Annotated in this window: 202 protein-coding genes, 1 tRNA gene and 10 pseudogenes (1 of these 213 cut by a window edge); 105 read left to right on the top strand and 108 right to left on the bottom strand. The window is 63.8% G+C overall.

The genetic code is table 11. From position 1 onward, the window contains the following. Both HAP48_RS08705 and HAP48_RS08700 read left to right on the top strand, forming a co-directional pair. Window positions 1-445, top strand: the 3' portion of a protein-coding gene (locus tag HAP48_RS08705; RefSeq protein ID WP_166214101.1) for an MFS transporter. The gene continues 983 nt to the left of window position 1, outside the view; the window shows 445 of its 1,428 coding nt (coding positions 984-1,428); its start codon lies beyond the left edge, outside the window; it ends in the stop codon at window positions 443-445. Window positions 446-620: 175 nt separating this feature from the next. Further along, window positions 621-2,300, top strand: a complete 1,680-nt coding sequence (locus tag HAP48_RS08700; protein WP_166214102.1) for a mucoidy inhibitor MuiA family protein — start codon at window positions 621-623, stop codon at window positions 2,298-2,300. A gap of 402 nt (window positions 2,301-2,702) precedes the next feature. Here HAP48_RS08700 and HAP48_RS08695 read toward each other — a convergent pair whose 3' ends face one another. From HAP48_RS08695 to hemP, 5 genes are all read right to left on the bottom strand, one after another. Continuing rightward, window positions 2,703-4,055 carry an esterase-like activity of phytase family protein gene (locus HAP48_RS08695; protein WP_166214103.1) on the bottom strand — a complete coding sequence of 451 codons (1,353 nt, stop codon included), beginning with the start codon at window positions 4,053-4,055 and terminating at the stop codon, window positions 2,703-2,705. 112 nt (window positions 4,056-4,167) lie between these two features. Continuing rightward, window positions 4,168-4,971: a heme ABC transporter ATP-binding protein gene (locus HAP48_RS08690; RefSeq protein ID WP_166214104.1), complete on the bottom strand. Its 804-nt coding sequence runs from the start codon at window positions 4,969-4,971 to the stop codon at window positions 4,168-4,170. Next, a complete protein-coding gene (locus HAP48_RS08685; protein WP_166214105.1) occupies window positions 4,968-6,068 on the bottom strand; it encodes a FecCD family ABC transporter permease in 1,101 nt (366 codons plus the stop codon). Before HAP48_RS08685 ends, HAP48_RS08690 begins: the two co-directional genes overlap by 4 nt. Further along, window positions 6,065-7,015, bottom strand: coding sequence for a heme/hemin ABC transporter substrate-binding protein (locus tag HAP48_RS08680; RefSeq protein WP_166214106.1), 951 nt, complete (start codon window positions 7,013-7,015; stop codon window positions 6,065-6,067). Before HAP48_RS08680 ends, HAP48_RS08685 begins: the two co-directional genes overlap by 4 nt. Before the next feature lie 8 nt (window positions 7,016-7,023). Continuing rightward, on the bottom strand, window positions 7,024-7,230 hold the full coding sequence (gene hemP, locus HAP48_RS08675) for a hemin uptake protein HemP (RefSeq protein ID WP_166214107.1): 207 nt from the start codon (window positions 7,228-7,230) through the stop codon (window positions 7,024-7,026). A 251-nt stretch (window positions 7,231-7,481) separates the two neighbouring features. Here hemP and HAP48_RS08670 point away from each other — a divergent pair, with 251 nt between their 5' ends. From HAP48_RS08670 to HAP48_RS08645, 6 genes are all read left to right on the top strand, one after another. Beyond that, a complete protein-coding gene (locus HAP48_RS08670; RefSeq protein WP_175612348.1) occupies window positions 7,482-9,830 on the top strand; it encodes a TonB-dependent hemoglobin/transferrin/lactoferrin family receptor in 2,349 nt (782 codons plus the stop codon). Between the two features lie 148 nt (window positions 9,831-9,978). Beyond that, window positions 9,979-10,311, top strand: coding sequence for a heme-degrading protein HmuQ (gene hmuQ, locus HAP48_RS08665; RefSeq protein ID WP_166214108.1), 333 nt, complete (start codon window positions 9,979-9,981; stop codon window positions 10,309-10,311). A 47-nt stretch (window positions 10,312-10,358) separates the two neighbouring features. Then, the gene (gene hutX / locus HAP48_RS08660) at window positions 10,359-10,832 is read left to right on the top strand and encodes a heme utilization cystosolic carrier protein HutX (RefSeq protein ID WP_210293227.1); all 474 of its coding nucleotides are present in this window, start codon (window positions 10,359-10,361) and stop codon (window positions 10,830-10,832) included. Between the two features lie 58 nt (window positions 10,833-10,890). Next, window positions 10,891-11,643: a tonB-system energizer ExbB gene (gene exbB / locus HAP48_RS08655; RefSeq protein ID WP_166216714.1), complete on the top strand. Its 753-nt coding sequence runs from the start codon at window positions 10,891-10,893 to the stop codon at window positions 11,641-11,643. Between the two features lie 3 nt (window positions 11,644-11,646). Next, the gene (exbD, locus tag HAP48_RS08650) at window positions 11,647-12,093 is read left to right on the top strand and encodes a TonB system transport protein ExbD (RefSeq protein WP_166214110.1); all 447 of its coding nucleotides are present in this window, start codon (window positions 11,647-11,649) and stop codon (window positions 12,091-12,093) included. A gap of 5 nt (window positions 12,094-12,098) precedes the next feature. After that, a complete protein-coding gene (locus tag HAP48_RS08645) occupies window positions 12,099-12,920 on the top strand; it encodes a TonB family protein (protein WP_166214111.1) in 822 nt (273 codons plus the stop codon). 176 nt (window positions 12,921-13,096) lie between these two features. On the opposite strand, the gene HAP48_RS08640 is transcribed toward HAP48_RS08645, so the two are convergent. The 4 genes from HAP48_RS08640 to HAP48_RS08625 all read right to left on the bottom strand — a co-directional run bounded on the left by HAP48_RS08640 (window position 13,097) and on the right by HAP48_RS08625 (window position 17,629). Next, entirely contained in the window at window positions 13,097-13,939 is an 843-nt protein-coding gene (locus tag HAP48_RS08640) for a carbohydrate ABC transporter permease (RefSeq protein ID WP_371261142.1), read from the bottom strand. 46 nt (window positions 13,940-13,985) lie between these two features. After that, window positions 13,986-14,942 (bottom strand): carbohydrate ABC transporter permease, encoded by a 957-nt coding sequence (locus HAP48_RS08635; RefSeq protein ID WP_166214113.1) that lies wholly within the window; start codon window positions 14,940-14,942, stop codon window positions 13,986-13,988. A gap of 130 nt (window positions 14,943-15,072) precedes the next feature. Beyond that, entirely contained in the window at window positions 15,073-16,419 is a 1,347-nt protein-coding gene (locus HAP48_RS08630; protein ID WP_166214114.1) for an ABC transporter substrate-binding protein, read from the bottom strand. 166 nt (window positions 16,420-16,585) lie between these two features. Continuing rightward, window positions 16,586-17,629: a C-terminal binding protein gene (locus tag HAP48_RS08625; RefSeq protein WP_166214115.1), complete on the bottom strand. Its 1,044-nt coding sequence runs from the start codon at window positions 17,627-17,629 to the stop codon at window positions 16,586-16,588. 298 nt (window positions 17,630-17,927) lie between these two features. Between HAP48_RS08625 and HAP48_RS08620 the strand changes: the two genes are divergently transcribed. After that, window positions 17,928-19,613, top strand: a complete 1,686-nt coding sequence (locus HAP48_RS08620; protein WP_166214116.1) for a methyl-accepting chemotaxis protein — start codon at window positions 17,928-17,930, stop codon at window positions 19,611-19,613. Window positions 19,614-19,867: 254 nt separating this feature from the next. On the opposite strand, the gene HAP48_RS08615 is transcribed toward HAP48_RS08620, so the two are convergent. Together HAP48_RS08615 and HAP48_RS08610 are read right to left on the bottom strand one after the other, a co-directional pair. After that, entirely contained in the window at window positions 19,868-20,845 is a 978-nt protein-coding gene (locus tag HAP48_RS08615; protein ID WP_420869858.1) for a Bug family tripartite tricarboxylate transporter substrate binding protein, read from the bottom strand. A gap of 253 nt (window positions 20,846-21,098) precedes the next feature. Next, window positions 21,099-21,482 (bottom strand): nuclear transport factor 2 family protein, encoded by a 384-nt coding sequence (locus HAP48_RS08610; RefSeq protein ID WP_166214117.1) that lies wholly within the window; start codon window positions 21,480-21,482, stop codon window positions 21,099-21,101. Between the two features lie 134 nt (window positions 21,483-21,616). Between HAP48_RS08610 and HAP48_RS08605 the strand changes: the two genes are divergently transcribed. Then, window positions 21,617-22,585: a LysR family transcriptional regulator gene (locus HAP48_RS08605; protein WP_166214118.1), complete on the top strand. Its 969-nt coding sequence runs from the start codon at window positions 21,617-21,619 to the stop codon at window positions 22,583-22,585. On the opposite strand, the gene HAP48_RS08600 is transcribed toward HAP48_RS08605, so the two are convergent. Beyond that, window positions 22,582-23,523 (bottom strand): DMT family transporter, encoded by a 942-nt coding sequence (locus HAP48_RS08600; RefSeq protein ID WP_166214119.1) that lies wholly within the window; start codon window positions 23,521-23,523, stop codon window positions 22,582-22,584. The two genes, HAP48_RS08605 and HAP48_RS08600, sit on opposite strands and share 4 nt — an antisense overlap. 271 nt (window positions 23,524-23,794) lie before the next feature. Beyond that, entirely contained in the window at window positions 23,795-24,640 is an 846-nt protein-coding gene (locus HAP48_RS08595; protein WP_166214120.1) for a metal-dependent phosphohydrolase, read from the bottom strand. A gap of 101 nt (window positions 24,641-24,741) precedes the next feature. Between HAP48_RS08595 and HAP48_RS08590 the strand changes: the two genes are divergently transcribed. Continuing rightward, window positions 24,742-25,143 (top strand): DUF1330 domain-containing protein, encoded by a 402-nt coding sequence (locus HAP48_RS08590; protein ID WP_166214121.1) that lies wholly within the window; start codon window positions 24,742-24,744, stop codon window positions 25,141-25,143. Between the two features lie 350 nt (window positions 25,144-25,493). Here HAP48_RS08590 and HAP48_RS08585 read toward each other — a convergent pair whose 3' ends face one another. After that, window positions 25,494-26,111 (bottom strand): TetR/AcrR family transcriptional regulator, encoded by a 618-nt coding sequence (locus tag HAP48_RS08585; RefSeq protein WP_166214122.1) that lies wholly within the window; start codon window positions 26,109-26,111, stop codon window positions 25,494-25,496. Window positions 26,112-26,198: 87 nt separating this feature from the next. Here HAP48_RS08585 and HAP48_RS08580 point away from each other — a divergent pair, with 87 nt between their 5' ends. After that, a complete protein-coding gene (locus tag HAP48_RS08580) occupies window positions 26,199-26,603 on the top strand; it encodes a hypothetical protein (RefSeq protein WP_166214123.1) in 405 nt (134 codons plus the stop codon). 2 nt (window positions 26,604-26,605) lie between these two features. On the opposite strand, the gene HAP48_RS08575 is transcribed toward HAP48_RS08580, so the two are convergent. The 5 genes from HAP48_RS08575 to HAP48_RS08555 form a co-directional block, all read right to left on the bottom strand. Beyond that, complete coding sequence (locus tag HAP48_RS08575) at window positions 26,606-27,760, bottom strand: alpha-hydroxy acid oxidase (protein WP_166216720.1); 1,155 nt, start codon at window positions 27,758-27,760, stop codon at window positions 26,606-26,608. Window positions 27,761-27,861: 101 nt separating this feature from the next. Next, on the bottom strand, window positions 27,862-28,671 hold the full coding sequence (locus tag HAP48_RS08570; protein ID WP_166214124.1) for an MlaD family protein: 810 nt from the start codon (window positions 28,669-28,671) through the stop codon (window positions 27,862-27,864). A gap of 253 nt (window positions 28,672-28,924) precedes the next feature. Then, complete coding sequence (locus HAP48_RS08565) at window positions 28,925-29,854, bottom strand: DMT family transporter (protein WP_166214125.1); 930 nt, start codon at window positions 29,852-29,854, stop codon at window positions 28,925-28,927. Between the two features lie 200 nt (window positions 29,855-30,054). Next, entirely contained in the window at window positions 30,055-30,444 is a 390-nt protein-coding gene (locus HAP48_RS08560; RefSeq protein ID WP_166214126.1) for a hypothetical protein, read from the bottom strand. 398 nt (window positions 30,445-30,842) lie between these two features. Further along, entirely contained in the window at window positions 30,843-31,616 is a 774-nt protein-coding gene (locus tag HAP48_RS08555) for a helix-turn-helix transcriptional regulator (RefSeq protein WP_166214127.1), read from the bottom strand. 79 nt (window positions 31,617-31,695) lie between these two features. Between HAP48_RS08555 and HAP48_RS08550 the strand changes: the two genes are divergently transcribed. Genes HAP48_RS08550 through HAP48_RS08540 form a run of 3 tightly spaced genes read left to right on the top strand, consistent with a single transcriptional unit; the run spans window position 31,696 to window position 33,933 of the window. After that, window positions 31,696-32,352, top strand: a complete 657-nt coding sequence (locus tag HAP48_RS08550; RefSeq protein ID WP_166214128.1) for an acyl-homoserine-lactone synthase — start codon at window positions 31,696-31,698, stop codon at window positions 32,350-32,352. Then, on the top strand, window positions 32,312-33,676 hold the full coding sequence (locus tag HAP48_RS08545) for a cytochrome P450 (protein WP_224496974.1): 1,365 nt from the start codon (window positions 32,312-32,314) through the stop codon (window positions 33,674-33,676). Before HAP48_RS08550 ends, HAP48_RS08545 begins: the two co-directional genes overlap by 41 nt. A 38-nt stretch (window positions 33,677-33,714) precedes the next feature. After that, window positions 33,715-33,933 (top strand): hypothetical protein, encoded by a 219-nt coding sequence (locus tag HAP48_RS08540; RefSeq protein ID WP_166214129.1) that lies wholly within the window; start codon window positions 33,715-33,717, stop codon window positions 33,931-33,933. Window positions 33,934-34,021: 88 nt separating this feature from the next. Here the strand turns inward: HAP48_RS08540 and ybaK are convergent, their stop codons facing one another. Continuing rightward, window positions 34,022-34,504 carry a Cys-tRNA(Pro) deacylase gene (gene ybaK / locus HAP48_RS08535; protein WP_166214130.1) on the bottom strand — a complete coding sequence of 161 codons (483 nt, stop codon included), beginning with the start codon at window positions 34,502-34,504 and terminating at the stop codon, window positions 34,022-34,024. 37 nt (window positions 34,505-34,541) lie between these two features. Here ybaK and HAP48_RS49965 point away from each other — a divergent pair, with 37 nt between their 5' ends. The 6 genes from HAP48_RS49965 (at window position 34,542) to HAP48_RS08510 (ending at window position 39,904) form a co-directional block, all read left to right on the top strand. After that, window positions 34,542-34,670, top strand: coding sequence for a hypothetical protein (locus HAP48_RS49965; RefSeq protein ID WP_275949034.1), 129 nt, complete (start codon window positions 34,542-34,544; stop codon window positions 34,668-34,670). Between the two features lie 181 nt (window positions 34,671-34,851). Beyond that, window positions 34,852-36,144 (top strand): adenylosuccinate synthase, encoded by a 1,293-nt coding sequence (locus HAP48_RS08530; RefSeq protein ID WP_166214131.1) that lies wholly within the window; start codon window positions 34,852-34,854, stop codon window positions 36,142-36,144. A 35-nt stretch (window positions 36,145-36,179) separates the two neighbouring features. Next, window positions 36,180-37,757, top strand: coding sequence for a hypothetical protein (locus HAP48_RS08525; RefSeq protein ID WP_166214132.1), 1,578 nt, complete (start codon window positions 36,180-36,182; stop codon window positions 37,755-37,757). A 205-nt stretch (window positions 37,758-37,962) separates the two neighbouring features. Next, window positions 37,963-38,397 carry a DUF5413 family protein gene (locus tag HAP48_RS08520; RefSeq protein ID WP_166214133.1) on the top strand — a complete coding sequence of 145 codons (435 nt, stop codon included), beginning with the start codon at window positions 37,963-37,965 and terminating at the stop codon, window positions 38,395-38,397. Between the two features lie 418 nt (window positions 38,398-38,815). After that, window positions 38,816-39,226 (top strand): Crp/Fnr family transcriptional regulator, encoded by a 411-nt coding sequence (locus HAP48_RS08515; protein WP_224496973.1) that lies wholly within the window; start codon window positions 38,816-38,818, stop codon window positions 39,224-39,226. 138 nt (window positions 39,227-39,364) lie between these two features. Next, a complete protein-coding gene (locus HAP48_RS08510) occupies window positions 39,365-39,904 on the top strand; it encodes a DUF4112 domain-containing protein (protein WP_166214134.1) in 540 nt (179 codons plus the stop codon). A gap of 114 nt (window positions 39,905-40,018) precedes the next feature. Here HAP48_RS08510 and HAP48_RS08505 read toward each other — a convergent pair whose 3' ends face one another. The 6 genes from HAP48_RS08505 to HAP48_RS08480 all read right to left on the bottom strand — a co-directional run bounded on the left by HAP48_RS08505 (window position 40,019) and on the right by HAP48_RS08480 (window position 44,077). Beyond that, window positions 40,019-40,315, bottom strand: a complete 297-nt coding sequence (locus tag HAP48_RS08505) for a hypothetical protein (RefSeq protein WP_166214135.1) — start codon at window positions 40,313-40,315, stop codon at window positions 40,019-40,021. Window positions 40,316-40,536: 221 nt separating this feature from the next. After that, window positions 40,537-40,701, bottom strand: a complete 165-nt coding sequence (locus HAP48_RS08500) for a DUF3309 family protein (protein WP_166214136.1) — start codon at window positions 40,699-40,701, stop codon at window positions 40,537-40,539. A gap of 154 nt (window positions 40,702-40,855) precedes the next feature. Next, window positions 40,856-41,269: a hypothetical protein gene (locus tag HAP48_RS08495; protein WP_224496972.1), complete on the bottom strand. Its 414-nt coding sequence runs from the start codon at window positions 41,267-41,269 to the stop codon at window positions 40,856-40,858. 234 nt (window positions 41,270-41,503) lie between these two features. Continuing rightward, on the bottom strand, window positions 41,504-41,917 hold the full coding sequence (gene msrB, locus HAP48_RS08490; protein ID WP_166214137.1) for a peptide-methionine (R)-S-oxide reductase MsrB: 414 nt from the start codon (window positions 41,915-41,917) through the stop codon (window positions 41,504-41,506). Between the two features lie 21 nt (window positions 41,918-41,938). Further along, entirely contained in the window at window positions 41,939-42,652 is a 714-nt protein-coding gene (msrA, locus tag HAP48_RS08485; RefSeq protein ID WP_166214138.1) for a peptide-methionine (S)-S-oxide reductase MsrA, read from the bottom strand. 315 nt (window positions 42,653-42,967) lie between these two features. Next, entirely contained in the window at window positions 42,968-44,077 is a 1,110-nt protein-coding gene (locus HAP48_RS08480) for an ATP-dependent DNA helicase (RefSeq protein ID WP_166214139.1), read from the bottom strand. Window positions 44,078-44,296: 219 nt separating this feature from the next. On the opposite strand from HAP48_RS08480, the gene HAP48_RS08475 reads away from it, so the two are divergent. The 7 genes from HAP48_RS08475 (at window position 44,297) to HAP48_RS08445 (ending at window position 51,084) form a co-directional block, all read left to right on the top strand. Beyond that, the gene (locus HAP48_RS08475) at window positions 44,297-45,502 is read left to right on the top strand and encodes an LLM class flavin-dependent oxidoreductase (RefSeq protein WP_166214140.1); all 1,206 of its coding nucleotides are present in this window, start codon (window positions 44,297-44,299) and stop codon (window positions 45,500-45,502) included. Window positions 45,503-45,718: 216 nt separating this feature from the next. Further along, the gene (locus HAP48_RS08470; protein WP_166214141.1) at window positions 45,719-46,669 is read left to right on the top strand and encodes a sulfonate ABC transporter substrate-binding protein; all 951 of its coding nucleotides are present in this window, start codon (window positions 45,719-45,721) and stop codon (window positions 46,667-46,669) included. A 49-nt stretch (window positions 46,670-46,718) separates the two neighbouring features. After that, on the top strand, window positions 46,719-47,672 hold the full coding sequence (locus HAP48_RS08465) for a sulfonate ABC transporter substrate-binding protein (protein WP_166214142.1): 954 nt from the start codon (window positions 46,719-46,721) through the stop codon (window positions 47,670-47,672). Further along, complete coding sequence (gene ssuD, locus HAP48_RS08460) at window positions 47,654-48,835, top strand: FMNH2-dependent alkanesulfonate monooxygenase (RefSeq protein ID WP_166214143.1); 1,182 nt, start codon at window positions 47,654-47,656, stop codon at window positions 48,833-48,835. The genes HAP48_RS08465 and ssuD overlap by 19 nt, the downstream gene beginning before the upstream one ends. Beyond that, window positions 48,832-49,638 (top strand): aliphatic sulfonate ABC transporter permease SsuC, encoded by an 807-nt coding sequence (gene ssuC, locus HAP48_RS08455; protein ID WP_166214144.1) that lies wholly within the window; start codon window positions 48,832-48,834, stop codon window positions 49,636-49,638. Before ssuD ends, ssuC begins: the two co-directional genes overlap by 4 nt. An 8-nt stretch (window positions 49,639-49,646) precedes the next feature. Continuing rightward, window positions 49,647-50,486: an ATP-binding cassette domain-containing protein gene (locus HAP48_RS08450; RefSeq protein WP_166216726.1), complete on the top strand. Its 840-nt coding sequence runs from the start codon at window positions 49,647-49,649 to the stop codon at window positions 50,484-50,486. 7 nt (window positions 50,487-50,493) lie between these two features. Continuing rightward, window positions 50,494-51,084 carry a flavin reductase family protein gene (locus HAP48_RS08445; RefSeq protein WP_166214145.1) on the top strand — a complete coding sequence of 197 codons (591 nt, stop codon included), beginning with the start codon at window positions 50,494-50,496 and terminating at the stop codon, window positions 51,082-51,084. Window positions 51,085-51,109: 25 nt separating this feature from the next. Here the strand turns inward: HAP48_RS08445 and HAP48_RS08440 are convergent, their stop codons facing one another. Continuing rightward, window positions 51,110-51,490, bottom strand: coding sequence for a hypothetical protein (locus HAP48_RS08440; protein WP_166214146.1), 381 nt, complete (start codon window positions 51,488-51,490; stop codon window positions 51,110-51,112). Between the two features lie 169 nt (window positions 51,491-51,659). Here HAP48_RS08440 and HAP48_RS08435 point away from each other — a divergent pair, with 169 nt between their 5' ends. Then, window positions 51,660-51,815 carry a hypothetical protein gene (locus HAP48_RS08435; protein ID WP_166214147.1) on the top strand — a complete coding sequence of 52 codons (156 nt, stop codon included), beginning with the start codon at window positions 51,660-51,662 and terminating at the stop codon, window positions 51,813-51,815. A gap of 42 nt (window positions 51,816-51,857) precedes the next feature. On the opposite strand, the gene flbD is transcribed toward HAP48_RS08435, so the two are convergent. The 6 genes from flbD to sciP all read right to left on the bottom strand — a co-directional run bounded on the left by flbD (window position 51,858) and on the right by sciP (window position 57,457). Beyond that, on the bottom strand, window positions 51,858-53,243 hold the full coding sequence (gene flbD, locus HAP48_RS08430; RefSeq protein WP_166214148.1) for a sigma-54-dependent transcriptional regulator FlbD: 1,386 nt from the start codon (window positions 53,241-53,243) through the stop codon (window positions 51,858-51,860). A 55-nt stretch (window positions 53,244-53,298) separates the two neighbouring features. Further along, entirely contained in the window at window positions 53,299-53,649 is a 351-nt protein-coding gene (gene fliN, locus HAP48_RS08425) for a flagellar motor switch protein FliN (protein WP_166214149.1), read from the bottom strand. Window positions 53,650-53,669: 20 nt separating this feature from the next. Beyond that, on the bottom strand, window positions 53,670-54,293 hold the full coding sequence (locus HAP48_RS08420; RefSeq protein ID WP_166214150.1) for a FliH/SctL family protein: 624 nt from the start codon (window positions 54,291-54,293) through the stop codon (window positions 53,670-53,672). Continuing rightward, a complete protein-coding gene (fliG, locus tag HAP48_RS08415; RefSeq protein WP_029079136.1) occupies window positions 54,293-55,378 on the bottom strand; it encodes a flagellar motor switch protein FliG in 1,086 nt (361 codons plus the stop codon). The genes HAP48_RS08420 and fliG overlap by 1 nt, the downstream gene beginning before the upstream one ends. Window position 55,379: 1 nt before the next feature. Next, the gene (gene fliF, locus HAP48_RS08410) at window positions 55,380-57,008 is read right to left on the bottom strand and encodes a flagellar basal-body MS-ring/collar protein FliF (protein WP_166214151.1); all 1,629 of its coding nucleotides are present in this window, start codon (window positions 57,006-57,008) and stop codon (window positions 55,380-55,382) included. A gap of 173 nt (window positions 57,009-57,181) precedes the next feature. Beyond that, window positions 57,182-57,457 (bottom strand): CtrA inhibitor SciP, encoded by a 276-nt coding sequence (sciP, locus tag HAP48_RS08405; protein ID WP_002714638.1) that lies wholly within the window; start codon window positions 57,455-57,457, stop codon window positions 57,182-57,184. A gap of 541 nt (window positions 57,458-57,998) precedes the next feature. Here sciP and HAP48_RS08400 point away from each other — a divergent pair. Beyond that, complete coding sequence (locus tag HAP48_RS08400) at window positions 57,999-58,778, top strand: alpha/beta fold hydrolase (RefSeq protein ID WP_166214152.1); 780 nt, start codon at window positions 57,999-58,001, stop codon at window positions 58,776-58,778. Window positions 58,779-58,992: 214 nt separating this feature from the next. Here HAP48_RS08400 and HAP48_RS08395 read toward each other — a convergent pair whose 3' ends face one another. Next, window positions 58,993-60,207 carry an OpgC family protein gene (locus HAP48_RS08395; RefSeq protein WP_166214153.1) on the bottom strand — a complete coding sequence of 405 codons (1,215 nt, stop codon included), beginning with the start codon at window positions 60,205-60,207 and terminating at the stop codon, window positions 58,993-58,995. Between the two features lie 124 nt (window positions 60,208-60,331). Then, a complete protein-coding gene (locus tag HAP48_RS08390) occupies window positions 60,332-60,511 on the bottom strand; it encodes a hypothetical protein (RefSeq protein ID WP_166202918.1) in 180 nt (59 codons plus the stop codon). A gap of 546 nt (window positions 60,512-61,057) precedes the next feature. Here HAP48_RS08390 and HAP48_RS08385 point away from each other — a divergent pair. Next, complete coding sequence (locus HAP48_RS08385) at window positions 61,058-62,035, top strand: helix-turn-helix transcriptional regulator (RefSeq protein ID WP_029079132.1); 978 nt, start codon at window positions 61,058-61,060, stop codon at window positions 62,033-62,035. 34 nt (window positions 62,036-62,069) lie between these two features. Here HAP48_RS08385 and HAP48_RS08380 read toward each other — a convergent pair whose 3' ends face one another. After that, window positions 62,070-62,573, bottom strand: coding sequence for a T6SS effector amidase Tae4 family protein (locus HAP48_RS08380; protein WP_166214154.1), 504 nt, complete (start codon window positions 62,571-62,573; stop codon window positions 62,070-62,072). Between the two features lie 489 nt (window positions 62,574-63,062). On the opposite strand from HAP48_RS08380, the gene HAP48_RS08375 reads away from it, so the two are divergent. After that, window positions 63,063-63,338: a hypothetical protein gene (locus tag HAP48_RS08375; protein WP_166214155.1), complete on the top strand. Its 276-nt coding sequence runs from the start codon at window positions 63,063-63,065 to the stop codon at window positions 63,336-63,338. A 768-nt stretch (window positions 63,339-64,106) separates the two neighbouring features. On the opposite strand, the gene HAP48_RS08370 is transcribed toward HAP48_RS08375, so the two are convergent. Continuing rightward, window positions 64,107-64,826 (bottom strand): flagellar hook assembly protein FlgD, encoded by a 720-nt coding sequence (locus tag HAP48_RS08370; RefSeq protein ID WP_166214156.1) that lies wholly within the window; start codon window positions 64,824-64,826, stop codon window positions 64,107-64,109. Window positions 64,827-64,836: 10 nt separating this feature from the next. Continuing rightward, entirely contained in the window at window positions 64,837-66,423 is a 1,587-nt protein-coding gene (locus HAP48_RS08365) for a flagellar hook-length control protein FliK (RefSeq protein WP_166214157.1), read from the bottom strand. 359 nt (window positions 66,424-66,782) lie between these two features. Here HAP48_RS08365 and mnmA point away from each other — a divergent pair, with 359 nt between their 5' ends. The 5 genes from mnmA (at window position 66,783) to HAP48_RS08340 (ending at window position 69,907) form a co-directional block, all read left to right on the top strand. Further along, a complete protein-coding gene (gene mnmA, locus HAP48_RS08360; RefSeq protein ID WP_166214158.1) occupies window positions 66,783-67,973 on the top strand; it encodes a tRNA 2-thiouridine(34) synthase MnmA in 1,191 nt (396 codons plus the stop codon). Between the two features lie 24 nt (window positions 67,974-67,997). Then, complete coding sequence (locus HAP48_RS08355) at window positions 67,998-68,636, top strand: class I SAM-dependent methyltransferase (protein ID WP_166214159.1); 639 nt, start codon at window positions 67,998-68,000, stop codon at window positions 68,634-68,636. A gap of 53 nt (window positions 68,637-68,689) precedes the next feature. Next, window positions 68,690-69,061, top strand: coding sequence for a hypothetical protein (locus HAP48_RS08350; protein ID WP_166214160.1), 372 nt, complete (start codon window positions 68,690-68,692; stop codon window positions 69,059-69,061). 99 nt (window positions 69,062-69,160) lie between these two features. Next, window positions 69,161-69,237, top strand: a tRNA-Met gene (locus tag HAP48_RS08345). A 415-nt stretch (window positions 69,238-69,652) separates the two neighbouring features. Beyond that, the gene (locus HAP48_RS08340; protein ID WP_166214161.1) at window positions 69,653-69,907 is read left to right on the top strand and encodes a hypothetical protein; all 255 of its coding nucleotides are present in this window, start codon (window positions 69,653-69,655) and stop codon (window positions 69,905-69,907) included. 296 nt (window positions 69,908-70,203) lie between these two features. Here the strand turns inward: HAP48_RS08340 and HAP48_RS08335 are convergent, their stop codons facing one another. Genes HAP48_RS08335 through mdcA form a run of 7 tightly spaced genes read right to left on the bottom strand, consistent with a single transcriptional unit; the run spans window position 70,204 to window position 76,218 of the window. Next, window positions 70,204-71,124, bottom strand: a complete 921-nt coding sequence (locus HAP48_RS08335; RefSeq protein WP_166214162.1) for an acyltransferase domain-containing protein — start codon at window positions 71,122-71,124, stop codon at window positions 70,204-70,206. Then, complete coding sequence (mdcB, locus tag HAP48_RS08330) at window positions 71,124-71,972, bottom strand: triphosphoribosyl-dephospho-CoA synthase MdcB (RefSeq protein ID WP_166214163.1); 849 nt, start codon at window positions 71,970-71,972, stop codon at window positions 71,124-71,126. Before mdcB ends, HAP48_RS08335 begins: the two co-directional genes overlap by 1 nt. Next, window positions 71,969-72,589 carry a malonate decarboxylase holo-[acyl-carrier-protein] synthase gene (gene mdcG, locus HAP48_RS08325; RefSeq protein WP_224496971.1) on the bottom strand — a complete coding sequence of 207 codons (621 nt, stop codon included), beginning with the start codon at window positions 72,587-72,589 and terminating at the stop codon, window positions 71,969-71,971. The genes mdcB and mdcG overlap by 4 nt, the downstream gene beginning before the upstream one ends. A gap of 19 nt (window positions 72,590-72,608) precedes the next feature. After that, the gene (gene mdcE / locus HAP48_RS08320) at window positions 72,609-73,346 is read right to left on the bottom strand and encodes a biotin-independent malonate decarboxylase subunit gamma (protein WP_166214165.1); all 738 of its coding nucleotides are present in this window, start codon (window positions 73,344-73,346) and stop codon (window positions 72,609-72,611) included. Beyond that, on the bottom strand, window positions 73,333-74,247 hold the full coding sequence (locus HAP48_RS08315; protein WP_166214166.1) for a biotin-independent malonate decarboxylase subunit beta: 915 nt from the start codon (window positions 74,245-74,247) through the stop codon (window positions 73,333-73,335). Before HAP48_RS08315 ends, mdcE begins: the two co-directional genes overlap by 14 nt. Continuing rightward, on the bottom strand, window positions 74,244-74,561 hold the full coding sequence (gene mdcC / locus HAP48_RS08310; RefSeq protein WP_029085582.1) for a malonate decarboxylase acyl carrier protein: 318 nt from the start codon (window positions 74,559-74,561) through the stop codon (window positions 74,244-74,246). The genes HAP48_RS08315 and mdcC overlap by 4 nt, the downstream gene beginning before the upstream one ends. Window positions 74,562-74,571: 10 nt before the next feature. Next, window positions 74,572-76,218: a malonate decarboxylase subunit alpha gene (gene mdcA, locus HAP48_RS08305; RefSeq protein WP_166214167.1), complete on the bottom strand. Its 1,647-nt coding sequence runs from the start codon at window positions 76,216-76,218 to the stop codon at window positions 74,572-74,574. 193 nt (window positions 76,219-76,411) lie between these two features. On the opposite strand from mdcA, the gene madL reads away from it, so the two are divergent. The 3 genes from madL to HAP48_RS08290 are packed head-to-tail and all read left to right on the top strand — an operon-like array spanning window position 76,412 to window position 78,332. After that, window positions 76,412-76,852, top strand: a complete 441-nt coding sequence (gene madL / locus HAP48_RS08300; protein WP_166214168.1) for a malonate transporter subunit MadL — start codon at window positions 76,412-76,414, stop codon at window positions 76,850-76,852. Continuing rightward, complete coding sequence (gene madM, locus HAP48_RS08295; RefSeq protein ID WP_166214169.1) at window positions 76,849-77,613, top strand: malonate transporter subunit MadM; 765 nt, start codon at window positions 76,849-76,851, stop codon at window positions 77,611-77,613. Before madL ends, madM begins: the two co-directional genes overlap by 4 nt. Window positions 77,614-77,615: 2 nt before the next feature. Then, window positions 77,616-78,332, top strand: coding sequence for a GntR family transcriptional regulator (locus tag HAP48_RS08290; protein WP_166214170.1), 717 nt, complete (start codon window positions 77,616-77,618; stop codon window positions 78,330-78,332). Between the two features lie 65 nt (window positions 78,333-78,397). On the opposite strand, the gene HAP48_RS08285 is transcribed toward HAP48_RS08290, so the two are convergent. After that, window positions 78,398-78,820 carry an SseB family protein gene (locus tag HAP48_RS08285; RefSeq protein ID WP_166214171.1) on the bottom strand — a complete coding sequence of 141 codons (423 nt, stop codon included), beginning with the start codon at window positions 78,818-78,820 and terminating at the stop codon, window positions 78,398-78,400. Between the two features lie 95 nt (window positions 78,821-78,915). Beyond that, window positions 78,916-80,793, bottom strand: a complete 1,878-nt coding sequence (locus HAP48_RS08280; RefSeq protein ID WP_166214172.1) for a sigma-54-dependent Fis family transcriptional regulator — start codon at window positions 80,791-80,793, stop codon at window positions 78,916-78,918. 338 nt (window positions 80,794-81,131) lie between these two features. On the opposite strand from HAP48_RS08280, the gene HAP48_RS08275 reads away from it, so the two are divergent. The 10 genes from HAP48_RS08275 to groEL all read left to right on the top strand — a co-directional run bounded on the left by HAP48_RS08275 (window position 81,132) and on the right by groEL (window position 91,041). After that, entirely contained in the window at window positions 81,132-82,175 is a 1,044-nt protein-coding gene (locus HAP48_RS08275) for an NAD(P)-dependent alcohol dehydrogenase (RefSeq protein WP_166214173.1), read from the top strand. Between the two features lie 57 nt (window positions 82,176-82,232). Next, a complete protein-coding gene (locus HAP48_RS08270; RefSeq protein WP_166214174.1) occupies window positions 82,233-82,604 on the top strand; it encodes a hypothetical protein in 372 nt (123 codons plus the stop codon). A gap of 68 nt (window positions 82,605-82,672) precedes the next feature. After that, window positions 82,673-82,840 carry a hypothetical protein gene (locus HAP48_RS08265; protein WP_166214175.1) on the top strand — a complete coding sequence of 56 codons (168 nt, stop codon included), beginning with the start codon at window positions 82,673-82,675 and terminating at the stop codon, window positions 82,838-82,840. Window positions 82,841-83,023: 183 nt separating this feature from the next. Further along, a complete protein-coding gene (locus tag HAP48_RS08260; protein WP_166214176.1) occupies window positions 83,024-84,694 on the top strand; it encodes an aromatic/alkene/methane monooxygenase hydroxylase/oxygenase subunit alpha in 1,671 nt (556 codons plus the stop codon). Between the two features lie 95 nt (window positions 84,695-84,789). Beyond that, window positions 84,790-85,833 (top strand): 2Fe-2S iron-sulfur cluster-binding protein, encoded by a 1,044-nt coding sequence (locus HAP48_RS08255; protein WP_420869857.1) that lies wholly within the window; start codon window positions 84,790-84,792, stop codon window positions 85,831-85,833. A gap of 49 nt (window positions 85,834-85,882) precedes the next feature. Then, window positions 85,883-86,986 (top strand): aromatic/alkene monooxygenase hydroxylase subunit beta, encoded by a 1,104-nt coding sequence (locus tag HAP48_RS08250; RefSeq protein ID WP_166214177.1) that lies wholly within the window; start codon window positions 85,883-85,885, stop codon window positions 86,984-86,986. 44 nt (window positions 86,987-87,030) lie between these two features. After that, window positions 87,031-87,387 (top strand): MmoB/DmpM family protein, encoded by a 357-nt coding sequence (locus HAP48_RS08245; RefSeq protein WP_029085595.1) that lies wholly within the window; start codon window positions 87,031-87,033, stop codon window positions 87,385-87,387. 111 nt (window positions 87,388-87,498) lie between these two features. Further along, complete coding sequence (locus HAP48_RS08240; RefSeq protein WP_166214178.1) at window positions 87,499-88,542, top strand: amidohydrolase family protein; 1,044 nt, start codon at window positions 87,499-87,501, stop codon at window positions 88,540-88,542. Beyond that, complete coding sequence (locus HAP48_RS08235; protein ID WP_338028984.1) at window positions 88,463-89,335, top strand: iron-sulfur cluster assembly protein; 873 nt, start codon at window positions 88,463-88,465, stop codon at window positions 89,333-89,335. The genes HAP48_RS08240 and HAP48_RS08235 overlap by 80 nt, the downstream gene beginning before the upstream one ends. 77 nt (window positions 89,336-89,412) lie before the next feature. Next, entirely contained in the window at window positions 89,413-91,041 is a 1,629-nt protein-coding gene (groEL, locus tag HAP48_RS08230) for a molecular chaperone GroEL (protein WP_166214180.1), read from the top strand. A gap of 96 nt (window positions 91,042-91,137) precedes the next feature. Here groEL and HAP48_RS50720 read toward each other — a convergent pair. From HAP48_RS50720 to lipA, 3 genes and pseudogenes are all read right to left on the bottom strand, one after another. After that, window positions 91,138-92,019 (bottom strand): annotated as a pseudogene (locus tag HAP48_RS50720) (sigma 54-interacting transcriptional regulator); the annotation flags it as partial. Window positions 92,020-92,526: 507 nt separating this feature from the next. Continuing rightward, window positions 92,527-92,808: pseudogene (locus HAP48_RS50715) on the bottom strand (GAF domain-containing protein); the annotation flags it as partial. Window positions 92,809-93,574: 766 nt separating this feature from the next. Next, a complete protein-coding gene (gene lipA / locus HAP48_RS08215) occupies window positions 93,575-94,543 on the bottom strand; it encodes a lipoyl synthase (protein WP_166214182.1) in 969 nt (322 codons plus the stop codon). Between the two features lie 632 nt (window positions 94,544-95,175). Between lipA and aceE the strand changes: the two genes are divergently transcribed. The 12 genes from aceE (at window position 95,176) to phaC (ending at window position 113,734) form a co-directional block, all read left to right on the top strand. Next, window positions 95,176-97,863, top strand: coding sequence for a pyruvate dehydrogenase (acetyl-transferring), homodimeric type (gene aceE, locus HAP48_RS08210; protein WP_210292807.1), 2,688 nt, complete (start codon window positions 95,176-95,178; stop codon window positions 97,861-97,863). Between the two features lie 24 nt (window positions 97,864-97,887). After that, window positions 97,888-99,456 carry a dihydrolipoyllysine-residue acetyltransferase gene (locus tag HAP48_RS08205; RefSeq protein ID WP_166214184.1) on the top strand — a complete coding sequence of 523 codons (1,569 nt, stop codon included), beginning with the start codon at window positions 97,888-97,890 and terminating at the stop codon, window positions 99,454-99,456. Window positions 99,457-99,473: 17 nt separating this feature from the next. After that, window positions 99,474-101,225: a dihydrolipoyl dehydrogenase gene (gene lpdA / locus HAP48_RS08200; protein WP_166214185.1), complete on the top strand. Its 1,752-nt coding sequence runs from the start codon at window positions 99,474-99,476 to the stop codon at window positions 101,223-101,225. A gap of 48 nt (window positions 101,226-101,273) precedes the next feature. Then, window positions 101,274-102,608, top strand: coding sequence for a dicarboxylate/amino acid:cation symporter (locus tag HAP48_RS08195; RefSeq protein WP_166214186.1), 1,335 nt, complete (start codon window positions 101,274-101,276; stop codon window positions 102,606-102,608). 66 nt (window positions 102,609-102,674) lie between these two features. After that, a complete protein-coding gene (locus HAP48_RS08190) occupies window positions 102,675-103,847 on the top strand; it encodes an acetyl-CoA C-acetyltransferase (protein WP_166214187.1) in 1,173 nt (390 codons plus the stop codon). A gap of 63 nt (window positions 103,848-103,910) precedes the next feature. Then, window positions 103,911-104,636, top strand: a complete 726-nt coding sequence (gene phbB, locus HAP48_RS08185; protein ID WP_166214188.1) for an acetoacetyl-CoA reductase — start codon at window positions 103,911-103,913, stop codon at window positions 104,634-104,636. 140 nt (window positions 104,637-104,776) lie between these two features. Next, window positions 104,777-107,053 carry an NADP-dependent malic enzyme gene (locus tag HAP48_RS08180; RefSeq protein ID WP_166214189.1) on the top strand — a complete coding sequence of 759 codons (2,277 nt, stop codon included), beginning with the start codon at window positions 104,777-104,779 and terminating at the stop codon, window positions 107,051-107,053. Between the two features lie 49 nt (window positions 107,054-107,102). Then, window positions 107,103-108,425, top strand: a complete 1,323-nt coding sequence (locus HAP48_RS08175; RefSeq protein WP_166214190.1) for an NAD(P)/FAD-dependent oxidoreductase — start codon at window positions 107,103-107,105, stop codon at window positions 108,423-108,425. Between the two features lie 29 nt (window positions 108,426-108,454). Further along, window positions 108,455-108,610, top strand: coding sequence for a hypothetical protein (locus HAP48_RS08170; RefSeq protein WP_175612349.1), 156 nt, complete (start codon window positions 108,455-108,457; stop codon window positions 108,608-108,610). Further along, entirely contained in the window at window positions 108,603-110,501 is a 1,899-nt protein-coding gene (locus HAP48_RS08165; RefSeq protein ID WP_166214191.1) for a sensor histidine kinase, read from the top strand. The genes HAP48_RS08170 and HAP48_RS08165 overlap by 8 nt, the downstream gene beginning before the upstream one ends. After that, entirely contained in the window at window positions 110,491-111,864 is a 1,374-nt protein-coding gene (locus tag HAP48_RS08160; RefSeq protein WP_166214192.1) for a sigma-54-dependent transcriptional regulator, read from the top strand. The genes HAP48_RS08165 and HAP48_RS08160 overlap by 11 nt, the downstream gene beginning before the upstream one ends. Before the next feature lie 151 nt (window positions 111,865-112,015). Continuing rightward, window positions 112,016-113,734 carry a class I poly(R)-hydroxyalkanoic acid synthase gene (gene phaC / locus HAP48_RS08155; RefSeq protein ID WP_166214193.1) on the top strand — a complete coding sequence of 573 codons (1,719 nt, stop codon included), beginning with the start codon at window positions 112,016-112,018 and terminating at the stop codon, window positions 113,732-113,734. Window positions 113,735-113,901: 167 nt separating this feature from the next. Here phaC and HAP48_RS50440 read toward each other — a convergent pair. The 5 genes and pseudogenes from HAP48_RS50440 to HAP48_RS08130 all read right to left on the bottom strand — a co-directional run bounded on the left by HAP48_RS50440 (window position 113,902) and on the right by HAP48_RS08130 (window position 117,383). Next, window positions 113,902-114,721, bottom strand: a pseudogene (locus HAP48_RS50440) (MetQ/NlpA family ABC transporter substrate-binding protein). An 80-nt stretch (window positions 114,722-114,801) separates the two neighbouring features. Then, window positions 114,802-116,142 (bottom strand): LLM class flavin-dependent oxidoreductase, encoded by a 1,341-nt coding sequence (locus HAP48_RS08145; RefSeq protein ID WP_166214194.1) that lies wholly within the window; start codon window positions 116,140-116,142, stop codon window positions 114,802-114,804. Between the two features lie 28 nt (window positions 116,143-116,170). Then, window positions 116,171-116,431, bottom strand: a complete 261-nt coding sequence (locus HAP48_RS08140) for a hypothetical protein (RefSeq protein WP_224496969.1) — start codon at window positions 116,429-116,431, stop codon at window positions 116,171-116,173. A gap of 20 nt (window positions 116,432-116,451) precedes the next feature. After that, window positions 116,452-116,859: a class I SAM-dependent methyltransferase gene (locus tag HAP48_RS08135; protein ID WP_224496968.1), complete on the bottom strand. Its 408-nt coding sequence runs from the start codon at window positions 116,857-116,859 to the stop codon at window positions 116,452-116,454. 149 nt (window positions 116,860-117,008) lie between these two features. Beyond that, window positions 117,009-117,383, bottom strand: coding sequence for a hypothetical protein (locus tag HAP48_RS08130; RefSeq protein ID WP_224496967.1), 375 nt, complete (start codon window positions 117,381-117,383; stop codon window positions 117,009-117,011). A gap of 103 nt (window positions 117,384-117,486) precedes the next feature. Between HAP48_RS08130 and HAP48_RS08120 the strand changes: the two genes are divergently transcribed. The 5 genes from HAP48_RS08120 to HAP48_RS08100 all read left to right on the top strand — a co-directional run bounded on the left by HAP48_RS08120 (window position 117,487) and on the right by HAP48_RS08100 (window position 122,531). After that, entirely contained in the window at window positions 117,487-118,689 is a 1,203-nt protein-coding gene (locus HAP48_RS08120) for a SidA/IucD/PvdA family monooxygenase (protein WP_224496966.1), read from the top strand. Window positions 118,690-118,792: 103 nt separating this feature from the next. Continuing rightward, a complete protein-coding gene (locus HAP48_RS08115; RefSeq protein WP_166214196.1) occupies window positions 118,793-119,722 on the top strand; it encodes a TauD/TfdA dioxygenase family protein in 930 nt (309 codons plus the stop codon). 28 nt (window positions 119,723-119,750) lie between these two features. Beyond that, window positions 119,751-120,806 (top strand): ABC transporter substrate-binding protein, encoded by a 1,056-nt coding sequence (locus HAP48_RS08110; RefSeq protein WP_166214197.1) that lies wholly within the window; start codon window positions 119,751-119,753, stop codon window positions 120,804-120,806. Beyond that, entirely contained in the window at window positions 120,803-121,669 is an 867-nt protein-coding gene (locus HAP48_RS08105; protein ID WP_166214198.1) for an ABC transporter ATP-binding protein, read from the top strand. Before HAP48_RS08110 ends, HAP48_RS08105 begins: the two co-directional genes overlap by 4 nt. Next, window positions 121,662-122,531, top strand: a complete 870-nt coding sequence (locus tag HAP48_RS08100) for an ABC transporter permease (RefSeq protein WP_175612350.1) — start codon at window positions 121,662-121,664, stop codon at window positions 122,529-122,531. The genes HAP48_RS08105 and HAP48_RS08100 overlap by 8 nt, the downstream gene beginning before the upstream one ends. A 115-nt stretch (window positions 122,532-122,646) precedes the next feature. Here HAP48_RS08100 and epsC read toward each other — a convergent pair whose 3' ends face one another. From epsC to HAP48_RS50435, 3 genes and pseudogenes are all read right to left on the bottom strand, one after another. Then, window positions 122,647-123,600, bottom strand: coding sequence for a serine O-acetyltransferase EpsC (gene epsC, locus HAP48_RS08095; RefSeq protein ID WP_420869856.1), 954 nt, complete (start codon window positions 123,598-123,600; stop codon window positions 122,647-122,649). Window positions 123,601-123,618: 18 nt separating this feature from the next. Next, window positions 123,619-124,191, bottom strand: coding sequence for a flavin reductase family protein (locus tag HAP48_RS08090; protein ID WP_166214199.1), 573 nt, complete (start codon window positions 124,189-124,191; stop codon window positions 123,619-123,621). A 41-nt stretch (window positions 124,192-124,232) separates the two neighbouring features. Then, window positions 124,233-125,439, bottom strand: a pseudogene (locus HAP48_RS50435) (acyl-CoA dehydrogenase family protein). On the opposite strand from HAP48_RS50435, the gene HAP48_RS08075 reads away from it, so the two are divergent. Beyond that, window positions 125,438-125,788 (top strand): hypothetical protein, encoded by a 351-nt coding sequence (locus tag HAP48_RS08075; protein WP_166214200.1) that lies wholly within the window; start codon window positions 125,438-125,440, stop codon window positions 125,786-125,788. The pseudogene HAP48_RS50435 and the gene HAP48_RS08075 overlap by 2 nt on opposite strands. Beyond that, on the top strand, window positions 125,712-126,782 hold the full coding sequence (locus HAP48_RS08070) for an LLM class flavin-dependent oxidoreductase (RefSeq protein ID WP_166214201.1): 1,071 nt from the start codon (window positions 125,712-125,714) through the stop codon (window positions 126,780-126,782). The genes HAP48_RS08075 and HAP48_RS08070 overlap by 77 nt, the downstream gene beginning before the upstream one ends. A gap of 5 nt (window positions 126,783-126,787) precedes the next feature. Here the strand turns inward: HAP48_RS08070 and HAP48_RS08065 are convergent, their stop codons facing one another. After that, complete coding sequence (locus tag HAP48_RS08065) at window positions 126,788-128,128, bottom strand: LLM class flavin-dependent oxidoreductase (protein ID WP_166214202.1); 1,341 nt, start codon at window positions 128,126-128,128, stop codon at window positions 126,788-126,790. 315 nt (window positions 128,129-128,443) lie between these two features. Here HAP48_RS08065 and HAP48_RS08060 point away from each other — a divergent pair, with 315 nt between their 5' ends. From HAP48_RS08060 to HAP48_RS08040, 5 genes are all read left to right on the top strand, one after another. Further along, entirely contained in the window at window positions 128,444-130,072 is a 1,629-nt protein-coding gene (locus tag HAP48_RS08060) for an FAD-dependent oxidoreductase (protein WP_166214203.1), read from the top strand. Next, window positions 130,069-130,389 (top strand): 4Fe-4S dicluster domain-containing protein, encoded by a 321-nt coding sequence (locus tag HAP48_RS08055; RefSeq protein WP_029085626.1) that lies wholly within the window; start codon window positions 130,069-130,071, stop codon window positions 130,387-130,389. Before HAP48_RS08060 ends, HAP48_RS08055 begins: the two co-directional genes overlap by 4 nt. 49 nt (window positions 130,390-130,438) lie before the next feature. Then, on the top strand, window positions 130,439-131,563 hold the full coding sequence (locus HAP48_RS08050) for a methionine ABC transporter ATP-binding protein (protein ID WP_166214204.1): 1,125 nt from the start codon (window positions 130,439-130,441) through the stop codon (window positions 131,561-131,563). Continuing rightward, window positions 131,553-132,218, top strand: coding sequence for a methionine ABC transporter permease (locus tag HAP48_RS08045; RefSeq protein ID WP_166214205.1), 666 nt, complete (start codon window positions 131,553-131,555; stop codon window positions 132,216-132,218). Before HAP48_RS08050 ends, HAP48_RS08045 begins: the two co-directional genes overlap by 11 nt. A gap of 64 nt (window positions 132,219-132,282) precedes the next feature. Next, entirely contained in the window at window positions 132,283-133,065 is a 783-nt protein-coding gene (locus HAP48_RS08040; RefSeq protein ID WP_166214206.1) for a MetQ/NlpA family ABC transporter substrate-binding protein, read from the top strand. 82 nt (window positions 133,066-133,147) lie between these two features. Here the strand turns inward: HAP48_RS08040 and HAP48_RS08035 are convergent. Next, a pseudogene (locus HAP48_RS08035) lies at window positions 133,148-134,507 on the bottom strand (LLM class flavin-dependent oxidoreductase); the annotation flags it as partial. A gap of 414 nt (window positions 134,508-134,921) precedes the next feature. Between HAP48_RS08035 and HAP48_RS08030 the strand changes: the two are divergent. The 5 genes from HAP48_RS08030 (at window position 134,922) to HAP48_RS08010 (ending at window position 140,104) form a co-directional block, all read left to right on the top strand. Next, window positions 134,922-136,283: an O-acetylhomoserine aminocarboxypropyltransferase/cysteine synthase family protein gene (locus tag HAP48_RS08030; protein WP_166214207.1), complete on the top strand. Its 1,362-nt coding sequence runs from the start codon at window positions 134,922-134,924 to the stop codon at window positions 136,281-136,283. After that, window positions 136,283-137,080, top strand: coding sequence for a MetQ/NlpA family ABC transporter substrate-binding protein (locus HAP48_RS08025; RefSeq protein ID WP_166214208.1), 798 nt, complete (start codon window positions 136,283-136,285; stop codon window positions 137,078-137,080). Before HAP48_RS08030 ends, HAP48_RS08025 begins: the two co-directional genes overlap by 1 nt. A gap of 708 nt (window positions 137,081-137,788) precedes the next feature. Next, on the top strand, window positions 137,789-138,853 hold the full coding sequence (locus HAP48_RS08020; protein WP_210292805.1) for a TAXI family TRAP transporter solute-binding subunit: 1,065 nt from the start codon (window positions 137,789-137,791) through the stop codon (window positions 138,851-138,853). Between the two features lie 263 nt (window positions 138,854-139,116). Continuing rightward, a complete protein-coding gene (locus HAP48_RS08015; protein ID WP_234622354.1) occupies window positions 139,117-139,464 on the top strand; it encodes a hypothetical protein in 348 nt (115 codons plus the stop codon). Window positions 139,465-139,498: 34 nt separating this feature from the next. Next, entirely contained in the window at window positions 139,499-140,104 is a 606-nt protein-coding gene (locus HAP48_RS08010; RefSeq protein ID WP_166214210.1) for a DsrE family protein, read from the top strand. Between the two features lie 134 nt (window positions 140,105-140,238). Here HAP48_RS08010 and HAP48_RS08005 read toward each other — a convergent pair. Beyond that, window positions 140,239-140,592 (bottom strand): annotated as a pseudogene (locus tag HAP48_RS08005) (MetQ/NlpA family ABC transporter substrate-binding protein); the annotation flags it as partial. Between the two features lie 70 nt (window positions 140,593-140,662). Here HAP48_RS08005 and HAP48_RS08000 point away from each other — a divergent pair. Then, window positions 140,663-140,824, top strand: a complete 162-nt coding sequence (locus HAP48_RS08000; protein WP_166214211.1) for a hypothetical protein — start codon at window positions 140,663-140,665, stop codon at window positions 140,822-140,824. Here the strand turns inward: HAP48_RS08000 and HAP48_RS07995 are convergent. Continuing rightward, window positions 140,821-141,441, bottom strand: a complete 621-nt coding sequence (locus tag HAP48_RS07995; protein WP_166214212.1) for a hypothetical protein — start codon at window positions 141,439-141,441, stop codon at window positions 140,821-140,823. The two genes, HAP48_RS08000 and HAP48_RS07995, sit on opposite strands and share 4 nt — an antisense overlap. Window positions 141,442-141,689: 248 nt before the next feature. On the opposite strand from HAP48_RS07995, the gene HAP48_RS07990 reads away from it, so the two are divergent. From HAP48_RS07990 to HAP48_RS07970, 5 genes and pseudogenes are all read left to right on the top strand, one after another. After that, complete coding sequence (locus HAP48_RS07990; RefSeq protein ID WP_166214213.1) at window positions 141,690-144,383, top strand: AMP-binding protein; 2,694 nt, start codon at window positions 141,690-141,692, stop codon at window positions 144,381-144,383. 771 nt (window positions 144,384-145,154) lie between these two features. Next, window positions 145,155-145,565: a VanZ family protein gene (locus HAP48_RS07985; protein ID WP_175612351.1), complete on the top strand. Its 411-nt coding sequence runs from the start codon at window positions 145,155-145,157 to the stop codon at window positions 145,563-145,565. After that, window positions 145,546-146,010 carry a hypothetical protein gene (locus HAP48_RS50430; protein WP_338028983.1) on the top strand — a complete coding sequence of 155 codons (465 nt, stop codon included), beginning with the start codon at window positions 145,546-145,548 and terminating at the stop codon, window positions 146,008-146,010. The genes HAP48_RS07985 and HAP48_RS50430 overlap by 20 nt, the downstream gene beginning before the upstream one ends. Window positions 146,011-146,320: 310 nt before the next feature. Further along, a pseudogene (locus HAP48_RS07975) lies at window positions 146,321-146,527 on the top strand (hypothetical protein); the annotation flags it as partial. Between the two features lie 72 nt (window positions 146,528-146,599). Then, on the top strand, window positions 146,600-149,335 hold the full coding sequence (locus HAP48_RS07970; RefSeq protein ID WP_166214214.1) for a coiled-coil domain-containing protein: 2,736 nt from the start codon (window positions 146,600-146,602) through the stop codon (window positions 149,333-149,335). Window positions 149,336-149,448: 113 nt separating this feature from the next. On the opposite strand, the gene HAP48_RS07965 is transcribed toward HAP48_RS07970, so the two are convergent. The 3 genes from HAP48_RS07965 to HAP48_RS07955 form a co-directional block, all read right to left on the bottom strand. Continuing rightward, window positions 149,449-150,876: an HlyD family type I secretion periplasmic adaptor subunit gene (locus HAP48_RS07965; protein ID WP_166214215.1), complete on the bottom strand. Its 1,428-nt coding sequence runs from the start codon at window positions 150,874-150,876 to the stop codon at window positions 149,449-149,451. Beyond that, window positions 150,863-153,601 carry a type I secretion system permease/ATPase gene (locus HAP48_RS07960; protein ID WP_166214216.1) on the bottom strand — a complete coding sequence of 913 codons (2,739 nt, stop codon included), beginning with the start codon at window positions 153,599-153,601 and terminating at the stop codon, window positions 150,863-150,865. The genes HAP48_RS07965 and HAP48_RS07960 overlap by 14 nt, the downstream gene beginning before the upstream one ends. Before the next feature lie 492 nt (window positions 153,602-154,093). Then, on the bottom strand, window positions 154,094-155,887 hold the full coding sequence (locus HAP48_RS07955) for a hypothetical protein (RefSeq protein WP_224496961.1): 1,794 nt from the start codon (window positions 155,885-155,887) through the stop codon (window positions 154,094-154,096). Window positions 155,888-156,622: 735 nt separating this feature from the next. Here HAP48_RS07955 and HAP48_RS07950 point away from each other — a divergent pair. Together HAP48_RS07950 and HAP48_RS07945 are read left to right on the top strand one after the other, a co-directional pair. After that, entirely contained in the window at window positions 156,623-157,360 is a 738-nt protein-coding gene (locus tag HAP48_RS07950) for a class I SAM-dependent methyltransferase (protein WP_166214217.1), read from the top strand. Beyond that, window positions 157,336-157,585: pseudogene (locus tag HAP48_RS07945) on the top strand (transposase); the annotation flags it as partial. The gene HAP48_RS07950 and the pseudogene HAP48_RS07945, both read left to right, overlap by 25 nt. A 120-nt stretch (window positions 157,586-157,705) precedes the next feature. Here HAP48_RS07945 and HAP48_RS07940 read toward each other — a convergent pair. The 5 genes from HAP48_RS07940 to HAP48_RS07920 form a co-directional block, all read right to left on the bottom strand. Beyond that, the gene (locus HAP48_RS07940) at window positions 157,706-158,629 is read right to left on the bottom strand and encodes a hypothetical protein (protein WP_166202920.1); all 924 of its coding nucleotides are present in this window, start codon (window positions 158,627-158,629) and stop codon (window positions 157,706-157,708) included. A gap of 56 nt (window positions 158,630-158,685) precedes the next feature. After that, on the bottom strand, window positions 158,686-160,005 hold the full coding sequence (locus HAP48_RS07935; RefSeq protein WP_166214218.1) for an O-antigen ligase family protein: 1,320 nt from the start codon (window positions 160,003-160,005) through the stop codon (window positions 158,686-158,688). 93 nt (window positions 160,006-160,098) lie between these two features. Next, complete coding sequence (locus tag HAP48_RS07930; protein WP_224496960.1) at window positions 160,099-161,280, bottom strand: glycosyltransferase family 4 protein; 1,182 nt, start codon at window positions 161,278-161,280, stop codon at window positions 160,099-160,101. A gap of 19 nt (window positions 161,281-161,299) precedes the next feature. Continuing rightward, the gene (locus HAP48_RS07925) at window positions 161,300-162,433 is read right to left on the bottom strand and encodes a radical SAM protein (protein ID WP_166214219.1); all 1,134 of its coding nucleotides are present in this window, start codon (window positions 162,431-162,433) and stop codon (window positions 161,300-161,302) included. A gap of 9 nt (window positions 162,434-162,442) precedes the next feature. Further along, a complete protein-coding gene (locus HAP48_RS07920) occupies window positions 162,443-163,663 on the bottom strand; it encodes a glycosyltransferase family 4 protein (RefSeq protein ID WP_166214220.1) in 1,221 nt (406 codons plus the stop codon). Between the two features lie 350 nt (window positions 163,664-164,013). Here HAP48_RS07920 and HAP48_RS07915 point away from each other — a divergent pair, with 350 nt between their 5' ends. Continuing rightward, window positions 164,014-165,027 (top strand): polysaccharide deacetylase family protein, encoded by a 1,014-nt coding sequence (locus tag HAP48_RS07915; RefSeq protein WP_224496959.1) that lies wholly within the window; start codon window positions 164,014-164,016, stop codon window positions 165,025-165,027. A 119-nt stretch (window positions 165,028-165,146) separates the two neighbouring features. Here HAP48_RS07915 and HAP48_RS07910 read toward each other — a convergent pair whose 3' ends face one another. From HAP48_RS07910 to HAP48_RS07895, 4 genes are all read right to left on the bottom strand, one after another. After that, the gene (locus HAP48_RS07910; RefSeq protein ID WP_224496958.1) at window positions 165,147-166,154 is read right to left on the bottom strand and encodes an FkbM family methyltransferase; all 1,008 of its coding nucleotides are present in this window, start codon (window positions 166,152-166,154) and stop codon (window positions 165,147-165,149) included. 4 nt (window positions 166,155-166,158) lie between these two features. Further along, a complete protein-coding gene (locus tag HAP48_RS07905) occupies window positions 166,159-167,598 on the bottom strand; it encodes an oligosaccharide flippase family protein (RefSeq protein WP_224496957.1) in 1,440 nt (479 codons plus the stop codon). 401 nt (window positions 167,599-167,999) lie between these two features. Then, the gene (locus HAP48_RS07900) at window positions 168,000-169,166 is read right to left on the bottom strand and encodes a Wzz/FepE/Etk N-terminal domain-containing protein (protein WP_224496956.1); all 1,167 of its coding nucleotides are present in this window, start codon (window positions 169,164-169,166) and stop codon (window positions 168,000-168,002) included. Between the two features lie 123 nt (window positions 169,167-169,289). Further along, on the bottom strand, window positions 169,290-170,768 hold the full coding sequence (locus HAP48_RS07895; RefSeq protein ID WP_166214221.1) for an undecaprenyl-phosphate glucose phosphotransferase: 1,479 nt from the start codon (window positions 170,766-170,768) through the stop codon (window positions 169,290-169,292). A gap of 169 nt (window positions 170,769-170,937) precedes the next feature. On the opposite strand from HAP48_RS07895, the gene HAP48_RS07890 reads away from it, so the two are divergent. Then, window positions 170,938-172,314, top strand: coding sequence for a polysaccharide biosynthesis/export family protein (locus HAP48_RS07890; RefSeq protein WP_166214222.1), 1,377 nt, complete (start codon window positions 170,938-170,940; stop codon window positions 172,312-172,314). Window positions 172,315-172,538: 224 nt separating this feature from the next. Then, the gene (asnB, locus tag HAP48_RS07885) at window positions 172,539-174,308 is read left to right on the top strand and encodes an asparagine synthase B (RefSeq protein WP_224496955.1); all 1,770 of its coding nucleotides are present in this window, start codon (window positions 172,539-172,541) and stop codon (window positions 174,306-174,308) included. 128 nt (window positions 174,309-174,436) lie between these two features. Here asnB and HAP48_RS07880 read toward each other — a convergent pair whose 3' ends face one another. From HAP48_RS07880 to HAP48_RS07865, 3 genes are all read right to left on the bottom strand, one after another. Further along, window positions 174,437-175,603, bottom strand: coding sequence for a GNAT family N-acetyltransferase (locus HAP48_RS07880; RefSeq protein ID WP_166214223.1), 1,167 nt, complete (start codon window positions 175,601-175,603; stop codon window positions 174,437-174,439). 768 nt (window positions 175,604-176,371) lie between these two features. Next, window positions 176,372-177,382, bottom strand: coding sequence for a UDP-glucose 4-epimerase GalE (galE, locus tag HAP48_RS07870; RefSeq protein ID WP_166214224.1), 1,011 nt, complete (start codon window positions 177,380-177,382; stop codon window positions 176,372-176,374). A gap of 207 nt (window positions 177,383-177,589) precedes the next feature. Further along, window positions 177,590-178,507 carry a LuxR C-terminal-related transcriptional regulator gene (locus HAP48_RS07865; protein WP_166214225.1) on the bottom strand — a complete coding sequence of 306 codons (918 nt, stop codon included), beginning with the start codon at window positions 178,505-178,507 and terminating at the stop codon, window positions 177,590-177,592. A gap of 424 nt (window positions 178,508-178,931) precedes the next feature. Between HAP48_RS07865 and HAP48_RS07860 the strand changes: the two genes are divergently transcribed. After that, window positions 178,932-179,564, top strand: coding sequence for a LuxR C-terminal-related transcriptional regulator (locus HAP48_RS07860; RefSeq protein ID WP_224496953.1), 633 nt, complete (start codon window positions 178,932-178,934; stop codon window positions 179,562-179,564). A 119-nt stretch (window positions 179,565-179,683) separates the two neighbouring features. On the opposite strand, the gene pyk is transcribed toward HAP48_RS07860, so the two are convergent. The 6 genes from pyk to HAP48_RS07830 form a co-directional block, all read right to left on the bottom strand. Beyond that, complete coding sequence (pyk, locus tag HAP48_RS07855) at window positions 179,684-181,099, bottom strand: pyruvate kinase (protein WP_166214226.1); 1,416 nt, start codon at window positions 181,097-181,099, stop codon at window positions 179,684-179,686. 3 nt (window positions 181,100-181,102) lie between these two features. Continuing rightward, window positions 181,103-182,410, bottom strand: coding sequence for a glycerate kinase type-2 family protein (locus HAP48_RS07850; RefSeq protein WP_166214227.1), 1,308 nt, complete (start codon window positions 182,408-182,410; stop codon window positions 181,103-181,105). 99 nt (window positions 182,411-182,509) lie between these two features. Continuing rightward, window positions 182,510-183,871, bottom strand: coding sequence for an oxalate/formate MFS antiporter (gene oxlT / locus HAP48_RS07845; RefSeq protein ID WP_224496952.1), 1,362 nt, complete (start codon window positions 183,869-183,871; stop codon window positions 182,510-182,512). Window positions 183,872-183,946: 75 nt separating this feature from the next. Next, the gene (locus HAP48_RS07840) at window positions 183,947-184,729 is read right to left on the bottom strand and encodes a fumarylacetoacetate hydrolase family protein (RefSeq protein ID WP_166214228.1); all 783 of its coding nucleotides are present in this window, start codon (window positions 184,727-184,729) and stop codon (window positions 183,947-183,949) included. Window positions 184,730-184,734: 5 nt separating this feature from the next. After that, entirely contained in the window at window positions 184,735-185,754 is a 1,020-nt protein-coding gene (locus HAP48_RS07835; protein WP_166214229.1) for a 2-dehydropantoate 2-reductase, read from the bottom strand. An 85-nt stretch (window positions 185,755-185,839) separates the two neighbouring features. Then, the gene (locus HAP48_RS07830) at window positions 185,840-186,256 is read right to left on the bottom strand and encodes a CBS domain-containing protein (RefSeq protein WP_166214230.1); all 417 of its coding nucleotides are present in this window, start codon (window positions 186,254-186,256) and stop codon (window positions 185,840-185,842) included. Window positions 186,257-186,494: 238 nt separating this feature from the next. Between HAP48_RS07830 and HAP48_RS07825 the strand changes: the two genes are divergently transcribed. The 5 genes and pseudogenes from HAP48_RS07825 to HAP48_RS07805 all read left to right on the top strand — a co-directional run bounded on the left by HAP48_RS07825 (window position 186,495) and on the right by HAP48_RS07805 (window position 192,172). After that, complete coding sequence (locus HAP48_RS07825; RefSeq protein ID WP_166214231.1) at window positions 186,495-187,343, top strand: IclR family transcriptional regulator; 849 nt, start codon at window positions 186,495-186,497, stop codon at window positions 187,341-187,343. A gap of 181 nt (window positions 187,344-187,524) precedes the next feature. Next, window positions 187,525-189,313: pseudogene (gene gcl / locus HAP48_RS07820) on the top strand (glyoxylate carboligase). Window positions 189,314-189,351: 38 nt separating this feature from the next. After that, complete coding sequence (gene hyi, locus HAP48_RS07815) at window positions 189,352-190,137, top strand: hydroxypyruvate isomerase (protein ID WP_166214232.1); 786 nt, start codon at window positions 189,352-189,354, stop codon at window positions 190,135-190,137. 124 nt (window positions 190,138-190,261) lie between these two features. Next, window positions 190,262-191,149: a 2-hydroxy-3-oxopropionate reductase gene (locus tag HAP48_RS07810; RefSeq protein ID WP_166214233.1), complete on the top strand. Its 888-nt coding sequence runs from the start codon at window positions 190,262-190,264 to the stop codon at window positions 191,147-191,149. 363 nt (window positions 191,150-191,512) lie between these two features. Further along, window positions 191,513-192,172, top strand: a complete 660-nt coding sequence (locus HAP48_RS07805; protein ID WP_166214234.1) for a TetR/AcrR family transcriptional regulator — start codon at window positions 191,513-191,515, stop codon at window positions 192,170-192,172. Window positions 192,173-192,400: 228 nt separating this feature from the next. On the opposite strand, the gene paaZ is transcribed toward HAP48_RS07805, so the two are convergent. Next, window positions 192,401-194,428, bottom strand: coding sequence for a phenylacetic acid degradation bifunctional protein PaaZ (paaZ, locus tag HAP48_RS07800; RefSeq protein WP_166214235.1), 2,028 nt, complete (start codon window positions 194,426-194,428; stop codon window positions 192,401-192,403). Between the two features lie 216 nt (window positions 194,429-194,644). Beyond that, a complete protein-coding gene (gene paaG, locus HAP48_RS07795) occupies window positions 194,645-195,436 on the bottom strand; it encodes a 2-(1,2-epoxy-1,2-dihydrophenyl)acetyl-CoA isomerase PaaG (RefSeq protein ID WP_166214236.1) in 792 nt (263 codons plus the stop codon). Between the two features lie 100 nt (window positions 195,437-195,536). On the opposite strand from paaG, the gene HAP48_RS07790 reads away from it, so the two are divergent. After that, on the top strand, window positions 195,537-195,755 hold the full coding sequence (locus HAP48_RS07790; protein ID WP_166214237.1) for a helix-turn-helix transcriptional regulator: 219 nt from the start codon (window positions 195,537-195,539) through the stop codon (window positions 195,753-195,755). Window positions 195,756-196,192: 437 nt separating this feature from the next. After that, window positions 196,193-197,311: a branched-chain amino acid ABC transporter substrate-binding protein gene (locus HAP48_RS07785; RefSeq protein ID WP_166214238.1), complete on the top strand. Its 1,119-nt coding sequence runs from the start codon at window positions 196,193-196,195 to the stop codon at window positions 197,309-197,311. 98 nt (window positions 197,312-197,409) lie between these two features. Here the strand turns inward: HAP48_RS07785 and HAP48_RS07780 are convergent, their stop codons facing one another. Both HAP48_RS07780 and HAP48_RS07775 read right to left on the bottom strand, forming a co-directional pair. Next, window positions 197,410-197,817 (bottom strand): GFA family protein, encoded by a 408-nt coding sequence (locus tag HAP48_RS07780; RefSeq protein ID WP_224496951.1) that lies wholly within the window; start codon window positions 197,815-197,817, stop codon window positions 197,410-197,412. Window positions 197,818-197,861: 44 nt separating this feature from the next. After that, window positions 197,862-198,425: a TetR/AcrR family transcriptional regulator gene (locus HAP48_RS07775; RefSeq protein ID WP_166214239.1), complete on the bottom strand. Its 564-nt coding sequence runs from the start codon at window positions 198,423-198,425 to the stop codon at window positions 197,862-197,864. 90 nt (window positions 198,426-198,515) lie between these two features. On the opposite strand from HAP48_RS07775, the gene HAP48_RS07770 reads away from it, so the two are divergent. The 4 genes from HAP48_RS07770 to HAP48_RS07755 all read left to right on the top strand — a co-directional run bounded on the left by HAP48_RS07770 (window position 198,516) and on the right by HAP48_RS07755 (window position 203,344). After that, window positions 198,516-198,830, top strand: a complete 315-nt coding sequence (locus tag HAP48_RS07770) for a monooxygenase (protein ID WP_166214240.1) — start codon at window positions 198,516-198,518, stop codon at window positions 198,828-198,830. A 163-nt stretch (window positions 198,831-198,993) separates the two neighbouring features. Continuing rightward, complete coding sequence (locus HAP48_RS07765; RefSeq protein WP_166214241.1) at window positions 198,994-200,043, top strand: aldo/keto reductase; 1,050 nt, start codon at window positions 198,994-198,996, stop codon at window positions 200,041-200,043. Further along, entirely contained in the window at window positions 200,040-200,894 is an 855-nt protein-coding gene (locus HAP48_RS07760; protein ID WP_166214242.1) for an amidohydrolase family protein, read from the top strand. Before HAP48_RS07765 ends, HAP48_RS07760 begins: the two co-directional genes overlap by 4 nt. Before the next feature lie 110 nt (window positions 200,895-201,004). Beyond that, window positions 201,005-203,344, top strand: coding sequence for a Tex family protein (locus HAP48_RS07755; RefSeq protein WP_166214243.1), 2,340 nt, complete (start codon window positions 201,005-201,007; stop codon window positions 203,342-203,344). 113 nt (window positions 203,345-203,457) lie between these two features. Here the strand turns inward: HAP48_RS07755 and HAP48_RS07750 are convergent, their stop codons facing one another. Then, window positions 203,458-203,868, bottom strand: a complete 411-nt coding sequence (locus HAP48_RS07750) for a DUF1127 domain-containing protein (protein ID WP_166214244.1) — start codon at window positions 203,866-203,868, stop codon at window positions 203,458-203,460. Between the two features lie 471 nt (window positions 203,869-204,339). On the opposite strand from HAP48_RS07750, the gene HAP48_RS07745 reads away from it, so the two are divergent. The 3 genes and pseudogenes from HAP48_RS07745 to HAP48_RS07735 form a co-directional block, all read left to right on the top strand. Continuing rightward, window positions 204,340-204,861: a hypothetical protein gene (locus tag HAP48_RS07745; RefSeq protein WP_166214245.1), complete on the top strand. Its 522-nt coding sequence runs from the start codon at window positions 204,340-204,342 to the stop codon at window positions 204,859-204,861. Between the two features lie 164 nt (window positions 204,862-205,025). After that, on the top strand, window positions 205,026-205,718 hold the full coding sequence (locus HAP48_RS07740) for a response regulator transcription factor (protein ID WP_021075850.1): 693 nt from the start codon (window positions 205,026-205,028) through the stop codon (window positions 205,716-205,718). Between the two features lie 427 nt (window positions 205,719-206,145). After that, a pseudogene (locus HAP48_RS07735) lies at window positions 206,146-207,081 on the top strand (sensor histidine kinase); the annotation flags it as partial. A gap of 852 nt (window positions 207,082-207,933) precedes the next feature. On the opposite strand, the gene HAP48_RS07730 reads toward HAP48_RS07735, so the two are convergent. The 20 genes from HAP48_RS07730 to HAP48_RS07635 form a co-directional block, all read right to left on the bottom strand. Beyond that, the gene (locus HAP48_RS07730; protein WP_166214246.1) at window positions 207,934-208,560 is read right to left on the bottom strand and encodes an FMN-dependent NADH-azoreductase; all 627 of its coding nucleotides are present in this window, start codon (window positions 208,558-208,560) and stop codon (window positions 207,934-207,936) included. Between the two features lie 9 nt (window positions 208,561-208,569). Beyond that, on the bottom strand, window positions 208,570-210,144 hold the full coding sequence (locus HAP48_RS07725; RefSeq protein ID WP_166214247.1) for an isochorismatase family protein: 1,575 nt from the start codon (window positions 210,142-210,144) through the stop codon (window positions 208,570-208,572). 18 nt (window positions 210,145-210,162) lie between these two features. Continuing rightward, complete coding sequence (locus tag HAP48_RS07720) at window positions 210,163-211,011, bottom strand: MBL fold metallo-hydrolase (RefSeq protein ID WP_166214248.1); 849 nt, start codon at window positions 211,009-211,011, stop codon at window positions 210,163-210,165. Between the two features lie 51 nt (window positions 211,012-211,062). Further along, the gene (locus tag HAP48_RS07715; RefSeq protein WP_166214249.1) at window positions 211,063-211,953 is read right to left on the bottom strand and encodes an amidohydrolase family protein; all 891 of its coding nucleotides are present in this window, start codon (window positions 211,951-211,953) and stop codon (window positions 211,063-211,065) included. After that, a complete protein-coding gene (locus tag HAP48_RS07710) occupies window positions 211,950-213,068 on the bottom strand; it encodes a VWA domain-containing protein (RefSeq protein WP_166214250.1) in 1,119 nt (372 codons plus the stop codon). Before HAP48_RS07710 ends, HAP48_RS07715 begins: the two co-directional genes overlap by 4 nt. Beyond that, window positions 213,065-213,946 (bottom strand): AAA family ATPase, encoded by an 882-nt coding sequence (locus tag HAP48_RS07705; protein WP_166214251.1) that lies wholly within the window; start codon window positions 213,944-213,946, stop codon window positions 213,065-213,067. Before HAP48_RS07705 ends, HAP48_RS07710 begins: the two co-directional genes overlap by 4 nt. Before the next feature lie 9 nt (window positions 213,947-213,955). After that, entirely contained in the window at window positions 213,956-214,978 is a 1,023-nt protein-coding gene (locus HAP48_RS07700; protein WP_028333322.1) for a xanthine dehydrogenase family protein molybdopterin-binding subunit, read from the bottom strand. Window positions 214,979-214,980: 2 nt separating this feature from the next. After that, a complete protein-coding gene (locus tag HAP48_RS07695) occupies window positions 214,981-216,573 on the bottom strand; it encodes a xanthine dehydrogenase family protein molybdopterin-binding subunit (RefSeq protein WP_166214252.1) in 1,593 nt (530 codons plus the stop codon). A 12-nt stretch (window positions 216,574-216,585) separates the two neighbouring features. Next, window positions 216,586-217,065, bottom strand: coding sequence for a (2Fe-2S)-binding protein (locus HAP48_RS07690; protein ID WP_166214253.1), 480 nt, complete (start codon window positions 217,063-217,065; stop codon window positions 216,586-216,588). Window positions 217,066-217,071: 6 nt separating this feature from the next. Then, window positions 217,072-217,890 carry an FAD binding domain-containing protein gene (locus HAP48_RS07685; protein WP_166214254.1) on the bottom strand — a complete coding sequence of 273 codons (819 nt, stop codon included), beginning with the start codon at window positions 217,888-217,890 and terminating at the stop codon, window positions 217,072-217,074. 15 nt (window positions 217,891-217,905) lie between these two features. Then, window positions 217,906-218,349 carry an SRPBCC family protein gene (locus tag HAP48_RS07680; protein ID WP_166214255.1) on the bottom strand — a complete coding sequence of 148 codons (444 nt, stop codon included), beginning with the start codon at window positions 218,347-218,349 and terminating at the stop codon, window positions 217,906-217,908. 216 nt (window positions 218,350-218,565) lie between these two features. After that, window positions 218,566-219,003 (bottom strand): SRPBCC family protein, encoded by a 438-nt coding sequence (locus HAP48_RS07675; RefSeq protein ID WP_166214256.1) that lies wholly within the window; start codon window positions 219,001-219,003, stop codon window positions 218,566-218,568. Window positions 219,004-219,012: 9 nt separating this feature from the next. Then, on the bottom strand, window positions 219,013-221,907 hold the full coding sequence (locus HAP48_RS07670) for a flotillin family protein (protein ID WP_166214257.1): 2,895 nt from the start codon (window positions 221,905-221,907) through the stop codon (window positions 219,013-219,015). A 25-nt stretch (window positions 221,908-221,932) separates the two neighbouring features. Next, complete coding sequence (locus HAP48_RS07665) at window positions 221,933-222,766, bottom strand: phosphoenolpyruvate hydrolase family protein (RefSeq protein ID WP_166214258.1); 834 nt, start codon at window positions 222,764-222,766, stop codon at window positions 221,933-221,935. Window positions 222,767-222,769: 3 nt separating this feature from the next. Next, on the bottom strand, window positions 222,770-224,980 hold the full coding sequence (locus tag HAP48_RS07660) for an ABC transporter permease (RefSeq protein ID WP_166214259.1): 2,211 nt from the start codon (window positions 224,978-224,980) through the stop codon (window positions 222,770-222,772). Beyond that, window positions 224,973-225,755 (bottom strand): ABC transporter ATP-binding protein, encoded by a 783-nt coding sequence (locus tag HAP48_RS07655; protein WP_166214260.1) that lies wholly within the window; start codon window positions 225,753-225,755, stop codon window positions 224,973-224,975. Before HAP48_RS07655 ends, HAP48_RS07660 begins: the two co-directional genes overlap by 8 nt. Further along, window positions 225,748-226,833, bottom strand: a complete 1,086-nt coding sequence (locus HAP48_RS07650; protein ID WP_166214261.1) for a branched-chain amino acid ABC transporter permease — start codon at window positions 226,831-226,833, stop codon at window positions 225,748-225,750. Before HAP48_RS07650 ends, HAP48_RS07655 begins: the two co-directional genes overlap by 8 nt. Before the next feature lies 1 nt (window position 226,834). Beyond that, the gene (locus tag HAP48_RS07645; RefSeq protein ID WP_166214262.1) at window positions 226,835-227,845 is read right to left on the bottom strand and encodes a branched-chain amino acid ABC transporter permease; all 1,011 of its coding nucleotides are present in this window, start codon (window positions 227,843-227,845) and stop codon (window positions 226,835-226,837) included. 116 nt (window positions 227,846-227,961) lie between these two features. Further along, entirely contained in the window at window positions 227,962-228,777 is an 816-nt protein-coding gene (locus tag HAP48_RS07640; RefSeq protein WP_166214263.1) for a helix-turn-helix transcriptional regulator, read from the bottom strand. A 136-nt stretch (window positions 228,778-228,913) separates the two neighbouring features. Beyond that, entirely contained in the window at window positions 228,914-230,164 is a 1,251-nt protein-coding gene (locus tag HAP48_RS07635) for an ABC transporter substrate-binding protein (protein ID WP_029082763.1), read from the bottom strand. Between the last annotated feature and the right edge of the window lie 522 nt (window positions 230,165-230,686).

The following is a 230,686-nucleotide window of genomic DNA, read 5'->3' as shown; positions in this document are numbered from 1 at the left end:
TGTCCCGTTCACCTCACTGTTGTTTGCGGGCCGCCTGATCGCGCGCTTTGGCGCGGCAGCGGTCGTGTCCGCCGGAATCCTGTCCTTCGCGGGCGCCCTCGCGATCTGGGCGACCTGCATGGGTCCCGAGGCCAACGTGCTTGCCGCTGTGGTCGGTATGATGTTCACCGGTATCGGCGTCGGACTGACCTTTCCGACCCTGATGGGCGTCGGCGCCGGGGCGCTGCCGCCTTCGTCGTTTGCCACCGGCTCCGGCGTCATCAACATGATCCGGCAGGCGGCCATGGCGATCGGCGTCGCGATCTTTGTCGCGATCTTGGCAACGCCGGTCTCGATGGCCGACCGGATCGCGGCGTTTCAACGCGGCTGGTGGATCATGATCGCCATCACCATGGCCGCTTTCGTGCCGAATTACCTGTTCATCCGACGCAAGATCGATCGCTAACGCCGAAAGACGCGGCTGCGCCATACCGCAGCCGCGACGGCGCCATGCTCGCGCCGCACCGAAACCTCAATCGAACCAGTCCCTTCCTCGCTGCGTCTCACCACGAGAAACGGCGCGCCTGCGAGCCCGGCGCGCCGCTCATCGCGCGCGATGCGACGTTTTCCGGAGGGATGTCATGCGAAAGATTGCCAATTGTCTTGTGACCACCAGCCTGGTGCTGGCGGGTGCGCTGGTTGCCGAGCCGCTGCACGCGGCCAATCTCGATGCGGCCTCGCAGGTCGATGCCGTCACCGTCTATCCCGATGGCGCGAGCGTCACCCGCGTCATCACGCTGGACCTGCCCGCAGGTGACAACACGCTCATCGCCAACGACTTCCCGATGGGGCTCGATCCGTCCTCGCTGCGGGTCGAGGGCGAGGCGGGCGGCAGGCTGACGATCGGGGCGATCGACGCCCGACCGCCGCGTCCGCTGCCGCCGGCCAACCTGCCCGAGATCGACAAGCGGATCGAGGCGCTCAGGGATCAGCGCGAGGATCTGCAGGGCATCATCACCGCCGCCGAGGCACGGCGCAAATTCGCCGAGCGCTTCGCCGAGGCCGCACCGGTCGGCATCGGCGAGAAGGGCGAGGCGCGCCCGGTGAGCGAGTGGCGCACCGCGTTCTCGGCGGTCGGGGATGAAGTCGCAACGGCCGACACCGCGATCCGCGACGCCACGCGCAAGCAGCGCGATATCGACCGCGAGATCGCCCGGCTTGAAGCCGATCGCGCCGCCAAGCCGCCGAGCAAGCTCGAGGTGCGGATCGAGCTTGCCTCCGCCGCCGCGACCCGCGCGACGCTGCGGGTGACCTATGCGGTGCGCAACGCGCGCTGGACGCCGCTTTACGACGCCCGTCTCGACACCGGCGCCAAGGACCGCAAGCCCGCGATCGAGCTGGTGCGCCGCGCCGAGATCACCCAGTCGACTGGCGAGGACTGGTCGAACGTGGCGCTCGTCGTCTCCACCGTGCGCGTCGCTCGCGGCGGCAATGCGCCCGACCTCAATTCGCTGATCGTGCAATATCCGCAGCCGCCGCGGCCGCTGGCATCGCGAAGCAGGGAGGACGGCGTGCAACAGCGCGCAGCGGCCATGGCACCCGCTCCGGCCGCGGACGCGCTCAAGGAATTCCGCTTTGGTGGGGGGACAACCTTTGGGGAACTGGAGGCGACCCCAGAGATCGGCGCCTTCCAGGCCACGTTCAAGATTCCCGGCCGCGTCAGCGTCGTGGCCAATGAGGGCGCCAAGAGCCTGCGCATCTCCACGGCGACGATCACCCCCGATCTCGCGGTGCGGGCCGTTCCGGTGATCGATCCGACCGCGTTCCTGGAAGCGAGCTTCGTGCAGGCCGACGATGCGCCGCTGCTGCCCGGACAGGTCGCGATCTACCGCGACGGCATCTTTGTCGGCCGCAGCCGTATGGCGACGGCCGCCAAGGACGAGACCGTGCGGCTCGGCTTCGGCGCCGACGACAAGGTCAAGATCGAGCGCACGGTGGTGAAGCGCAATGAAGGCTCCGCTGGCCTGATCGTGACGACGTCGAAGACCGACGAGCGCGCGTTCAAGACCACGGTGCGCAACGGCCACGACTTCCCGATCAAGGTCGCGATCCAGGATCAGCTCCCGGTCAGCGAGAACGACGACATCGTGGTCGAGATGCTGCCGTCGTCGACGCCGGCGACCACCACCAATCTGCGTGACAAGCGCGGCGTGCTGGAATGGGCGTTCGAGGCCAAGCCGGGTGACGTCAAGGACGTCAACTTCGCCTGGCGGATGCGCTGGCCGAAGGACAAGGGTGTCGTGATGGTGCCGGCGGGGTGATGCTGAGAGCGCACTGCCGTGACGTGGATGGGGCTGCGCGCGGATCTATCACCGTCACCCTGAGGTGCTCGCCCCTTCGGCGAGCCTCGAAGGGCGACGGCCCAGCTCTCTCCATGCGGCCGCGGCGGGGCGATGCATCCTTCGAGGCTCGCCCAGCGGCGCAATTGCGCCGCAAGGCTCGTAGCTCCAGCGACAAAGCCGAAGCCTTTGCGCGGGGATGACGGACTGGTTGTCGCGCTGGGATGAGCATCACGCCATCCGCATATTCGCTGTCATGCCCCGCCTTGAGCGGGGCATCCAGTACGCCGCGGCTTATCCGTTGATCTCAAACGCCTCTGGAATACTGGATCGCCCGGTCGAGCCGGGCGATGACAGCGGTGTGTGCGGGCGGGAGCGACCGCCTCACTTCGCCTTCAGGAAGTCGCCGACTTCGAGCAGCACGAACTCATCGTCATCCGCCTTGTTCGGGGCGCGGCTCGAGGAGAACGGCAGATTGTTGTCGTTACCGACGATGATGTGGGTCTCGTCGACCCGGTCGACATTCTCGATGGTGAAGAACGGGAAGGTGTAGACGCCGTCGTTGAGCGGCTTCTTCGCCTTCTTGTTCGGATCGCGGATCTTCAGCAGGTCGATATAGGCGATCTTGCGCACCGGCTTGCCGACATTGGTGTCGGAGAGCTCGATCTTGTAGACGCGCTTGAACTTGGCGATATCCGGGAAGCAGTTCTCGCCGCGGGCGCCTTGCGGGCAGGCCTTGTCGGCGGTGCCTTCGCCATTGTCGCGCTCGATCACGAGACCCTGGGTCGGGTCGATCATGTTGAAGTCGCCGATCGCATTGCCGTTCTGCTCGAACACATATTGCCAGTAGCGTCCGGTGAACTTTTCCGCGGCGACGTCGAATTCAAGGATGCGCGAGGCTTCCTTGCCGTCGACCTTCTCCCAGTCCTTCTTCTCGGCATCCCACAGCGGCCCCTCGAGCAGGCCATAGAGGAACTTGCCGTCCTTGGACGAGGCAAAGCCCTCATAGCCCTTGGAGCGGCGCAGGTTGACGTTGGTGTAGCTCGCACCCGGAGCGCCCGGCGACTGCACCGCCCAATGGTCAGGCGAGCGCACCGGCTTGCCGTCGGCGAGCGTCTCGAACACGGCGAGGATCTTGCCGGTCTTGTCGGCCTTGAGGATGTAGGGCCCGAATTCGTCGCCGATCCAGAAAATGTCGTTGATGATCTGGAAGCCTTCGGTATCGAAGTCGGCGCCGGTCAGGTAACGCTTGGCGGTGTCCTCATGCACGATGCGGAACGGCACCTTCTTGTCGGGATCGTGCAGGAACACGGTCTCCTGGCGCTCGATCTTACCGCTGGCCCAGTCGATCTTGTGCCGGTTCAGGTACAGCATCGAGTCCGCCGAGTTGTAGCGCGAGCCCATGCCATTGTCGGTGATCACCCAGAACGAGCCGTCCGCCATCACCTTGATGCCGGAATGGCCCTGCAGCGGCTGGCCCTTGAACGGCAGCGCCACGCCGGTCGGCCGCTCATAGGACTTGCCCATCACGGTGCCGATGGCATCGACGCGCTTGCCGGTGGTGTACTTGCCCGAGGTCTTGAGATCATCAGGCGCATCCGCGGGCGCGTCGATGAAGCTCTCCGCCGGCATCACCGCGTGTCCCGCCAGCGTCGCCGGGAATTCGCCCTCGCTCTGCGCGAACGCCGATGTGACAAGCAGGATCGAGGCGACGGAGCAAAGCAGTGACAGGCGCATGATTGGTCTCCCACGGGATAAACAAACGATGCGGTGTTCTCGGAGGCGTCTGTTACAGTCGCCTGACAGTTTTGTGAATCGCCGGTGTTGCCCCGGGATAAGCCTTGCGGCGTTACGTCGCCTTGCCCGCCGGCCGCATCGTCTGCGGCAGCAGGAACGGCACGCCGTTGGCGGTGAAGTCGATCGCAACGTCGATCTCGAAGATCTTGCGCAGTGTATCGGCCTGCATCGCGGCGGCGCGGTCGCCGTCGACGGCAAGCCGGCCGCGGTGCAGCAGCAGGATGCGGTCGGCGAACCGCATCGCGAGGTTGAGGTCGTGCAGGATCGCGATCACGGCGGTGCCGCGCCCGGCGCGCCGCCGCGCGGTCTCGACGAGGTCGATCTGGTGCCGCAGATCGAGGCTTGATGTCGGCTCGTCCAGCAGCAACAGTCCGGGCCCGTGCAGCGCCTCGCCGCAGGCGAGCTGCACCAGCACGCGGGCGACATGCGCGCGCTGCTGCTCGCCGCCGGACAGCGTCGGCAATTGCCTGGAACGGAAATGCGCCAGCCCGACCTCGTCCAGCGCCGCCTCGACGAGGTTGCGCGCCGCCGCGCGCGGGCTCTCGCCGGCGCCCATGCTGACGATTTCCTCGACCGTGAACGGGAAGGTGACGTTGACATGCTGCGACAGCATCGCGCGGTGTTGCGCCAGCTCGCGCGGCCCGTAGCCGTGCAGGTCACGCTGCTTGAGCCTGATCGCCCCGCGGGACGGACGGAGGTCGCCGGACAGCATCCGCAAGAGCGTCGATTTGCCGGCGCCGTTCGGGCCCACGATCGCGACCATTTCGCCGGCGCCGATCCGCAGGGAGACTGCATCGACCAGGGTCGTGCCGCCGACCGTCATCGACACCGATTGTGCTTCGAGCAGCGCGCTCATAGCGACACCAGCCCACGCTGGCGCAGCAGCATGGCGAGGAAGAACGGCGCGCCGATCGCCGCGGTCAGGATGCCGATCGGCATTTCCGCCGGTGCCACGATGGTGCGCGCCACCGTATCGGCCCCGACCAAGAGGATGGCACCGAGCAATGCGGAGGCCGGCAGCAGCAGCCGGTGCGCGGGCCCGATCACCAGCCGCAGCAGATGCGGCACCACGATGCCGACGAAGCCGACCACGCCGCAGACCGAGACCGCAACACCGGTCATCGCCGACACCAGCACGATCGAAATCCGCTTGAGACGTTCGACATCGACGCCGCTGTGGAACGCCTCGGCCTCGCCGAGCACCAGCACGTCGAGCCCACGCGCGATCGCGAGGCAGGCGACCGGGGCAATAGCCAGCACCGGCGCCAGCGCGGTGAGCTTGCTCCAGGTCGCGCCGCTCAGCGAACCCAGCAGCCAGAAGGTGATGTCGCGGAGCTGGCGGTCGTCGGCGACGAAGACCAACAGGCCGATGCCGGCATTGGCGATCGCGGCAATCGCAAGCCCGGCCAGCAGGAAGATCGCAATCGAGGTCCGGCCGCCGCGGCTGGCGATGCCATAGAGCATGATGGTCGTGAGCAGCGAACCGGCAAAGGCCGCGATCGGCAGCAACTGATGCTGCAGGAAGCGCAGGCTCTCGCCGAGATGGCTGTCGGTGAACACGATCGCCGCAGCTGCGGCAAACGCGCCGCCGGAGGAGACGCCGACCAGCGCGGGATCGGCGAGGGGGTTGCGGAACAGGCCCTGCATGATCGCGCCGGAGACCGCGAGCAGGGCGCCGACCATGGCGGCGGCCGCGATCCGCGGGACGCGGATCGACCACACCACGAGCTGGTCGCGCGCGAGCAGCGGATTGGCGATGCCGTCGGGCCACAGGCCGAGCGCGGCCGGAAGCCGCGACAGCGGAATGCCGGCGGCGCCGACCGTCAGCGCAACCAGCGCGGTCGCTGTGAGCGCCGCAAGCAGGGAGAAGAGAGTGAGTGTCGCCGCCGGCCGCAGCGACATGCCGGCGCGCCGTTGCTTGGTGCGCGCGCGGCGCTCGGCCAGCATGCTCATTGCCGGCAATTCGCGGTCAGCGCTGCCGGCTTGAAGTTGTCGGCCCCCGGCGCCAGCGCCGGATAAAGCTTGACCGAAAGGTCGCGTGCCGCGGCCGCGGTGCGCGGCCCGAAGCCGAGCAGATAAAGCCCCTCCATCGAGATGAAGGCCTTGTTGGCCACGACCGGCGTCAGCGCGAAGGCCGGATGGGCGAACACCGCCTCCGAGGTCAGCGAATCCTTGCCGCGATCGATCGACAGCACGACATCGGGCTTCGCCGCCACGATGGCCTCGTCATTGACCGGCTTGTAGCCGTCGTAGCCGTCAATGGCGTTGACACCGCCGGCGAGCTGGATGATCTCGTCCGCGGCGGTCTTGTGACCCGCCGCCATGGCGCGCCCGTTCAGCAGCGACATCACGAACATCACGCGCACCGGCTTCGTTACCTTGGCGCGCAGCGTACGCAATTGGGCGAGATCGCTTTCGACGGCCGCGGTCAGGCAGGCGGCGCGCTGATCGGCGCCCATGGCGTGGCCCACCAGCCTGATCTTCTCGATCAGCCCGGCCTCCGAGAAGGTCTCGGGCACCAGCACCAGCGGCACCTTGGCCGCCTCCAGCACGTCCATGGTCTCCTTCGGACCAGAGCCCTGCACCGCCAGCACCAGCGACGGGTGCAGGCCGAGTACACCCTCGGGCGACAGCTGGCGCATGTAGCCGACGTCGGGCTTCTCGCGCAGCGCGGCCGGCGGATAGAGGCTGGTGGCATCGACGCCGGCGATGCGGTCGGCGAAGCCGAGCGCATAGAGGATCTCGGTGATCGCGCCGCCGATCGAGACGATCCGCGTGGGATCGTCGATCACGACGTCGCGGTCGCGCGCGTCGTGCACGGTGATGCCCTCGGCAAGTGCCGCGCCTGATGGCAGCCAACAGGAGAATGCGAGCAGAGCGAGCGTGCGACAAATTGTCATCCGGGCTGTCACTTGGTGAGGATCAGCTTGTTCTGCGAGGTCAGCCGCAGCCGGTAATGCTCCTCGCCATGCACGATGATGATCTCGCGCTCGGTCGAGAACAGCTCGCGGCTGTCGAGACGATTTCCGCGCATGATGAGCGATTTCGCGGCGTCAGACGCTGATACGGCCTGCTTTCCGGCCGCGCCGATACTGTCTCCGGATAATGCCGACATTCTCTTGGTGCTGCGCCTGCGAAATTTTCAAATGCTGCTTGCTTGTATAAGCGGGCCGAGGCGCATTCCAACGGCCGCACTTTACAATCGATGTAAACAGTGCCGCCGCATTCTTGACCGTTTTGTTGCCGGCTCGTAACCAATCATCACGCGATGCGAGCGGGTGGCTTGCATCGCAACGTAGCCAGCAAGCCGCTCGCCAGAGCGCACGCCAGCCAAACCAGAAAAGCGATGATCGGGCTGGGGCTAGAATGGCTGACGGGGCTAGGGTTTCGCGCGCCCTGATTTTGGGCGCGTCGGTGTTTTCATTTGCGGCTGCATTGCCGGAGAACGGTCTCGCGCAAACCGCCGATGCTTCGGCTGCGCGTCCCGCAACCGAGCGGCCGAAGCAGGCCAAGCGGAAGCCGAAGCCGCAGGTTGCGCAGCAGCCCGCAACGTCGCCGGCAATGAATGCGCGCGCGCAGATCGGCACAGTGCCGGTGCAGTCGCTCGACACCATCACGGCGGTGGCGTCCAAGACCGAAGAGCGCGCGATCGATGCGCTGGCGCCGGTCAGCTCCGTCACGCTGGAGAAGATCCAGGGCCTGCAGCCGAACCGACTGTCGGACATTTTCTACGCCGTGCCCGGCGTCTCGGTCCAGGAACGCGGGGACGACCCGGCGACCGTGATCAACATCCGCGGCTTGCAGGACTTTGGCCGTGTCGCGGTCGTGGTCGACGGCGCGCGGCAGAACTATCAGCGCACCGGCCACAACGCCAACGGCTCGTTCTTTCTCGATCCTGAACTGATCGGCGGCGTCGACGTGGTGCGCGGCCCGACCGCGAATATCTACGGCTCCGGCGCGATCGGCGGCGTGGTGTCGTTCCGTACCAAGGACATCGACGACGTGGTGCGGCCCGGCGAGCGCTGGGGCGTCGATATGTCGGGCTCCTACGGCTCCAACAAGGACCGCGGTATGGGCTCGGTGTTCGGCGGCGTGCGCGTCGATCCCAATGTCGACGTGTTCGGCGGCGCCGTCTATCGCACGCAGAGCAATTACAAGGACGGCGCGGGCACCGAGATCGGCAATACCGGCAACGATATCGCGGCCGGCCTGATGAAGGTGACGTTCCGTCCGGCCGAAGGCCACGAGTTCAAGATCGGCGGCATCTTCCAGGACTACCAGTACAATATCGGCCAGCCGAACCGCGGTCCGACCACGACGGCAGCGCCGCTGGCTGCGATCGCGGGCTCCTCGGTCTATGCATCCGACGCCAAGAACTACACGGGTACGCTGAGCTGGAGATATTCCAAGCCCGACGACATGCTGTTCGATTGGAATATCTCGGTCTACGGCAACCGCACCGACAACGACCAGGTCAAGACCTACAACAACCGCATCACCACCGGCGGCGGCGTCTGCACGCTCGCCAATCCCGGCAACAACATCTCCGGCTGCGTCGGCGACAAGCGCGGCTATTCGCTCGACACCGTGGGTATCGACGTCAACAACACCTCGCGCTTCAATTTCGGCGACTGGCGCAACGCCGTGACCTACGGTTTCGACGCCTTCCGCGACGATGTCGAGACCTTCGATTCCCGCGGCAATTCCAGCATCACGACGCCGGGCGGCCAGCGCACGGTGTCCGGCGGCTTCGTGCAGCTGAAGCAGAACTATTCGACCTGGCTCGAGCTCGTCAGCGCCGTGCGCTACGATCACTACGAGCTCAACTCGATCAACACCACGACCAGCGGCGACCGGCTGTCGCCGAAGATCACGGTCGGCGTGACGCAGGTTGCAGGCTTCACACCCTATGCAAGCTATGCCGAGGGCTATCGCGCGCCGTCGATCACTGAGACCCTGATCGCGGGTGGCCACGCCACCGGCGGCGGGCCGGCGCTGTTCAATTGCCCTGATGGTACCAGCGGCCTGTTCTGCTTCCTGCCCAACCCGGCGCTGCGGCCCGAGGTCGGCAAGAACAAGGAAGTCGGCATCAACCTGAAATATGATGGCATCTTCTCGGCGAAGGACTCCTTCCGCGGCAAGATCAATTTGTTCCGCAACGATATCGACGGCTATATCGACCTCGTCGCGTCGGCACCCACCCTGACACCATTCGGTCCGTTCAGCCAGTTCTACCAGTACCAGAACATCGCTCACGCCCGCATCGAGGGCTTCGAGCTCGAGACGATGTATGATGCGGGCGACTGGTTCCTTGGCGTCGCCGGCCATCTGATGCGCGGCCGGAACACCCAGACCAACGTCGGCCTCGCCACCATCACGCCGCGCAAGGTGACGACGACGGGCGGCGTCCGCCTGCTCGACCGCTCGCTGATCATTGCCGCGCAATGGTCGTCGTTCGGCGCCAACAACGACCTGCCGGCGGGCTATCTGCCCTCGACCGGCTACGAGCTGGTCAACCTCTATGTGACCTGGAACGCCACCAAGGACATCACCTTCACGGCGTCGGTCGACAACCTCTTGAACCAGTATTACCGGCCCTATGCGATCCCGGGCTCCTCGACCGACGGCACGACGCAGAACGACGTGCTGTTCTCGAGCCCCGGTCCGGGCACCGTCTACAAGGCCGGGCTCAGGATTCACCTAGGTGGAGCGTAACGCGAGACGCCGATCATTCCATCCAGGTTGCTCCGGCCGCGCTGGTGCCCCCAGCGCGGCCTTGGCGCATTCCTTGGCGCATTCATGATATCAACGAGATCGACCGGCAGGATCCCGTGCATCCGCCGCCAAACAGGAGAAGGCTTTCATGTTCATCGCAATGAACCGGTTTCAGGTGATCAAGGGCAAGGAGCAGGCGTTCGAGACGGTCTGGAAGACCCGCGAATCCTATCTCGGCGATCTGCCCGGCTTCATCGAGTTTCATCTGGTGAAGGGATCCGAGGCCGAGGACCACACGCTCTATGCGACCCATACGGTGTGGGCCAGCAAGGCGGCGTTCGAGGACTGGACCAAATCGGATGCGTTCCGCCGCGCCCATTCCCGCGCCGGCAACGAGACCGGCGGCAGCCTCTATCTCGGCCATCCCAGGTTCGAGGGCTTTGAGGTGCTGATCACCGAGCGCGCAAAGAGCCCGGCGTAACGGAGGCGATCGTGCAAAACGCGGAGCTTGCCGGATTGAAGGCCTACATGGCCGACAATCCCGGCGCTGTCATCGAGGACGTCGCGCGCGAGCGCAAGGTGACGCCGCGCGCGGTACTCGAGGCGCTGCCCGAAAGCATGGTGCGGATCGGCGCCGGCGAATTCGCGGCCGCGATGCAGGACATCGCGGAGTGGGGCGAGGTGACGCTGATCGTGCACACCGATGACGCGATCTTCGAATTCACCGGCGCCATTCCGAAAGGCGAGGTCGGCCGCGGCTATTTCAACCTGATGCAGCCGAAGGGCCTGCACGGCCACCTCAGGCATGAGCGTTGTTCTTCGATCGCCTTCGTCGAGCGGCCCTTCATGGGCAAGGTGTCGGCCTTCATCGCCTTCATCAATCTCGACGGCGGCATCATGTTCAAGGTGTTCGTCGGCCGCGACGAGGCGCGCGCGCTGCGCGGCGATCAGCTGGCGCGCTTCCACGCGCTGGCGGACCGCCTCGCGCCGCAAGCGGGCTGAGACCAACGAAGGACGGGAGGCGACCATGTCGCATCGCTGGCTTGGGCGGAGCATCTGGATGGTGGCTTCCAGCGCGCTCGGCATGTCGCCGGGCGCGAGCCTTGCCGCATCCGACGCCGCGCTGTTGCCGCGCAACCTCTCGCCCTGGGGCATGTTCGAGAGCGCCGACATCGTCGTGAAGGCGGTGATGATTGGGCTCGCCTTCGCTTCGCTCGTCACCTGGACGGTCTGGCTCGCCAAGACCGTCGAGATCCGCCGCAAGACCGAGCTCGCGAAGCAGCGGATCGGCCTGCTCGAGCGCGATACCCAGCTTGCCGAGGTCGAGCAGGCGAGCCGCGACGGTGACGATGCGGTGGCGCAGATCGTCCAGTCGGCGTCGCGCGAGGCCGCGCTCTCCAGCGGCATGTTCGACGACGGCTTCAAGGAGCGCATCGCGCTACGGCTGGAGCGCGTCGAGGCGGCGATGTCGCGGCAGATCGCGCGCGGCACCGGCGTACTCGCCACCATCGGCGCCACCGCGCCGTTCGTCGGCCTGTTCGGCACGGTGTGGGGCATCATGAATGCCTTCATCGGCATCTCCGAGGCCCACACCACCAATCTCGCGGTGGTCGCGCCCGGCATCGCCGAGGCGCTGCTTGCGACCGCGCTCGGGCTGGTCGCGGCGATCCCGGCGGTCGTGATCTACAATCATCTGACCCGTTCGATCGCGGCCTACCGCGCGCTGCTCGGCGACGCCTCCGTCATGGTGATGCTTCTGATCAGCCGCGAGGGCGATCGCAGCCTGTTCCGCCTGGCGCGCGCTGCGGAGTAGGACATGGGCGTCAAGCTCGGCAGCAGTGGCGCGTTCGGTGGCCGGCGTCGCGGTGACGACGATCTGGTCGAGGCGCATGAGATCAACGTCACGCCGTTCATCGACGTGATGCTGGTGCTGCTGATCATCTTCATGGTGGCGGCGCCGCTTGCGACCGTCGATCTCGGCGTCGATCTGCCGGCCTCGACCGCCGAGCCGCAGCCGCGGCCGGACAAGCCGGTGTTCGTCACCGTGAAGCCCGATCTCTCGGTCGCCGTCGGTGAGGACGTGATCGCGCGCGATGCGCTGACCACCACGCTCGACGGCGCCACGCAAGGCAAGAAGGACGAGCGCATCTTCCTGCGCGCCGACAAGGCGGTCAGCTATGGCGACCTGATGGAGGTGATGAACCTGTTGCGCAACGCCGGCTATCTCAAGATCGCGCTGGTCGGCCTCGACGGGCGCAGCTGACTTCCATGAACGTCTTTGCCCTTCATGATGCGCGGGATGAAGTCCGGCTGCGGCGCTGGGGCCTGTCCGCGGCCGCGATCCTGGCCGCGCATGCCGCGCTGCTCGCGCTCGGCATGACCTGGGTCACGGCACCGCCGCCGGGCGTGACAGTGCCGGCCGTCTTGATCGACCTGACGCCGATCGCCTCTTCGCCCCAGATTTCAGAGACCGAACTGCCGCCGGGCCCCGCGATGCAGGAGGCCGATGCCGCGCCGCCGGAGCCGGTCGCTGCGCAGGCCGTGCACGAAGAGATCGCGCCGACCCCGCTGCAGGAGAAGCCCGAGGTCGCCGCGCCACCGGAGCAGAAGCAGCAGGTCACGCCGCCAAAACCCGAGCCCACCAAAGTCGTTCCGGAGCAGAAGCCCGAACCGGTCAAGCCGAAGGTGGTGCGCCGCGAGGCCAAGAAGCCGTCCGAGGCGACGCCGGCGCCGCGCACCAGCGCGCCGAGCCGTGCGGAGCGCCAGGCACCGACGGCGTCTGCAATCAGCGCCGGCGCGGCGGCATCGGCGATCGCGGCCTACAACGCCCGCGTCCGCGCGCATTTGCTGCGCTTCCACTCCTACCCGGCCGGCGGCAACGGCCAGCACGGCGTGGTCCGGCTGGCGTTCACGCTCGGCCGCGGCGGGCAGGTGCTGTCGAGCCATCTCGGCGGCTCCTCCGGCAATCCGACCTTCGACGCGCGGGCGCTGGCGATGATCCGCCAGGCCCAGCCGTTTCCGGCATTTCCGTCCGAGATCACGCAGGGCTCGATGGGTTTCAGCGTGCCGGTCGCGTTCGTGCCGCGGTAGGGCAGGCAACGCCAATCCACGCACCAGCCTATCCCCGTCATCCTGAGGAGCGCGGAACGCGCGTCTCGAAGGATCGACGGCCACTAGCCGGGCCGCGCATCCTTCGAGACGCCGCTTCGCGGCTCCTCAGGATGACGGGGATAGAGTGAGCTGGCTTCGATGCGGACGAAGCTCCGCTACTCCTTCACCGCCCCCGTCAGCGACGACACGTAGTAGTCGACGAACAGCGAATAAAACAGCGCGACCGGCAGCGAGCCGAGCAGCGAGCCCGCCATCAGCGCCCCCCACTGGTAGACGTCGCCGGTGACGAGCTCGGTCAGGATCGCAACCGGCACCGTCTTGTTGGCGCCGCTCTGGATGAAGGCGAGCGCGTAGATGAACTCGTTCCAGGACAGCGTGAAGGAGAAGATGCCGGCCGAGATCAGGCCGGGCACCGCCAGCGGCAGCGTGATCCGCCACAGGATCTGCAGCCGCGTCGCGCCGTCGACCAGCGCGCATTCCTCGAGCTCGTAGGGGATCGACTTGAAGTAACCGATCAGGAGCCAGGTGCAGAACGGCACCAGGAAGGTCGGATAGACCAGGATCAGCGCCAAAGGCGAGTCGAACAGGCCGAACTGCACGATCACGGTGGCGAGCGGAATGAACAGGATCGACGGCGGCACCAGATAGGCGAGGTAGATGCCAAGGCCGACATAGGGGCTGCCGCGGAAGCGCAGCCGCTCGATCGCGTAGGCGGCGAGCGTTGACGCAAACAGCGACAGGAAGGTCGAGCCGATCGCGACCAGCATGGTGGTCTTCAGCCAGCGCGGATACGAGGTGTCGAACAACAGATGCTTGAGATGCGCGAGCGTCGGCGAGGTGATCCAGAACGGGTTGTGCTCCTTATAGTTCAAGAGCTCCGCGTTCGGTTTGAACGAGGTGATCGCCATCCAGTAGAACGGGAACAGCAGGATCAGGATGAAGCAGGCGAGCGGCAGGTAGATCATCACCACGCGCCGGGCGCGGGAGTCCCACGCCATCGTATCGGGCGTCGCGCTGGCGACGTTGGAGGATTGGGCTGCAACGTCAGTCATTGGCCTCTCCCTGCTGCCATTTGCGGCGCGCGAGGCCGAAGTAGCTGAACAACGTCGCGAACACGAGGAACGGGATCATCGACACCGCGATCGCCGCACCCTCGCCGAGCTCGCCGCCGGCGATGCCGCGCTGGAACGCCAGCGTCGCGAGCAAATGGGTCGAGTTGACCGGGCCGCCGCGGGTGATGGCGTAGACCAGCTGGAAATCGGTGAAGGTGAAGATGATCGAGAACGTCATCACGATCGCCAGGATCGGCATCATCATCGGGAAGGTGATGTAACGGAAGCGCTGCCAGGAGGTGGCGCCGTCGAGCATCGCGGCCTCATAGAGCGAAGGCGAGATGGTCTGCAGCCCCGCCAGGAGCGAGATCGCGACGAACGGGATGCCGCGCCAGATATTGGCCGCGATCAGCGAGAACCGCGCCGGCCAGGGCGAGCCGAGGAAGTCGACATTGCTGGAGCGCAGATGCAGCACGTCGACCAGCAGATAGGAGATGATCGAGAACTGCGGATCGTAGATCCACCAGAACGCCAGCGCGGACAGCACCGTCGGCACGATCCACGGCAGCAGCACGATGGCGCGGATCAGGCTCTTGAGCGGGAAATGGTTGTTGAGCAGCAGCGCCAGCCAGAAGCCGAGCGCGAATTTCCCGAAGGTTGCGATCGCGGTGTAGAAGACCGAGTAGAACACCGCGTTCCACCACAGCGGATCCTTGAGCAGGTACTGGAAATTCTCTAGTCCGATATAGACGCCGCGCTGGCCGATCGTGGTGTCGGTGAAGGCGAGCCAGATGCCGAGGCCCAGCGGATAGGTGAGGAACACCAATAGCAGGCCGATCGCGGGCGCAAGGCACATCACGATCAGGAACGGCTTGTAGTCGAACAGGCGTGCGACCCAGCCCGGCTGGTGCAACGCGTGTCCGCGTGAAGGTAGCGTCGTTACAGACATTGAAGGCTCATCCGCTGCCGTCATCGCGAGGAGCGAAGCGACGAAGCAATCCATTCCCTGGTGGTGCTATGGATTGCTTCGCTTCGCTCGCAATGACGGTTGGTCCAGATCTACGGTTCAATGACCGCCGTTACCGGCCCTGCCGCCGGAAGTACCGCTTGGCGCGCTGCTCGGCTTCCGCGGCGGCGGCTTCCGGCGTTGCAGCGTCGGTCGCCACCGAGGCGCACATCTGCACCAGCACATAGTCGGCGTTGACGGCGCCGGTCGCGGTCGAGATCGGCCCCTTGTAGCCGTTGTAATAGGGGCTCTTCATGGTGTCCTTGAAGATCGCGACCTTGGGATCGCCCGACCACACCGCTGCATCGGCATAGGCCGCCAGCGGCTGCGACCAGTAGCCGGAGTTGGCGTTGAGCCACGGCTCGTACTGCTCGTGCTCCAGCATGAACTGCAGGAACGCCTTCGCGGCGTTGGGGTACGGGCTGTGCTTGAACGCCATCGCGTTCAGCGTCAGGCCCGACATCGGGGAGACCGGTGCGAGCCCCTTGGGCAGGAACTGATGCTGGGTGTCTTCGGCGACCGCCTTGGTCGCGGGATCGTTCTTCAGCGAGAAGTACAGCGAGACGCCGTTGGCGGTCAGGCCGATCTCCTGCGACGAGTAGGCGCGGTTGTTGGAGACGTCGTTCCAGGACGGCGTGCCGGCGATGAAGTTCGGATAGAGCTCCTTCAGATATTTCAGCGCGGCGATCGTCTCCTTGCTGTTGATGATGATATTGCCTTCCTCATCGAGCAGCGCGGCGTTGTGCGACCACAACAGCCAGTTGGCGAAGCCGTTGCCGTCGCCGACCGCGTTGCCGAGCGCAAAGCCGGCCGGTTTGCCGGCCGCTTTCAGCTTCTTGCAGAGATCGAGGATGCCGGCATGGTCTTCCGGTACCTTGTCGAAGCCGGCCGCATTGACCAGCGACTTGCGGTAGACCAGCGGGCCGCCCGAGGCGCCAAACGGCAGGCCGACCCAGCTCTTCGACTTCGAGCGCATGCCGTAGCGGCGCGCCAGCGTCAGCCATCCGCCATAGCGCTTGTCGAGATAGTCGGCGACGTCGGTCAGCTCGATCAGCTTGTCGATATAGATGTGCGGCGCGTCGCCGAAGCCGATGATGATGTCGGGGCCGGCGCCGGAGTTCGAGGTCACCGCGGTCTGCTGGTTGATGTCTTCCCAGCCGACGAAGTCGACCTTGACCTCGACGCCGGTCTTGTCGGTGAAGCGCTTGGCATTGGCGCGGAACACGTCCTCGTCGGCCTGGACGAAGCGCACCGGCCGCAGCATGCGCAGGGTCGCGCCCTTTTCGATCGGCAGCGACGGCGCCGCCACGTCGGCAGCCTTGACTTTTGACGCTTCCTGCGCCGAAGCGCCAGTGACTGCCAGTGCCGCTGCGGACGCCCCCAGCGCCAGCGCGTCGCGGCGCGTGATCTCGTACTTCATGTCGTTCGCACTCCCTTTCTTCTTGTTTCGTTGTTATTGCGTCTTCCCGGCGTTTGGCCGCCGGTGAAGGGTCTTGTGGTCAAAAATCTTGTGGTTCTGGCGCCCGCCACACGAAGGGCCCGTCTCGTCAGCGAGACGGGCCCTCGTGCGAAGAACGCATTCCCGCCTAGCTGTTCGGACCGCGATCCATGCTGACGGGCTGCCAGCGGCGCAGCGCGGTGTTTTGCAGCACCGACGGGTTGACGCAGCTTACCGGCCACATGCCTTGGAGCACTAGTGACAATTCGTAGCCCACCCGGCGCTTGCGCGCCTCGTCAAAACGTGCCGATGCCGAGGCGACATGGGCGGTCAAGGTAACATTGTCCATCCCGAGCATCGGATTGTTGTGTGACGGTGGCTCCTTCTCGAGCACGTCGAGCGCGGCGTGGGCGATCCAGCCCTCCTGCAGCGCCTTGACCAGCGATTCCTCGTCGACGGTGGCGCCGCGGCCGGTATTGATGAAGATCGCCGATTTTTTCATCTGGCGAAAATGCTTCTCGGTCAGCATGTGGTGCACTTCGGGCCGCGCCGGGGCGTGCATCGAGACGAAATCCGACTGCGACAGCACCTCCGACAGTGTCGAGGGGATCACGCCGTGGTCGTACATCAGCGTTTCCTGGATGAAGGGATCGTAGGCCATCATCCTGAGGCCGAACGGCGCGGCGCGCTTGGCGACGGCGCGGGCGACCCGGCCGAACGAGATGAAGCCCAGCGTCTGGCCCATCAGCCGCGGAATCTTCAACAGCGCCGGGCGGCCCTCGGGCCAGCGGCCGCTGCGCACCATCTTGTCCTGCTCGATCAGGCGGCGGAAGCCAGCGAGCAACAGCATCATGGCGTGGTCGGCAACCTCCTCGATGAAGGTGTCGGGGATGTTGGTGACGGGGATGCCGCGCGCGGTCGCGGCCTTGACGTCGACCGAGTCGACGCCGACGCTGCCGAGCGTGATCACCTTGCAGTTCTCCAGCGCATCGATCACTGCCTTGGTGATCGGCATGCCCTTGGCGTAGATCGCGTCCGCGGTCCGTGCCGCGGCGATGAATTCGGCCTCGTTGGCCGGCGCCTCCACGATCTCGGCGCCGATCGGATCGAGCGCCTCGCGCTCGTAATCGTAGCCGCCGCCGGCGACCGTGAAGCTCGCGCCCTTCGGCGTCAGCACCCTGAATTTCGACATTGTCTGCTCCCGATGTGAGGTCTTCTGTTCTTGCTTCTTGCTGGTTCGGTTCTTGATCTTGCTTCTTTGTTTGTTGTCTTCTTTGCCTTGTTGCTTCTTGGAGCGCGGCTTGCGTCACCGCTTTCCCATACTTGTACGCGAGCTGCGCCGTTCCCTCTACAATTGCCGGTTGGTCCGTGGCCCGATTCTCCGGGCTACTACGGGGAACCCGCGTAACCATCGGGTAAAGGGTCTCACATTACGGTGAACTGAATCAATCCGCCAATCGCGTCGCGTTCCCCGCCTCCTGGAGACCCCCGTGAAGCTGTCAAACATGAAGATCACCCCCAAGCTCGGCATTCTGGTGGGGGTGGCCCTGATCGGCCTGTGCACTGCCGGCATCCTCGCGATCAATCTGATGCAGCGTGAGATGACGAATGCGCGCATCGACCAGGCCAAGGCGATGGTCGAGATGGCGAAGAACATGGCGGCGGGCCTGAAGAAGGATGTCGATGCCGGCAAGATGACCAAGGAGGCGGCACTCGCCGAGTTCGGCAAGCGCGCCAACACCATGACCTATGACAACGGCGCCGGTTACCTGTTCGGCACCGACTACAACGGCATCACGGTGCTGGCGCCAGATCCGAAGCAGGTCGGAACCAACCGCATGGACGTCGTGACCAACGGCCGCAAGCTCTCGCAGGAATTGATGGACGGCGTGAAGTCGAAGGGCGAGATCCTGCTGTTCTATGAATATGTGAAGCCCGGCCAGGAGACCCCGATCCGCAAGGTCGGCTATGCCGTCGCGGTCCCTGGCTTCGATATGTATCTCGGCACCGGCGCCTATCTCGAGGATATCGACGCCAAGATGCGGCCGATCGCGTGGCTGCTCGGCCTTGCGATCCTCGGCATCGGCATCATTTCCGGTTCGGTCGCCTGGCTGATCGGCCGCAGCATCTCCCGGCCGCTCAATTTGCTCGGCAGCCGCATGCGCGACATTGCCGACGGCAAGCTCGACGGCGACATCCCCGGCGTCGGCCGCGGCGACGAGGTCGGCGGCATGGCCGCGACGGTGCAGATCTTCAAGGACAATGCGGTTCGTATCCGCGGTCTCGAACAGGCCGAGGCCGAGACCCAGGCGCGCGCCACCACCGAGCGACGCTCGGCGATGGAGAACATTGCCAGCGATTTCGAGCGCAGCGTCAACGGCATCGTCCGGACGGTGGCCTCCGCCGCCGCCGGCATGCAGACCACGGCGCAGTCGATGACCGCGACCGCCAGCGACGCCAGCGCGCGCGCCGCGACCGTCGGCGCGGCATCCGACTCTGCCTCGAACAATGTCGGCACTGTCGCAGCCGCGGCCGAGGAGCTCTCCAGCTCGGTTGCCGAGATCTCCCGCCAGGTGGCGCGCTCCAGCGAGGTCGCAAGCCAGGCGGTGGCCGATGCCGAGCGCACCAATGCCACCGTGCAGGCGCTCTCCACCGGCGCCGAGAAGATCGGCGAGGTGGTCAAGCTGATCCACTCGATCGCCGCCCAGACCAATCTGCTCGCGCTCAACGCCACCATCGAGGCGGCGCGCGCCGGCGAATCCGGCCGCGGTTTCGCGGTGGTCGCCTCCGAGGTGAAGGCGCTGGCAAACCAGACCGCGAAGGCGACCGAGGAGATCTCGGCGCAGGTCGCCGCGATGCAGGCCTCGACCGGCGAGGCGGTGACCTCGATCGGCGGCATCACCGCGACCATCGCGCAGATGAGCGAGATCACGGCCTCGATCTCGACCGCGATCGACCAGCAGGGCGACGCGACGCGCGAAATCGCCCGCAACATCCAGCAGGTCGCGGCCGGCTCGAGCGAGATCTCCGCCCATATCGGCGGCGTCACCACCGCAGCCGCCGCCACCGGCACCGCGGCGGGCGACGTGCTGTCGAATGCGCGCGAGCTCGACACCCAGTCCGGCATGCTGCGCAACGCGGTCGACGAGTTCCTGCAGAAGGTCCGTGCGGCGTAAGCGCGATTGCGTGGGGTGGCTTATGCTACGCCACCCCACCTAACGGGTTACGATTCCGTATTCCCGTCATCCCCGCGCAAAGGCGAAGCCTTTGTCGCTGGAGGAGCGCGCTCTTGCGCGCGTCTCGAAGGATGCACGGCCACCAGCTGGGCCGTCGATCCTTCGAGACGCCTGCTGCGCAGGCTCCTCAGGATGACGGAATTGGCCGACTTCGTGGGGTGAACAAGTGTTCACCGGGCGTCGTTCACGTTCTCCTACTGCTTCTCGATCCCGGCGTCGGCGATCAGCTTCTCCCACAGCACCAGCTGCTCTTTGAGGAACGCCTCGAACTCCTCGGGCGTGCCGGAGAATGCCTCCATGCCGCGCTCGGCGAGCTGGTTCTTGATATCAGGCCGCTCGACGATCTTGCGGATCTCCGCATTCAATTTGACGACGACATCCTTCGGCAGGTTGGCGGGGCCGAGATAGCCCTGCCACGAGGTGATATCGAAGCCCTTCACGGTGTCGTCCATCGTGGGCAGGTCCGGCAGCAGCGCCGACTTCCGCTTGGTGGTGACGGCGAGCGGCTTCAGCGCCTTGGCGTTGACGTGCGGCAGCCCGGTCGGGACGTCGATGAACATCATCGAGATGCGGCCGGCGATGACGTCGGTCAGTGCCGGCGGCGAGCTCTTGTAGGGCACATGCAACAGGTCGATGCCGGCGAGGCGGGCGAAGGTCGCGCCGGAGACGCTCGCCGACGACGAGCCGCTGGCATAGGTGTATTTGCCCGGCTCCTTCTTGGCGAGCGCGATCAGCTCGGCGACCGAATTCGCCGGGATGTCAGGGTGGATGACCAGCATGAAGGGCAGGTCGCCGGTGCGCGCGATCGGCGTGAAATCCTTGATCGGATCGTAGTTCATGGTTTTCAGCAGATACGGATTGGCCGAGTGCGTCGTATTGGTGGTGACGAATAGCGTGTAGCCGTCGGGGGCGGAGCGGGCGACATAGTTCGCCGCGATCGAGCCGTTGGCGCCGGCCCGGTTGTCGATCACCATGCCGACCCCAAGCGCAACCCCGAGCTCCTTGGAAATCAGCCGCGTCGTGGTGTCGGTGCCGCTGCCGGCCGCGAACGGCAGCACCAGCGTGATGTTGCGGGTCGGGTAGGTCTGGGCAAGTGCCGTCTCGGATATCGCCACGAGCACGGCGGCGGCTGCGGCCGCCAGGCACCAGCATCGTCTCAATCCCATGATCATGTCGTCGTCCCCCCGCGCAGGCCCTGAACAGGCCCATTGCCGCCGAAGCTAGCCCGGCCGCCATGGCTGCGGAAGCCGTGCCGGGAGCAGCCTTTCGCCGCATGGCCACTCCCGGGCCGTCGCAGGGGCGCGCTGCTAAAAAATATCGAAAACAACCCCATGCAAAGTAGCCGGTGGCCCGACCGGGCAACTTGACACGTCGGGCAACTCAGCTTCATATTTCCAATATTCCGAAATATCGGTCGTGGGGATGCTACGATCCCGCCGGGAAGACCTGCGCGACGTGAAACGCCTTGGTGGTGACGAGCCACCTGCCGTCGATCAGATGAAACACGAGATGGTCGATGAAGCCGGTTTGGCCGGCCCTGACGCGCACCTTGGCGATGGCCAGATCGGACGCGGTCTGGTCGATGCTGATGATGGCCTCCTCGCGCGGCGATTTCATCGACGCCGGCGAGGGACGGCTGCAGATGAAGTCGCGGAATTCCGCGGCGGACCGCACCGTGTGCTTGCCGTCCCGGATGCCGTGCACGATGCAGGCATCGGAGAAGACGTCGCGGAACCGGCTATCGTCGACGTCATACATCAGGTTGAAATATCCATCGATCGCGGAGGCGATGGCCTGGATGTCGCTCATGGGAAAATCTCCGTAGCGGATGATGTGGCGATGGCCCACCGGATCGAACCGGTGGTCTGCGCCGACAGTGGCCGATATGGTCGCGGAGTGCTACGACTGGGCTGTCATCTCATGGATGACTGAGAGGCATCGACATGGACGAAGTTGACGGTCGGCTCGTCGGCGGGCTTGTGATCCTCGCGGCCGTTGCGGACGCGCGCAGCTTCGGCAAGGCGGCTGAACGGCTCGGCATGACGCAGTCCGGCGTCAGCAAGGCGATTGCCAAGCTTGAGACGCGCCTCGACACCAGGCTGGTCCACCGCACGAGCCGCGCCGTCGAGCTCACCGAGGAAGGACGCGCACTGGTTGAGCGGGTTGCCGCGCATCTGGCCGGGATCGGCGAGGCGGCGGCGGAGACCTCGAAATCGCGCGATGCGGTCCGCGGCAGACTGCGGGTCAATGTCGACCCGCTGTTCTCACGTATGGTGCTGTCGCCGAAGCTGAGCGAGTTCCTGCTGCAGAATCCAGGCATGGATCTGCGTATCGAGACTCGCGACCGGATCGCGGATCTGGTCAGCGACGGTTTTGATCTGGCGGTGCGTTTCGGCGAGCCGGCGCCGTCGGCGCTGATTGCGCGCCGCGTACTCGATACGCGCGTGCTCACCGTGGCCTCGCCGATCTATCTCGAACGACACGGCCGGCCGCTTGATCCGCGGGAACTGGCGAGCCGCGACCACCAGTGCATCCTGGCAATCGACGCGGCGACCGGGCGTCCGTTCGATTGGGAGTTTTGGCGCGGCGGCGAGGTAGTGCCGGTCGCGGTCAACGGGCGGCTCACCGTGACCGATTCAGGAACCAAGCTCGGCGCTTGCCTGGCCGGCTTCGGCATCGCGCAGGTGATCGATCTCGGCCTCGACGAACACCTGAAGAGCGGCGCGCTGATCGAGCTGTTTCCGGACTGGCCCGACGAGCGTTATCCGCTCTACGTATATTACGCCTCGCGCAACCACGTGCCGGCCAAGGTGAGGAAGTTCATCGACTTCATCACAGAGACGCTGGCGGCAAAGCCACATTCGCTGCGCAAATCCGCCGGCTTGCGCAAGGTAATCCTGGGCGTCAGCTAGCGCTTCGCCGAGCCTTGCCGCGAGGCGATGATGACGCCGGCGAGCACCAGCGCGTAGCCGATCAGATGAAACGGCGCCAGCGTCTCGCCGAGCAGCAGGATCGCCATCGCCGAGCCAAACACCGGCACCAGATGGAAGAACGGCGCGGCGCGGTTCGGGCCGATCAGCGCGACGCCGCGGTTGAAGAACAGATAGGCGAGCGTCGACGGGAAGATCAGCGTGTAGCCCAGCGTGGCAAACGTCAAAAGGTCGAGCTTCAGAGTCACGCCATTTGCAAATTCCCAGGCGGCGACCGGCAACAGCATCATCGCACCACAGCAGGTGGTGAACGAGATCAGCGAGAGCTGATGGATTTTCGGCCGGCGCGGGATCAGCGCCGAATACAGCCCGAACGACACCAGCGAGGCGCCGAACATGATGTCACCCCGGTTGAAGCTGATGTTGGCGAGCGCCGAGAAGTCGCCGCGCAGGATGATGGTCAGCACGCCGGCCAGCGAGATCGCGATGCCGGCAAGCTGCGCCGGCGTCAGCCGCACGCCGAACAGGATCAGCGACCACAGCGCCACGAACAGCGGGCCCGCCGACTGGATCAAGAGCGCGTTCAGCGCCTCGGTATACTGCATCGCCCAGTACGAGATCGCGTTGTTGAAGGCGAACCCGACCGCTGACAACAGCAGCATCAGCGGCAGCGCGCTGCGCAGCTTCGGCCAGTCGTGTTTCAGATGCGGCCAGGCGAACGGCAGCAGGATCAGGAACACGCCGAACCAGCGGATCGTGGTTAGCGTGACCGGCGGCACATGGCTGCCGACATGCCGCGCCAGCACGATGTTGGCGGCCCAGAACAGCGACGTCAGGCTGAGCAGCAGATAGGGCTGGTTGTTGAGCCAGTGCAGCGGCTGATGGCGGGGCGTTGTGGCAGGTGCGGGCAAAGCGGTCATTATCTGGTGGATGTTGTGCCCGAATCCGCTGCTCCGACAAGACGAAAGAGCGGATTGGTGCCATGCGCACGGGGGCAATCTGTCGCGGAAGCCACAGCGCCTGCAGGCGCAACGCGGAATAACAGAACCCCGTCATCCTGAGGTGCGAGCGGAGCGAGCCTCGAAGGATGAATCGGCCACCAGCGGGGCCGTGCATCCTTCGAGGCTCGCCGAAGAGGCTCGTACCTCAGGATGACGGATATAGATATTGCGCGTGTCTCCGTCGCCACGCCTATTTCTGCGGCCCCGACAGCGAGATGTCGCGCTCGGCGCGAAACACGTTGCTGTAGAGATTGGCGATCCATTGCCGCCCGCTGGAGGTGACGTTGAGGTGACGGATCGCCGGCTGCACATGCGGCGCGGCGCTGTCCCAGTAGAAGCGTGGATAGAGGTCGACGAGATCGGCCGGCGAATCGTAGCCGAGCTGCTGGTTCAGCCCGGCCTCCTCGAACTCGATGTACAGCGCGTTGGCCTTGCGGATGTAGTGGGGGTCGCCGAGCTGGCCGATCAGATCGGCGGCGCGCAGCAGGGTGGCCTCTTCGCCGAAATCCTCATCGTCATCAGGGGCGGTGAGCGGAAAGCGGGTGCCCTCGATGGCGCGGGCGATGCGCTCCTTGTCGAGCTGGGCGACGCCCTTGATCCGCTCCATCACGAAGATCTTGGAGCGGTCGACGTGATAGGACATCAGCGCCGCATCCGACGAGCCGCGCGGCAGGATCACCTTGCGGCCATCGGCATTGATCAGATAGCCGTCCTGGTCGTCGGCCTGGAACAGCCCGCGCACATAGCCGATGTCATGGGTGAGGCAGGCGATGATGACATGCGCATAGTCCTCGGCGCTCATGTGCGAGTGTAGCGCGCGGCCGCGCAGGATGTCGTGGCCGGCCAGCGTCACCAGCATGGTGTGCTCGACATTGTGATAGAGCGCGTCGCTGTTGCCGATGCATTCGATCGCGATCCGCGCGATCGAGGGCACCATCTCCACCAGCTCGGTTTGCGAAGAGCCGAACCGGCGCTGCATGTATTCGCCGAGGAATTTGCCGAGCGCGTCGGCTGCAAGTTCGGGAAGGGTCATCACGGCCTTGACCTCCGAGAGCAGGGGCCAGCTTAGGGCTCGGCGGTATTTCAGGCTAGTCCCGCGATGTGACATAATGTTTGCGGCTTGGGTGGGAGCGGGTGATGGGTGTCGATCTCTTGAACGTCAAAGGCCTGAACGAACTGGATCGCCAGGCTCCGGTCGTGATGGTCAATCTGATGCGATTTCGGGAGCGATCGCTCGACGGCGACGGCTCGGGCTGGGATGCTTATTTGCGTTACAGCGCGCTCACCGTGCCGATGATCAAGGCGCGCGGCGGCACGCTGCTGTGGACAGGCAGCGCCGAGACGGTCGCACTGGGCGAGCCTGCCGGCCAGCGCTGGGATTATCTCGCGCTGGTCTACTATCCAAGCGTCGCTGATTTCATCGACATGATGACCTCGGCCGACTACGAAAACCGCTGCGACCCGCATCGCCGCAACGGCTGCGAAGAGCACGTCATCATCGCGACGCGCGAGGCGTACAGCAAGTTCAACGTCGGGTGAGGCGGTTCAAGACGGATTGTCTCGGTCGAAGCTGCCACACACTCAAGAGCTAGTCCCGTCACCCCCGCGCAACGGCTTTGCCGTTGTCGCTGGAGGTGGCCGCTCCTTCAGCGGCCCTCGAAGGGTCGACGGCCCGACTGCGGCCGATTCATCCTTCGAGGCTCGCAAGAGCTCGCACCTCAGGATGACGGAATTGGCTTACTCAGCTTGCTCAGTGTCATCACCCGCGCATGCGGGTGATCCAGTATTCCAGAGACGGTCGTGCTTGAGCCGATAGGCCGCGGCGTACTGGGTCGCCCGGTCGAGCCGGGCGACGACAACAGTAGATGAGGACAAAGCCTCACATCCTCTCAGGATGACGGGTCTGACAGATTGGCAATGGCCGCGCGGCAGGCCGCCTGCACCAGCCGGCAAACCTCGTCCCGCGATCGCCCCGCGCTCAGCGAGGCGAAGGTCGGATAGCTCGTCAGCGCGAAGATCAGGTCGACGGCGTCCCTGCGGGCCTGCGGCGACGCGCTTTTGACGGCGATACGGTCGATCAATGCGGTGACGCCGCGGCGGCGGCGTTCGTTGCGCTCGCGCACGGCTTCGGCGAATTCGGGATCGGTCGCCATCGCGTCGTGCAGCCGGGCGACCGCGGAATCGCGGCTCCAGAAGCCGCAGAAGATCTCGACCATGCGGTCGAGCGCGGCATGCGGATCGGCCGTCGTCATGGCGTCGGCGAGTTGATGCAGGCCGCCGTGACGGGCGATCTCGTCGAATACCGCCTCAAGCAGCCCGCGCCGCGAGCCGAACTGGTTGTAGACGGTGAGCCGGGTCACGCCGGCCGCCTTCGCCACCGTATCCAGCGAGAAGCGCGCGATGCTCTCGCCCTCACGCAGGGTGCGCGAGGCGGCCTCGATCACGCGCTCGCGCGTCTCGGCGGCGGCTGCGCTGCGGGCCGGGCTCACATAGCTGCGCGGCGGCATCGGCTGGCCCTGCTTTCGTCGGATTGACTATACATTATGTATATCTAATTTCCCAGCCCCATTCTCAATGCCCCTTGGAGCAACGTCATGCAGACCGCCCTCATCATAGCCCTGTCCCTTCACGTCCTGTCATCGGTGTTTTGGGCCGGCTCCAGCTTCACCTTGGCGCGCACCGGCGGCCTCGGCGGCGAAAAGCTGCTGGGCCCGCAGATCGGCGCCGCGACGGTCGCGATCGTCACCGGGGTCATACTCTGGCGCCTGGTCCATGAGGGCTCGTTTACGCTGTCGGAAGAGATCCTGGCCGGCGGCGCGATCGCTGCGCTGGCCGCGATCGCGGTGCAGATCATCGTCGGCGGCGGCGCCATCAGGCAGTTGCGCAACGGCGCAGGCGATCCGTCAGCGGCGCGCTCGCGGCTCGCGGTCGCCCAGCGCATCGCGGCCGGGCTGCTCGCGATCACCGCGCTGTGCATGGGCGCGGCGCGCTATGCGTGAGCTCAATACTTCCGCACCAGGTCCGGGGTGATCTCTTTCAGGCTGCGGATGCCGAGCAAAGCGAGGTCGCGATCGATCTCGTCATGCAGCAGCGCGATCGCGCGCGCGACGCCCGCTTCGCCCGCGACCACGGCGGCATAGAGGAACGGACGGCCGACCCAGACGAAGTCCGCTCCCAGCGCCAAGGCCTTGATGACGTCGGTGCCGCGGCGGATGCCGCCGTCCACCATCACGGTCATGTTGCCCTTCTGCGCCGCGATCTCCGGCAGCGTGCGCAGGCCCGAGACGGTGTAGTCGAGCTGGCGGCCGCCATGGTTGGAGACCATCACGCCGTCGCAGCCGTGCTCGCGCGCCAGCCGCGCGTCTTCCGGCGAGATCAGCCCCTTGACCACCAGCTTGCCGCTCCAGCGCTTGCGGATCAGCTCGACATGCTTCCAGGCCAACTGGTCGCGACTGCCGATGTTGCGCATCAGGTTCTTGGACAGCACCGGCGGGCCCTGCTTGGCGTCCATGTTCTCGAAATGCGGCATGCCGTGATTGAACACGGTGCGCGCCCAGGTGTTCAGCAGCCAGTCGGGATGGGTGACGGTGTCCCAGAACACCCGCGGCGTGATCGCGAGCGGGACCTGGAAGCCGTTGCGGATGTTGTTCTCGCGGTTGGGCGGCACCGGCACGTCGGCGGTGACGACGAACGTGTCGTAGCCGGCGGCCGCGACGCGATCGACCAGCGGCTCGATGCGTTCGTCGAGCCCGGCGAGATAGGCCTGGTACCAGGCTAAAGGGTTGGCCGCGCGGACGTCCTCCAGCGTGATCAGCGAGGAGGCCGAGAGGATCATCGGGACGTTGGCGGCCGCCGCAGCGCGGGCCAGCACGATGTCGCCGCGATAGGCGCATAGTGCCGACGAGCCCATCGGTGGAATCCCGAACGGCGAGGCGTAGGTCTTGCCGAACAGCGTCGTGGTCTGGTCGCGGCCGGAGACGTCCTTCAGCACCCGCGGCACGAAACCGTATTCCTCGAACGCCCGGCGATTGTCGGTGCGCGCCGCGTCGGTCTCGGCGCCGCCCGAGATATAGCCGTAGAGGAATTTCGGCAGCAGCCGTCGCGCCTGCGGCTCGAAATCGTCGAGCGTGAGATAGCGACGCAAGCGCCGCGGCACGGCGGGCGTAGCGCGGTTGACGGTTGCGGGAGGCGGGGAAGGGGCTGCGGTCCGGTCGTGCACGTCTGGCGTTTCCGTTGTTCTTGGTTCTTGGTTGGAGCTTAGCGCCTGCCCCCTGAACCGACAATCTTCTCGTTGAACTTGTTGACGGACTGGCTGACGTCGATGAGTGTCTTGCGGGTTTCGGCGATCACGGTGCCGGATTTCTTGTCAAAGCTCTGGATCAGCTCGCGCAGCGAGATCACGGTCGGCAGCAGCTCGCCGCCATATTTGTCGCTGCCGAAACTCTTCAGGAACTTGTCGGCCGAGCTCATCTTGTCGTCGACCGCGCTGACGCCGGCGTCGGCGGCGTCGATGAAGGCGGCGATCAGCTCGCCATTGCCCGACAGCGAATTGGTGAAGTTCTCGAGCCCGAGCAGCGAGTCCTTGATGTCGGCCTCGTTCTCGGTGATGACGCGGTCGACATTGCGCAGCGCGACGCGCAGCTTCTCCTGGATGCCCATCGTGCCTTCGGCGTCGGCGGTCAGCTCCGGAATGCCGTCGGCGCCGACGGGCGGCGCCGCGGCGTCGTCGGTGCCGCCAGTGAAGGAGATCGAGGCGATCCCGGTCAGGCCCTGGAATTCGAGGCCGACCTGGGTGTCCTTCTTGATCGGAGCGTTGCCCTCGATGCGCGTCATCGCCACCACACGGTGGCGGTCGAGCCGGATCGAGACCACCTCGCCGATCCGCACGCCGGCGAAATTGACGCTGGCGCCGCGGCGCAGGCCCGACGCCGAGCCCTCGAACACGACGCGGAACGGCACCATCCGCTTGATGCCGGCATAGCGCTGATAGCCCAGCCAGCCGCCGAGCGAGCCGGCGATCAGGGCCAGCGTCAGGGTGCCGATCATCACATTGCTGGCGCGCGCCATATGTTGGGACCTGTCCGCAAAGCAGACCCTAGGAGATAGCGGATTTGCCGCCGATAGTCACCGCACGCCTTCCTTTACCTCGCCCCGCCTGCGGGGAGAGGTCGGATCGCATGCAGCGCAGCGGAATGCGATCCGGGTGAGGGGGAGTCTCAGCGCATTCATCTCGCTCCGTCATTGCGGAGCGAGCCCCTCACCCTGACCCTCTTCCCGTAAGAACGGGGAGAGGGAACGGAGAGATGCTCGCCGCCAGGACTCACGCCGCCGACTGCTTCCGCGACGCCGCGAAGACGCCGGCCAAGACCAGCGCGAAGCCGATGAAATGGAAGGCCTGCGGATGCTCGCCGATGAACACGATCGACATGATGGTGCCGAACACCGGAACCATGTGGAAGAACGGCGCGGCGCGGTTGGCGCCGATCAGCTGCACCCCGCGGTTGAAGCACAGATAGGCCAGCGTCGAGGGGAACACCGCGACATAGAACAGCGACAGCAGGTTGTTGGTGGTGAGCTGCATCACCGGACGCGCGCCGAGTTCCCAGATGAAGAACGGGACCAGGAACAGCGCGCCGCAGCCGAAGGTGAAGGCCGCGACCGACAGGCCGTGGATGTTGGGCCGCTTCAAGGTCAGCACCGAATACAGCGCGAAGATCACCAGCGCGACGGTGAAGATCAGGTCGCCCTTGTTGAAGTCGATCTTCGACAGCGTCGTGAGGTCGCCATGCAGCAGGATCACCAGCACGCCGCACAGCGACAGCGAGACGCCGAGCAACTGCGCCAGCGTCAGCCGCGTGCCGAGCAGGATCAGCGACCACAGCGCGACCACGAGCGGCGCCGCGGATTGCAGCAGCAGCGTGTTGAGCGCCTGGGTGTGCTCGAGCGCCCAGTATTGCAGCGTGTTGAAGGCGCTGATGCCGGTGATCGACAGCAGCATCATGATGCCGAGATTCTTGCGGATCGCGGGCCAGTCGCGGGCGAGGTGCTTCCAGGCGAACGGCAGGATGATCAGGAACGCCGCCGACCAGCGCAGGAACGACAGCGTCACCGGCGGAATGTGGCCGGCGGCGAGCCGGCCGACGATCGCATTGCCGGCCCAGCACATCGCGGTGATGCAGAGCAAAAGATACGGCTGGTTGGCGATCCAGGAGCCGGACGCAGGCGTGGTGGTGGAATCGGAGGCAGACATGCGACAGGCCCGGGTTCACGACGCCGCGGCCTGCCCGGCTGGCATCGCCGGGCCGGTATGGATCTCCCCGGCCCCTGTCACAGACACGGATTCCGCCGATCCATCAATGGGGATGGACGCATCGCGACCATGCGCGAAGGCCCCTTTCGCGGCGGACGATGGCGGTTTCGCCACGCCGCTCCGCTGGCCGCCGCAAGCCTCTAACCGCGCTCCGGCGGCGTCGTCTGGCGCTTGACGATCTGCTCGGCGAGCTCGATCAGGATCCGCTTGGTGTCGGGATCCTGCACCTCGCGGAACACCCGCAGCATGCGCAGTTCGAGCAGCGACTGCAGCGATTCCGCGGTGTGGCCGCCGCCTTGTGCCGGCGCGGTGGTTGCGCTCCGCCGATTGAGGATGTCGGCGGCGATTCCGAGCATCTCGGCGACGCTCGCCAGACGGCCGGTATCGATTTTCACCGTGCCGCTCACGCCGTTCTTTTGCAGCGAGGCGCCCGCGCACAGGATCTCGGCGAGATCAGCCTGCGACAGCCCGATCTCGCGCCAGCGCGCCTGCACCAGTTGGTCGATCTGGTCGTCCTGCGATGTGCTCATGGTGCGTTCAGATCATCTCCGGCAATAACTGTGGACAGCAATTCGTCGACGAAGGCTGCCGGCAAATGACCAGCGCGCCGCAATGGGACTTCGGCGGATCATTCGGATGGACAAATGGTCCCACCGAACCGGGCGACGCGCAGGACGATCCGTACCTGGACTTCAGCCGCCCAATCGCGCGGCCCGCGCACCTCGTGGCCTGAGATGCTCGCATCCGCGTCATCCGGCCTTCGCTTTTCTATCAAGACCGTCCGCGAATGCAATCAGGGGGCGACGCGTATGGCGAACCCAACCCGGATATGTGACCTTGCCACATATTGCCGCGTTTGCTGTTCGCGGGGCGATGCGGTGGGCGCGGCAGCAGCCCTGAGCACGCTGCGATGGCCGCGCGGCGCCGCTCACAGGTCGATGATCCCGAGCGCAATGCTCTTCGCCACCCCGTGCGTCTTGTTGGACGCCTCGAGCTTGCGCAGCGCCTGCTTGATGAAGCCTTCCACCGTCTCCGGCGAGATGCCGAGGATCTGCGCGGTGTCGACCACGGTCTTGCCGCGCGCCGCCCAGGCCATCACTTCCTTTTCGCGGGCGGTGAGCTTGATCGTCTCGGCGGCGTCGGCGGGCCGCAGGATGGTCGGCGCGTTGCGCTGGTCGCGGTTGACGATGTCCATCGCCCGCTGCACCCAGTAGATCATCAACAGATGCAGTTCATGCCGATGGCAGACGAACAGCTTGTCGAAATCGCGCGGCTGGTCTTGCCAGAAAAACACCGTCGAGCTCGAATGCACGGCGCCGAGCCGGTCGCGATAGTGGAACGGCACGACGAAGCCGTCCTTGAATCCGAACTCCCGGGCGGCATCCATCGTTTTGACCTCGGGCGCCCGCTTGTGTCCGCTTCGCTCCGGCAGCTTCAGGCTGCTCCAGCTGAATGGCGTGTTGGTGCGTCGCGAGCGCGCCAGCGCCGGATCGGCATGCACGAACTCGTTCTGCACATACGCTCGCTTCCAGGCGTCGGGAAATGTGCCGATATGGTAGGGCAGATCAAGGTCGGGCCGGCCGGCATCGACAAAGGCGAAGCCCGAGAAGCCGTAGTTCTGGACAATGCGATGCAATGACGAGCTGAGCTCGTCGATGGTATCTGACGCCTCGATGGTCGAAATCGCGTCTACCAGGCCCATTGACTAAAACCCCCGGTTTCCGGGGGTACCACAGTTGGCCCCTTTTGTTCCAGATGTTCCGCATTTGGAGGAAAGGATAATGCCGCATTCATTGGACGGCTTTCATGCACTCATCACCAGGGAAGAGCTTGATCCGGCGCATGTCGGGGCGATGTTGCGGCTGCGCAAGCGGCTGTTCGTCGACCATTGCGGCTGGCTTCTGACCACGGTCGGGGATGTCGAACGCGATCAGTTCGACTGCTGGTATACCGAGCACTGCCTGTTGTTCTCCGGCGTCGAGCTCGTCGGCGGCTTCCGGGCGATCCGCACCGATTATCCCTATCTCACCAAGTCGGTGTTCCCGCAGCTTGCGGTGCGCCGCTTTCCGAGTCGCCGCGACGCCTGGGAGATCAGCCGTTTCGGCGTGCTGCCTGGTGTCGCGAGGTCGCAGACTGCGCGCGTGAACTACGCGCTGATGTTCCGCTTCGCCGAGCTGCGCGGAGCGAAGGCGCTCGTGGCGCTGGCCGACCTCTCCTATGAGCGTTTTCTCACCCGCATGGACATCCGCACCCGGCGCTACGGCCCGCCGCAGGTGATCGGCAATGATCGCATGGGCCGCCCGCTGACGGCGCTCGCCGGAGAAATCCCGCTAGGTCTCGCCGACAATCCCGGCCTGACCAAATTCCTCGACCTTGGACGGCAATTGGAGATCCACGATGCTTCACATGTTCTCGGACGTTCGAGCATTCCAGCATGATCCGCTGCGTCTGTTGCTGACGCGCGGCAACGAAGCGGAGCGGGGGCTGGTGCCGTTGCGGCTCGGTCCTGCGCCGGTCTTCCTGGTGAACGATCCCGATCTGCTGCGCCCGATCCTCAAGGCGCCGGAGACCGACATCGGAAAGGGCAAGCTGATCAAGAAGCTGACGCCGGTGCTCGGCCGCAGCTCGCTGATGCTGAGCGGCGAGGAGCACAAGCGGCGGCGGGCGGTGCTGCAGAAGCACATGGCCAAAGGCAGCGTCGAGAAATTCCTGCCGCATATGTGTGCCGAGATCCGCGCGGTCGGCGCCAGCCTGGCGCGGCTCGGATCGTTCGATCCGCACCACGTCACCGCGATGCTGGCGCTGCGGACGATCTGCGTCGCGATCTTCGGCTCCCAGGTGATGTCGTCTGGCGACGAGGAAGCCCTGGTCCAGGCCGTCGGCGCAATCGAGGACGATCTGGCGGAGGAGATGTTCCGCGCGTTGCCGTTCGGTCCGGTGGCGTGGTACCGCCGCCGCAAGAACCGGGTCTGTGCCAAGCTTGCCATGTCGACGGTGGTGCAGCGGCTGCGCCGCAAGGCGGGCTCGAGCAGCGCGCTGCGCGATCTCGAGGCGCTCGGTCTGAGTGATCGCGATCTCGAGGACGAGATCCTGACATTGCTGCTGGCCGGCCATCACACCACAGGTTCGACTGCGGCATGGATGTTCTACCACATGGCCGCCGATCCCGCGCTGATGGACGACATCGCCGACGAGGCCGCGGAGTGCCTGGGCGACGACGGCGAGCTGCGACTAGACGCGGTGAAGCGCGCCAATCTGAGCGCGACGCTGGTCAAGGAGGTCTGCCGGCTCTATCCCAGCGCGTGGTGGTTCTCGCGTGAGGTGATGCAGCCGGTGACGATCGGCGGGCACGACCTCAAGGTCGGCACCTCGCTGTTGATCTGCCCCTGGCAATTGCAGCGTGATCCCCGCCATTTCGAGGATCCCGACCGCTTCCTGATGACGCGGCGCTACAACACCGATGCCTACATCCCGTTCGGTGCCGGTCCGCGCGCCTGCGCCGGGATGGGGGTTGCGATGCTGGAGCTGCAATTGCTCGCGCTCGAGATCGCCGCCGCCTATCGCTTCACCGCCGTCACGCCAAATCCGGCGCCGTGGCCGAAAGCGTCGGTGACGCTGATTCCGCCGCCCATGACGATCGACATCGAAGTCCGCGAAATGCCCTCGCGCATCCTGCGCCTGGGCGAGGAAGCGCAGCACCTGCCCTACATTCCGTCCGCCGCCACGGCGTCCATCAGCACATTACAATCGGTATCCCAATGACAACACACATCACAACGGCCAGCATCGGGCAGAGGGCGATGGATCAAGTGCAAGTGCGCAGTTTGCGCGACGTCATCACGGTGTTGATCGAGCAGCGCAGCATCGTGAGGGCGGCCGGCGCAACCTTTGCGGCACATTTGCTCGACCTCGCGATCATGCAGCTCCGGCTCAACGTCAACGATATTTCGGCAGAGGAATTGTCCGGCCTGTCCGACCTCGTTGGCGCCGAGTTCGGCAGGGACAAATCCCCGCATTGATCGCATCAGAGCGTTATCAAGCGAAAAAGATCATGCTCAAGACAAAGAGATAGAGCGGGACGACGTTTCGAAGAAAAGTCATCCCGCGCTAGTCTTGCGTCGCCACCAGCGCCTTCATCATGGCGCCGGCGGCGAGCGCGGCGTCGTTCGGATCGATCTCGATCTGCAGGCCGCGCTGGCCGCCATTGACGAACACGGTGATGTGGGTGAGGGCGCTCTCGTCGATCGCGGTCGGCACCCGCTTCTTCTGGCCGAACGGGCTGATGCCGCCGACATGGTAGCCGGTCAGCCGCTCGGCATCGGCCGGGCGCATCATTTTGGCCGACTTGCCGCCGAGGGCTGCGGCGAGCTTCTTCATGCTGACCTCGCAGTCGGACGGCACCACGGCGCACACCGGCTTGCCGTCGACCTCGGCCATCAGCGTCTTCAGCATCCGGTTCGGCTCGACGCCGAGCGCCTCCGCCGCCTGCAGCCCGATGCTCTCGGCACTGGAATCGTAGACGTAGGTGTGGAGCTTGAAGGCAAGGCCTAGCTTCCGCAGCGCCATGGTTGCTGGTGTCGAATTGGGCATGGACCCTGCCGGTTAATCCGGCTGAATGATCGCCGCAATGGCGGCTGCGATCAATCGGCCGATCGTGTCGCACCGGGCCGCGCCAACATTAAATTCCGGCCAGGGCGGCGCCGCCGCGCACAGGGTGGAATTTTTAGGGGATATCAAAGGGTTGTCGCTCGTCTAAAAGGCATGAACGACCCCCTTCTTGCTTGCGAAGCCGGGCCGCTTCCTTTATCCGGTAGGCGCCTTGCGTGCGCGCGGCCGGGCGCCGTGATTTGGGCTGGGCATATCATGCAGGATCGCTGTGGGCGGACGCGTTTTCGCCGCGATCATGGTTTGAAACACCTGAAGGGAACATCTTCGAAATGGCCAATGTTGTCGTCGTCGGCGCCCAATGGGGTGACGAAGGGAAGGGCAAGATCGTCGACTGGCTGTCGGAACAGGCCGACATCGTCGTGCGCTTCCAGGGCGGCCACAATGCCGGCCATACGCTCGTGATCAATGGTGAGACCTACAAGCTGGCGCTGCTGCCGTCCGGCGTCCTGCGGCCGAACAAGCTGGCGGTGATCGGCAATGGCGTGGTGTTCGACCCGCAGGCCTTCCTCGACGAGGTCGCCAAGCTGAAGGGGCAGGGCGTTGCGGTCGGGCCGGACAATCTGCGCATCGCCGAGAACGTCACGCTGATCCTGCCGCTGCATCGCGAACTCGACTCCCTGCGCGAATCCGGCAACGCCATCACCTCGATCGGCACCACCCGCCGCGGCATCGGCCCGGCCTATGAGGACAAGGTCGGCCGCCGCGCCATCCGCCTGATGGACCTCGCCGACCTCGACACCCTGCCGCACAAGATCGAACGGCTGCTGGCGCATCACAATGCGCTGCGCCGCGGCCACAATCTGGAGGAGATCGACGGCAAGGGCATCCTGGCCGAGCTGACGGCGTTGGCGCCGAAGCTTTTGCCCTATGCCGAGACGGTGTGGCGGCTGCTCGACCTCAAGCGCCGCGAGGGCAAGCGCATCCTGTTCGAGGGCGCGCAGGGCGCGCTGCTCGACGTCGACCACGGCACCTATCCCTATGTGACGTCGTCCAACACGGTGGCGGCGCAGGCCGCGACCGGCACCGGAATGGGCCCGGGCGCGGTCGGCTATGTCTTGGGCATCTGCAAGGCCTACACCACCCGCGTCGGCCAGGGTCCGTTCCCGACCGAGCTGAACGACGAGATCGGTGAGGAAATCGGCCGCCGCGGCAAGGAATTCGGCGTCAACACCGGGCGAAAGCGCCGGGTCGGCTGGTTCGACGCCATGCTGGTGCGACAGACTGTCCGTACCTGCGGAATTGCCGGGCTGGCGCTGACCAAACTCGATATTCTCGACGGGTTCGATAGCATCAAGGTCTGCATCGGCTACAAGCTCGATGGCAGGGAGATCGACCATCTGCCGGCGGGCGAGGGTGCGCAGGCCCGGGTCGAGCCGATCTACGAGATCATCGAGGGCTGGAAGCAGCCGACCGCCAATGCGCGGTCCTGGGCGGACCTGCCGGCCCAGGCCATCAAATACGTTCGCCGGGTCGAGGAACTGGTGGGGTGCCCGGTCACCCTGCTGTCCACCAGCCCGGAGCGTGAAGATACTATTCTGGTACAGAATCCGTTCGAGGCTTAACGGGATATTACCTATATCCCACCAATTGTGTGGAAATGGCTGACTACTACCCGCTGATCGCCCGTGCCATCGCCGGACTGGACCCCAACGCTCCCGGCGAAGCCCGCCGCGCGCTGTACGCGCGGGCGCGGACGGCGTTGATCCAGCAACTCCGTGGCGTGCAGCCGCCGCTCTCGGAGTCCGAGATCACCCGCGAACGGCTGTCGCTGGAAGAGGCGGTTCGCAAGGTCGAATCCGAGGCCGCGCAGCGCGCCCGCGAGGCCTCCCGCCCCGGTGGCGGCGCCCCCGCCCGCAGCAGCGATGCGCTGCGCCGCGCCAATCCCCGGCCGCCTGAGCCCAATTCCGCCGACGCTGCCGCGCGCCCGCGGCCCCCGGCCGAACCCCGCCCGCCGCGCAATTTGCGCCCCGATGCGCCGCCGGTTCCGTCGCGTCCGCAGAACCCGCAGATTCCCCCTAACACCCCGCCAGGCCTCGATACCCAGCCGCCACAGGCCCGGTCGGGTCCGCCGCGCCGCGGTCCGGAAGGCGCGCAGCCGCCGGTGCCGCCGGCCGCCCCAGGCGTGCGCGGCTTCCGCGACATCACCGCCGACGCCGACGATCTCGGTCGTGCCGCGGCGCAGGCCAGCCGCAACGCGCGCAAGACCTACGCCAACGTGCCGTCGCCCTCGCCGGAATTCGACCGGCTCGAGCCGAGCCTGGAGAACCGCGGCGCCGATCCCGACGCGCCGTATTCCTATGAGGAGTCGGTCGAGGAGGCGGAGCGCTACGCCCCGCAGCCGCCGCAGGGGCCGCCGCCGCAACGGTCGCGCATCGGCAATGGCGAGCGCGAGCCGAGCAAGCCGCCGCGCGTCCGATCGATGTTCCCGTTCAAGACCGCGATCGCGATCGGCATTCTGCTGATCCTGGTCGGCGCCGGCATCCTCTGGGGCAAGCCGGCGCTCACCTATGTCAGCACTTTGTTCAAATCCTCCGCACCGGTCGAGGCGCCGAAGGATGCCGCGTCGACGCCTGCGAGCAAGAAGATTACCGACCGCGTCGGCCAGCCTTCGTCGTCGGGCGAGCCGGTCGCTCCGGTGGCGCAGCGCGTGGTGCTCTATGACGAGGACCCGTCGGATCCGAAGGGCAAGCAATATGTCGGCTCGGTGGTCTGGCGCACCGAGCAGGTCAAGGGCTCCGGCAACCAGAAGCCCGACATCGCCGTGCGCGCCGACATCGACATCCCCGACCGCAAGTTCAAGATGACGATGTCGTTCCGCCGCAACACCGATTCATCGCTGCCGGCGAGCCATACCGCGGAATTGACCTTCATCCTGCCGCAGGACTTCGCCAATGGCGGGGTCGGCAACGTGCCGGGCATCCTGATGAAGTCCAACGAGCAGGCCCGCGGCACGCCGTTGGCCGGGCTCGCGGTCAAGGTCACCGACGGCTTCTTCCTGGTCGGCCTCTCCAACGTCGACGCCGACCGCTCGCGCAATCTGCAGCTGCTCAAGGAGCGCTCGTGGTTCGACGTGCCGCTGGTCTACACCAACCAGCGCCGCGCCATCATCGCGATCGAAAAGGGCGCCCCCGGCGAGCGGGCCTTCAACGACGCGTTTGCAGCGTGGGGCGAGTAGCGGCGTTAGCGCTACCTCGGCACTCACGATGTCATCGCCTGGCCCCGTCCGGGCGATTCCGTACCGCAGCGACATCGCGGCGGCCGCCTGTTGTTGCAGCGCATTCGACGTGCAGAGCGCCGGAACATTGCCGGGCGTTTTCGATTTTCTCTAGCACCGCCGCGCGACTACGTTACACTCGCCTGACGTCGGGCAAGGGCACGCCATGAAACGCTATCTGATCTTCGCAGCCATCGGGCCGTTCATCGGCGGCTTCCTGCTGCTGCTCATGACCACCTATCAGTCCGGCTACTGGACCGAGACCAATGGCGGCGAGGTGGCGAAGCTGCTCGCCGTGTTCGTGAAGTCGCTGCAGTACAATTATCTGTTCGGCATCGTGCCGTCGCTGATGTTCGGGGCGATCGACGACATCCTGATGCATGTCAGGCGGATCGCGCCAACGGTGCGGATGCTGATCGTAGGCGCGGTGGCATTCGTCGGCGCGGCGCTGATGTACGCCTCGCACGGCTCCGAGAGCGGTGCGGTGCAGTTCATCCTCTACGGGCTGGTCGGCTTCATCCCCGGCGTGATCACGTCCTGGCTGGCGCACAAATATGCCGAAGAACTCTACCAGCCGGCGACCACGGCAGCCCAGCATTAGCACACGCACTCGTACTCACAAACGACAGCCTGCAACGGGAAGGCGGAGGTCGCCGGCTTCGGCGTGATCGACGGCTCGGGACCGAGCGGCGAAATGAGCGCGTCGCAATCGGACAAGGCAGCCGGGTTGAGCGCGCGGCGAGCAACAGATTGCACCACTACGGTAAATCTTATCGGTGCACCAGGCGCCGGTTCGCGAGCCGGGCGCGGGTCCTTCACACAACTGTCATATCGTCGTCATCCAAATGTAGTCCCAATGTCACACGTCCACATCGTCCTCATGACCCGCGGTTGTGAGGGGGCGATCGACGAGCGCGTCCATGGCCTCGGTCCTGACCTTGCCGATGGCGATGCTGATCTCGGGCCTGCCGTGTTTTGTTTTCTCGCATTTGTTTTAGCCGCAGCCGCAGACGACCGGGATGTACGAGACCTGCGTCCAGCTTCGGGGAAAGGGTTCAATAGTGGTAGATGCAAGCTTTAGCCTTCTGACGGGCAACAGTATCGAAACGCGGCTGGTCCGGGCCGGAGGCATCATTTTTCGCGAGGGCGAGCAAGCCAACGAGCTCTTCGTGATCAAGAGCGGCTACGTGCGCATTCAGGTCGGCAACAAGACCGTCGCGGACCTGCCGGCCGATACGATCTTTGGCGAAATGGCGTTGATCGACAACGAGCCAAGGAGCGCGACCGCTACAGCTCTCACCGACGTCGAGCTCGTCCCGGTCTCGGAAAAGCAGTTTCTCTTCCTCGTCAGCCAGACGCCGCATTTTGCCCTGAAGGTGATGAGGACGCTGGCCCACCGACTCAGAACCATGAACAAGGTCGTCGACTGAGCAAGGCGATCGAAAACCGCTGCTTCCGCCGCCGCTTCAGCGCGCGGTGCTTGATGCGGCCGTGAACGTGACGGAGCCTCAAACGTGACACAGTGGTAATGTGACGCAACTTGAACCGCTTGCCTGCGTTACCATGTGATGGCCATGCCCGAGGATGACATTTTCATGCCCCACGCTGCGCGATCGCGGCCGCCTTTCGGCGGGGCGCAGGCGCGCGGCAAGGTCATCGACCAGGACGGACGCGAATTCTCCGACGCCACGCTGCATCCGCAGTTCGAGGGTTTCCAGTTCGACTTCCGCAACGCCAGCGCCAACCCGTTCGACAATCTGACGCGCGAAGAGCGGCTGGCGCGGCTGGAGATGATCGCAAAGCTGCTCGACGTCGCCTTCATCGTGCCGGGCACCAATGTTCGTTACGGCATCGACGGGCTGATCGGCCTGATCCCCGTGGTCGGCGACATCATCACCACTGCGATCTCGCTGTGGCTGGTGCGCGAGGCCCGCTTGCTGGGCGCGCCCTGGCACATCACGGCGCGGATGCTCGCCAATGTCGCGGTCGACGGTGTGATCGGCATGGTGCCGGTGGCGGGCGATGCGTTCGACGTCATGTTCCGCGCCAATATCCGCAATGTGCGGATGCTGCGGCGCTGGCTCGACAAGCAGCCGAGGCGCGCATAATCCGGAAAAGTGTGCGGCGGTTTTCCGATCAGATTATGCGCAGATAAATTACTCCTCAAAACAAAAGCCCCCGGATCGGTCCGAGGGCTTTTCGTTTTAGGAGGAGCGGAAAGGCTACGCGGCGTCGGCGTCGGCGTCGGTCTGGCTGGCGGCGGGGCGCGGACGACGCGGCAGCGGGAAGCCTTCGCTCTCATACAGCGAGCGGATGCCGTTCTGGTCGAAACGGGCTTCCTCGACCTGCAGATAGGCGCCGTTCAGCGAATCCGCCGGCAGCTCTTCCATCGCAAAGCGCACGGCTTCGGCGGCAGTGCCGAAACGGCGATAGGCGAAACCAGCCCGCTTCTTCTTGCGGATGGCGGCAGGAAACAGCTCGGCAGACGTGTTGTAGTTGAACGGACGCAGGGGACGCATGGTCGACGACCTCTTGTGTTCTTGGCGCGATGCGGCGAAAGGGATTTTGGGGACGGCGGCCTACCATCGGCGGCCCGCCGTACGTGTCATTTCGACCCCTAATATAGGCCTCTTTGACAAAAATGCGACCCCAGAAGCGGCTCCGGCAAGGCACATGCTGAATCCGCGCATAGCACGCGGTCGAGCCAAGTAATCCCTTTTATTTCAATGCCTTAAAGGGTTCATATCTTGTCGAGCCAGGTCAGGATCGCGACCACGATCAAAATCACCCCGAAAAGGCCCATTCCGGAGTGGCCGAGGCCGTAGCCATAGCCGCGGATCCGGCCGCTATAGCCGCCTAGGAGGATAATCAGCAGGAGGATGATGAGGATCAGTCCGAGCGACATGGCGCCCTCCTCAGAACAGGCGGCAGCCGCACGGCGAGACGCCGACGGCCCCGCGAATTCGGAGCAAAGCACATTCCGGCCCGCGAGTCGTTAACTTCGGTCGTCATTCCGGGGCGATGCGCAGCATCGAACCCGGAATCTCGAGATCCCGGGTTCAGTCCTGCGGACTGCCCCGGGATGACGGCTTCGCCGTCACTTCTTGCCTTCGTCGATCGGCAGCACCTTCAGCGGGGTCGGATAGGGCTCGACCCGCAGCGAGTCGCTGGCGATCAGGCCGATCTTGTGCAGCGGCGCCTGTTCGAGATCGCCGGGCCGACTTGTGCACGGCGTATTGCCAGACGCTCATCGAGCCCTTGGCGACCAGCATCTTGGCGATGCCGCCGGCATTCTGGCCCTCGACCTGCGCGAGATCGGCATCGGTCAGGCCGATGACGATTTCGTCCTTTGAGGTGATGACCTTGAACAGCGAGATCTTGTCGGCGGCGAACGCAGGCATGCTTAACGTGCTCCCCATGATCAGGCTGGCAAGGCCGAGACCCAACAAAAGCTTTCCTGGAATCCGTGACATCAACATTTCCTCATGTTCAGGCGCGCCAAGACCGCTGCGGCCAAAACAAACCCCGCGCGACCGGTTCTTGGTCGCGCGGGGTGGAGAAATTGTTCGACGTGAGGGCGGGATATTTGCCGAACCCCACTGCCGTCATTGCCGGGCTTGACCCGGCAATCCATCGTGAGGAAAGACTCATTCCTTGATGGATGCGCGGGTCGAGCCCGCGCATGACGAGCGGTACTGGCTGCCGCGTTACTTCTTCTCGTCCAGCTTCAGCGCCGCCGAGTTGATGCAGTAGCGCAGGCCGGTCGGGCCGGGGCCATCGTTGAAGACGTGGCCGAGATGGCCGTCGCATTTCGAGCACAGCACCTCGGTGCGGATCATGCCGTGGCTGACGTCGCGCTCCTCGTCGACATGGCTCTCGATCGCCGGCTTGGAGAAGCTCGGCCAGCCGCAGCCGGAGTCGAACTTCTGGTCGGATTCGAACAGCGTCTGCCCGCAGCCGGCGCAGACATAAGTGCCCTTGCGCGGATCATGCTCGTATTCGCCGGTGAAGGGACGCTCGGTCGCCTTTTCCCGCAGCACCGCATACTGCATCGGCGTCAATTCCTTGCGCCACTCGGCCTCGCTCTTGTGAACCTTGCCGTCGGTTTTGGTGTCGGACATTCAACCTCCTTTGCGAGATGCCTAGTTGGTGGCCTTGGTGCTGCTCACCAGCGTCGGCTTCTCGATGTAGTTCTCCGCGAAGATCTTCTTCAGGTTCTCGACTTTCGGGATGTCGTTATAGGCAATATAGGGCTGGGTCGGGTGCAGCGTCAGGTAGTCCTGGTGGTAGCCCTCCGCCGGATAGAACGCCTCCAGCGCGCCGACCTTGGTGACGATCGGCTTCTTGTAGACCTTGGCCGCGTTGAGCTGGGCGATATAGGCGTCCGCGACCTGCTTCTGCTCGTCGCTGGTGGTGAAGATCGCCGAGCGATATTGCGTGCCGGAATCGGGGCCCTGGCGGTTCAGCTGGGTCGGGTCGTGCACCACCGAGAAGAAGATCTGCAGGATCTTGCCGTAGGAGATCTTCTGCGGGTCGTATTTGATCTCGACCGATTCCGCGTGGCCGGTGGTGCCGGTCGACACCTTCTCATAGTCGGCGTTCGCCTTGCTGCCGCCGGAGTAGCCGGACACCGCGCTGACGATGCCGGCGGTGTGCTGGAACACGCCCTGCACACCCCAGAAGCAGCCGCCGGCGAGCACCGCGGTTTTGATGCCAGCCTCCGGCGCGCTCGCCGTGGGCGGCGGGATGATCACGGCGTCCTCGGCGGCGAGCGAGGGCGCAACGGCAAAAGCGGCGACGGCCAGCGCGCCGATCGCGGCGGCGCAAAGCGAGAGGCGGCTGAGGGAGCTGGGCATGGGTTCCTCGTGGGATCGCAATTGGGGGCCAGTCTAGAGCGGCAGCCGGCATTCGCAAATCGGGCCGGGCTGCTCCGACGCTTCAAAATACGGGTGAGGGCGCGTTTTGTTACGCCGCCGGCCACACGGTTTCGTGAGGCAAATGCCGGTCGGGCAACACCTTAGGAGGGCGGCCGCCCCACGAGGACTTCTACTGCGTCGCGGCGAAATCGTCATCTCGTCATTGCGAGGAGCGATAGCGACGAAGCAATCGATGTCTCGACAAGCGGGATGATGGATTGCTTCGCTCCGCTCGCAATGACGGTGGATAGGGCGTCACACCACAATGCTCAGCCGCTTCGCGGCCCGCGTGATGCCCGTATACAGCCACCGCGCGCGCGAATCCTGGAACGCAAAGCTCTCGTCGAACAGCACGACGTCGTCCCATTGCGAGCCCTGCGACTTGTGCACGGTCAGCACATAGCCGTAGTCGAACTCGTCATAGGGCTTGCGCTGCTCCCACGGCACGCCCTCGACGCCGCCGTCGAAGCATTCGCCGCGCACCGAGACTTTTGTGACCTTGTAGCCGAAATCTTCATCCGGCATCACGCGCATGGTGATGATCTTCGATTTCGACTGCGCCCGTGCCTTGACCCGCCACAGCCCGCCGTTGAACAGGCCCTTCTTGCGGTTGTTGCGCAGGCAGACCAGCTTGTCGCCGGCAACCGGGAGCGGATCCTCGATGTTCTGCCGCTGCCGCACCCGCATGTTGTAGGCGCGGCGGGTGTTGTTGCGGCCGACCAGCACCTGGTCGGCGCGCATCACGCGGTCCGGATCGAGCTCCTTGCGCGACACCACCTCGCTCTCGCCGTGGCGGCCGATCTCGAGCTCGCGGCCCTCGCGGATGTCCATCGACATCCGCACGATCGGATCGTCCTGGGCCTGGCGGTGCACCTCGGTCAGCATCGCGTCCGGCTCGGCATCGGTGAAGAAGCCGCCGCCCTGGATCGGCGGCAATTGCGCGGGATCGCCGAGCACCAGCAGCGGGCAGTCGAACGACATCAAATCGCGGCCGAGCTCGGCATCGACCATCGAGCATTCGTCGATCACGATCAGCTTGGCCTTCGAGGCCGGCGCGTCGTCCCACAGCTCGAAGCTCGGCTGCTCGACCCCGGACTCGCGGGCGCGATAGATCAGGGAATGGATCGTGGAGGCGCTGTCGCAGCCCTTGTTGCGCATCACCAGCGCCGCCTTGCCGGTGAAGGCCGCGAATTTCACCTCGCCATCGACACCTTCCGCGATGTGGCGGGCGAGCGTGGTCTTGCCGGTTCCGGCATAGCCGAACAGCCGGAACACCGGCGGCGTTCCACCCTGGCCGGGCTTGGCTTTCAGCCAGTCGGCGACGGCTTTCAGCGCGGAGTCCTGGTGCGGCGTAAAGGTTGTCATGTGGCTTTCGGAGGAATGAGCGCGCGACCGATAACGCCGCGACTCAACGCAACACAAGCTAAACATTCATGCGTTCCGATCAAGCTATCTCCCGCTGCACGGAATTGGAGTTTCGCCCCCGAGGCTGGACTTGGGTCGCGCCGCCACTAGACTGACCGAAAACAACAAGCGGTCGGGACCACAACAAGTGGTCGGGAGCGCGACCTTGGGAGTGAGGCCATGAAATTCGGAATCTTTTACGAGCTGCAACTGCCGCGCCCCTGGAACGACGGCGACGAACTCCGCCTCTACCAGAACGCGCTGACGCAGCTCGAGACCGCCGACCGGCTCGGCTACGACTATGCCTGGGTCGTGGAGCATCATTTCCTCGAGGAATATTCGCATTCGCCGGCGCCGGAATCCTTCCTCGCCGCCGCGAGCCAGCGCACCAGGAACATCCGGCTCGGCCACGGCATCTTCCAGCTCACCACCAATCATCCCGCCCGTGTCGCCGAGCGGGTCGCGGTGCTCGACCTGCTCTCCAACGGCCGCTGCGAGTTTGGCATGGGCGAGAGCGCCTCGATCACCGAGCTGACGCCGTTCGGCCGCGACATGGAGACCAAGCGCGAGGTGTTCGAGGAGGCTGTCGCAGCGATCTTCCCAATGTTCACCAAGATCGGCACCGAGCATCACGGCAAATATTTCGACATCCCGCTGCGCAACGTCGTGCCGAAGCCGGTGCAGAAGCCGCATCCGCCGCTCTGGATGGCCTGCTCGCAATTGCCGACCATCGAGCGCGCCGGGCAGAACGGATTTGGCGCGCTCGGCTTCCAGTTCGTCAGCGCCGAGGCGGCGCATGCCTGGGTGCATGCCTATTACAACGCGATCACCAAGCGGCTGAAGAAGCTTGCCGACTACGAGATCAATCCGAACATGGCGCTGGTCTCGTTCTTCATGTGCGCCGAGACCGACGAGGAAGCCCGCAAGCGCGCCGATGGCGCGACCTTCTTCCAGTTCGCACTGCGCTATTACGGCCAGGCGCTGAACCGGCAGCGGCCGGCGCCCGGCACCGTCAACATGTGGGACGAGTACAACAAGTGGAAGCGCGAGAATCCGGAGGCGCAGGAGGCTGCGCTGCGCGGCGGCCTGATCGGCTCGCCGGAGACGATCGCCAAGAAGCTGCGGCGCTTCCGCGCCTCGCATATCGACCAGGTGATCCTGCTCAACCAGGCCGGCAAGAACACCCATGAGCACATCTGCGAGTCGCTCGAGCTGTTCGGCAAGGAAGTGATGCCGGAGTTCCAGCACGATCCGGAGCACGATGCCTGGAAGAAGGGCGTGTTGAGTGGTGCGATCCAGCTCGAGGAGATCGACACCCAGGCGTTCTCGGACCGCTACGGTAAACTCGCGGTCAATGTCGCGCCGAAGACTGCCGCCGCGGGCTGATCGATTGTTGTGAAGCGACCTCGCGATCTCGTGAGGAAAATAATTCGCTACGCGCGATCTACGCCTTAAAAGAAACGACCCGCGCGATGCCTGCACCGAAGTGCGGGCATCGCTATTTTTGTGCGGTGCTCGACAGCTTCATTCGCGCGCCCCATCATCCTGACAACGCATGATCGCGTGTTGAGAAACGCGCTTGATCGTCAGGAGAGTTTTGGAATGAAGCGTCGTGAGTTCCTCCAGCTGTCGCTCGTCACAGCCGCCGCTGCCGCGCTGTCACGGGGTGCGCAGGCCCAGGCGGACGCGAAGGAAATTCGTATCGGCTACCAGAAGAACGGCGTGCTCGTTATCACGCGCCAGCGTGAAGCCCTGGAAAATCATTTCAAGCCGCAGAGCATCAGCGTGAAATGGGTCGAGTTCTCCTCGGGCCCGCCGATGATGGAAGCGATGAATGTCGGCAGCGTCGATTACGGCGCCGTCGGCGATTCCCCGCCGATCTTCGCCCAGGCCGCGGGCGCGGCCATCGTCTATGCCGCGGCCCAGCCGATCATCAATGGTTCAGGCATCCTGGTGCCGCAGAATTCGGCAATCACAGGCATCGCCGATCTCAAGGGCAAGCGCGTCGGCTTCACCAAGGGATCCAGCGCGCATAACGTCGTGATCCAGACGCTGGAGAAAGCCGGGCTGACCTATGGCGACATCACGCCGGTCTATCTGACGCCCCCCGACGCCGGCCCGGCTTTTGCCAATGGCGGCATCGACGCCTGGGCGATCTGGGATCCGTATTTCGCGATCGCCGAGACCAAGCAGAACGGCCGCATTCTGGTCAAGACCCGCGACATCACCAAGACCAACTCGTTCTACATCGCCAACCGCGACTTCGCCCGAAATCACGGCGCACTCCTGCAGCAGATCGTCGATGTCACGACGTCGTCGGCGGCGTGGGCGCAGGCGCATCCCGATGAGGTCGCGAAATCCCTCGCTGCCGTCACCGGCGTGCCGCTCGACATCCAGACCATCGCGGCGCGGCGGGCCGGCTTCTCGGTCGGGCCTGTCACCGACGACATCATCGTGACCCAGCAGGGCGTCGCCGACCGCTTCTTCAAGCTCGGCCTGATCCCGAAGCAGATCGCGATCCGCGACATCGTCTGGCGCAATCCCCAGACTTGATCGCTCCTTGGTCAATTCCTTGGTCAATTCAAATGCAGAGGTCATTCCCATGACGCGTTTATTTCGACGCTGGATCGCCCGCGCGGTGCTGTCGGTCGGCATCGTCGCAGCCAGCGTCGGCGTTTCCTACGGCCAGGACAAGGTCGTCCGCATCGGCTTCCAGAAATACGGCAAGCTGGTGCTGCTGAAGAGCAAGGGCTCGCTCGAGGAGAAGCTGAAATCGGTCGGCTACAAGGTCGTCTGGACCGAGTTTCCTTCGGGGCCGCCGCTGCTCGAAGCGCTCAATGTCGGCGCGATCGATTTCGGCAACACCGGCGAGGCGCCGCCGATCTTCGCGCAGGCCGCAGGGGCGCCGATCCAGTATGTCGCCTATGAGCCGCCGGCGCCGAAGGGCGAGGCGATCCTGGTGCCGAAGGACAGCCCGATCAAGTCGGTGGCGGAGCTGAAGGGCAAGAAGGTCGCGCTGAACAAGGGCTCCAACGTCCACTATTTGCTGGTGAAGGCGCTGGAGAAAGCCGGCGTGAAATATTCCGACGTCGAGGTCGCCTATCTCGCGCCCGCCGATGCGCGCGCGGCGTTCGAGCGCGGCGCGGTCGATGCCTGGGTGATCTGGGATCCGTTCCAGGCCGCGGCGGAGGCTGCGACCGGCGCCCGCACGTTGGCCGACGGCACCGGCGTCGTCGCGAACTATCAGTTCTACTTTGCCTCGAAGCAGTTCCTGCAGAGCGACCCGAAGATCGTCGAGCTGGTGCTGGCGCAGCTCAGCGAGGTCGATGACTGGGCCAAGGGCGATATCCACGCCGTTGCTGAACAGCTGGCGCCGAGCATCGGCCTGTCGGTGCCGGTGGTTGAGGTCGCGCTGAAGCGGCAGTCCTACGGCATCAAGCCGGTCACCGACAGCGTGGTCGCGGATCAGCAGCAGGTAGCCGACACGTTCTTCGCGCTCGGCCTGATCCCGAAACAAATCAAGATTTCCGACGTCGCATGGAGACCGGGCACGTGAGCACCGCAACCAACGCCAACATCCTCTGGTTCCTGCCGACCCACGGCGACAGCCGCTACCTCGGAACGGCGATCGGCGGCCGCGAGGTGAACTTCAACTATCTGCGCCAGATTGCGCAGGCCGCGGATCAGCTCGGCTATTACGGCGTGCTGCTGCCGACGGGGCGGAGCTGCGAAGACTCCTGGGTGGTGGCGTCAGCCGTCGCGCCCTGGACCGAGCGCCTGCGTTATCTCGTGGCGGTCCGGCCCGGCCTGCAATCGCCGAGCGTCGCCGCCCGCATGACCGCGACGCTGGACCGGCTGTCGAACGGCCGTCTCCTGATCAATGTCGTCACCGGCGGCGATCCGATCGAGAACAAGGGCGACGGCATCTTCCTCGACCATGACGAACGCTACGCCGTGACGCGCGAGTTCCTCAACGTCTACAGCGATCTCTTGGCCGGCAAGACCGTCAATGTCGAGGGCAAGCACATCAGGATCGAGGACGGCCGCCTGCTGTTCAATCCGGTGCAATCGCCGCGGCCGCCGCTCTATTTCGGCGGCTCGTCGGATGCCGGCATCGACGTCGCGGTCGACACCGTCGACAAATATTTGACCTGGGGCGAGCCGCCGGCGCAGGTCGCCGAGAAGATCGCCAAGGTGAAGGCGGTGGCGGCGCAGCGCGGCCGCAAGCTCTCATTCGGCATCCGCCTGCATGTCATCGTGCGCGAGACCAACGCCGAGGCGTGGCGCGCCGCCGACGAGCTGATCCAGTACGTCACCGACGACACGGTGGCGGCCGCCCAGAAGATCTTTGCCCGGATGGACTCGGTCGGCCAGCAGCGCATGGCGCAGCTGCATGGTGGCCAGCGCGACCAGCTCGAGATCAGCCCGAACCTCTGGGCCGGCGTCGGCCTGGTGCGCGGCGGGGCCGGCACTGCGCTGGTCGGCGATCCCCAGACGGTCGCCGCGCGCATCAAGGAGTATCAGGACATCGGCGTCGATACCTTCATCATGTCGGGCTACCCGCATCTCGAGGAAGCCTATCGCTTCGCCGAGCTGGTGTTCCCGCTGCTGTCGCTGGCGCAACCCGGCAACGTAACGCCGATCCGCGTCAACACCGGGCCGTTCGGCGAGACCATCGGCAATTACTACCGTCCGCAGAAGCAGGCATCGCAATCATGAGCTTGATAGACAGTCTCCCGCGCGTCAGCGCACCGAAACTGCCGAAGGTTGACGGCCTGATCCCCTGGATCGTGCCGCTCGCCATCATCCTGGTCTGGCAGCTGGCCTGCGTCACCGGTTTCGTTCCCTCGCGCGTGCTGCCGGCGCCGTCCGACGTCGCACTGGCGGGATGGAAGCTGCTGCTGTCAGGTGAACTCGTCCGCAACATCTGGGTCAGCTTCTGGCGCGCCTCGATCGGATTTGTGATCGGCGGCAGCATCGGCTTCGCCTTCGGGCTCGCCAATGGGCTGTCGCAGCTGTCGGCGAAGCTCACCGACACCACGCTGCAGATGGTGCGCAACATCCCGCATCTGGCGCTGATTCCCCTGGTCATCCTGTGGTTCGGCATCGACGAGTCGGCAAAACTGTTCCTGGTCGCGCTCGGCGTGTTCTTCCCGATCTATCTCAACACACTGCACGGCATCCGCACCGTCGACCCGCAGCTGATCGAGATGGGCCGCATCTACGGCATGAGCGACGGCGAGCTGTTCCGCCGGGTGATCTTCCCTGGCGCGCTGCCCTCGATCTTCGTCGGCCTGCGCTTCGCGCTCGGCATCATGTGGTTGACGCTGATCGTCGCCGAGACCATCGCGGCCTCGTCGGGCCTCGGCTACATGGCAATGCAGGCGCGCGAGTTCATGCTGATCGACGTCGTCGTGCTCTCGATCCTGATCTACGCCTTGCTCGGCAAGCTCGCCGACAGTGCCTCGCGGGCGCTGGAGCGGCTGACGCTGTCCTGGCATCCCGCCTTCCAGAAGAAGTGAGAATGAGAATGCAAGAAGCGCTTCGTTTCCAGCCCGTCGACGCCGAGCCGGTCGACCGCGCCGATATCGTCGTGCAGGCACGGCAGCTCCGGCGCGGATCGGAAGCTGCGACCCGCGGCCTGTCGCTGACCATTCGCGGCCTGCGCAAGGCGTTCGGCGACAATGAGGTGCTGCGCGGCATCGACCTGCACATCCCGGCCGGCCAGTTCGTCGCGATCGTCGGCCGCAGCGGCTGCGGCAAGAGCACGCTGCTGCGCCTGATCGCCGGCCTCGACGCGCCGACGGCAGGCAGCATCGCCTTTGGCGAACAGCCGCGGGCGCAGGACGTCCGCGTCATGTTCCAGGAGCCGCGTCTGCTGCCCTGGGCGCGGGTGCTGTCCAATGTCGAAGTGGGTCTGGGACGGGAGCGCTCCTCCGCCGACGCGCAGGCACGCGCCGAGCACGCTCTGGTCGAGGTCGGCCTCGGCGACAAGCGCGGGCAGTGGCCGTCGGTGCTCTCGGGCGGCCAGAAGCAGCGCGTGGCGCTGGCGCGCGCGCTGGTCAGCCAGCCGCGCGTGCTGGCGTTCGACGAGCCGCTCGGCGCGCTCGATGCGCTGACCCGGATCTCGATGCAGCAATTGCTGGAGCGCGTCTGGCGCGACCAGGGCTTTACCGCGATCCTGGTGACGCATGACGTCGCCGAGGCGGTCGCGCTCGCCGACCGCGTGCTGGTGATCGAGGATGGCCGCATCGCGCAGGACGTCACGATCGACCTGCCGCGGCCGCGCCGGCGCGGTTCGGCCGAACTCGCCGCGCTGGAAGGCGAGATCCTGAAGCATCTGCTCGAAGGCAGCGAAGACACCCTGTGAGGTCGCCATGAATTCCGTCGTCCGCAATGTTTCGATCGAGCCCGCGGTGGCGGCCGCTGAATTCCGCGGCGCGATGCGCCATCTCACCGGCGGCGTCAGCGTCATCACGGCCGGTCGCGGCAAAGAAATCTCGGGGATGACGGTGACCTCGGTGTCGTCGCTGTCGGTCGAGCCGCCGTCGCTGATCGTCAGCATCAACCGCGCCGCCTCCTCATGGCCGCTGATCGCCCGCCATGGCGTGTTCGGCGTCAACATCCTCACCGCCGATCAGCTCGACATCGCCGAGCGTTTCACCGGCAAGGGCGGCCTCAAGGGTGCGGACCGCTTTGCGGGCGCCGAATGGACGACCCGCGCCTCCGGCGTTCCGCTGCTGGTCGGCGCGCTGGCGGCTGTTGATTGCGAGGTCGAGGAGATCATCGAACGGCATTCGCACGCGATCGTCATCGGTCGCGTGCTCGACGTGATCACCTCGGAGCGAACCGCCGCGCTGGCGTACTGGCACGGCGAATATGTCGCGATCGACCGGGAAGAAGACGCCGTCAAGCTGGCCGAGGTCAGCCTGCCGTCGCGCCACGTTCACGCTCGGGGCGTGCGCTAACGCGTGGCGCTCGCCCGGATCAGGCTTAGATGATCGCGGTCAGCGTCGCCGGGCTGTCGATGATCACGGTGCTGCCGCGAACGCCGTACCAGACGGCCTGGACGGTCTGGGCAGCGTTGCCGAGCGGGATGCCGACGACCAGCGTCGTCGGGATGCGGCCCGTGCTGGCCGGGGCCGGGTCGTTGTAGGTAAAGCTCGCCGTGACCGTCGAGACTGCACCATTGAGGGCGATGCCGAACGTGCCGCCCGGAGTATCGGTGCCGGTCGCGTATGGCATTGGAACGTTGAGGATGACGATCGCGGTGGTGCCGACGCCCTCGGGGATCGTCAGGGTGAGGCCTTGCATCGGCGTGAAGGTCGAGGAGTTGGTGGACAGGGTGCCGACAGTCTGCGCGTAAAGGGCCATATCTCTCTCCAGTTGTCAAAGGACGTTAAAACAATAAGAGATTGAGTAAGGCAATTGGCCGCAACATACAAGGGATGACAGGCGGCGGGCCCGGCGCGGCATGTTGGCCGTGGCGCTTTCTTGATCAGCGCATTAAATGGCGCGGATGTTTCGCAGAGGTGACGGTTCGATGAAGCGCCTAGGAATTTGGCTGTTCTACCTCGTCGGTGCGATCGCCGTCGCTTATCTCGCGCTCTATGCGTATGTGACCTTCACCGGCCGCGACATCACGCCGGGCGATCCGATCCGCATCTTCCGCAAGCCTGACGCCCCAAGCTACTCGTGACGTGAGGCAATCGCGGCGGGATTGGCCCGCCGCCGTCGTTTCTCAACCAGCGCTGGCCATCCGCTGATAGTCGGGAGCGCCATTGCCGGCCGGGGTGATCGGAATCCCGCCGTCGGCATATTCGTTCAGCTTGTTGCGTAGCGTGCGGATCGAGATGCCGAGGATGTTGGCGGCGTGGGTGCGGTTGCCGAGGCAGTGCTTCAGCGTTTCCAGGATCAAATCGCGCTCGACGTCGGCGACGGTGCGGCCGACCAGCGCGCGGGTGACCTGCTCGGCGGCAAGCGTGGCGTGGGCGACCGCGGGCGCGGTCTTGGCGAGGTCGAGCCGGTCGCCGTCGGGGGTGAGGATCGCCTCAGCGCCGATCTCGTCGCCCTGCGCCATCAGCACCGAGCGATGAATGGTGTTCTCGAGCTCGCGGACGTTGCCCTGCCAGCGGTTCGCGGTCAGGACGCGGCGGGCTTCGGTCGAGACCGGGCGGACCGGCAGGCCGTTGGCCTCGGCGTATTTCTTGGCGAAATGCTGCGCCAGTTCGAGGATGTCGGCCGGACGGTCGCGCAGCGGCGGGATCTTCAAATTGACGACGTTGAGGCGGAACAGCAGGTCCTCGCGGAAAGAGCCCTCGCGCACCGCCTCCGACAGATTGCGGTTCGAGGTCGCGATGATGCGGATGTCGACCGGAACCGGCTTGGTGCCGCCGACGCGGTCGATCACGCGCTCCTGGATCGCGCGCAACAGCTTCGACTGCAAACGGACATCCATCTCGGAGATTTCGTCGAGCAGCAGGGTGCCGCCGGTCGCTTCCTCGAACTTGCCGATGCGGCGCGCCACCGCGCCGGTGAAGGCGCCCTTCTCATGGCCGAACAGCTCGGATTCCAGGAGGTGCTCCGGGATCGCCGCGCAGTTGATCGAGATGAACGGCCGCTTGGCGCGGGCCGAGCGGGAGTGGACATAGCGCGCCAGCACCTCCTTGCCGGTGCCGGACTCGCCGGTGATCATGACCGAAGCATCCGAGCCCGCGATCTGCTGCGCGAGCTTGATCACCCGGCCCATCGCCTCGTCGCGCCAGATCAGGTCGCGCGCGTCGTTGGCGACCGCGGCGAGCACCGCTGCGATCAATTCGGGATCGGGCGGCAGCGGGATGTATTCCTTGGCGCCGGCATGGATCGCGGCGACCGCGGCGCGGGCGTCGTTGGAGATGCCGCAGGCGACGATCGGCACGTGGATGTGCTCGGCCTCGAGCCGCATCACGAGGTCGCGGATGTCGAGGCCGACATCGACCAGCAGGAGGTCGGCGCCCTTGCCGCCGCGCAGCACGTTCATCGCCTGCTCGATGGTTTCGGCGTGGGTCACCGAGGCGCCGTTGTCCATCGCGATCTTGGTCGCGGTCGTGAGCTGGCCCTTCAGGGTGCCAACGATGAGAAGCCGCATGATGATCTCCTGTTCGTCTGGTCGCGCAGGTTCGGCGCGCTGCCGTTGGGTCCGTTTAAGAACGTTCAGCCTTGATGATTTCGGTCATGGTCACGCCGAGCTTGTCTTCCACCAGCACCACTTCGCCGCGCGCCACCAGGCGGTTGTTGACGTAGATGTCGATCGCCTCGCCGACGCGGCGGTCGAGTTCGAGCACGGTGCCCGGTCCGAGCTTCAGGAGGTCGCCGACATCCATCTTGGAGCGGCCGAGCACCGCCGAGACCTGCACCGGCACGTCGAACACGGCTTCGAGATCGGCCGCAATGCGCGCGGCATTTTCGTCCTCGTTGTAGCCGATGTCGTCGATCCCCGGCGCGTCGGCGGCGTTGAGGTCGGGAAGCGGGACGTGGGAGTCGGTGTCGCTCATGGTTTAGCCCTCAATCGCCGTCAGCCGGCCTGGCCGCGGGACGCCAGATAGCGTCCGACGAGTTCGTCGATCTTGCCTTCGATCGCGGCGCGTTCCAGCACCACGCCGCCGTCAGCCCATTCGATCCGGCAGTCGCCGGTCGCAATCGTCGGCTCGGCCAGGATCACCAGCCGGCCCTGGAAGCCGGACTGCGCCGCCATCCGCTCGATATTGTCATGCGCCGCCCCGTAGAGCGCGTCGTTGATGCGGACCACGAGATGCGGCGTCGCGACCAGATGCGAGAAGCAGTCGGAGACCAGCGCGGTGATCTCGCCGAGCGGCTCGCGCGCCACCAGTTCGGTGCAGAGCTTGCGGGCCACCGCGACCGCGACGTCCACGGCCTCGGTCTCCATCCGCGTCTCGATGCCGGCAAAGCGCGCGGCGATGCCCTTGATCGCGGTGCCGATCTCCTCCAGCGCCTGCGTCGCGCGGCGGTCGCTCTCGACCTTGGCCTCGCGCAACGCGGCTTCATAGCCGGCACGATACGCCCGCGCTTCGGCGTCGGCGACCTTCTGCGCGATCTCGGCCGCCGTAGGCGCGCGCTCGCGGGCGCGGTCCGGCGCCGAGAAATCCGTGTCGAACAGGAATTTCGCGGGTGCGGCCATCAGTACACCAGCTCGTCGTCGGCGCGGTTCTTGGTCAGCGTGATCTCGCCGCGGGCGGCGAGGTCTTTGGCGAGGTTGACCAGCAGCGCCTGCGCCTCGTCGACGTCGCGCAGGCGCACCGGGCCCATCGCGGCCATGTCGTCCATCAGCATCTTGCCGGCGCGGGAGGACATGTTGCCGAGGAAGAAGCTGCGCACCTCCTCGTTGGCGCTCTTCAGCGCGACGCCGAGCTTGTCCTTGTCGATATTGCGCATCAGCGTCTGGGCCGAGGCGGCATCGAGCTTGATCAGATCGTCGAAGGTGAACATCAGCGCCTTGATGCGCTCGGCGGATTCGCGGTTTTCCTCTTCCAGCGAGGTGATGAAGCGGGTTTCGGTCTGGCGGTCGAAATTGTTGAAGATCTCGGCCATCACTTCATGGGCGTCGCGGCGGCGGGTCTGCGACAGGTTCGACATGAACTCGGTGCGCAGCGTCTGCTCGACCCGCTCGATGACTTCCTTCTGCACCGCCTCCATCCGCAGCATGCGGCCGACCACGTCGAGCGCGATGTCCTCGGGCAGGATCGCCAGCACGCGGGCGGCGTGCTCCGGCTTCAGCTTCGACAGCACCACGGCGATGGTCTGCGGGTACTCGTTCTTGAGGTAGTTGGCGAGCACCTCTTCCTGCACGTTGGAGAGCTTCTCCCACATGTTGCGGCCGGCGGGGCCGCGGATCTCGTCCATGATGCCGGTGACGCGCTCGGCCGGCAGGTACTGCTGCAGCAGCCGTTCGGTGGCGTCGAAATTGCCCATCAGCGCGCCGGAGGCCGACATCCGCGAGACGAATTCCAGCATCAAATCCTCGACCACATCGGCCTCGACGGTGCCGAGCGTCGACATGTGGACCGACAGCTCGCGGACTTCCTCGTCGTCGAGCATCGACCAGATCTTGCCGCCATATTGCTCGCCGAGCGCCAGCATCAGGATCGCCGCGCGCTTCGGGCCGGGCAGCGGCTTTCCCTTGGGCCGGGCACTCTGCCGGTTCGCCAGCGTCGAGAGGACGGTGGCGATGTCGTTGGCGTTGGTGGTCTGGGGTACTGCGGCCATGTCAGTTCTCTACCGGCTCGCTCAGCCATTGACGGACAATGGAGACGGTTTCGTTCGGATTGCGCTCGGCGAGCTCGCCGACCCGGTGCACGGCCTGGGCGTGGACCTGGCCCTGGATCTGGGCGACGTCGATCAGTTGCGCCGCGCCGCTGCCGCTCGGGATCAGCGCCTGGCCGGTGGCACCCGCGCTCTCGGCGTGGGCTTCGGCCATCGCCGGCACACCGGCGCCGATCAGCGCCGGAATGGCGTCGGCGGCGACGATGCGCTTGACCAGCGGGCGGACCACCATGAACAGCACGACCAGGCCGAGCATCATCATGACGCCGAGCTCGATCACGTACATCACGTCATCCTTGGTGAATTGCAGCATGCCGAGCAGGCCGGTCGGCTCGGCGATCGGCTGCGCGGTCGGCGGTTCGGCAAAGCGCAGGTTGACGACCTCGACCTGGTCGCCGCGCTGCTGGTCGAAGCCGATCGCGGAGCGGACCAGGGTGGCGATGCGGTCGAGCTGCTCCTTGGTGCGGTCCTGATAGACCATCTCGCCTTTTTCATTCTTGGAATAGGCGCCGTCGACCAGCACCGCGACCGAGATGCGGTTGACGCGGCCGGCCTCGGTCACCTCGGTCTTGGTGGTGCGGGAAATCTCGTAATTGTTGGTTTCCTCGCTCTTCTTGCTCTGGTCGCGGGCGCGGACGGCGTTGTCCTGGTTCTGGTTGCCCGGCAGCTCGTTGTTGACGGTGACCTGGCCGGAATTGTCGGCGGTGGCGCTGCTTTCCTCGCGGGTCTGGGTCGAGCGCAGCACGCGGCCCTCGGGGTCGAACTTGTCCGAGGTCTGGGTGATCTTGTTGTAGTCGAAATCGGCGGAGAGCTGGACGCGGGCGCGGCCCGAGCCGACCACCGAGGAGACGATGTCCTCGACCTGCTTGCGCATCCGCTTCTCGAACGCGGCGCGGCGCTCGTCGCCGACCGCGGCGTCGGCATCGCTGGCGGCGCCATCGGCCAGCAGCGAGCCGGCCTCGTCGACGATCGAGACCCGCTGCGGCTTCAGCCCGTTGACCGCGGAGGCGACGACGTGGCGGATCGCCCGGATCTGCTGCGGCTCCAGCGCGCCGCGCACCCTGAGCACGATCGAGGCCGAGGGCTCCGGCGTTTCGCGCGAGAACAGCGGCTTTTCCGGCAGCACGAGGTGGACGCGCGCGGCCTGGACACGGTCGATGGCGCGGATGGTGCGGGCGAGCTCGCCCTCCAGCGCCCGCAGATGATTGATGTTCTGGACGAAGCTCGTGGTGCCCAAGGCGTCCGACTTGTCGAAGATCTCGTAGCCGACGCCGCCGCCCTTGGGCATGCCGCCCTCGGCGAGCTTCATCCGAAGCCGCGTCACCTTGTCCTTCGGCACCATGATCGCGGCGCCGTCATTGCGCAGCTCGAACGGGATCGCCTGGCGCTCCAGCTCCTTGATGATTCCGGAGGAATCCTCGGTCGACAGATCGGTGAAGAGGGTGGTCATCTGCGGCGTGGTGACGCGCATGATGACGAAAGCGAAGAAACCGATCAGGGCTGCGGTGACCGCAACCATGGCCCCGAGGCGGGCCGCACCAAGACCTCTCAGGAAAGCAACCAGACTTTGCACCAACGGCCCCCAGGGATTCGGCCCAAGCGGGTCCGACTGGGCAAATATTGCCTAGGGTATGGTTTCCATATGGTTAACGAAGGTTAAGAACCGCGGCAAAATCGCGGACATGAAAAAAACCGGCTTCGAAAAGCGAAGCCGGTTTTCGTCAAATGCCACGGGTACGGGCGGATTTACTGCCGGTACTGCTGGATCCGGGTGGTGCGCAGCCCGGCCAGACCATGCTGGTCGATCGAGAACTGCCAGGAAAGGAATTCATCGACGGTCAATGTGTAGCGGCTGCAGGCCTCCTCAAGGGAGAGCAGGCCGCCGCGGACCGCAGCGACGACTTCGGCCTTGCGGCGGATGACCCACCGTTTGGTACCGGGGGCCGGCAAATCCGCAATCGTTAACGGGCTGCCGTCAGGCCCGATGACGTATTTCACCCTCGGGCGATGGGGTTCTGTCATGGCGTACTCACAAACTCTCAACCACTGAACTCGCAAGAGGTAACCTACGCCCGCCGGTTTAAAATTTGCCTAAGCCCAAGCGTTCAATACGAATCTCGTTGGACCGGCCGGGAACTGAGGGGCGGATCGGACGGTCGGGGGCCGATTGTTGGCCTGTCGTCAGGCTCCGGAGCGAGCGGCCCCCTCTCCCAACGCTCCCCCGCAAGGGGGGAGGGAGCCTGTCCAGTGTGCTCACTTCACGGTGCGATAGCTCAACCGCCGTGAGGGACGCGCCGCTGGAAGGGTTCCCTCCCCCCTTTGCGGGGCAGGGTTAGGGAGAGGGGTAAGCCCCTGGCGAGATCATTGATATTTTGCTCACTTCCGCAATCACCTCGCGCGTGACAGCATGTGCCGAAAGATTGCCGGTCATCACCACGGTCACGTTTCCTTGACGAACACGACAGCCCCGCGCCGTAACGACGCGCGACCGCCTGCGTAGGAGAGATTGTCCGTTCACCGCAGGTGGACGCGCCCCTCCACTCACTCGATCCGAGCACTTGTCATGATGATGAACAGACGCACTTTCTCGACCGCCTTGCTTGCCGGAGCCGCAGCTTCGCTGGTGTCCTCGCGCGGCATGGCCGCGACCACGTCGCCGGTGAAGGCGCGCAACGTCGTGCTGGTGCATGGCCTGTTCGCCGACGGCTCGTGCTGGACCGAGGTCATTGCGCGCTTGCAGGCCGCCGGGCTCAATGTGACGTCGGTGCAAAATCCGCTGACCACGCTGCCGGAAGCGGTCGCCTCGGCGCAGCGCGTGCTCGATCGCCAGGATGGCCCGACGGTGCTGGTCGGTCATTCCTTCTCCGGCATGATCGTCACCGAGGCCGGCGTGCATCCGAATGTCTCGGCGCTGGTCTATGTCGCCGCGCGCGCCCCCGATGCGGACGAGGACTACACCGCGCTCGCCAAGACCTATCCGACGCCGCCGGCCAGCGCCGGCATAGTGTTCGATGGCGACGAAGGCCGGCTGTCGGAAGAGGCCTTCCTGCGCGATTTCGCCGGCGACCTGCCGGAAGCGAAAGCAAAGGTGCTCTATGCCGTGCAGCAGCCGTTCCACAAGCAGCTGCTGGCCGGCAAGGTCAGTCACGCGGCCTGGCGCAGCAAGCCGAGCTACTACGCGGTCTCGACCGAAGACCGCACCATCAATCCGGATCTCGAACGCTTCATGGCGAAGCGGATGGGCGCCACCACGATCGAGGTGAAGGCGAGCCATCTCGCGCTGATCTCGCAGCCCGATGCGATCGCGCGGCTGATCCTCGACGCTGCGGGGCAGTCGAAGTGAGCGTGGGCGCCAACTGCGCTGCCGAGCGCGCCCGCTTCTCCCACGCGCGATAACGAAAGCAGCCCTGGGGGCGTGGCGACGCTCCCAGGGCCGCTTTGCGATTCGGTGCCGCCTAGAGCCTATTCCGTTCCGATCGAATCGGAACGGGGCTCTAGACTCTTGGTTTGACGCGTTTTCTTCACGCGAACCGGTGCCCACTTCGCTCGAAAACGCTCTAGAGGATGTGCGCGCCATGGCTGTCGAGGATGCCGTGATGGCTCGCGCGTGGAATCAAGTCATGCACGACGGCATCGACGTCGACCTGCTGCTTGCGCTTGGTGCTGAGCACGTTCAATAGCGTCGCGACGAGGATCATCACCAGGACGCCAGCAAGACTGAGCACGATCTGCAGCGAAAGCCGGTTCGAGATGTCGAACAGATCATACTGGCTGACGAGCGCCAGCAGGACGCCGAGACAATAAATCGGCAGCGAATTCTCGCCACAACACCGCGCGCTGCGCAGGATCGGCGTCGATAGCCCTCGCCAGCCCTCGGGAACCAGCCATAACGCCACGATCGCAAGCGCCAGAAAATGCAGCAGCCGCAACGGACTCAGATTCGATTTGTCCAATGGAAACAACAGATCCGTCAGGATTGGCGGGACCAGCTTGATGTCCTGGCCCAGCGCAAGGACCAGGCTGAATGCCAGATAGAGAGCAGAAAGAATGAGCGCAGGGCGCGACATCACCCATCCTCGGATTCTCTTCCCCTCGATGACGTACCATGCGCCCAGCACGACCGGCAGCTGCCACGCCAGCGGATTGAAGAACCAGACGCCATCGGGCCAGGCAGGAACGCTCCAGCCGAAGACGTGCACCAGCGCATAAAGCAACAACGAAAGGCCAAGCGTCATGTTTGGGGCTCGCAGCAGCAGCCACAACAGCGGCGCGAACAATACGTGACAGATCACAAAGACCGGCAAGACATCGGTATTGACAGGGCGGTATTGCAGGATCGCGGCGTGCGCAAGCGTGGCGCCCGGACGCTCGAACAGGACCCGCGTATTGCCCTCGTCGGCAAGACGATCGCTGCCCGTGAGGTGGACGAGGATGGCGCAAGCGAGCGTAAGCAGCAGAAAGGCGGCATAGATGTCCCATCCTCGCCGCAGCGAACGGCCGATCATGCCGCTCCAGCCGTCACGCTGACGCGCCCTGCCGTAGGCCAGTGCGCAGGTCACGCCCGAGATGAACATGAATATCTCGGCGGCATCGCAGAAGCCGTAGTTGCGCAGTGTCAGCCAACTTCCGACGTTATTTGGAATGTGATCGAGAAAGATCCACCATAACGCGATCCCGCGGCAGACATCGATGCGCGGGTCGCGGCCGGTCGATCTGAACTCCGGCGGAGTTTCGCCGATCAATCGCTTCGAAGTGTGGGTTCGATCAAGCATCTGTTGATCTGTCTGGCGTGCGCGCACGGCCTGATCGCCTACAGGTCCGTGAACCGATCGGATGCTCCGAGGCGTGCGCGTGCCGGACTAGCCTCCGGTCAACCTATGGGATTGCGCGCTGCAGCTATCCGATGGTTGGCGGCGCTTTCGCGGGCCAGCCACGTTCGTCGGGGCCAGAAGGATCATCGTCCTCCGACGGCGCCAGCAAGGTTCCGCCGATGACCGGTATCAAAAGCTGTTTCCGCATTTCGGCGAGGCGGGCACGGCAGTACTCGTGATAAAGCATGTCGAATATGGTGGACATGATCGAACCCTTTCCTGATCACTAAGGCTGACTTCCCATGTGACAGATTTCGACCATTTCAACCGGGGCCAAAAAACCAACGGTGCCGCCGGCAGTCCAACGAATACTGATAGCGAGTTGGCCGGAGCGACCAAACAAGATCGAGATCAGTAGTTCTACAAGGGAGCCTGCGTGCGGCTCCTTAAGCTGGATCAATCGCAAACAGGGTCGTAGGGCTGATTTGCGCTTGCACTCTGCCAGGAATGTTTGAACTGAATCCGATGGCAGCAATCATAAATTGAGCCGTCACGACCGTATCCTCTTAAAGGAGAAAAATCGGCTGCGACTTTCGCAGATATTATATACGTAATATTCTGGCCACTGAGTGAACCAGTTCACACTACCATCAATCACAGGCAAATCAGACTAGCAGACCGATAGCGGGGCTTCTTGGACTCATGCGCACGGATCACGAGCAGGCCGGTGCGTGAATTGCAAAAATGCAGATTCCGACGTTGGTGTGCCGCAGTACTTCATTCTGATGTTCTGTGAAGGCTGGAGGTCCCCATGCCTACGGACGCAGCCAATTTCATATCGTATCGATTTTCAACGCGCGATCTTCCGGAGCGCATTCGCATCCCCGCATGGCGCGAGCACTTTGGGCGATGCGTCGTGCATGCAGATATCGAGCCTCTATCGAACGTTCCGTTCCAGGCCGATGCGTCCCTGTACGCGGTTCGGGGTTTGCGTACGCTCGCGCTAAAAGGCACTTCCATGCGTTTTAAGCGCTTGCAAGCGAACCTTGCCGATGGTGATGACTCAATCGGCGTAATCTTCTGCTCTTCCGGCGGAAGCCAGCTGTCGCAGCGCGGCGGGGAAGTTGAAGTTCGCGGCAGCGATGCAATCGCAATTCTGCATTCCGAGCCCGTCAGCGTTACTTATGTCGAGGGATTGCAATTTGGTCTGGCCGTGCCGCGCGAGGTGCTTGCGCAGCGCTTGACCGACGTCGAAAGCCTGGCCATGCGGCCGATTTGGCACCGGACCGAAGCATTCCGGCTGTTCACGGCATATCTGAAGTCGGTCATTAAGACGAGGGCGCTGTCCGCCCCCAGGCTTCATGATACGGTCGTGACCCACATCCATGATCTCATCGCGCTCGCAATCGGCGAGGGGCCTGCCTTGGGCGAGAGCAGCGCGAGCGCCGTCGTGGCCGCTCGGCACAACGCAGTGCTCGACTACCTGGCCATACACTTTCAGGAGCCCGGGCTGAGCGTTCAAACGGTCGCCCGTTGCCAGGGCATTTCACCTCGCTATCTGCAGCGCCTGATGGCGTCATCGGGGTCATCGTTCACCGAGCGCTTGAATGAATTGCGTCTGCAACGGGCGCTCAAATTGCTAACCGAGTCTCACGCCAGCCGTCAGCGAATTTCCGATATCGCGCTGGAGGTCGGTTTCTCGGACGTATCTTATTTCAATCGCCTGTTCCGAACGCGTTTCGGCGATTCGCCGCGCGGCGTCCGGCTCGCCCGAAAGGATTCTCACTGAGCCGATCCAAGTGATCGGCGTGCGGCGTGCCACGCTACTTGTTCAGGTCCCAGAAAAATACCCTGTCGCTTGTCACTGCCGAATACCAACTGCTAAAGTACATGTCAGCATCGTGTATCTGGCCATTTATCCAGATGTCGGTATGACCGATGTTACTGGTGTCAGTTGGTTCAAATATGATCACCCCGTTTCGGGCGCCGATCTTTGATGTATTCGAAAACATTTCCCCTGAGCCGTACCGATTATTGAGGTACTGCCGGAAATCGAGGGTGGAAAAAATATACTCCCAGCCATCCTTATCGATCAGAAACCGCACCTTTTTGACGAGTACGCCGCCCTTGCCGTAGTCGCCGTCGCAATTGATGTAGTGACCATCAACGTGGTTGAACGCCCAACACATTTTCGAGACGCACGTATTCTTGTGCCCGGGTTCGTCGTGAAACTTCTTTATGGGACCATTGATCATGGTCTTGAATTCGTCGGTCATACTTGGGTGGTTAGCCAGCAAAGTGTTGAAGCTAATGTTGACGAAACCCATACTCTTTTCTCCGCAGCGCGGTTGCACCCGAGCCTTGCAGCTCCGACGGGAAAAATTTGGCTTCTGTGACGACGTCTGGAGGCGTCGTCGAAATGATGCATCCTAAAGCCGTGACCATTACAGTGTCCACCGATGAAGGGCGCGACATCGGGACGCCGCGCCGCCTGCCGACAGTCGTCCGGACGCTTAGCGGATAGTTGCCGAAGTCGGTTTCAGGTGAACAGCAGATGGAGGGCAATGCTTGCCAGAGCACGATCCGGAAGTGCGAAGCGGCATTCCAAAAAGATCATGCTTAAACAACGAGCTACAGCGCGATGACGATCTAATCGCGCTTTGGCAGCCGACGGAAGGACTGGTGCCGCTATCGCTAGATCGTTCTTCATTGCGGACGCGGTGTCGGTCGCCAGGAAAGATCGTCGGACCACAGGTAGATCGCGATCGCTGCGAGGCACAGTGCGATGCCGATCCAGAAAATTGGCGAGTGGTGGATTGGCCGTCGATGGCCCGGAGCTGGCTTCATTCGATCAACTCATCGCGCGCGGGAGCAGTGAGGGCGGCAATCATCCGGAATTGAGAGTGTCGCTCAGGCAGGACATCCATTGCAAGACCTTGCATCACAGGCACGCCGCTGGCGCTTCTATCTCCCTGGAGATCGTGATGGCAACCGGTGTTGCCAATTCGACACGACGGGCAACTCAGCAAAACTTGTCAATCCTCGGCAGCAAAAACATTTCGGTTTCCCGGAATACCCAACTCAGTGTATGAACTGTTCGTCTTACCCGATCGAGGGGCGCTTCGCGATCGTCACGGGTGTTGCGGTGAGATGCGGTGGACGCCGATTGCGCAACTGACGAGTGCGCGTGAGGCGGACGGTGAAGTCGTGTGGTCCTGACGCCCTAGCGGCCGGTGTCCTCTTCGCAAACGCGCTGCGTTTGCGAAAAGCGGTGACAAACAAGCCCAGTCTCGCCGGGGAGAGCACGAAGTAAGCCGTAACCCATCGCGCAGGGAAAGCCGGATTGCTCCGGTTACACCTGTGGTCCTACCCCCGAGCTTTCTACCCATTGCTCGGGGCCCATGGGTGCGATCGGCACCCGGCTTTCCCTGCGCCCTCTGTTTGAGGAGAGGGCGGCACGACAAGCAAAGCTCGGGCAAATCATGCCGCGAGAACGCGGAAGTGTATCCCCATCCTCACTGTCATCGCCCGGCTCGACCGGGCGATCCAGTACGCCACGGCCTCTCGGTTCAAGCACCGCTGCCTCTGGAATACTGGATCACCCGCTTTCGCGGGTGATGACACCGCGTTGTTTGACAGTGAATCGAGAACCATCGCCATCGTCGGCGCCACACACTCGGTGTCGTCCCGGCGCAGGCCGGTACCCACAACCACAGATGCCGATTGTTATGCACCGCTGGAACGACGAGTCCCGTCAGCCACATCTGCTGCGGCGTATGGGTCCCGGCCTTCGCCGGGACGACATGTGCGTATGCGGCGCGCTAGCGAACGACAACGCGCGCAGCGCCCGCAGGTTGCGGCTAGCTCGAGCTCGACGTGCCGCGCACCACGCGCTTGATCTTGTCGGTAGTGTAGGTCTGCCCGCCGATCGAGAGCAGCGGTGGCGAGGCGGTCAGGTCGACGGAGTCGACGACGCCCTGCACTTCGGTGGAAATCGCGAGGTCCTTGCCACTGGAATCCTTGCCGGTGGCGGTCAGCGTGTAGGTGCCGGCCGGCCACTGCGTGCCGTCATTGCCCTTGCCGTCCCAGACGAAGCTGGCATTGCCCTGCTTCAGGCTGAAATTGCCGGAATAGGCGGTCTGGCCGGTCGAGGTCGTGATCGTGATGGTGGCGCTGGTGGCTTGCGGGGACACCAGATTCCAGGTCGCCGATTTGTCGAACTGCGTCTTGCTGCCGTCGACCGCGACGGTGTTGCCGACATAGACCAGCGCCTGCGTCGACTGCGCGCTCTTCTCGATCTCGATCAGCGACTTCAGCTGATCGTTGGATTTCAGCTGCTGCTCGACGCCGGCGAACTGCACGAGTTGCTGGGTGAACTGGTTGGTGTCGAGTGGATCGAGCGGGTTCTGGTTCTGCAACTGGGTCGTGAGCAGTGTCAGGAAGGTCTGGAAATTGTCGGCAATGCCCTGCGACGACGTCGTCAAGCCGCTGCCGGAGCTGCTGCTGCTTCCGGAGCTCGTTCCGTTGCTGGTGCCCGGTGCTGAGACGACGGGCGTCGGCATGGTTGCATCGACTGACATCGTGAATTCCTTAGACTCTGATATCGACGCCGCCGAGGGCGCCGGTTGCGCGTCCGTAGGAGCGGCCCGCCACCGCGGCGGGAACGCTGTCCTCCTCGGCGACGATCAAACGGTGGGCGTTCGGGTTGGACTGGCCATTGTTGTTTTGGCCCGACTGCGACTGGTTGCGCAGGCTGAACTGCAATCCGCCATTGCCGGTCGACAGGCCGGCATTGTCGAGCGCGCGCTGCAGCTGGTTGGCGTCCTGGCGCAGCATCGACAGCGTCTCGGGGCGTTCGACGGTGAGATGCGAGGTCACCTGGCCGTTGCGATCGACATCGATGCGGACGTCGATGCGGCCGAGCTCGGCGGGGTCGAGCCGGATCTCGAAGCGGCTCTTGCCGCTCTTCGCGGAGGCCGCGATCTGCATCGCAAGCCCGCTGAGCGGCACGGCGGCGCTTTGCGCGGCGGTGGTCACGGTCAATTGCGCGGTCGCGGATGGCGTCGTCTGCGTGGTCGTGAGTTGCGGCTGAGCTGCGTTCGCAGCCTGCGCGGAGGGATCGGGCGTGGTGAGCTGGGTCGACGCAGCCGTGTGGCCGCCGACTGGCGGCGTCGGCGCGGCGCTGCCGTCGCCACTCGCATCGGCCTTGATCGCATCGGCGGCACCGTCGGTAGCCTTTGCCTTGCCGGCAACGGCGGCCGCCGGCGCGGCCGCGGGAACGATGGTGGTGGGCGCAGCCGGTGCGGCGCTGCTGCTGCCCGTGGCTGCGCTGTCCTGGTCTGCAGGTGCCGTGGCGGTCGCGTCCTTCGCGGTCACCTGGACCTTGGCCTGCGTCGTCGTCTTCGTCGGCGTTCCGGCGGCAATTGTTGCAGCGAGCGTCGCGTCGCCGGTCGCTGTCGCTGCGCCCTCGGCCGTTGTTGCATCGGCTGTGGTGATGACTGGAGTCTCGGTCTTGACGCCGGCCGCCTTGGCGACCTTGCCGGCATTCGCCGTCGTGGCCGCCGCCGTTGCGGTGTCGGCGCCGGCAGGCGCCCCGCTGCTGCCCGGCGCTCCGGTGCCGGCGATGGCAGCGCTCGCCGCTATCGCCGCGGCCGCGATTGCAAGCGGTGCGGCCGGCTGGTCGGACGGCGTGGTGGCCGTCGCTGCCGGGTCAGCTGCTGGTGCAGCGGTCGCGGCAGCAATCACCGCGGCGGCCGTGGCAGCACTGGATGGATTGGGCTGCGGAACGGCTTGCGTCGTGGGCGGCGTGTCATCGGTGGATGGCGTATCGGTGCTCGCGTCATCCGACTTCGATTTCGACTTGGTCTTGCGCGGCGCGTCGCTGTCGCTGTCGACCTTCTTGTCGTCAGGCGAATTGCTGGAATCCCGCGTCCGGTCGGGGGCCGTCGTGGTGTCGCGGGACCGCGTATCCGTCGTCGAGGACGAATCGTCGGAGCGGCGCGACGGCGCCGGTTGCGAGTCGTAGCGGCTCGAGTCGTTGCTGGACACAGTGCTGCTGTCGACCAGCGCGGCAAAGCCGTCGTTCCCCGCCTGCGCGGCGGGGTCGGGCCGCGACGACCGCGGCGTCGTGCCCTGAAAAGACCGGCTTGCCAATGCTTCCGACGTGACGCTGACCACTGCCAACCCTCGCAAATGAGACTTCCGGGCTTTTGTCAGCAAGGAGCGGGCCAATCATGGCGCGCAATAAATACTCAGCTATTTCAAATGGTTACGTGTCGCGTTCATGGACCGGAACAGGTTCCCGACGGGTCTCCTTTTTGCCCGGCGGCAAGATTTGCCGTCCGCGCGCGACAAGGCGTCGTTTCCGCCGGATTGCCTCACCGGAATACGGCCTATATTAAAGGTGGCCTCCAACGCGTCCTGAACCGACCGAAGCCGCCGTGGATTCGTTCTAAGGCTTTCTGGATAAAAGGCTTTTCCAATTTCGTCGCGGAGTGCGTAAGCTCGCCGCGACACTGCTCAATGACCCCTTGAAGATGCTCAATAGTCTGGATCTCGAAGGCCGCCCTGAAGACACACGGATCGTCGTCGCCATGTCCGGCGGCGTCGACTCGTCGGTGACGGCTGCGCTGTTGAAGTCGCAGGGCTACGACGTGGTCGGGATCACGCTGCAGCTCTACGACCATGGCGCCGCGACCCATCGCAAGGGTGCCTGCTGCGCCGGCCGCGACATCCACGACGCGCGCAATGTCGCCGAGCGGATCGGCATCCCGCATTACGTGCTCGACTATGAAAGCCGGTTCAAGGAATCCGTGATCGACAATTTCGCCGACAGCTACGCGCTCGGCGAGACGCCGGTGCCGTGCATCGAGTGCAACCGTTCGGTCAAGTTCCGTGATCTGCTCGCAACCGCGCGCGAGCTCGGTGCGCAGGCGCTCGCCACCGGCCACTATGTCGCCTCGCGCCGGCTGGCCGACGGATCGCGCTCGCTGACTTGCGCGGCGGATGCCGACCGCGACCAGAGCTATTTCCTGTTCGCCACCACCCGCGAGCAGCTCGACTTCCTGCGCTTCCCGCTCGGCGACATGACCAAGCCGCAGGCCCGCGAGCTGGCGCGGCGCTTCGAGCTCGAGGTCGCCGACAAGCAGGACAGCCAGGACATTTGCTTCGTGCCGACCGGCCGCTACACCGATATCATCGGACGGCTGAAGCCGAATGCGATCGCGCCGGGCGATATCGTCGATCTCGACGGCCATGTCGTCGGTCAGCACCAGGGCATCGTTCATTTCACCGTCGGCCAGCGCAAGGGCCTCGGCATTGCCTCGGGCAGTCCGCTCTATGTGGTCAAGCTCGATGCGGCGACGCGCCGTGTCGTGGTCGGGCCGCGCGAGGCGCTGCGGATGGATCGCATCGCGCTGCGCGACGTCAACTGGATCGGCGACGGCGCGCTGGATCGCGTGATCGGCGAGGGCATCGAGATGTATGTCCGCGTGCGTTCGACGCGTGCGCCGCAGCCGGCGTGGTTGCGCGCCGCCGATGGCGGCTATGAGGTCGAGCTCGTCGCCGGCGAGGAGGGCGTGTCGCCCGGCCAGGCCTGCGTGTTCTACGACGCAGCCTCGGGGCAGGCGCGTGTGCTCGGCGGCGGCTTCATCAGGAGTGCGAGCGCGAGCCGCGTCGCGCGGGCGGCTGTACGGGATGCGGCGCTTGCCGAAGCGGTTCGCGGATAGATCAAAGAAAATTCGGGGCAGGGAATGGCTGGGGACATCGACCGCGAGGGGGTCGAAAAGGCGTATGGCCGCTGGGCACCGATCTACGATCTGGTGTTCGGCAAGGTGTTCGATCAGGGCCGTCAGTCGACGATTGCGGAGGCCGACCGGATCGGCGGGCGCGTGCTCGATGTCGGCGTCGGCACCGGGCTGTCGCTGTCGGAATATGCGCGCACCACAAGACTGTGCGGCGTCGATATTTCAGAACCGATGCTGCGGCGGGCGCTCAAGCGCGTGCGCGCGCTGGGCCTCTCCAATGTCGAGACGCTGGCGGTGATGGACGCCAAGAACCTCGCATTTCCGGATTCGTTCTTCGACGCTGTGGTCGCGCAATACGTCATCACCGCGGTGCCGGATCCCGAGGCGACGCTGGATGATTTTGTTCGCGTGCTGAAGCCGGGCGGCGAATTGATCCTGGTCAATCACATCGGCGCCGAGAGCGGTCCGCGCCGCATCTTCGAGCTCGCCTTTGCGCCGTTGGCGCGGCGGCTCGGCTGGCGTCCGGAATTTCCCTGGGAGCGGCTGACCGATTGGGCGGCCAAGCATGGCGGTGTCAGCCTCGCGGAGCGTCGGCCGATGCCGCCGATGGGCCACTTCTCGCTGATCCGTTTCCGCAAATCGTGAGGTTGCGGCGATTTTCAAAGGGAACATCGGCGCGTCGTCACGGTTTTCTCCTCATGAGGATCAATCGAACACTCGCTTTGTCCTGTGTGCTGATGCTGGCGCCAATTGTGGCCGCCGCGCAGGCGCCGCCCGGGCCCGCCACTCCGCAGGCGCAGACCGCGCCGCCGGCGCCGCAACGTGCCGCTGCGAATTGCGCGCCGCAACAGCCTTCGCATCCCGGTGGGGCAGTTCCGGAGGGAACCACCACCGGGCAGGCGCTGGGCGACAAGCTCGCCAAATCCGACGGCGTGCTGTGCCCGCCGGCCGGCGTCGATCCCGAGATGCGGGCGCCGACCCCGCAAGGCGGCAACACGCCTGTGATTCCACCGCCCGGCAGCCCCGGCGGCGACCGCTCGGTCCGCCGAAATAGCCTCTGTCTGCAATAAGTTGCTGACATGTCCGCCTTTGCTTGACAGGCGAGCATGCCACTCTTTATATGCCGCCCGTTCGCACCCGCGGCTGCACGCCGACGTTCGCGAGCCCATGGCGGGGTAGCTCAGCTGGTTAGAGCACGGGAATCATAATCCTGGGGTCGGGGGTTCAAGTCCCTCTCCCGCTACCAACGTTCCCCCCGACATAGCCATGTTCGGAAAAGGGCTGGGTAGCAATCTCGGCCTCGCTCAATTTGAAGGTCAAGGTCTACCGCTGTTCAACCCTGGTGCGCCAAAGGGCATCGAAAGTATTCCCGTGCGTCGGCGCCAACTCTTCTGAATTTATCGGATCGCTAGGCTTCTCTATGAGGGCGCTTGCAAGCTCTTCAGTGGGGCGCGGCCGCGTCGAAACCTGCACAGGCCACTCCAATAATGATTTTGAAAGCATGGGCTTGCCTTTGTACCAGCATTTTCGTCCGTCGATGAGGCGCCAAGACCAATACTCGTGCCGATTTGGTGGCATCGCGGCACTGCATTGTTGTTTCGCCTGCGCAGTTGGCGTTCCCCCTAACAAGAATGTAGCGATGCAAGCGGCCAAAGGAATTAATGGAAATTGTTTCGTCATCTGAGCACTCAGAGACTACTTCGTTGCTGCAACCGGCTCACTGCAACTATCAAACCGGGCCGCTCAAGAACCTCCACCAACCTGTCGAGGATGCGCTCATTGTCGTGGGGGCGGGGCTGAAGGTATTCGTTCAGTATGCATTGGGCTTCGCTGACGGCCTGAAGAGCCAATTGTTGATCGGTCATTACTGCTTACCTATCGAATGGCTGGAACGTCGCAAGGCCAAAGAAAGATAAAGGATCAAGTCGTCTTTTAGACTTATCCCATCAAATTTTATTTCAATGCGGAGCTGTCGCTCTGGATTGGTGCGCCGGTCTGGATGCGAAATTAGGCAGCGCGCCGCTAGAGGCTCGCGCTTTAGGCCACACCAAAAATTCAGCGGAAAGCGGTCGGGGGGAACGATGGTAGCGCTCTCCCGCTACCACCTTTCCCCACACACCCGTTGTAAGCGGCTTCGCCGAGCAGGGCATTTTGGGCGGCCACCTCTGCGTCGCCTGCTTTGACACTCCACGTCTAAAGTCATGCGTGCCGGCTAGTTGGAAGCAACCCAGCTTCGCAAGCCGTCGACCGTGTGAAATCCGTCCGTGGCGTAGCACCGAATGGATGGCAGGAAGGCCCGCGCCATCTCTGCAAGCGCATGTCCTGGGCCGAGGTCCAGCACCCTGGTGACTCCCAGCTCCGCGAGGGCTTCCAAGGTCGCTTCCCAGTCGATGGGGCACGCGACCTGGTCTGCGAGCTTCACTGTTGCACTCCCTGCAGAGAAGATGCGCTCGCCGTCGCCCCCGGATAGCAGGATCAGCCCGCTTGCGACGGGGGCGCGTCTGCTGCGGTCGAGCGCCTGTTGCAGCGGCGCGCAGGCCTGCGCGAGGTGTGACGTGTGCGACGCGATTTTCACGGCGAGAAGGCCGGTGCGCGCGGCGCCCTGTCTTGTCGCATCCCGGCAGAGCTCGATGACGTCGCGCTCTGCGCCTCCGATCACGAACAGGAGCTCGGGGTTCTTGATCGCGATCTCGCAGCGGTGGTTTTCAAGCAGACGTTCGAGCGTGACCCGGTCGAGCCCGCGGACGTAGCCGAGGCGGCCACCTGGTCCGGCCGCGCGGTCCATCTGGCGCGCACGAACATCCGTCAGTCGCAGGGCTTCGTCGGCTGTCCATATTCCGGCGATGCTCCAGGCCGCCATCTCACCAACGCTGTAACCTGTGACGGCGGTCTGTTCAGGCAGCAGGTCGGCAATGCAGGCGTGGATCGCGAGCACCGACGTGACGGTAAGGATCTGGCTGACACGGTTGGCGGACAATTCGTCCACGCTTTGTGTCCTGACGAGTTGCCGTGGGTCTTCGCCGAGACAGGTGGTTGCCGCGGCAAAAACCGGCTCCGCGGCGGGCTGCTCCGCGACCAGATCGAAGATCTTGTCCGAGAGGGTACCTTGTCCGCCGCAGAGCAGTGCAAGCATCAGCGTTCCAGTCGATCGACGAAGAGGGCCATGGCCAGCAGGTCCGCCGAGCCGCCCGGGCTCAGATTGCGTGCCACGAATGCGCGATGAATGTCGATCGCTCGTCCCCGCCAGCCGGCAGATCCGATGCCTCCTGCCGCCAGAAATGCGGATGCGCTGGCCTGCGCAAAGCGCAATCCCTCCGGTCCGCCCCGATGCAACAGGTTGGTGTCGGTGACGTCGGCGATGAGCGTCATGCATGTCTGAATGCGGACCGCTTCCTCATCATGAGGAACGAGCTTCCGCGCCGCATGCAGCGCGGGAAGGGCGATGTCATACACCGACGGAAAGCCATCGGCCGCTTCCGCCCTGGCGCCGCCGGCGCCGTAGCGCCGCGAGGCGACGGCGCCATGGCTGCGCAGCGATATCGGACCTGAAAGGATGTCTTTGTCCCAGCGCCGCGACACCAGGTCGCCGAGGGATTTGCGGATGCCGAGCGCGCCACGATATCCGGCCGCGGCGCAGAGCAGGCCTAATCCGAAGATCGCGCCGCGATGCGTGTTGACGCCGCAGGTTGCAGCGAGCATGGCGCGCTCCGCCGCAACTCCGATCGCGCGCAACCGGTTCATGCCGGCGCCCTCGGCGCCTGCGGCTGCCAGATCGCTGAAGAACGGCTTCAGGGTCTCAGCGCTGCGGCACAGGAGCTCGGCGTCCATGTCGCCATGGGCGCCATTGTCGACATGGCTGACCAGCCCCGGCTTGGGATAGGTCTCGACTTCGAGCTTCAGGCAAGACGAAGCCAGATGGCCGAGCTGCTCCGCATCAAGCGCGGATCCCGGCAGCGATTGCCATTTGAGAGCAACGTTCATGACACGTGACCTGCGAGAAAGGCTGCACGCGTCGTGCTGGTGACCCCGGTCGGGCCTTTCACAAGCACTTCGTCCTCGTCAGTGCCGGTCAGTTCGCGCCATTGAACCCCTCCTGCCGGACCGACGATCTCACCGTCCAGCCGCATCGGCGCCCGTTGTGCAATCCGGGCGATGTCGGACGGCAGAGTATCGCCTTGTTCGGCTGCCGACAGCGGCCAGAGCAGATCAAGGTCCGAACTGTTCGAAAGATAGGGAAGGCCGGTGAGATGCTGCCAGGCCAGGCTGCCAAAGGTGCGGGTCTCCGGCAAAAGCTGGAGGAGCTCGTCGATCGTCTCGCGCCAAGCTGCGGGCGCCGTCGCGGCCGCGTCGGCCAGCAATGGGGGCGGGGCGGATGCGACGATATCGGCCGCGGCGAGCGAGATCGCAATGCGCCGTTTGCCGTGGCTCGGCGGCAGTGGCAGACCGAGCGGAATCATGCCGGCAGTATCGCTGCAAGCCGGCCGGCGAACGATGAGGGGACGGCCGACGTGCGCCCAGCCTGCGACGATCGGCTCGCCGGCGAGTTGGGGATATCGGCTCATCACGGCGGTCCATCCAGATGCCGAGGCCTTCACCATGCTGTGGCGCGCGAGAGCTTCAACCATCTTGCGATCCCCGATCTAAGGCTGCCGCGACGGCAACTCGCTCAGCCAGTTCGGCCGCTTTCCGCCGTCCGCCGCGTTCGGCGCCGAGCCGGCCGCGATCATCCTGTCCTTGCGGCCTTTGCAGCACGGCCGCAAGCTGCGGCGCCAAAGGGGCATTTTCGTCCCAGACGACGTGAATGCCGCCGGTCTGCACCATGTTCTCGAGGCCCGGAGCGAACACTGGTGTTGCTTCCGCCTTGGCCTTGAGCACATCGATCGGAAGTTTGGTGACCCGCGCCATCGACGGCAGATCCATCACCGCGGGATGCGCGCCGGGCAGCGCGACCAGCGTGCCGGCGGCAAGCGCGGTCGCGATGAACGCTCCGGCCGCGCTGCCGCCGTAGAGCAGGGCGACGGTGCGGTGGCCTTCCGCTTCCGCCAGCAGCAAGGCTTTGGCGAGATGCGACAGGTATTCGCTGAGGCCGAGCAATTCGTCGCGTCGGCTCATGCGCTGGCTTGAGGAATCCACCAGGAACAGGATCGGAGCCCGATCGCCTGATCTGACGATCTCGATCACGCGTCCTGCGAGCACAATCGCCTCGTCCACGCCGAGCGGCTGTCCCTGCGTGATGCCGAGCACGTGGACCGGCCCTGCACCGGGAAGGACCGCCTTTCCCGCGATCATCGCGGCGGTGACGTCGATATCGCTGCCGCCGGGGAACAGGCTCGCCAGAATGTCATCGAGCGTCATCGGCGTTCTCCCTGTTGCTTGCCGCGCGAAGGAACGCGTCGGTCGAAAGTGAGGGGATATCGGCCGGCTGACCGACGCCCAGCGCCTGCCAGATCTCGACGGCATCCTTGGACGCTCCGAAGCGCTGCAGGCGCCGTTCCAGGCGCTTCTGCTCGGCTTCGAGAACCGTTACGCCGCAATCGCGCCTGATCCTGAGTGCATCGATCGCCGCCTGTCGAAACGCCAGCGCCTCGTCGTCAACGAACGTGTCGGCGCCGCCGATGAGGTAGCGGTGCTTGCCTCCCATCGTGCGCCAGACCAGGGCCCGATCGCGTGAGTCGAATTCCTCGACGCCCTTGTTGGTCTCGATCACCTCGGGGCCGCTGACGCTGATCCGCCCCTGCTCGGAAACGACGAGGCGTGAGCAGCTGCCGGCGATCAGGCTGCCGCCGCCATAGCATCCGGCGCGTCCGCCGATCAGTCCGATCACGTTGACGCCCGCGCGCCGCGCCTCGACCACCGCGCGGATGATTTCCGAGATCGCGAGCTCGCCGGCGTTGGCCTCCTGGAGACGAACGCCGCCGGTGTCGAACAGGATCAGCACATCCTGGTTCAGTGTGCGTGCCGCGCGCAGCAGGCCGGTGAGCTTGGCGCCGTGGACCTCACCGAAGGCGCCTCCCATGAAGCGACCTTCCTGCGCTGCGACGAGCACCGGCGATCCTTCCAGGCGACCGCGTCCGACGACGATGCCGTCGTCGAACTGCTCCGGCAGGTCGAAGATCGCCAGATGCGGGCTCATCTCGCGCTGCTCGGGACCGATGAATTCGGCAAAGCTGCCGGCATCGACCAGCGCTTCTATGCGCTGCCGGGCGCTCGCCTCGTACCAGCTCAGCGAAACCGTATTGGCTGTGGCCGCGGTCATCGTTCCGGCTCCTCGATCTTGCGGATGCCTTGCGCGAGGCGCAGCGCGACCGTGTCGGGCCGGGCTCCGCCGTCATTGATGGAGATACGCAAGCCACCGGCAGGGCGGCGGGCGACGAAGTCGCGCACGACGGCGTCCCACACCGCGCCGAAGCCGTGGGCCGCGGTCGCGATGTCGATCACGCAGGTGTCGGCCGGCGAAGCGCGTTCCAGCAGCACCTCGAGATTGCCGGAGGCGACGACGCCGACGATCGCCTGCATGCGGGTGCCGCCGGCGCGCGTCGGGGCAGATAGTCTGAAGCTGAGCGTTTCCATGCAAAACTCCTCACCAGTTCCGGAAGCGGCTGGGCGGACGGTAGAGGCCGCCGGAAGCCAGCATGAGATCCTTGATCGAGCGGGCCGCCAGCAGGCGCCGGTCGGCGTCGAGCGGATCTATGTCGAGATCTTCAGGGCGCCGGATCACGCCGCGCTGCCTGAGCTGCTCGACGAGCTTCGCATCACGCGCCCGGCCGACGTCGGTGTAGCCGGCAACGCCGCGGATGGCCTGCTCGCGCTCGTCCTTGTTGCGGCACATCAGGAGGTTGGCGATGCCTTCCTCGGTAACGATGTGCGTCACGTCGTCGGAGTAGACCATCACCGGCGCCAGATCGAGATCGAGTTTGCGCGCCAGTTCAAGCGCATCCAGCTGCTCGACGAAGAGCGGGACATTGCGGTCACCAAAGGTCTCTCCAATCTGCACCACGAGCTTGCGGCCGCGGCGCAGCGCAGGGGAGGAGTCGGGCGCGGCCTCGGCGCCCGCCTTGAGCCAGGGTTCGCTCGGGTGACGGCGGCCGCGAGGGTCGGAGCCCATGTTGGGCGCGCCGCCAAAGCCTGCGATGCGGCTGGTCGTCACCGTCGAGCTGTGGCCTTCGAGGTCGATTTGAAGCGTCGATCCGATGAACATGTCGCAGGCATAGAGGCCCGCCGTCTGGCAGAAGGCACGGTTGGAGCGCAGCGATCCGTCAGGCCCGGTGAAGAAGATATCGGAGCGCGCGGCGACGTAATCCTCCATGCCGACTTCCGATCCGAAGCAATGGATCTGGTCGACCCATCCGGCTTCGATCGCCGGAATCATCGTGGGATGCGGATTGAGCGCGAAGTGGGTGCAAACCTTGCCCTTGAGGCCGAGCTTCTCGCCATAGGTCGGCAGCAGCAACTCGATCGCGGCGGTATTGAAGCCGATTCCGTGATTGAGCCGACGCGCGCCGTAAGGCGCGTAGATTCCCTTGATGGCCAGCATCGCCGTCAGGATCTGGGTTTCAGTGATGGCTGCCGGGTCGCGGGTGAAGAGCGGCTCGACGTAGAACGGTCGGCCAGCTTCGACCACAAAATGCACGAGGTCGCCGGGGATGTCGACGCGCGGGACCTTGTCGACGATCTCGGTGACTTGCGCCACGACGACACCGTTCTTGTAACTCGTCGCCTCGACGACAGTCGGAGTGTCCTCGGTATTGGGCCCCGTATAGAGATTGCCGTCCTTGTCGGCACTGACAGCCGCGATCAAAGCGACGTTCGGCGTCAGGTCGATGAAGTAGCGGGCGAACAGCTCGAGATAGGTATGGACGGCGCCGAGTTCGATCTTTCCCCCGAACAGCATCCGCGCGATGCGGGCCGACTGCGGCCCTGAATAGGAAAAGTCGAGCCGTCGCGCGATTCCCTTGTCGAAGATGTCGAGGTGCGCGGGCAGGACCACGCCCGATTGCACCATGTGCAGGTCGCGGATGTCCGCGGGATCGAGGTTCGCCAGCGCCGAGGCGAGGATGTCGGCCTGCTTCTGATTGTCGCCCTCGAGGCACACCCGATCGCCGGATCGGATCACCGCCTTCAGAAACGCAGGCAGGCTCGGGATCGGAACAATCTTGCCCTTTGCGTGCCGTTGACCGGCCGCCAGGCGCTCTCCGAGGGCGGCCTTTTGCATACCCCAATCGCTCATCTCGGCTCCTTGGCATGCGGGATTGGCTTCGACAGACATCAATGTATTCGTATTGTATTGCATTGTCAATTAGTGTATACACAAATTCATAAGCGATCGATATTCGCATACATAGGAGGAAATTTGAGATGCGAATGCATACAAGGCGTCCAAGCCAGGGGCATCGCGCCTCATTCTCTGAGGGGAGGCGCCCGTGACCATTTCCGGCGTTGCACTGCTCGCGATTTGCACCCTGCTCGGAGGCCTGTTGGGAGACCTGCTCGGCGTTGCCCTCGGCGTTAAGGCCAATGTCGGCGGCGTCGGCATTGCGATGATGTTCCTGATCGCGGCCCGGCTCTGGCTGGCGCGGCGCGGCCTGCTCAGCCATGGGCTCAAGACCGGCGTCGAGTTCTGGGGCAGCTTCTACATTCCAATCGTGGTCGCGATGGCGGCGCAGCAGAACGTGGTCGCTGCTGCAAAAGGCGGTCCGATCGTCGTCATTGCGGGGATCGGGGCGGTCGCGGTGTGTTTCGCGATGGTGGCCCTGATCGGTCGGTTCAGCGGTCGTGTCGAGACGATGGACGAGATCGAGGCGCGAGAGGCTGAGGTGCTCGCCGCGCCGGTGCCTCACTTCAAGTCCGGGAGGATCGGATGAACATGATGTCTCACGTTCTCACCGCCAATTCGCTGGTGACCGCGTTCGCCGCCGTCGGAATCCTGATGTGGATATCCGGATCAATCTCGAAATATCTCACCTTCGGGCGCATTCACGGCTCGGCGATCGCGATCATGCTGGGTCTCGTGCTGGCCTTTTTCGGAGGCATCTCCACCGGCGGTGAAAAGGGTGTGGCCGACCTGCCGGCGCTCGCCGGGATCGGCCTGATGGGAGGGGCGATGCTCCGGGACTTTGCCATCGTCGCCACCGCCTTCGAGGTCGATGTCGATCAAGCGCGCAAGGCCGGCGTGATCGGTGCGATTGCACTCGGATTGGGAACCGTCGTTCCGTTCATTCTGGGCGTCATCGTCGCCGCGGCGTTTGGCTACACCGACGCCGAATCATTGACGACGATCGGTGCCGGCGCGGTTACCTATATCGTGGGGCCGGTCACGGGGGCGGCGATCGGCGCATCCTCACCGGTCATTGCGCTCTCGATCGCGACCGGTGTATTCAAGGCAGTGATCGTGATGATCGGTACGCCCTTCGTGGCGAAGATGATCGGCCTCGACAATCCGCGCAGCGCAATGGTGTTCGGCGGCTTGATGGGAACGGTCAGCGGCGTTTCCGGAGGGCTTGCGGCAACCGATCGGCGTCTGGTCCCGTATGGCGCGTTGACTGCGACATTTCATACCGGCTTGGGGTGTCTGGTTGCCCCCTCGGTCCTGTATTTCGCAGTGCGCGCGATCACGGGTAACTGAAAATGGTGAGCTTCTTGAAAGTCGTAGCCGAAGCGGAAGACGATGGTGGTCTGCTTTCCGACCGCATCCGAAACGCGCTCACAGACGAGATAGCATCCGGCGCGCTCGTCGCCGGGTCGGCGTTGGAAGAACAGCAGCTTGCCGATCGCTTTGGGGCTTCCCGGACTCCGGTGCGGGAGGCTCTCCGGCAGCTCGCCGTCAGCGGGTTGGTGGAGGTCCGTGGGCGTCGTGGGGTCGTCGTTGCACGCATGACACCCGAGCGCATCATGGACATGTTCGAGACCAGCGCCGAGGTGGAGGCGATGTGCGTCAGGCTTGCGACCTTTCGCATGACGCCGCTCGAGCGAAGTCACCTGATCGAGCTCCACGACGGATCGCGTGCGATGGTCGAGGCGAACGACGTTGATGCCTATGATGCCTTCAACCGGCAATTCCACGAATGCATCTATCGGGCGACGCACAACTCGTTCCTTGCGGAGCAAGCGCAAGATGTCCGCGCCCGTCTCAGCGCCTTCCGTCGAACCCAATTGCGCCAGGGCGATCGTATTCGGCGGTCTCGCGAGGAGCATGAGGCCATCATGCAGGCGATCGCGGAGGGCGATGGCGATTCAGCATCGCGCAGGATGCGTGCGCACATGCTGAACGCGGCCGCGGCGCTCAGGCGCTACATCGATGACCGCCTCAGGCCCGTTGATCGGCCTGAGCCCGACAACGTCTGACAAGTGCGGCTATGAACCGCTGTTGAAGCAAACCGGATGGGCGCAATGTCGCACGGGCGCCGCGCCTATCGCGCAGACTTCACCGCCATGCCGAAGATCTTGCCACTCATGAGGAGAGCGATTTCGGTGGCGGGCAGCGGCTTCTGACATTCGGACAACGGATTGAGCCAGAAATTAGAGTCGGGCAACATTTCGAACAGATTGCGCGCAGCGGCGCCAAGGCACACCTCAGGCTGCTTTATATAGTCGTAGATGCGCTTCTTTGAGGTGAAGGTGGGGTGCCATCTCATGTTCTGGAAGTCGACCGTTGCGACGTTGATCTCTTCCTGAAATTTGAGCGAGCGACGGCGTCCAGGCTTCATCGGCGCTTCCGGCGTCAGAATGTAAATCTCCGTCTCGAGCAAGGCGCGATAGAATGCGGGAACGATGCTGGCGTCCCTTGCGGCAGCCTGCATCAGGGCTTCGAGACTGTTTTCCGGTTCGAACATGGCGACACTCCCAATTGAACCCGGCGAGGGGCTGGACTTCAGCGCCTCCAGTTACAGCCGGATCGAGTCGTCGCGGCGCCTTCGCCGCGATTGTGCTAGTCCTTGTTGCCGCGCAGGGCGCGATAGATCGTATTGCGCGACACGCCAAGGCGGCGCGCCGTCTTGCTGATGTTGTTGCCGGTTTCGGCGTACGCGGTCAGCACATGCGAGCGCTGAATCTCATGCAGATTGGCCTTGAGCCCACCACCCGCCGCCTTCCCAGCCAGGCGCTCACCGCCTGAATGTGCAAGTACGGACTCGACCGATGTCTCGTCGATCAGATCTCCCGGCTCGGCCAGCGACAATCGGGAAAGCACGTTGCGCAGTTCGCGGATGTTTCCACCCCAATCGAGTTCGGCCAAATGATCGATCGCCCCTTCGGTCAAATCCATCAAGGGATCGATCTTGTGGATCAAATGGCGCGCGATCTCGGCGAAATCGGAACGCTCGCGCAAAGGCGGCAACGTCACCTCCAGCGTGTTGAGGCGAAACAGCAAATCCGATCGGAATCGGCCCTTCGCAATCGAGTCGTCGAGATTGGCATTGGTGGCAGACACCAGGAGGACGTCGACCTGACGTTTGGTGCCGCCGACCGGCCGGACAGTCCAATCGTCCAGAAAACGCAGCAGTACGGCCTGCAGCGTCACTGGCATGTCGCCGATCTCGTCGAGGAAAAGCGTTCCGCCGTCCGCTTCCTTGAACAGTCCCGCAGCGCCGCCCTTTTTCGCTCCCGTGAAAGCCCCCTCAGCATAGCCGAACAACTCCGCCTCGATCAGGCTGTCGGGGAGCGCTGCGCAATTCACCGGGACGAAAGCGCCGGCCCGTCCACTGGCGGCATGAGCATGGCGCGCGAGTTGCTCCTTGCCGGTGCCGGTTTCGCCACGGATCAGGATCGGCATCTTGCGGACCGCAGCGACTCCCACCCGTTGGACAACGGATGCGATCGCCGGATCGGCGGAGACGAACTGGGTGGCGACGTCCTTGGGCGTCGGCGGGCGTGGCCGCGAGATCGCTTGCATCATCGAGAACTGGCGTGCGTTCTCGATTGTTGCGACGAACTGGCTACCGACCTCGTCCTCGAGGCGCTGGCGTTCCTTGCGCCGGCCTTCATCGACAAAGGCGCTGAATTTCGTACGAAAGACGTCGGCGAAGCGACGACCCGGCGAGGCTGGCAGGCCATGCAGCAGGACGCTTGCGGCCCTGTTGGCTGCAAGGATCCTGCCCTCGTTATCGACGGCCAGCAGGCCCGCGCTCAACGTATGCAGATACTCGCCGCGGTTATGGAAAGCGATCAGGATGTTTCCGCGGTGATGCTCGCGGAACAGACCATTCTCGATCTGGGTTGCGGCCATCGCGACGAGTGCCTGGGTATGCGCCTGCCGCGACATGCAATCCGATGACGCGTCCAGTATTCCGGCCAGTTCGCCATCGGGCGCGAAGATCGGCGCCGCGATGCAAGTAAGATTGTTGTAGCGCGAGAAGAAGTGCTCGCCCCCGTGAACGACGATGGCCCGCTTGAGATACGCGGCGGTGCCGAGGCCGTTGGTGCCGCAAATGGCTTCGGTCCAGATGGTGCCGGGCCGAATGCTCGCGGCGTTCGAGGCATCACTGAAGCTCGAGTCCGAGATGATGTCGAGCAGCAGGCCGTCGGCATTCGCAAAGGCGATCATGAAATTGGAGCCGGCAATCTGCTGATGCAGCGTGTGCATCTCCGCGAGCGCGAGGCCGCGAATCAGTGAACAGCGCTGCTGCTCCTGGCGCAGAACTGCGGTGCTCACGAACTCGGGCGATGGAGGGCGCAATGTATCGAGACCAAGCGAAATGCAGCGCATCCAGCTGTCGTAGATATCGGCTGACAGAAGCTCTGCCGGCGGCGCGCCGCGGTGATCGAGCGTCATCCAAGCATTGTCCATGCGTCGGCTGGCGGTCAGCATCCTAGCTCCTCCCGGAGTCGCTGCTTGGCGAATTCCTCTTGGTCGTAGCCCGGTTCGGGTCGTTCTCGCGCGTGGCGCGGTTGTCGTGATCATAGATCAAACAACTGAAAATCCAAATTTCTGCTCACGCGCTGTTGCAGCCGCCAAACTGTTCCGTCTCGGAACAGTCGCGCGCAAAGTCTGCTCCGAGGCGGATCGGCGCGAGCACTCCCGCGACGGCAAGAACAATAGAAAGATCAGGCCGTTGTGCGCTTGGCACAGCCCTTGCTGAACTATCTAGCGGGATGGCGATCGCGTCAGATCGACAGAGTAAAAAATTTTGCCGGGGAGGCTGTTCAATGAAAGCGGCGGTGCTTCATGAGTTCGACGAGAAGCTGACGGCGAAGGAGTTCGTCAAATTCCAGGACGTGACTGACCCGAAGATCTCGCGCCCGATGGACGTGATCGTGCGCATCGGCGGTGCCGGTGTCTGCCGCACCGATCTGCACATCGTTGAAGGCATCTGGCGCAGCAAGGTCGACGTCAAGCTTCCATACATCATGGGCCACGAGAACGCCGGCTGGGTCGAAGCGATCGGCCCGGGTGTCGAAGGGGTCAAGGTTGGCGACAGCGTGATTTGCCATCCGCTGGTGACCAGCGGGCATTGTCTCGCATGCCGGCGTGGCGACGATATGCATGCGCTGGACAGCTCATTTCCCGGCATCAATGCCAATGGCGGCTATGCGCAGTATCTGCTGACGGGGCAGCGCTCTCTGATCAAGCTGCCGAAGTCGCTCGCACCGAAGGATGTTGCTCCCTACACCGATGCCGGGCTGACGGCTTATCGCGCCGCGAAGAAGGCATCCCGCCATCTGCTGCCCGGCGAATATGTCGCGGTGATCGGCGCCGGTGGGCTGGGCCATATCGGCATCCAGGTTCTCGCAGCGCTCTGCGCGGCAGAAATCATCGTGGTCGATCGCGCCGAACAGTCCCTCGAACTCGCCAAGAAGTGCGGTGCGCATCATGTCGTGAAGGCAGACGGCAATGAAGTCGAGGCCGTGCTGGCGCTGACCGGCGGGCGCGGCGCGGAGGCCGTGATCGATTTTGTCGGCGAAGGTGACGCTATCGCCAAGGGCCTGTCGATGACGGCGAACGCCGGCTACTACTACATTGTCGGGTATGGCGGGAAGATCGATATCCCGACCATCGACATGATCACGTCGGAAAAGACCATCGTCGGCAACCTGGTCGGAACATATGCCGAGCTGGTCGAGTTGATGGCGCTCGCGGACCGCGGCCTCGTCGAACTCCACACCAGGGAATACAGGCTGAGCGAGGCCAATGACGCGCTCCATGATCTGCATCATGGACGCATTCATGGCCGTGCGGTCCTGATCCCGTAGGGCATGTACCGCGACATGCGAAGCTTCGGACCAGATCATCGAACGAGAGTTGCGCGAGTGACAAAGGACAGCCGACGCCAGCCGCCGATCACCGTCGAGGAAGCTGCTGAACTGCAGCGCGCCCGCGATCGGATGATCGCTCGGGACAGGCTGGTCGACGAGATGGTCGATAACAACGAGATGCAAATCAAGAATGAGCATGCGCGCGGCGGAGCCGAAATCGAACTCGCCTGCGCCGTGCGTGGCGCGGCGCGCGCCGAGCCCGGAAGCGACGCGCTTGCCGAACTGGAGCGGGTGATCGCGCGCCTGGAGATGCTCCGGGAGGAGCACCGACGCCTGGTGGCCGAACGTGAATGGCTCAACACGTCGCTGCGTGAGATCGACAACAGTCCTTCGTCCGGCGACCACCAACGTTCGGGGCACGCATGATGAGCAGGAACAACGCAACCATGATTGCATCAAAGGAACAGCCACACATGCCGTCTCCGCAACCGGACATGAGCGAGGAAGCCAGGTCGAAAGACGCTTTCTTCATTCAGCTGGCCGAGATCACGGAGGCCATGATCGCCGCGCACGGCAAGGATTTCGCCACCGGCGCACTGGTTCTCTCGGCGAAATTCGTCGCCGAAGGAAAGCCTCTCATCAAGCGAGCCAGCGGAGGGTGACGAGACCGCCAGCGCCGGGAAGCTGGGTTGGTGGGAACGACGAAATCAGCAGATCGATCAATCCATTTAACGGACTCAAAGTGAGTTTTGCGGCCGAGAATTTCAACAGTGCGAACCAGGGGTTTTGACCTGGGATCAAAAGCGAGAATGCCGGAAGCAACGCAACGTTCAAAGGAGCTGGAAATGACTGCAAGTCTGACACTGAACAAGATAACCGCGCAGAAAGGCATCAGCATCGCTGAGGCGGCCAACCGTGTCGCGGACCTTGGCTGGACGCCGAGCTACGTGCAGGAGGCGATGACCTTCCCGACCGACTACAAGATATCGAAGACGCCGCGCGACCCGATGAAGCAGGTCCTGCGATCGTATTTCCCGATGCAAGAAGAAAAGGACAACCGCGTCTATGGTGCGCTGGACGCGGCGTTGCGCGGCGACATGTTCCGCAATGTCGAGCCGCGATGGGTCGAGTGGATGAAGCTGTTCCTGGCGATCATCCCGTTCCCGGAGATCTCGGCGGCGCGTTCGATGGCGATGGTCGGGCGGCTGGCCCCCGGCGAGGAATTGCGCACCGGCTTCACCATGCAGATGGTCGATGAGTTCCGTCACTCGACGATCCAGATGAACCTCAAGAAGTGGTACATGGAGAACTACATCGACCCGGCAGGGTTCGATATCACGGAAGCCGCGTTCGGCAAGTGCTATGCGACCACGATCGGCCGCCAGTTCGCCGAGGGCTTCCTGACCGGTGACGCAATCACCGCGGCCAACGTCTATCTGACCGTCGTTGCGGAAACCGCCTTCACCAATACGCTGTTCGTGGCGATGCCGTCAGAAGCCGCCCGCAACGGCGACTACGCGCTGCCGACGGTATTCCTGTCGGTTCAGTCGGACGAATCCCGCCACATCGGTAACGGTCACTCGATGCTGATGGCGATGATCAACGATCCGTCGAACCACCAGTTGCTGGAGCGCGACCTGAAATACGCCTTCTGGCAGAATCACGCGATTGTCGATGCCGCGATCGGGACGTTCATCGAGTACGGCACGACCAACCGCGACAAGAACAAGGAGTCCTACGCCGAGCTATGGCACCGCTGGATCTACGAAGACTATTACCGGACCTACATGTTGCCGCTCGAGAAGTACGGCATCAAGATCCATCACGATGACGTCGCCGCCGCCTGGGATCGGATCGTCAAGAAGAACTATGTCCACAAGACCGCGCAGTTCTTCACGGTCGGCTGGTCGGTGAACTTCTGGCGCATCGAGGCCCAGACCGAGCGGGACTTCGAGTGGTTCGAGCACAAATATCCGGGCTGGTACGCCGAATTCGGCGACTTCTGGAAGTGGCACGCAAAGCTCAGCGTACCCGGCGAAACCAACATCCTCTTCAACAGCGAAGTGGGCTACTCCTACCCGCATCGGTGCTGGAGCTGCATGGTTCCGTGCCTGATCCGTGAAGACTTCGTCTGTGACGAGGTCGACGGCAAGATCTACACCTATTGCTCGGAAGGCTGCCGTTGGACCCACAAGGTGGCGTTCGCCGCCGAATACGAGGGGCGGGCGACGCCGGCCATGGGCCGCTTCAGCGGTCGCCGCGAATGGGAAGATTGCTATCACGGCTGGGATGTCGCCGATGCGATCAAGGATCTCGGTTTTGTCCGGCCTGACGGCAAGACCATGATCGCGCAACCGCATCTGCGCTTCGACGCCAAGGACATGTGGACGCTCGATCACGTGCGCGGACACACGCTTGGCAGTCCGCTGCGTGGCTTCAGGGCACTTTCGCCCGCCGAACGCGAGGTCGCGACGGCTGAATATCGCAAGGGCTTCAAGATCAATCCCTGCAACTAAATGACGACGGGAGGGGCCGCTCCTTGCGGCCCCTCTTGCCGGGGTCGGCAAGCGTTTTGTCGATCGTTCTGTTCAACTGCCATGACAAGGCCCAGATGATGACGGACGTGCGGGTTCACAAGGTTCGTTTCGAGCCAGTGGGTATCGAGATGGAAGTGGAGGAGGGCGAGACCGTCCTTGACGCTGCGTTTCGTCAGGGCATCTCGCTGATGCACGGCTGCAAGGAAGGCCAGTGCGGCAGCTGCAAATCGAAACTCGTCGACGGCGACATCGAACTGCTGAAGTACTCGACCTTCGCCTTACCGGACTACGAGAGCGAGACCGGACATGTGCTGTTGTGCCGTACGCACGTCTACAGCGATATCAGTGTCGAACTGCTCAACTATGACGAAGACCTGCTGAGCCGTTCGATCGCGGTGAAGGCATTTGCCGGGCGCGTAGCTGCGATCCACGCGCTGACGTCGGACATCAGATTGCTGGAGATCGAGATCGAGCGGCCGATGAAGTTCTGGGCCGGTCAGTATGTAGATCTGACGCTTCAGGACGGCACCATCACCCGCGCCTTTTCGATGGCGAACCCGCCCAGCGAGAGCACCCGTCTCCGCTTCATCATCAAGAAATATCCGAACGGGGCGTTTTCGTCCCAGCTCGACGGGAAATTGGGCGTCGATGACGCCGTGACCGCCAAGGGGCCGTACGGTACCTGCTTCCGGCGTGAAGAGCGCCCGGGTCCGATGCTGCTGATCGGCGGCGGCTCGGGGATGTCGCCGCTGTGGTCGATCCTGGCCGATCACATCGGGAGCGGGGAGCAGAGGCCGGTGCGGTTTTTCTACGGAGCCCGCACGCGCGCCGACCTGTTCTACCTCGAGGAGCTCGCAGCTATCGCGGTGCGGCTCGACGACTTCAAATTCGTGCCGGCGCTGTCGCACGCGGAGGCGGATGACGGCTGGGACGGCGAGACCGGGTTGATCCACGAGGTCGTGCAGCGCCATCTGCGCGAGGAGCGATTCAGCGGCGCCATCGACGCGTACGCGTGCGGGCCGACTCCGATGATCGACGCCGTGTTGCCCGTCCTGCAAATGAGCGGGGTCGAGCCTGACCACATCTACTTCGACAAGTTTACGCCGGCGGTGCGATGACGGCGTTCAAAAGTTCGTCGCAGAACAGAATGGCAAAAGGGAGTGAGCAATGAGCGCGCAAGCAAGCAGAGCAGCAGCGACCAAACCGGCAGCAATCGTCAAATCCGGGGCGGCGGGGGCCGCAGTGTTCCCGGGCTCCGACAGCCGCAAGTACAACTACTTTGAACCCAAGGGCCGCAAGGCGACCCACTACGAGGACATGACGGTCGACGTCCAACCGGATCCGGAGCGCTATCTGCTGCAGGACTGGATCATCTCCTTCCCGGACGGAACGCCGACCTATTCCAAGGATTGGACCGCTGCGAAAAGTTCGAACTGGCACAAGTTCCGCGCCGTCGACCAGGAATGGGAGCGCACGCACTATCAGCGCCAGTCGACGATCTGCGGCATGGTGCAGAACACCATCGAGAATGGCCGGAAATCGGGAGCGCCGACCCGCTTCGATCCCGCCTGGGTGAAGATTTTGCAGAACCATCTCGGCGCCTACAAGCATGCCGAGTTCGGTCTCGGCACCTCCACGATGCAGGCGCAACGCTACGGCTACACGCAGATGGTCAACAATGCGATCCTGACCAACTCGTCCTACAAGCTTCGCTTCGCGCAGGACATCACTCTCTATCTGAGCGAAATCGGCCTCGACCTTCCAGGCTTCGACATCGCCGCCGGCAAGAAGCACTGGCTGGAAGATCCGATCTGGCAAGGCGTGCGCAAGTCGGTTGAGTCGGTGATGGGTTCGAACGACTATCTGGAGCAATATTTCGCGACCAATGTGGTGTTCGAGCCGCTTATCGGAGAACTCTTCCGTTCAGGCTTCCTGATGCAGGCGGCATCTGCGCAGAACGACTTCATCACTCCGGCTGTCGTCTCCGCCGCGGAAGCCGACTATGAGCGCAATCTCGCCAACACCGTCGAGCTGTTCCACATCCTCGGCACCGATCCGACCTACGCGGCGCAGAACCTTGCGTTGTTCAACAAATGGCTGGCCAAGCATGCCGATCTCGCGCTCGATGCGGCCAATCATCTGCAGCCGATCTGGTCGCAGCCGCGTGTCAAGGTCGCGGCTTTCGCCGACGCGCTGGCGCAAGCAAAGAATCGCATCAGGGGCATCGCTGGCGAGCTCGGCCTGACGGTTCCGGCAAATCTCGCGTCGTAACCAACACTGCTTCACATCTTCACTCAATTCTTCAGGAGATCGACATGCTGCACGAGAATGACAACATCTTCAAATCGATGAAGGACATCACGTTCGAGGACACGGTGTCGCATCAATGCGGGGTCACGATGAACGATAGTGTCGAGGCGCGCGCCATTGCCGAGGTCATGAGCCGTCACGACCACATCAAGGTGACGTACATGCCGGCGATGATCCGCATCGATGGCGACGGCAAGATGGAATTCAAGATGGACGAGATTTCGGAAGAGCTCGGCCGGGTCATGACCCCGCATCTCTTCGAGATCTCGACCTCGACGCATTACGGCCGCATGGTGATGACGGATGACAACACCGTCATGCTGTTCGGCGACATGAACGAGATGATGAAATACATCGTCTGACGGCCGGCTGCGGACAAACCCTGGCCGGCGCGACGCCGGCCGGGCTCATTCGACGACATCAATCGCGCGCCTCATAACAATACGCCATCCAGCGGGATCGGGAGAAACGCCATGTACAGGACAGCCAAGGGTGAAGAGATATTTGTCATCGATGGGCATACGCATTTCTGGGATGGAAGTCCGGCAAACCAGAAGAACATCCACGGCAAGCAGTTCATCGACTGCTTCTACGCCTACCACTCGAACCTGAGCCCGCCCTCGGAGAAATGGGAGAAGGAGAAGTTCGAGAAATACGACGCCACGACGATGTTCGACGACCTGTTCGTCACCGGCTATGACGACATGGCGATCCTGCAACCGACCTATCTCACCGATTTCTACAAAAGTGGTTTCAACACCACCGAACGAAATGCGGCGATGAAGAAGAGCCATCCGGATCGCTTCATCCTGAATGGCGCGTTCGATCCGCGTGACGGCACCAAGGGCCTGGAGGATCTTCATGCGCTGTCCGAGAAGCACAAACTCAAGGGCGTCAAGCTCTACACCGCGGAATGGCGCGGCGAATCGAAGGGCTACAAGCTGACCGACAAGGCGTCCTACCAGTATCTCGAGGCCGCGCAAAAGCTTGGCATCAAGAACATCCACGTCCACAAAGGGCCGACGATCATCCCGCTCAACCGCGATGCGTTCGATGTGGCCGATATTGATGATGTCGCGACCTCGTTCCAGGATCTGAATTTCATCGTCGAGCATTGCGGCTTGCCGCGGCTTGACGATTTCTGCTGGATCGCGACGCAGGAGACCAACGTTTATGCGGGTCTCGCGGTGGCGCTGCCCTTCATCCATTCGCGGCCGGGTTATTTCGCCCATGTGATTTCCGAACTGTTGTTCTGGGTTGGACCGGACAAGATCCTTTACGGCAGCGATTACGGCATCTGGACGCCGAAATGGCTGATCGACAAGTTCATGGCATTCGAGATCCCGGCCGACGTCACCAAGGAGACCGGTTCGGTATTGTCGATGGAGGCCAAGACCAAAATTCTCGGCCTTAACGCCGCCCGCATCTACGGCATCGATGTCGAGGCGCAGAAGAAGAAGATCCGGGCCGGCGGCGGCTATGCCCACTTGCCCGAAGCCGTTCACGCGCCGAGGTGAGGTCATGAAGCGTGGCGTTGAGGGGAGGGAGCGGCCGAGAAGCCGCTCGTCGGATGACAAGCAGTCCCAGATATGGGCCTGCTTGCAGGGCGTGATGGATCCGGAACTCGACGAGTCCGTCACCGAGTTGAATTTCGTGACCAAGGCCGATGTCGATTCGAAGGACCACGTCCACATCGAGTTTCGCTTGCCGACCTATTGGTGCGCGGCAAATTTCTCATTCCTGATGGCAGACGACATGCGCCGGGCCGTCGGCGCGTTGGACTGGGTCAAGGGCGTCAGCGTGGTCTTGGGTGAGCACATGTATGCCGACAAGATCAATGCGGGCCTCGCCCAGGGACGCTCGTTCCAGGAAACGTTTGGCGCCGAGGCCGATGGCAGCCTCGATGATCTGCGTCAGACATTCCTCGTCAAGGCGTTCCAGCGCCGGCAGGTTGCACTGCTCAGCCACCTCGTTGCGCTGGGGCAGTCGCCGACGGAGATCGTGGACCTGACGTTGAGGGAGCTGGGTTGCCTGCCGCTCGACGATGCAGGTGAGAGGCTGATTCAGCGCTATCTTGAGCGGCGTGCCGTCGTAGGCCCGGCAAGCGGCGATGGGCCTGCCTTTGTCGATGCGAACGGAGCACGGCTAAGCGCCGACAGCCTTGCCGGATACGTATCGAATCTACGGCGCGTCGGTATCAATGCCGAATTCAACGGCGCGCTGTGCCGTGGCCTGCTTGCCGTGCGGTTCGACCTCGAGACACCGTTCGTACCGAAATCGAGGACGATGCCGGCATCGCCCGGTACGTAGCAGGGCCGTAATGCCGGTGCGCAGCATCGAGAACCAGTCCAGACCAGACGACCTCAAGGCAAAGTCGGGGATTTAGAATGCCGAAGATCATGTTGCACGATGAAGCTGCGCGGGCCGCGCTGGGCCGGGGCGTCGCCAAGCTCGCCAAGGCGGTACGCGGGACGCTGGGTCCGAAGGGCATGAACGCGATCATGGACCGACCGATCGGCACGCCGATCGTGTCGCGCGATGGCGTCAGCATTGCCAGCGAAATCGAACTTGAATGCCCGTTTGAGAATATGGGCGCTCAGGTGTTGCGCGAGGTTTCAGCGCGAACCAATGAGGTGGCGGGGGACGGCACCACCACGGCCACCGTGCTCGCCGATGTTCTTGTGCAGGAAGGCCTGAAATGTCTGGCGGCCGGCGCCAATCCGGTCGAGCTGGTTGAAGGGCTGGAACTGGCGGTTACCGAGACCATCACGGCGTTGCGACGGTCGGCGAGACCGCTGCAGGGGCCTGCCGGCCTGCGGGCTGTCGCGAGCATTGCCGCCAACGACACAGCGCTTGGCGACATGGTGGGCGAAGCCTTCGAGCGCGCCGGCAATCACGGAATCGTCGCGGTGGAGTTCGGCAACACGGTCGAGACGACGCTGGAAATCGTTGAAGGCATGGCCTTCGATCGCGGCTATCTTTCACACCACATGGTCACCGACGTCGAGAAAATGCAGGTGGTTCTCGACAATCCGTTCATCGTCATGACCGATCTCAAGATCCAGGCCGGGGAGCAACTCGCCGGTGTGATCTCGCTCATCGAGAAGAGCGGGCGACCTTTGCTGATCATCGCCGAGGAAGTGGCGCCGTCGGTCATCATGCAATTGCTGGCGCGTCGGGAGAAATCCAATTTCAAGGTCGCCGCGATTCATCCGCCGGAGTTCGGCCATTGGCGCAAGGCGATGCTCGAGGATATTGCGATCACGACCGGAGGGCGCGTCATCTCGGCCGATCTGGGCGGAAGGCTCGAGAAGGCGGAGCTGCACGATCTTGGGTCCGCGCGCCAGGTGCGCATTTCCGCCTCGAAGACCCTGATCACGGCGGGAGGTGGCGATCAGAAGACCATCGCGGCGCGACGCGAACAGGTGTTGCGCCAATACGATGCCGCTCCCGAAAATATCGAGCGGGACAAGTTCCAGGAGCGCATCGCAAAACTGTCCGGCGGCACTGCGATGATTCTCGCCGGCGGCGCGACGCCGGTCGAGCAAAAACGCCGGACCCAGTTGATCGAGGATGCCATCAACGCGACCCGCGCCGCGCTCGAGGAAGGCATTGTGCCGGGTGGCGGAGTGGCCTTGCTCAGGATCGCTGCAAGGCTCGACGAATTGATCGATCGTCTGGACGGAGGCGCCAGGCAGGGCGCCGAGTTGCTGCAACGCGCGCTCAGTCGGCCGCTGTTCTACATTGCCGCCAATGCCGGCCTGAACGGAGAGGCGGAGGTTGCGAAAATTGCCAAGGCCACGAATGGCCACGGGCTCGACGTGCGCAATGGCTCGGCGGTCGATCTTGTCGAAGCTGGCATCATCGACCCGGTCAAGGTTTGCTACAGCGCCGTTCGCAATGCGGCATCGGTGGCCGGACTGATCCTGACGACGCAGACCTTGATCGCCAAGAAGCCGGATGATTACGATCCGACCGCTGGCCCGGCCCGAGGTGGCGGTGCTGAGCTGCTTTGAACGGAACGGATCATCGGTTCGAAGCGACCGGCGCTCCGTCCATAGCCGGGCATGCTGCGATACTCGCGGCATCCGGCGGTTCGAGGCACTATGGCATCACTCGGGCTTCTTCTGCCCGAGAGCGCGATAGATGGTGTTTCTTGAGACGCCGAGACGGCGCGCGGTTTCGCTGACGTTTCCGGCGGTCTCGGCATAGACCACCAGGATTCGCGCGCGATGGATGTCGTGGAGTGATCCGGACTCAGTTCCGGCGGGGTGAACGATGTTTTCCGCGCTTGCTTCGTTGATTGATCCGTCCACAGCGGCAAGGCTGAATCGCGCCAGAACGTTGCGGAGCTCGCGGACGTTGCCAGGCCAGGGACGTGCGGCGAGATGCGCAATGTCGGTCGGCGTGATCTCGCAAGTCGGGTCGATCGTATTGAGCAGATGGCGAACGATGGCATCAAAGTCGTTACGATCCCGGAGTCGCGGCAGAGTGACCTCGAGCGTATTGAGACGATAGAGCAGGTCGGATCGGAACCGGCCTTCGGCGATGGCCTTGTCCAACCTGGCGTTGGTGGCGGAGATCAGAAAGACATCGACCTTCGATCTGACGCCGCCGACGGGGCGCACGGTCCAGTCGTCGAGCAGGCGCAGAAGCACCGCCTGCAGCGCGACGGGCATGTCGCCGATTTCGTCAAGGAACAGCGTGCCGCCGTCGGCCTCCCTGACCAGTCCAATCGCGCCGCCGCGCCGCGCCCCGGTGAATGCTCCCTCGGCATAGCCAAACAGCTCGCTCTCGATCAGGCTTTCCGGCAGGGCGGCGCAATTCACGGGGATGAACGCGCCGGTTCGCCCACTCGCCATATGGGCGTGGCGGGCAAGCTGTTCCTTGCCGGTTCCGGTCTCGCCGCGGATCAGGATGGGCATCTTGCGTACTGCCGCGGTCTCGACTTGACGGACGATGGCCCGGACCGCGGGGTCGCGCGCAACGAAGCCGGCAGCCGGGCTCTGAAGAGACAGTGGTTCCGGCTTTGAATCCTTTCGGGCGGATGATGAGCTCGCGGTCTCGCGGCCTTCAGATTCGGATCTCGATTTCTGGACGTCGCGATGCGTGATCAACTGGCGTCGTCGCGCATGCAGCACCACGATGGCGCCGATGCCGGAGCGCTCGTTCTCGACGAAGTTGAAGCTCGCGTTGGGAAGCAACTCCTTCAACCTGCTCGGCCACTTATCGAACGGAACCGTCTTCAAAAAGCGGGTTGGCGCGTCGTTGTGAATGCCGTGGCGATCATGCTGGAGCGCGTTCAGGGCACGCTCGGTGGCGTGCAGGATCATGCCGCGGCGATCGAGCACGATGCATTCATCGTTCGCCCATTGCGATCTCTTGGCGAGAAAGCGGCAAAGCAACTCCTCATGTTCCTGTCGGACCGATTGGGCGAGGACGCTTTCCACGTGATGGCCGACCGCGACGGCCAAAGCCAGGCTCTGCGGATTGAAGGTGCTTGCAGGACCCGAGATATCGACCACGCCAAGCAGTTCGCCGTCGGTCGGGTCATGAACCGGGACGGCAGCGCAGGTCCACCGCTGCACCTTCGAGCAGAAATGCTCTGTACCGTGAATTTGGACGGGTTTCGATTCCGCTATCGCGGCGCCAATCGCGTTGGTGCCGATGTCGGCCTCGCTCCAGCGACCTCCGTGTTCGAGATGGACTGCGCGGCCGGCGTCAATGACCCTGTCGTCACCCTGCGTATCGATGATCAGCCCACTCGGATCAGTGAGGATCATGATTGAGTTTGCATCGCGCAAGAATGTTCTTGAATTCTCGAGCGCGCAGCGGGCGGCATGACGGAGCGACGCGTACTTGGAGCGATGGCGAAACAGCTCGGCGTCTGCCACGAGTGGCGCTCGCGCACGGTCGACGGTGACGTGATGGTTCCTGGATCGCTGCCACGACGCTGCTACCGATGATCTCAGGTCGGATGACAACGCTCCGCGCTCGACGAACTTCTCCCACGCCGCCAGCACTTCTCGTTGGTCCATCCCGGCTCCTCCGACGTGAAAGATGCCGGACCCGCTCATGACGGGCCCTGCGATCATTCACCTGAATGCGGGGGGTGCCTGCCGCAACTGCCGGTTCGCTCACGCAAAGTTCGACGGTAAGACCCTTCCAGGCCGCCGTGACGGCGCCTGAATCGAATTCCCTACCCGTCGCACCCGCAGTGAAGACGATCGCGCCTTCCGATCAAACAACCCTTCAGCGTCCCACGTCCCCAACGTCCCAGGCTTTTCTCCCAAGCCCGTTGACCAGATCAGCCTATACGTTTTGAATGGTTCTAGCAAAGGTGGCGATCGAGGTTCCGCCGGGCCGCGGCTCGACGTGTTCGAAAGTCCGGGCCAGAGCCCGCTGTAGTGCGGCGCAGCATCGGGCAAAGGGCGGTAGCGCTCCCCCGCTGCCAAAAATGTGCGCAAAGGCGCGCTGCGACCTCGCCGCCGGCCAGTTGGCGGGACTCCTTCCATCAAATACGGCGTGCTGGCCCATCGCAGCCAGCGGCTAGCGATGTCTGCGCTCACGCAATTTGCGGAAGTCGTCGCCTGCGTGGTGCGATGAGCGCGTCAGCGGCGTGGCCGAGACCATCAGGAAGCCCTTGGCATACGCGGTCTTCTCATAGGCTTCGAATTCGTCAGGCGGCACGAAGCTGACGACCGGGTGGTGCTTGCGCGTCGGTTGGAGATACTGGCCGATGGTCAGGAAATCGACCTCGGCGGAGCGCAGATCGTCCATCAATTGCAGCACCTCGCTCCGGTCTTCGCCGAGGCCGAGCATGATCCCCGATTTGGTGAAGATCCGTGCGTCGAGTTCCTTCACGCGCTGCAGCAGCCGGACCGAATGGAAATAGCGCGCGCCCGGGCGCACCGTCAGATACTTCGACGGCACCGTCTCCAGATTGTGGTTGAACACGTCAGGGCTTGCCGCAACAACGCTTTCGAGCGCGCCACTCTTGCGCAGAAAATCCGGGGTGAGGATTTCGATCGACGTGCCGGGACTGGTCGCGCGAATAGCGGCAATGGTCGCAGCGAAATGGGCGGCGCCCCCGTCGGCCAGATCGTCGCGATCGACCGAGGTGACGACCACGTGCTCCAGTCCCAACTTGGCTACTGCTTCGGCGACCTTGCTGGGCTCATCGGCGTCGAGCGGACCGGGCAGGCCGGTGCGCACATTGCAGAAGGCGCAGGCACGCGTGCAGGTGTCGCCCATGATCATGAAGGTCGCGTGCTTCTTCGTCCAGCATTCGCCGATGTTGGGACAGCCAGCTTCCTCGCAGACGGTCACGAGCTTGTTCTCGCGCACGATGCGCCGCGTCTCGGCCCATTCGGCCGAGCCGGGCGCCTTCACGCGGATCCATGCCGGCTTGCTCTGCAGCGGTGTGTCGGGGCGGTTGGCCTTTTCGGGATGGCGCGGCCTGTCGGCCCGCAGCTTGGTCCGCGGATCGTTGTTGAGGAGATCGAGTATCACTGTCATGCGCCCCAACCTCGTGATGTGCGAGAGCCGACCATGCCAGCGACCCCGCTCAAACCGTGCGACACGTTCCGAATTGCGCATGCCATCGCGTGATGAGAACGCTGATGCGCGCTTGATCGCGGACATTCAGGCATCGAGGCGAAGCTCGTCAACTTGAATTTGTCGTTCCGCGCTGCTGTCGGTTGGTGACCGCGTGCGGCCTGTGCGGGGACGCTCTCGCTCCGCGTGCGCAGGGGAGATGGCATCGCCCCAGGTCTTCGGGCGCGTCGCCCAGAATGATCCGAAATTTCGGATGACCGCTCCGCCCGGTTTTCCGGACCTTCAGACGGATCCGATCCCGACGCGGTGGCGGGTGCGCTGGCATGAACGGCAAAACCAAGCAAACTGAGCGACATCCCGGCGATCGATTGCGCATCGCGCGGTCTGGCACGAATGCTGCTTCGGTACCTGCCAAAAGGAGCGACAGCTCCAGAATATTCAGTGCGAGGGGACGTTCAGATGCCAGCCAACACTCAGGTCATCACCTAAAGCGACCGGGACATCGACGGTTTTGCATTGCGCGCTTCCGCACGAACGCGGGTCGCAATGAACGCGGGCGCGTGACTTGGGCTTGGCATGCAATGGAGAAGGCAATGACGATCGCGGACGCTCACGATCAGGACCCGCAGGAAACCCGGGATTGGCTTGACGCCTTGTCGGCAGTCCAGGGGCATCGCGGCAATGAACGCGCCGAGTTCGTGGTCAATGCGATGCTCGAGGCGGCGCGCCGCGGCGGCCTTCAGATCGAGCAGTCGCTGACAACGCCCTATTGCAACACGATCCCGCTGGACCAGCAGCCGGCGCTGCCGGGCGATCGCGCGATCGAGCACAAGCTTCGCTCCATCATCCGCTGGAACGCCCTTGCGATCATTCTGCGCGCCAACAAGGAAAGCTCGGAGCTCGGCGGCCATATCGCGAGCTTCCAGTCGGCCGCCACACTCTATGACATCGGCTTTGGCCATTTCTGGCACGCGCCGACCGATGCCCATGGCGGCGACCTGATATTTGTCCAGGGGCACTGCTCGCCCGGCATCTATGCGCGCGCTTTCCTTGAAGGGCGGTTGAGCGAGGAGCAACTGCTCAGCTTCAGGCAGGAGACCAGCGGCAAGGGGCTGTCGAGCTATCCGCATCCCTGGTTGATGCCGGACTTCTGGCAGTTCCCGACGGTGTCGATGGGGCTCGGGCCCTTGATGGCGATCTATCAGGCGCGCTTCCTGAAATATCTCGAGAACCGCAAGCTGGCCGAGACGTCCAACCGCAAGGTCTGGGCGTTCATGGGCGACGGCGAAACCGACGAGCCGGAATCGCTCGGCGCGATCTCGCTCGCCGGCCGCGAGAACCTCGACAATCTGATCTTCGTCATCAACTGCAACCTGCAGCGGCTCGATGGACCCGTTCGCGGCAACGGCAAGATCGTGCAGGAGCTCGAAAGCATCTTCCGCGGTGCGGGCTGGAACGTCATCAAGGTGCTGTGGGGCTCGGGGTGGGACCGTCTGCTGCAAAAGGACAAGAGCGGGCTGCTGCTCAGGCTCATGGAAGAATGCGTCGACGGCGAATACCAGGACTTCAAGAGTAAGAGCGGCGCCTATATCCGCGAGCACTTCTTCGGCAAGTACGAGGAAACCAAGCAGCTCGTCGCCGATATGAGCGACGACGATATCTGGCAGCTCGCGCGCGGCGGCCATGATCCCGAGAAGGTCTTTGCCGCTTACACCGCGGCCGTGAACCACAAGGGTCAGCCCACGGTCATTCTGCCGAAAACCGTCAAAGGCTACGGCATGGGCGAGTCCGGCGAAGGCCAGATGATCGCCCACCAGGCGAAGAAGATGACGCAGGACGCGCTGCGCGGCTTCCGTGACCGCTTCCAGGTACCGGTCGCCGACGCGGACCTGGCCAAGGTGCCTTTCCTTCGACTGCCGGAAGACAGCCCGGAAATGAAGTATTTCCGGGCGCAGCGCGAAAAGCTCGGCGGCTACCTGCCGCAACGCCGGCGGAAATCAGCGTCCTTGCAAATTCCGCCGCTCTCGACGTTCCAGCGGCTGCTCGAAAACACCGGAGACCGCGAGATCTCGACCACGATGGCGTTCGTGCAGTTGCTCGGCGCCCTCGTGCGCGACAAGGCGATCGGCAAGCACATCGTGCCGATCGTGCCGGACGAATCCCGCACCTTCGGCATGGAGGGTATGTTCCGGCAACTCGGCATCTATTCGTCGGTGGGCCAGCTCTACAGGCCGCAGGATGCCGATCAGCTGATGTACTACCGCGAGGACAAGAGCGGGCAGGTCTTCCAGGAGGGCATCAACGAAGGTGGCGCGATGTCGAGCTGGATCGTCGCGGCGACGTCCTACTCGACCAACAACGTGCCGATGATCCCGTTCTACATCTACTACTCGATGTTCGGCTTGCAGCGGGTGGGTGACCTCGCCTGGCTCGCAGGCGACATGCGGGCGCGCGGCTTCCTGCTGGGCGGCACGGCCGGCCGCACAACGCTGAACGGCGAAGGCTTACAGCATGAAGACGGCCACAGCCACGTGCTCGCGGCGACGATCCCGAACTGCGTCTCTTACGATCCGACCTTCGCCTATGAGGTCGTGACCATCGTCCGCGAAGGCATGCGCCGCATGTATGAGGCGCAGGAGGACGTCTACTACTACATCACCCTGATGAACGAGAATTATCAGCACCCGGCGCTGGCTGACGCAGGCACGGGCGCCGAGGAGGGAATTCTCAAAGGCCTCTACCTCCTGAAGAACGGCGGCGAGACCGCGAAGAAGGGACTCCGCGTCCAGCTGGTCGGCTCGGGCACGATCCTGCGCGAGGTGATCGCGGCGGCCGATCTGCTCAAGGCGGACTTCGGCGTGACCGCGGACGTCTGGAGCGCAACCAGCTTCAACGAACTGCGTCGTGACGGCATGGCGGCAGAGCGCTGGAACCTGTTGCATCCGACCGAGCCGCGCCGCAAGAGCTGGGTGGAAGCGCAGCTCGAGGGGCATTCGGGGCCGGTCGTGGCGTCGACCGACTATATGCGCAACTACCCCGACCAGATCCGGGAATATGTGCAGGCCGCCGGCCGCCGCTACGTCGTGCTTGGCACCGACGGGTTCGGCCGCAGCGACTATCGCGTCAAGCTCCGGAAATTCTTCGAGGTCGACCGCCACTATGTCGCCGTCGCGGCACTCAAGGCGCTCGCCGATGAGGGAACCATCAAGCCCGCAATCGTGGCCGAGGCCATCGCCAAATATCAGATCGACGCCGGGCGCGCGGCGCCATGGACCGTGTGAGGCAGGGGAGCCGAGGGCAGAGCGATGAGTGGTCTGATCGACATCAAGGTTCCCGATATTGGTGACTTCAAGGACGTCCCGGTCATCGAGGTTTTCGTCAAGCCGGGCGACAAGGTGAAGGCCGAGGATCCGCTGGTCGCGCTGGAGTCCGACAAGGCGACCATGGAGGTGCCGTCGCCGCGCGATGGCGTGGTGAAGTCGGTGGTCGTCAAGGTTGGCGACAAGGTGAGCGAAGGCGTGGTGATCGTGCAGTTCGAGGGCGCGGGCGCCGAGCAGGCCGAAACGCGCCCCGTCGTCAGCGCGCCGCCTTCGCCCGTCAGCGCCCCGGCGGGTATCGCCGAGGTGCGTGTCCCCGACATCGGCGACTTCAAGGACGTTCCAGTCATCGAGATCTTCGTCAAGCCCGGCGACAGCGTCAAAGCCGAGGATCCGCTGATCGCGCTCGAGTCGGACAAGGCGACGATGGAAGTGCCGGCGCCGCTCTCGGGCACCGTGCGCGAGATCAAGGTGAAGACCGGTGACAAGGTCAGCGAAGGCGCGATCATTCTCGTGCTTGCGACCAGCGATGCATCGGCCGCGGCGAGCTCTGTCGCGCCTGCGCCGGCACCGGCAACGTCGGCACCCGCCGCCGCTGCCGTGGCGCAGGCCGGCGGGGTCGACGAGAAGGCGTTTGCGCTCGCCTATGCCGGTCCGGCCGTGCGCAAGCTGGCGCGCGAAATGGGTGTCGATCTCGGCAAGGTCAAGGGCTCGGGCAATCACGGCCGCATCCTGCGCGAGGATGTCGAGACCTTTGCCAAGGGCGGAGCGCCAGCCGCCAAGCCGCAGGCTGCGGCGGCGAGCGGGGGCGGCGTCGGCGGCATCGATCTGCTGCCCTGGCCCAAGGTCGATTTCGCGAAATTCGGACCGGTCGAGCGCAAGGAGCTCGGCCGCATCAAGAAGATTTCTGCAGCTAACCTGCACCGCAACTGGGTCGTCATTCCGCACGTCACGACCCATGACGAGGCCGATATCACCGATCTCGAGCAATTCCGGGTGAAGATGAACAAGGAGCTGGAGAAGAGCGGCGTCAAGCTCTCGCTGCTGCCGTTCATGGTGAAGGCGGCGGTCGCGACACTGCAGAAATTCCCGGAGTTCAATGCCAGTCTCGACGGCGACACGCTGGTCTACAAGAACTACTGGCACATCGGATTTGCCGCGGACACGCCGAACGGCCTGATGGTGCCGGTGATCCGCGATGCCGACAAGAAATCGGTGCCGGAGATCGCGAACGAGATGAACGCGCTCGCCAAGCTGGCGCGCGAGGGCAAGATCAAGCCGGACCAGATGCAGGGCGGCACCTTCTCGATCTCGTCGCTCGGCGGCATCGGCGGCATCTACTTCACGCCGATCATCAACGCTCCGGAAGTCGCGATCATGGGCGTGTGCAAGGGATACTGGAAGCAGCATTCGGCCGACGGCAAGACCTGGACCTCGCGCCTCACTCTGCCGCTCTCGTTGTCCTGGGATCATCGCGTCATCGACGGCGCGGCCGCCGCACGTTTCAACGTCTACTTCGCCAATGTGCTCGCCGATCTGCGGCGCGTGTTGTTCTGAGATCGGGGGAGAGCAGCATGGCTCAGCAGATCGAAGTCAAGGTCCCCGATATCGGCGACTTCAAGGACGTGGCCGTCATCGAGGTCATGGTGAAGCCCGGCGAGACCGTCGCGGTTGATACCAGCCTCATCATGGTCGAGTCCGACAAGGCGTCGATGGAGATCCCATCCTCGCATGCCGGCGTCGTCAAGGAAGTCAGGGTCAAGGTCGACGACAAGGTGAGCGAAGGGTCGACGATCCTCGTGCTGGAGACCGCGGGCGCCGCGGCTGCGCCGGCACCCGCGCCAGCGCCTGCATCGCAGCCGGCCGCCGCTCCGCCGCCGGTTGCGCCCACTGCGGCGTCCTATTCCGGCAAGGCGGAGATCGAATGCGACGTGCTGGTGCTGGGCGCCGGTCCCGGCGGCTATTCGGCCGCCTTCCGCGCCGCCGATCTCGGCATGAAGACCGTGCTGGTCGAGCGCTACGACACGCTCGGAGGCGTGTGTCTCAACGTCGGCTGTATCCCGAGCAAGGCGCTGCTGCATACGGCGTCCGTCGTCGACGAGGTCAAGCATCTCCCGGACCACGGGATCTCCTTTGGCGCGCCGCAGATCGACCTGGGCAAGCTGCGCGCTTTCAAGGACGGCGTGATCAAGAAGCTGACGGGCGGGCTCGCCGGGATGGCCAAGGCCCGCAAGGTCGAGGTGGTGACCGGCGTCGGTGCCTTCCTCGACCCGCATCATCTGGAGGTCGCCGTGGCGGGCGGCAAGAAAACGATCAGGTTCGCCAAGGCGATCATCGCCGCCGGCAGCGAGGCCGTGAAGCTGCCTTTCCTGCCCGAGGATCCGCGCATCGTCGATTCGACCGGCGCGCTGGAGCTGAAGTCGATCCCGAAGCGCATGCTGGTGATTGGCGGCGGCATCATCGGGCTCGAAATGGCGACGGTCTATTCGACCCTCGGGGTACGCATCGACGTCGTCGAAATGCTCGACGGCCTGATGCAGGGCGCCGACCGTGACCTGGTCAAGGTCTGGGACAAGATGAACACGCATCGCTTCGACAAGGTGATGCTGAAGACCAAGACGGTCGGCGGGAAGGCCACCGAAGCCGGGATCGAGGTCAGCTTCGAAGGCGAGCAAGCCCCCGCGGGACCGCAGCTCTATGACCTCGTCCTGGTGTCGGTCGGTCGCAGCCCGAACGGCAAGAAGATCGGTGCCGACAAGGCCGGTGTCGCGGTCACGGATCGCGGCTTCATCGACGTCGACAGGCAGATGCGCACCAACGTGGCGCACATCTTTGCCATTGGCGACGTCGTGGGGCAGCCGATGCTGGCGCACAAGGCCGTGCATGAAGGTCATGTGGCGGCCGAAGTGGCACACGGCGAGAAGTCGTATTTCGATGCGCGACAGATTCCGTCCGTCGCCTACACCGATCCCGAAGTGGCCTGGGCCGGCAAGACCGAGGAGCAGTGCAAGGCCGAGGGCATCAAGTTCGGCAAGGCGGTCTTTCCTTGGGCGGCGTCCGGCCGGGCCATCGCCAACGGACGCGACGAGGGTTTCACCAAGCTGCTGTTCGACACGACAACCCATCGCGTCATCGGCGGCGGGATCGTCGGCACGCATGCGGGCGATCTGATCAGCGAAATCTGCCTTGCGATCGAGATGGGATGCGAGCCGGCGGATATCGGCAAGACCATTCATCCGCACCCGACGCTCGGCGAGTCCATCGGCATGGCGGCGGAGGTCTTCGAAGGCCACTGCACCGATCTGCCGCCACAGAAGAAGAAATGACGTTTGCCTGCCGATACGCAGGCACAGAGAGATCAGGGAGAAGACACAATGTCTGCAACGACCACTGCGACGTCCGGAACGTTGCCTGTCACGCAGAAGAAGCCGTTTTACCGGATTCTGTACGTTCAGGTGCTCGCGGCGATCGTGCTCGGCGTTATTGTCGGCTGGCTCTGGCCTGATCTCGCCAAGAATGACTGGATCAAGGCGATGGGCGACGGCTTCGTCAAGCTCATCAAGATGGCCATTGCGCCGATCATCTTCTGCACGGTCGTCTCCGGCATCGCCCATATTTCCGAAGTGAAGAAAGTGGGCCGCGTCGCGATCAAGTCGCTGGTCTATTTCGAGGTCGTCTCGACCTTTGCGCTGGCGCTGGGCCTGATCGTCGCCAACGTGCTGCATCCGGGAACAGGGTTCCAGGGCCAGTCGAACGCCGCGGCGGTCGCCGGCTATGCCAAGCAGGCGAGCGAGATGAAGTCGGTCGACTTCGTCCTGCACATCATTCCGGACACCGTGGTCGGAGCGTTCGCCCAGGGCGAGATCCTGCAGGTGCTGCTGTTTGCCATCCTGTTCGGCTTCGCGCTGATGGGGCTCGGCGAACGGGCTCACACGGTCCGTTCGATGATCGACGACGTCGCGCATGCGATGTTCGGCGTCATCTCGATCGTCGTCAAGGTCGCGCCGATCGGCGCTTTTGGTGCAATGGCCTACACGATCGGCCGCTATGGGCCCCAGGCGCTCGGCAATCTCGCCGGTCTGATCGCGACCTTCTATCTCACCGCGCTGCTGTTCGTGGTCGTCGGGCTCGGCATCATCGCCCGCATCGCTGGTTTCTCCATCTTCAAGTTCCTCAAATACATCAAGGACGAGCTGCTGATCGTGCTCGGCACGTCATCCTCGGAGAGCGCGCTTCCGCAGTTGATGGAAAAGCTGGAGCGTCTCGGCTGCTCCAAGTCGGTCGTCGGCCTCGTCGTGCCCACCGGCTACTCCTTCAACCTCGACGGCACCAACATCTACATGACCCTGGCGACGCTGTTCATCGCCCAGGCGATGAATGTCGAGCTCAGCTTCGGTGAGCAAATGACGATCCTCATCGTTGCCATGCTGACGTCGAAGGGCGCCTCGGGAATCACCGGCGCCGGCTTCATCACGCTCGCAGGCACGCTCGCGGCTGTCAGGCCTGAGCTGCTTCCCGGCATGGCGATCGTACTCGGCATCGACAAGTTCATGAGCGAGTGTCGGGCACTGACCAATCTGTGCGGCAACGGTGTTGCTTGCGTCGTCGTGGCGTGGTGGGAAGGCGAACTCGACCGCGAGAAGCTGCGTGCCGGGCTCGATCGCGACATTGATCCGAGCGACATCGAAGTTGCCGTAACGACAGGCTAGCGAATACTGAAGGTGGTCGCCGACGATCACCGCCAGTTCATCAGAAGTATATCAAGGGAGTTGGTCATGACGGACGTGGTTGTGGTCTCCGCGGCGCGGACACCGGTGGGCTCCTTCAACGGAGCGTTCGGGACGATACCCGCCCACGAACTCGGGGCGATCGCGATCAAGGGGGCGCTCGAGCGCGCCAAAGTGTCGCCTGAGGACGTCGACGAGGTCATCCTGGGCCAGGTGCTGTCCGGCGGTGAGGGTCAGAACCCGGCGCGGCAGGCCGCGATGGCAGCCGGCATTCCGCAGGAGAAGACGGCGTGGGGCATGAACCAGCTCTGCGGCTCGGGCCTGCGGTCGGTAGCGCTTGGCCTGCAGCAGATCGCCAATGGCGACGCCAGGATCATCGTCGCCGGCGGCATGGAGTCGATGTCGATGGCGCCGCATCTGTCGCATATGCGCGGCGGCACCAAGATGGGCGACGTCAAGTTCGTCGACTCGATGTTGAAGGACGGCCTGCTCGATGCCTTCCACGGCTACCACATGGGTGTCACGGCGGAGAACATCGCCGCCAGATGGCAGATCACAAGGGAGGAGCAGGATGCGTTCGCCACCGGCTCGCAGAACAAGGCCGAGGATGCGCAGAAGGGCGGCCGGTTCAAGGACGAGATCGTCCCGGTCACGGTCAAGACCAGGAAGGGCGATGTCGTTGTCGACCAGGACGAATATATCCGCCCGGGCACGACGCTGGACGCGCTTGCAAAGCTGAAGCCCGCCTTCAACAAGGAAGGCACGGTGACCGCCGGCAACGCTTCGGGTCTCAACGACGGCGCGGCCGCGCTGGTGTTGATGAGCGCCGACGAAGCCAGCAAGCGCGGCCTGACGCCGCTCGCGAAAATCGTCTCGTGGGCCACCGCCGGCGTCGATCCCGCGGTGATGGGTTCAGGGCCAATTCCGGCATCGCGCAAGGCGCTGGAAAAGGCCGGCTGGAAGGTCAAAGACCTCGATCTTGTCGAAGCCAACGAGGCCTTCGCGGCGCAGGCGATCGCCGTCAACAAGGACATGGGCTGGGATCCGTCGATCGTCAACGTGAACGGTGGCGCCATCGCCATCGGCCATCCGATCGGCGCGTCCGGTGCGCGCGTGCTCACGACGCTCTTGTTCGAAATGCAGAAGCGTGGCGCGAAGAAGGGGCTCGCCACGCTGTGTATCGGCGGCGGCATGGGCGTCGCCCTGACGGTCGAGCGCTGAGCGAGGCCGAGCTCACCTCAACAAGGGCCGGCGGGTGCAATCAATCAAAATTGGGAGCAAATCATGTCCAGAGTTGCAGTGGTGACCGGCGGAACGCGCGGCATCGGCGAGGCGATCTCGGTCGCGCTCAAGGCAGCCGGCTACAAGGTGGCGGCGAGCTATGCCGGCAATGACGAGGCGGCCGCGAAGTTCAAGTCCGAGACCGGCATCGCCGTCTACAAATGGGATGTCTCGAACTACGAGGCGTGCGTCGCGGGCCTGAAGCAGGTCGAGGCCGATCTCGGGCCGGTGGAGGTGCTGGTCAACAATGCTGGCATCACCAAGGACGGCATGTTCCACAAGATGACGGCGGAGCAATGGTACGCGGTCATCAACACCAATTTGAACTCGCTGTTCAACATGACGCGGCCGGTGTGGGACGGCATGCGCGAGCGCAAGTTCGGCCGGGTGATCTGCATCTCCTCGATCAACGGCCAGAAGGGCCAGATGGGCCAGGTCAACTACTCCGCCGCCAAGGCAGGCGACATCGGCTTCGTGAAGGCGCTGGCCCAGGAAGGCGCGCGCGCCGGCATCACGGTCAACGCGATCTGTCCCGGCTACATCGCCACCGAGATGGTCAAGGCGATCAACCCGGAGATCGTAGCCAAGAACATCCTGCCTCAGATTCCGGTCGGCCGCTTGGGTGAACCGCACGAGATCGCGCGCGCGGTGCTGTTCCTGGCGTCCGACGATGCCGGCTTCATCACCGGCTCGACGATCTCGGCGAATGGTGGCCAGCACGTGGTCTGAGCTGTTCCGGCAACGCGCCGCAAGGGTGACGGCGCGTGCGCTCGACGCGGGCCTGCCTCGCGTCGGTCGAGGGCGAAAACGAAAGCGAGGGGCAAGCGCATTGCGGCCCCTCGGACGAAGACATCAAGCCGGGGAACATGATGGACCAAGATCTGAAGGAAGCCGCCCTCGAATATCATCGCCTGCCGACGCCGGGAAAGATCTCCGTGGTGCCGACCACGGCAATGGCCACCCAGCGCGATCTGGCGTTGGCGTATTCACCCGGTGTGGCGGAGCCTTGCCTGGTCATCGCCCAGGACCCGCTGCAAGCCGATGTGCTGACGGCGCGCAGCAATCTCGTCGCCGTCATCACCAACGGCACGGCGGTGCTCGGCCTCGGCAATATCGGCGCGCTGGCCGGAAAACCGGTCATGGAAGGCAAGGCGTGCCTGTTCAAGAAGTTCGCCGGAATCGACGTTTTCGACATCGAGCTCGCCGAGGAAGACCCCGACGCGCTGATCGAGACGATCGCCAGGATGGAGCCGACCTTCGGCGGCATCAACCTGGAGGACATCAAGGCACCGGAATGCTTCTACATCGAGAAGAAGCTCCGCGAGCGGATGAAGATACCGGTGTTCCACGACGATCAGCACGGCACCGCGATCATCGCGGCCGCGGCGATCCTCAATGGACTGAAGCTGGTCAAGAAGGACATCGCGGACGTCAAGCTGGTCTGCTCCGGCGCAGGCGCCGCGGCGCTTGCCTGCCTCGATCTGATCGTGAGCCTTGGATTGCGCCGCGAGCGGATCATCGTGACCGACGCCAAGGGCGTCGTGTATGCCGGCCGCGTGGAAAGCATGGACGACAACAAGGCGCGCTATGCCGTCAAGACGGATGCGCGAAGCCTGGACGACATCATTGCGGACGCCGACGTCTTCCTTGGCCTGTCGGCCGGCAAGGTGCTGACGCCTGACATGGTCAAGAAGATGGCCCGCGATCCCCTGATCTTCGCGATGGCCAATCCGATTCCCGAAATCATGCCGGAGGACGCGCTGGCGGTGCGTCCCGATGCGATCATCGGCACCGGGCGTTCGGACTACCCGAACCAGATCAACAATGTGCTTTGTTTCCCGTTCATCTTCCGCGGTGCGCTCGACTGCGGGGCGACCACCATCAATGAGGAGATGAAGCTCGCGACGGTCCGCGCGCTCGCGGACCTCGCCATGGCGGAGGTACCGGAAGTCGTTGCCGCCGCGTACAAGGGCGAGGGACTTCGCTTCGGCCGCGACTACCTCATTCCCAAGCCGTTCGACCCGCGCCTGATCGAGATGATCGCGCCGGCGGTGGCCAGGGCCGCGGCCGACAGCGGCGTCGCCCGACGTCCGATCGCCGATATGGATGCCTATCGCCAACAACTGGGCCGGTTCGTCTATCAATCCGGCAACGCGATGCAGCCGGTCTTTTCCATCGCCAAGAGAAGCGGAAAATCCCTCGTTCTGGCGGAGGGCGAGGATGAGCGCGTGCTGCGCGCGGCGCAGGTCATCGTCGACGAGGGGATCGCCAGGCCGCTGCTGCTTGGCCGGCCGGCGACGATCGATGATCGGATCGCGGCGTTCGGGCTTCGGCTCAGGCCCGGCACCGACTGCGAGATCATCGATCCGCACGATGCAGAAGTCTATTCACAGTGCGCAGATGTCTACCATCTGCGCAGGAAGCGCGACGGCGTGTCGGCCGCGCTGGCGTTTTCGGAAACGCGGAGCAACGCGACCGTGCTGGCGTCGATCCTGCTGGAACGGGGCATCGGCGATGCGATGCTGTGCGGCGTGATCGGGCGGACCGCGGATCATCTGGCGGCGATCCGCAACGTGATCGGAACGCGGGAGAACGTGCGGACACTCGCCGTGATGCAGATGCTCATACTCCCGCAGCATCAGCTTTTCATTTGCGATACCCACTGCAATCTCAATCCGACCGCCGAGCAGGTCGCCGACATCGCCTTGCTGGCGGCGGAGGAGGTCAAGCGCTTCGGCATCACGCCGAGGGTGGCGCTGCTGTCGCATTCGAGCTTCGGGAGCTCGGCGGTGCCGGAAGCGCACAAGATGCGGGAGGCGCGCGCGATCATTCGCGAGCGGTCGCCCGATCTGGCCGTGGAGGGCGAGATGCGCGGCGATGCGGCGCTTTCGCAGTCCGTGCTCGATCATGAATTTCCCGATTCCGGCTTTGTCGGTCCGGCCAACGTGCTGGTGATGCCGAATTTGGACGCCGCCAACATCTCATACAATCTGTTGCGGATGGCCGCGGGGCAGGGGCTGACGGTCGGCGGGATTTTGCTCGGCGCGGCAAAGCCGGCGCATATTCTCACGCCGTCCTCCACCGTGCGCCGTATCGTGAACATGGCTGCAGTGGCCGTCGCGGATGCGGTTTCCGAGCGCGCCTGACCGGAAGGACATGATTGGGCGGACGTGAACGCGATCGGTCGAGGCCATCATGAGTGAGGTGCAATCGGGAAAGCGGCGGGTCGTGATTGTCGGCGGCGGAGCGGGCGGACTGGAGCTCGCGACCCGGCTCGGCGACAAATACGGCCGCAAGGGAAAGCTCGAGGTCACGTTGATCGAGCGCAACCGCACCCATGTCTGGAAGCCGAAGCTGCACGAGATCGCGGCCGGCAGCATGGATATCGCCGCCCATGAGGTCGACTATCTCGCGCAATCCTATTGGCACGGCTTCCGCTACCGGATCGGCGAGATGATCGGGATCGACCGGGAGCGGCGCCTGGTGCAGGTGGCGCCCTATCTCGATGCCGAAGGCCGCGAGGTGACGCCGAAGCGGAGCTTCGACTATGACGTCCTTGTCATCGCCGTCGGCAGCCAGAACAACGACTTTGGCACGCCCGGCGTCGCGGATCACGCGATCAAGCTGGAGTCGCAGGTCGATGCCAAACGATTCCATGAACGCATGGTCAATGCGTGCATCCGCGCCCACGCCCAATCGTGGCCGCTCGGGGAGCACCAGTTGAAGGTCGCAATCATCGGCGCCGGCGCGACCGGCGTCGAGCTTGCGGCGGAGCTGCACCGGACGACGCGGGAGGTGGTGGCCTATGGCCTCGACCAGGTCGATCCCCACAAGGACATCAGGATCACGCTGATTGAGGCCGCGGACCGGGTGCTTCCCGCGCTGCCGGAACGGGTTTCGCAAGAGACGGAGAAGCTGCTGGTCAAGCTTGGCGTCGATCTCTTGGTCGGCGCCAAGGTTTCCGAGGTCGGTTGCGACCATGTCAGCCTGACGGACGGCCGGACGATTCCTGCCGAGCTGATCGTCTGGGCCGCCGGAGTCAAGGCACCGGATTTCCTGAAGGATATCGCCGGCCTCGAAACCAACCGCATCAATCAGCTGGTGGTGCGGCCGACCCTGCAGACCACGCGCGACGACAGCATCTTCGCGATAGGCGACTGTTCGGCCCGCTCATGGGGCGAAAGGGGCAATGTGCCGCCGCGCGCCCAGGCGGCGCATCAGCAGGCCTCCCACCTCTATTCGCAGATCCCGCGGCTTCTGCAAGGCGAGGCGCTCAAGGATTATCGTTACCGGGACTTCGGGTCGCTGGTGTCGCTCGGCGAATTCAGCACGGTCGGCTCGATGATGGGCGCGCTGGTGGGTGGCAGCCTGGTCTTCGAGGGGATGTTCGCCCGGATGATGTACCTGTCGCTGTACAAGATGCACGAATACGCCCTGCATGGTCCGGCGAAGGTCGCGCTCGACACATTGGCCCGCCTGATCACCCGGCGGACCGAGCCGCACGTCAAGCTGCATTGATTGCGTTCGCGGAGGAGATCGATGTCGTGATGGACCAGCTCACCGTCCGGCAGGCCGCCGTTAGTCATGCCACGCTCAAGGTCATCCTGACCGGGGCGTGCGTGACCTTGCCGGTCATCATCGCCCACACCGGATTTTCCTGTCGCGTATTCCGAGGCAAGACCATAGAGTTGGCCCATGCGTGAGTGGTCGTCCGCAGTGGCCGGCGCGCCCCGCTTTGTGCTGGTTCACAAGATGACGGAGCTTCCATCCCTGGTGAACATCAAGGGGCCTCCCAAAGTCGGTTTGGTGATGCCCATTTCCACGCGGTGGCTGGTTCGCGGCGCGCTTGCCCTTGCGCTGGTCGCCGCGGCATCGTGGCTCGGATATGCGATCACGTTCCGCCGCGGGCTCGACCATTTGCACGCCGCGGCGCAACAGCGGCTGGCGGTCGAGGCCGCCAGGCTCGACGGTTATCTTTCGAGATTCGAATACCTGCCCTCCCTGCTGGAGACGTCTCCCAGTGTGTTCCGGCTGCTCGAGGCCCCCAATGATCCTGCACTGCAGCAAACCGTCAGCCTGTATCTGAAGTCGATCAACCTGCTTGCGGGCGCCGACAACCTCTATGTCCTGGGCGTCTCCGGCGCGACGCTGGCCGCGGCCGATTTCGACCAGCCCGGGACACCCTTCGGCGAAAACCTGTCGTATCGCCCCTATGTGAGCGAAGCACTCGCGAGCGGCCGCGGGGCATTCTTCGGTATCGGTATCACCACGGCGCGCGCCGGCTACTATCTGTCCTATGCGCTGAAACAGGGCGGCACGACGAAGGGCGTCGCCACCGTCAAGGTCAATCTGGACTCGTTCGAGCGAGCGTGGCGCAACACTGATAACGACATCCTGCTGGTCGACGAGCGCAAGGTGACGATCCTTGCCTCGCGCGACGAGTGGCGCTACCGCCCGATGGCGCCGCTGTCGGTCCAGACGCGCGATGACATTGCACGGTCCAAACCCTACGGAAACCACGACCTGGCGCCGCTCGGATGGACCTTCGCCGCCCAGTCCGAGAGCGACGCCGCGCGGATCACCACGCAGAACGGAACCGCCTACACGGTCAGCGAGCTTCCGATCAACCGCGGTTTGTGGAACCTGGTCCTTCTCGATGACGAGGCGCCCACACGGCAGATCGCGCTCATCATCGGGGGCATATCGGGTCTCGTCGCCGTCGTTGCGCTGCTGGCGCTCGGCCTTGTCGAGCAACGCCGGAGAGAGATCAAGCACCGGTTGGCCAGCCAGGCCGCGTTGCAGACGGCCAACGACATGCTCGAGACGAGGGTGCAGGAGCGCACCGCCGAATTGCGGGCCGCCCAGGACGAACTCGTTCACGCCGGCAAGCTGGCCGCGCTCGGCCAGATGTCGGCCGGCATCGTGCACGAGCTGAACCAGCCGCTGGCTGCGCTGCAGACCGCTGCCGACAATGCGGTCCTGCTGGTCGACCGCGGGTCGATCGGCGATGCCCGGGGAAATCTCACCCGAATTGGCGAGCTGGTCCGCCGGCTCGGACGCCTGACCAGCCAATTGCGGGTGTTCGCATACAAGTCGAGCAGCCCGCTTGGTGCGGTCTCCGTCGAACAGGCCGTCGCCGAGGCGCTCAAGATACTCGCCGGGCGAGTCAAGGACGGCGGGGTCGCCGTCGCGACCGAGATCGACGCGAAGCTGGCCGTCGTCGCCGATCAGACGCGATTGGAGCAGCTGTTGTGCAACATCGTGGCCAATGCGCTGGATGCGGTGGAGAGCGTCGACCAGAAGTCGATCCTGATCCGGGCGAGCAGGGAGGAGGCGCAGACCGCGCGCTGCCGCATCGCGATCAGCAACAGCGGGCCCGCGATCGCATCCGACGTTCTGCAGCGCATGTTCGAGCCATTCGTGACGACCAAGCCCGCCGGCAAGGGATTGGGCCTCGGCCTGATGCTCTCCAACCACATCGCGCGCTCTTTTGGCGGCGAACTGCGTGCGCGAAACCTGATGCCTGATGGTGCCGAGTTTGTCGTGATCCTTCCATTGGCTGAGATAGCAGAGGCGGCTTCGCATGGGCGATGACCAATCGATCGGCGTGATCTATGTCGAGGACGACGACGACGTCCGGATCGGCGGCGTCCAGGCGCTCGAGCTCGCGGGATTTTCGGTCTCGGGATTTGCCTCGGTCGAGACCGCCAACGGATCCGTTCGTGCCGACATGCCCTTTGTCGTGGTCTGCGACGTGCGCCTGCGCGGGCGGAGCGGCCTGGAATGGCTGTCCGATCTGCGTCGATTGGACCAGGATCTCCCGGTGATCCTGATCACCGGTCACGGTGATATCTCAATGGCCGTGCAGGCGATGCGGGCCGGCGCCTACGACTTCATCGAGAAGCCGTGCTCCTCGGAGCAACTGATCTCGGTGGTGCGCCGCGCGGCAGAAAAGCGGCGGCTGACCCTGGAGGTTCGTTCGCTGCGATCGGCCCTGGCGGATCGCCAGGGAATCGAGGCGAGCCTGCAGGGCCGATCGCCGCAGATCCAGGAAGTGCGCCGGCTCGTCTCCACTTTGGCTACGACCAATGTCGATGTCACGATCTATGGTGAAACCGGAACCGGCAAGGACGTGGTCGCGCGCTGCCTGCACAATCACAGCGGTCGCCGCGGCGGCAACTATGTCGCGGTGAATTGCGGCGGCCTTCCGGAATCGCTGGTCGAGAGCGAGCTGTTCGGCCACGAGGTGGGCGCGTTCACCGGCGCCACCCGGCAACGGATCGGAAAGATCGAATATGCCAATGGCGGGACGTTGTTCCTCGACGAGATCGAGAGCATGCCGTTGAGCGTCCAGGTCAAGTTGCTCAGGTCGCTGCAGGACAGATCCATCGAGCGCGTCGGAACCAACAAGCCGATCTCGGTAGATTGCCGGGTCGTGGCCGCGAGCAAGGCCAATTTGTTCGAACTGAGCGAAAAGCGGCTGTTTCGTGCCGATCTCTACTATCGCCTCGGCGTCGCATTCATCGAGCTGCCACCGCTGCGCGAGCGGCGCGAGGATATCCCTCTGCTGTTCGAGCATTTCACCCTGGACGCGGCGCGGCGGTTCGAGCGTGATGCGCCGATCCTGGACGAGCAGACCATGTCGCATTTGCTGGCCTATTCGTGGCCGGGCAATGTGCGGGAACTGCGCAACGTCGCCGATCGTTTCGTGCTTGGTGTGCTCGACCGCAAGACGATCAACAAGGCGGGATTCGGGACGTCGGATATGTCATTGCCGCGGCAATTGGAGAACATCGAGCGATCGATCATCGAGGACGCGCTGCGCCGCAAGCAAGGCGACGTCCAGGCGACCGCCGCGCTTCTGAGCATCCCGAAGCAGACACTGTACGACAAGATCAAGCGCCTCTCCGTCAGCGTCGACGGGATCAGGGAGGGCGCTGTCCGCTCCGGGTCCTGAGACTGCGGCGCGGCGGGACCGGCTGAAATCGGTCACGCGCAAGCGCCCGGAAACATAATAGGCTCTCGGTGCATCCGAGGGCAAAGGGCGCCAGCTAGAAGCTGCCCGAAATCGGAAGCGAACCAGTCAATCTTGCCTAGCGAGGGACGTCATGAATCGGCCATTCAACATGCCCGACGAATTTGTCGAGGGTTTCATGAAAGCGGGGGAAAGCCTGTGGCGGTCGCTCGGGTGGGCGACGAACGTCGATCGCGAGGGGGCGAACCTCGGCTCAACCCTGAATTCGTCGGGACGCCTCGCCGAATTGCAGGCCGAGCACCTCAAGCGCCTGTACCAGCTCACCGAGCACATCATCAGATCGGCGTCCGGGGTGTCGAGCGAAGGGAGCATCGAGCCCGCGCGTGGCGATCGCAGGTTCAACGCCGAGGAATGGCGGGACAACGCGGCCTATAGCCTTTTGAAGCAATGCTATTTGCTGAACGCGCGCTATTGCGTCGATTTCGTTGAAGCGCTCGATCTCGACGAGAAGGAAAAGCTTCGCCTGCGCTTCTTCACGCGTCAGCTTGTCGAGGCGATGAGCCCGACCAATTTCATTGCCACCAATCCTGACGTCATCAAGCTTGCGACGGACAGCGAAGGTCAGAGTCTCAAGGCCGGCCTCGAGAACCTGATGACCGATCTGGGCAGAGGCAGCCTGACGATCACCGATGAGGAGGCTTTCGAAGTCGGAAAGGACGTCGCCACATCAAGGGGCGCGGTCGTCTTCGAGAACGAGCTGTTTCAGCTCATTCAATATGAACCGGCGACCGAGCAGGTGACGGCACGGCCGCTGCTGATCGTGCCGCCCTGCATCAACAAGTTCTACATTCTCGACCTGCAGCCGGCCAATTCCTTCGTCCGTTTCGCGGTCGAGCATGGCCTGACCGTCTTCATGGTCTCCTGGCGCAATCCGGATGCCTCATGCGGGCACTTTGCCTGGGACGATTACGTCGAACAGGGCGCTATGCGTGCGATCGAGGTGGCCCGGTCGATCTCCGGTGCCGACAAGGCCAACGTGGTCGGCTGGTGCGTCGGGGGAACTATCCTGTCGTCCGCGCTGGCGATCCTGCGCACGCGGGGCGATGAGTCTGTCGCCTGCGTGACATTGCTGACGACGATGCTCGACTTCCGCGAGCCGGGGGACCTCGGCGTGTTCGTGGACGAGGAGAGTACGCGACAGCGGGAGCAGACCATCGGCAATGGCGGCATCTACCGCGGCTCGGAGCTCGGGTTTGTGTTTCAAACCCTGCGGTCGAAGGAGCTGATCTGGCCGAACGTGATCAACAACTATCTGAAGGGAAAATCGCCGGAACGTTTCGATCTTCTGTTCTGGAACGCCGACGTGACCAACCTGCCGGGGCCGATGTATTGCTGGTACATCCGCAACATGTACCTGGAGAACAACCTTCGGGAGCCGAACCGCCTGACGATGTGCGGCACGCCTGTCGATCTGGGGCGGGTCGACCTGCCTGCCTATGTCCTGGCGACCGTTGAGGATCACATCGTGCCATGGCGATCGGCCTATCGCACCACCGGCCTGTTCAGTGGCAACACCCGCTTTGTGCTGGGTGCGAGCGGGCATATTGCCGGCGTGATCAACCCCGCCTCGAAGAACAAGCGAAGCTACTGGCTGTCGGACGAGCGATGCGACGACCCGGCGGCATGGCGGGCGGGCGCGGCCGAAAAGCCGGGCAGCTGGTGGAACGACTGGATCGCATGGCTCAAGCCGTGGGCTGAAGACCAGGTGCCCGCCCGCCCGCAGCTCGGCAGCAATCTCTATCCTCCAGGGGAATCCGCGCCGGGCCGATACGTGAAGGCGAAAGCGAACTGACAGCAATAGCGAGCCGTGTGAGCGCCGCGTTGGATGGTTTCCGGCGCTCTGGAGCGTTTTCGAGCGAAGTGGACACCGGTTCGCGTGAAGAAAACGCGTCAAAACAAGAATCTAGAGCTTCGGTTCTGATTCAATCAGAACCGAAAATGCTCTGGACGGCCGGGCCATCACTTCAGGTAGTCCGGCAAGGCAAACCCGTCATAGAAGCGGTCCGAGAGGATCGCGGTCTTGAAGGTCTGCGATTTGTAGCCGGCAACGATGTCCTGCGCCCACGCCGCATCCGCATTGGCCTTCTTGACGGCGACCACGTTGATGTAGGGTGTCGTCATCCTTTCCAGCGCGAACGCATTGGTCAGCTTCAACCCGCTGTAGATCGCGAAATTGCCCTGGATCGCGGCGAAGTCGACGTCGTCGAGCGCGCGCGGCGCCTGGGCTGCTTCCAGCGGCACGATCTTGATGCCGCCGGGGTTCTTGATGACGTTCGAGCTCGCTGACGTCGACCGGCTTTGAGTCGCGGATCTCGACGAGGCCGAGGTCGCGCAGGATCCACAATGCGCGCTGCAGATTGACGGGATCGTTGGGCACCGCGATCGTCGAGCCCGGCCTGATCGGCGTGCCCGGCGGGTGCTTCTTGGAGTAGAGCCCCATCGGCGGCGTCGGCACGTGGACGATTCCGACGAGATCGGTGCTTTGCCGCTCGTTGTAGGAGTTCAGGAAGATCGTGTGCTGCATCACGTTGGCATCGATCTCGCCCTTGAACACCGCGTTGTTGGCCTCGAGCCCGGTCGAGAACTCGACGTATCTGATGCGATAGCCCTTGTTCTGCAGCTCCGGCGCCACGCCGACCTTGAACTCGTCGATATAGGGGCCCGGGACAAAACCGACTTTCAACTCGGGCTTGGCAGGCGTCTCGGCGCGCACGGTGGCACCGATCACGGCGCCAAGAAGCAGAAAAACGGAAAGCCGGAAGAAGCGCGCAGTCTGCATGGTCGTCATTGCATCCTTGATGAGAGCCGTGCGGCGGCATCTGCCGCGGAAGGCCGAACGATCTGGGGAATGTAAGGCGATCAGGCGATCGCCTGAATCGAGCCGGAAAAGACGCTCGGCGGCCGGTTCAGGCCGTAATGATCGCGCAGCGTCGTGCCGGCGTAGTCGTCGCGGAACAGGCCGCGCTTGCGCAAGATCGGAACGACCTGCTCGGCAAAGACATCGAATCCGCCGGGCAGCCAGGGCGGCATGACGTTGAAACCGTCGGCGGCGCCGTTCTCGAACCAGGTCTGGATATTGTCGGCGATCTTCTCCGGCGGGCCCGCAATCACCCAATGGCCGCGCGCGCCGGCGAGGCGCTGGACCAGCTGGCGGATCGTCGGCTTCTCGCGATCGACGATGTCGACCACGAGCTTGAAGCGGCTGGCCACGCCGCGGGCACCGTTGGTGTCGATCAGGTGGCGCGGGAACGGGCCGTCGAGATCGAAGCCGGCAAGGTCGAGCCCGATCATCTGGCGCAGCTGGGTCAGCGAATATTCCGGCTGGATCAGTTCATTGAATTCGTCCTGCAGCCGATCCGCCTCGGCTTGCGTGCTGGCGATGAACGGGCTGATGCCGGGCAGAACCTTGATCTGATTGGGGCTGCGGTCGAACACGCGCGCCTGACGCTTGATGTCGGCATAAAATTCCTGAGCGCTCGCCAGCGTCTGATGCGCGGTGAAGATCGCTTCCGCGAAGCGCGCGGCAAAGGCGCGGCCGTCGTCCGATGAGCCCGCCTGCACGTAGACCGGCCGTCCCTGCGGCGTCCGCGAGATGTTGAGCGGCCCGCGAACCCGAAAATGCTTCCCGAAATGGTCGATCGCATGGATCTTGCCGGTATCGGCAAACACCCCGGAGACGGGGTCGTTGATCAGCGCGTCGTCTTCCCAGCTGTCCCAAAGACGGGTGATGACGTCGAGATATTCCCGCGCCCGCTCGTAGCGTTCGTGATGCGGCGGATGCTCCGGCAGGCCGAAATTCTGCGCCGCCTGCGCCGTGCTTGTCGTCACGATGTTCCAGCCGGCACGGCCGCCGCTGAGATGGTCGAGCGAGGCGAACAGGCGGGCAAGGTTGTAAGGCTCGCTATAGGTCGTTGACGCGGTCGCGATCAGGCCGATCCGCTTGGTGGCGACCGCAATTGCGGCGAGCCAGGTGATCGGCTCGAAGCGGAAGCGCTGCGCGTAGCGGACATTGTCGGCCAGGGCCGGTCCGTCGGCAAAGAAGATCGCGTCGAATTTGTGCGCCTCGGCCTTCTGCGCCAGCTCCTGATAAAAGGTGACGTCGAGGATGCGGTCCGCGGCGGAGCCCTTGTAGCGCCACGCCGCCTCGTGATGGCCACCCGGATAGATGAAGAGATTGAGAGAAAGCCGTCGATCGCTCATGCGTGATGCCCGCAGAATGTTGGTGGTGTCAGTTGCCGGCCGGCGCCTTGTGCGCAAACGCGAAACGCAAATAACGCTCCAGGGTCAGCCCCTCCGGCGTTCTCTTGGTTTCGACCAGGCGGGCAAATGCGCTGCGGACCTGTTCGCGTTCGGCCGGCGAGAACGCCTCCAGAAAGTTGCCGAAGGCGCTGGCTTCCGACCAGCGGAGCAGCGAATTTGCGTCCGCATGGACGTCGGTCAGCGCGCGCAACTCGCTGCGGTAATCGGTGAAGCCGCCGGCGACAAACAACGGCCTGAGCTCGTCATCGGTCAGGCCCGGTGGATCTCCCGCAAGGCGCCGCCCTTGTCGGCGATCCAATGGAACACGCTGTTGAGATAGACCGCATCGAACTGGCGGTCATCGAAGCGCGAGAGGTCCTCGGCCCGGCCGGTGTGGAATTGCAGATTGTCCGACTGGCGAAGCCGCGCGATCTCGATGCGGCCGGCGAGCGGATCGATGCCGATCACCTGACCGTTCGGCCCGACGAGATCTGCCACGAATTCGGCGAGGCGGCCGGTGCCGGTCCCGATGTCAAGGACATGCTCGCCGGATTTGATCGCCAACGGTCCGATCAGGAACTTGCCGTGACGGAACTGGACCAGCCCGGCTTCATCGTAGGAGCGAGCCAGCTCCGGAGTATCGTGTTCGAGACTGATGGCGCCACTCGTTTGCGGCATGTTCGATGATCCATGATTGCGGCGCCGCGCGCGCTTCGGCGTGCGAGCTGGACTTTGACTCTACGTCGGTGATCGCAAGCCTGTCGATGAAATGAACTTGCATTGTTGCGTCGGAAGCGAGCATGAACCTTGTGAGTCGATCGGCGATGTTAGACGAGTGCAGCCGTCACGATGAAACCAGCGGGCGATTTGCGCTCATCTTGCGCATCGGGCGGTGCTGTCTTGCGGTTTTTGCGTGCAGTTGGAGCACGGAAGGCGACGATCGCCGCAAATATTTCAACGGCTGCGTCGACCGCGAAGCGATCGTTGCGCGCCGTCGAAAACAAAGCTGGTTTCGTTTCATTGACTGGCGATCGTTCGCTTTTACGATTTGCAGCGTCAAAGCGAGGCCGATCAACATGCCGCAATCCGATCCCGACAGCGTTGCCCGCGAAGCCCTGCGCCTGATCGGACCCGATCCGCAAAACTGGGTGCCCGATCGCGACGGGATCGATCACAATGCGGTCATTGTCGGCGGCGGACAATCCGGCTCGGCATTTGCGTTTGCGCTACGGCGGGCCGGGATCGGCAAGGTCTCCGTGATCGATGCTGCGGCCGACAGCAGTACGTCAGGCGTCTGGCTGACGAGTGCGCGGATGCACAAGCTCCGCACGCCCAAGAGCTTACCGGGCCCCGAGCTTGGCCTGCCCGGTCTCGGATTCCAGGCCTGGTACGAGGCACGGCGCAGCCGCATACGATGCGCTCGATCGCATTCTGCGGCTCGACTGGGCGGCCTATCTCGACTGGTATCGCAAGGTCACGGGCGTTGTCGTTCGTTATGGGACGCGGCTGGTTCGCATCGAACCCGCGGGAGATCATCTGCGGCTGCATCTGGAGCAGGGCGGTCGCACGACGGTCGAAACCACGCGAAAGCTTGTGCTGGCGACCGGTTTTGTCGGCAGTGGCGGCGCCCATATTCCGGAGGCCCTGCGCAGTCTGCCGAAGCAATTTCATGCGCATACTTCGGAGAAGATCGACTTCAGGGCCCTGCGAGGGCGATCGGTCGCGGTGGTCGGGAGCGCCGCGTCAGCATTCGACGCCGCCGCCGTCGCGCTCGAAGCCGGCGCGCGCGACGTCCACCTCTATGCCCGGCGCGAAACGCTGGCCTCGCTGCCGGTGATCCGGATCCGGGGCTATCCGGGCGCCTACGACAACTACGGGGCGCTGCCGGATGCGGTGCGCTGGCAACAGGCGATCCGCTTCCGCCGCGCCGGCTCGACGCCGCCGGCGGATGCGATCGCGCGCGCTGTCGCGTTTCCCAATTTCCATCTCCATCTGGGCGCACCATGGCAGGCGGTGAGGCAAGAGGGCGGGCGTGCCGTCGCAGTAACGCCGCAGGGTGAATTTGCGTTCGACTTTGCCATCGCCGGCACCGGATATGCCGTGAACCTCGGCGCGCAGACCGAACTGCGCGACTTCGCGGACGAGATACTGCTGTGGCGCGACCGGTTCACGCCGCGCGACGATGAGAGGGACGGGGCGCTGGCGGCATATCCCTATCTCGGATTGGGGCATGAATATCTGGAGAAGCGGCCCGGCCGCGCGCCCTTCCTGAAAGACATTCACGTCTTCAACCCGGCGGCCTTCGTCAGTTTTGGCTTGCCGGTCGGCGATGTCCCGAGCTTCAGGCGCGACATTCCTGCCGTTGTGGCACGGATCAGTCGCGATCTGTTTCTGGACGATCTGCCGGCGCACGAGGCGCGCATCAACGGATCGATCGCCGACGACTTCGGCGCCGAGCTTTATGCGCCGGCGGTGTGGCGGCCACCGGAGTACGTCGCGGCCGAGTAGGGCATAGCAGCACAGCACTGAATTCGTTTGTCTCCGCCGTCGCTCCCGCGACCGGCGCATGGCGGAGCCTTGTCTGGGAGATCGCGGTGGTGAGAGCACGGTCATGAGCAGCACGACGACCATTGATAACGTCATTCCCCGCGCGGACATCGTCAAGCGCGCGGCGAGGCTTGGAGCGGAGATCAGGAACGTCAGGCTGTCGGGCGATCTGTCCGATGAGGTCATCCGCGCCGTCAACCAGGTGCTGCTCGAGCACAAGGTGATCTTCTTCCGCGACCAGGGGCATCTCGACGACGCCGCGCAGGAGCGCTTTGCGGTGCGGCTCGGTAAGCTCGTGCCGCATCCGACGGTCGGGGCAATCAAGGGGACGTCGTCGATCCTCGAGCTGGATTCGGGTCGCGGCGGCGGCCGTGCGGATCAATGGCATACCGACGTGACCTTCGTTGACGCCTATCCGAAGATCTCGGTGCTGCGCGGGGTGGTGATTCCGCCTTATGGCGGCGACACCGTCTGGTCGAATACAGCGGCGGCTTACCTCGACCTGCCGGCACCGCTGCAACGGCTCGCCGACGAGCTGTGGGCGGTTCACAGCAACGCCTATGACTATGCCGTCAAGTCCCGAGCAAGCGAAGCCGACCGCAAGCATTTCGACGAAGTGTTCACCGGCACGGTCTACGAGACCGAGCATCCCGTGGTGCGCGTTCACCCCGAGACCGGTGAGCGGACGCTGGTGCTGGGCAACTTCGTCCAGCGTTTCGTCGGACTGCCGAAATACGACGGCCAGAAGCTGTTCGACCTGTTCCAGTCGCACATCACGGCGCCCGAGAACACCGTGCGCTGGAACTGGCAGGCCGGCGACGTCGCGATCTGGGACAACCGCGCCACCCAGCACTATGCGGTCAATGACTACGGCGATCAGCACCGCGTGGTGCGCCGTGCCACGATCGACGGCGAAGTGCCGGTGTCGATCGACGGCCGCCGCAGCGTGACGCGCATCAAGGCACCGAAACAGCAGGCCGCGAAGGCGGCGTGATCTCGTTCGATTGAGGGAAGTTGCGAACATGAATGCATTGATCCGAATTCTCCGCGCCCGGCGTTTCGCCGCGCGCGCTGCCGCGCGGCTCATCCTGGCCGGTGCTGTGGCGCTGGGGCCGGCGGCCTCGGCTTTCGCCGAGCCGCCGCTCGAAAAGACCGAGATCCGCTACCAGGGCTGGGCCGGCCAGGTGACGTTCACCGAGCTCGCCGAAGATCTCGGCTATCTCGCGCCGCTCAAGCTCAAATGGGTCGGCAACACGATCAGTGGGCCGCAGGACATCCAGACCGTCGTCACCGGCGACATCGACATCGGTGGTGCGTTCTATGGCGCGATTCTCAAGCTGATCGCGGCGCGGGCGCCGATCAAGGCCGTGGTCGGTTACTACGGCTCCGATGCCAACACCTATCAGGGCTACTTCGTCAAGGAAGACAGCCCGATCAAGGCGGCACGCGACCTGATCGGCAAGAAGGTTGCGGTCAACACGCTGGGCGCGCATCTGGAATTCGTGCTGCGCGAATATCTGGCCCGCAACGGCCTCAGCGCCGGCGCAGCCAAGCAGGTGACGCTGGTGGCGATCCCGCCGGTCAGCAGCGAGCAGGCCTTGCGGCAAGGTCAGGTCGAAGTCAGCGTGCTCAGCGGCGTGCTGCGCGACAAGGCATTGGAGCGGGGCGGCATCCGCTCGCTGTTCGCCGATACCGACCTGTTCGGCCAGTTCACCGGCGGCGCCTATGTGCTGCGGGACAAGTTCATCAAGGACAATCCCAACACGGCCCGCAAGCTGGTGGAAGGGATTTCGCAGGCGATCCAGTGGGCGCAGACGACGCCGCCGGAACAGGTGCGGGCCCGGTTCGAGAAGATCATCGCGGAGCGCAAGCGCAACGAGGATGCATCCTCGATCAAGTACTGGAAGAGCACCGGGGTTGCGTCCAAGGGCGGCGTGATTTCGGATGGTGAGATCCAGGTGTGGATCGACTGGCTGGTCAAGGACGGGTTGTTCAAGCCGGGGCAGCTCAAGGCGTCCGACACCTACACCAACGAGTTCAACTATTTCCGTCCCGGCAAGACCGCGGAGGCAAGATGAACTCGGTCAAGATCCGCTTCGAGCAGGTTCGCAAGGAGTTTGTGACGCGAGGCGAAGGCGGCCGGCCGGCAGGTCGCTTCACCGCGCTGGAGGACATCACGCTGGATGTTCGTGCGGGCGAGTTCCTCGCGCTGGTCGGTCCGAGCGGCTGTGGCAAATCCACATTGCTCGACCTTCTGGGCGGGCTCACCGCGCCGACCAGCGGCCGTATCCTGCTCGATGGCCGGCCGATCGCCGGACCTGCACGCGATCGCGGCATCGTGTTCCAGCAATACGCCCTGTTTCCGTGGCGAACTGCGGCGCAGAACGTCGAGTTCGGGCTCGACATCGCAGGCCTCAAGGCCAGGCAGCGGCGCGAGATTGCTGAGCATTTCCTCGATCTGGTCGGCTTGTCCGGCTTTGCCGACCGCTATCCGCACGAGCTCTCCGGCGGCATGAAGCAGCGTGTCGCGATCGCGCGAAGCCTCGCCTATGATCCGGAGGTGCTGCTGATGGACGAGCCATTCGCCGCGCTCGACGCGCAGACGCGCGAGACGCTGCAGGGGGAACTGCTGCGGATCTGGCGCGCCACCGGCAAGACCATCATCTTCATCACCCATGGCATCGACGAGGCCGTCGTGCTCGGCCAAAGGGTGGCGGTGATGACCTCGCGCCCGGGGCGGATCAAGCAGGTGGTCGATATCCCCGAGCGCTTGCGCAGCGAATCCGAGGATGTGCGCTCGCTGCCGGAGTTCGGTCGCGTGAGGCACGAGGTCTGGAGCCTGCTTCGCGAGGAAGTGCGGAAGGCCCAGCAGGGCCAGTTGGCGGACGGTACCGGCGCACGCCGTGCGGGCCCCGAAGCTGTGGAGGTTGCCCATGTCTAGTCTCGAGATGCTGACATTGCTGGAACTGGCGCATGGGCGGCGCGAGCAGGCGGTGGAAGGCCGACTGTCGCCGATCACGAGTCGGTTGCGCGCAGGCATCCGCGGTCTGGCGGAGCGCGGGCGACGTTCGTTGTTACTGATTGTCCTGCTCGCCGCCTGGGAGGCCGCGCCGCGGCTTGGGCTGATCGATCCGGTGTTCCTGCCGCCGTTCTCGGAGGTGATCGCGGCTGGCTGGCAGCTCGCGCAAACCGGCGAACTCTATGACGATGTTTCTGCCAGCCTGCTGCGGGCCCTGAGCGGATTTCTGATCTCGGTTGCCTTGATCGTACCGCTGGGCCTTGCCGTCGGCTGGTACGCCCGGCTCGGCGATTTCCTGAACCAGTTCATCGAGATCTGCCGCAACACCGCGCCGCTGGCGCTGCTGCCGGTGTTCATCCTGCTGCTCGGGATCGGTGAGCTGTCGAAGGTCACGATGGTGATCTACAGCTGCGCCTGGCCGTTGTTGCTCAACACCATCGCCGCGGTGAAGCAGGTTGACCCCTTGCTGATCAAATCGGCGCGGACCATGGGAGCGACCCCGCAGCAACTGTTCCGCAAGGTGATCCTGCCTGCCGCGCTTCCCACGATCTTCGTCGGCATTCGCCTGGCCAGCGCATCGGCCATGCTGGTGCTGGTGGCATCCGAAATGGTCGGGGCCAAGGCCGGTCTCGGTTATCTCATCATCAACAGCCAGTACAGCTTCCTGATCCCGCAAATGTATTTCGGCATTCTCGGAATCACCGTGATCGGCCTGGCCTTCAATGCCGTCCTCGAGGCGATCGAACGGCACTTCATGCGCTGGAAGGCGCCGGTGGCAGCCTGAGACAAGGAACGTCTAGAGCATTTTCGGTTCTGATTGAATCAGAACCGAAGCTCTCGATTCTTGTTTTGACGCGTTTTCTTCACGCGAACCGGTGTCCACTTCGCTCGAAAACGCTCTAGCCAGACGCCGGCGTGTTGCGCGCCGTGGCCTGGGTCACCACGCTGTTCGGCGGAACATCCCTGGTCAGCCAGACATTGCCGCCGATGGTCGAGCCGCGGCCGATCGTGATCCGGCCGAGGATCGTCGCGCCGGCGTAAATGACGACATCGTCTTCGACGATTGGATGGCGTGCATCGCCCTTGATTACATGTCCCTCGTCGTCGGTCGGGAAATGCCGCGCGCCGAGCGTGACCGCCTGATAGACACGGACGTTGTTACCGATGATCGCAGTCTCCCCGATCACGACGCCGGTGCCGTGATCGATGAAGAAGCCCGAGCCGATCTGGGCGCCGGGATGAATGTCGATGCCGGTCCGGGTATGTGCGATCTCCGACATCAGGCGGGCGACCAGCCGTGCGCCGACCTGGTAGAGGAGATGTGCAAGGCGATGGTGGATGATGGCGGTCATCCCGGGATAGCCAATCAGGATCTCGGGAAAGTTCCGCGCTGCCGGGTCTCCAACAAATGCCGCCCGCAGATCGTTGATCAGAAGTCCGCGGACCGACGGCAGCTGCGTAGCGAACGCCCGCGTCAGCTCGATCGCCTCCTCGTGCACAAAGCCTGGCTCCAGCTCGTCACCAACGAACAATGCGCCGCGATGAATCTGCGCGCTGAGGGAATCCAGTGCCGTGCTTAGCGTGTTGCCGACGAAATAGTCGATGTTCTCGCCGTCAAGGTCAGATTGGCCGTAGTGTCGCGGGAATAGAGCCTCGGTGAGGCCGTCGAGGATCGCCTCCAGCGCGTCGCGAGAAGGGGCACGATGCGCCTCGCCGTCCCGCCGGATACTATGGGTCTCTTCGCGGGACGTGCGCAACTCGGCCACAATCCGGTCCAGCTGCCAGCGGCCCGGTGCTCTGCTGACCGCGCCGGCCGACGCCGGAGGCGACGGTGGCGGCATTTCGCGTTTCATGCTTTGCCTTTCCCTGTCCTAACGGACATGCGCCAGGGGAATGCTGACCTCGGCCAGGAGATCGAGGTCGGCTTCGTGATCGATCTGCACATATTGCCCATTCCAGTAGGTAAGGCCGGACGGGCGATGCGATAGCTCCATGCTGGAGAGCCGACCCACGATGATGCCGTGCGAATGCCGCTCGATGATCTCCTCGACCTGACATTCGACCATGGCCAGCGAGTGTTGCAGCAGCGGGACGCCGGAAGGGCCATATGTCCAGGCCGTTCCCTCGAAACGCTGCATGCCTTTCAGGCGGCCATTGCTGAAACGCTCCGCCAGCGCCTGCTGGTCGGAGCCGAGGATGTTGACGCCAAATTGCCGATGCCGGGCGATCGGTGCAAAGCACGAGGCCTGCCGGTTGATGCTGACCAGCAGTCGTGGGGGAGCGGCGCTGAGCGATGTCAGCGAGGTGACGGTCATCCCGGTGATGTCGTCGCCTTGTCCCGCGGTGATGATGGCAACGCCGCCGGCGAGGCGGCGCATCACGAGCCGAAACTGCTGCTCGATCTCATGGTCGGCATCGACCAAATGGAGGTCCGGCTTGCTCATCGAGTCTCTCCCCTCTCTTCGCCTCGCCGGATCGTTTCCGATCAGAAGAAGCCCTTGGCAGGTAGCGGCGTGCCGCTGATCTCAAATTGCCCGATCGAGCGGGCCTTGAAGGTGTTTGGATTGTGCGACGCCAGGGTGCGCGCATTGCGCCAGTGACGGTCGAAGTTGGTCGCCTTCTTGGTGGCGGACGCGCCGCCGACGTCAAACAGCAGGCTGCCGCTGCGGATCGCAAACTCGTCGGCGACGAGCTTTGCCTTTGCCGAGAGCAGCGCCGCCCTGTGGGCGGCGTCGCCGGCATCGAACGCGTCGGTGGCGGCATCGAGCGCCTCCGCCGCCGCGAGCACGACGGTCTCGGCCGCAAACGCCCCGCTCGCGATCTGACCGATGGTCTGTTGCAGCAACGGGTCATCAGCCGGAATTTCGCTCGGCGCATAGTAGAAGGTCCGCTTGCGCGATCGCACCAGCTCGGTGGCGTCCTGCAACACGGCCCGCGCGATGCCGGCGTTGATGGCGGTCAGGAACAATTGCGCGAATGTGTTGGAGTAGGGAATGCCGTATCCGGCGTCGGGTGCATCGAACACGGTCTCCTGACGCTTGACGCGCACGTTGCGGAAATGTGTGGTGCCGGTCGCGGTCAGGCGCTGTCCGAGCCCGTCCCAATCGTCGATCAGTTCGATGCCTTCACGGGCAACCGGGATGAGCACGGCCGCATTGGCGCCTGTCGTGTCGGCGGTGCGCATAGTCCGAATAGAGCGTGCCGGTGCTGTAGTATTTGGTGCCGTTGAGGAGATAGTCGTCGCCATCGGCGGTCAGCGTCGTGTTCGGCGTGACATTGCCGACCTTCGGCGTATCGAGCTCGGTGGCCGCGAGTCCGATGATCGCTCCATCGGCGACGGCCTTTTGCCATTTCCGGTGCTGCTCGTCCTGTGGCCGGCGCACCAGCCGCTCGACCACGCTGAAATGGTTGCGCAGGATGTGCGCGACATTGGCGTCGGCCGCGCCGAGCCGGATGACCATCTCGAACAGGGCGCGGATCGACGCCCCCGCGCCGCCGGCCTCGACCGGAAGCCGTAGCGCGCCGAGACGTGCCTTGCGGATGAGATCAATCTCAGTGAATGGCAGGACACGCTCGCGCTCGCGCTTGCTCGCACCCTCGGCGATGCGGCGCAGCAGCGCGTCGATGTCGGGGGGACGGCTATCCAGGCGGTCGGACGGTTGCAGCGAGGTGGCGGGCACGGGCTTGTTCATGGATGTCGACCTGGGATGGGGATGGTTGGTGATCTTGCTCGGTTACTTGTTCGACCTGAGGTCGAATGCCGGCATCGTGCACATGTTGCAAACTGTCCCACGATTTTTCGTGGACAGAAATAGAGCGGTTTTTCAATTGTCGCGGGATTCGGAGTTTTCTGATTTGTCTGCGCGCGCCGAGCAGCAAGGAAAATCTTTTGATGCGCCGTTGCTTGATCTCTCGCCGCGATTTCCACACAAGCGGAGCGGCAAACGCAATTCGGAGATCGCCAATGACGACACGACCGCTTCGCTTCGGCATCTGGGCGCTGGTGCACGGTTCGCGCGCCGCCTATCAGGATCCCGATGAGCCCTATGATGCATCATGGGAACGCAACCGCGATCTCGTGCTCGCGGCGGAGGCGCTGGGGTACGACTCCACGCTGATTGCGCAGCACACGATCAATCCGCACCAGGAGGATCTCGATCAGCTCGAGGCCTGGAGCGCGGCGGCCGCACTGGCCGCGTTGACCAGCCGGATCGAGATCATCGCCGCGATCAAGCCCTATCTCTATCATCCGGTTGTGCTGGCGAAGCTTGCGCTCGGGATCGAGAACATCAGCCGCGGCCGCTTTGCGATCAATCTGGTCAATGCATGGAACCGGCCCGAGCTCGACAAGGCAGGCATCGGCCTTGCGGAGCACGACGCCCGTTATGCCTACGGCCGCGAGTGGGTCACCGTGGTGTCGCGCCTGATGCAGGGCGAGCGGCTGACCTACAAGGGTGAGCATTTCGATATCAGGGACTACGTCTTGCGGCCCGCAAGCCTCTACCGGCCACGGCCGCTGATCTATGTCGGCGGTGAATCCGAGCCGGCGCGTGCCTTGGTCGCCGAGCACGGCGACGTCTGGTTCATCAATGGGCAGCCGCTCGACGACGTTGCTGGCCTGATCGCCGATGTTGCCGTCCGGCCGAGAACGGCGGCTCCACTTCGGTTTGGGCTGTCCGCCTTTGTGATCGCGCGCGAGACGCAGGCCGAGGCCGAGGCGGCCTATGAAAGGTTGCTCGATCTCTCAAGCAAGGCGATCCAGAGGCAGAACACCGATCCCAAGGTCGTGATGATGCAGACGATGCAGAAATCGGCGCGGGTCGGCAGCAATGGCGGAACGGCCGCCGGGCTGGTCGGAAGCTATGACGAGGTGGCTGCGCGTATCAGGGCATTTCATGCCGCCGGCATTGAACTGTTCATGCTGCAATTCCAGCCGTTCGAAGCCGAGATGGAGCGCTTTGCCAAGGAGATCATCCCGCGCGTGCGTCAGGCTCCAGTCGATGACAGGCCGGGTCTCCTGGCCGGCTCGCGGTGACCGGATCAAGCGCTTGTCGCGGCCGCCGGCGCCTGCGCAAACCGGCTGACCGGTCGCGGCAATCCGAAGTGATCGCGCAGCGTGGTGCCGGCATAGTCGGTGCGGAACAGGCCGCGGCGCTGCAGGATCGGCACCACTGTATCGACGAAAACCTCCAATCCGGTGGGCAGCACATCCGGCATCAGGTTGAAGCCATCGGCCGCACCCGCCTTGAACCAGGCCTCGATGTCGTCGGCGATCTGTTCGGGCGTACCGACGATGATCCTGTGGCCGACGCCGCCGCCGAGGGCGCGCAGCAACTCACGGACGGTAAGGCTGCCGCGTCGCGCGATGTTCACCGTTCCCTGGAACATGGTGTGGTTGGCGTTGGCCGGCAGCGGCAATGGATCGGGCAGGGGCTTGTCGAGATCGAGAGCGGCGGGGTCGATTTGCAATGTGCCGGCAAGCCGCGCAAGGCTGTATTCGATCGGGACCAACTCCCAAAGCTCGCCCTGGCGCCGCCTGGCTTCCGCTTCCGTGCTGCCGATGACGGTTGCCAGTCCCGGCAGGATCACGATTGAACTACCAGCGCGGCCGTAGGCTGCGGCACGCGCACGCAGATCGCGGGCATAGGCGACGCTTTCATCGATCGTCTGCGCAAGCGTGAACACCGCTTCGGCCTGCGCGGCGGCGAGGTCGCGGCCGTCGCTCGATCCGCCGGCCTGAACGGTGACGGGACGTCCCTGCGGCGAGCGCGGGACGTTGAGCGGTCCGGCCACGCTGTAGTGGGTGCCGCGATGTCCGATCGCGTGAACTTTTGACGTATCGACGAACCGCGCGCTCGTCTTGTCGCCGACAAAGGCATCGTCTTCCCAGCTGTCCCACAGCGCATGCACGACCTCGGCGAACTCCTTGGCACGGTCATAGCGCGCCTTGTGCTCGAGCACGTTGGGGAGACCGAAATTGCGGCCGGCTGACGCGTCGGCCGTGGTCACGGCATTCCAGCCGGCGCGGCCACCGCTCGCCAGGTCGAGCGTCGCGAAGCGGCGTGCGATGTTGTAGGGCTCGTTGTAGGTCGTCGAGGCCGTCGCGATCAGCCCGATATGGGTGGTTGCGGCGGCGACGATCGCCAGCACGATGGTCGGCTCCAGCGACATGAACGAACGATAGTCGATGCGGTCGGTGATGGCAGGCGTATCGGCGAGGAAGATCGCGTCGAGCTTGCCACGCTCCGCGATCTCTGCGACGCGCACGTAATGGCCGACGTCGAAGCAGGCACGCGGGTCGCTGTCCGGCAGTCGCCAGGCGGACGCATAGACGCCGGAATGCAGAAGATTGACGTTGAGATGAAGCTGACGATGAGACATGGCTGCCGTATCTGCGGTGATGCTTGTCGCTAGATACCGGCCCGATGCGTGCGCGAGAATGCGTCGTGGGCAGGTGCGGGCAAAAAGAAATATCCGTCCCCCCGCAGCGATCCTGTGCGCAAGTCCATGTCGCGCTTCCTGCCGATGACGCAACATCCGGCGCGCCGCAACATGAATCTTCTTCGTGCGGTGAGGCGGGTGAAAGCTTCGTCCAAGTCTCCGCGAATATCTGAAATTGCCAGGGCGGGCCTGCGCGGGCCACGATATCGCGACGCGCCACATCATCGCGATCGATCCTGCCTGGAGCCGTGAATCATGCCGAACCAAACTCATCGCGCCGAGCGCGTGTCCGCGCCTGACGGCTCGGTCGCGTTTGAGGCCGACGTTCTGGTGATCGGTGGCGGACCCGCGGGGACCTGGGCTGCGGTCAGCGCGGCGCAGCGCGGTGCGCGGGTGGTGCTCGCCGACAAGGGTTTCTGCGGCACCTCGGGGGCGACCGCCGCGGCGGGAACCGGCGTTTGGTACATCGATCCCGATCCCGCCTTGCGCGAGGCCGCGATGGCCAACCGCGAGAAGATGGGCGGCCATCTGCAGGACCGTCGCTGGATGGCGCGCGTGCTCGACCGGACCTATCAGCAGAGCAACCGGCTGGCCGACTGGGGTTATCCCTATCCGGTGGACGATCGCGGCGCGTCGCAGCGCAATTCGTTGCAAGGGCCTGAGTACATGCGCCTGATGCGCAAACGCAGCAAGCAGGCCGGCGTCACCATTCTCGATCACAGTCCGGCGCTCGAACTGCTCGTCGACGACGACGGGGCTGTCGCCGGCGCCAGCGGCATCCGCCGGCAAAAGCAGGACCGCTGGACGGTACGCGCCAGGGCGGTCGTGATCGCGACCGGGGGCTGCGCCTTCCTCAGCAAGACGCTCGGATCGAACGTGCTGACCGGCGACGGCTATCTGATGGCCGCGGAGGTCGGCGCCGAGTTCAGCAGCATGGAGTTCTCCAATCCTTACGCGATCTCACCAGCGTTCGGCTCGGTGACCAAGACATTGTTCTACGGCTGGGCCACCTTCAGCTATGACGACGGCAGCGTGGTGCCGGGCGCGGCGTCGAAGGGCGGACGATCGGCGATTGCGCGCGCACTGCTCCAGGGGCCGGTCTATGCCTGTCTCGACAAGGCCGATGACGACGTGCAGCGTCACATGCGCGCATCGCAGCCGAATTTCTTCCTGCCGTTCGATCGCACCGGGATCGATCCGTTCAAGGACCGCTTTCCGGTGACATTGCGGCTGGAGGGCACGGTTCGCGGCACGGGCGGCCTTCGTATCGTCGACGACAGCTGCGCCACCAGCGTGCCCGGCCTCTATGCGGCGGGCGACGCGGCGACGCGTGAATTGATCTGCGGTGGCTTCACCGGCGGCGGCAGCCACAACGCCGCCTGGGCAATGTCGTCGGGAACCTGGGCGGGGCAGGGCGCAGCCGACTACGCCAGGCAAATTGGGCCGACCGCCAGGCGCAGATTATCGTCCGCGGGAGCCGTCGGCTTTCGGAGCCGGCAGCGCCGTGCGTTCGAGCCGGCCGCGCTGGCGAAGACGGTTCAGGACGAGGTCTTCCCTTATGAGCTGAACTATTTCCGGGAAGCGTCGCGACTTGAGGGAGCGCTCGGACGTCTCGATGCGGCGTGGCGCGATGTGTCGGAAGCGGACGCCGCCGGGAAGTCCGAGATCTTGCGGGCGCGCGAGGCCGCCGCGATGCTGGCGACCGCTCGGTGGATGTACCGCAGCGCGCTCGCCCGTCAGGAAAGCCGCGGCATGCATCGCCGCGACGACTTCCCCAACCAGGACGACCGGCAGCGGCATTATGTGACGACCGGAGGTCTCGACGAGATATGGACTGCGGCCCAGCCCCATGCCGAGGCGAGCTATGCGGAGGCCGCGGAGTGATCGAAATTATCGACGCCGAACGCTGCACGTCCTGTGACATCTGTGTCAACGTCTGCCCGACCAACGTATTTGACAAGACCGATGGAATTCCGGTAATCGCCCGGCAAAGCGATTGCCAGACCTGCTTCCTCTGCGAGCTCTACTGTCCCGAGGATGCGCTCTATGTCTCGCCCTTTGCGGATCAGGCGCAGCCGATCGACCTCGTTGCGCTCAGGCAAACGGACAGGATGGGCAGCTACCGCCGGGCGGTGGGCTGGACCGACGACACCAGCGATCGCCGCGGCATCGACCGCAGCTATCTGCTCTTTGGTCATTGAAGCCTCGGCCGCGATCGCGGCGACCAAAGCGACCTAATGGACTGACTGAATGAACGTGCATCAATCCCTGACGGCGGTTCGGCCCGTCGAGCCGCTGCTACCCGCCGCGCATCCGCCGAGCGCGGTGGACGCGATGGTCCGGTTCGAGCAGGTCTCGAAGGCCTATCCGGCCTACCGCGACAAGCCGAGCGTGCAGGCTTTGCAAGGCATCGACTTTGCGATTCCGCGCGGCTCGATCACCGGCGTGATCGGTCGTTCCGGCGCCGGCAAATCCAGCCTGGTGCGGCTGATCAACGGTCTGGAGAAGCCATCGAGCGGCCGTGTCATCGTCGATGGGCGCGACATCTCCGGACTAGCGGGCCGCGAGCTACGGCTGGCGCAGCGCTCGATAGGCATGATCTTCCAGCATTTCAACCTGCTGTCGTCGCGCACCGCGGCCGACAATATCGCACTGCCGCTCGAGATCGCGGGCTGGTCGAGGGCCGACATTGCGGTCCGCGTCGCGGAGTTGCTCGAGCTCGTCGGCATCGCCGACAAATACGATCGCTATCCGTCCGAGCTGTCGGGCGGCCAGAAGCAACGCATCGGCATCGCCCGCGCGCTGGCGACGCGGCCGAACGTGCTGCTGTCGGACGAGGCGACCTCGGCGCTCGATCCGCAAACCACTCGCTCGATCCTGGACCTCCTCGCGAACATCAACCGCGAGCTTGGCGTCACCATCATCCTGATCACCCACGAAATGTCAGTGGTCCGTCAGCTCGCCAAGGAAGTCGTGGTGATCGACGGCGGCTACATCGTCGAACGCGGCCATGTCGCGGATATCTTCACGCATCCCGGCCATCCGGTTACGCAGGCCTTTCTGTCGGAGGTGGTCGGCGACAGCGTTCCGGTGTCGTTGGCAAGCCGCTTGCAGCCGCAGCCGGTCGTGGGCGGCCAGGCCGTCGTTCGCGTGCAGGTTCGTGGCGCCGATGCCGGCGACACCATCGTCGCCCGCCTGGCGCGCGAGCTGTCGATCGATGTGGCGCTGCTGTCGGCCCGGATCGACGAGATCGGAGGCCAGCATGTCGGCTCATTGACGTTGGGCATTCCCGGCGGCGAGCCCGCGGCCGACAAGGCGGCGTCCTATCTCTCCCAGCATAACCTTCCGGTGGAGCGCCTTGGCTATGTCGCGTGAACTCATCAACCTGATCGTTCAGGCCACCGGCGAGAGCCTGTTCATGGTGTCGATCGCTGCATTGATCGCCACCGCGTTCGGGCTGCCGATCGGCGTCTTCCTGGCCACCAGCCGCAAAGGGGAGTTGTTCGCGGCGCCGGCGGTCAACAGCATGCTGGGCATCATCGTGAACGCGACGCGCTCGACGCCGTTCATCATCCTGGTGGTTGCCATCATCCCGTTCACGCGCCTGATCGCGGGCACCTCGATCGGCTCGGGCGCGGCGATCGTGCCGCTGACCATCGCGGCGACGCCGTTCATCGCACGACTGGTCGAGGCCGCGATCCGCGAGGTCGATGCCGGATTGATCGAGACCGCATCGTCGTTCGGCGCCAGCCCGCTGCAGATCGTGCTGAAGGTGCTCATCCCCGAGGCGCTGCCCGGCCTGGTGCTCGCGCTGACGCTCGCGGTGGTCAGCCTGCTCGGCTATTCGGCGATGGTCGGGGCGGTCGGCGGCGGCGGGCTCGGGGACCTCGGCATCCGCTACGGCTACCAGCGCTTCATGCCGGAAATGATGCTGGCGGTGGTCGTCGTCCTGATCGCGCTGGTGCAAACGGTGCAGACCGCCGGCGATTATCTCGCCCGCCGCGTCAACCGCCGCCTGCGCCATAGTTGAGACGGGAATCCGTCGCGATCCCTTCGGGGCTGTTTGTCATTGCTAAGTTCCTACGGAGACCAAAATGTCCTTTCGTCCCATTATTGTGCTTGCCGGCGTGCTGGCGATCTGGTCGGCCGCCGCCTCGGCGGAAGCGATCAAGATCGGCGTGACGCCCGGGCCGCATGCGCAAATCCTCGAGGCGGTGAAGCCGATCGCGGCCAAGAACGGGCTCGATATCCAGCTCGTCGAGTTCTCCGACTATGTGGTGCCGAACGCGGCGCTCGATGCCGGCGACATCCAGGCCAATTCGTTTCAGAACCAGCCCTATCTCGACAATCAGAAGACCGATCGCGGCTACAAGATCGAGCCGGTCGGCCTGACGGTCAACTTTCCGCTCGGGGTCTATTCCAAGAAGCACAAGAGCTGGGCCGATGTTCCGGACGGCGGCAAGATCTCGATCCCGAACGATCCCACCAATGGCGGCCGGGCATTGCTGCTGCTGCGCGACAAGGGTGCGATCAAGCTGAAGGACGGCGTTGGCTTCAAGCCCACGGTCCTTGATGTCGCGGACAATCCCAAGAAGTTCAAATTCGTCGAGGTCGATGCGGCGCAGTCACCGCGTGCGCTCGACGACGTCGACGCGGCCGTGATCAACACGAACTATGCCACCCAGGCCGGCCTCGATCCGGTCAAGGATCCGATCCTGCGCGAGGATCCGAAGGGACCCTACGTCAATTTGATCGCGGTTCGCGCTGCGGACAAGGACAAGCCGTGGGTCAAGATCCTGGTGGACAGCTATCACACGCCCGAGGTCAAGGAGTTCGTCTTGACCAAGTTCAAGGGCGCCGTGCTGCCGAGCTGGTAGCCGCGACCTGGTGAGGGGTACCCGTCGCCGGTAGGCCATCCTTTTCGGCGGCGTCGGGACGGACCGTCTTCGACGGTGCGAGCCGGTAGCTCGCGCCGGGATGCGTGGCGTGAAGCCGCGGACCGCGGCCGGGGAACAGCTTTTCCCGCAGCGTACCCTCGCGATAGGCCGTCTTGTAGACCCCGCGTGACTGCAGCTCCGGCACCACGAGGTCGACGAAGGCATCAAGCGATTCCGGTGCGACGAGGCGGAACAGGTTGAAGCCGTCGACGTCGGTTTCATCCGCCCAGGCGATCAACTCGTCCGCGACATCCTGCGGCGAGCCGACCACGAAGGGCGAGCGCGCGCCGACGCGGCTCAGCGTTGCGAGGTCGCCGACCTTGACCGGGCGATCGCTGCGCACGGTGAAATTCTCGACCATCGACTGGATCGCGTTGCTCTCGACATATTGCACCGCCTGGTCGGGGCGGTAGGTCGAGAAATCGATGCCGGTCCAGCCCGAGAGCAGAGCCAGCTGACCGGCCTGGTCGACATGCGCGGCATAGTCCGCGAGCAGATCCTCGGCCTCTGCGCGGGTCGGCGCGACGATCACGGTCGCGCCGGCAAACAGGCGGATATCGTAGGGATCGCGGCCAAACTCCTTTGCCGCGCTCCTGATGTCGCGGACGGCGCGGGCGAGAATCGGCCGGGTCTGGCCGTTGAGAAAGATCGCCTCCGCATGCCGTGCCGCAAAGGCGCGGCCGCGCTTGGAGGTGCCGGCCTGATACAAAAGCGGCGTGCGTTGCGGAGAGGGTTCCGCGAGATGGATGCCGTCGACCTTGTAGTGCGCCCCTTGATGACGGACGGGATGGATCCTGGCCGGATCGGTGAAGATGCGCCGCACGGTCCCGGCGCACCGCGCCGTCCTCCCAGCTGCCCTCCCATAATTTGTAGCTCGCAGCGAGGAATTCCTCGGCCGCCTCGTAGCGCTCGTCATGCGCGCGGTTCGCCTCAAGCCCCATGCCGCGGGCGCCGCTGTCGAGATAGCCGGTGACGATGTTCCAGCCGATCCGCCCGTTGGTGAGATGATCGAGTGTCGAGAAGCGACGGGCAAACTGGTAGGGATGTTCGTAGGTGAGGTTGGACGTGATGCCGAAGCCGAGATGCCTGGTGACCAGCGCCATGGCCGAGACCAGCAGGGTCGGCTCGGCGTTCGGCAATTGAACGGCCTGACTGAGCGCCGTGTCCGGGGTGTTGCCGTAGACGTCGTAAATGCCGAACACGTCAGCCAGGAAGATGCCGTCGAGCAGTCCTCGCTCGGCTGTCTTGGCATAGTCGACCCAATAGTCGAGTGAGTTGTAGTTGAGCGAGCTGTCGCGCGGATGCGACCACAGGCCGGCCCAGTTGTGGCTTGGCGCCATCATGTTGAACGCATTGAAGCGAAGCTCTTTTGATTTTGCCATCGACCTGTTCCGATAGGGAGCCTGTCGGAACAACGTAACAGCTTGCCTGCGCGACTTTGTTTTCTATTCGGCGCGGAAGCGTGAAAATCCTGCTGTATCGGAAATCCCGGGTAGCAGGGTCACGCTCATTGGCGCCTCAAGTCGAGACCGGAGGTCTCTGGGAATCCGCGAGCGCAGGCGATCATCTGCGCGATCCGCGCTGTGTGATCCGCGATATCGCGCGCCGGCAATGGCCATCGACACACGAAACAAATGCGTCGCGACGGATGTGCCGTCTGAAAAATTCACGATGCCGTTCCGTGAGACGCCAGTACGTCCATCGCTATTTTCCTGGACATCTCGACAGCCGCAAAGTCGCTGCGCATCATTTCGCGACTTGCAACGCTTGGTTCACCGATCCCAGGAGATTTCGAAATGCCGGTCGAAACGAAAAATCTCGAGACGCTCGCCCTGCACGGCGGGTCCTACCGGTCGGATCCTGCGACCGGCGCAGTAGCGGTTCCGATCTATCAGACGACCTCGTTCCAGTTCGAGAACACCGACCATGCGTCGCGGCTGTTCGCGTTGGAATCGATCGGGCAGATCTACACAAGGATCAAGAACCCGACGGCGGATGCCTTCGAGGAACGGCTCGCCGCGCTGGAAGGCGGCGTCGGCGCGCTCGCGGTGGCGTCGGGCCAGACCGCATCGGCCTTCGCGATCTTCAACATTGCCCAGGCCGGCGACAACATCGTCTCTTCCACCGATCTCTATGGCGGCACCTGGACGCTGCTGTCGCAAACCCTGAAGCAGTTCGGCATCGAGGTACGGTTCGTCGATCCGGCCGACCCCGAGAATTTCCGTCGCGCCACCGACGCGAAGACCCGCGCCTATTTTGCCGAGACCCTGCCCAATCCCAAGCTCAATGTGTTCCCGATCAGGGAGGTCGCGGACATCGGGCGCTCGCTCGGTGTGCCGCTGATTCTGGACAACACGGCGGTGCCGCTGGTTGCGCGCCCGTTCGATCATGGCGCCGCGATCGTGGTCTATTCGACGACGAAATATATCGGCGGTCACGGCACGTCGATCGGCGGCGCGATCGTCGACGGCGGCAATTTCGACTGGGCGGCACATGCCGAGCGCTTTCCGCTGCTGTCCCAGCCCGACGCCGCCTATCACGGCGCGATCTGGACGGAAGCGGCCAAGCCGCTCGGTCCGATCGCCTACATCTTGCGCGCGCGCGTGAAGCTGTTGCGCGATCTCGGCGCCGCGATCGCGCCGCAGAATGCCTTTCAGTTCATCCAGGGGCTCGAAACGCTACCGTTGCGGCTGCGCCAGCACAACGAGAATGCGATCAAGGTGGCGGATTTCCTGGTCAAGCACCCCGCCGTCTCGCAAGTGATCTTCCCGGGACTGCAGCAGGGGGAGAACCGGCGCCGCGCCGACACCTATCTGAAAGGGGGCTATGGCGCGCTCGTCGGCTTTGAGCTGAAAGGTGGTGTCGAGGCCGGCCGTCGCTTCATCGATGCGCTGAAGCTGTTCTATCACGTCGCCAATATCGGCGATGCGCGGTCGCTGGCGATCCATCCGGCCTCGACCACCCACCAGCAGCTCACCGGTGAGGAGCAGCTCGCGGCCGGCGTCACGCCTGGCTACGTGCGGCTCTCGGTCGGGATCGAGCACCCCGACGACATCATCGCAGACCTCGTTCAGGCCCTGGCGCAGGCCGAGGCCGGTGGCAGCGCCCGCAAGGGCAGCGTGATCGCACTCGACAACATTGGAACAGGATTGAGATGATGAAGACATTGTTGCGCCTGGCGGAAGCGGCAGGCGTCCTTCTTGCCTTGACGGCGAATGCCGTCGCCGATGAGCCCCTCAAGATCGCGACCAGCGCCGGTCCGGTTGGCCAGCTGGCGGCGTTCGCCGCCAAGCTCGCCAAGGACAAGGGACAGGACGTCAAGATCGTCGAGCTGTCCGATTGGGTCGCATTGAACGAGGTGGTCAACAGCGGCGACGTCGACGCGAACCTGTTCCAGCACAGCACCTATCTCGCGATCCAGAACAAGCAGCGCGGCTTCAATCTGGTCCAGGTGGACAAGGTCGGCGTGATCGCCCCGGTCGGGCTGTTCTCGAAGAAGATCAAGTCGCTCGACGAGATCAAGCCCGGTGACAGCGTCGCTATTCCGAACGAGCCGCTCAACGGCGCGCGGGGATTGATCCTGCTCGAGCGGGCCGGCCTGATCAAGCTGGCGCCGGGCAAGGGCTTCTCGGTGAGCCGGTTCGACGTCATCGAGAACCCCAAGAACCTGAAGATCGTCGAACTCGATCCGGCCCAGACCTATCGTTCGCTCGACGACGTCACGCTCGCGCTCGTCAACATCACCTATCTGATCCCCGCGGGCGGCGATCCGAAATCGGCACTGCTGATCGATCGTACCGTGGACGACGGATTGGTGTTGCGCTTCACGGCGCGGCCAGACAAGAAGGACGATCCGCGCCTCAAGGCCTTTATCCAGGTCTTCAACTCGCCTGAGGTGAAGAAATTCATCGAGGACAAGCTGCCGGCGTTCATTCCCGCCGGCTTCAGCAGCTAGACGCTTGTCAGTTCACGGCGGAGCGGGAGCTGCCCTGTCTCTTCGGCACGGGAGAGCAGGGCAGCAAGGAATTCGCGCCATATCCGCTGGGTGTAGGCCGAAGGCTGGAATGTCAGCCGCGCGTATCCCGGGTCAGCCGAAGATGCAGGCATCTTGTGCGCACGGGCTCGACTAGCCGTGCGGCCCGAACAGGAAGATCTCACGGGAGTCGCGCTGTCCGTCGGGATTTGCGGCGCGCGCAAGTCTCCTGCGCCACCGCCGCACGCGCCGGGCCACACGACCAAGCGCGTGGAGCCAAGAAGACGCCGGATGCATAGAACCTCCACCGAAGTGTCGTTTCACTCACGGTAGCACGTCCTTGTCCGGCTTGACCGCGCACGCCAACCGGTATCGCAAGTTTGCAATCAATGGATCGGGTTGAGGCGACTTGCAGAACGGTCGTTTGGTCGGTGGCGTGGGCAAAGAAAGTTCGTTCTCCGAGCAGTTGGTGATCGGCGCTGGCGTCCCGAGATGCCGGGCCGGATCGCGCGCCACCCGCGCAACCGAGGCCTCGACCGATGCCGGTCGATCCCTCGCTGCTGCGGCGTTGGGGGAGGCACGCGCATAATCCGGAAGGAGTAGGTCCGCTCTCCATGCGGGAAGTGGCGCGCGCGGCCGAACTGCATGAGACTACAGCAAAATATCGGATCGGCGAGGGTGGAGCCCCCCATGAGACAGGTGATTTCAGGTGGGGCGCGGACCGCAAAGCGGGGAGTGCTCCAGTTGCTTGTGCTGGCGGCGCTGGTTCCGCTGCTCACGACCGTTCCGCCGTCCAGCACGGATGCGCAGGCGCAGCGTGCTGCACCTCGTCAAGTACGGCGTGATCCACCGCCGGAAAAGCCGCAGGTGACGATGAATGCCTGGACGGTCGGCCTCGCAGGAGGCCTGCTCGAGGGCGCGCCCATTCGCTTCGCGTCCGAAATCGCCCGCGTCGTGGACGATGGCGACAAGCTGCACGTTTTGCCGGTCGTGACGCGCGGACCGACGGAGAACGTGAACTCGCTGCTCTATTTGCGCGGCATCGATGCCGCCATCATCAACTCCGACGCACTCGAGGAGTACAGGAGTCAGGTTCCGGATATCCAGCAACGGCTGGCTTATGTGCTGAACCTGTTTCCGTCCGAACTGCATATCTTCGTTCGTCCCGAGATTCAGAGCCTGAACGATCTCACCGGCAAGAAGGTCAACTTCAACAATCTGGGGACCGCCGCGGCCTATTCGGGGCCCCTGATCTTCAGCCGCCTCGGCCTCGATGTGGAAAAAACCTTCATTCCGCATCAGGTCGCGCTCGAGCAGATGCGCAAGGGCGAGATGGCCGCGGTCGTCTTCATCACCTCGAAGCCGATTGATGCCTTCGTGCGCGGCCGCTGGGAGCCGGGGTTCAAGTTCCTGCCGGTGCCTTATGACAAGAAGTTCGAGGACTTCTATCTTCCCGCCTCGCTCGAGGCCGCGGAGTATCCCAATCTCATCAAGCCGGGTGAGCGTGTCACGACAATCGCGGTGCCGACCGCTCTGGTGGCCTTCAACTTCCCGGCCAAGTCGAACCGCTATGAGCGCATTGCGCGCTTTGTAGAGTATCTGTTCTCGCGCATTGACCGGCTGCAGCAGCCTGGCTTCGACCCGAAGTGGAAGGCGATCAATCTTGCAGCGACCGTTCCCGGCCTGGCGCGCTTCCCTGCGGCGCAGGCGTGGCTCGATCGCGAGCCGCGCGCCGCCGCAAATCGATCGCAATGAGAGGCGCGGCGACCCGCGTGGTGGCTGGAATCATGCTTCTGGGCGGGGTGTCCTGGGCGCAGGCGGCAGACGATCGTCGGATCGCGCAGCTTCGCGCATGTCCCGAAGGGATGGAGTGCCCCGAGAAATCGCCGCGCACATCAGCGCCTCGCCCGGCGAACCCGACGGGCAACTGGATCGTCAGCCTGACGACGTCGCCGGTCGACTATTCACCGGTCGCCACCGCCACGACATCGTCGCGCGATGCTGCCGGCGGGGCCGGGATGACGCTTTCGATTCGCTGCCACGGCGGACGGAGCGAACTGATCGTCGCCGGGCCGGGCGTATCCGGTCGCGGCGATGATTATGCGATCTCCTATCGCGTCAACGACGACCAGACGCTGCAGATCGCGGCGGCCGTGCCGGCGTCGGGGACCGGCGTTGCGTTCGGCGGCGATGTCGTCCGCCTGCTGCAGTCCCTTCCGGGTAACGGAGGCCTCAATATTCACCTCACATCCCGCAAAGGGCCAGCCCTGGATGCAGTGTTTCCGCTCGGCGGGTTGGACGCGGTGCGCGTGAAGATCGCCGCCGCGTGCAAGTGGCCGCAGCCAATCGCCAAGCCCAATGGGTAACAAGTAGCAACATATGTTCGACAGGAGAGGCATTATGCGCGTGTTTCAACATACTGCGAGAGTAGCCATCATCGGAGCCGTAGCGGTCGTGCTCGCCACATCGTTTGCGGCGGCACAGCAAAGTGGCGGACGGTACTGGACACCGGGCACGACAAATCCCGCTGTCGACAGCAAGCAGATTGCAGAAAGCAAAACGCTCAAGCACAGGGCGGCCAAACAGAAGAGGGAGCGGTCGCCGCTTTCCGCCAACGCACGGCTGCAGCCCGACAGCAAGCCGCACCGCTTGATCCTGCAGGTGAACACCAATGATCCCGCCGCGATGAATCTCGCGCTCAACAATGCGACCAACGTCGCGCAATACTACAAGGATCTCGGCGAGAAAGTGAAAATCGAGGTGGTCACGTTCGGGCCCGGCCTGCACATGCTGCGCGATGACACCTCGCCGGTGAAGTCCCGTATCGAGGAGTTGGCGCTGAGCACGCCCGAGATCGCGTTCAAGGCCTGCGGCAATACCCAGGAAAAAATGCACAATGCAGAGAAAAAGGACATCCCGATCATTCGTCAGGCGGAGGTGGTGAAGTCGGGCGTCGTGCGCGTGATGGAACTGCAGGAGAAGGGCTGGTCCTATGTAAAGCCGTGACCGCCGCCTAACCCGAAAGGGGGTGGATGGCTTCGCGCGGAGTTGGGGCGCATAATGCCGCACCTCAACAGATCGTGTCGCCTTGCGACGGGTGATTGCGGATGGGTCGCACGGTTCTCCTCAATGATGACGTAGGTGAACCCCTCATAGAAGCGGTCGAAAAGGATCGCGGGCTTGAAGGCCTACGGCGACGATGTCCTGTGCCCAGTCGGCATCGGCCTTCTGACGGCAATCACGTTGATAAAGGGCGTCGTCATCTTTTCCAGCGCGAACGCGTTGGTCAGCTTCAAGCCGCTGTAGATTGCGAAAGTGCCGTGGCTGACGGCGAGGTCGACGTCGTCGAGTGCGCGCGGCGCCTGGGCTCCTTCCAGCGCCACGATCTTGATGCCGCCGGGGTTCTTGATGACGTCCAACTCACTGACATCGACCGGCTTTGAATCGCGGATGTCGATCAGGCCGAGATCGCGCAGGACAGGTTGATGCGGTACGGTTTGCTCACCGCATCGGCTTAACCAGTTCGTTCACCTCGCTGAGCTGAAGCTTCGTGCCGGCCGGCATGTGCTGCACGGCGCGGAGCTTCGATCCGAACAGGAGCAAGCGCAAGACAGCAAGCCCGAGACGGAAAAGAAGCAGCCCGCCGCCGCCAGCGAACAGGCCGCGCTCAATCTCTCGCGGGAAGAGATTCAATTGATCAGGGAGTACATCAAGGCGGCCCCTTAAAGAAGCAGATCGCTCAGATCGCACAGGCGATCCGACGATTTGGCTTTACCAATCCGGTCCTGGTCGATCGCGCGGATCAGCCGATCCCGCTCCCCGAAGGACCGGCGGCTAGCCAAATTGGCGGTATCTGGCGAATTGGCGAGCACCGCTTGATTTGCGGCGATGCCACCCAACCCGAGACCTACCAGGCGCTGCTTGGAGAGGAGCGCGCGCAAATGGTGTTTTCCGACCCGCCCTATAACGTCCCGATCGCGGGCCACGTCTCGGGGCTCGGACAAATCCAGCACCGGGAATTTGCCATGGCCTCCGGCGAAATGTCCGCAGAAGAATTCAGAGCTTTCCTTACCTGTGTCTTCCGCCATCTTGCTGCCTTTTCGGCCGATGGCGCCATCCAGTTCCAGTGCATCGATTGGCGCCATATCCAGGACATGCTCGCAGCCGGCGAGGACGCCTATGGCGAGCTTAAAAACATCTGCGTCTGGGCCAAGAGCAACGCCGGCATGGGCTCGCTCTACCGCTCCCAGCACGAGCTCATCTGCGTCTTCAAGTCCGGCACCGCGCCGCATCTCAACAATATCGAACTCGGCACTCGATCCCTTCAGCGGCTCTGGGACCACGCTGGTGGCCGCGGAGCGAACCGGGCGGATCGGCTCAGCGCTCCTATTCGATCGACACCAAAGCCCGGCGCTGCGGTACGACCGCACTCTCAGCTCGTTAAAGGTTGCAGTAAGACACATTGCAACCGAAATTGGCTAATCCCTAATTGCCGCTGTTTCCCGATGGCCATTAACTTAGCATAGCAGGGCATCTTCGGGAGAGACCGACTACGGTCCTGCGACCGGACTTACCTGTTCAGGGAGAGGGAATGCTTCTGGACAACGAGACGCCCGCTGGCGCGATCCGCCCCGAGGGCGTCTCCGCCCGCGACGGCCCGGAGTCGGAAACCCGACTCACGCTGGGCCAAGTGATCGGTCGAACTGCCCGTCGGTTCCCGAACCAGCCAGCGATCGTCTCCAGCACATTTGCGCCTTTGACATACCAGGGTCTTGAACACCAACTGGATGCGTTCCGTCGGCGGCTGCGCTTGGCCGGGTTCGATTGCAATGCCCGGATCGGGGTCATGATGCCGAACGGCCCGGAGGCGGTTCTCGCCATCGTGGCGGTCGCCTGCTGCAGCATCGCGGTTCCTCTCGATCCACGTCTCTCCCAATCTGAGATCGATCAGCGTCTCGACATGCTGAGCTTGAGCGCTATCGTTGTGCCGCAGGGCGGCGCCTCTGAAGCTCGCCAGGCCGCTGCGCGGAGAAGGCTTGCCATTATAGAAGCCGCTCCGGGCGGACGCGGTCAGCTTAGACCAGAAATCGCCGTGCAGGTCTCCGGCTCCCCTGCGATCGACGCGGAGCCGGATCCGCGCTCCCCCGCCTTCATCCTACAGACGTCGGGCACCACCGCACAGCCGAAGCTCATTCCGTTCAGCCATGACAATATGCTGGCGGCGGCCGCACGGCTTCAGGCCTGGTTCGGTCTCACGCCCCGGGACCGATGCCTGAGCGTGTCGTCCACCTACTATTCCCATGGGCTCAAAGTAACGGTGTTCACGCCATTGCTGACGGGAGGCAGCGTTGCCATCCCGGCGAACAGCACCATCGTCGCGCTGGACGAGTGGCTCGATGTCCTGCGGCCGACCTGGTACTCGGCAGGCCCTGCGCTTCACACCGCGGTGCTGGACAAGGCGCAGAGCCTCGAGAATGCACAGGCTGCGCACACCCTGCGGTTCGTCGTGTCAGGCGGTGCGCCGCTCCCGAGGAACGTGCAGGACGGCTTGCAACATGCTCTGGGCGTGCCGGTGCTGGAGCATTATGGCTCCAGCGAGGCGGCGCAGATCGCCGCCAACTTACTGCCGCCCGGTCCGAACAGGCAGGGCACTTGCGGGAGACCTTGGCCCGATACCGTGGCCATTGTTGGTGAGGATGGACATCCCCTGGCAGCTGGCGAGCGCGGCGAGATCTGGGTTCGTGGCCCGACCGTTACGTCTGGCTATCTCGATGCGCCGGAACTCAATCAAGTCGCTTTCGCAGCGGGTTGGTTTCGCACCGGCGATATCGGCAGCCTCGACGAAGATGGCTTCCTTTCGCTGCACGGCCGCCTGAGCGAACTAATCAATCGCGGCGGTGAGAAGATTGCTCCCGCTGAGATCGAAGCTGCGCTACTGCGGCATCCGGCCATCGCCGAGGCTGCTGCTTTCGCGATCTCACATCCGCGCCTTGGCGAGGACGTTGCAGCCGCCATTGTCCCTCGTCGCGGTGCGCAGGCGACCGCTGCGGAGCTTCGCCCGTTCCTGCAACGCGAGTTGGCGTCGTTCAAGATCCCGAGACGCATTCTGACGCTCGATCATCTGCCAAAGGGGGTGACGGGAAAGGTTCAGCGGCGATGTCTGCGCGAGTTGGTCGACCGGCGATCGGGTCATCAGGCGACAATGCCCGTGCCTGTCGTGAACGGGCCGTTGGATTTGGAAGCCGAGTTGCTGACCCTCTGGCGCAGGCTGCTCAAGAGCGAGGCCATTACCGTCGACGATGATTTTTTTGCCAGCGGCGGTGACTCGCTTCTAGCGATGGAGATGCTGATCGAGGTCGAGCGGCTCGTCGGCCGTCCCGTGCCGGAAACGATCATGTTCGGGGCAGAAACCATCCGGCAATTTGCCGCAAGAGTTTCTGCGCAGACGGACACGCCGGCGACGCCGTTGTTCCAGCCCCATGCGTGTGACAATCGGTCTCCCCTGCATTTCTTTAACGGCGACCTCGTCAGCGGCCATCCGAGTTTGCGTCGGATAATGGCGCTTCTGGGGCCGGATTATCCGATCATCTCGATCAATCCGCATGGTCTTCGTGGCGAGCCGATTCCCACCTCGATCGAGGAGATGGCCGCCGACCGCCTGCCGTTCATCCTGGCAAAGCAGGCGAGTGGTCCATTCCTCCTGGGCGGCAAGTGCAATGGCGCCATAGTGGCGTTCGAAGTGGCCCGCCTGCTGATGGCAGCCGGCCACAAGGTTGATTTGGTTGCGATGGTGGACCCGCCTACCGTCAGTGCCCGTCCGATAGCTCGGTCGATCCTGGGACTGCTGAAACCCCTGGTTTCGCCTCGCCTTCTGAGCGCGGCGTTTGAACGAATGGCACTACTGGAGCGACACTCCAAGGTGTCGGAGAGTGCGCCGATTATGGTCTCCGCGCTCAAGATTCCGCCGGTGTTGTGGGACTTCTATTCAATCGCAATGGCGCAATATTGTCCGGCACCGCTCGAGGTCCCTGTTGCCTTTTACACGGCCGAACACGACGGCAGGGCGTGGCGGCATCTCACTTCCCAACTTGAAGTGATCCAGGTGCCTGGAGGACACGATGGCTGCCTGACCATCGGCGCGGAAATTTTGGTTGACCATCTGCGGCAAAGAATTGAGCTTCTGGCTGACGGCGCGCGCTCTGAGAAGCGTATCCGGCATTCAGTCGATGGTGAGACCCAGCTTCGAGGGGTTGAGCTGGGGCTAACGCGGCGTGTGAGGTTGTAGCGGCCAACCTCGATTCATGATGCTACAGCTCTTCTCTCATCCATCAGGATTCTCCCTTGCTGTGGCGCGCTACCAGCTTTGCGCTAGGGGGGTAGCCTTCCCGCCCTTGTTGCACGTTTGTCACCAACAAGCTGCAACCGCCGCCCGCCTTACAAGCGGCAGCCCACGTTGGTCTTTTCGCTGAATATGACTTTTGGCACTTCTCGCAAACGCTGTTCCTGGGGTGCAACTGCACCCGTGCGGTCTCCGCGCAGGGCCCCGGCTAAAATGCGTGATCACGGCCGGGGACCGCTTTCATCGTACGGCTTGCAGATGAGTCGAAAAGTATTTGGCAGGATTCTCCGCGACGGGCATCCGAACATAACTTACGTTCGGTGTTTTTGTGAAAAGGGTTCTTATGGGGAAAGAGGAGCCTTCAACTCGCAGATCGCAATCACATTGACAATTCTTCCGATTGGCGGGACTTTGTTCGGCTCCGTCCGGCCCATCGACTACGCGATGCTGAAGGCGCGACCTCCGACCAAGACGGTGCTCCCCGATGACCCGGCCGCCTGAGCCGATAGCTTTGGCGATCGCGCCTGCTGAACATGCTTCGAAGCCCTCGCGGCAGCCGCGGAAGTTCATCATCCGGCTTCGGCCTATTACACTTCGGGCAGGGCGCATCAGCGCCCTCATCGTGGGGTAATCCAGATTTGCCGTTTCAGCCTGTCGCTGACGCGAGCAATGCGCTAATCCAGCAATGGTGCGCCTGAGGGCACCTGGACCGGGAAAGTGTTTTTGCTTGCTTCAAGGATTAAGACGTTCGGAGTCATTGCCGGCTGGCTTGCGCTGGCCTTTATCGCGTTCGTGACGCTGTCCCCAATCCGGTTCCGCCCGTCGTTTGCCAATCTGCAGGTCGAGCATTTCGCGGCGTTTGCGGTGATGGCGCTGGCCTTCATGCTGGGTTATCCGCGGCGCACCGCGCTGATTGTGCTCTTTGTCATTTTCAGCGCGTTCACGCTCGAAGCGATACAATTGCTGACGCTGGACCGGCACGGCCGATTGCTTGATGCGATTGTCAAGGCCGCGGGAGGTCTCGCCGGCATCGGCGTGGGCCGCCTCACACTGCTCGTCCTGCGCAAACGTTCGGCAGGACTGAAATTGTGCGCGCAACGTCGCGACGATGTCGGACGGCAATGTTGATCCCGTCGCCATAGAGGTCACCGTCCTGGCCGACGATCACGTCACCGAGGTTGAGCCCGATCCGCAACTTGAGCTTACTGCCGTCCGAGGCAAGTTGATCCTGCATCTCAATCGCGCATCGCGTAGCGGCCAGGGGACTGGCGAACTCCGCGAGCGCGCCGTCACCCGTCGTCTTGATCAGGCGGCCGCCGTTGCGGGAGTGGCTGGGCTCGATCACCTCGCGCCTGAGCCGCTCGAACTCGGCGTAGGTGGCTTCCCCCGCTCGCTCCATCAGCGCGGAATAACCGACAACGTCTGTGGCCAAGATGGCCAGCTAACCGCCGTTGAATCCGACCCTCGGGCAAAGCCCGCCCCCTCCACTCAAGGTCTATCTGCCGACATCAAATCACACCAATGGGCGGCTCCGCCAGCCGATTTCCTGCTGAATTGGCTGTTCGGCAGGTAACGGCATCGGTTCCGCAAGCCACCCGTCCGGCTTCACACCGGTTTCCCGATGGAAGATTGCAGCGCCCGACGCTCTCGCCCTTGGCCCCGGCGTTGACAAGGCATATGGAAGCGAACGACAGCGATGCTCTTAGTAGCGGACCTTCGTTGGCTTGCTCGGCATGGATTATTCAACGTCGACGCCGGATACGATTGCTGAAGCAACGATCAGTACGCGCGAGCATGTTGTCGGAATTGATCTAGCTCGACGACCAGGTTCTGAGGATTGCTAGCCGCTAAGCGTCCACAGTGCTGGTGGGCCATCGCACGAAGAAGAGTTGGCGCTGAGCACGCCCGAGATCGCGTTCAAGGCCTGCGGCAACACCCAGGAAAGAATGCACAAGGCCGAGAACAAGGACATCCCGATCGTTCGTCAGGCGGAGATAGTGAAATCGGGCGTCGTGCGCGTGATGGAACTGCAGGAGAAGGATCCACGACTAACCCGAAAGGGGTGGGTCGGTCCTCGATGCGGATTATAGGCTTCGCGTGGATGTTGGGCGCATAATGCCGCACCTCAACGGAACGTGTCGCTATGGGAGGGGTGATTGTGGATGGGTCGCACGGCTCTCCCCAGTGATGAAGCAGGTGCCTTCTGCGAAACCGTAGGCTCGTCGAATGGGCACGTGCTCAAGGTGGGACGACCCGCGCTCTTGCGGGCGACCGTCGCCATGCTCGCAATAGCCTGGGCGCCGGAAACATGGGCGTCGCCCGATCCGGCGCACCCGTCGCCAGATGCGCAGCATGTGACGGCTGCCCGCAACCCCGATTCCGCTAGAGCGGCGGAGGGCGGCAATTCCGCAGGCGTGCCGCCGGGCCGCGCCGGCAGGAACGATTCGGTGCTGGTTGTACAGGGAGCGACCGGCGGGATTGGACAGCCTTCGGAACAGGAGTCCCATTGGGGGGAGCGACTGTCCTGCGAACTCTCCAGTGCACGGCTTGATATCGGCCTGCTGCAGCGCATCGAGTACGAGCGTGGGCGGGCGGAGGGCTTGGAGCAGCAGCTTGCCGCGGCTCGACGCGACGTCGAAACCCAGGCAGCACTGGCGACCAAAGCGGTCGAAGATGCTGCCCGGGTAAAGCAGGCCGCGCCGGGCGGCGCAGAGCTGCAGAACGCCCTGCAGCAGGCGCGTGAGCGGGCAGGAAAGCTGGAACAGGATCTCGCGGCAGCGCGGCGCGATGTCGAGACCCAGACCGCGCTGGCAACGAAGGCGGGTGAGGAAATCTCCCGACTGAAGGCAGGAGAGGGCGGCGCGGCGAACTTGCAGGCATCCCTGCAACAGGCGCGCGAGCAGTCCGCGCGGCTGGAGCAGGATCTTGCGGCGGCTCGGCGCAATGTGGAAACTCAGACAGCGCTGGCAACGAAGGCAGGCGAGGAAACGAGCCGACTGAAGGCGACCGGAGAGGGCGGTGCGGCGAAGCTGCAGGCGTCCCTGCAACAGGAGCGCGAGCAGTCTGCGCGGCTGGAGCGGGATCTTGCGGCGGCGCGGCGTGATCTGGAAACCCAGACCGCGCTGGCAACGAAGGCAGGCGAAGAAGCATCCCGACTGAAGGTAGCGGAAGAGGGCACAGCGAAGCTGCAGGCATCCCTGCAGCAGGAACGCGAGCGGTCGGCGCGGCTTGATCAGGATCTTGCGGCAGCGCGGCGTGATCTGGAGGCCCACGCTGCGCTTGCGACGAAAGCAGGCGAGGAAGCCTCCCGACTGAAGGCAGCGGGGGAGAGCGGCACGCCGGACCTGCAAAAGGAGCGAGAGCGGTCCACACGGCTGGAGCAGGACCTCACGCTGGCGCGGCGTGAGGTCGAGGCCCAGACCGCGTTGGCAGCAAAGGCAGGTGAGGAAGTCTTGCGGCGCAAGCTGGCGGTGGAAGCCGCGGCTGCCGATCTAAGGCAATCGCGCGCCAAGACCGACGCGCTGGCACAGGAGCTTTCCCAGGCGCGCAGCTCGATCTACGCCTACGAGGCGCAGGCCCTTAAGGCCGGAGAAGAAGCGGCGGAGCTCAGGCGGGCAGCTGAAAGCGGCGCGGCTTTGGCTCACAAAGCCACACCCGACGAAATTGGGCGGTTGGCCCGGCTGGAGCAGGACCTTGCGGCAGCGCGGCGTGACGTCGAGGCCAAGACCGCGCTGGTGACGCAAGCCGGCGAGCAAACGTCCCGGCTGCAAGCGGCGGGGAAGAGCTCCGCCGCGGACCTGCAAAAGGAACGTGAGCGGTCCGCACGGCTGGAGCAGGATCTGGCAGCGGCGCGGCGCGACGTCGAGACCAAGACTGCCCTGGTGACGCAAGCCGGCGAGCAAACGTCCCGGCTGCAGGCGGCGGCGAAGAGCACCGCCGCGGACTTGCAAAAGGAGCGCGAGCGGTCCGGACGGCTGGAGCAGGATCTGGCGGCGGCGCGACGCGACGTCGACTCCAAGACGGCGCTGGTAACCAAGGAAGCCGAGGAAACGTCGCGGGTACAAGCGGCCGGGAAGAGCGCTGCCGCGGACCTGCAAAAGGAGCGCGAGCGGTCCGGACGGCTGGAGCAGGATCTGGCGGTGGCGCGACGCGATGTCGAGAGCAAGACTGCGCTGGTGACCAAGGCAGCCGAGGAAATGTCCCGGCTGGCATCGGCGGGGAAGAGTGGCGCGGCGGACCTGCAAAAGGAGCGTGAGCGGTCGGCCCGGCTGGAGCAGGATCTGGCGGCAGCGCATCGCGATCGTGAGGTCCAGTCGGCGCGAGCGACAAAGGCGAGCGAGGAAGTTTTGCTGCAGAAGCAGGCAGCGGAAGCAGGTGCCGCCGAGTTGAGGCAATTGCGTGCAAGGGCCGACGGGCGGTCACAGAATCCCTCTCTGTGGCTGAGTGCAATCCATGCGTATGAGGCGCAGGCTCGCGACGCGCATGGCGCTGCGTCAGAAGTCGTGGCGACCGGCTCGTCGGCGGCGCGGGACAAGTCCACGTCCGCCAAGATGGCCGCTAACCCAATCGCCGAGCAACCACTGGCAGCGCCTGCTCGTGCTGTTGCTCAGCCTGCTCCCGAGCAAGCTGAAGAAGCTGCAGGTTTGGTTGCGCGAGCGAGATCGATGCTGCGGCAGGGCGACATTGGCGCGGCGCGGCTTGTACTGGAGCGCGCCGTCGAAATGGGCAGCGCCCAGGCGAGCTTCGCGCTGGCAGAAACCTACGATCCCCTGATTCTTGCCAAATGGGGGACCTACGGCACGCGCGGTGACGCGCGCAGAGCTCGAGACCTCTATGCCAATGCCGAAGCCGCGGGCGTCCAGGAGGCGAAATCGCGGCTGGAAGCGTTGCGCCGATAGCGCATGCGCCAATCGGCCGGCGATCTCACCCCAATCGTCCCACCACCGCGCCCCGCTTCGTCTAAACCGCGCCGTGCCTCGTTCTCAATGCCCGACGATGGGCTGCGCTCCGTCTACCGCTCGCGCAGGGACTCCTGCCGGTAGCGCGCCAGCGGTGAAAGCAAGTAGCTGATGATCCTGCGCGTGCCGGTCTTGATTTCGACCGTCACCGCCATGCCTGGCCCGAGCTTGACGAGCTTGTCCTCGATTTGCATGTGCGTCCGGTCGAGCGAAACGCGCGCGGCATATTCCAGCTCCTGACCTTTTGGCTCACTGCTGCTCTGCGCTGTGCCCAATGTCCGGTCATTGGCGCCGCCCTGCGGCCGATCGCGGGTGATGGCATCCGTCGACACGCTGAGCACGTCGCCATGAAGCAGCCCGTAGCGGGTGAAGTTGAACGTATCGACCTTGATCTCCGCCTTCTGGCCGGGATGAACGAAGCCGATATCCCGGTTGGAGAGCATGGCCTCAATCTCGAGATGGCTCTCGCTCGGGACGACAACAGCCAGCGCCTGAGCCGGCGTCACCACGCCGCCCACCGTATGAACGGCAAGTTGCTGCACGACGCCGTCGACGGGTGCGGTCAAGCGCTGGAGCTTCGTTCGCCGGTCCGCCTTCACCACCTCCTGCGCGGCGCTCGCAGCCTTCTGCTCGGCCTTTGCAAGCGCATCATAGGTCGCGCGGCGATACTCGGCGCCGGTCCTGTCCTTGGTCTCCTTCAACAGCGCTATCGCCGCATCGGCTTCGTGCAGCCGGCTCTGCTGCAGGATGAGGTCCTGTTGCATGGCGACCAGTTCCTGATATTCGGAGAGATAGACGACCTTCGATGCCAGTGCCTTCTCGACGAGACCCTTGCGGATATCGACGCGCTCCTTCAGCACCGGGATCGTGGCCTCCAGCTTGGCGACGCTCGCCGATGTCGTCGCCCGTTCCGCTTCCTTCTGACCCTGCTGGCGCTCGATTTCGGAAAGCTTTGCACTTTGTTCGGCGCGCTGGCTGATCAGGAACTGGCGATGCATCTCAACCTCGGCGGCGCTTGCGTTCTGCGGAGGCTGGAAGGCGGCGAGCGGATCCGCGGCCAGCGCCGCGCGCAGCCGCGCGACATCGAGCTCGGCCGCAAGCAGATCGCTCTTCTGGCGCTCCTGGTCGGCTTCCGTCATTGTCGGGTCGAGCTCGATCAGGACGTCGCCGGCCTTGACGCTCTCGCCGTCGCGGACGCGGATCGCGCGGACAACGCCGGTTTCAAAGGGCTGGATCAGCTTGGTGCGTCCGCCCGGCACGATCTTGCCGGAAGCGCTGGCGACGATATCGACGTTGCCGAGCGTCGCCCACACCAGCGCGACGCAGAACGCGGCGATAATGCTCGCCCCGATCGCGCGCCCGATCGGCGACGGCGGCGATTCGGCGATCTCGAGCGCCGCCGGCAGAAAGGCGATTTCGTTTTCGCGGCGGCGAATCTCGCGTCGCGGAAACGGGACGATGTTGCGGTTAGCGGCCGTCATGGATACCCGCCTGCAGATAGTGAAGGTTGGCATAACGGCCGTTGGTGCGGATCAACTCGTCATGGTTGCCGTCCTCGACGATGCGGCCATGCTCGAGGGTGATGATCCGGTTGGCATTGCGTACGGTTGATAGCCGGTGAGCGATGACGAACACGGTCCGTCCGGCGGAAATCCGCTTCATGTTTTGCTGGATCGCGCGTTCGCTTTCATAATCCAGCGCGCTGGTCGCCTCGTCAAGGATCAGGATGCGTGGATCGGTGATGAGTGCACGCGCGATTGCGATACGCTGGCGCTGCCCGCCGGACAGGCTGCTGCCGCGCTCACCCACGACGGTGTCGTAACCCTCCGGCAGTTCCAGGATGAAATCATGCGCGCCGGCAAGCATTGCCGCCTCGATGACGCGCTCCATCGGCATGGCTGGATCGGCCAGCGCGATGTTGTCGCGGATCGTGCGGTTGAACAGCACGTTTTCCTGCAGCACGACGCCGATCTGGCGCCGTAGCCAGCTCAGATCGACCATCGCGAGATCGACGCCGTCGACCAGCACGCGCCCGCTCTCAGGGACATAAAGACGCTGGATCAACTTGGTGATGGTGCTCTTGCCCGAGCCCGACGAGCCTACGATGCCGATGACCTGGCCCGGCTCGACGCTGAAGGACACATTGTGCAGTACTTCGGGGCCGTCGATGCGGTAACGAAAATTCGCGTGCTCGAATGCGACGTGGCCGCGGATCGGGGGCAGGGCCGCCCGAGACGGCGTGAAGCTTGGCTCGGGCATGGTGTTGAGGATGTCGCCGAGACGATCGATCGACAAGCGGGCCTGGTGGAAATCCTGCCAGATCTGCGCGAGCCGCAGAACCGGCGTGCTGACGCGCGCGGCCAGCATGTTGAACGCGACGAGCTCGCCGACGGTCAGGTCCCCGCCGATCACCAAGCGGGCGCCGAAGTAAAGGGTCGCAGCGACGACCAGCTTGTTGATCATCTGGACCGCCTGGCTCGCCGTATTGTTCAAGCTGAGCACGCGGAAGCTTGCGGATACATAACCGGCGAGCTGCTCCTCCCAGCGGCGCTGCATCTGCGGTTCGACCGCCATGGCCTTCAGCGTCTCGACACCGGTGACGCTCTCGACCAGGAAGGCCTGGTTCTCGGACCCGCGATTGAATTTCTCATCGAGGCGCGCGCGGAACAGCGGCGCGGCTCCCGCGGAGATACCGATGTAGAGCGGGAAGGACGCCAGCACGATCCAGGTCAACGTCGTCGAGTAATAGAACATCACCGCGAGGAAGACGACGGTGAACACCAGATCGATCACCAGCGTGAGCGCTGAGCTGGTCAGGAACTGGCGGATATTCTCCAGTTCGCGGACGCGCGCCACCGAATCGCCGACGCGGCGGACCTGGAAATAGGCGATCGGAAGCGCCATCAGGTGACGAAACAGCCTGGCACCGAGCTCAACGTCGATACGGTTTGTCGTATGCGCGAACAGATAGACGCGCAGAATCTCCAGAACAGCCTCGAACACGGTGAGCACGACAAGGCCGATGACCAGCACGTCCAGCGTGCTCATGCTCCGATGCACGAGTACCTTGTCGATGACCACCTGGAAGAACAGCGGTGAGACGACGGCAAAGATCTGAAGGAAGAACGACGCGACCAGCACCTCGCTGAGCAGTCGGCGATATTTCTGCATGGCGCCGACGAACCAGCCGATGTCGAAGCGTCGAGCGAGATCGGTGAGGCTCGCACGGCGGGCCATCAGGATGATGCCGCCGTCCCAGATCGCCTCAAGTTGGGCTTGCGTGATTGATTCGGGTCGCGGAGACAGCGGCCGTTGGACGAGGAGCTTGTCGTCGACGACCTTGCCGAGAACCAGGAAGCTGCCGTCGCGCAGCAGCGCTATTCCCGGAAGCGGCGTGATCGCAAGCCTGTTCCAGCTCGTCCTTTGGACCTTTGCCTTGAGCCCGAAATCCTTGGCGCAGCGCAGGATTTCGGTCACGCCGAGGCGTGCCGCGCCGACCCGATGGCGGATTTGGCCCGGGTCGGCTGCGATTCCATGGCAACGTAGCAGGATCGCCAGCGCAATGAGCCCGGATTCGTCGTCATCTTTGGAATCGACCGAGGATTCAGGCGCCGCCGGATGGTCTGCGACATCGCCAGGAGCGGCGAGAGGCCCCCGCATCAAAGTGTCGCGAACCTTCATCAATACGCTTCCGCCGGCCTTTATCAGGGTATCGCGTGCGCCCGTCAGGACGTCGCCGGCGCGGCGCGCCAAGCGGGCACCCAGGCTAACGCATTGCGCGCCGATGCCGGAAAGGGTGTGAAGCGCGTGATGTGTGAGGCTGTGTGATCCGGCGAGGATCAGACGGCCGTCCCAGATCGCTTCGAATTCGGTGCGTGTCATCCGGCTTGGATGCGACGAGGTCGGGTGCAGCACGAGCGCCACCTGGTCGTCGATCTTTCCCAGCAGCAGAAATCCGCCGTCACGCAGTGAGGCGATTCCGGGCAGCTGGATACTCGCAAGGCGGGTCCAATCCGTCGTCCGCGAGCGGACTTTGATCCCAAATTCGCGCGCGCAGCGAAGCATCGCGCGGATGCCGATCTCATCGCTTCCACAGCGATCGCGGAGCTGGTCCGGCACAGTATTCACGCCATGGAGGCGGAGAAACAGAGCTAGCGCGCGAAGCCCCAGATCCGCGGCATCGGCATTTCCATTCTGGATCGCCATTTCTTTACTCTACCCTTCGCGGTCCAAGACCGCGTTTGTGTTCCTTCTCGTGCATTTCCAAAGACTGGGAATTTCAATGCTACGCATCACCAGGGCGCGCAGCATGCCGCCTGCTCGCAGCCAAAAAAGCGCAAGCAGATATCAAAGCACTCGGGCCTCGAACCGCGAGGAGATTTCAAAGCAGCGGGATATTTGGAAATTGCCCCCCGACTGCTGGCCGGTTAGTTAATCAGGAAAGATGGCGAAAAAAGTTTCAAACCGTGACTTTTGCACATGTAGATAGCGCCCTGACATTTCCCCATACCCTGCCTCTTGCGCCGGCATGCGCTCGATCGGTCAGAAAGACAGGCGCGAGCGACGAAGCCAACCGAGAATAATTCCCCGCGAGTGACAATCTCTTCGCTGCCACGTCGAGGATCGACGTTCGTTCTCTATCCCCCAGCATCGATGGTGCTGCACCCAGGCGCAGAGCGCCTGGGTGCAGCCGTTGGATCAACCTTGAGGTTTGGTCAGCAACGAGTTCTGTGTCCAACCGGTCCCGCTCGACAAGGCCGCTACGATCTGACCGCTGTCGACCCGACCGGAGCTACCCGCCATGAACTGGTTCAGCAGCGCGAAGCTCTGGCTTGCGTGGGACGCTTTTGCCGTGTCTTGCCATGCCGAATTGGTCGTCTGCGGCGCGGTGGACGCCAGTGTGCTGGTGTCCGACCCCAGTAGCTGCGCGAAGCTCTGGCTTGCCAAGCTCTGCGCGCTCGGCGACGAACTGGACGGCCGAGGATCCGTTACGGTGATTGTCTGCGACGCCGCCTTCGTCACAGCGCCGGTGACCGGGTCCGTCCCACTCGCAGTCAGCGTGAGATTCGCGACGGGATGAGCGTTCCCCCTGTAGTACGATGTCAACGTCAGTCCGCTTTCGACCTGAGCGGAGCTCAGAGTGATGTTGTCACCCCTGAACCTGGTGCCGTCGCCGGTCGTGATCGTCTCGTATCTCGGCAGCCCTCTGATGTTCAGGCTGACGCGATCGTTGGGATCATTCGTCCACACCTTTGTCCCCAGGTCGACCTGACCGCCTCTGCCGGCCACCCAGAGCGAGTTGTCCGCGACAGAGAGCACCGGGGCAGTCACAGTCGGAGTCGACGGGGTTGTCGGCGTCGTCGGTGTGGTTGGCTGCGTCGGCATGGTTGGAGCGGTCGGAGCCGTCGAGATCTGGAGACCGGAGAACGTCTTCACCGCGCCTGCGAGGTTCGCTGCGAGGCCGCCGGAATCCTTGATGGTCGCGCCGTTCGCGAGGCTGACCCCGGTGATGGCGAGTGCCGACGTACTCGTATCAGTCGACGCGACGGTCGTCCGAAAGGTGAGCGTGTTTGTCCCGGAGCCGCCTGCATAGGTGGCTTTAGCGCCATCATTGAGCGACAGCGTAGGCGCACCCCCGACGGTCACCGCCTCGCTGAAGGTGAGCGTCAACGTGACGACATCACCGACGTGCTCGGTTCCGGTCCCCGGTGAAGCGGAGGCCTGTGTCACCGACGGTGCGACGTTCGGGGTGGTTGGCGTCGTGGGTGATGTGGGAGTGGTCGGTTGCGTCGGAGTCGTGGGGGCAGAAGTGCCCCTCAGCGGAGGCGGCAGATCGGCCTGCAACTGAGCAGACGTCATCGAGGTGAAATAAAGGGTCTGGTAGCTCGTCGTCAGTTCAACCCAATCGCTCATCCCGGCACCGGGATTGTTGGAGAACCCGTCGACGTATGGGGCCGTAGGGTTTAGCCACCAATCAGCTCCCAGATCGGCAACGAGATGCTCATTCGGATCAGTGGTCCTCATGTTGGCTTGGACGTAGACACCATCGACCGTTCCGGCAGTGTAGCTGCCGCGTGAGCCCGGCCAGAAATGGTCGTTGTATCCATTGAGCGGCGCAGCGCCCATCGCGCTGCCGTCCGCCTGCCTTGTCACGCCCCAGGCAGAGTTCGTGTTGCCGGAAAAATCGGCGAGAAACTGAGCTCCGGCGATGGGGTCAGTCGCCTGATCTTGTACGAGGACCCAGCCGCCACCTTTCAAATGCACCCACGTCTGGAAGTCCGCGATCTGAACGTTGGCCGGATTGGAATCGTTGGTCGCTCCGGATTTGGGATAGACCTGTCCCCACCCTGTGACGGAGGTGAAATTGGAGGGCGGGGTGCTGCCCGTATGGCCGGTGCTGCCACCGTACCAGGAATAGCTTGTGGGGACACCAAGCGGAAACCCTTCGCTGTTGCCTGGCGTATTTTGATAGATGACATCGGTCAGCGCCACTGTGTTTCTCCATTGCAGACCAAGTTTAAGGACGAGGAATTCCAATGCCGCACATCAGAGACGTGCGACAGATTGCATGCTCGCAACCTGAGTCGCGAACAGATTTCAAAGCATTGCAGCCTCGAACCGCGAGGAGATTTCAAGCAGTGGGTTTTTGGTAGCTGGCCCCCCCGACTGCTGAGCCGGTGGGTTAATAATTAAAAATGGCGAAAAAAGTTTCAAAATGTGATTTATACACGCGTATATGGTGCCGACACGTGCCCTATCGGATCGGTTCAAGGCACACGTTCGATTTTTTCATCGGATTGCTTCGGCACCAGCGTTGCGGGAGATCGAAAGCGACGGCGCCAGCCGAGACGAACGCACGTAGTGTCGATCGATCTTGACGCGTGGTGCGAGGGGCTTCGTTCAGGCTCAAATGAAACAGGGAAGCAACGCGGCTTCATCGCGCATGAGATCGCTCGATTTTGTTGCGGCTGCTCGCCGCCTTGGCTGTTGTTCTCTTTCAGACCTCGTGGGGCAGGCTTGCTACCTACCTAGGGCGTTCTACTAACTCGAAATGATTAGTTTCCCGAACGAACCGGAACTGCGATTATGGAGCGCAATTGCGCTGGTCGTGGGCGCGGCGCTGATCGCTGTCAGAGTTAGCGATGGCCGCTTAGCTCGCAAAAGCTGGTTGAAACTTTGGATTATCGATCTGCCGTCCAAGTCGCAGTTCAATCAAGGGAGGGAACGATGGCGAATGCCGGAGGGGCAGAGCTTATGTCAAGCGATCTCTATACTGGAAAAGGCTATGCCGAGGCCCATCCAGGTTGGCATGACGAAGATGCCGCTGGCAAGGCCGAGAAGATCGCCAAGATCGTGCGCGCCAACAACATCACTTGCCGGACCATCGTCGACGTAGGCTGCGGGGTGGGAGGCGTTCTGACAGCCCTTCTTCAGCAGGATATCTTCCGTGACTCAACCGCCGTTGGCTACGATATCGCTCCCTATGCCGTAAGCGTCGCCAAACAGCGAGCAAGAGACAACCTGAGCTTCCACTGCGGTGACTTCTTGCAAACCAACGAAAGCTACGATTGTCTCTTGTGTATCGATGTCTTCGAGCACATCGATGACTATATGGGCTTTCTGCGAAAGCTCAGGGGACGTTCGAAATACTATGTGTTTCATATTCCCCTCGACCTCAATGTCCTCAGCGTTCTGCGCGATCAGCCCCTTCAGAAACGCAAGGAGGTTGGTCACCTGCATTACTTTGATCGGGCAACAGCTCTGGCGACACTGCGCGACACCGGCTTTGAGATCATTGACAGTCAGTACACCAGGCTTGAAGATTTCCTCCATCTCCATCCCGAATGGCGAACCACGAAAACCCTCCTCGCTAACGCCGGGCGGCGCATTGTCCGGACTGTTGCCGGAGAGGACCTGTCTGTGCGCTTGCTCGGCGGGGCATCACTGATGGTTCTCGCCAGCTAGAACGCGGGGTATCGGCGGCGCAAGCCGCCCGAGACCTGGGAGGTTCATGAGAATGTTTTGCGAGAATGAGTGAAGGAGTTCGGCTCCGATCCTGTGCAGGCCTTTGCCGGGTCACGGCCAGATGAAGCCCGAGCAGCAGAGGAAATCGCGCGGCTCAGGCGTGAGGTCAACAAGCTCAGGGCTGAACGGGATATTCTGGATTTCCATCGCCATCGTGGCCGCTCCTGAACCACCCCCTCAGATCTTGCCGCCGCGCATGCGATGATCCTTGGCGAGCGCCCTGGACGCGGAGGCTGTTGCGGCAAGTGCCCGAGCGGATCTGTCGAGCACTGAAGCACTGTTCAGCTATCTCAATGGCGGCGGCTCGGCTTGCAGTTGCGATTTGGTCATGGTCGTGAAGAAGAAGTACTGGTACGTCGTCGTCAACTTGACCCAGGTGCCCATGCCGATGCCGGGATTATTTACAAACACTCCATTTAGGTAGAGGTACGGAGCTGAGGTGTCTCTCCACCAGTCAGCTCCAAAGTTTGCGATCAGATTTGCACTTGCATCATCGGTGCGTAGCTGTGCCAGCGAGAACACCCCGTTGACTGTTCCGGGAGCATACGATCCTCTCGGCTCAATCCAGAAATGATTATTATAGCCGGATGCTGGCGAGTCCATTCTTACGCTTCCGTCAGGCTGAACAACGAGACTCATTTCCGAAGAGGAGTTGTTGGAGAAGTCTGCCACGTAACGCCGGCCACCGATGGAATTCGTGGCTTGATCTTGTACAAGTTGCCAACCGCCACTCGTCAAGTGCACATAGACGCGATAGTCCTTCAGATAGACGCTGGCAGCAACGTTCGAAACACCGACTTGCGGATATATCTGTCCCCAACCCGTCAATGAAGAGAAGTTGGAAGGAGAAGCAATGTTCCCGGTGGCAGCGGGGCCACCTGCATACCACGAGAAATAGGTCCTGACTCCTTGTGGATATATTCCGTTGTCATATCCGGAAGTTTGCGAAACCACACAATCGATCGACAAGGACGTGCAGATGGGTTTGAGCGCCGGAGGCTCGCGTAGTTGCACCTGCAGCACTGGTTTTTGATGACACATTGCCCGCTGCGTCATGTGCGATGCAGATTCGATCTCTAACAAGAGATTGCCGTTGTCGCTGCATCGTCCGTACTGGGATGGAGGCGCTATCGTCGCGGCGCTCGCCGATGAGACGAGGGCGCCGTGTAACATGAGAGCCGTGAGCGGAATGGCAAGATGCTCTTTCATGGGAGGTGCTCATAACCAGTATCGGCCGATGATACCAACAGCGGCCATGTTGCTGTTCAGATAGTTTCTCGGCTCGCCGATGCTTCAATCCGCGAACCAGCAGTCATCGAGATGTGCGAGTAGCGCGATCTTGGGTCACGTTCGGTGACGGCTTCAGGTTGAGCCAGCACCACAAACATGCTGACGATCAAGTGCGAAAACGCCACCGTTTCCCTGTCGAAGCTCGCATCGAACGTTGCAACCAGCGTCACGCCGGCAAACATCGCAAGCCACAAGTGCAGGATTCCAATTTCTGCTGACCGTTTTCCAAATGAGGAAACGAGCCGCTGCCGGTCCGACATCGCGGCCAGCGGAAGACTGAACCAAAACACGGCAAAGGTGATCAGGCCGACCACGCCCGACTCGAAGAATATTTCCACGAACTGACTATGCGCCAAAAGAAGAAACGGGCTATAGAACCCTACTTGACCGGGGCCATATCCGGTCCACGCTCGTTCCAATCCAAGTGTGGACAGATAGTACCAGTGGTGAATGCGCCAATGGACAGAGGTCGGCGCGGTGCGCCAGTCCCACACCGCATATTCGCCTCTCATGATGTAGTCCGGAACGGTGTTCAGCTCCGAAAACAACTCTCCAAACGGAGATATCCATATAAGGATCGCGAATGCTGCCGCGAACACCGGAAGGAGGGCAGGCCGCTGGACAAAAAAGTATACGCTGAGGGTCACCCCGAGCAGCGCGACACCGGTCCTTGAAGCAGAAAGGACCAGGGCAACAAGAAACAGAACGTACACCGCAATGTGAAAGTGCTGAATGGGCAGTCGCAATTTCCGGCGCGACAGCTCGCAAACGAAAAAGGTCAATACGATCTCCAGGCTGTAGGGCACTGGATGCGAAGAAAGACCCACCACCCGCTTAAACTTGTCGTATTGGGTGACAAGCTCTGCATGACCGGTCAGGTATTGACCTAGTCCGACGGCGGAAATGATGAACAGCAGCGACATATAAACGCGATGGACGTTGAGGCAAAAACGTGGATGTCGGTAGAGGGACGAAAGCAATGCCACGAACATGATCAGTTGCAGGTACCTGAAGATCTCGTACCAGGCGGAATATTGGTCGATTATCTTGCCGGCTCCAGCGCTGACGATAAATGACAGTCCGCAAGCGGCAATAAAGATGGACAAGCAGATCAGCAGTGTGAAAATTCGTCTGTGTATCCTGACGTCCCGCATTTGCCAGATCGCCACAGCACCGATCCCGAGGACGGTGATCGACAGGATCATGGAAAAGCTCGTCCCGGACAAACGATCGACGCCGTTAGAGATCGATCGGAAGAACGTATAGATGAGGAAATATAGCAGGAGTGCGCTCATCTTGAACGGCGCCCTGGTTCGATCGGTTTGAGGCTATACCCCAACCGCGGGACGGGGATGGCGCGTTCGCCGCCATGCCGCGCGAGCAGCCCGCTAGGCGGCGCTGGGCGGCACCGTCCGAGGCCGCACATGAGGACCGCCTCGACGAGGCTCGATTGCTTTGCGATAGCATCCGAGGGTTCGCTCGGCGATAGAGCGCCAGTCTTCCCGTTGGGCCAACCAGCTGCGCGTCTTCTCGCGGAGCTCCAACGGCCACGGACTGTGTGCAAACGATGCCAGACGATCCGCGAGCGCTGATACATCTCCCACATGGAAATAGTGCGCGTCATTCAATCCGATCTCCAGGTGAGCAGGAATGTCACTGGCCACCACGGGCAAGCCGAAGCTCAGAGCTTCCAGCAGCGCGATCGGCAAGCCTTCGTGCGAGGATGGCAAAACGAAAATGCCAGCGTGCGCGTATAACTCTCGCAGTGTGAGGCCGCACTGGAAGCCCGCCATGATCACCCCGGCGGTTGCCCCAGCGCGCGCCGCAAGCAATTCGGTATAGGCGTCTGGATGGTCGGAAGTCCCGACGAACACGAGCTTCCATCCGGCGAGCCTGGCATCGGCAAAGGCCTGAATCAGGTCCGGGTGCCGTTTCTCCGGCACCAGCCGGCCCACCATCAACACATATCGTCCCGGCGTGAGCCCAAGTTTCTCCAGCGCCGAAGTGCTCGTCGGCACGTCAGGCAAGGTGACGCCGTTTGGAATAAGGTCCGAATTCAGGCCGTACTTTTCCCGCACCAGCTTCCGGATGGTCTGGGAGATCACGATGCGGCCGTCGGAAAATCGCATCCCCCAGGCCTCGCCGGCGCGCAGGGCCATTCTGGCCAATCGGCCCCACTTCTCCCGTTCGTAATCCGGTCCGTGGTGCGTCACGACAACATGCAGTCCCAGCAACCGCGCCAGTGGCGCCATCAAGGCCGGTCCGATAGCCTGGATGTGCAAAACGTCCGGCCGCTGCCATGCGGCGACAAGCACTCCGAGAAACGAATGGACGATTGTCTCAAGACCCGAGGTTTTCGGGCACCATACCCGCTGGTAGCGTACGCCCTGCCACTCGTCACCGCGGTCAGGCGGCATATACGAGGAGCGGACGATCACCTCGACATCACATCCCAGCTCCTTGAGATGGGGACACAAATGCTCTGCGTGAACTTCCACTCCTCCCTGCACGTTGGGAAATCCACGCAAGCCAAGCATGATCACCCGCAGTGCCAGATGATCTGCACTCACTACACCCTCCTACTGGCTATTAATTATTCATAAAGTCCTTGAGCGGATATCGCGCGTCGACCGTCTCTCTCCCGCGCACCAGTCGTGCCTTTTGCTTTTCGTTGAGGAATGACGTTCGCTCGACGCGCGGAGTAGGGGCGACGTTGGAATAATCAATGTACTGATCGAAACAGATCGGCCGGCCGAGCTCGGCCTTCAGCTTGTTCTTCAGCACCCAGAGCAGCGGCCCCATCTTCGGTGCCTGCGGAACCAGCGTTGAGCGCATTGCCGTGCGCGCGGTCGTCACCATCCAGCAGTTTTGTTGGCAAGCGTGAACCTTGGCGACCGAGTTCCGGGCCGTGTCACTTGCGATGATCTCACTCCAGGACTGCCGCGCCAGGTTGCCCAGCGGCAAGTCCGATCGCACATTGCAGGCCCACACATCGGACCAGGGATCGATGAATGCGAAATCCGTCCCCGCGCTGCAGCGTATCAACCGCGGGTGGCCGAGGATCTTTTCAATCAAGCCCAAATTCAGATAGGCGCGAAACCAGTTCTTCGGCTTGTTGCTCTTGAGCATCGCAGTGATAAGCCCTTCCACCTGCCGGGCCACCGCGACGCGCTCGTAGAAATAGTTGTCGTTCTTGTAGAATTGCCACGCGTTGTGCAGCGTCGAGGTTGCAAGCTCGAACCCCATTGAACGCGCCAGTTCATAGGTTCGCACCAGCTGGGCCACATTCTCGTCCTGGATGACGAGGGCGAATCCCAGGTCTTGCCCGCCCGCCTCCTGCAGCATGCGAAGCCCGGCTACCTTCGTGGCATAGCCGTCCTTTTCGCCGCGTATGGAGTCGCTGGTAACCGCGTCACCCTCAAGGCTGAAACGAACCTTGATCTTCGGGTGCTTCTTAATGATGGGCAGGAGACGCTCGGGATGCAGTCCGTTCGAGCTGATCTCTATGATCCGGGCCTTAGGGTGGAGCAGGTCCACCATCTCGGCAAGATCCTTCCGCAGAGTCGGCTCGCCGCCGGAGATATTGAGATTATCGAACCCCGTCGGAAGTTTCGCGAGCGTCTCGAGCGTGACCTCTTCCTTTGGATCGGTCGGATTCTTCCAGATGTAACACATCTGGCATCTCGAGTTGCACCGAAACGTGGAGATTACGGTGAGATCCATTTGCAATCCTCACTGCGATGCATGCCGCTCGCTCACCAGTGATCGATAGACGGCCATCAGATCGGCGTTATGCTTCTCGAGAGAGAACTCCGTTTCGACGCGGGCCCTTCCTGCAGCCCCCATGCGCGCACGGCGCGCGGCGTCGCTCATAAGGCAATCGACATGGTTTCGCAGCTCGTCCGCATTGCCGGGCTCAAACAAAAGCCCCGTCACGCGATCGTCGACGAGCTCCGGAATGCCACCGATGCGGGTCGCTATGACCGCCTTGCCATAGGCCATCGCTTCCAGCACCGACATCGGGCAGTTCTCGCACCACTCCGAAGGGACAACCACCACCGAAGCTTCGGCGATCGTCGCCTTCAATGTCTCCCCGGACAGCTGGCCCGCAAAGCGCACATTCCGGGTAAATCGCGACTTCAGGTCATCCGCCAGCGGGCCCGAGCCTGCGATGACGAGAGGCCACCGGCAGTTCGCTGCTTCATGGGCGCGCAGCAGTGTCTCTGCACCCTTTCCCGGCGCGAGCCGACCGCAATAGAGCACGTATCCCTTGTCCCGATCGCTCGCCGAAATGCTGGTGACATCGACGCCGTTGTAGAGCAGCTGCACCCGGTCCGCGGCGAACCGAGGCAACACCGACTCCCGCATGAACTGGCTCGGTGCGAGGAAGCGGTCCACCTTCTCGTAGTTGCCGAACCAGCGCTGAATGACCGCTTCCATGTAAAGCGTTGCGCTTTGTGCGATCGATCCGTCAGCACAGCGGTGCGTCAGCACGTGATGGAAATCTCCTGCGAGACACGACGAACACAATCGGTCCTCTCGCATGCGTGTATGCACCGGACACACCGGCTTCGAATCGTGCAGCGTCAGTACAACCGGAATCCCGCGCGACTTGGCGACGCCGACAATCGACGGGGTCAGCTGATGATAGATGTTGTGGCAATGCATCAAGTCCGGCCGCGTCGCCTCGATCAAGGAGGCGAGTTTGCTGACGGCCTCACGCGAGTGAATCAAGGAGAGTGCGCTCTTTACCTTGGCGAGATAGCCGCCGCTCCGGTATTCCTGGAGAGACACGAAATGTGCTGCGTAGGGTGACTCGATGTTTCGGTCGTGCCGCATGGCGAAGTCGATGACGTCGGCTCCGCTGCTCATCAGAAACGCTCTTTCCTGAAGCAACACGGCCTCCGCGCCACCGTTGTTGAACAGAAACTTGTTGGCGAGCAGTACTTTCATTGATGAGCCGTTTCGTCGGTACGCAGATCACTAGGCCGGTACCACCAGCGGCCGGTGCACTCGGTGTCTGACGAAAAAAAAGCTACCTTGAAAGCAGTCCGACGCAGGCGGCGCATTCAGAGTGGAGGCGACGAAATCTGGGGTACCTAGGAGTGAGTACCGGCGCCGCAGTTGCCAGCGCGGCGCAGTTCGTCGATAAATGTAGGGCGTTTTGTTTCCCATCGGATACAGTAGCGCTTACAGCGCACGCGACAGGTGTTTTGACGATGAGCATGGGCAGGCCGCGCACGCGATCAAGTAAGCCGCGTGGCCAGTACTCGCATAACCGGTCTGTCCGGCGGTTGCTCGGCGTGAAGCAACTTATCAGCCGAACCGTATTTCACGCGGCTGGTTGGGCCGGACTGGCGCCGGCTCTGCGCAGGGCATTCGCCGGCAGGGCCGCTATCCTGATGCTCCACGAGATTCAGCAGGACTGGCGCTGGGAGCTAAAGACAGGTGCATCACCTGACTTTCTTGAATATTCGCTGAAGTGGCTGCGTCAAGAAGGGTGGGAGATTGTCAGTCTCGATACATGTCTCGAGCAGTTGGCGGCGGATACTCAACCCCACCGCTATGCGGTTCTTACCTTCGACGACGGCTATAGGGACAACGTCGCGACTGCATTGCCAATCCTAGAGCGACATAACGCGCCGTTCACAGTGTACGTACCGACCGGGGCGGTGACGCGGACGTTGCAACCGTGGTGGCTGGGTTTGCGCGAACTATTCCGCTTGAGAGACAGCATTGCGATCGACGGCATGGCCATGCGATTCAGCTGTCGCGATTTTGACGAGAAAGCATCGGCGTTGGAGAAGGTAAGTAACTGGGTACACGAAGATTATCATCGAGTCGAAATGCTCACGCCTACGTTCAACAAAGCAGGCCTATCGCTGGAGTCCTTGAACGACACGTATTTCCTCAATGGAGCCGAGCTTCAGGCCCTGGCGCGTCATCCTCTCGCTTCGATCGGCGGGCACACGGAGTCGCATCCAGCACTCGCGTACCTCAATGAAGCGTTAGCGCGCGCCGAAATGGCCGATAACCGCAACTATCTGGAGGGACTGCTTCAGCGTCCGGTTCGGCACGTCGCCTTTCCTTACGGCAACGCCAGGGCATGCGGCCCTCGGGAACAGCATCTTGCGGTGGAGGCAGGCTTTTCGACCGCGGTCACAACGCGGCATGGGCAGATATCCGATCGCAAGCCCAATCATTTTGCGCTTCCGCGCATCGCGTTGGGAGGCCCATTCGATTCGAGAATTGCGTTCGAGGGGCGAATGAACGGCGTCCAGTCTGCGGTCGAGATGCTGTTGGGGCGTAGCAATTAATATAGTGAATTCTGATAGTATCGAAGAGCCGCATCCGCGCGAATCTCGTTGGGGCACGAAAAGCGGTCGGGCATCGAAGCCGGCGGCCCCGCGTGTCGGGATCGGCCCCCACAGCACGATCATGCGCGGTCGGCAATTCCTGCTATCCAACGATGGAAGCCGGATCCGGGCGGGCAGGTCACGAAATTGTAGCCGATTTTGGGGTTCGGTTTCAGCCGATCCATTGCAACGGGGTCATCGACCTTCGTAACTGCCCCGTCCGCAGCGAGAAAAAAGACTGGAAATCCGAGCACGTCGAGCACATGCCTCGTGGTCGTGTGGGTCCGATCATCGCCATGGTCTTCGTAAATGATCAGCGTGTCGCGCTTCAGGACCTGCTGAGCGCCCTTTAGAGCCGAAATCTCTGCGCCCTCGACGTCGAGCTTGACGACGAGCCGATCGCTGTCGGTCAGTTGCTGTTGCCTTGCCAGCGCATCGAGCGTTATCGACATGACGGGCTCGGCCTGTGACGGGCGGCTGCTCTGCGACGTCACGATGTGTCGGGCCGAATGAGGGCCGTCGTCGGAGAAGAACAGGCTGTGTCCGTCGTATTCGAACAATGCCTTGCGGCAGATCTCGAAGCGCTGATCGTTGGCGTCACGGTTCTGCTCGAGAATCGCGAGCGTCGTCCGCGAGGCCTCAACAGCAATCGCGCGCTTGTGACCCAGCATTTCCGACGTGACAAGAACGGACCAGTATCCGATGTTGGCGCCGCAATCGAAGAACGTATAGTCGATATCCTTCATCCGCAGCAGAAGCTTCCCTATGTCCGCCTCGTAGGTCATTCCTGGGTGACCGATGAAGAACGCATTCCAGTAGATGTCGTCCAGCTTAAAGTACAAACGGCTGCCGTCCGCGAAATGGACGCAAGACAGTTGGGAATGCAGGAGCGGCCGGACCGCCCGCATGGCGAGTCCCATACCACGCCCGGTACTCCGCGAGACAATAGTGTGCAGAAGCCTCACCAGCCCCATCGAAAGCCGGCTTCCTGACACCTCGTAATCGAAAGTACCCCCATCCATCAAATACCGTCTCCCGCGCGAAAATCCGATTGCAGCAGTCGCGTCCTCGTATGCCAGCGAACGCATTCAACTATCTCCCCGATTCATGTACGTTGTGTCCCGGCTGCCGCAAGCTTGGCTGCAGGTCGAGAATGGTGCCGCCGGCTTCTGGCCGCATCGCCTCCGTGCGCGGTTCGGATATGTCTCTCTGCGTTGTGCGCCTTACTAACGCGCGGAGCGTCGTCGTGGCCGTGATATCGATGCCTTCCGCCGCATACATGTAGGCCGCTGTCCACACCCTGGTTGCGACACCCGCGCAGGCCCCAGCAACCGCCGCACCTAAAGTCCCGAAGGCCCAGGTCGCGCCGATCATGGCCAGGATCCCGACCGCCCAAGTGATCACCACGATGTGCATCGCGGCTCGCTGGTGTCCGGTCATATTCAGTGCGATTGGGCCGATCCCGAAGTATGTCGACACCAGCAGGCCGATCGACAGAACCATCAGGATGCTGTGGGCGCGGCTGAAAGCCCCTCCGAACGCCATCAGCGCGAGGTCCCCAGCCAGTGCCAAAGCCACAACGCAGCCGAAGACCGCGACAAACGCAGCCAATGACGCTCCCGACGTGACGCGCGTGATTTCCGCATGACGGTTCTCATCGAACAGGCGTGCGATGAGAGGCGCTGCGGGAATGCAGAAGGTCGCCAGGAAGAAATCAAGAAGGAGCGCGATCCGGCTGGCAGCGTAGTAGTATCCACCGGCTTCCGGGCCGACCATGACCGAGACGATGAGGAGATCGATCGTGCCGCCCATGACACTGGCGATGCTGGTTACCCAGAACGGTCCCGAAGTGAAAAAAACGTCGGCAATCCGATTATTCGATCGCCTCACCGCCATGGTGAATACCTTATAACCCTCCGCGAGATGTCGTAGGTAAACGTTCTGAGCGGCGATCAGCACGACCAGAATTCCGGTCGCAATCGCCAGAACGTCTTCCGCCGGCACTGGATGGCCATATGTCGTGAAGAGAATGCCGCCAAACAATATGATGAGAAGTCGCCACAACACATCCTTGGACACGAGCGCGAGGTTGACGGAGCCAAGCGCGCGCCCCAGCGAGCTCTGCATTTCGATCAAGGCCAACGGCAATATCAGAAGCAAGCTTGTGGAATACTGCCAGCTTCCGAATATTCCGTCGCGGCCGCGAGCTACGACGAACAGCAGGAGCGAGATCACGATCACAGCAACGCTGCCAAAACATGCCACACGAAGCCGCTGTGCGACGATCGAGCCGATCTCTAGGTAATTTTTCCGGGCGGCGATGCTTGGTATTTCCCGCAGCACGCGAAATTGCTGACCGACGAGGCCGACCGTGGAGGCGACGACCGCGAACGTCATCAGCGACATGAGCGCCCCGTATTCCTCTATGTTCATCATCCGCGCAAAACATACGCCGAAGAGAAGGGAGACGACGGCGCCCGAGCAGCGATAGATCAAGGCTAGCCACGACTGCCGGAAGACATTGCTGAACATGGTCGCTGGTCCGCCAAACGCCCGATTAAAGCTCGTCATTGCTCATGCCAACGTTGGTGGACGCCACGCGACGCCCAGCGGGTTGTGATCGAGCCCTTGCCCGGAATTCCCGGTTCGGCATGCCTGGCAGGCGTGGGTGGATTTGGCGGAGGCTGAGTGTTCAAGAGTGACTCTCTGTCAAATCGGCACATTGTCGCAGGGTGGAATATAACCCCCTCGGGTTCGGAGACCGTCGGGCCTTCTGGATTACCCACTCCGGCCCGCAACGAGAAACAAGAGGAAATAATGCCGTCTTCGTTGCTATGAGGGCGGCTGCCGACGAGCACTGTTCGACGGTGATGTAGAGGATCGTTCCAGTCGGGCTTGCTGCGGGACGACAATCGGAAACGCAGTTCGTGCGACTATAAGTCGGGATTGGCCTCCTTGTACGCGTTTTGCTTCTCGACTTTGAACGAGCCATCGAGATGGGGCCTGGCACTGCCTGCCTTGAGCCCCTGCACGACTGAGGTTCCTCCGGACGCGCTCCAACGCGCTGGTGCGCGTCGTCGGTCAGACCATTCGCGCAGCAATCCGATTCCGATACCAAGAAGTATGCCGCCAAGGATCGCCATTCCAAGTACTAATCGGGCCTTTGGCGAACTGGCCGTGTAGGGCTCGGATACCCCGGTGAGCAGACGCGCCTCGAACACCGGCGGGGATTGCTGCTGCGTAGCGTCCGTATAACGCAGCATCCGGAGAAAATTTTCATACGCCTTGGCGGCGGCGTCCGCGGTGGCTTCCAGTTCGCGGAGTTCGTCTGGCGTCCTCCCGGTCGATTGCGACGAGAGAGTGCCTGCCTCGGCGGTACCCGCGGGAGCCGCGACACCGTTTCTGGCCCTGTTGTAATCCGCTACTGCTTTTTTGGCGGCTGACGCGTGGCTGCTCAAATCGCTGACACGATCCTTGACCCATTTCTCGTTTTGCAGACCCCATTTGTATTTCGCGTCCATTTGCGTCGTAATGTAGCTCTCCACGATAGCGCTCAATATCTGCGCTGCCCGATCGGGTGCGGCGGAATTGAAGCCAAGATCGACTATGTAGGTGAGGCCGGCGCGCCTAACCGAAAGCTTGCGCTCGAAGGCTTCCACTGCATCGCGCGTGTTGCTGGACCCCGTTTCTGGTCTGCTCCAGCCGAGCAGCCGGGATGTCGATTGACTGAAGCGGTGCAGGGCACCTGCCGAAAATTCCCGATCCTCCGCCAAACCGAGCTTCGCTATCACCGCGCGAGCGACGCCCTCGGACTTCAGGATTGCGATCTGACTTTCCACGGCCGTTGTTACCGCCGCCGTGTCGGTCGAAGTCGATTTGGCGTCGACGTCGACGATGAGTTGTGCGGTGGCGGTAAACGTCGGAACTGCGAGAACGAGATAAAGCAACGCTGTGCCAAGCATCAAAAAGGACGTCAGCAGTATAATAGAGAGGCGGCGGCGTAAAAAAGCGAGGCCGTCCGCCACGAATTCGGCCGCCGAACCAAATTCAGGCGGCATGTCTTGAGGTGCCGAGCTGTCTGTTCTGTGAGTCTGCAGCATTTTGTCGAACCTGCGCTTACTGGTGGCACCTACCGACGGTTCCGCCGATCAAACAAGATCGGGATCAACTGCAATGCCCTTGCGAGTTTGCCGTAAAGACAGCATGCGGCAGGCGACGTCGCGTTAAAAGGCATTCCAATAGACCTTTCTGGAAAAGAGGGTCATAACGATGATCTTGAGATCGAGGAGGAATGACCAATTGTCGATGTAATACAGGTCGTGCTCGATACGACGCCGCATCTTCTCCAGGGTGTCGGTCTCTCCACGGTGGCCATTGACCTGTGCCCAGCCGGTAATTCCGGGCTTGACGTTGTGGCGACGGGAAAATGACGAAATCAGCCGGGCGAAAGCTTCGTTCTGCGAGGTCGCGTGCGGACGAGGCCCGACGAGTGACATATCGCCAACCAGCACATTGAAGAGCTGCGGCAGCTCATCGATATTAGTTTGGCGCATGATGCGCCCCAGCCGGGTCACACGTGGATCATGTCTGGTTACCTGCTTGAAATTGTCGCCGTCCTCCGTAACGGTCATCGATCTGAATTTCACCACGCGGATGGTCTCGTTGTTGTAGCCATGCCGCGTCTGACGAAATAGCACTGGCCCGCGGGAATCGAGCTTGATTGCCAGCGCTAGGATGACGAAGAGGGGACTGACTACGACCAGACCGACAATTGCGGCCGCGATGTCGAATGATCGTTTAATTGCCCGGTGGAACGGCGTCAGGGGAGACTGGAAGATGCGCATCGTCACCATGTTGCCGAACTGCGCGATGCGCGACACGGCCATGAGATCGACTGCCCCGACAGGGACGACGTGAACATCAGCCGGGAGCTCTGACAGGGCGCCAGCCAGAGCGAGTGCGGCCGGAACATCCACCTCCGAAGTCAGAATGACAATGTCGTCCGCTCGGAGGGGCCGACATTCCGTGATCAGTTCGCGCGTATGGGATGGCACCTCGACCGCGTCGGAGCGCTCAGGTACTGAAGAGCCGGTGCGAAAGGTCGGAAAGTCGAACGAGCGGATGGTCCGGATTCCGGTGGCGATTACTCGTGCGGAAAAGTTCAAGCAGTGGCTCGGGTCTCCTATGAGTATGATGCGCCTGGCGTCGATCAGTCCGGATGCGATCGCAGGTTGCAGCAATGAGAAGCATATTGCCCGTACGCAGAGCACCATAACGAGGACGCTTGCGGCCTGGGCTATGACGGTCGCGCGCGAGTAGCCCTCCGAGACCTTGAGAAGAAATATCGTCGAGATGAAGAACGCGAATACGAACAAGACGGCGCTAACGCCGCTCCACAGGAAGACGTGCCGGGGCTGCGTCTGGATCCGCGAATACTGCCGGAGTCCAACGGATACGAGCAGCTGCATTGCGGCAATGAGAATGGATTCCTGGATATATTTGGGGGCGTCCGGAGAGCCGTGATGATAGAGGACGGCAGCGCAATAAGCCCCAAAGGCTACGAAGAGGAATTCGGCGCCTGCTGCCAATACCAGTAAGGCAGCCAATCGATTTTTGCCGACGCCCGCCGGAATTGCCTTGCCGACAGCGACCGAACGCGCCGGGCGCTCGGCCGGCGAATTGGTGAACGACGCATAGGTCACCGATTGCTCCCAGGCAGTCCATCTTCCAACGAGAACAATAACATTCAGGTCAGAAGGCGGACCGGCAATAAATGGGTAGCGTGGAGTAACTACGATGGTCAGTTGAGTCGAAGCGTTGCGAGACTAGATTGTAGATCAATCAGTTGAGGACAGACCAGTCGAACACGCCATGCCCAACTCCAAGCTGCGCAACTGCTTCAATCGTGACATACGCGGCGGTCAACCCGCTCATTGCATGAGATGGGGTCTGGTAGCTGTTAGCCTAATGATTTCCGCTCAGGCGAAGGCCGAATATCGAGTGAACGTCGGAGATGTTCTGGAGGTCGCGGTGGCAGGCGTGCCGGACCTGCGGCAACGTGCTCCCGTCCAGGTGGACGGCAATATCTCGATACCGCTGGTTGGGATGGTCGCGGTCGCCGGCCTGCCCTTGCCGGAGATTCGAGCCAAGATCGGGGTCGCACTGACGAACAAGGTCTTTCGACAAAGGACTATTGACGGCCGCGAGGTCGTGGTCGTGATAGATGCAGACCAAGTGACGGCGATCGTGGCGGAGTACAGGCCCGTTTACGTCAACGGGGACGTATCGAAGCCGGGTGAGTACCCCTATCGCCCGGCGAGCACCGCACGCCAGCTCATCGCCGTGGCGGGTGGCTACGACATCATGCATATCAGAATGAACAACCCGTATCTGGAGTCAGCCGATCTAAGAAGCGAGTATGGATCGCTTTGGACAGAACTCGCCAAGGAACAGGCGCGTATGTGGCGCATCAAGACCGAACTCGGAGAGGGGGCGCAGATCAGTCCCGCTGCTCTGAGTGATATGCCCATAGCTCGGTCCGCAATTTCGGAAATCGTCAATGCGGAAGCGGAGTATTTGAAGACGAAGCAGAATGACTATCAGCAGGAGAAATTGTTCCTGCAGCGTGGCGTTCGACAGGGAGACGACGAGGTCCGCGTCCTGTCAGAGCAGCAAAAGAAAGATGAAGAGGGGTTTCAGTCCGACGTCGAGGACCTTCAGAAGGCGACCGATCTGTTCGGAAAGGGATCCTTGATTAGCCCCCGCGTGACGGACGCGCGCCGCGCGGTTCTGCTGTCAGCAACCCGGAGGCTGCAGACCTCCGCGCAATTGCTGCAGGTCAAGAAACAGCAAGACGAGTTCGCCAGAAGGCTCGTGAAGCTCGACGATCAGCGGAGGCTTGACCTGCTCCGGGAGCTGCAAGACACCAGCTTAAAGCTCAATCAGATTCGCGAGAAACTGCAGAGCGTCGGTGAGAAGCTTCAGTACACTTCGATGGTTCGATCGCAGCTCGCACGGGGATCCGGCAGTAAGCCCGATATTGCTATTATTAGAAGCAACGAGAAGGGACCGGAACGGATTATCGCCAACGAGGATACCGAGTTGCAGCCGGGTGACACCATCGAGGTCAGCCTGCGATACCAGGATGGTCCGGATTTGCCCCCCAGAAAGCTAAGCAGTGCAAACGTCCCAGCGGTGATAGGTCGGACCGACGTAACCGCGGCAGATTCGTTGCGCGACAGAAGATGACGAGGGCGGAGCCGGCGTAGTAGCTGGGACCGGCAGATTAAGCGAAGCGGGCAATTCGCGTTTCTTTCGATCGCATCAACGGTCAGTCCCGCATCAGGGCTACCTAGAATTGGAAGACGCGAGCATCCATGAAGTGCGACGCCTGCTCAGGCAGGTGTGTGTTTTTGCCGCCAATGCGAGGGTTTCGTCTTAAGCATAGGCCAATTGTGCTGATCGCATGAACCTTGAACACCTTGCAGCTTTTGCCGTTCTCAGCCCACTATCTGTTTCGCCCGCGATCTGAATTCATAAGAAGGGTAGCCACCTTGTGCGGTTTCGTTGGTATCTTTGGATTTACCGAATCGGTTGAATCGGCGCGCAACCGGGCTCTCGAGATGGCAAAGACGGTCAGGCACCGCGGGCCAGACTGGAGCGGCATCTATTCCAGCGAGTGCGCAATACTCGCGCACGAACGCCTTTCCATCGTCGACGTGGAGCACGGCGCCCAACCCCTTCTCGATGTTACTGCGGGCCGGGCTTTGGCTGTGAACGGAGAGATCTACAATCATGTCGCTTTGCGCGACGCACTGAAGCTGCCGCACGTCTGGAAAACGAAGTCGGACTGCGAAATTATCCTGTATCTCTACGACGAGTACGGATCAGCCGTGTGCGGCATGCTGAGTGGCATTTTTGCGTTTGCCATCTTCGATGAGCGCAGTGGCGAGTTCTTCGTCGCCCGAGACCACATCGGTATCGTTCCGCTTTACATCGGATGGGGCAGCGACGGCGCGATTTACGTCGCGAGCGAAATGAAAGCTCTCGATCGCGTATGCGAGACAATCCAGGAGTTTCCGCCGGGACATTACTACAGCGGCAAAGCCGGACAGTTCGTCAAGTGGTATGATCCAGAGTGGGCGCATACACTTCCAACCAGGAAGGTGTCCTTGCACGAGCTCCGAACTTCGCTCGAAGCTGCGGTCAAACAGCAAATGATGTGCGATGTGCCTTACGGGGTACTTATTTCTGGTGGGCTCGACTCTTCCCTGATCGCGGCGCTCGCAGCGCGCCACCGCTTCAAACGGATCGAGTCTGGAGAGACCGAAGAGGCGTGGTGGCCAAGGCTACACTCGTTTTCTGTCGGCCTGGAAAACTCACCTGACATGAAGTATGCGCGAAGCGTGGCGACTCACATTGGCACGGTCCATCATGAGGTTGTTTTCACTTTGCAGGAAGGATTGGACGCGTTGCCGGATGTGATCCGGCACCTGGAGACCTTTGATGTCACCACCATTCGTGCCGGCACGCCGATGTATCTCATGGCGCGTAAAATCAAGTCAATGGGCATTAAAATGGTATTGTCCGGAGAAGGCGCTGACGAGGTGTTTGGCGGCTATCTCTACTTCCACATGGCACCATCGGCAGAAGAATTCCACGAGGAGACCGTTCGAAAGCTCTTTGCATTGAGCAGGTATGATTGCTGTCGGGCGAACAAGGCAACAGCTGCTTGGGGCGTCGAAGCCCGCGTGCCCTTCCTCGATAAGGAATTTCTAGATTACGCGATGTCGATAGACCCTGCCGAGAAAATGTGCCCTGGCGCAAAAATCGAAAAGGGCATATTGCGGGAAGCGTTTGCCGGTTTGTTGCCGAAAGAGATCTTGTTGCGTCAAAAGGAGCAGTTTTCCGACGGAGTGGGGTACGGCTGGATTGAATGTTTGAGAAATCACGCCGAAAACAAAGTCTCGGATCAGATGCTCGCGGAGGCCAGCAAGCGCTTTCCGCAGCAAACGCCGACTTCGAAAGAAGGATACTTCTACCGGACCATCTTTGATGGCATTTTCATGAATCCGACAGCTTGCCTAACTGTCCCCGTCGGTCCCTCGATCGCGTGCTCCTCGCCGACCGCGTTTCTCTGGTCTCAGCAATTTGCGAGCGTGGATGACCCATCTGGACGGGCTGTGAAAGGAATTCACATTCAGGCCATTGATAACGCGGTTGGTCTTAGGGACCATCCATGATCGACGCCAGCACGCTTCTCACGTAGGCGGACGGATATTCGATGCAGAATTGTCTAGGCGTGAACGCCTGCTAGGGACTTGAGCCTAGGTGATTTGAGTAGCCTCGCCGAATAGCCCAAACCGATCGTCTAGGAACTAGACGCCGAATACGGAATACGAAGCCGTAGCTTCTTTTTTGAAAGATTCGTAGCGATGGCGCGCAGCATCCGCTTGGCATCGCGGAGCTTCGCCTCGATGTGGCGCTCTGGGCTGTCTCTGCCCATTGCGATCCACTTCATGGCATACTCCCTGTTAGCCAGGTGGGATTTATGCCCGGCGCCACCAGCCAGGAAGTCGTAGCCGCGTTCCCCGCGTGCGATGCTCTCCTCAATAGCCAGCACATGGCTCACAAGCCCGGGTTTGATCCGGCTATCGCTCTCGTAGAGAAAGCCGCTTTGGTAGTTGAGGACACGGCCGTCATGCACGAAATTGTACAGGACCCCGATTGTCTGGTTCCCAACCAATGTCCGTGAGATACGGATGGCCCCCGTGGGGACTCCGCGGGAAATTAACTCCTCGTGAAACGGACGGAATCCCGGATTGGCGAAGGCCCCCCTGCGTCCCCATCGCGATCGATGGAAGTCGCTCAGCAAATCGAACGCGGCGAGGGCTTCCGTCGTGGTTTCCATGATCCGGAGTTCAAGGGGGCCGCGTTCGGCATACAACCGTATGGCACGGCTAACGGCCTGGCGAGTACTGCGGCCCAGTGTGGCGCGATAATCCTTCCCTTGCTGGCGAGCTTTGGCGAAATCAACCCACAATGCCGCATCAGCCTGTTTCACCTCGGTAACGAACCCAGCCCGGCCCGCGGCGCGACAAGCGGCCAACTCAAGGTCTGGATCAATTCCGGATAGAACCAACTGATCCGAGCGGCGCAAGCGCGACGTCAACGCATCGAGGCCTGCCGGTATGATGGTGTCCGGTTGCTCTGCAAGAATATTATTGCACTCGATGAACAATCGGTCGAAACGCGTATCTCCGGTTTCATTGAGCAGCCAACGTGTCCGCGCATGCGGCCCAAGCCTCCACGCTCTCCGCCGGCAAATAATTGCCAAGCCAACGATCTTGCCTGACGACCGAGCTACGAGGACGTGTGGTTCCGTGCCATCCGGGATATGCCGTAGCCAAGTGCCGATCCAGAGCCAAGACAAAAAGAACGAGTGAGGCACTCGAGCTTCGAGCTCCTTCCACGCGGTTTCAAGCCACGCAATGCTCTTCAAGGCCTCCAGGCTGACATCGGTGTCCGCTTCAGGCATGCTTATTTCTCGTTCACCGCCAGAAGACCGCAAACGCGGTGCGACGGAAGAACAAGGACCCAGCTGCAACGATCGCGTACAATCCGATGATGGGTCTGGATGGCTGGTCACACACGTATCCTTCTCGCGGAAACGCCCCCTTGGACGTCTCTGACCGTCGCTTCGGCGGAGGCGATAGCGGAACTATATCGGGAATTCGACCCGTGTGTGGGCCCTTTCTGATTACCCACGGTAGCTGCTGCAACTTTTGCCAGCGGAGCGGCTGTGCCGAAGTGGGTCTGTGATCGGCCGGTCTTAAGGCTGGCGCTGGGCACCCCCGTCTTGGCCTTGACCCTGCCCGCTCACCGCGGCCTGCCATAGCCGACGTCCGGCTGCTCAGCGTAAGCGGCACGCTGAGGCCGTTCAGACGGCGTGGTTCCATAGCATAAGCGCCTCGATTCGGGTGCTCGGCCAGCCGTTGGCGATACGCCGGGCTCCAGCGCCTCTGTCACGACTTGCGCTTTGAACTCGTCCGACCAGCGTCGGCGAAGCTGCCGCGGTGCTCCCTCGAGACGGTCGGCGACCGCAATCCATGCCGCAGTTCGCAGTCCTTTACTCAAAGCAAGGTCGGAGCGGTTTTTATGATGGCAACCCTTCTCCGCGCAGCAGCATGGCGGGCTTCTGACGTGCTGCCCGCGGCACAATCGGAAGAGGGCGAGCGGGGACCCGGATCGACTTGGCAGCCGCAAGGTCGTGGCGACTGCTCAAGACGCAGACGGCTCTCGCCGTCTAGGCGCCACGGTAGCCAGTCGGGTTCTGCATCTGCCAACGCCAATGATCCGCACACATCTCGGTCAGTGATCGCCGGGATGTCCAGCCCAACAGGTTCTTCGCGAGCGTCGGATCGGCGTAACAGATTGCGACATCACCGACCCTGCGTTGGTCGATCACATACGGAACTGGCCGGCCACTCACGGCCTCAAATGTCTGGACCACCTCCATGACGCTGCTGCCGCTTCCTGTTCCGAGATTGACGGTAAGAACGCCGGGCTGTCTCAGCTGGCTCAAGGCGCTCAGATGTCCGGATGCAAGATCGACGACATGAATGAAGTCGCGGATGCCGGTGCCATCCGGAGTATCGTAGTCGTTTCCCCAAATCTGCAGCTTCTCACGCCGTCCGATTGCCACTTGCGCCACAAGCGGCAACAGGTTGTTGGGCACGCCGAGAGGGTCTTCTCCGATGAGCCCGCTTTCGTGCGCGCCAACCGGATTGAAGTAACGCAGGATGGCGATCCGCCAATCGCTGTCGGACCCGTGGAGATCCTTGAGTATCTCTTCGATGAAGTACTTTGTGCGGCCGTACGGATTGATCGGTCCGACGTGATGTTTCTCGTCCAGCGGCAGGTATGCGGGCGTCCCGTAGACCGTTGCGGACGAACTAAAGATGAGCGTCTTGACGTCTGCTCTCGCCATGGCTGACACGAGCCGCATCGTGCCCACGACGTTGTTTTCGTAATAGGTCATGGGTTGAGCACTGGACTCGCCGACCGCCTTGAGCCCGGCGAGGTGAATGACTGCGGTCACGTCGTGAGTGCGCAGAATCTCGTAGATCGCTTCCTCATTGCAGATATCGGCATGCCGGAAGACGAGCGATCGCCCACAGATGGTTTGCACCCGTTCGAGAGAGGCGCGATTGCTGTTGCAGAGATTGTCGACCGCGACGACATCGAGCCCCGCATTGAGCAGCGCGACAGCGATATGGGACCCGATATAGCCAGCGCCTCCGGTCAACAAGATCATTTCCGCTTCCGTTCCGCGCCTGGATGGTCAATTTTTGCCGCGGGCGAAAATCAATCCCGCTAAAACCGAACGGTAGAGAGGCCGGCACCGATGGTGGCGAACCGCCGCGATGTGACCCGGTGCCGCATCCATCTTTGCGGCACAGATTCCGAGCTCGACGTCCCGCCGAAGGTCACCCGGCGGGGCGCCAGACCGGACGAGTTTCAGCTATTTGCGGGTCGCCCTGTCGATTTTCGAGCTCATATCCTTGTGGACGTGGCCGTTTGCAAGCGGCATTTCAAAGTAGCTTGCGGCATGGTCGATCGCGCCAAGCGGCACCGGCCGGCCCGCCCTCCCGATCTTGGGAATTTCTCTCTGGGGCGGGAGGAGTCGGTCGGCTACGTCGGCGGTCTGATGCGCAGACCTGTCGTTCTTCAGCCAGGTCGCAGGTCGATGGTTCAACCCCCAGATCGCTGCCTGGGTTCTGTTCTGGACCCGGATCTTCCGAAGGATCGCCTTGATGTGAACCTTCACCGTGGCTTCGGCAATGCTGATCTTGCGCGCGATGCACTTGTTGGAATCGCCTTCGATCAGACACTGCAGAATTGAGATTTCCCGCGGCGAAAGTTGCTGGGCAAGCTTGTCATCCGCCTTTGCTACGACATGATTGGCATCGGCGGGTGCGGGCGCATCGTCCACGTCGCGCGTCTCGGCGTCGAGGGCGGAGGTCAGGAATGCCGGCGGGAATGCCGTCCCGCCCATCATGACCAACTCGATGGACTTGATGAACGCGTCACAGTTCATCACGTCGATGAAATATCCGGTGGCGCCGGCCCGGAATGCGGCCGCCAGATCGCTCAGTCGATATTGATCTGCGACGACCGCCACGCGTCCGTCGGCGTGACGGCGCTTGAGGGAGTCGATTTGCTCGATTGTCGGGCGAAAATCATCGCCATTGTGAACAATCAGAAACAACGCCGAAGCAACGGGCACCTTCTGAAGCGCGTCATCGCCTAGCAAATCGTTGGCATCGGATATTGAAGTAAGGACTTGAAAATTCTCGGAATTCAGAATTCTGGCAAGACCTTCTTTGCGAAGACTATTTTCACCAACAAGCACAGCAGTAAAAGGATATCGCCGTCTCATGGAAACTCTCCCGGACGCTACAATGATACAGGGGGCGGGTCAGTTGAATCCGGCTCATTCTTGTTGATGGACCGCCCAGCTAAAAAAACGCAACAAAACTGCTTCTTCAGACTTCGTAGATTTGGACACAAATTTGGGACGAAAAATCCCGAGCCCAGTCTCTCAATATTTAGGAATTTTAAATGCTAATCCCCAATATCCCTATATACCGTTGGTTATAGGCATTTTGGACGCTCGCTTGGGGTTAGCTGGGCCGTCGCCGCAATCAAACGTTGCGCAAATCGCATGTGCTTGGGCGCTCGGCCAGTAGATTCACGGGGCGCGCCGCAACAACAAAAGCTTACTGAAAAGCCTCATATTGGAGTAGCTTCTTAAATGAAATGGGCGCGTTGCTGAATTGGAGGGACTGAGGGATTGGACGTAAATGAATTTCAGTCGTGTAGTGATTGCTAGCAGATATCCGGTCGTTTTATTGGGTCTGAATTGTCTGCTCGAAGCAGAGCGTGATTTCAAAGTTGTTGCTCGCTGCAATGATGGAGCGAGCTGTTTCAAGGCAATCCGGAGCCTCGCGCCCGACATCGCCATTTTGGACATGTCGATGCCTGACATCTTTGCGCAGGCCACGCCCGATATCGCAAATTCCGGGACGCCTGGTGTGCGGCTCGTTTTCCTCGCCACCTCTGTTGAGGATCGCGATCTCGCCATGTTGGCGGCAGCGGGGGCTTACGGCGTCATCCTGAGCGAGGAGGAGCCTGAAACCCTTATTCAGATGTTGCGGCAGGTCGCCGACGGCCAGCGAATGTTGCCGCCGCCCGCGTCCGAGGAAGTCATCTCTCGCGCGCCGACGGCGATTCCGGAGAAGTATCTTGCGGTGCTGACGGAGCGCGAGCGTCAGATCATGCGTTTGGTGTCGGAAGGCTTGTCGAACAAGGAGATTGGCCGCCGTCTGAAGGTGGCTGACGGAACCATCAAGGTTCATCTCCACCACATTTTCCGCAAGCTCGAGATCAGCAACAGGACCGTTCTTGCCACGCTCGCGATCTCATCCTCTACCTGACGGATGAGATACCGGCTGATCTTGGGAAGAACGGCAGCGCTTCGTCGCTAGCATGGCCCACGCGTTGCTCCGGCAAACCACGACCTTGGCGATGCGCTGATGGCGCAATCCTGATTCTGTTAGGGGAGCGAAACGACGCGCAGATTGTTTGTTGTACCCGCTTGTCCAAATGGAATGCCGGCGACGACAACCAGCAGATCCCTGCTTGATGCGAATTGCTCCGCAAGCGCGAATGCAGTCGCGCGTTCGACCATCTCCTCATAGCTCCGAACATTGTCGGACAGCACGCTGTGAGCGCCCCACAGCAGACACAGGCGGCGCGACACTTCGCGGCTCGGGGTGATGACGAGGATCGGCAAGCTCGGCCGCTTGCGTGCCACGCGTGCGGCGGTCGTTCCGCTCGACGTATAGGCCACGATGGCCTTGGCGTGAACGACGGAGGCGAGGTCGGCCGCGGCCGTTGCCACAGCGTGGGGCGCGGTCTGTTCTTCGCCCGGCTGGGTCGCCTCGACGATGGAGCGGTACATCTTGTGCTGCTCGGTGCTGCGGATGATGCGGTCCATCATCTCGACCGCCTCCTGCGGATAGCGGCCGGTGGCAGATTCCGCCGACAGCATCACCGCGTCGGCGCCATCATAGATGGCGGTCGCAACGTCGGAGACTTCGGCGCGGGTCGGCGTGGGGGCGGCGACCATGGAGTCCAGCATTTGCGTGGCGACGATCACGGGCTTCACGGCAAGCCGGCAGGCCCGCACCAATTCCTTCTGACGGCCCGGCACGTCTTCGTGTGGAATCTCGACGCCGAGGTCGCCCCGCGCAACCATGATGGCGTCGCACAGCTGGATGATATCGTCGATCCGCTCAAGCGCTGCGGGCTTCTCGATCTTGGCCATCAGACCGGCGCGGTCGCCGATCAGGCTTCTCGCCTCGATGATATCGGAGGGCTTTTGCACGAACGACAAGGCGACCCAGTCGACGCCGAGTTTCAGGCCGAACTCCAGATCGAGACGGTCCTTTGTCGTCAACGGTGAGAGATCAAGTACCGTCCCCGGCAGATTGACGCCCTTGTGGTTCGAGATCGTGCCGCCGACGATCACCTTGGCTTCGATGAAATCGTCACCGAGCCCGGTGACGCGAACGCGGACCCTGCCGTCGTCGATCAAGAGATCGTGACCGGGAGCCACGGCCGCAAAGATTTCCCGATGTGGGAGCGGAATTGCGCCACGATCTCCATCCGACCCGGACAGCACGAAGCGGATGGTCTCTCCGGCCGCGACGGTGATCTTGCCATCGCGCAAGGTGCCGACGCGGATCTTCGGGCCTTGCAGATCCAGCAGAATGCCGATCGGCCGGTTGACTTCCTGTTCCAGCTTTCGGATCGCGGCGTGAATCCTGGCGTGATCGCTCTGGGTTCCGTGGCTGAAATTCAGGCGGAACGTATCGACGCCCGCCTCCAGCAGCGCCTTGAGCATTTCGGGAGAACTGCTGGCGGGGCCGACGGTTGCAACGATCTTGGCCCGTCGATGACGACGCATGGATCACCTCATCCTTAACTTGATTCCCGGCTTGCCGGCTCCGATCAGCACGGCGCGGATATCGTTGACGTTGGTCAGTGTCGGCCCGGTGCGCACGAGGTCTCCCAGGCGATCGAAGAATGTGTAGCTGTCATGGGCCGCCAGACAAGCCCGTGCGTCGAGGAGTTTCGCGGCGGCGCGCTGCAGTGTATCCAGACCGATCAAAGCACCAGCCGCATCTTCCGTTCCATCGATGCCGTCGCTGTCTCCCGCGATGGCCCAGATATCGGCTGCGCCCGACAGGGCGATGACAAGTCCCAGCAAGAATTCGGTGTTGCGGCCGCCGCGGCCCGCCGGCCCGCGTCCGATCGTGACCGTTGTCTCTCCCCCCGACAGCAGAACCGCAGGGGCCTGACCTGGCTGAGCATGCATCGCGACCGACCGGGCGATGCCGGCCATCATGGTTCCGAGTTCCCGTGCCTCGCCCTCGATCGCGTCGCCAAGGAGGATCGGAGTGAGGCCCTCATCTCGGGCCACATTGGCAGCCGCGTCAAGCGCATGGAACGGCGCGGCAAGGATGCGGACGTCTGCATCGATCTCGCCGGGTTTGGGTGTCTCGTCGGCCTGCTCGAGTGCAAGCCGCGCCGCTGCCGGCAAGTCGATTGCAAACCGGTCAATGATCTCTTGCGCATCGGCCTTTGTGCTGCTGTCCGGAAGCGAGGGACCGGAACCGATTGCCGCGGGATCGTCGCCGGGAATATCCGATATCACCAGGGTCGTGACGCGGGCGGGACGCGCGGCCAGCGCCAGCCGTCCGCCCTTGATCGCCGACAGATGCTTGCGGACGACATTCATCTCGGCAATCGTCGCGCCGCTTGCAAGCAGTGCCCGGTTGACCGCCTGCTTATCGGCGAGGGTCATCGGGGATGCAGGAAGCGTCATCAGCGCCGAGCCGCCGCCGGACATCAGTACGACCACAAGATCATCCGATGAAAGTCCTTCGACGGCGCGCAACATGCGAATGGCGGCCGCCTTGCTCGTGTCGTCGGGTACGGGGTGAGATGCCTCCAGTACCTCGATCCGGCCCGCGGGAGCCGAATGGCCGTGGCGCGTGACCACGACGCCCGAAAGTTCGACGTCAGGCCATGCCGCGTCGAGCCCGGCTGCCATCGCCGCCGAGGCCTTGCCTGCGCCGATGACGATGCATCTGCCCCTGGGCTTTGCCGGCAAAGCAGATGCGATCGTGATCCTTGGATCGGCGCTGGCGATTGCGGCGTCGAAGATTCGTCGCAGCGCAGTGCGGGCTCGCAGGTCAGTCCAGTTCGCGTTCAATCGCTGCACTCCGGCCAATTGGTCCAATGGTCAATGGCTCTCTCGAGCGACGCGGCCGTCTCAAATCGAGCGCAGCTTCGGGCCGGGAGAAGTCCTCCGTCAGGGAGCCTTCTCGAGGCTGTCATAGGATAGCGGTCCCTTGGGCAGACCGCTTTCGCTGTGAGCCGCCGCTGCACGAGCAACCGCGGCACGTGCCGTGCTTTCACTGCCGAGAATGAACGCGCGGCGCAGCGGCTTGATCACGAACACGGCCATGAGGGCCGCGGTGGCGTTGAGCGCGACTGCGACGATGAACACGGCCTGCCAGCCAAACTGGGAGGAGATGATGCTCGCCAGCGGCACGAGCAGCGCCGCAGTGCCCTTCGCGGTGTAGAGCATGCCGTTGTTGGTGGTCGCGTATTTGGCGCCGAACGTGTCGCCCGATGTTGCCGGAAACAGGCTGTAGATTTCCCCGAAAACGCCGAAATAAACGGCCGTCGCCAACACGAAGACAACCGGAATGTGGCCATAGACCGACAGCGTCAGCAACATCAGCGCCGCAGTCGCGAACGCAATGAACATGGTGTGCTCACGGCCGATATTGTCGGAGATCCAGCCGAAGAACGGGCGACCGAAACCATCGAACACGCGATCGAGCGAGATGGCGAACGTCAACGCCGCCATCTGGAAGCCAGCCAACGTGACCGGAGTATCGGCGATCTTGAAGTCATGGGCGATTGGCCCGATCTGGGCGGCGGTCATCAGGCCGCCGGAAGCCACCATCACGAACACCAGGTACATCATCCAGAAGATCGGGGCGCGCAACACCTGAACCGGCGTGTAATCGACGGCGGTCTGGGGCAGATTGAGCTGCTTCCGTCTGGCGGACACGGTGATATCAGGCGGACGGACGAACGCGGCGAGCAGGATAACCGTCAGTCCCTGCCCGATACCGAACGTCAGGAAGGCGCTCTGGTAGCCGCTCGCGGCAATCATGTTGGCAATCGGCACGACGGTCAGCGCCGCGCCGGCCCCGAACCCGGCGGCGGTCGCGCCGGCGGCCAGGCCGCGCCGGTCCGGAAACCATTTCAGCGCGTTGCCGACGCACGTGCCGTAGACGGCGCCGGCGCCGATGCCGGCGACGACAGCTGCTGCATAGAGCGTGACGAGCGAGGAGGCGTAAGCGTTCAGCACCCAGGCGAGGGCGATCATCAGCCCGCCGAACATGATGACGATACGGGGGCCGTATTTGTCGACAAACCAGGCTTCCACCGGCACCAGCCAGGTCTCCGTCATCACGAAGATCGTGAAGGCGAGCTGGATGGCGGCGCGGCCCCAATGATATTGCGCGTCGATCGGGTCGACGAACAGCGTCCAGCCATATTGCAGGTTGGCGATCATCGCCATGCAGACGATGCCGATCGCAAGTTGAAGCCAGCGGAAGCCGCCGGGCGATGATACCGGTTTCGTGCCGGAGTTCATGAGTCCCCCAAAGCAGGAGTTTGTAGTTTTAATGGCTGCTAGTCCGGCGGCGTCGGGCTCTCGTCCCGCGGCCGCTTACTGGCAAAATTGGTTGGTCAGTTCGCCGATTCCGTCGATCGCGACGGTGACCGTATTGATCGGCTCTTTCATCACGCCGACACCGATCGATGTCCCGCAGCAGATGAGGTCGCCCGGCAACAGCGTCATGTCGTGTGAAATCTTGCTGACCAGCGCCTGCGCGCTGAAGATCATGTCCGCGATCGGATAATTCTGGCGCTCCACGCCGTTGAGGATGGTGCGCACCACAAGGCTTGCCGGATCGAGGGCCGAGGCAATAACGGGACCGAAGGGGCCATAGCCATCGAAGCCTTTGGCCCGGGCCCATTGCGGGAAAGTCGGATCCCGATTGAGGATGTCTGCGGCGGTGACGTCGTTGGTGCAGGTGTACCCGAAGATGAAGGCGTCGGCCTGTTCGGGAGCGACCGCGGTGCAGGTCTTGCCGATGACAATGCCGAGCTCGCCCTCATAGGTCGTCTTGCCGTCGTAACCCGCTGGACGCCTGATCACGGCGCCAGGCGCGGTGACGCTGGTCGGCGCCTTCAGCAGGTACAACGGTTCGGCCGGCTCGGGCGAACTCAGCTTGGCGGCCAGCGCGTGAAAATTGTTCCAGAGCGCGATGATCTTGCTTGGTTGCGTCGGTGCGAGCAGCTCGACGGCGTCGAGTGCCAGCGTTCGTCCAGTCGGCCGCGCGTCGCCGAACATGTCGCCGACGTGCACCGAGATGCCGGATGGTGTGAGTTGCCCGAAGCCGATGTCGGCATGGTGGCGGAAGCGGACCCAGCGTGTGACGTTGCTCATCAGGATCACGCCACCGCAAGCGATTTTGTTTCGGCAACGCCGGCCGCCCCGTCGTAGAGGCCCGCCAGCCTGGTACGCTGCGCGACCAGGGCCAGCACCGCATCGAGGGCGGGCGTTGCAATCCCCGTCATCCGGCCCATCTCCTGGACGACGGTGATCAGCGGATCGATCTCGACCAGACGTCCGCGCTCGAGATCCTGCAGCATCGAGGTCTTGTGCGCGCCGACCTTGCGCGCACCTTCGATGCGGCGTTCGACATCGACCCGGAACTTGACGCCAAGGCTTTCCGCGATCGCCTGGGCTTCCAGCATGATCGCTTTCGACAGCGCGCGCGTGCCGGGGTTGCTGCAGATCACGTCGAGGGTCGCATGGGTCAGGGCGCTGATCGGGTTGAAGCAGACATTGCCCCACAGCTTGAGCCAAATCTCGTCGCGGATGCGGTCGAGAACCGGCGCCTTCATGCCGGCTGCGTCGAACAGGGCGGACAGGCTCTCGACCTCGGGGGTGATCTCGCCGGAAGGTTCGCCCAGCGGAAAGTTGTTGCCGTAGACGTGGCGGATCACGCCGGGCGCTTCGATTTCGGTGGCGGGATACACCACGCAGCCGATCGCGCGCTCGGGGCCAAGTTCCTTCCATTGCCGTCCGCCGGGGTCGATGCTCTCGAGCGCCGATCCTTCGTGCCGTCCGCCGTGCTTGTAGAAATACCAATAGGGAATGCCGTTGACGGCGGTGACGATGCGGGTGCGCTGACCGAGCAGGGGCTGCATGCGTTCGATGACGCCGGTGATCGAGTGCGCCTTGAGGCAAACGATGACGAAATCCTGCTCGCCGAGCTCGGTGGGGTCGTCGGTACAGCGCGGATGCACCACGCGCTCCTCGTCGCCGATCAGGAGCTTCAGACCGTTCTGTCGCATCGCGGCAAGGTGCGCGCCGCGCGCGACCAGGCTGACATCGGCGCCAGCGCGCATGAATTCGACACCGAGATAACCGCCGATGGCGCCGGCGCCGTAGATGCAGATCCTCATGAAATCCTCGCGAGCAGAGTGGGGACACAGTTCGAGCCGCAGCGGCTCGAACCGGGTTGCGTGGCAATTGTCTTGGAAAATTCTGTCAGGCCGCCTGCACTGCGCAGGTGGCCTCGTCGTAAGCAGTGGTGATGTCCCGCATGCTGACGACGCCGACGAGCCGGCCGTTGTCGATGACGGGGACATGGCGGATGCCGTGACGGCCCATGAGATGCTCGACATCCGCGAGCGTGTCCTGCGAATTGCAGGACACCAGCGGCCGCGAGATGAACTGCGCGACTTTCATGGCAAGCCCACCGGTGCCGTGTTCGGCGATCACAGCGACGACGTCGCGCTCGCTGAACATTCCGATCACCGCGGCGTCCTTGCTGCGCGAGACGCTCCTGACCACGACTGCGCCGACATTGCTCGCGTACATCAGGTTCGCCGCAATGCTCACGGTTTCGTTCGAGCCGATCGTCACGAGGTGCGGGCTGTTGCGAAGGATGTCCCCGACGTACATGGCAGCGTTCTCCCGTTTGTCTCATCAGGTCGTTCTAAAATAATGGTGGTATACATTATCCCAGTTGTCAAACGAAAGAATCAGAAAGATTTTGAAGAAAACGGCAAATATACTGACCTATCTGATGATCTCTGTAGCTTGACTCCCGATCTATTTGGCATGCCATATACCAATCCTGACACTCGTCCTTCGGACGCAATACCGTTCTGAATCGCAACTGGTTAGGGGCAGGGTCGTGATGAAAAGAGAGCCGATCCGGCGCAAGCCGACCGAACCCGATTTTCGCGCGCAGCCGGATCCGGACGCACGAGACGGCGGCGTTCAATCTGTCGATCGTGCGCTGCAGATCCTGGAGACGCTTGCAGAGGACGACGAAGGTTATCGGCTGACCGATCTCGCGATCCGCACCGGCTTGTCGCCGTCGACCGTTCATCGGCTGCTGACGACGCTCGAGAACCGCAGATTCGTGCAGTTCGACCGCGACGAATCCAAATGGCACATCGGCGCGCAAAGCTTCGTGGTCGGCTCGACCTTCATGCGCCGGCGCAATTTTGCCGCGCAGGCCTTGCCCTATCTGCGCAAGCTGCGCGACCAGACCAGGGAAACCGCCAACCTGGCCGTGGTCGATGATGAGTCCATCATCGTCGTGTCCCGCATTGAAAGCCGGGAGATCATGCGTTCGCTGACCAAGGTGGGTGGACGCGTCGCAATGATCGCCTCGGGCGTGGGCAAGGCGGTGCTGGCGACCTATTCCGATGCCGACGTCAACGCGATCATCCGCCGTCAGGGCATGCCGCGGCTGACTGAAAAATCGATCGTGCGGCCAGGCGAACTGTTCAAGGAATTGGAGAGCATGCGGCGTCAGGGTTATGCAGTGGATGATGAAGAGGCCCGCCTCGGCCTGCGCTGCGTGGCGGCCGTCGTCTTCAACGACTGCAGCGAGCCATTTGCCGCGATTTCGGTATCGGGCACGGCGGACCGGCTGACGAACGAACGCTTGCCGGACATCGGCACGATCGTGCACCAGATCGCAGCCGAACTCACCGCCGAGCTTCGCGGGAGCCGCACGCAGCAAGCGCAGGCGTGAGACTTTCCGCATTTTCGTCCATCACCATTTCCATTTCTTCGCCGACGTTAATCGCTTGAAGCCGCGCAAGAAATCGCGTGCGCTGCCATAGCGTGGAAAATCCCATCGATTGCGTTGAGATCGACGCTCGCGGGTCTGATGATCATGCTCAGGTTAACTCCTAGCGAAGCGGGATCATCAGATGAAGATGCGAGCAATCGATGCAGCAGTGCGCATTCTCGAACGCGAAGGGATCACCTGCGCGTTCGGCGTTCCCGGCGCCGCGATCAACCCGCTTTACTCCGCGCTGAAGCGGAACGGCTCGATCCGGCACATTCTGGCGCGGCACGTCGAAGGCGCCTCGCATATGGCGGAAGGCTATACGAGGGCGAAGGCGGGCAATATCGGCGTCTGCATCGGCACCTCGGGACCCGCCGGAACCGACATGATCACCGGCCTCTACTCGGCGATCGCGGATTCGATCCCGATCCTCTGTATCACCGGTCAGGCGCCGCGCGCGCGGCTCTACAAGGAAGATTTCCAGGCCGTCGACATCGAGGCGATCGCAAAGCCGGTGACGAAATGGGCCGTCACCGTGCGCGAGCCGGCGCTGGTGCCGCGCGTGTTCAGCCAGGCTTTCCATGTCATGCGGTCGGGACGGCCGGGACCGGTGCTGATCGATCTTCCGCTCGACGTGCAACTGGCCGAGATCGAGTTCGACGACGAGACCTATTCGCCGCTGCCGGTCTACAAGCCGACGGCGACCCGAAAGCAGATCGAGAAGGCGTTCGAGATGCTCAACGCCGCGGAGCGGCCGCTGATCGTGGCCGGCGGCGGCGTGATCAACGCCGATGCATCCGAGCTGCTGGTCGCCTTCGCGGAAGCGGTCAACGTCCCGGTGGTTCCGACGCTGATGGCGTGGGGCGCCATTCCCGACGATCACGCGCTGATGGCGGGGATGGTCGGCCTGCAGACCAGCCATCGCTACGCCAACGCCACGATGCTGGAATCCGACTTCGTGCTCGGCATCGGAAATCGCTGGGCCAACCGGCATTACCGGTTCGATCGAGACTTACACGAAGGGGCGCAAATTCGTCCATGTCGACATCGAGCCGACCCAGATCGGACGCGTGTTCAATCCGGATCTCGGCATCGTGTCGGACGCCAAGGCCGCGCTGGAGATGTTCGCGAGCGTTGCGAAGGAGTGGCGCAAGTCAGGGAAGCTCCGCGATCGGCAAGCCTGGCCCGCTGCCTGCCGCGACCGCAAGCGTTCGATGCTGCGCAAGAGCCATTTCGACAACATCCCGATCAAGCCACAGCGCGTCTACGAGGAGATGAACAAGGCCTTCGGCCGCGACACCTGCTACGTGACGGTGATCGGATTGTCGCAGATCGCGGGCGCCCAGTTCCTCAACGTCTATCGTCCGCGTAACTGGATCAATGCTGGCCAAGCCGGTCCGCTCGGCTGGACATTGCCGGCCGCGCTCGGTGTGCGTGCCGCCGACCCCGACCGCGACATTGTCGCGCTGTCGGGTGACTACGACTTCCAGTTCCTGATCGAGGAACTCGCGGTCGGGGCCCAGTTCAATCTGCCCTACATCCACGTCGTCGTGAACAATTCATATCTCGGCTTGATCCGGCAGGCCCAGCGCGGCTTCGACATGGACTATCACGTGCAGCTCTCGTTCGAGAACATCAACGCGCCCGAGATCGGCGTCTACGGTGTCGACCACGTCACCGTCGCGGAGGGGCTGGGCTGCAAGGCGATCCGGGTGACCGACCCGAACGACGCCCAGGCGGCGTTCGCGACCGCGCGCGAATTGATGGCCAAGCACCGCGTGCCCGTGGTGGTGGAGTTCATCCTCGAGCGGGTCACCAACATCGCGATGGGAACGGAGATCGACAACATCGTCGAATTCGAGGAGGTGCTCGACCTTCCGCTCGATGAGGTGCCGAGTGCAGCACGATCCGGCACGCTGTTGCCGGCCTGACGACACCATTAGCGCTGCCTCAAGCGGAGATACCAACCGTGCCTCAATTTGCTGCCAACCTCACCATGCTCTTCAACGAGCTGCCGTTCCTCGATCGGTTCGCGGCCGCCAAGGCCGCGGGCTTCAACGCGGTCGAGTATCTTTTTCCCTATGACTACGACAAAGGCGAATTGCGCGAGGAACTGGCGCGAGCCGAACTGACCCAGGTGTTGCACAATCTTCCGGCCGGCAATTGGGCCGCCGGCGAGCGCGGCATTGCGATCCTGCGCGATCGCGTCGATGAATTTCGCGACGGCGTCGCGCGGGCGGTCGACTATGCCAAGGCGCTGGATTGCCTGCAGCTGAACTGTCTGGTCGGCATCGCCCCCACTGGCGCGGATGCGGCAGAGCTGCACGAAGTCCTGGTGTCCAATCTGCGCTTCGCCGCCGGCGCGCTCGCCCAGCATGGCATCAAGTTGCTGGTCGAGCCGATCAACACGCTGGATATTCCGGGCTTCTTCCTGAGCGGGACGGAACAGGCGGTGCAGCTGATCTCCGACGTGCGGTCGCCCAACCTGTTCATCCAATACGATATCTATCACATGCAGATCATGGAGGGCGATCTGGCGCGAACCCTCGAGAAGCATCTCGGCCGGATCGCGCATGTCCAGCTCGCCGACAACCCGGGCCGTCATGAGCCGGGGACCGGCGAGATCAACTATCCATATCTGTTCAAGCATCTCGACAGCATCGGCTATCGCGGCTGGATCGGATGCGAATACAAGCCGCGGACGACCACGCTCGAGAGCCTCGCCTGGCACGCCGCGCAGACTTTCGTGACCTAGAGCTTTTCCGTTCCGATTGAACCGGAACGGAGCTCTCAATTTTTGTTTTGACGCGTTTTCTTCACGCGAAGGGATATCCGCTTCGCTGGAAGACGCTCTCATCGGGCTGACAGGAGCGACGACAATGAAAGACATAGGATTCATCGGGCTGGGCACCATGGGACGTCCGATGGCCGGCCATCTCCTGGCTGCCGGCTATCGCCTGTTCCTGCACGACGTCGCGCCTCTTCCGCCCGACCTGATCGCGAACGGCGCGGTTGCTTGCGAGTCCGGCAGGCAGGTGGCGCAGGAAGCCGATGCCGTCATCATCATGGTGCCGGACACGCCGCATGTCGATGCCGTGCTGTTCGGCAAAGGTGGCGTCGCCGAAGGCGTCTCCAAGGGCATGATCGTGGTGGATATGAGCTCGATCTCGCCGCTGGCGACCAAGGAGTTCGCGCGGAAGATCGATGCGCTCGGCGCCGACTATCTCGACGCGCCGGTCTCCGGCGGCGAGGTCGGCGCAAAGGCGGCGAGCCTGACCATCATGGTTGGCGGGCGGGAGCGGGCGTTCAATGCGATGAAGCCCGTGTTTGATACGATGGGCAAGAACGTCACGCATGTCGGCGCCAACGGTGACGGCCAGACCACCAAGGTTGCCAACCAGATCATCGTGGCGCTGACCATCGAGGCGGTGAGCGAGGCGCTGCTGTTCGCGTCCAAGGCGGGCGCCGATCCTGCGCTGGTGCGCCAGGCACTGATGGGCGGCTTCGCGTCGTCCCGGATCCTTGAAGTGCACGGCGAGCGCATGCTCAAGCGCAATTTCGATCCGGGCTTCCGCATCGAGCTGCATCAGAAGGATCTCAACCTCGCGCTGGAAGGCGCGCGGGCCCTCGGGCTGTCGCTGCCGGGCACTGCCGCAGCCCAGCAGCTGTTCAACGCCTGCACCGCGCTCGGCGGCAAGGCCTGGGACCATTCCGGCATTCTGAGAGCGCTGGAGGTGATGGCGGGCCACGAGGTCGCAGCCGCCTGAGCTTCATGCGAAGTAGTTGATGAGACATCGCAGGCCCGGCTGGTGTCACACCGGCTGGGCGGATGACGTCGAAGGGGCCCGGCTGGCGGCGCGCCCTGAGACGTTTGCGTTGCCCCATCGGGCATGCACGGCGACGTCCGGCCCGACCGGCCAGCGCCGGATTCGGCCGACGCCCTGCGCAGAGCATTGCAACGCAGGGGCCCATTCCATATAGGTCATGGAATAGTCCGACCGGATGGTCAATAAATGGCGCTCAGACCCGCCCTGGCAATGGACAGGGCCGGACTGGTCTGAGAAATTTGCCGTTGTTGATTCACGTCTGACGACGACGGCTGAACGGCCGGCTGGTGGAACGGACGAGATATGGCCCGATCGCGCGCCAAGGACTATGACGATAAGCGCCTCTCGATGCTGCATCGCGCGGCCGAGCTGTTTGCCGCATCGGGATATGTCGGCACGTCGATGAATACGATCGCCGACGCGTGCGGTGTCTCGAAGGCGCTGCTCTATCATTATTATCCCGACAAGGAGGCGATCCTCTTCGATCTCCTGTCGTCGCATCTCGAGAGGCTGGTGGCGGCGGTTCGCAAGGCGAGCGCGTCGGCCGGCGATCCGGTTGAGCGCCTCGGGATGATCGTCACGACCCTGCTCGAGCTCTACCGGCACGCCGACGCCGAGCATCAGGTCCAGATCGCAAGCCTCAGGCTGTTGCCGGAGCAAAAGCAGCAGCCGCTGCTCGCAAGCGAGCGGATCCTGGTCGGGATCATGTCGGATGCGCTGGCCGCCGCCGTCCCGGCGGCGAAGCAGAAGCGCGTGCTCAAGCCGCTGACGATGAGCGTGTTCGGCATGCTGAACTGGCATTACATGTGGTTTCGCGAGGGCGGGCCGATGACGCGCGCCGACTATGCCGACTTCGTCGTGCAGCTGGTGCTGGCCGGTGCGGAGGAGGCGGCTGCCGCCGTTGCCCGCCCGCGCAGCAAGGCGAAGCCCGCCGGCCGGAGCCGGCAGGCCGCGTTGCTCTGACGTGAGCTCCTAGAACAAGTTGACCTTAGTTGAGCGGCCGATCCCGCTTCAACTCGCCCCGCGTGCGGGGAGAGGTCGGAACGCATCGTTAGATGCGTTCCGGGTGAGGGGAAGTCTGCGCGAGCGCAGCTATCACCGTATACGCGGAGACGGCCCCTCACCCCGTAAGAACGGGGAGAGGGAGCGCAGCGCCGTCGCGATGACGGTTCAGTCCAAGCTCGTCGCGCGCTACGCCCGCATCGCATTCATCGTCAGCAGCTCATAGGTCGCGGCGGTTTCGCCGGTACCGGTCGTGATCTCGACGTCCCAGCGCACTTCGCCATATTGCTTGTTGCGCGGCGTCTTCTCCTTCGCGGTCAGCCGCACCTGGATCGACTCCCCCGGTTGGACGGGTTTCACGAAGCGCAGCGAGTCCAGCCCGTAATTCGCCAGCACCGGGCCGTAGTCGGGATCGACGAACAGGCCGGCCGCAAACGACAGCAGCAGATAGCCATGCGCGACGCGGCCCGGGAAGAACGGATGCCCCTTGGTCGCTTCCTCATCCATGTGGGCGTAGAAGGTGTCGCCGGTGAAATGCGCGAAATGCTCGATGTCGTCGAGCGTGATCTGCCGAGCCTTCGAGACCAGCGTGCGGCCGATCTCGAGATCGTCATAGTGATAGCGGAACGGGTGAAGGTCACCCTCGAGCACCGGGCTGCCCTTGAACCAGCGGCCGGTGACGCCTGACAGCATGCGAGGGGAGCCCTGCAGTGCGGTGCGCTGCATGTAGTGCTGCAGGCTGCGAACGCCGCCCAATTCCTCGCCGCCGCCGGCGCGGCCGGGACCGCCGTGAACCATCTGCGGCATCGGCGAGCCGTGGCCGGTATGTTCCGTCGCGCAGTCGCGGTCGATGATGGCGACGCGGCCGTGAAAACTGCCGATGCCGAAGGCGAGCTCGGTCGCGGCCGGGATATCATGCGTGTAGACCGATGCGACGAGGCTGCCGCCGCCGCGGTTGGTGAGCGCGATGGCCTGGTCGAGATCATCATAGCCCATCACGGTGCTGACGGGCCCGAACGCCTCGATCTCGTGTACCGCTGTTGCGGCAACCGGGTTGGCGCAGTGCAGCAGCAGCGGCGGGACGAAGGCGCCGCGCTTGGCGTCGGCGTCGACCAGCGGGAAATTGCCGGGATCGCCGGCCACCAGCTCGGCCTCAGTGCGAAGCCTGGCCACATGGGCAAGCACATCGCTGCGCTGGCCGAGGCCGACCAGCGGCCCCATCCTGACCTTCTCGCTCTCGGGATTGCCGATCACAACCTTGGCAAGGCGATCGCGCAGTGCCGTGATGACCGCATCGATCTGCGCCGACGGCGCCAATGCGCGGCGGATCGCCGTGCATTTCTGCCCGGCCTTGACCGTCATCTCCTTGGCCACTTCCTTGATGAAGAGGTCGAACTCCGGGCTTCCCGGCACGGCATCGGGTGCGAGGATCGCGGCGTTCAGCGAATCGCGTTCCGCGATGAACCTGACGGCTTCGCGCGCGATCACCGGATGGCGCTGCAGTTTTTGCGACGTGTCGGCCGAGCCGGTGAAGGACACCACGTCCTGGCAGGTCAGATGGTCGAACAGGTCGCCGGTCGATCCGACGATGAATTGCAGCGCGCCGTCAGGCAGCGCCTTGGATTCGGCGATCAGCCGGGCCAGTTCGTAGGCGACATAGGAGGTGACGGTTGCCGGCTTGGTGACGACGGGAACGCCGGCGAGCAGCGCCGGTGCCAGCTTCTCCAGCATGCCCCAGCACGGGAAGTTGAACGCGTTGATATGCACCGCAACGCCATGCAACGGCGTCACGATGTGCTGGCCGGCGAATGCGCCGCCCTTTGAAAGCCCTTCGACATTGCCGTCGAGCAGGAATTTGGTATTCGGAAGCTCGCGGCGACCCTTGCTGGCATAGGCGAACAACGTGCCAATGCCGCCATCGACGTCAATCATCGCATCGGTCCGGGTGCAACCGGCGTGGACAGACAGTTTGTACAGCCGGTCCTTGTGCTGGCTCAGATAGTCGGCCAGCGCCTTCAGCAGACTCGCGCGCTGGTGAAACGTCAGCTTGCGGAGATTGTTGCCGCCGACCGTGCGGCCATAGGTGAGGATCTCGCGCATGTCGAGATCGATCCGGGTCGTGAACGCCACCACGTCGCCGGTCACGGCACTGTGAATCTCGGCCGCAGGTTCGCCGGAGCCGGTCCATTTTCCGCGGACGAAGCTGTCAAGTTTCATGATGGTATCCGCGCTCCGCGGGTCACTGGATTGAGGCTGTGTCATCGAAGTTGAATCCTTTGAACTGTGATCAAGTGATGCGTCTCGCCTTGCCGGCGGAACGTTCAATCTGCGTCTGGAGCCTATTCCCTTCCGATGGGATCGGAACGGGGCTCTAGACTCTTGTTTGACGCGTTTTCTTCACGCGAACCGGTACCCACTTCGCTCGAAAACGCTCTACGCTCTGCCGGCGAACCGCGGCGCGCGCTTGTCGAGGAACGCGGTGACGCCTTCGGCGAAATTCGGCGTTCGCCCGGCGCGGCCCTGGAAATCGCGCTCGAGCTCGAGCTGCGCATCGAGCGTGTTGGTCTCGGAGACGTCGAGCGCCTGCTTGATCAGCGCAAGGCCGTCAGTCGGCTGCGTCGCGAGATTGGCGGCCAGCGCGTGCGCCTCGGTCATCAGCTCCGCATCCTCGACCATCTTCCAGATCATGCCCCAGGATTCCGCCCGTTCCGCGGAGAGGGGTTCAGCGAGCAGGGCCAAGGCGCGCGCCCGGGCGGGCCCGACCAGCCGCGGCAGGAACCAGGTGCCGCCGGAATCCGGGACCAGTCCCAGCTTCGCGAAGGCCTGGATGAACTTGGCCGAGCGCGCGGCAAGCACGATGTCGCAGGCAAAGGCGACGTTGGCGCCGGCGCCCGCAGCCACGCCATTGACCGCGCACACGACCGGCATCGGGATGCTGCGCAGCTTGCGCACCAGCGGGTTGTAGAATTTTTCAATTGGTACGGAGAGATCCGGGGTTTCGCCCGGCGTGAACACGCCGTCCGAAAGATCCTGGCCGGCGCAGAACCCGCGGCCTGCGCCGGTCAGGATCAGCGCGCGGCAGGACTTGTCCTGTTCGGCCGCGATCAGCGCGGCCAGCAACGCGGCGTGCAGCTCGGCGCTGAAGGAATTCAGGCGGTCGGGCCTGTTGAGCGTCAGGACGCGATACCCGTCGCGGATATCGGTCAACACAAGATCGCTGACCATGATTGCCTCCCGGTGCGGCTTCTACGGCCGAAGGTCGCATGACCTGCCACTGGATTACTATTGACCAACCGGTTGGTCAATTATAATTATCCGCGCAACGGTGTTTGAAAGCGCCGGCTCGACATTCTCGGAATTCGTGCTCGGCCAGCGCCTGGCGCGCGCGCATCATTTGCTGACCGACCCGCGCCACAGCAGGAGCACCATCGGCACGATTGCCTTTGAGGTCGGGTTCGGCGATCTCTCCTACTTCAATCGCACCTTCCGCCGGCACTATGGCGCGACGCCGTCGGACATCCGCGCGGTACCGCGGCGGTCCTGACCGGGTGTCCCCGGTCCCGAGGGCCAGACGACGGTGCCGTCGCATTTGAGATAAGCATACCTCGCGGCTCAACGGATGGAGTTCGTTGATGCTGTCGCCGCGGCAGTCGCGATGACCGCCTATCCCGCCAGCACGCAGGATCGCAGGCGCTGCGTCGTCGCGGTGCCGCGCGATACAGCCGATGCATTGGCTATGTGCTGTCGCGCACACAAGATCGCGTTCGATCGCGCCCGCCGCGCGGATGATTTTAGCAGCAATGCACGGCAACGTGTTTTCACATTGTTGCGCGATGTCGCATATGTCCAATCCCCCGTCGCCCCAGTCCGAGCCTGCCAACCATCTCGCGCCTAAAAGGCAGCCCCTGGTGATCGTCGCAGCCGGCAAGATTCGTCGAGTGCGATGCATTGAGGCGACTTAAGACCATCGAGGAGAATGTGATGAAGTTTGCACTTCGACGATATTTTCTTGCGCTCGGCACGAGCCTGGCTTTGTCCAGCGCGGCCATGGCGCAGGATATCAGTGTTGCTGTGGTCGGCCCGATGACCGGTTCGGAGGCGAGCTTCGGCCAGCAGTTCAAGAACGGCGCTGATCTCGCCATTGCCGATATCAATGCGGCGGGCGGTGTGCTCGGCAAGAAGCTCAAGCTGGAAGTCGGCGACGACGCCTGCGATCCGAAGCAGGCGGTGTCGGTTGCCGAGAAGATGGCAGGCGCGAAGATTCCGTTCGTCGTTGGGCACTTCTGCTCGTCGACCTCGATCCCCGCGTCGGATGCCTATGCCGAGGGCAACGTGCTGGAGATCACGCCCGGCTCGACCAACCCGCTGTTCACCGAGCGCGGGTTGTGGAACACGTTCCGCGTCTGCGGCCGGGATGACCAGCAGGGCATGGTCGCGGCCGCCTATATCATCAAGAACTACAAGACCAGGAACGTCGCGATCATTCACGACAAGACGACTTACGGCAAAGGCCTGGCCGACGAGACGCGCAACGCCATCAACGCGGCGGGCGTGAAGGAAAAACTTTATGAGGCCTACACCAAGGGCGACAAGGACTTTGCCGCGCTGGTGTCCCGCTTCAAGAAGGAGGGAATCGATTTCGTCTATGTCGGCGGCTACTACGCGGAGGCTGCATTGATCCTGCGCCAGATGCGCGAGCAGGGCGTCAATGCCGTGCTGATGGGCGGCGACGCCCTGGTCGACAAGCAGTTCGCGGCGATCGCGGGTCCGCTTGCCGAGGGCTCGCTGTTCACCTTCTCGCCCGATCCGCGCAAGAAGCTGACCGCGGCCGCGACCCTGAAGAAGTTCAAGGACAAGGGAATCGATCCCGACGGTTACACCCTCTACAGCTATGCCGCGTTCCAGATCTGGAGCCAAGCCGTAGCGCGCGCCCAGACCACGGACGCCAAGAAGGTCGCCACGACCATCAAGGCGGGAAGCTGGGACACCGTGCTCGGCAACATCAGCTACACGCCGAAGGGTGACATCACGCTGATCGACTATGTCGTGTACCGCCGCGACAAGGACGGCAACTACGCCGAACTGGCGGCTGGTCAATGACCGCTGGCCGCGACATCGGCACTCGTCCCTGACCGATGTCGCGGCAGCTCCTTTCCGGCTGTGCCGGCTTGCGCCGCGCCTGCGGCCGGCGCGGCCGGTCACACGTTCTGGGCAAAGCGTGCCGCGCCCGGGACCGGCGTGAGCCACGTCATCGCATGAACGGTATAGATCTCGACTTGCGGCTGCAGCCCCTCCAGCTCGTCGAGCGTGCCGGCCTTCACCACGACCTTCCCCGGCATCGATGCGGTCTTTGCAAGGAGAGGGGAGCCGCAGCGTCCGCAGAAATGGCGGTAGACCGGATGGCCGCTATCGCCCTGGTCGACGAACACCGCGGTCTCGCCCGTTTGCTGGTAGTCGGCTTCGCGGACGACGAGGTTGAACGAGAACAGGCTTCCGCTTTGCCGCTGGCAGTGCGTGCAATGGCATAAGGCGATGCTCCGCGGCTCGCTCTTTAGCGTGTAGCGCACCGCGCCGCAGAGGCAACCACCTGTCCGATCCTGCATCATGCTGTCTCTCATATGATATCGATCGCCACGACGGAGATGCCGCCTCAGACATCGCCGATCACCGCATCGATGAAGGTCGCGGCGGTCTCCTTCAGCTGCTTGCGGCTGTATCCGGCGCGCTCCATCACGGCCAACCCTCGCGTGAAAGTCACGATGACCCGCGCCAGCCGATTGGCATCGGCGGCGCTGCGCTTGCCCGCGCTGATGGCTTTGCCGATCAGCTGCTCGAGCCGGCCCAGCACGGCTTGCACGCGCTGGCGGACGTCGGTGCTCGAAATCGCCGCATCGAGCGCGGTGCGCGTGGTCAGGCAGCCGCGCGGCGGCGAACCGTCCGTCATGTTGACGATGATCATGTCGAAGAAATATCGCAAGCCCGCCGCGGCGTCGCCCTGGGCCAGCGCGGTGCCGGCCGTGTCCAGAAATTCCTCGGCATAGCGATCGAAGGCGCGCAGGAAGATCGCTTCCTTGTCGCCATAGGCGTTGTAGAGACTGCCGCGCTGGACGCCGGTCGCGGCGGCGAGGTCCTGCATGGTCGCGTCGTGCAGGCCCTTGCGCCAGAACACGTCGAGCGCGGTCGCGATCACCTCGTCCTCGTCAAACTGACGCATGCCCACCATTCGGTTCGCTCCGCCGATTCATTATTGACACTATCGTCAAGATTGACAATGGTGTCAAGAATGATGCCGCAGGAGATCCGGATGATTACCGCCGTCACGACGTTCAGATTGCCGAAGCCGATCACGCGCGAGGAAGCGCGCAGCATCTTCCTGAGCACGGCACCGCTCTATCGCGACGTATCGGGGCTGTTTCGAAAGACCTATGTGCTGTCCGAGGACGGGATGACGGCCGGTGGCATCTATTTCTGGAACTCGAGGGCAGAGGCGGAAGCGCTGTACACCGATGCGTGGCGCGCCCGCGCCCGCGAGAAATATGGCGCCGATCCGACGGTCACCTATTTCGAGAGCCCCGTCGTGGTCGACAATGTCGCGCAGCAGGTGCTTTCCGACGCGTAGCGGAGGGCGCCACAACCGTCGGCCCCTCCGCTGATCGGAACCCTGGATTGTTCGCTCGGCCGCGCATTGTCCGCGTGCCGGTCGCCACGCGCGTCGGCTTGTGTTCAGCACGGCCGCAGGGCTAGTCTGCCTGCAAGCAAGAAGACTGCAGGGAGCCCTCGCGATGAACCAACCTCAATCCTCACATACGGCCCCTGCGTCAGCGCTGCCGCGCCGCAGGCTCGGCCGCACCGGGCTCGATGTCTCCATCCTCGGTTTCGGCACCGCGCCGCTCGGCGATCTCTTTGCGCGGCTCGATGACACCACCGCGATTGCGGCGGCGGAGCGGGCGTTTGCGCTTGGCGTCAATTTGCTGGATTCCTCGCCGCTGTATGGGCATGGCCTCGCCGAGCATCGCTGCGGCACCGCGCTGCGTCGGGTGGCGCGTGACGACGTCGTCGTTTGTACCAAGGTCGGGCGCTGGATGGACCCGTTCCACGGCCGCGGCGACGGCTCGAATTTCGCCGGCGGCCAGCCGCATCGCGCGGTGGTCGATTATTCCTATGACGGCACGATGCGCGCAGTCGAGCAATCGTTGCTGCGGCTCGGCACCGATCGCATCGACCTGCTCTTGATCCACGACGTCGACGTCTGGACCCATGGCGCTGACGCCATCGAGGCGCGGTTTCGCGAGGCGATGGACGGCGCCTATGTCGCGCTCGACAAATTGCGCGCCGAGCGCGTGGTCAAGGGCATCGGGATCGGCGTCAACGAGGCCGAGATGTGCGTGCGCTTCGCCAGGGCGGGCACGTTCGACACCATGCTGCTCGCCGGCCGCTACTCGCTGCTGGAGCAGCCGGCGCTCGCCGAGTTCCTGCCGCTGGCGGAGAAGCAGGGCATCGGCGTGATGCTCGGCGGCGTGTACAACTCCGGTATTCTGGCGACCGGCGCGGTTGCCGGCGCCAAGTACAACTACAAGGACGCGCCACCCGACGTGATGCAGAAGGTTTCTGCGATCGAGCGCGTCTGCCGCGCGCACGGCGTCGCGCTGGCGACCGCCGCGCTGCATTTCGCGCTGGGTCATCCGGCGGTCGCAAGCCTCGTGCTCGGCGCGCAGACACCGCAGGAGGTCGAGCGCAATGTCGCCGCGCTGTCGGCCTCTGTCCCCGCCGCGTTGTGGCGTGACCTGAAAGCTGAGAGGTTGCTCGATCCGAATGCGCCGGTGCCGGCATGATCCGGATCGACGCCCATCATCATGTCTGGACCCTTGCACGCGCCGATTACGGCTGGCTGACACCCGAACGCGGACCGATCTACCGCGACTTCGGGCTATCAGATCTGATGCCGCATCTCGCCGCAGCCGAAATCGATGGCACCATCCTGGTGCAGGCCGCGCCGACCGAGGCGGAAACTGCGTTCATGCTCGACGTTGCCAAAGGCTCCGATCTGGTGCGGGGCGTGGTGGGCTGGATCGACTTCGATGCCGACGACGCGGCGACGCGGATCGATGCGATTGCCGGGCGCGAGCTGCTGGTCGGCCTGCGGCCAATGGTGCAGGACATCGCCGATGACGACTGGCTGCTGCGGCCGGAACTGGCAGCGCCGCTCGAGGCCATGGCGCAGTACGGCCTGGTGTTCGACGCGCTGGTGCTGCCGCGCCATCTGCCGAGGCTCGTCCAGGTGGTCGATCGCCATCCGGACCTGCAATTCGTGCTCGATCATTTCGGCAAGCCAAATCTCGCAACCGGCGACATCGCGGCCTGGAAGGACGATATCGCGAGCCTTGCCGCGCGCGCCAACGTCGTCTGCAAGCTGTCGGGCCTCGCGACAGAGGCGGCGCCGAACTGGCAGGTCGCCGATCTTCGCGAGGCCGTGGACCATGCGCTCGAATGTTTCGGGCCGCAGCGCATGCTGTGGGGCAGCGATTGGCCGGTGGTCAATCTCGCCGGCGGCTATGCGCAGTGGTTCGCTGCTGCGGAGAGCCTGCTGGCTGATTTGTCAAGTGAGGCAAGAGCTGCGATTTTCGGCGGCAATGCGGCGCGGGTCTATTTGTCAAGCCGCGGACGGCGCACATCCCGGAAATAGATTGCGCGGCGCGCCAAATTTGATCCACAGCGCGCCTTGATGAATCATTCCGGGATGGTTCATAAGCGGCGTCCGCGCCATCAGCGGCGTGACGATTCAGAGAGACGAGCGTGGCAAAGATTCATCATCAGATTGCGCAGGAACTGGGGGTTCGCGACGAGCAGGTCGAGGCGGCGGTGACGCTGCTCGACGGCGGCGCCACGGTGCCGTTCATCGCGCGATACCGCAAGGAGCTCACCGGCGCGCTCGATGACACGCAGCTGCGCACGCTGGAAGAGCGGCTGACCTATCTGCGCGAGCTCGAGGAACGCCGCACCGCGGTGCTCAATTCGATCCGCGAGCAGGGTAAGCTCGATGCCGCACTCGAAGCCCAGATCATGGCCGCCGACAGCAAGGGCCGTCTGGAAGACATCTATCTGCCGTACAAGCCGAAGCGCCGCACCAAGGCCGAGATCGCCAAGGAGGCCGGGCTCGAGCCGCTCGCCGATCTCCTGCTGACGCAGCCGCAAAGCGATCCGAACGAGGCCGCTTCTCCCTTCGTCGATGCCGAGAAGCAGGTCGCCGACGTCGCCGCCGCGCTGGACGGCGCGCGCGCCATCCTGGTCGAGCGCTTCGCCGAGGACGCCGATCTGATCGGCGCGCTACGCGAGGAGATGTGGTCGAACGGCATCATGGCTTCGACCGTCCGCACCGGCAAGAAGACCGAAGGCGAGAAGTTCAAGGACTATTTCGATTTCTCCGAGCCGCTGCCGAAACTGCCGTCGCACCGCATCCTGGCGCTGTTCCGCGGCGAGAAGGAAGAGATCCTCGACCTCGCGATCAAGCCGGAGGCCGAGGCGCCGGCCGTCGGCGTGCCCGGCATCTATGAACTCAAGATCATGAACCGCTTTGCGGTCTCCAACCAGGGCCGCAAGGGCGACAAGTGGCTGACGGAGACGGTGCGCTGGGCCTGGCGCACCAAGATCCAGATCCATCTCAACATCGACCTGCGGATGCGGCTGTGGGCCGCAGCCGAAACCGAGGCGGTGCGCGTGTTCGCCTCGAATTTGCGCGATCTGCTGCTCGCGGCGCCGGCCGGCGCGCGTGCCACCATGGGGCTCGACCCCGGCTATCGCACCGGCGTCAAGGTCGCGGTGATCGATGCGACCGGCAAGGTGGTGGCGCATACGGCTATCTTTCCGCACGAGCCGCAGCGGCGCTGGGACGAGGCGCTCGCCATTCTCGGCAAGCTCGCGATCGAGCACGGCGTCGAGCTGATCGCGATCGGCAACGGCACCGCCTCGCGCGAGACCGACAAGCTCGCCGCCGAGTTGGTGAAGCGACTGCCCGAGCGCAAGATGACCAAGATCGTGGTCTCCGAGGCCGGCGCGTCGGTCTACTCGGCCTCCGCCTTCGCCTCGAACGAATTGCCCGACCTCGACGTCACCATTCGCGGCGCGGTCTCGATCGCGCGGCGGCTGCAGGATCCGCTGGCCGAGCTCGTCAAGATCGATCCGAAGGCGATCGGCGTCGGCCAGTACCAGCACGATCTCGGCGAAGCCAAGCTTGCGCGCTCGCTCGATGCCGTGGTGGAAGACTGCGTGAACGCGGTCGGTGTCGATGCCAACACCGCCTCGGTGCCGCTGCTCTCGCGGGTGTCGGGCATCGGCGCAGGGCTGGCGCAAAGCATCGTGCAGCACCGCGATGCCAACGGTCCGTTCAAGTCGCGCAAGGCGCTGAAGGAGGTGCCGCGGCTCGGGCCGAAGGCATTCGAGCAGTGCGCGGGCTTCCTGCGCATCAGCAATGGCGAGGACCCGCTCGATTCCTCCGGCGTGCATCCGGAAGCCTATCCGGTGGTACGCCGCATCCTTGAGGCGACCAAGAGCGACATCAAGGCGCTGATCGGCAACGCCGACATGATGCGTGGGCTCAGGCCGCAATCCTTCGTCGACGACATGTTTGGATTGCCGACCGTCACCGACATTCTGCGCGAACTCGAGAAGCCCGGCCGCGACCCGCGTCCGGCGTTCAAGGCGGCGGTGTTCAAGGAAGGCGTCGAGGAGGTCAAGGACCTCAAGAAGGGCATGATCCTCGAGGGCACCGTGACCAACGTCGCGGCCTTCGGCGCCTTCGTCGACGTCGGCGTGCACCAGGATGGGCTGGTGCATATCTCGGCGATGTCGAAGACCTTCATCAAGGACCCGCGCGAGGTGGTGAAGCCCGGCGACATCGTCAAGGTGAAGGTGCTGGACGTCGAGGTCGCGCGCAAGCGCATCGCACTGACGCTGCGGCTCGACGACGAGATCGGGCCGAAGAAGGACAATGCAGGGCCGTCCCGCGATTTTTCGCGCGGCTCGGCCAAGATGACGTCGTCGGCTCCGCGCAAGCCGGCCGAGCAGTCCGGCGGCGGCGCGCTTGCCGAAGCGCTGCGCCGCGCCGCCGAGAAGAGCGGGCGCGGCAAGCCGACCTGAGCCGCGTTGGCGTCCGCCACATCACGGCGATAGAAAAGGGGCGGATCACGCTTCGTTGATCCGCCCGGCGGCCAGCCACTCAATGTGCAGAGCTGGTGGTGACTTGCCATCAGTTACATCACACCACGAGACAGCCAAAGATACGTCGTGCCTTCTCTGAGCCTTTCAATGGCTCGGCCGGCGACGAGGCAGTCGATCTCACCTTGTGTCAGGCCGATATCCATCAGCTCCCTGTCGCTGAGGTCGTGCAAACTGACTCGCGACCTTGCGCGTTGGCGCCAATTTCGCAACGCACGCCAATATCCCTGGAGCAAACCCAGGAGGCTCCGCGTCGATGCGACTGGTGGTCCAGCCGCTTCCTTTTCCGAGAAAGCGTCTCTTAGCGCTGCGATGGAGGCATCGGGGCACGCCTCGGCCAAGGCATCGCCGGTGGTGTCTTTCACCAGAGCGATGGCGGGGTCGAGGCGCAGCCCTGCGGCATCGCGCCCGGTCTCGGGGGTGAGGTTCGTCTGTTGGGGTGGCATCGGATGCTCCTGCTGTCGTGCCGGCAGGGAGCATGGCCAAATAAAAGGCCCCGTCCGATGCCGGCGGGGCCTGGTGAAAAGATCGCGTCGTCGAATTCCTAGCGCACGACTCCTTCCACGGCCCAGCGAGAGTGGGTCATGTTTTTACGGTTCGCGATGCGCACGACGTTGATCATGAAGCCCAGTTACCACGGAGATCGCGCATAATCAAGGGGTGTGCCGGTGCCGCGCGCATCCTCAAGGCGAGCGCTCCTGACGTGACGCGAAGCCTGCCCTGCCTCCGAGATCGTCTGGTGGTTTGATTCGGACACTTGAAGGTCGCCGCGCGCGCCGGCTCGCGCGCCGATCCTAAATCCGGCGTCAGAATCTGGCGCATTTGTCAGTTGAAGTCGGGCATCGGCTTGCGTCTTCTGAGCATCCTCTGTTTGCGGCGATGAGAGGTTCGCCGCGGTCCCAATCAGGGAGGATTTGATGAAGAATAGGCTGTTCACGTTTCTCACGGCGGCGACGCTCGCTGCCAGCGTTGCGCTTGCACCCGTAGCCTTCGCCAGAGGCGGTGGTGGACATGGCGGTGGCGGCGGTGGTCACGGCGGTGGCTTCGGTGGCGGCCATGGCGGTGGCTTTGCTGGCGCCATGGGCGGCGGCATGCATGGCGGCGGAATGGGCGGAATGCGTGGCGGTGCTTTCGGCGGCGGTATGCGTGGTGGTGGCGCGGCGTTCGCCGCGATGGGCGGCGGCGGGCATTTTGCCGGCGGGCGCGTTGGTGGCCCCCGCTTCGTCGGTGCGCCCGCAATCGGCCCGCGATTTGCCGGCGCCGGAGTCCACGGCACGCGCTTCTTCCATCATGGCGGCTTCCGCCACCACCGCTTCCATCGCTTCGCGTTCATCGGCGCGCCCTACGTTTACGCCGGCGGCTATTACGATGGCTGCTGGCGCAGGTCGTGGACGCCGTATGGGCTGCAATGGGTCAATGTGTGCGGCGACTATTGGTGATCGCCCAACCAGCCGCGCCGTTGTCGCGGTCGTCGCCAGGCGTTCCATCCAGCCCCGGAATGGGATAGTCTGGCGGCGGCCGTCGCGGGGCGGGCGCCCGGAGAGTTGAGAACTCCAAGAGTTCAAGAAGACTCGGAGTTCAAGACAACTCGGAGTTCAAGATGATGACCGGAGCACACCGCCGCATTCTCGTCGTCGAGGACGATCCTGAAACCGCCGGTCAGCTCGTCGAGGAGCTCACCACCAGCGGCTACGATGTCGACCTGGCTGCGAACGGCCGCGAAGCGTTGAGCCAGGGTGCGGCGCGCGACTATGCCGTGATCACGATCGATCGCATGCTGCCCGACATCGACGGCATCACAGTGATGCGCCAGATGCGCGACGACGGCATCGCGGTTCCGTTCCTGATCATCAGCGCGCTCGGCGAGGTCGACGACCGCGTGCGGGGCTTGCGCGCCGGCGGCGACGACTATCTGGTCAAGCCGTTCTCCTTTGTCGAGTTGCTGGCGCGGCTGGAGGCGCTGGGCCGCCGCAGCGAGACCGTTGCCAAGGAGACCATCCTGCGGGTCGGCGACCTCGCGGTCGATCTGATCGCGCGGACGGCGAGCCGGCGCGGCCGCAAGATTCCGCTGCTGCCGAAGGAATTCCAACTGCTCGAATATCTCGCGCGCAACGAAGGCCGCGTGGTGTCGCGCGCGATGCTGCTGCAGCATGTCTGGGATCTGCACTTCGATCCCTCGACCAACATCATCGACGTCTATGTCGGACGCGTGCGCCGCAAGGTCGATGACCAGCAAGCCTATCCGCTGATTCACACGATCCGCGGCATCGGGTACTGCCTCCGTGCTCCTGGCTAAAACCCTCAAGTCGTCGACCTTCCGCCTGGCGCTAATCGCGATCGGCGCGTTCGGCCTGATCGTCTCGGCGATCTTTGCCTATGTCTACTGGTCGACGCTGTCCTATGCGCGCGATCGGGCCGATCGCGCCATCACCGTCGAACGGGCCAGCCTGCACGATGCCTATGTGCGGTCCGGCCGCGACGGCCTGGCCGCGTTGATCGCACAGCGGATCGCGGACAAGGGTTTTGCCGATCACGTCTACCTGCTGGCCGGTGCCGGCTCCGCGGTGATTGCCGGAAATCTCAGCCAATGGCCCGAGGGCACTGCGGAGCGGGGATGGGTGGAATTTCGCGCGCCGCCGCCGCCGTCGCTCGCTGCGGGAACCACGCTGGTGCGAGCCGTGACGGAAACCTTGCCAAACGGCGATCGCCTGCTGGTCGGCCGCGACATCGGTGATCTCGACGGCTTCATGGCACAGATCAGGGCCGCCGGCATCGCCGTTGTTCTGCTCATCATCGTGCTTGCAGCCGTCGCCAGTATCGGGGTGACGCGGCGAACGGTCGGCCGGATCGAGTCGATCAATGCGACCAGCCGCGCCATCATGCTCTCCGGGCTCGACCAGCGCATCCCGCTGCATGGCAGCCACGACGAATGGGATCGCGTAGCCGAGAACCTCAATCTGATGCTGGATCGGATCCAGACCCTGATGGGAGACGTCAAGCAGGTCGGCGAGAACATCGCGCACGATTTGCGCACGCCGCTGACCCGGATGCGCGGCCGGCTCGAAAAGGCCTACCACGCCCCCCGCAACGGCGAGGGCGATGCGGCGCTGATCGGCAACACCATCGCCGATCTCGATGCGGTGCTCGGAATGTTCGCGTCGATCACGCGGATTTCCGAGATCGAGACGCGGGCCCGCAAGGACGCCTTCCGCACCGTCAACCTCGTCGAGATCGCTGGCGAAGTGGTCGAGCTCTACGATGCCGCGGCCGAGGAGGTCACCACGCATCTCGAGCTTGCCGGCGATGCCGCGGTGCTGGTCACCGGCGACCGCGATTTGCTGTTCGACGCGATCGCCAATCTCGTCGACAACGCCATCAAGCATGGCCGCCCCGGCGGGCGGGTGACCGTGACCTGCGACAACGACGAGGGCGGCGCGGTGATTGCGGTGGCTGATGACGGCCCCGGCATTCCACCCGGTCAGCACGACCGCGTCTTCAAACGCTTCTACCGGCTCGAACAGAGCCGCTACACGCCGGGCAACGGCCTCGGCCTCAGCCTGGTCGCGGCGGTCGCCAGCCTGCACGGTGCGCGGATCGAATTGCGCGACAACGCACCGGGACTGTTGTGCCGGCTGTGTTTTGCCGCTGCAGAAACGTAGGGTGAGTGCGGAGTATCGTACGTGAGGTGAGCACGCCCCCAAGGCTCCCTCTCCCCTTGCGGGAGAGGGGGTGGGGAGAGGGGTGGCCCCGGGCGAGATGATTGATGAGTGCAACGCTTTCGTAACCTGTGCGCTTGTCGCCGTGACGGATACGGAGAGAGCACGTCGTGTGGTCCTGACGCCCTAGTGGCCGGTGTCCCCTTGTAAGACGCGATTGCGTCTTGCGAAGGCGGTGACAAACAAGCCCAGTCTCGCCGGGGAGAGCACGTATAAGCCGTAGCCCATCGCGCAGGGAAAGCCGGATTGCTCCGGTTACACCTGTGGTCCTACCCCCGAGCTTTCTACCTTTGCTCGGGGCCCATGGGTGCGATCGGCACCCGGCTTTCCCTGCGCCCTCTGTTCAGAGGGAGGCGAGACCAAGAGCAAAGCTCGGACGAATCATGTCGCGAGAACGCGAGGCTACGTCCCCATCCACACCTGTCATCGCCCGGCTTGCCGCCTTCGCTAAAGCTTCGGCGTGCCAGGGATTCGTGGCCTCGTCGAAGCCTTGGCGTAGACGGGACCGGGCGATCCAGTACGCCGCGGCCTCTCGATTCAAGCACAGGCGTCTCTGGAATACTGGATCACCCGCATGCGCGGGTGATGACACCAAATATGCTGTTTGACATGCGAATCGGACACCAGACCCGTCATCCCCGCGCAAAGGCTTCGCCTTTGTCGCTGGAGGTGCGAGCCTCTTCGGCGAGCCTCGAAGGATGTACGGCCCGGCTGGTGGCCGTCGATCCCTCGAGGCTCGCAAGTGCTCGCACCTCAGGATGACGGAACTGATGGCGGCGACGTCGTGAGGCCCGCTCAAAACCGCCCCGCCATCTCCGCGAGCCTCCGGTGCGCGGCCTCGCGGGCCACGCGGATCGGCTCGGTGGGCCCGGTGGTCGGACCGATCGGCACGAAGCGCACGTCACTGACGCCGATGAAGCGCAGCGCCTCGCGCAGATAGGGCGTCGCCATGTCGATGCGGCCGCGGTTCATGCCGGTAACGAAGTCGCTGCCGCTGGCGATGATCACGATGGTCGGGCGGTCCTTGAGCAGCGGCAGATAGCCTAGCGCCGGATCGAAGCGAAAGGTCAACCCGGGCTGGATGATGACGTCGAGCCATTGCTTGAGCTTGTAGGGAATGCCGAAATTCCACATCGGGGTCGAGATCAGCACGCGATCGGCGAGCGACAGCCGCAGCGCGAGGCGCTCGGCGACGGCGAAGGCGTCGTGCTGCGAGTTGGTGAAGCTCTTGCCGCCGATCCGGGCGTATTTGGCCTCGAGCAGATAACCTTCGAACTCCGGCAACGGCTCGCGCCAGAGGTTCATCGTGTCGATCTCCCAGTCCGGCCGCGCCCGGCGGAAATGATCGAGAAAGACGCGCGCACCATCAGCCGATTCCGAATCGGCGCGGGGAGAGCAGGCGAGGTGCAGCAGTTTCGGCACCGCGCCTCCTCAGCCGAGCGCCTTGATGACGGTGTCGGCGTTGGTCACGACGGAGACGTTCTGCAAGGCAAAATTGATCGCGGCGTTGTGCCAGTCGGCATTCATGGTCGAGCAGCAATCCTCCGGCACGATCATGAAATAGCCCTTGTCGGCGCCGGTGCGCGCGGTGTGCTCGACCGACATGTTGGTCCAGGCGCCGGTGTTGATGATCATGTCGCGGCCGGTCGCCTTCAGGATGGTCTCGAGCCGTGTGCCTTCCCAAGCGCTCATCCGCATCTTCTCGACCACGAAATCGCCGGGACGCGGCTCGAGCCCCGAGACCGGCGCTGCGCCCCAGCTGCCGCGCACCATCGCCTTGCTGTCGACCAGTCCCTCGAACAGCGGCGCGTTGAGTGTCACACCTGGCGCGCCCGGCTCGACCACGAACCAGACATGGATGATGGCGACGCCGCGGGCTCTTGCCGCCTCGGCGACGCGGCGGACATTCTCGACGACATGCTGCTGGCGGGCATGCGCGGGCGCGCCGGACTCGGCGAACGCGCCGCCGTCCATGATGACGTCGTTCTGCATGTCCTGGATGATCATCGCGCAGCGCTGCGGATCGAGCTGCATGTCGCCGGCCGCGAGATTGGGCGTGGGCGTCGTGGACGATGCCGCGCCGGCGCCGCCACGCTTGCCGCTCATATAGGGCTCATGCCGTGGCCCAACCTTGGTCGGAACCGCATAGACCGAATGGGTCGCGGTCAGATACAGCGTGCGGAAATCGGCGCCGCCCCAGGCGAGGTTGGCGACGAGCTCGGGCAGGCGGATCTTGCCGAGCAGATTGCCGTCAGGCGAATAGACCCAGACGCCGCCCGGCGCGGTGACCCAGACATTGCCGCGCTGGTCGCACTTCATGCCGTCGGGCAGGCCGGGCTCGAGCTCGGAGCGAATGCCGCTCGCGAACACGCGCGGATTGGCGAGCGACCCGTCGGCCTGCACGTCGAAGGCGCGGACCAGCGCCTGCACGGTGTCGTTGACATAAAGGATGCGCTCGTCGGGCGAGAAGCACAGCCCGTTCGGCTGCTCGAACAGAGTGCGGTCGACCAGCAATTTTGGCGCGCCGCCGCCGGGCGGCACGCGATAAACGCCCTGGAAGCCGAGTTGGCGCGGTCGTTCGACGCCATAGACCGGCATCCGGCCGTACCATGGATCGGAGAAATAGATCGCGCCCGAGGAATGTACGCAGACGTCGTTCGGACTGTTGAGCTCCTGGTTCTCGTAATGCGAGGCCAGCACTTCGCGCCGCCCGTCGGGCCGCTCGCGGATCAGCGAGGAGGTCGCGTGCTCGCAGACGATCAGATTGAGGTCGGCGTCATAGGTCATGCCGTTGCATTTGTTCGACGGACGCTTGACCTCGACCACGCCGCGCCGCGCGTCCCAGCGCCTGCGCACGTCGCCGGGCATGTCGGAGAACAGCAGGAAGTGATCCAGCGGATGCCAGATCGGGCCCTCGGTGAAATCGAAGCCGGTGCCGACCTGGCCGACCGGCGCATAGGGATCGATCAGGTCTTCGAACTCGGCGCGCAGCGTGACATGCGTCATCGTGACAGGCCTCTGTGCCTATGCCGGGAACCAATTGCGCTGCGGCAGGCTCTGCACCACAGGCCCGGGCACCTGGTCGTGCAGGCGGCCGACGACCGCGCCGCCCTCGATTTTGGCCGGGCGATCATGCACCGGCAGCAAATAGCGCGAACTCGAGAGCAGCTTCTTGATCGCGGCCTTCTCGGCGCGCTTGCTGGTGCCGTGGTTGCCGGTGGTGCGCGGCTCGGCGTCGTGGATCTCGTTGAACGGCGTGACGATCTGGTCGTTGAAATCATAGATCACGTCGCCGCAGATCGTCGCGATGCCGTCGGCGGTATGGACGTGGATGTTCATCGAGCCTTCGGTATGGGCATTGGCGGCATCGCAATAGACGCCCGGCATCAGCTCGACCGGACCGGTGATCTCGAGGTCGAGGAAGCGCAGCGCGCTCTTGGCGTGCAGCCGATCGATCAGGTGCTTGATGTCAGGCGCCGGATATTGCGGATGCATCAGGCCGGAGACCGAGTATTCCAGCTCCTTGCGATTGACGACGACGGTGGTGTTCATCGGGAACAGATCGTCCTTGCCGGCATGGTCGATGTGCAGATGGGTGTGGCAGACGAAGCGGACGTCGCCCATCCGCACGCCGTGGCGGGCGAGCTGGTTCTCGATCATGTTCTCGTGGAACTGGAGGCCGCGCATGCCGAGCGTCTCCATGATCTGGTTGGAGCGATAGCCGGTGTCGACCAGCACAGGGTAGGGGCCGCCGAGGATCAAAAAGCCGAGCGTCAGCACGCGGCGGGTGCGGCCGCAATTGTGCCCGAGCACGAGGAAGCTCGATTCCAGCTCGATATCGCCATAGTCCAGGATCTTGATCTCCAACGGCATCTGTCCCTCTCCCAATTCGTGTTCGTTGTCGTATCCGTGCTCGCGGCGCGCCTATGGCCCCAGCCGATAGACCCGCGCCGCCGTTGTGCCCATGATCGCCTCGCGCTGCTCGCCGCTGAGCCGTTCGGCTGCCGCCTTGAAGGCGTCGATCAGATCGCGGTAGCTGGTCCACAGCTTCTCGATCGGAAAGTTCGAGCCGAACAGGCAGCGCTCCGCGCCGAAGATCGCGACCGTGTCGATCACGACGCCGGCGATATGCGCGGCATCGTTGCGATGGATGAAGGTGCCGAGCCCCGACAGCTTCGACACCACGTTCGGACATTGGGCAAGCCGCGCCATGCCGGCGCGCCAGGCGGCACGGCCCTGCGGCGACAGCTCCTCGAGCATGCCGGCGTGCTGCAGGATGAAGGTCACGTCAGGGCAGGTCGCGGCGAGGCCGGCCGCGTCGGCCATCTGTGGCGCGAACACCTGCAGATCAAAACTCCAGCCATAGTCGGCGAGGTGCGCGACATTGCGCCGGATCACGGGATCGGTGCTGAGATCGGGTCGCGATGCGAAGCGATAGAGCGGGTTGTCGTGCCAGTGCAGCTGCATGCGCACACCGCGCACCAGAGGGTAACGCTTCAGGCGATCGAGCTGCGGGCGGACATCGTCGACGGAAAAATCGGCATAGGCGACGAGGGCATGCGGCCAGCCATGCGCATCGGCGGTCTGTTGTACCCAGGCTGCTTCATCCTCGAACTGGCCGTTCGGCCAGTTGGTCTGGACGTAGACCGAGCGGCTGACGCCGGTGCCCTTGAGGTCGTCGAGATATTCCTCGATCGGGTAGTCGCGGCGGATCGGCTCATAGGGACCGAAGATGCGCGGCTGCATCGGGCCGGACAGCCAGGCGAGATCGGCCTGACGCCAGATGTGATGATGTCCGTCGACAATGCCAGTCACGCAGCTCTCCTTGTTCCGAGCGACAGCAGATGCGCGACCACCGCCGCGCTCGATCCGCCGTCCACGAGATCGTCGACGAAGCGCTGGATCGCGATCAGCGCCTCGGTCTGCGGCCTGAAGCCGGGCGAGGTCGCGAGCGGCGTCAGCCAGCTCACGCGCCAGGCCCGGCGCGACAGCTTTGCGACCGCATCGCGTAGCGTGGCCGGATCGCCGCGCTCCAGGCCGTCGGAGACGATCACGACCGTCGCGCCGCGGGCATATCCGCCGAACCGTGGCACGGCGAGGAAGGCCTGCAGCGCGTCGCCGATACGGGTGCCGCCGTCCCAGTCGCTGACCAGGAACGCGGCCGCGTTCAGCGCCTGCTCGCGGCGCTTCAGCCGCAGCGCCCGCGTGACGCGGGTCAGCCTTGTGCCGAAGGTGAAGACCTCGACATTGCCGGCCGCCTGCACCAGCGCATGCGCGAGCCTCATGTTCTCCTCGGTGCGCGCCTTCATCGAGCCGGAGACGTCGATCAGCAACAGGATTTTCCGCGGGCGCCGGCGGCGGCGCATCCGGCCGAGCCGCAGCACCTCGCCGTCATTGCGGACGCTTTCACGGAGGGTGCGGCGCAGATCGGCGAACGGGCCGCTGCGTGCGCGGCGCCGCCGGTGGCCACGCCGCCGCGGCAGCCGCTTTGCCGCCTCGCGCGACAGCCGCCGCAGCGGATCGCTGGTCGGGGTCTGGGCAAAGCGGCGTTCGACCAGCGCCTCGGCGCGCGCCGCGGCAAGGCCTGACTCATTGGCCTCGTCGGCGAGTGGCGGCTCGTCCTCGCCGCGGCCTTCCTCCTGCAGGCGGACGGTCTCCTCGTCCTCGCCCTCGGCCTGCTCGATCGCTTCAGTGCCGCGGAAATGGATGTCGAAGAGACGGTCATATGTCGCGCGGCGCCCCGGTGGCGGCGCCAGCGTCGCGAGCCCGGCCTGGCGGATGTGCTCCAGGCTGCGCGGCCCGAGCAATTCGATCGCGGCAAGGAAGCTCGTCGTCTGCTCCGGTGCGACCAGGAAGCCGTTGGCGCGCAGCAGCGCGACAAAGGACACGAAGATCTGCGCGGCGCGCGGCAGTCTGAGATCGTCGCTCACGCGGCTGCCTCCGCGATCAATGCATCGAGCCGGGGTGAGATGAAATGCAGATCCTCCTCGTCCTTCAGCGCAACGCCGATCGAGCGCTTGAAGGCGTCGGGCCAGCGCGCGCCGCCCTTGTGCAACAGGGTCGCGGCCTCCGCCCAGTCGACCGCTTCCGCAATGCCCGGCGCCTTGCTGAGCGGCTCGCGGCGCAGCCGACCGACCGCGGCGACCACGGCGCGGGCGGTGGCTTCGGCGACGCTGGAGGCGCGCATCATCACGATCCGTGCCTCGCGCTCGGCATTCGGATAGTCGATCCAGTGATAGACGCAGCGCCGCCGCAGCGCCTCATGCAGATCGCGCGTCCGGTTCGAGGTCAGCACTATGACGGGGTGCTCGGCGGCGCGCACAGTGCCGCGCTCGGGGATCGAGATCTGGAAGTCGGAGAGGAATTCGAGCAGGAAGGCCTCGAACTCCTGGTCGGCGCGGTCGATTTCGTCGATCAGCAGCACGGTCGCATCGGGCGCGCGCAGTGCGGCGAGCATCGGACGCTCGATCAGGAAGGCGTCGCCATAGATGTCGATGCTTTCTTCGCCGGCCTGCCGGATCGCCAGCATCTGGCGCGGATAGTTCCACTCATAAAGCGCCGCGGCGGCGTCGATGCCCTCATAGCATTGCAGCCGGATCAGTTTGCGGCCGAGCACGGCGGCGATCGCTTTCGCAGCCTCGGTCTTGCCGACGCCGGGCGCGCCCTCGAGCAGCAGCGGCTTCCCGAGTGCGAGCGAGAGATAGGAGGCGGTCGCGATGCCATCGTCAGCAAGGTAATAGGCCGCGCGCAGCGCCTTCTCCAGTGCCTCGGGGCTGTCGATGCCGACGATGTTGCTGCGGACCGGCATGGAGCGACCTCAGCGCCGCGGCTGCGGCCGCGCGCCGCCCTGCGCCTTGATCGCGCGCAGCACCTTCTCCGGCGTGATCGGCAGATCGTCGATCCGCACCCCGACGGCGTTGAAGATCGCGTTCGCTACGGCAGGCAGCACCGGGTTGGCGCACATCTCGCCCGGTCCCTTGGCGCCGAACGGGCCGTCGGGAGCTGGGCGTTCCAGCACCGCGATGTCGTGCGGGCAGATGTCGCCCGGCCCCGGCATCAGATATTCGACGAAGTCGCGCGGGCCATGCACCGGCTCGGGATAATACGGCTCCGGCGTCTCATAGAGCGCGTGGCTGACGCCCATCCAGGCGCCGCCGACCAGCTGCTGCTCGACCAGCCGCGGATTGAGCGCACGGCCAAGCTCATAGGCCGAGTCCATCCGGACCATGTCGACCTCGCCGGTCTCGTCGTCGACCTCGACCTCGGCGACCAGGCAAGCGTGCGCGTAGCACGTCGCCGGCGACATCTCGCCGGTTTCGGGGTCGACATCGGACAGCGGCACCAGGAAGATGCCGCGGCCGGAAATCGTCTTGCCCTGCTTGAACTGCGCGGCGATCGCGACATCCTTGGTCGAGATCGAGCGATGCGGTGCGCCCTTGACGTGGATGTTGCCGCGACCGTCGGTCTCGAGGTCGGCGGCGTTTACCTCAAGCTCCTCGGCGGCCGCCTCCATCATCACGCCGCGCGCTTCCCGCGCCGCCGCCATCACGGCGTTGCCGACGCGGTGGGTGCCGCGCGAGGCGAACGAGCCCATGCAGTGCGGGCCGGTGTCGGAATCCGCGGTGTCGACATAGACGTCCTCGACCGGCACGCCGAGCGTCTCGGCGCAGATCTGCCGCGTCACCGACTTCATGCCCTGGCCGAGGTCGATCGAGGACAGCGCCACGGTGAACTTGCCGCTCGGGTTGGAATGCACCAACGCCTGGCTCGGATCGCCGCCGAGATTCATGCCGATGGGATAATTGACCGACGCGATGCCGCGTCCGCGATGCCTGGTCATGGTCAGCGCCTCCTGGTGCCGAAGACGGAAGAGAAGCGGGTGGCGCCATGCGACGGCGTGCTCGGCCGCGGCGGCGGAGGTGATGGTGGCGTCGGAGAGGGCGGCGGTGGCGGCGGCTCGCGGGTCGCGACCGGCGCGCGGTCATACGTCGTGCGCTGCTGGGACGGTGCTGGCGCCGGCGCATGCGATTCACGCGGCGTCAGCGTCACGGCGGCGCGGATGCCGCCGCCATCCTTGCGCGACGACATGCGCTTGAATTCTTCGCGGAGCGGCCATTTGGCCTTCTCGGCTGCGACCTGCACGCATTCGATCAGCGCGGTGTTCTTGGCCTCGCGGCGGTGCGCCTTCATGTCGCCGTCGCGATACGCGTTGAGGATCCGGAACTCCATCGGGTCCATGCCGACGAGATGGGCGAGCTTGTCCATCTGGCATTCGATGGCGAAATCCATCGCCGTGACGCCGAAGCCGCGCATCGCGGTCGCAGGCGTGCGGTTGGTGAAGACGCAGTAGACGTCGCCATGCACGTTCGGGATCGTGTAGGGGCCGGGCAGATGCGCCGCGCATTTCACCGCCGCATAGCTCGACAACCGCGTATAGGCACCGCTGTCGAAATAGGCGCGCACCTTGCGGGCGACGACGCGGCCGTCGCGCATCACGCCATCCTTGATGTAGATGCGCTCGGCGCCGCGCGGCGGACCGTATTGCATCTCCTCCTCGCGCCCGAATACGTAGCGCACCGGGCGCCCGGTCAGCATCGCGCCGAGAATGCACAGCGGCTCGGTCAGGGTATCGACCTTGCCGCCGAAGCCGCCGCCCACCGTGCCGCCGATGAAGTGGAAGGTGTTGGAGGGCACGTCGAGGATCTTGGCGCAGGTGTCGACCGAGAAGAACAGGGCCTGCGTCGAGGTGTAGACGATGTAGCGGCCGTTGGTGTCGGGCGCGGCGATCGAGCCGTTGGTCTCGGTCGGCGCGTGCTCGATCGGCGACATCTGGTAGCGCTGCTCCAGCACATGGTCAGCCAAGGCCAGCGCGCGGTCGGCATCGCCGAAGCGCAGCTGCTGGCGATCGTAGGTCTCGTGATAGGTGAAGGTGTTCTTCGGATAGACCTCGTTGACCACGGGCGCGCCAGGCTTCAGCGCCTCCTCGACGTCGAATACCGCCGGCAGCGGCTCATAGTCGATCTTGACCTTGGCAATGGCCTCAAACGCCTCGCGCGGGCTGTCGGCGACGATGGCGACGATCGGCTCGCCCTTGTAGCGCACCTTGTCGACCGCGAGCGACGGCTCGTCGTCCTTGCCGAAATTGATCAGGCTGAGCAGCGTGTTCAAATTGCGCGGCACGTCGGAGGCGCGGATCACGCGCCGTACCCCCTGCGACCGCTCGGCCTCCGAGGTATCGATGCGGCGCAGCCGGGCGTGCGAATGTTCGCTGCGGACCACCTTCAGATGCAGCATGCCCTGCAGCTTGTGGTCGTCGAAATAGGGCGAGGTGCCGGTGACATGGCCGAGCATGTCCTGGCGCTGCGTGCCCTTGCCGATCTCCTTCAGATTATCGTCGCGCTCGTCGGCGAAGAGGTCCTTGCGCAATTCCAGCATGACACTGTTCCCTTACGCGCGTGCGCGGCCGCCGGAGGCGGCAGCCAGCACGGCGTTGATGATCGGCTCGTAGCCGGTGCAGCGGCAGATGTTGCCGGAGATTGCCTCGACCACCTCCGCGCGGCTCGGCTGCGGATTGCGGTCGAGCAGCGCCTTCGCGGCTATCAGCATGCCCGGCGTGCAGTAGCCGCACTGCGCGGCGAAATTGTCGGCGAAGGCGCGCTGCAGCGGGTGCAGATTGGGACCGTCCTTGATGCCGTCGAGCGTCTCGACGGTGCGGCCGGCGACCGTCTCGGCGAGCGTCAGGCAGGAGAGGTGCAGCTCGCCGTCGATCAGCACGCTGCAGGTGCCGCAGCCGCCCTGGCCGCAGCCGAATTTCGGCGTCATGTCGCCGATCAGCTCGCGCAGCGCGACCAGCAGGTTGGTGCCGCCGTCGACGAAGATCGCGACGTCACGGCCGTTGTGCTGAAATTGCAGAGGGGTCTTGGCCATGACGATCTATTCCTGACCGGACAACAGGCGCCGGAGGTGCACGCCGACGATCTCGCGGCGGTACCAGGCGCTGGCAAGCGCATTGTCGCCGGGCGAAGTTCCTTCGACGGCTGCCGCGGCGGCCGCATTGATCGTGGACGTATCGAGCGGGCGGCCTTCCAGCGCGCGCTCGGCGGCGCGGGCGCGGATCGGCGTCGGCGCCATCGAGCCGAGCGCGACACGGGCACCGACGATCCGGCTGCCGTTGACTGGCAGATGGGCTGCGAGCGTGATCACCGCGCCGCCCTTGGGCTTGATCCGGGCGATCTTGCGGTAGCGGAAGGCGTCCGCGCTGCCGGGCTTGGCAAAGGAGATCGCCAGCACCAGCACGCCGGTCTGCCGGTCGCGCGATTGCAGAAATTCCTCGATTCCGATCTCGCGGCCGCCGAGGCCGCCCTGCACCGATACCACAGCATCGAGCGCAAGCATCGCCACGGTGAAATCGCCATACGGCACCGGCGCGAACAGATTGCCGCCCACCGTGCCCATGTTGCGCACCGCCGGTCCGCCGATCGAGCGGGCAGGGGCATGCAGGAAGGCGAGGTCGCGCTCGGCCAGGATGCGCGCAAAGGTGACGCCGGCGCCGAGCACGATCCGCGCGCCCGAAGTAACGATCCGGGTCATCGCCTGGTCGCTGGCGCGAATCACTGTCGAGATCGAGATGTCGCCCTCGTTCAGCGCACGCATCACCAGCGTGCCGCCGCCGAGATAGCGGGCGCTGCGATCCGACGACAGCGCCGCCGCGGCCTCGTTGGTGCTGGTGAAGGTCTTCACCGTGACTGGCATGATATCCCTCTCCGCTTACGCGGCCTCCTTCAGGTGCCGGCGGATGGCTTCGAAGCCGGCCTGGTAGATGTCTTCCGAAACCATATGCGTGATGCGATCCCGGTCGTCGGTCCGCGTCGTGAAACGCGATTCCCAGTGCCAGAAGGTGCGATCGCCATCGGTGACCGGCAGCAGGCGGACATGCGCGACATAGTTGAACATCGGGATCGGCGTATCGAGCAGGCAGTAGCTGAACGATTGTTCGAGGTCGGACAGCGCCAGCAGCTGCTCGCGCAGCTCGGCGCCGTCCTTCAGCTTGAAGCGCCTGACGCAGCCGATCTTGTCCGAGGGCTGCGCGCGCTCGATGCCGCTGGTCGCGACCGCCGGATGCCAGCGGTCATGGCCGTTGAAATCGCGCAGCACGGCCCAGACCGCGTCGGTCGGTGCATCCAGGATCGTGCTTTTGACGATGTGCGGCACGGTCAGCGTCCAATATCTATCTTTTGCATCGATGTTGCCGCGCGCATCACCTCTCCCCAACGGGGAGAGGTCGGCGCGCAGCGCCGGGTGAGGGGGCTCAGGTCCCTCGGGAGACCGCGACCCCTCACCCGGATCGCATCTGGCGATGCGATCCGACCTCTCCCACAAGGGGAGAGGTGGACTGTCCGCGTGGCGAAATTTGACCGAAGCATTTCGTCAGCCCCCGAATGCCCGCTTCAGCGCGTCGAACCCGCCCTGGAACACACCGCCGCCGATATTGTTGACGAGCTCGGTCTCGTGCTCCGGCGCGCAGTCGAATTCGGCCGTCCATTCCATGAACGTTTGGTCCCCATCGGTGACCGGCGTGAGCCGCAGCGTCGCGACATAGTTCTCGACGCCCATCGGCGATTCCAGGATCGAATAGGTGCAAAACATGTCGTAGTCGGACAGGCCCAGCAGCTTCTCCCTGATCCGATCGCCGTTGCGGAGGCGGAAGTCCCTGATGCAGCCGATCTTGTCGGAGGGCTCGCCGCCCTCGATCCGGCTTTCGGCGATCGCGGGATGCCAGTTTGGCAGCCCGTTGAAATCGCGCACCCGGGCCCAGACCCGGTCGTTGCGGGCGTTGACGACGGTGGAGACATAAACCCGTGCCATGGCGTGAGCTCAGTCCTTCTTGCGCGGCGTGCGCTCAGGGCGCGGTGGTTCGCCGCCGCCCTCGGGCGCCGCCGGCTTGGCCTCACCGCCGCTCTTGCGTGCAGAGTCCTTGATGCCCTGCATGTCGCGCGCCTCGCGGATCAGGCCGGGCATTTTTGCCAGGCTGCCGCCTTCGACGCCGATATCCGAGAGGATCGAGTCGATCAGCGGCGCCTGCACGCGGTAGCGCAGCGCCGAATCGATCACTTCGTCGGTGGCGCTGCGGCCGGAGCCGCCGCCTTGGCCGTTGCCGTTGAGGCCGTCGACCTGGAGGATGCGGATGCCCTCGATCTTCTCCATCGGCTTGACGCTCTCGCGCACGATGCCCTCGATCCGGTCGAGCAGCTTGCGGCGGAACAGCGAGTAGCGCGCCTGGTCGGTCAGCACATTCTCGGCCTCGTTGAGCAGCCGCTGCGCCTCGGCCTCCACCGTGGCGCGAACCCGTTCGGCCCCGGCCGCGATCCTGGTTTCCTCGGCCTGCTTCTCGGCCAGCAGCACCTCGACGGTCTTGCGCCGTTTGGCGATTTCGCTCTCGCGCGCGGTGACCACGCGCTCGGCCGCCTCCGTGGCGTGCACCCTCGCGTCCTCAGCCGCCGCGCGCGCCGCGGATTCCTCCAGCGACTTCTGATGCAGCGCGATCGCCTTCTCCATCAGCGCGGTCTCGACGTCCTTCTCACGGTTCACCTCGAGCTTGCGCAGCTCGCGCTCGCGGCCGATCCGGGCCTCGTCGAGGCCGCGGTCCGACGCAATGCGCGCGCGTTCGACCTCCTCGCGCGCAGCGATCTCGGCCTCCTGCAACGACTGGTTGCGAGCGACTTCGAGTTGCTCGATGGAGCGGCGCCGAGCGATCCGCGCGGCCTCCAGCGCCTGCTCGCGGGTCACGTCGGTGGTCTCGACCTCCTTGCGGGCCGTGATCTCGGCCTGCTTGACCTGGCGGTCGGCGTCGATGCGCTCCGAGCGCTTGGCGGCGAGCGCGATCACGCGTTCCTCGTCGGCGAGCTCGATCGCCCGCTTCTGGTCGATGTTGAGCACCTCGCGAGTCCGGGAGGAGGTGATCCGCTCGCTCTCCAGCGCCAGCTCGACGTCGATGCGCTGCCGCTCGATCGCGTCACGGCGCTTCAGCTCGGCGGCCTCGATTGCCCCAGTGCGCTCGATCTCGAGCGCGCGGGTCTCGCGTTCGGCGCGGATGCGCTGCGCGGCGACCGACTTCTCCTGCGAAATGCGGGCCGCCTCGATCGATTCGCGCGAGGCGATGTCGGCCTCCTCGATCGCGCGGGTGCGCGCGATTTCCAGCGCCCGGACATGTTCCTCCTGCGCGATCCGGGACCCCTCGGTGGCGTCGCGTGCCGTGATCCCGGCGATCTCGATCGCCTGGTTGCGCTCGATCTCGAGCTTGCGCGTGGTGTGATCGGCGGCGATGCGCTCGGCGGCCAGCGTCTTCTCTCTGGTGATGCGGGCGGCCTCAACCGACTTCTGCGCCTCGATCTCGGCCTCCTGGATGGTGCGCACCTGCTGGATCTCCAGCGCGCGGGTGCGCTCGTCGGAGGAGATGCGCTCGACATTGACCGTCATGGTCTGGGCAATGCGCGCCTTCTCGGTGGCTTCGCGGGCCGCGATTTCAGCTTCCTCGACGGCGCGGGTCCGTTCGATCTCGCGGCGGCGGGTTTCTTCCTCATTGGCGATGCGGGCATCGGTGACGACGCGGTCCTGCTGGATGCGGGCCTTTTCGATCGACTCGCGGGCGGCGATCTCGGCCTCCTCCACGGTGCGCATCCGCTCGATCTCGCGCTGGCGGACCTCGCGTTCGGAGGCGATGCGGGTGGTGTCGACGGAGCGCTGGTTGGCGATCCTGGCCTTCTCGATCTCCTCGCGTGCCAGCAATTCCCGCTCTTCCACCGCGCGGGTGCGCTCGATCTCCCGGTGCCGGGTCTCGCGCTCGGAGGCGATCCGGGCCTCGGTGATGGCCTGCTCGTTGGCGATGCGCGCCTTCTCGATGGCTTCGCGTGCGGTGATCTGGGCCTGTTCGGCCTCAGTCTCGCGCAGCGCGCGCTCGCGGGCGACTTCGGTGCGCTGCAGGGCGCGGCGCATCTCGATATCGCGCTCCTGCTCGAGGCGGGCGGTCTCGCTCTCGCGCTCGATGTCCAGCGCCTGCCGCTCGGCCTCGAGGTTGCGGGAGCGGATCTTGATCATCGAGTCCTGCTCGATGTCGTTGCGCAGCTTGCGCTTGGCCTCGATGTCCTCCATCAGGCGGGTCAGGCCCTCGGCGTCGAAGCGGTTCGAAGGGTTGAAATATTCGAGGTCGGTCTGGTCGAGATCGGTGATCGCGACCGATTCCAGTTCGAGGCCGTTTTGCGCCAGCGCTTCGGCGGCGTTGGCCTTGACGCGGGCGACATAGTCGCCGCGCTGCTCGTGCATTTGCTCCATCGTCATCTCGGAAGCAACCGAGCGGATCGCGGAGATGAACTTGCCCGAGAGCAGGGTGTGCAGCTGTTGGGGTTCCATGGTGCGGCGGCCGAGCGTTGCGGCCGCGATCGAGACGGCTTCGCGGGTCGCTTGTACCCGGACGTAGAAGTCGGCCTCGATATCGACGCGCATGCGGTCGCGGGTGATCACGGCGTCCTGCCTGGAGCGCACGATCCCCATCGGCAGCACGTTCATGTTGACCGGCGTGGTGTCGTGGATGAACGGCAGTACGAAAGCGCCGCCGTTGATCACCACCCGTTCGCCGAGGAAGCCGGTCCGGACGAAGGAGGTTTCCTTCGACGAGCGGTGGTAGAGCCAGTTCACCACATAGACGATGATGACGATCGCGACGATTGCGACGATGAGCCAGAGGATCAATTCACCTGCTAGCATCCCCGACATCTCTTCCTCCCTTGGTCACGGCGCGTTAGCGCGCGCCGATCGCCTTGAATTTGCGAACCTGATCCGTCAGTGCCCGCTCGACCGGCAGGCGCTCCATCGAGGAGGCGCCGTAGAAGCCGTGACAGTTGCGGGTCTGCTTCATGATGAAATCGGCATCCGCGGGGTCCGCGATCGGACCGCCATGCGCGAGCACGATGATGTCGGAATTGACGCTGAGCGCGGCCTCGGCCCAGGCCTCGATGCGGGCCGGGCAGTCGGCAAGCTTTGGCGCAGTCTGCGCGCCGATCGTGCCGCCGGTGGTCAAGCCCATATGGCAGACGATGATGTCGGCGCCTGCAATCGCCATTGCGGCGGCCTCCTGCTCGCTGAACACATAGGGCGTGGTCAGCATGTCCTTCTCATGCGCCTTCGAGATCATGTCGATCTCGAGCGCGTAGGACATCCCGGTCTCTTCGAGATTGGTGCGGAAGGTGCCGTCGATCAAGCCGACGGTCGGAAAATTCTGCACGCCGGCAAAGCCGATTGCCTTGAGCTGGTCGAGGAACACGTCCATGTCGCGGAACGGATCGGTGCCATTGACGCCGGCGAGCACCGGCGTCCTGGTCACGACCGGCAGCACCTCGCCGGCCATTTCGACGACGATGGCGTTGGCGTCGCCGTAGGGCATCAGTCCGGCGAGCGAGCCGCGGCCCGCCATGCGATAGCGGCCGGAATTGTAGATCACGATCAGGTCGACGCCGCCGGCCTCCTCGCATTTCGCCGACAGTCCGGTGCCGGCGCCGCCACCGACGATCGGCTCGCCGCGCGCGATCATGGCGTGAAACTTCTTCAACAGCGCCGTGCGTTCAAACCTGGGCATGGGTCACCTCGCCACTCTCCGCCTGCTACCGGCGCGTCCGAGCAGCGGACGGAATGCGCTGACGATGGCGGCGGTGAACTCGGGATCGTTGATGTTGCGCTTGATGCGAATGATCTGGCGGTTGCTGGTCTGGCGCACGGTGCGCTCCAGCGCGCCAAACAGCGCAGCGTCGGCATCCGGGTCCCAGAACGGCTGGCCCGGTGCATCGAGCGCGGAGACGCCGCCTTCGGGCAGGAAGAAGCGCACCGGCCCATCCATCTGGTTGAGGCGTTCGCCGATCCAGCGGCCGATGCGCTCGTTCTCTTCCGGCGTGGTCCGCATCAAGGTGACTTGCGGATTGTGGACGTGGAATTTGCGCTGCCGGTAGCGCTCCGGAATGGTGTCGGGTGCACCGAAGTTCGCCATATCAAGCGCGCCGACCGAGCCGACATAGGGCACGCGGCTGCGGATGATGGCGCCGAAGCGGTCGTCGGTCGCCGGGAACACGCCGCCCATCAGCAGGTCGCAGACCTCGGTCGTGGTGAGGTCGATGACGCCGGCGAGCTGGCCGGACTCGACCAGCTTCTCCATCGAGCGGCCGCCGACGCCAGTGGCGTGGAACACCAGGCACTCGAAATCCTCGCGCAGGTCGGCCGCGATCTTCTGCACGGCCCGCGTGGTGACGCCGAACATGGTGATGCCGATCGCGGGAAGATTGGCAGGGGTGTCGCGCTGCTTGCCGGTCTGCTGATCGAGCCGCGCCTTCACCATGCCGATCAGCGCATTGGCGCCATTGCCGAGCACGGTACGGGAGATCGAGTTGAGGCCCTGCACGTCGGTCACCGAATACATCATGGTGATGTCGGCAGGACCGACATAAGGGCCGACGTCGCCGGAGGCAACCGAGGAGATGATGAGCTTGGGCACCCCGATCGGAAGTGCGCGCATGCCGGGTGCGACCAGGGACGCGCCGCCCGAGCCACCGGCCGAAATGATGCCGGCGATATTGCCCTGGCGGCGCAGCCAGCGCTCGAATGCCTCGGCCATCGCCGTCACCGAGGCGCCGCGATCGGCGCCGAATACGCCCGCGCCGCCGCGGCCGTGGTTCAGCGCGATCTCCTGCGCGGTGACGTCGCAGCTCGTCGCCTTGCCGCTGGTCGAGACGTCGACCAGACGGGTGCGCAGGCCAATGCCAGCAATGATGTCGCGAATGAACCGTAGCTCCGCACCCTTGGTGTCGAGCGTGCCGACGACCAGCACGATCGGTGGCCCCGACGTCCTGGATGCTGCCGGTTCGCGCCGGGTGCGGGTTGTCTCTTCAAGCCGGGTGACGGCAGCGGACTGTGTCCTTGCGGCTGACTCGATGCGGGCGATCGGCACCGGCTGCGACCAGCGCGTCGGCAGCACGGGATTGGAGACGTAGATACGAGCCGGCCCCTTGCGTTCCGGCTGCGGCGTGCCGGCGGCTTCGGCCTTTGCCGGCGCGGCCTCGGCCTCTGTCACATCCGCGCCGTGGGTGCCGACGCCGAGCAGCCGCTGCTGCAGCTCGCGATCGGTGGCGAGACGTGCGGAGTCGATGATGCGATTGATCCGGCCGTTGACCATGATGGCGACGTTGCGCGACACCGCCGTCGCCACGCCGATGTTCTGTTCGATGACCAGGACGGAGATGTCGCCTTCGTCGCCGAGCCGCAGCAGCATCTCCTCGACCTGCGCGACGATGACGGGCGCGAGGCCTTCGGTCGGCTCGTCCATGATCAGAAGTTGCGGATTGGTCAGCAGTGCGCGCGCAATCGCGAGCATCTGTTGCTCGCCGCCGGAGAGCTGGTTGCCGCCGTTATTCTTGCGCTCGGCGAGGCGCGGAAAGGTGTCGTAGATGCGCTCGATGGTCCAGGCGCCGCGACGCAGGCCGCCGGCCAGCGCAAGGTGTTCGTCGACGGTGAGCGAGCGCCACAGCCGCCGGCCCTGCGGCACATAGCCGACGCCGAGCCGGGCGATCCGCGCCGGATTGAGCCGCGTGACCTCCTCGCCGCGAATCCGGATCGAGCCGGCGCTGGCGCGCACCAGGCCCATGATCGCCTTACAAAGCGTGGTCTTGCCCATGCCGTTGCGGCCGACCACGGAGAACACGCCGGTGTCGAGCGTGAGGTCGACACCTTGCAGCGCATGCGAATGGCCGTAATAGACGTCGAGGCCCTTGACCTCGAGGGCAGGGACGGGGCGGCGGTCACTCATGGCCGCCTCCGAGATAAAGCTGCTGCACCTCGGGATCGGATTCGATCTCGCGCGGCAGGCCTTCCTTGAAGATGCGGCCGTTGTGCATCATCGTCACGCTTTCGACGACGCGCAGCGCGACGTCCATGTCGTGCTCGATGATGATGTAGCCGATATGGGCCGGCAGCGAGGTCAGGATCTCGATCAGCTCGCGCCGCTCGGTCGGCGACAGTCCTGCCGCCGGTTCGTCGAACAGGATGAAGCGCGGGGCGCCGGCCAGCGCCAGCGCGATCTCGAGCTGGCGCTGCTGGCCATGTGCGAGCTCGGCGACGCGCTGGTCCTTGACGCCGGCGAGGTGCACCGCCTGCACCAGTGTTTCGGTCGCGTGCACCAGCGCATCGTTCTGTCCGGGACGGAGGAACGAGAAGCGGCCGCGCGAGACGCCGCGGCAGGCGAGGTAGACGTTGTCCTGCACGGTGAGCCCGGGGAACAGCGCCGAGATCTGGTAGGTACGGCGCAACCCGCGCCGGATGCGCTCATAGGGCGGGAACTGGGTGATGTCCTCGCCGAAGAAGCGGATCGTGCCGGAGGAGGGCGGGAAGTCGCCAGTGATGCAGTTGAACAGCGTGGTCTTGCCGGCGCCGTTCGAGCCGAGCACGGCGCGGCGCTCGCCGGGACGCACGGTGATGGTGACGTCGGTGAGCGCCGCCAGCGCGCCGAACAGCCGCGTCACGCCACGCAGCTCCAGCGCAGCACCGGCGCCGACCACGGACAGCCGCTGCGCGACGCTATCCATGGCGGCCTCCGCCTGGATGTTGCGTCGCGGAGGTGGTGCGGCGGCGCCAGCGTTCCCAGAGGCCGATCACGCCGTCCGACGACCAGAACACGATGGCGAGGAAGCCGAGTCCGATCAGCAGCCGGAAGCGGTTGCCGTCGAGCCCGAACTTGATCAACACGTCGAGCGCAAAGGTGCGCAGCAGCACGAAGATCAGTGCGCCGATGAATGGGCCGATCGGCCGCGTGATGCCGCCGACTATGGCGATGATCAAGACGTCGATGCAGGCGCCGACGCTGACCGAGCCGGGCGAGATCTGGCGGTAGTTCCAGACCTGCAGCACGCCGCCGAGCGCGGCGATGAAGGCGGCGAAGGCGTAGGCCGCGATGCGGTGCGCATTGGGGTTGAAGCCGAGCGCGGCCATGCGGCGGGAATTGTCGCGCACGCCCTGCAGCGCGAGGCCGAACGGCGCGCGCGAGACATACTGGACGGCGAAGTAGCAGATCGCGGCGACGCCGAGCGTCACATAGTAGAAGGCGATGTCGGCGCGCCAGTCGACGCCCCAGAAATGCGGCGTCGCGACGGTGTTGATGCCGGTGTGGCCGTTGAAGATCGCCCAGTTCTGGTTGGTGAAGTAGTAGAACGCCGCGCCGATCGCCAGCGTGATCATGATGGTGTAGATGCCCTCGGTGCGCACCGCGAGCGCGCCGCCGAGCGTGCCGAACAGCGTCGCCAGCGCCAGCGCCATCGGCGTTGCGAGCCACCACGGCCAGCCCAGGCTGATATTGGCGTTGCCGCTCATGCCGAACACCGCGACCATGTAGCCGGCGAAGCCCGCGATCGTCAGCTGCATCAGGCTGACCATGCCGCCATAGCCGGCCAGGAACATCAGGCTGAGCGCGATGATGCCGAGGATCAGCGTGGTGGCGAAGATCTCGATCAGGAAGAAGCCGTTGGCGATCAGCGGCATGATCACGAGGATCAGCGCGACCAGCCACGCTGCCGGGTTCTGCAGTTCGGGCCAGGCGCGGATCAAGGCGCGGCGCGTCGCGTTGGCGGACGGGTCGGGGCGGAGCTGGGTGCTCTGGAGCAACGACATTTTATCGCCTCGCGAGCAGGCCCTGCGGCCGCAGCGCCAGCACCACGACCATGATCAGGAAGGTGACGACGATGGCGTAGGTCGGGATGTAGACCGAGCCGAGCTGCTCGGCGAGCCCGATGATGACGGCGCCGAGCGCGGCCCCCGGGATCGAGCCCATGCCGCCGACGATCACGACGACGAGGGAAGCGAGCAGGAAGCGGGTGTCCTCGCCGGGCGACAGCGACTGGAAGGTGCCGCCGACGACGCCGGCGATGCCGGCAAGCCCGGCGCCGAGCGCGAACACCAGCACGAACATGAGCTGGATCCGCACGCCGGTGGCGGCCAGGATATCGCGGTCGTCGACGCCGGCGCGGACGATCATGCCGATTCGCGTCCGGTTCAGCGCCAGCCACATCGCGATCCCGATCACGACGGACGCCGCGAAGATCACGAGCCGCACCAGCGGGTACTGCAGATAGACCGGCTCGCCCGACGATTTGATCGCGGTGAGCAGCGGCAGCTGCACCGGGCCGATCAGCCAGCTCGGGGTCTGGACCTGGTAGAAGTCGCCGCCGAACACCCACAGCATCAAATCGGCGAACACGATCGACAGCCCGATCGTCACCATAGTCTGCCGCAGGTCCTGGCCCTCCATGCGGCGGAACACGGCGAGCTGCAGGATCACCCCGACCAGCGCCACCGCGATGAAGGCGACGATGAAGCTGAGGATCCACGATCCCGTCCATGTGCTGACGGCGTAGCCGATGTAGCCGCCGAACAGATAGAGTGAGCCGTGCGCGAGGTTGACGTTGCGCATCAGGCCGAAGATCAGCGTGAAGCCGCTCGCCACCAGGAAATACAGCCCGCCGAGCGTGATGCCGTTCAGCACCGCGTTGAGGAACACGCGCTTGCGGCCGATCGCGGCCTCCAGCCCCGGCGGCCAGATCGCGAACACCAGCCACGCGAACACCGCGACCGCGATGATCACGATCAGCGCCCAGGCCGGATGGCGTTCGATGAACCTGGCCATCTCCGTCGCGTTCCCTCAGCTGGCCGCGACCGTCTGCCGGGCCGCGTGTCCTGTCATCCTATCGAGGGCGAAAGCTAGGGATTTGATCGAGAGTATCTTTTATCGTGGGAACTCCCTTACGGCCGCAACACCTTGGCGGCGCGGCGATAGTCGGTCGGGGCCATGCCGACATTGGCGGCGAAGAAGCGGGTGAAGCCGCTCTGCGAGGAGAAGCCGAGGTCGAAGCCGATATCGGCGATCGGTGTCTCGGTCGCGACCAGCGCATCCAGCGCCTGCTCCATGATCAGCGTGTTCATGTAGAGGTGAGGGGTGACGCCGGTTTGCGTCCGGAACAGCCGGTAGAAATGCGGCCGCGACAGGCCCGCCTCGCGCGCAATGTCATCGAGCTCGATCTCGGCGCCGGGGCTTTCCGACATCAGCTTGATCGACTTGCGGACCCGGAAATCGGTCACCGCGGCCGCAGCGGGCGTCTCCTGCGCCGTCTGCCAGCTCTCCTCGTAGCAGGAGTCGATCAGCTGCCGGAGCTCGCAGTCGAGGCTGCGCAGCGACGGCGCGCCGCACACCAGTGCTGCGGTGCGGCGGATCAGTCTGTCGAGCGTCTCGGTGCGGGGAAAGAAGGTGCGGCCGAACCGCAGGCCCTGCGCATTCGCGGTCGGCGCGAACCATTCGGCGTTGACATAGAGCACGAAAAAGATCGCGCCATGGTCCATGTCGGTCGGCAGAAAATTGTGCGGTTCCCACGGGTTGACCGCGACCACGGTGTCGTCCTTGAGCAGCAGGCGCTGCTCGGAGACGTCGATCTGCGCCGGCGTCCCGCCGACATGAAAGATCAGATGCCCTTCGCGGTGCGCATGCACGTTGAAGGGACGGTTCAACTGATAGACCGTCGCGCGACCGAACCGGCCGTGGAAGACGGCAAGCGCCCTGCTCATGCCTCCCCTCCCGCGGGATGTTCTTGTCTTTTCGACAAGCGTTCATCATCCGCCCGCGGAAAGCAAGGGCGAGCAGGGCTGTTGGTGCAACCGCGCGCCATGCCGCGGCCGCTCTGCCTGCACTGCAGCAAATACGTCAGTACTTCTTGCACTCCGGGATCGTGCGGCCGGGCAGGCCGATCTTGGCGAACACCGCCGGATCGTAGCCCAGCGTCTGGTTGACGTTCGGGATCACCTTCACGACCTTGGAGAACAGCGCGCCCTTGCCGTCGTCGACCACCTCGGTGACGAAATTGGTGCCGATCGCCTGGCGGTTGGAATCGAGCTTGATCTTGCCGTTCGGCGCATCGATCTCGATCTTGGCCAGCGCCTCCTTGAGCTTGGCCTGGTTGTTGGAAAGGTCGCCGTTGACCTGTCGCAGCGCCAGGATCAGCGCCATGGTCGAGCCGTAATAGTTGGTGGCGAGCAGCGACGGGCTCGGGAAGCGTTTGGCCGGCGGGAAGGCGTCCTGGTAGGCCTTGACGAATTTCTGCCAGCCCGGGTCCTCCCAGGTATCGGCCTGGCCGCTCGCGGCGATGGTGCCGACCAGCGCGTTCTTGGCGCTGCCCTTCGACGACAGGATGGTCTGGTCGATCATGATCGAGCCGCCCATCAAATGCGCCTTGCCGCCGGCCTGCTGATACTGGTTGAGGAAGTTGACCGCGTCGGCGCCGCCGAGGCCGAGATAGATTGCGTCGACATCGTCGGGCAGGGCGGCGATGACGGAGGCAAAATCCTTGGTGCCGAGCGGCACCCATTGCCGGTTGGTGACCTGGCCGCCGGCGCCGCAGAATTCAAGCACCAGGCCGAATACCTGGGTGTAGATGAAGGAATAGTCCTCGCCGACGGTTGCGATCTTGCGATAGCCCTTGGTCTCATAGGCGTATTTGCCGAGGCCGACCTGCCATTGCGCGCCGTCCATGTTGAAGCGGAAGAAGTTCGGCGCCGGATCGACATAGGTCGTCTCCTGCGCGCCGGAGGCGGCGTTGACGAAGGTCAGCTCCGGATGGGTTTTTGCAAAGTTCTTCACCGCGATGCCTTCGTCGCCCGATAGCGGCGACAGCAGGATCTGCACCTTGTCCTGCTCGATCAGCTTGCGCACCGCGCGCACCGCGGAATCAGGCGTCGCGTCGGTCGAGGCGACGACGAATTCGAGTTCCTTGTCGCCGATTTTCTTGCCGAGCACGTTGAGCGCGGTCTGGTGGCCGCGCATGCCATCCTCGCCGAGCACGGTGTAGGTGCCCTCGAGCGTCGCGGTGACGCCGACCTTGATCTTCTCCTGAGCGAACGCCGTGCCCGAAAGCAACAGGCTGCTCAACGCAATCAGTCCCAAACTGCCTTTCAACATCGCTCTCCTCCCTCTGTGTTGTCACCGGCGTCCGCATCGCGCGAGGGCGTCCGGTTGTTGCGGATAAAGCTAGCCGAAGGCGGGCACGGCGCGGATGTCGTCACCGCGCAATCGCTTAACGGGCAGTCTCATTTTGATTGTTGCGCCGCAACGAGGTTCGCGGCGCAATGTCGCGGTGCTTGTTCGGTGTCATCACCCGCGCATGCGGGTGATCCAGTATTCCAGAGGCGTCCGTGCTTGAGCCGAGAAGCCGCGGCGTACTGGATCGCCCAGTCGAGCCGGGCGATGACAGTGCGGGTGCCAACACGACCGTCGTCCCGGCGAAGGCCGGGACCCATACGCCGCAGCAGATGCGGTTGGCGGGACTCGTCGTTCCAGCGACGCTCAACAATATGCTTTCGTGGTTATGGGTCCCGGCCTGCGCCGTGGACGACGCTGAATTTGTTGCGCCAACTGTGAGTCACACTTCCGCATTCTCGCGACTTGATTTGTCCGAGCTTTGCTTCTCGTTCCGCCCTCTCC

It is taken from the genome of Bradyrhizobium septentrionale, assembly GCF_011516645.4.
GTDB lineage: Bacteria > Pseudomonadota > Alphaproteobacteria > Rhizobiales > Xanthobacteraceae > Bradyrhizobium > Bradyrhizobium septentrionale.
This window is presented reverse-complemented; position numbering and strand designations above follow the sequence as displayed.

Bases quoted from the DNA above. Each gene is read 5' to 3' on its own strand.
- HAP48_RS08700 (WP_166214102.1), top strand. From the start codon at position 621: ATGCGAAAGATTGCCAATTGTCTTGTGACCACCAGCCTGGTGCTGGCG.
- HAP48_RS08695 (WP_166214103.1), bottom strand. From the start codon at position 4,055: ATGCGCCTGTCACTGCTTTGCTCCGTCGCCTCGATCCTGCTTGTCACA.
- HAP48_RS08690 (WP_166214104.1), bottom strand. From the start codon at position 4,971: ATGAGCGCGCTGCTCGAAGCACAATCGGTGTCGATGACGGTCGGCGGC.
- HAP48_RS08685 (WP_166214105.1), bottom strand. From the start codon at position 6,068: ATGAGCATGCTGGCCGAGCGCCGCGCGCGCACCAAGCAACGGCGCGCC.
- HAP48_RS08680 (WP_166214106.1), bottom strand. From the start codon at position 7,015: ATGACAATTTGTCGCACGCTCGCTCTGCTCGCATTCTCCTGTTGGCTG.
- hemP (WP_166214107.1), bottom strand. From the start codon at position 7,230: ATGTCGGCATTATCCGGAGACAGTATCGGCGCGGCCGGAAAGCAGGCC.
- HAP48_RS08670 (WP_175612348.1), top strand. From the start codon at position 7,482: ATGGCTGACGGGGCTAGGGTTTCGCGCGCCCTGATTTTGGGCGCGTCG.
- hmuQ (WP_166214108.1), top strand. From the start codon at position 9,979: ATGTTCATCGCAATGAACCGGTTTCAGGTGATCAAGGGCAAGGAGCAG.
- hutX (WP_210293227.1), top strand. From the start codon at position 10,359: ATGGCCGACAATCCCGGCGCTGTCATCGAGGACGTCGCGCGCGAGCGC.
- exbB (WP_166216714.1), top strand. From the start codon at position 10,891: ATGGTGGCTTCCAGCGCGCTCGGCATGTCGCCGGGCGCGAGCCTTGCC.
- exbD (WP_166214110.1), top strand. From the start codon at position 11,647: ATGGGCGTCAAGCTCGGCAGCAGTGGCGCGTTCGGTGGCCGGCGTCGC.
- HAP48_RS08645 (WP_166214111.1), top strand. From the start codon at position 12,099: ATGAACGTCTTTGCCCTTCATGATGCGCGGGATGAAGTCCGGCTGCGG.
- HAP48_RS08640 (WP_371261142.1), bottom strand. From the start codon at position 13,939: ATGGCGTGGGACTCCCGCGCCCGGCGCGTGGTGATGATCTACCTGCCG.
- HAP48_RS08635 (WP_166214113.1), bottom strand. From the start codon at position 14,942: ATGTCTGTAACGACGCTACCTTCACGCGGACACGCGTTGCACCAGCCG.
- HAP48_RS08630 (WP_166214114.1), bottom strand. From the start codon at position 16,419: ATGAAGTACGAGATCACGCGCCGCGACGCGCTGGCGCTGGGGGCGTCC.
- HAP48_RS08625 (WP_166214115.1), bottom strand. From the start codon at position 17,629: ATGTCGAAATTCAGGGTGCTGACGCCGAAGGGCGCGAGCTTCACGGTC.
- HAP48_RS08615 (WP_420869858.1), bottom strand. From the start codon at position 20,845: ATGATCATGGGATTGAGACGATGCTGGTGCCTGGCGGCCGCAGCCGCC.
- HAP48_RS08610 (WP_166214117.1), bottom strand. From the start codon at position 21,482: ATGAGCGACATCCAGGCCATCGCCTCCGCGATCGATGGATATTTCAAC.
- HAP48_RS08605 (WP_166214118.1), top strand. From the start codon at position 21,617: ATGGACGAAGTTGACGGTCGGCTCGTCGGCGGGCTTGTGATCCTCGCG.
- HAP48_RS08600 (WP_166214119.1), bottom strand. From the start codon at position 23,523: ATGACCGCTTTGCCCGCACCTGCCACAACGCCCCGCCATCAGCCGCTG.
- HAP48_RS08590 (WP_166214121.1), top strand. From the start codon at position 24,742: ATGGGTGTCGATCTCTTGAACGTCAAAGGCCTGAACGAACTGGATCGC.
- HAP48_RS08585 (WP_166214122.1), bottom strand. From the start codon at position 26,111: ATGCCGCCGCGCAGCTATGTGAGCCCGGCCCGCAGCGCAGCCGCCGCC.
- HAP48_RS08580 (WP_166214123.1), top strand. From the start codon at position 26,199: ATGCAGACCGCCCTCATCATAGCCCTGTCCCTTCACGTCCTGTCATCG.
- HAP48_RS08570 (WP_166214124.1), bottom strand. From the start codon at position 28,671: ATGGCGCGCGCCAGCAATGTGATGATCGGCACCCTGACGCTGGCCCTG.
- HAP48_RS08565 (WP_166214125.1), bottom strand. From the start codon at position 29,854: ATGTCTGCCTCCGATTCCACCACCACGCCTGCGTCCGGCTCCTGGATC.
- HAP48_RS08560 (WP_166214126.1), bottom strand. From the start codon at position 30,444: ATGAGCACATCGCAGGACGACCAGATCGACCAACTGGTGCAGGCGCGC.
- HAP48_RS08555 (WP_166214127.1), bottom strand. From the start codon at position 31,616: ATGGGCCTGGTAGACGCGATTTCGACCATCGAGGCGTCAGATACCATC.
- HAP48_RS08550 (WP_166214128.1), top strand. From the start codon at position 31,696: ATGCCGCATTCATTGGACGGCTTTCATGCACTCATCACCAGGGAAGAG.
- HAP48_RS08545 (WP_224496974.1), top strand. From the start codon at position 32,312: ATGCTTCACATGTTCTCGGACGTTCGAGCATTCCAGCATGATCCGCTG.
- HAP48_RS08540 (WP_166214129.1), top strand. From the start codon at position 33,715: ATGGATCAAGTGCAAGTGCGCAGTTTGCGCGACGTCATCACGGTGTTG.
- ybaK (WP_166214130.1), bottom strand. From the start codon at position 34,504: ATGCCCAATTCGACACCAGCAACCATGGCGCTGCGGAAGCTAGGCCTT.
- HAP48_RS49965 (WP_275949034.1), top strand. From the start codon at position 34,542: ATGGCGGCTGCGATCAATCGGCCGATCGTGTCGCACCGGGCCGCGCCA.
- HAP48_RS08530 (WP_166214131.1), top strand. From the start codon at position 34,852: ATGGCCAATGTTGTCGTCGTCGGCGCCCAATGGGGTGACGAAGGGAAG.
- HAP48_RS08525 (WP_166214132.1), top strand. From the start codon at position 36,180: ATGGCTGACTACTACCCGCTGATCGCCCGTGCCATCGCCGGACTGGAC.
- HAP48_RS08520 (WP_166214133.1), top strand. From the start codon at position 37,963: ATGAAACGCTATCTGATCTTCGCAGCCATCGGGCCGTTCATCGGCGGC.
- HAP48_RS08515 (WP_224496973.1), top strand. From the start codon at position 38,816: ATGTACGAGACCTGCGTCCAGCTTCGGGGAAAGGGTTCAATAGTGGTA.
- HAP48_RS08510 (WP_166214134.1), top strand. From the start codon at position 39,365: ATGGCCATGCCCGAGGATGACATTTTCATGCCCCACGCTGCGCGATCG.
- HAP48_RS08505 (WP_166214135.1), bottom strand. From the start codon at position 40,315: ATGCGTCCCCTGCGTCCGTTCAACTACAACACGTCTGCCGAGCTGTTT.
- HAP48_RS08500 (WP_166214136.1), bottom strand. From the start codon at position 40,701: ATGTCGCTCGGACTGATCCTCATCATCCTCCTGCTGATTATCCTCCTA.
- HAP48_RS08495 (WP_224496972.1), bottom strand. From the start codon at position 41,269: ATGTCACGGATTCCAGGAAAGCTTTTGTTGGGTCTCGGCCTTGCCAGC.
- msrB (WP_166214137.1), bottom strand. From the start codon at position 41,917: ATGTCCGACACCAAAACCGACGGCAAGGTTCACAAGAGCGAGGCCGAG.
- msrA (WP_166214138.1), bottom strand. From the start codon at position 42,652: ATGCCCAGCTCCCTCAGCCGCCTCTCGCTTTGCGCCGCCGCGATCGGC.
- HAP48_RS08480 (WP_166214139.1), bottom strand. From the start codon at position 44,077: ATGACAACCTTTACGCCGCACCAGGACTCCGCGCTGAAAGCCGTCGCC.
- HAP48_RS08475 (WP_166214140.1), top strand. From the start codon at position 44,297: ATGAAATTCGGAATCTTTTACGAGCTGCAACTGCCGCGCCCCTGGAAC.
- HAP48_RS08470 (WP_166214141.1), top strand. From the start codon at position 45,719: ATGAAGCGTCGTGAGTTCCTCCAGCTGTCGCTCGTCACAGCCGCCGCT.
- HAP48_RS08465 (WP_166214142.1), top strand. From the start codon at position 46,719: ATGACGCGTTTATTTCGACGCTGGATCGCCCGCGCGGTGCTGTCGGTC.
- ssuD (WP_166214143.1), top strand. From the start codon at position 47,654: ATGGAGACCGGGCACGTGAGCACCGCAACCAACGCCAACATCCTCTGG.
- ssuC (WP_166214144.1), top strand. From the start codon at position 48,832: ATGAGCTTGATAGACAGTCTCCCGCGCGTCAGCGCACCGAAACTGCCG.
- HAP48_RS08450 (WP_166216726.1), top strand. From the start codon at position 49,647: ATGCAAGAAGCGCTTCGTTTCCAGCCCGTCGACGCCGAGCCGGTCGAC.
- HAP48_RS08445 (WP_166214145.1), top strand. From the start codon at position 50,494: ATGAATTCCGTCGTCCGCAATGTTTCGATCGAGCCCGCGGTGGCGGCC.
- HAP48_RS08440 (WP_166214146.1), bottom strand. From the start codon at position 51,490: ATGGCCCTTTACGCGCAGACTGTCGGCACCCTGTCCACCAACTCCTCG.
- HAP48_RS08435 (WP_166214147.1), top strand. From the start codon at position 51,660: ATGAAGCGCCTAGGAATTTGGCTGTTCTACCTCGTCGGTGCGATCGCC.
- flbD (WP_166214148.1), bottom strand. From the start codon at position 53,243: ATGCGGCTTCTCATCGTTGGCACCCTGAAGGGCCAGCTCACGACCGCG.
- fliN (WP_166214149.1), bottom strand. From the start codon at position 53,649: ATGAGCGACACCGACTCCCACGTCCCGCTTCCCGACCTCAACGCCGCC.
- HAP48_RS08420 (WP_166214150.1), bottom strand. From the start codon at position 54,293: ATGGCCGCACCCGCGAAATTCCTGTTCGACACGGATTTCTCGGCGCCG.
- fliG (WP_029079136.1), bottom strand. From the start codon at position 55,378: ATGGCCGCAGTACCCCAGACCACCAACGCCAACGACATCGCCACCGTC.
- sciP (WP_002714638.1), bottom strand. From the start codon at position 57,457: ATGACAGAACCCCATCGCCCGAGGGTGAAATACGTCATCGGGCCTGAC.
- HAP48_RS08400 (WP_166214152.1), top strand. From the start codon at position 57,999: ATGATGATGAACAGACGCACTTTCTCGACCGCCTTGCTTGCCGGAGCC.
- HAP48_RS08395 (WP_166214153.1), bottom strand. From the start codon at position 60,207: ATGCTTGATCGAACCCACACTTCGAAGCGATTGATCGGCGAAACTCCG.
- HAP48_RS08390 (WP_166202918.1), bottom strand. From the start codon at position 60,511: ATGTCCACCATATTCGACATGCTTTATCACGAGTACTGCCGTGCCCGC.
- HAP48_RS08385 (WP_029079132.1), top strand. From the start codon at position 61,058: ATGCCTACGGACGCAGCCAATTTCATATCGTATCGATTTTCAACGCGC.
- HAP48_RS08380 (WP_166214154.1), bottom strand. From the start codon at position 62,573: ATGGGTTTCGTCAACATTAGCTTCAACACTTTGCTGGCTAACCACCCA.
- HAP48_RS08370 (WP_166214156.1), bottom strand. From the start codon at position 64,826: ATGTCAGTCGATGCAACCATGCCGACGCCCGTCGTCTCAGCACCGGGC.
- mnmA (WP_166214158.1), top strand. From the start codon at position 66,783: ATGCTCAATAGTCTGGATCTCGAAGGCCGCCCTGAAGACACACGGATC.
- HAP48_RS08355 (WP_166214159.1), top strand. From the start codon at position 67,998: ATGGCTGGGGACATCGACCGCGAGGGGGTCGAAAAGGCGTATGGCCGC.
- HAP48_RS08350 (WP_166214160.1), top strand. From the start codon at position 68,690: ATGAGGATCAATCGAACACTCGCTTTGTCCTGTGTGCTGATGCTGGCG.
- HAP48_RS08340 (WP_166214161.1), top strand. From the start codon at position 69,653: ATGGAAATTGTTTCGTCATCTGAGCACTCAGAGACTACTTCGTTGCTG.
- HAP48_RS08335 (WP_166214162.1), bottom strand. From the start codon at position 71,124: ATGCTTGCACTGCTCTGCGGCGGACAAGGTACCCTCTCGGACAAGATC.
- mdcB (WP_166214163.1), bottom strand. From the start codon at position 71,972: ATGAACGTTGCTCTCAAATGGCAATCGCTGCCGGGATCCGCGCTTGAT.
- mdcG (WP_224496971.1), bottom strand. From the start codon at position 72,589: ATGGTGAAGGCCTCGGCATCTGGATGGACCGCCGTGATGAGCCGATAT.
- mdcE (WP_166214165.1), bottom strand. From the start codon at position 73,346: ATGACGCTCGATGACATTCTGGCGAGCCTGTTCCCCGGCGGCAGCGAT.
- HAP48_RS08315 (WP_166214166.1), bottom strand. From the start codon at position 74,247: ATGACCGCGGCCACAGCCAATACGGTTTCGCTGAGCTGGTACGAGGCG.
- mdcC (WP_029085582.1), bottom strand. From the start codon at position 74,561: ATGGAAACGCTCAGCTTCAGACTATCTGCCCCGACGCGCGCCGGCGGC.
- mdcA (WP_166214167.1), bottom strand. From the start codon at position 76,218: ATGAGCGATTGGGGTATGCAAAAGGCCGCCCTCGGAGAGCGCCTGGCG.
- madM (WP_166214169.1), top strand. From the start codon at position 76,849: ATGAACATGATGTCTCACGTTCTCACCGCCAATTCGCTGGTGACCGCG.
- HAP48_RS08290 (WP_166214170.1), top strand. From the start codon at position 77,616: ATGGTGAGCTTCTTGAAAGTCGTAGCCGAAGCGGAAGACGATGGTGGT.
- HAP48_RS08285 (WP_166214171.1), bottom strand. From the start codon at position 78,820: ATGTTCGAACCGGAAAACAGTCTCGAAGCCCTGATGCAGGCTGCCGCA.
- HAP48_RS08280 (WP_166214172.1), bottom strand. From the start codon at position 80,793: ATGCTGACCGCCAGCCGACGCATGGACAATGCTTGGATGACGCTCGAT.
- HAP48_RS08275 (WP_166214173.1), top strand. From the start codon at position 81,132: ATGAAAGCGGCGGTGCTTCATGAGTTCGACGAGAAGCTGACGGCGAAG.
- HAP48_RS08265 (WP_166214175.1), top strand. From the start codon at position 82,673: ATGAGCGAGGAAGCCAGGTCGAAAGACGCTTTCTTCATTCAGCTGGCC.
- HAP48_RS08260 (WP_166214176.1), top strand. From the start codon at position 83,024: ATGACTGCAAGTCTGACACTGAACAAGATAACCGCGCAGAAAGGCATC.
- HAP48_RS08255 (WP_420869857.1), top strand. From the start codon at position 84,790: ATGATGACGGACGTGCGGGTTCACAAGGTTCGTTTCGAGCCAGTGGGT.
- HAP48_RS08250 (WP_166214177.1), top strand. From the start codon at position 85,883: ATGAGCGCGCAAGCAAGCAGAGCAGCAGCGACCAAACCGGCAGCAATC.
- HAP48_RS08245 (WP_029085595.1), top strand. From the start codon at position 87,031: ATGCTGCACGAGAATGACAACATCTTCAAATCGATGAAGGACATCACG.
- HAP48_RS08240 (WP_166214178.1), top strand. From the start codon at position 87,499: ATGTACAGGACAGCCAAGGGTGAAGAGATATTTGTCATCGATGGGCAT.
- HAP48_RS08235 (WP_338028984.1), top strand. From the start codon at position 88,463: ATGTCGAGGCGCAGAAGAAGAAGATCCGGGCCGGCGGCGGCTATGCCC.
- groEL (WP_166214180.1), top strand. From the start codon at position 89,413: ATGCCGAAGATCATGTTGCACGATGAAGCTGCGCGGGCCGCGCTGGGC.
- lipA (WP_166214182.1), bottom strand. From the start codon at position 94,543: ATGACAGTGATACTCGATCTCCTCAACAACGATCCGCGGACCAAGCTG.
- aceE (WP_210292807.1), top strand. From the start codon at position 95,176: ATGACGATCGCGGACGCTCACGATCAGGACCCGCAGGAAACCCGGGAT.
- HAP48_RS08205 (WP_166214184.1), top strand. From the start codon at position 97,888: ATGAGTGGTCTGATCGACATCAAGGTTCCCGATATTGGTGACTTCAAG.
- lpdA (WP_166214185.1), top strand. From the start codon at position 99,474: ATGGCTCAGCAGATCGAAGTCAAGGTCCCCGATATCGGCGACTTCAAG.
- HAP48_RS08195 (WP_166214186.1), top strand. From the start codon at position 101,274: ATGTCTGCAACGACCACTGCGACGTCCGGAACGTTGCCTGTCACGCAG.
- HAP48_RS08190 (WP_166214187.1), top strand. From the start codon at position 102,675: ATGACGGACGTGGTTGTGGTCTCCGCGGCGCGGACACCGGTGGGCTCC.
- phbB (WP_166214188.1), top strand. From the start codon at position 103,911: ATGTCCAGAGTTGCAGTGGTGACCGGCGGAACGCGCGGCATCGGCGAG.
- HAP48_RS08180 (WP_166214189.1), top strand. From the start codon at position 104,777: ATGGACCAAGATCTGAAGGAAGCCGCCCTCGAATATCATCGCCTGCCG.
- HAP48_RS08175 (WP_166214190.1), top strand. From the start codon at position 107,103: ATGAGTGAGGTGCAATCGGGAAAGCGGCGGGTCGTGATTGTCGGCGGC.
- HAP48_RS08170 (WP_175612349.1), top strand. From the start codon at position 108,455: ATGGACCAGCTCACCGTCCGGCAGGCCGCCGTTAGTCATGCCACGCTC.
- HAP48_RS08165 (WP_166214191.1), top strand. From the start codon at position 108,603: ATGCGTGAGTGGTCGTCCGCAGTGGCCGGCGCGCCCCGCTTTGTGCTG.
- HAP48_RS08160 (WP_166214192.1), top strand. From the start codon at position 110,491: ATGGGCGATGACCAATCGATCGGCGTGATCTATGTCGAGGACGACGAC.
- phaC (WP_166214193.1), top strand. From the start codon at position 112,016: ATGAATCGGCCATTCAACATGCCCGACGAATTTGTCGAGGGTTTCATG.
- HAP48_RS08145 (WP_166214194.1), bottom strand. From the start codon at position 116,142: ATGAGCGATCGACGGCTTTCTCTCAATCTCTTCATCTATCCGGGTGGC.
- HAP48_RS08135 (WP_224496968.1), bottom strand. From the start codon at position 116,859: ATGCCGCAAACGAGTGGCGCCATCAGTCTCGAACACGATACTCCGGAG.
- HAP48_RS08115 (WP_166214196.1), top strand. From the start codon at position 118,793: ATGAGCAGCACGACGACCATTGATAACGTCATTCCCCGCGCGGACATC.
- HAP48_RS08110 (WP_166214197.1), top strand. From the start codon at position 119,751: ATGAATGCATTGATCCGAATTCTCCGCGCCCGGCGTTTCGCCGCGCGC.
- HAP48_RS08105 (WP_166214198.1), top strand. From the start codon at position 120,803: ATGAACTCGGTCAAGATCCGCTTCGAGCAGGTTCGCAAGGAGTTTGTG.
- HAP48_RS08100 (WP_175612350.1), top strand. From the start codon at position 121,662: ATGTCTAGTCTCGAGATGCTGACATTGCTGGAACTGGCGCATGGGCGG.
- epsC (WP_420869856.1), bottom strand. From the start codon at position 123,600: ATGAAACGCGAAATGCCGCCACCGTCGCCTCCGGCGTCGGCCGGCGCG.
- HAP48_RS08090 (WP_166214199.1), bottom strand. From the start codon at position 124,191: ATGAGCAAGCCGGACCTCCATTTGGTCGATGCCGACCATGAGATCGAG.
- HAP48_RS08075 (WP_166214200.1), top strand. From the start codon at position 125,438: ATGGATGTCGACCTGGGATGGGGATGGTTGGTGATCTTGCTCGGTTAC.
- HAP48_RS08070 (WP_166214201.1), top strand. From the start codon at position 125,712: ATGACGACACGACCGCTTCGCTTCGGCATCTGGGCGCTGGTGCACGGT.
- HAP48_RS08065 (WP_166214202.1), bottom strand. From the start codon at position 128,128: ATGTCTCATCGTCAGCTTCATCTCAACGTCAATCTTCTGCATTCCGGC.
- HAP48_RS08060 (WP_166214203.1), top strand. From the start codon at position 128,444: ATGCCGAACCAAACTCATCGCGCCGAGCGCGTGTCCGCGCCTGACGGC.
- HAP48_RS08050 (WP_166214204.1), top strand. From the start codon at position 130,439: ATGAACGTGCATCAATCCCTGACGGCGGTTCGGCCCGTCGAGCCGCTG.
- HAP48_RS08045 (WP_166214205.1), top strand. From the start codon at position 131,553: ATGTCGCGTGAACTCATCAACCTGATCGTTCAGGCCACCGGCGAGAGC.
- HAP48_RS08040 (WP_166214206.1), top strand. From the start codon at position 132,283: ATGTCCTTTCGTCCCATTATTGTGCTTGCCGGCGTGCTGGCGATCTGG.
- HAP48_RS08030 (WP_166214207.1), top strand. From the start codon at position 134,922: ATGCCGGTCGAAACGAAAAATCTCGAGACGCTCGCCCTGCACGGCGGG.
- HAP48_RS08025 (WP_166214208.1), top strand. From the start codon at position 136,283: ATGAAGACATTGTTGCGCCTGGCGGAAGCGGCAGGCGTCCTTCTTGCC.
- HAP48_RS08020 (WP_210292805.1), top strand. From the start codon at position 137,789: ATGAGACAGGTGATTTCAGGTGGGGCGCGGACCGCAAAGCGGGGAGTG.
- HAP48_RS08015 (WP_234622354.1), top strand. From the start codon at position 139,117: ATGACGCTTTCGATTCGCTGCCACGGCGGACGGAGCGAACTGATCGTC.
- HAP48_RS08010 (WP_166214210.1), top strand. From the start codon at position 139,499: ATGCGCGTGTTTCAACATACTGCGAGAGTAGCCATCATCGGAGCCGTA.
- HAP48_RS07990 (WP_166214213.1), top strand. From the start codon at position 141,690: ATGCTTCTGGACAACGAGACGCCCGCTGGCGCGATCCGCCCCGAGGGC.
- HAP48_RS50430 (WP_338028983.1), top strand. From the start codon at position 145,546: ATGTCGGACGGCAATGTTGATCCCGTCGCCATAGAGGTCACCGTCCTG.
- HAP48_RS07970 (WP_166214214.1), top strand. From the start codon at position 146,600: ATGGGTCGCACGGCTCTCCCCAGTGATGAAGCAGGTGCCTTCTGCGAA.
- HAP48_RS07965 (WP_166214215.1), bottom strand. From the start codon at position 150,876: ATGACGGCCGCTAACCGCAACATCGTCCCGTTTCCGCGACGCGAGATT.
- HAP48_RS07960 (WP_166214216.1), bottom strand. From the start codon at position 153,601: ATGGCGATCCAGAATGGAAATGCCGATGCCGCGGATCTGGGGCTTCGC.
- HAP48_RS07950 (WP_166214217.1), top strand. From the start codon at position 156,623: ATGGCGAATGCCGGAGGGGCAGAGCTTATGTCAAGCGATCTCTATACT.
- HAP48_RS07940 (WP_166202920.1), bottom strand. From the start codon at position 158,629: ATGAAAGAGCATCTTGCCATTCCGCTCACGGCTCTCATGTTACACGGC.
- HAP48_RS07935 (WP_166214218.1), bottom strand. From the start codon at position 160,005: ATGAGCGCACTCCTGCTATATTTCCTCATCTATACGTTCTTCCGATCG.
- HAP48_RS07925 (WP_166214219.1), bottom strand. From the start codon at position 162,433: ATGGATCTCACCGTAATCTCCACGTTTCGGTGCAACTCGAGATGCCAG.
- HAP48_RS07920 (WP_166214220.1), bottom strand. From the start codon at position 163,663: ATGAAAGTACTGCTCGCCAACAAGTTTCTGTTCAACAACGGTGGCGCG.
- HAP48_RS07910 (WP_224496958.1), bottom strand. From the start codon at position 166,154: ATGCGTTCGCTGGCATACGAGGACGCGACTGCTGCAATCGGATTTTCG.
- HAP48_RS07905 (WP_224496957.1), bottom strand. From the start codon at position 167,598: ATGTTCAGCAATGTCTTCCGGCAGTCGTGGCTAGCCTTGATCTATCGC.
- HAP48_RS07900 (WP_224496956.1), bottom strand. From the start codon at position 169,166: ATGCTGCAGACTCACAGAACAGACAGCTCGGCACCTCAAGACATGCCG.
- HAP48_RS07890 (WP_166214222.1), top strand. From the start codon at position 170,938: ATGCCCAACTCCAAGCTGCGCAACTGCTTCAATCGTGACATACGCGGC.
- HAP48_RS07880 (WP_166214223.1), bottom strand. From the start codon at position 175,603: ATGCCTGAAGCGGACACCGATGTCAGCCTGGAGGCCTTGAAGAGCATT.
- galE (WP_166214224.1), bottom strand. From the start codon at position 177,382: ATGATCTTGTTGACCGGAGGCGCTGGCTATATCGGGTCCCATATCGCT.
- HAP48_RS07865 (WP_166214225.1), bottom strand. From the start codon at position 178,507: ATGAGACGGCGATATCCTTTTACTGCTGTGCTTGTTGGTGAAAATAGT.
- HAP48_RS07860 (WP_224496953.1), top strand. From the start codon at position 178,932: ATGAATTTCAGTCGTGTAGTGATTGCTAGCAGATATCCGGTCGTTTTA.
- pyk (WP_166214226.1), bottom strand. From the start codon at position 181,099: ATGCGTCGTCATCGACGGGCCAAGATCGTTGCAACCGTCGGCCCCGCC.
- oxlT (WP_224496952.1), bottom strand. From the start codon at position 183,871: ATGAACTCCGGCACGAAACCGGTATCATCGCCCGGCGGCTTCCGCTGG.
- HAP48_RS07840 (WP_166214228.1), bottom strand. From the start codon at position 184,729: ATGAGCAACGTCACACGCTGGGTCCGCTTCCGCCACCATGCCGACATC.
- HAP48_RS07835 (WP_166214229.1), bottom strand. From the start codon at position 185,754: ATGAGGATCTGCATCTACGGCGCCGGCGCCATCGGCGGTTATCTCGGT.
- HAP48_RS07830 (WP_166214230.1), bottom strand. From the start codon at position 186,256: ATGTACGTCGGGGACATCCTTCGCAACAGCCCGCACCTCGTGACGATC.
- HAP48_RS07825 (WP_166214231.1), top strand. From the start codon at position 186,495: ATGAAAAGAGAGCCGATCCGGCGCAAGCCGACCGAACCCGATTTTCGC.
- HAP48_RS07810 (WP_166214233.1), top strand. From the start codon at position 190,262: ATGAAAGACATAGGATTCATCGGGCTGGGCACCATGGGACGTCCGATG.
- HAP48_RS07805 (WP_166214234.1), top strand. From the start codon at position 191,513: ATGGCCCGATCGCGCGCCAAGGACTATGACGATAAGCGCCTCTCGATG.
- paaZ (WP_166214235.1), bottom strand. From the start codon at position 194,428: ATGAAACTTGACAGCTTCGTCCGCGGAAAATGGACCGGCTCCGGCGAA.
- paaG (WP_166214236.1), bottom strand. From the start codon at position 195,436: ATGGTCAGCGATCTTGTGTTGACCGATATCCGCGACGGGTATCGCGTC.
- HAP48_RS07785 (WP_166214238.1), top strand. From the start codon at position 196,193: ATGAAGTTTGCACTTCGACGATATTTTCTTGCGCTCGGCACGAGCCTG.
- HAP48_RS07780 (WP_224496951.1), bottom strand. From the start codon at position 197,817: ATGATGCAGGATCGGACAGGTGGTTGCCTCTGCGGCGCGGTGCGCTAC.
- HAP48_RS07775 (WP_166214239.1), bottom strand. From the start codon at position 198,425: ATGCGTCAGTTTGACGAGGACGAGGTGATCGCGACCGCGCTCGACGTG.
- HAP48_RS07770 (WP_166214240.1), top strand. From the start codon at position 198,516: ATGATTACCGCCGTCACGACGTTCAGATTGCCGAAGCCGATCACGCGC.
- HAP48_RS07765 (WP_166214241.1), top strand. From the start codon at position 198,994: ATGAACCAACCTCAATCCTCACATACGGCCCCTGCGTCAGCGCTGCCG.
- HAP48_RS07760 (WP_166214242.1), top strand. From the start codon at position 200,040: ATGATCCGGATCGACGCCCATCATCATGTCTGGACCCTTGCACGCGCC.
- HAP48_RS07750 (WP_166214244.1), bottom strand. From the start codon at position 203,868: ATGCCACCCCAACAGACGAACCTCACCCCCGAGACCGGGCGCGATGCC.
- HAP48_RS07745 (WP_166214245.1), top strand. From the start codon at position 204,340: ATGAAGAATAGGCTGTTCACGTTTCTCACGGCGGCGACGCTCGCTGCC.
- HAP48_RS07740 (WP_021075850.1), top strand. From the start codon at position 205,026: ATGACCGGAGCACACCGCCGCATTCTCGTCGTCGAGGACGATCCTGAA.
- HAP48_RS07725 (WP_166214247.1), bottom strand. From the start codon at position 210,144: ATGACGCATGTCACGCTGCGCGCCGAGTTCGAAGACCTGATCGATCCC.
- HAP48_RS07720 (WP_166214248.1), bottom strand. From the start codon at position 211,011: ATGCCGTTGGAGATCAAGATCCTGGACTATGGCGATATCGAGCTGGAA.
- HAP48_RS07705 (WP_166214251.1), bottom strand. From the start codon at position 213,946: ATGCCGGTCCGCAGCAACATCGTCGGCATCGACAGCCCCGAGGCACTG.
- HAP48_RS07700 (WP_028333322.1), bottom strand. From the start codon at position 214,978: ATGACCAGGCATCGCGGACGCGGCATCGCGTCGGTCAATTATCCCATC.
- HAP48_RS07695 (WP_166214252.1), bottom strand. From the start codon at position 216,573: ATGCTGGAATTGCGCAAGGACCTCTTCGCCGACGAGCGCGACGATAAT.
- HAP48_RS07690 (WP_166214253.1), bottom strand. From the start codon at position 217,065: ATGGCCAAGACCCCTCTGCAATTTCAGCACAACGGCCGTGACGTCGCG.
- HAP48_RS07685 (WP_166214254.1), bottom strand. From the start codon at position 217,890: ATGCCAGTCACGGTGAAGACCTTCACCAGCACCAACGAGGCCGCGGCG.
- HAP48_RS07675 (WP_166214256.1), bottom strand. From the start codon at position 219,003: ATGGCACGGGTTTATGTCTCCACCGTCGTCAACGCCCGCAACGACCGG.
- HAP48_RS07670 (WP_166214257.1), bottom strand. From the start codon at position 221,907: ATGTCGGGGATGCTAGCAGGTGAATTGATCCTCTGGCTCATCGTCGCA.
- HAP48_RS07665 (WP_166214258.1), bottom strand. From the start codon at position 222,766: ATGCCCAGGTTTGAACGCACGGCGCTGTTGAAGAAGTTTCACGCCATG.
- HAP48_RS07660 (WP_166214259.1), bottom strand. From the start codon at position 224,980: ATGAGTGACCGCCGCCCCGTCCCTGCCCTCGAGGTCAAGGGCCTCGAC.
- HAP48_RS07655 (WP_166214260.1), bottom strand. From the start codon at position 225,755: ATGGATAGCGTCGCGCAGCGGCTGTCCGTGGTCGGCGCCGGTGCTGCG.
- HAP48_RS07650 (WP_166214261.1), bottom strand. From the start codon at position 226,833: ATGTCGTTGCTCCAGAGCACCCAGCTCCGCCCCGACCCGTCCGCCAAC.
- HAP48_RS07645 (WP_166214262.1), bottom strand. From the start codon at position 227,845: ATGGCCAGGTTCATCGAACGCCATCCGGCCTGGGCGCTGATCGTGATC.
- HAP48_RS07640 (WP_166214263.1), bottom strand. From the start codon at position 228,777: ATGAGCAGGGCGCTTGCCGTCTTCCACGGCCGGTTCGGTCGCGCGACG.
- HAP48_RS07635 (WP_029082763.1), bottom strand. From the start codon at position 230,164: ATGTTGAAAGGCAGTTTGGGACTGATTGCGTTGAGCAGCCTGTTGCTT.